Here is a 190121-nt window from a genome sequence, read left to right on the forward strand (position 1 = left end):
TCTGCTCAGCCGCGCCACCACCACCATCGTCAAGCAGGTCGATGCGATGAAGCGCATGGTCGACGACTTCCGCGACTATGCGCGCACGCCGCCGGCCGTGCTCGTGCCCCTGCGCCTGAACGAGCTGATCGAAGAGATCCTGAACCTGTATCTGCGCGGCGACGATGGCGACATCATCCACCCGCTGCTGGCGCCGAATCTGCCGATGGTGATGGGCGATCCGACCCAGTTGCGCCAGGTGATCCATAACCTGCTGCAGAACGCGCAGGACGCCATGGCCGACCTGCCGCCGGATTCGCCGCATCCGCGGATTGACGTAAGGACGGAAGCAATTCATTATCGCAGTGCGGACGGCGGCGTGAATATCGCCGTGCGGCTGGCCATCACCGACAACGGTCCTGGTTTTGCGCCAAAAATCCTGGCGCGCGCCTTCGAGCCGTATGTGACCTCGAAGGCCCGCGGCACGGGATTGGGCCTGGCGATGGTCAAGAAAATTATCGATGAACACGGCGGACGCATCGATATCGAGAACCGGGTCGACGGCAATGGCGCTTCGGTGGTCATTTTGCTGTTAAAGTTAGCTCCCGACACTCCTGCCCAGGAATTCCTGGCGTGAGGGTCTGGTTTAGTATTTAAAACACTAATAAAATCATAGTTGTCCGCCGTGTACATCTTGTGCGCGACGGCCGGCGAAATGAGGAAGGCAAGACACGAATGGCAAACATACTCGTAGTGGATGATGAAATGGGTATCCGTGAGTTGCTCTCGGAAATTCTGGGCGACGAAGGACATGCTATCCAGCTGGCCGAAAATGCGCAGCAGGCGCGCGAAGCGCGTGCCGCCGGTGCGCCGGATCTGGTATTGCTGGATATCTGGATGCCCGACACCGATGGCGTCACCTTGCTCAAGGAGTGGCAGCGCGATGGCTTGCTGACCATGCCGGTGATCATGATGTCGGGCCACGCCACCATCGATACGGCGGTCGAGGCAACGCGCATCGGCGCCATGAATTTCCTGGAAAAACCGATTGCTTTGCAAAAACTGCTGAAAGCGGTCCAGCAAGGCTTGACGCGGGCACAGGAAACCGTGCGCGCGCCGAGCGTAGCGCCGCGTCCCGCGGCACCCGTGGTGACCGAGGAAAGCAGCCATCCCGTGCCCAGCTTTGGCGGCAGCGCGCCGCAACAGCTGATGGTGCGCCCAGGCATCGCCGTACCGGCGGTGGCCGAAGGCCATGGCTACAACCTGTCGTTTGACTTGCCGCTGCGCGAGGCGCGCGATGCGTTCGAGCGCATGTATTTCGAACACCACCTGGGCCGCGAAGGCGGCAGCATGACCCGCGTGGCGGAAAAAACGGGCCTCGAACGCACCCATTTGTACCGCAAGCTGAAACAGCTGGGCGTCGAACCGGGCAAGCTGGCCAAGAAAGGCCTGTGACGCCAGCCGTACGGCGTCCGACGCCGCTGACCCTGGTCAGCGGTGCTTGCGCGGCCGGGCGCGAGGCGGCCATCGCGCAAGCCTTGCAGCCTGGCCAGCCGGCCGCCGTGATCCTCGAGGGTCTCGCTGACGGCAACGCCATCCTGGCCGACCTGGCCGAACAAATTTCCCCTTCTCCATCGTTTCCACTGCAACTGTTGCGTATTGTGCCCGGCTGCCTGTGCTGCAGCGGCAATCTCGTATTGCGTGTAACATTAAATCGTCTGCTGCGCCATCCACCCGCGCGCCTGTTCATCAGCCTGGCCGACGCTTCGCATATCGAACAGCTGCGCACCTGGCTGACGGCCAGTCCCTACGATGTCCTGCTGGCGCTGGAACCGGACGTGCTTGTTTCCTGAACGCGGCTTTCTGACGGTATTACCGCAGTCGCAGTTTGCATCTCGTTACAACTCTGTAGCCCGCAGGGTGGCCCGGCCGCTTGAAATGGCGGCGTGGGGCCCCCACCTCTGTCCTGAAACCGCAAGAGTTTCTCTTGCTTGAGCGAAGGATGCAAAATGAACCTGATCTATAACAGCGAACAATACAGCGTCGTGGAATTCGGCGTCGATGGCGACCTGGAAGCCCTGCGCTTCGGCGGCTATGAAATCGTCGACAAGGGCGGCAAACGCGAGACTTTCATCGCGGGAGTCCTCGCGCAAAACTTCCGCCGCGACGTCACGGAATTGATCGCCAGCGAACCGAGCATGGAGGAGATCGATGAATTTTTGGGCAGCTATGATTCCCTCATGAGCCAGCCCGTCCTGTTGCACTGATTCTGGCTGTCTGATGGCCATCGCCACCATACCAATCCGCAAGGCGGCGTGGTATGGTGGGCATGTTATCCCGCTGCAAACAGACCATGTGCCAACTTCTCGGAATGAATTGCAATGTCCCCACGGACATTGTCTTTAGTTTTACCGGCTTCGCCATGCGCGGCGGCCATACCGATACCCACCATGACGGCTGGGGCATCGCCTTTTTCGAGGGCGCCGGCGTGCGCCATTTCGTCGACCACCAGGCGGCCATCGCCTCGCCCGTGGCCGAACTGATCAAGCGCTACCCCATCAAGTCGCGCAATGTCATCGCGCATATCCGCAAGGCCACGCAAGGCCAGGTGGCGCTGGAAAACTGCCACCCGTTCGTGCGCGAACTGTGGGGCCGCTACTGGGTCTTTGCCCACAATGGCGATTTGAAGGAGTTCAACCCCGTGCTGACGGGCAGTTACCGCCCCGTCGGCTGCACGGACAGCGAACTGGCTTTCTGCTACCTGCTGCAGGAATTGCACGCGCGCTTCGGCGACGCCCCGCCGGCCTTGCCGCAACTGCATGCCGCGCTGGCGGCACTGTTGCCCGGCATCGCGGCCCACGGCACGTTCAACATGATGCTGTCGAGCGGCGAGGCGCTGTTTGCCCATTGCTCGACCAGCTTGCACTATCTGGTGCGACAACATCCGTTTCCAACTGCTAAACTCTCCGATGAAGACCTGAGCGTGGACTTTTCCCAGGTGACGACGCCCCAGGACAGAGTGGCCGTGATCGTGACTCAGCCGCTGACGACGAATGAACAATGGACGGCGTTTGCGCCCGGCGAATTGAAATTATTTGTCGATGGGATGGTGCAAGACACGCCAGTGGCCTGATTTTTGACGACAATAGCCTTGATTACTGCCAAAATACCCACAGCGCGGGCGAAATTCAGCTAAAGTATTGTCAATAGTGAACCTTGATGCGGGCGCCGCGCGGCCGGTGTCACTCGACGTGATTGATGAAGAGTTAATGATCGATATTTCCAGCAACGACATCACCCCGAAACCCTTGCGCGTGCGCGAGTTCTATCTGGGTCGACAACCTATCCTCGACCGCAACCAGGCCCTGTTCGGCTATGAGTTGCTATTCCGCAACGCTCCGGTCGGCCCCGCCAACATTACCAGCGACCTGTCCGCCACGGCCTCCGTGATCGCCCACGCTTCCCAGCTGGGCATGGAAAAAGTCATCGGTGACGCGCTCGGTTTCGTCAACGTCGACGCCGACGTGATCATGAGCGACATCTTCGTTTTCCTGCCGCGCGAAAAAGTCGTGCTGGAAATCGTCGAATCGATGCCCGTCACACCGGAAGTGCGCGCGCGCATCAGCGAACTGGTGGGCCACGGCTTTACTTTCGCGCTGGAAAACGTCGTCTCCGATACGGCGCAAGTGCAGGAACTGTTGCCGTTGGTGCAATACGTCAAGATGGACATGAGCACGGTCGACCCGAAAGTGCTGGCAGCGCTGGCGCCCCGTTTCAAGCAGGAAAACAAGAAACTGGTGGCGGAGAAGGTCGAGACGCGCGAAGAATTCAAGTCGGGCCTGGACCTGGGCTTCGATTATTTCCAGGGTTATTACTTTGCCAAGCCCGCCATCATGACGGGCAAGAAGCTGTCGCCATCGCAACTGGCCGTCATGGAACTGATGACACTGGTGACCTCCGATGCCGACAACATGGACATCGAGCGCGCCATCAAGCGTGACGTGTCGCTGGCCCTGAACCTGTTGCGTTTGGTCAATACGCCGGCCGTGGGTGCGCGCCAGCGTATCGATTCGCTGAGCCAGGCCGTGACCGTGCTGGGCCGCCGCCAGCTGCAGCGCTGGCTGCAAATCATGCTGTACGCGGAGCCAAGCAAGCGTGGCCATAGTATGACGCCGCTGCTGATGCTGGCCACCACGCGCGGCCGTTTGCTCGAATTGCTCGCGCATAAACTGCGCCCGAACCATGCCCATTCGGCCGATATCGCCTTTACGGTCGGCATCATGTCGCTGATGGATACCCTGTTCGGCGTGCCGATGTCGGAAATCCTCAGCCAGATCGAAGTGATCGACGAAGTGGCCGAAGCGCTGCTGTCGCGCGAAGGCTTCTACGGCGACCTGCTGCGCCTGGCCGAATGCATCGAGCGCATCGAAGACATGGAAGGCGAGATCGTGCCGACCTTGCGCGACCTGGCCATGTCGCCGGACGATCTGGTGGAACTGGAAATGGCGGCCTACGAATGGAGCGATAACGTAGTCCGCTACGCTCTGTAGTTGGCACCTGACCAAACCTACTGCGCGTCGGCATAGGCGGCTTGCGATGCTCACCGTACTAAAGTACGGCTCCGCTTCTCGGCCACCTCTTCCTTCCGCTCGCTACGGTTTTGCCAGGCGCTGAGACGTCGCGTATCTGCGGTGCTGTTCGTATTTTAAAAAGCCCTGCACGGCTTAGCCGTGACAGGGCTTTTTTACGCCGCTACGCGGCGGCGCCGGGCCAGTGCTTGTGCAGCTCGGGGTCGGTACGCAGCTCCCACAGGGCCAGCACGGCGACGGCGATACCGACGATCAGCTCGTTCCACATGACGACGCGCTGATCGGCCAGCCGCAGCACCCACGGCGAGGCGGCGACCCAGACGCCCACCAGCAGGTTGACGACGACGGCCCAGAAATAGGTCTTGTACAGATCGAAGGCGGCCAGCACGGCGATGACCAGGCCCGAAACAAAAGCGTTGAGCATCTGCGGCGAGCCTTCGGGATAGGAAAAGGCCCAGGGCGAGACGAGCAGCCACAGGCCCAGCAACAGGATCACCTGATCCTGCCAGCGTTTCAGTTTGAAATTGGTTGCCATATATCCTCCTTGCCAGTTGGGGAACGGGCCGGAGCGGGCATGCAGCATGCCGACCGGCATACTGCGTTAGTGCGCTTCGGCGCGCGATAAGTTCCGCGCGCCTTGTGCTTATATTATGACAGATTGGGCGCCAGCCAGCGTTCCACGTCCTCGATATTGGCGTCACGGCGCTTGGCCATGTCTTCCACCTGATCCATGCCGATCTTGCCGACGACGAAGTATTTCGACTCCGGATGGGCGAAATAGAAGCCGGAGACGGCCGCGCCGGGGAACATGGCATACGATTCCGTCAGCTGCATGCCGATTTCCTCGGCCTGCATGACCTCGAACATTTCTTTTTTGACCGTGTGCTCGGGGCAGGCAGGGTAGCCGGGCGCCGGACGGATGCCCACGTATTTCTCGGCGATCATGTCGTCGTTGCCCAAGTGCTCGTCCGGCACGTAGCCCCACAAATCCTTGCGCACGCGTTCGTGCAGGTACTCGGCAAACGCTTCGGCCAGGCGGTCCGCCAGGGATTTGAGCATGATGGACGAGTAATCGTCGTGCGCATCCTCGAAGCGTTTTTCATACTTTTCGATGCCCAGGCCGGACGTGACGGCAAACATGCCGATGTAATCCTTCACGCCCGACGCCTTCGGCGCAATGAAGTCGGCCAGGCACTGGTTCGGACGCTGCACGCCGTCGACCACGGGTTTGACGCCTTGCTGGCGCATGCCGTAATACGTGAACGCCACCGTACTGCGCGTATCGTCGGCGTACACCTCGATATCGTCGTCATTGACGCTGTTCGCTGGCAGCAAGGACACGACGCCATTGGCCGTCAGCCAGCGTCCGTCGATGAGTTTTTTCAGCAAGGCCTGGCCTTCCGCGTACACCTTGGTGGCCGCGTCGCCCACCACTTCATCCGTCAAGATGGCGGGGAAGGGGCCGGCCAGGTCCCAGGTCTGGAAGAACGGGCCCCAGTCGATATAGTTGGCCAGGGTGGCCAGGTCGACATTTTTAAACACGCGGCGGCCGATGAACTTCGGCTTCACGGGCGTGCACGGGCCGTCGAACGGCACGACCATCTTGTTCGCGCGCGCCTGCGCCAGCGGCAGGATGGGCAGAGCCTTCTTGTTGGCGTGCTGCTCGCGGATACGCGCATAGTCGAGTTCGATGTCTTCCACGTACTTGTCGCGCTGTTCCGGCGTCAGCAGCGATTGCGCCACGGACACGGAACGCGAAGCGTCCGGCACGTAGATGACGGGGCCTTCGTAGTTGTGCGCGATTTTCACGGCCGTGTGGGCGCGGCTGGTGGTGGCGCCGCCGATCAGCAGGGGAATCTTGAGCATGCGGAAGTGTTCGTCGCGCTGCATTTCCTTGGCAACATACGCCATTTCTTCCAGCGACGGCGTGATCAGGCCCGACAGACCGATGATGTCGGCGTTTTCCACCTTGGCGCGGGCGAGGATTTCCGAGCACGGCACCATCACGCCCATGTTGACCACTTCGAAGTTATTGCATTGCAAGACTACCGTGACGATATTCTTGCCGATGTCATGCACGTCGCCTTTCACGGTCGCCATGATGATCTTGCCCTTCGGCTTGGCGACGATGCCCGTGCGCTGCTCTTCGAGCAGCTTTTCTTCCTCGATAAATGGAATCAGATGGGCCACGGCCTGCTTCATCACGCGCGCCGATTTCACCACTTGCGGCAGGAACATCTTACCTTGGCCAAACAGGTCGCCGACCACGTCCATGCCGGCCATCAGCGGCCCCTCGATCACGTGGATGGGGCGCCCGCCATTGTGCAGCAGTTCCTGGCGCGCTTCTTCCGTGTCTTCCACGATGAATTGCGTGATGCCGTGCACGAGCGCGTGCGACAGGCGTTCCTGTACTGTTCCCTCGCGCCAGGCCAGGGTTTGCGCTTCGGCCTTGCCGCCCGCCTTCAGGGTACCGGCAAATTCGATCATGCGCTCGGTCGAGTCTTCGCGGCGGTTCAGCACCACGTCTTCCACGCGCTCGCGCAATTCCGGGTCCAGGTTGTCGTACACGCCCACCATGCCGGCGTTGACGATGCCCATGGTCATGCCGGCCTTGATGGCGTGGTACAGGAAGACGGTATGGATGGCTTCGCGGGCGGGATCGTTGCCGCGGAAACTGAAGGACACGTTCGACACGCCGCCCGAGATCTTCGCGTACGGCAGGTTTTCCTTGATCCAGCGCGTGGCGTTGATGAAGTCGACGGCGTAGTTGTTGTGTTCTTCGATGCCGGTGGCGACGGCAAAGATGTTCGGGTCGAAAATGATGTCTTCCGGCGGGAAGTCCAGCGCATCGATCAATAAATGGTATGCGCGGGCGCAAATCTCGATCTTGCGCTCGAAGGTGTCGGCTTGCCCTTTTTCATCGAAGGCCATGACGATGACGGCGGCGCCGTAGCGGCGGCACAGTTTCGCCTGGCGCAGGAATTCCTCTTCGCCTTCCTTCATGGAAATCGAGTTGACGATGGCCTTGCCCTGCACGCATTTCAGGCCCGCTTCGATGACCGACCATTTCGACGAGTCGACCATGATGGGCACGCGCGAAATATCGGGTTCCGAGGCGATCAGGTTCAGGAAACGCGTCATGGCGGCCAGCGAATCGAGCATCGCCTCGTCCATATTGATGTCGATCACTTGCGCGCCGTTTTCCACTTGCTGGCGCGCCACGGACAAGGCTTCGTCGTATTGCTCGTTGAGAATCATGCGCGCGAACGCTTTCGAGCCCGTGACGTTGGTGCGCTCGCCCACGTTGACGAACAGCGATTCGTCATTGACGACGAACGGTTCCAGGCCCGCCAGGCGCAAGTCGTGCGACGGGGCCGGCACGATGCGCGGCGTGTTTTTCGACAGCAACTCGCCGATGGCGGCGATGTGCTCTGGCGTGGTGCCGCAGCAGCCGCCCGCCATGTTCAAAAAGCCCGCGTCGGCAAATTCGCGCAGCAGGGCGGATGTGTCGGCTGGCAACTCGTCGAAGCCCGTGTCGCTCATGGGATTGGGCAAGCCCGCGTTCGGGTAGATGCAAACAAAAGTGTCGGCGATCTTGGCCAGTTCTTCCGCGTACGGGCGCATCAGGGCGGCGCCCAGCGCGCAGTTCAGGCCGATGGTCAGCGGTTTCGCGTGGCGCACGGAATTCCAGAAGGCGGGCACGGTCTGGCCCGACAGGATGCGGCCCGAGGCGTCCGTGACGGTGCCGGAAATCATCAAGGGCAGGCGCACGACGGTCGGATTCTGTTCGTAGAACAGGTCGATGGCGAACAGGGCCGCCTTGCAGTTCAAGGTATCGAAGATGGTTTCCACCAGCAGCACGTCGGCGCCGCCCTCCACCAGGCCCTGCGTCTGCTGCAGGTAGGCGGCCACCAGCTGGTCGAAACTGACGTTGCGCGCGGCCGGGTCGTTGACGTCGGGCGAGATCGAGGCCGTCTTTGGCGTGGGTCCCAGGGCGCCCGCGACGAAGCGCGGCTTGTCCGGGGTGGAATACTTGTCGCAGGCGGCGCGTGCCAGCTTGGCCGCCTGGACGTTCATTTCATAGGCCAGGTGGGCCATGTGGTAATCGTCTTGCGCGATCGTCGTGGCGCCGAAGGTATTCGTTTCGATCAGGTCGGCGCCCGCCGCCAGGTAGCGCTCGTGGATTTCCTGGATGATGTGCGGCTGCGTCAGAGTCAGCAGCTCATTGTTGCCCTTGACGAACAGTTCGCGTGCGCCGCTGTCGGCCGGTGCGGCGAAATCGATGAAGCGGCCGGCGGGACCGCCACGGTACGCTTCTTCGTCGAGCTTGTACTGCTGGATGATCGTGCCCATGGCGCCGTCGAGGATCATGATCCGCTGCGCCAGGATGGCGCGCAAGGTGGCTTCGGTCGGGGACATGGCGGGGATCACGGTATCGTTCATTTCATGCTTTCAATAGGCAAACGGGCGGCGGCGCGGCGACAAGACAGTACGAGGCGGTTGCGGGCCAGCAGGATCAGCTGACGGAGTGTGCCCGCCGGGTAGGGCAGGCAGAAGGTGGCAATCGCCTGAATCACCGGGTCTAAAATTATACGGCATCAGGCTGCTTTGGTTTTAAGCAAAAGCGGCCGTTCGCCTCGCGGCAGGCTTGCTTGCAACAGATCGGCTTGCGCCGTGCCAGATTCTGAAATGACATTCCTGAAAATCTTACTCAAAATGTTAATTCTTCCGCCAAAATTGCCAGGAAGGCACGATGTCTAGGCTGTGGAAAAATTCCCACATTATTGGCACCATAGCAGCCTGTTTTTTATGAATTGTATGGCAATAGCTGCAAAGGAAAATAATTTCGATTCAAGGCCATGTAGGTGGGGGCGAATACTTCTTAAATAAATATTTCCAGACGAATACTTTATTATTATCAAAACCAATTGAATCAAAAGCATTAATAGTTGTCTTTGGGAATCGAATTAACCGATAATATGGGTTCTTCGAAATCACATTCTCACCAAAAGTCACCAATATGTCACATTTCTCTCGTGTCCTCCCCGGCATCGCGCTGCACCAACATGGTTGCCATCCATGAAAAACCATCTGCTTGTTGCATTGTTTCTTGTGCTGGGCCTGTCCGCTTGCGGCGGTGGCGGCGGTGGTGACACGGCGGTGGCGACCACGTCGGGCAATCCTGCCGTGGTTCCTGCCGTAACGGCCGTCTCGGCGGCGAATGTCGCCGTGGGCGGCAGGCTGGTGGTGACGGGCACGAATCTGAGCCGCGTGACGGCTTTCCAGGTAGGCGGCGTGAACGTTGCCGCCAGTACCAGCAGCGACACCAGCGTGACCCTGGCTATGCCGGGCACCCCTGTGACGGGCGCCTTGAGCCTCGTCAGCGCCAGCGGCACGGCGACCACCAGTTATAACGTCAATGTGTACTTGCCGCTGAGCGTGAGCAGCATCGCGCCGGCGACGGGCGGCGTCGGTTCCAGCGTGACGATCGCGGGCGGCGGCATGGGCGCCGTGACGGCGGTGCAGTTCGGCAGTGGCGCGGCGGCAACGCCGCAAAGCCAGACGGCCGGCAGCGTGACGGTAGTGGTGCCTGCGGGCGCAGCGACAGGCGCGCTGACGGTGCGCGGTCCGTACAACGATGTGATCAGCAGCGACACGTACACGGTCCTGGCGAGCGTGGCAGTGACGTCGATCACGTCGGCTGTCAACGGCGCGACCTTGTCGGTGACGCTGCAGGGCAGCAATCTCGACCAGGTCAGCTCGGCAACGGTGGGCAGTACGCCAGCCGTCATCGTCAGCGCCAGTAGCAGCCAGCTGCTGCTGTCTGCGCCAGCGTCGGCAACGGGCAACGTGATGCTGTCGGCCGCTTCGCGCATCGCCGTGAATGCGGGCACGGTGTCGGCCTTTACCTTGGGCAGCATTGATTTCGCGCAGGTACTGAACTTGAATTCCAGCGATGCAGCCTTGCGCCTGACGCGCGGCAAGCCGGCCGCCGTGCGCGTCTCCGTGCTGGCCACGCAAACAGGCCAGACCAGCCCGGCCGTGATCTTGAATGCGACGGCCGCCAATGGCGGCAACCTGGGCAGCATCACCATGAGCGGCCCATCGGTCTTGCCGACGGTGAAAAGCGATTACAGTTTCAACGGCAATTTCAGCGCCGTCCTGCCTGCTGGCTGGATCTTGCCCGGCGTGCGCGTGCGCGTGACGGCAGTGGGCAATGACGGCGTGCAAGTGAGCCAGGAAGCGGCGCCCGTGGTGGGCAGCGCAGCGAAAATTCACCTGGTGCTGGTACCGCTGAGCACCGATGATGGTGTGGCGCAATTGCCGGACGCCGAGGTGATCCGTGCTGCACTGACGCGCGTGTATCCGTATGCGGCGGAAAATATCAGCATCACCACGCGCGCGGCGCTGAGCATGCCTGGCAGCAGCACGGCCGACAGCTGGTGGAGCGATACTCTGGGCAAGCTGGAAAACCAGCGCGCGCTGGAAGACCGCGGCGCCTATTATTATGGTTTCGTGCCGAGAATGTCTTCCACGCGCACCGCCGGCCTGGCCTACATCAACCCGACGGGCAGCAGCAATGCCTTCACGGCGGCCATTGGCCTCGATGCCAGGTTCAACAGCATTGCCTCCGTCGATCCCTTTGGCAATAGCTGGCCTGAATGGCTGACCACGCTTGTGCATGAGCTGGGCCATAACCACTCGCTGCAGCACGTCGCCTGCGGCGGTCCAGCCAGTGCGGCCACCGACTACCCGTATCCGAATGGCGAACTGGGCCCGCAACCGCTGTACAACAGCGACTATGCGGGCAGCATTGGCCAGTTGAGCAAGGCCGTGTATGGCGCTACGCCGATGAAAGACGTGATGAGCTATTGCAGCGGTGCCTGGTTCTCCGACTACAGCTATGTGCGGGTACAGCAATTCCTGGAAAGGCGCAGCACGCAGGTGACGGGCAGCAATGTGCTGGCCGCCAGCATGTCCGTGGCCGAGAATGGCTATCTGACCATTTCCGGCCGCATCACGCCGGCCGGTGTGGGGCTGCGTCCCGCCGTTGCCTCGTCTGCGCGCATCGGCCCCGCTGCCGGCGGCAGCGGCCATGCATATACCCTGCGCGTGCTGACGGCGTCGGGACAGACTATCGACTTGCCTTTTGATGGCGTTTCCGTGGCTGATCATGGCGGCAACGCCATGAGCCATTTCCGCGTCAGCTTCGCCAACCCGGGCGACATCAGCGACGTGCAAGTGCTGCAAAATGGCAAGGCTTTAGCCAAGCTGGAGCGCTCTGCGCGCCGCAGCAGGGCCGCCGCCAACGATGCCACGTTCGATGCGACACAAAGCGGCGGCAAGCTGGCGCTGGTCTGGAATGCCGATGCGGAACCCTACGCCGCCGTGCTGCACGTGGCCGCCGATGGCCGCAAGACGGTGGTCGCCAGTGACTTGACGGGTGGCAAAGCCAGCGTCGACGTCAGCGCCTTGCCGGCCGGCGGCCGTTTCGAGGTCAGCCTGTCGTCGTCCGTGGGCGCACGCCTGATGAGGGTGCAGCGCCGCTAAGCCGGCGGGCTCGATGCAACGAGGGCTTGCCGCGGCAAGCCCTTTTTTGTGTGTGGAATATGCACAGATCCTGTACCTGGCGAGGGCTGCCGTTTTACCTCCCGTCTGCCTAGAATGGGACTTCATCCACTTGCGGAGCATCCCATGCCCATTCTAAACCTGCGTTTGTCCACCACGCCCGATGCGCGTCAGTCGGCCGCCATCGCCGCCACCTTGAGCGCCTTGACGGCGCAACTGCTGCACAAGGCGCCCGAACTGACGTCGGTGGCGATCAGCCATCTTGACGCGGCGCACTGGTTTGTCGGCGGGCCATCCCTGCAGGTGCAGGGCAAGGCCAGCTTTTTCCTCGATATCCTGATCAGCGATGAAACGAATACGGCGGCGGAAAAGGCCGCGTATATCGCCGCCGTGTTCGCCGCCATGCATGAGCATCTCGGCGCCTTGCATGACGTCAGCTACATCCACGTGCACGACGCGCGCCAGGCGGCCTGGGGCTACGGCGGCTTGACGCAGCAGTTCCGCGCCGTGCGCAAGGCGCTGCAGCCGGCCTGATCAATCCCAGCGGTGATTTTGATAGTGTTGCACGGCAAAATCGACGAAGACCCTGACCTTTGGCGACAGCTGGCGGCTGTGCGGATACAGCGCGTACAAGGTGCGTGGGCGCAAGGTGTAGCCGGGCAAGACTTCCACGAGCTGGCCGCTGCGCAGCGCGTCGCGCACGATGAAGTCGGCCGCGCCGGCAATGCCCATGCCGCCCACGGCAGCCTCGCGCAGGGCCACGCTGGTATTGGCTTGCAGGCTGCCGCGCACGGCTACCTTGTGCGCGGCCCCGCCCGCATCTGTGAACGACCACTCGGCCGGCTTCTCGCCGGAGCTGTACATCAGGCAATCGTGCTGTGCCAGGTCTTGCGGCGTGGCCGGATGGCCATGGCGGGCCAGGTAGGCCGGCGAGGCGACGGCCAAGGTGCGGCTGCTGCCCAGCTGGCGCGCCACCAGGGTGGAGTCGGGCAAGCCGCGCGCCAGGCGCAGCGCCACGTCGAAGCCATCGTCGATCAGGTCGACGATGCGGTCATTGCAGACGAGATCGATGTGGATGTGCGGGTAGTGGCGCGTAAAGTCGGGCAGCCAGGCGGCCAGTTCCAGGGTGCCGAAGGCCATCGGCGCATTGATGCGCAGGCTGCCGGACGGCTGTGCCTGGTGCATGGCGACGGCGCGGTCGGCCGCATCGAGGGCGTCGAGGATGTCGCGGCTGGCCAGATAGTATTCCTGGCCGGCGGCCGTCAGGGCGAAGCGGCGCGTGGTGCGGTTGAGCAATTGGGCGCCCAGCTGGCTTTCCAGCTGGCGGATCTGGCGCGACACGATGGAGTGGGAAATGCCGAGCGCGGCGCCGGCGGCCGTGAAACTGCCCAGTTCCACGACGCGGCGCAAGGCGCGCAGGGCGGTCAGCTGGTCCATGGGCGCTTGCCGCCGGTATCGATGGCTTAATTAAACAAAACGCTTGCCTTCGAGGGGGAATCCCTTGATGAACTCGGCTGCGGGCAAGCGCTTGCCGCCCGGTTTTTGCAGTTCCGTCAGGCGCAGCGAGCCATTGCCGCAGGCCACGACGATGCCGTGCTGGGCGTCGGCCGCCAGCACCTGGCCCGGCGCTTCCTTGCTGTCCGCGTCGAGTACCTCGGCGGCCCAGATCTTGATGGTGACGCCATCGACCTGGCCGCAGGCGCCGGGAAACGGATTGAAGGCGCGGATTTTCAGGCCCAGTTCCAGCGCCGGCAAGCTGAAATCGAGCGCCGCTTCTTCCTTGGCGATCTTTGCCGCATAGGTGACGCCCGCTTCCGGCTGCGGCACCGCTTCCAGCGGCTGCTGTTGCATCTTGCGCAGGGTCTCGACGATCATCTTGCCGCCCAGTTTGGCCAATTTGTCGTGCAGGGTGGCAGTGGAGTCGCCCGCCTCGATGGGCGTGCGCTCGATGGCCAGCATGGGGCCCGTATCGAGGCCTTCTTCCATCTGCATGATGGTGACGCCCGTTTCATCGTCGCCGGCCTCGATGGCGCGGTGGATCGGCGCGGCGCCGCGCCAGCGCGGCAGCAGGGAACCGTGGATATTGATGCAGGGTTTGATGTCGAGCGTGCTGCGCGGCAAGATCAAGCCGTAGGCCGCCACCACCATCACATCGTAATCGGTGGCCAGCAGGCGCTCGTGGGCCGCTTTTGCCTCGGCGGCGCGCTGCGGGTCCTTGCTGTCCATGCGCAAGGACAGCGGTTGCAGCACGTCGATGCCGTGCTGCTGCGCGTACTGCTTCACGGCCGAGGCGTGCAGCTGCATGCCGCGACCTGCGGGGCGGTCGGGCTGGGTCAGCACCAGCGGAATCTCGAATCCCGCTTCGTGCAAGTCTTTCAGGGCCGTGGCGGCAAATTCAGGCGTGCCTGCGAAGATCACTTTCATATGGTTCCTTGACGTGAGGTGCGCAGGCCCGGGCCGGAGGCGCCAGGCTGGCGTGGTGTTACGACTATTGTTGCTTAGTCTATCAGCAGCGGCTTAGAAACGACGGTTCTGTGCGCGCAGGCTCGCTTCGCGCTCGAGACCGCGGATTTCCTTGATCATCTTGGTCTTGATGCGGTTGCGCTTGAGCGGCGACAGGTATTCGACGAATACCTTGCCCAGCAAGTGATCCATCTCATGCTGGATGCAGACGGCCAGCAAGCCATCGGCTTCCAGCTCGTACTGCTTGCCGTGGCGGTCCAGGGCGCGCACCTTGATGCGGGCCGGACGCTCGACGCCGTCATACACGCCGGGCACGGACAGACAGCCTTCGTCGTAGACCTGCTTTTCTTCGCTGGCCCAGGTGATTTCCGGGTTGATGAATACTTGCAGCTGGTTTTTTTCTTCGGTGGTGTCGATCACCATCATCTGGATATGCTCGTCCACTTGCGACGCGGCCAGGCCGACGCCCGGGGCGTCGTACATGGTTTCGGCCATGTCGTCGATCAGGGTTTGCAGGCGTGCGTCAAATTCGGTGACGGGCTTGGCGATCGTGTGCAGGCGAGGATCGGGGTAACGCAGGATATTTAATATGGACATACGGATTCGACTGGTTAAGGTGGGCGCCGGTGCGCCGGATTATTCATGCCTGGGCCATGCGAACGATGGCAGGGCTATTTTATTTTTGAGTACGCTACGGTTGGGCGCGTGTGGCGCAACGGCGCGGCAGATGCGTTTGCCAGTGCGCTATTCGTTTGCTGCAAAGGGAAATTTTATCACAGACGCCCATGGCCCTGTGGACGGCGGGCCGTTTTGCGGCGTCATTGCACGCATCCTTGCGCGCGTCGGTATCGCGTGCGCGCCATGGCGCTAGCATGGGATGCCACAGTACATAACGAGGTTGTCATGCATGCACTTGCAACGATGGCGGACACGGCCACGGAACTGGCGGGCTGGCTGCGCCTCCAGCATCTGCCCGGTGTGGGGCCGGTGACGGCGCGCGCCTTGCTGGCCCGCTTCGGCTTGCCGCCGCAAATCTTTGCCACGCCGTTCGACATCCTGCGCGAGGTAGTGCCGGCCAGCGTGGCGCGCGCCATCGTGCAGCCGCCCAAGCCGGTGGCCAACAGCCAGCTGGCGCTGACCCTGCAATGGCTGCAGCGGCCCGGCAATACCGTGCTGACCCTGGCCGATGCCGCGTATCCGCCCCTGCTGCTGGAAATCGCCGATCCGCCGCTGTTGTTATATGTGCGGGGACGGGCGGAACTGCTGTCGCGTCCGGGCGTGGCCATCATCGGCAGCCGCAATGCCAGCGCGCAAGGCATGCAGAACGCGGCCGCCTTTGCGCAAGCGCTGAGCGCGGCAGGCTTGACCATCATTTCAGGGCTGGCGCTCGGTATCGACACGCACGCGCACGAGGGCGGCTTGCGCGGCGCGGGCGCCACCGTCGCCGTGATCGGCACGGGCGCCGATTTGGTGTATCCACGCCGCAACGTTGATCTGGCGCAAAGAATTGCCGAACAGGGCTGCATCGTCAGCGAGTACGCGCTAGGGCTGCCTGCCATGCCGGGGAATTTTCCGCGCCGCAACCGCCTGATCAGCGGCCTGGCGCGCGGCGTGCTGGTGATCGAGGCGGCGGCCCAGTCGGGTTCCCTGATCACGGCGCGCCTGGCGGGCGAGCAGGGGCGCGACGTGTATGCCTTGCCCGGCTCCATCCATGCGACTTTGGCCAAGGGTTGCCATGCACTCATCAAGCAGGGTGCCAAGCTGGTCGAATCGGCCGATGACGTGCTGCAAGAGCTGCAGTGGCTGGGCGGCGTCCCCGGAGTGCCGGCCGCGGTGGAGGACGAACCGCCGCTGCTGGCCGCGCTGGGCCACGATCCCCACGATGCCGATACCCTGGCCGCGCGCAGCGGCCTGGCCATGGGCGCGCTGATGGGGCAATTGCTGGCGCTGGAGCTGGCGGGCCGGGTCGAACGCTTGCCGGGAGGACTGTTTCAACGCTGCAAATGACAGCTTGTCACTTGTGTGGCGGCCTTGCCGCACGGGCGCGCTTTGTCTGCGCGCACCCTTGTGTCTTAGCGAGCTTAGCTGCTAGAGTAGAGCCATGTTCGATATCCTGGTGTACCTCTACGAGACTTACTATCGCCCCGATGCCTGCCCCGAGCCGGCAGTCCTGGCGCGCAAACTGTCGGCCGTCGGTTTCGACGACGTGGAGATTTCCGAAGCGCTCGTGTGGCTGACGGACTTGAACGCCATGGCCGGCGCCGAACAAACCCTGACGGCCAGTTCCACGGGCACGCGCTTCTATGTGCAGCAGGAAAGCGACGTGCTGGGCACGGCCGCCATCGGCTTCATCCAGTTCCTGGAAAGTGCCAAGGTGCTCTCGCCGCTGCAGCGCGAAATCGTCATCGAACGGGCGCTGGCGCTCGACGAGGCGCCCGTGTCGCTGGGCAAGCTGAAAGTCATCGTGCTGATGCTGTTGTGGAGCCAGGGCAAGGAGCCGGACGCCTTGATGTTCGACGACTTGTTTGTCGACGACGAAGATCTCCCGCCGCGCCTGCTGCACTAGTAGATAAACGCCCCTGGCCGCACCTGGCGCCGCTGCCGCGCCATCTCCCTTACTATATGCTGCGGCACCGCGCACGCCGGCCCATTGTGTTTGCGCCTGCGCATTCTTGCTTGCAGATAACTTGCCGAATTCTTCAATAGGCGCTTATCATTGGCCGCTTGACAAGACCACAAGTCACAAGGCCTTGCGCAGACAAAAGCGTCGGCGCCTGGCAATGCACTGTATGATGCGCATGCTGAAACTATCCTAGAGCATTTTTCGAGACCAAAAAATATGACAAAAACCCTCATCATCGCCGAGAAGCCTTCTGTCGCGAACGATATCGCGAAGACGCTTGGCGGCTTCACCAAGCACGATGAGTACTTTGAATCGGATGAATACGTCCTGTCGTCGGCGGTCGGCCACTTGCTGGAGATCGCCGTACCGGAAGAATTCGACGTGAAGCGCGGCAAATGGAGTTTCGCGCACTTGCCGATGATTCCACCGTATTTCGCGCTCAATCCCATCCCGAAGACGGAAGCGCGCCTCAAAGTATTAAACAAGCTGATCAAACGTAAAGACGTTTCCACCCTCATCAACGCATGCGATGCGGGGCGCGAAGGCGAGCTGATTTTCCGCCTGATCGCGCAAAACGCCAAGGCCAAGCAACCGGTCAAGCGTCTGTGGCTGCAGTCGATGACGCCGGGCGCCATCCGCGACGGTTTTGCGCACCTGCGCAGCGACGAAGAAATGCTGCCGCTGGCCGACGCGGCCCGCTGCCGTTCGGAAGCCGATTGGTTGATCGGCATCAATGGCACGCGCGCCATGACGGCGTTTAATTCGAAAGAAGGCGGTTTTTACCTGACCACCGTGGGCCGCGTGCAGACGCCGACCCTGTCCATCGTCGTCGAACGCGAAGACAAAATCAAGAAATTCGTGCCGCGCGACTTCTGGGAAGTGCGCGCCGAATTCGTCTGCGCGGCCGGCATCTATGAAGGCCGCTGGCTCGACACGAAGTTCAAGAAGGACGAGAACGACCCCGAGAAGCGCGCAGAGCGCCTGTGGAGCAAGACGGCTGCCGACTCGATCGCCACCGCCTGCCGCGGCCGCCAAGGCATCGTCACGGAAGAATCGAAACCGACCACCTCGATGGCGCCGGGCCTGTTCGACCTGACCAGCCTGCAGCGCGAAGCGAACTCGCGTTTCGGTTTCTCCGCCAAGAATACGCTGGGCCTGGCACAGGCGCTGTATGAAAAGCACAAGGTCTTGACGTATCCGCGTACCGATTCGCGCCACCTGCCGGAAGACTACATGCCGACCGTGCTGCAGGCGCTGGAAACGGTCAAGGAAAACAGCAACTACCACCAGTTCGCCAAGCAGATCATCGACAAGGGCTGGGTCAAGCCGAACAAGCGCATCTTCGACAACACGAAGATCTCGGATCACTTCGCCATCATCCCGACGACGATCGCGCCAAAGAACTTGTCCGAGCCGGAACAGAAGCTGTACGACCTGGTCACGCGCCGCTTCATGGCCGTGTTCTTCCCGCCTGCGGAATTCCAAGTCACCACGCGCTATACGGAAGTGTCCGGCCATCAGTTCAAGACTGAAGGCAAGGTCATGACCAATCCGGGCTGGCTGGCCATCTACGGCAAGGAAGCGTCGACGGACGCCGACAAGGAAAGCAATGGCAACGGCAACCTGGTCCCCGTGGCCAAGGGCGAGAAAGTGCAGACGGAAAGCGTCAGCGCCAACGGCCTGGTGACGAAGCCGCCCGCGCGCTTCACGGAGGCGACCTTGCTGTCGGCCATGGAAGGCGCCGGCAAGCTGATCGACGACGACGAGCTGCGCGACGCGATGGCCGGCAAGGGCCTCGGCACGCCAGCGACGCGCGCGGCCACCATCGAGGGCTTGCTGACGGAACGCTATCTGATCCGCGAAGGCCGCGAACTGATTCCGACGGCCAAGGCGTCGCAGCTGATGACTTTGCTCAAAGGCCTGGGCGTCAACGAATTGACGGCACCGGAGCTGACGGGCGAGTGGGAATACAAGCTGTCGCAGATGGAAAAAGGCAAGATTTCGCGCGAAGAATTCATGCGCGAAATTGCGCAGATGACGCAAATCATCGTCAAGCGCGCCAAGGAATACGATAACGACACGATTCCCGGCGACTACGCGACCCTGGAAACGCCATGCCCGAATTGCGGCGGCGTGGTGAAGGAAAACTACCGTCGTTTCGCCTGCACCAAGTGCGAATTCTCGATGAGCAAGACGCCGGGTTCGCGCCAGTTTGAAATCGCCGAAGTGGAGCAATTGCTGAAGGACCGCACCATTGGCCCGCTGCAAGGCTTCCGCTCGAAGATGGGCCGTCCGTTCGCCGCCATCCTGCGCATCGTGCGCGATGAAGAGATCAAGAATTTCAAGCTGGAATTCGATTTCGGCCAGAACGACGAGAGCGAAGATGGCGAAGGCGTCGATTTCACGGGCCAGACGCCCGTGGGACCGTGCCCCAAGTGCAATGCCGGCGTGTACGAAATGGGCCTGGCCTACGTGTGCGAACACAGCGTAGCCAAGCCGAAGACGTGCGATTTCCGCAGCGGCCGCATCATCTTGCAGCAGGAAATCTTGCCGGAACAAATGGCAAAACTGCTCAACGATGGCAAGACGGACTTGCTGCCGGGCTTCGTATCGCAGCGCACGCGCCGTCCGTTCAAGGCTTTCCTCGTACGGGGCAAGGATGGCAAGGTGAGCTTCGAGTTTGAAGAGCGCAAGGCCAAGCCGGGTGCGAAGACAAAGGCTGCAGCTGCCGAGGTCGAAGGCGAAGAAGGCGCGGCGCCAGCGAAGAAAACGGCCGTCAAGAAAGCGGCAGCCGTCAAAAAGGCACCGGCCAAGAAGGCCACGGCCGTGAAAAAGCCGGCCGCCAAGAAGGCGCCGGCGAAGAAGGCGGCAACGGCCGAGTAATCGGACGCCAGCCAGACAAAAGCCAGGGATTTCCCTGGCTTTTTTTATGTCCCGAGGCTGGCTTAGTCCAGGTAGTCGGAGTACTCGCGCTGCGCGTAATTCTGCAAATTCGCCCACGGCTGCGCCTTGCTGACGGTCGGCTGCAGCTTGACGTCGACCCGGCGATAGAAGGTATTCGCGCGGTCGCCGCTTTCGATGATCAGGGGAATCTGTTTTTGCTCGTCCCACAGGATGCGCTGGAACACGCCATTCTTTTCCACTTCGCGCCAGCGCGCACCCGTCACGTTCGATGCCTGTTTCGACAGCGGCATGGCGGCCACCAGCTTCGGATCCAGCAGATAAAAACTGTTTTCCCAGGAGCCGTCGAAATTGACGTTTTCGTACTCGGCCTTGGGAATCGAGACGACGATCTTGTCGTGCGCATCGATGTATTCCACGCGCACGGTGTTCTTTTCCAGCATCACGTGGCGCGGGATCAGCACGGGATTGAAGTGCTTGTGTTCATGCTGCGTGGCTTTCAGTGCCACTTTGGTGTTTTCGCCATGCTTGTGGCCCGCATGCGCGTCCGTCGACGGCGCCAGCACGCGCTCGACCCACACGTGGCCGGGGCGGCGCAGCATCTTTTCTTCGTAGCGGCTTTCGCGCGTCACGCCTTCCGGCGTCAGGACGCGGCTGTAATAGGTGATGCCCAGGTCCAGGTCGGCAGGAGCAGCAGCGGTGGGGGCGGCTTGGGCGCTGGCGGCAAAGCCGGCGGCCAGGAGGACGGCGATCAGGGACGATTTCATGGTGTAGCCTTTACGTGCAGAGGGGCGGAGGGCCTACGCCATCCGCCCCGGTGGGGTTGCCGTGTTGATGTGGATCAGAAGCCGAAGGCCGCCTTCAGCAAGTCGAACACCTTGGTGTTGTCCAGGGTACCCTTGAAGGACTTGGCGCCGGCGCCTGTGGCCAGCAGCTTGACGTCGCCGCCGCCGTGGGTTTCGCTGGCCAGGCGCACGCCTGTTTCTTGCAGGTAATTGTCTTTCAGCGCCGTGGCGCTGTCGACGTTGCTGCGCAGGTCAGGGCGGTTCGGGCCATTGCCGAATACCAAAGTGGTGTAGGTGTTGCCATCGGCATCCTTGCTTGGCTGGTTATCCTTGTAGCCGCGGTTGATGTCGAGGATATTGTTGCCGCGCTTGCCGTAGCCGTTGAAGGCCAGGGTGTGGTCATGGTCGGCCGTGACGACGATCAGGGTATTGGCCAGGGTCGGATCGGTTTCCTTGATCTTGGCGATGGCCGCCTTGATGGCGTCGTCGAAGGCGATGGTGTCCGTCAGCGCGCGCTTGGCATTGATGCCGTGCAAGGCGTGGTCGATGCGGCCGCCTTCGACCATCAGGAAGTAGCCGTTCGTGTTTTTCGACAGCAAGTCGATGGCTTTGAGCGTCATTTCCGACAGGCTAGGCTGGGTCGCGCCTTCGCCCAGCGGCGGCGTGGCCGTGCGGTCCAGTTCATATTCGAGGTGGCTGCGGGTGCTGTACAGGCCGATGAATTTCTTGCCGCTCGGCGCTGCCGCCATTTCCGTCTTGTTGGCGGCCACGGTGTAGCCCTTGGCGGCAAATTCCGTCAGCAGGTTGCGGCCATCGGCGCGGCCATATTTGTTGCTGGCCGACCAAGGCGTGAAATGGTTGCGGCCGCCACCCATCAGCACGTCGACGCCGTCGCCCAGGGCTGCGTTGTAGCCGGCGCCGCCGGGTGTCGCTTGCGCGGCGATCGCGTATTGCGCATTGCGGTTGCAGATGTGCGAGAACGTCGTCGCCGGCGTGGCGTGCGTCAGTTCCGTGGTGGTGATGGCGCCCACGGCCTTGCCCTTGGCTTTCGCCAGTTCCAGGATGGTCGGCACGCTCTTGCCGCCGGCCGGGCAGTTGTCCACGCCCAGGTTGCCGTTGGCGTCGCGGCCGGGTTCTTTGGCGATCGTATCCTGCGCCATCGAGATGACTTCATTGTTCATCTTGACGCCGGTCATGTAGGCGGCCATCGATGGCGCGCTGTCCGTCGTTTGCGCATCGTTCGAGAACGTCTTGATGCGCGCCGTGCGTTCCAGCGTATCCATGGTCAGGCTGCCGTCTTCCTTGTACTGGTAGATGCGCGCGGCCGTCACGACGGACGGGCCCATGCCGTCGCCGAGGAAGAAGATGACGTTCTTCGCGTCGGCGGCGTAGGCGCTGGCGACGCTGGCGGCCACGAGCGTGGTCAGCAAGGAGAGTTTCAGGGCGGGTTTCAATGCGAGTTTCATGTGCTTGTCCAATTCTTGTCTCTTGGGGATTACAGACCGCCGGCGGTCTTGACCAGGCCGAATACTTTGGTGTTGTCGATGGTGCCCAGGAAGGTTTCCGAACCCTTGCCGATGGCGCCCAGGAAGACGTCGGTGCCGCCGTGGGTCTCATTGCCTGCCGTGGTGCGGATCACCGCTTCCTGGTGGTAGGTATTGGCGCTGGTGACGGTTTCATCGAGGCTGGCCATGGCGGCGCGGCTAGATTGCGTGCGGTTTTCGCCATTGCCGAAGCCGATGATCGAATACGGTGCGCCGTCCAGGTCTTTCTCGACCGCGCCGGTGACGTAGTTCTTCACCACGCCCAGCACGCCAGGGTTGCCGGCAGCCGTCTTGCCCGTGCGCTTGGCGTAGCCGTTCAGTACCAGGGTGTGGTCATGGTCGGCCGTGACGACGATCAGGGTATTGGCCAGGGTCGGATCGGTGAGCTTGGCTTTTTCGATGGCAGCCTTGATGGCGTTGTCGAACGCGACCGTGTCTTGCAGCGCTTTCTTGGCCGTCGTTTCGTGCAGCGCATGGTCGATGCGGCCGCCTTCGACCATCAGGAAGTAACCCTTCTTGTTCTTGGCCAGCACGTCCATGGCTTTGGTGGTCATTTCCGCCAGGCTCGGCTCCTTGGCCGCATCGCGGTCCAGGTCGTAGCTCATGTGGCTGGAAGTGAACACGCCGAACAAACGGTCCGTCTTGGCCGGATCGACGGCCTTGAAGTCGGTGGCGTTGTTGGCGACCGTGTAGCTCTTCGCTTTCAGTTCGGCCACCAGGTCGCGGTCGTCGGAACGCTTGCCGCCGCTCTTGAATGGCGTAAAGAATTGCGCGCCGCCACCGAGGACCACTTCCAGGCCGGTGGTGCCCAGGGCGCTGTTGTAGCCCGTGCCGCCCGGCACCAGGGCCGCGGCGATATCGTTTTCCAGGTCGCGGTGGCAGATGTGCGCGTAGGTCGCGGCCGGCGTGGCGTGCGTCACGCGCGCCGTGCTGACGACGCCGGCGGCAAAGCCCTTGGCCTTGGCCAGTTCCAGCAGGGTGGTGGCGGGCGTGCCGTTGCCGGTGCCGCATTTGTTGACCAGCTTGTTGCCGTTTGCATCCGTGCCTGGATCGATGGCGACCGTGTTGGCCGACATGGAAATGACTTCATTGTTCATCTTGACACCGGTCATGTAGGCGGCCATCGATGGCGCGCTGTCGGTCACTTGCGCGTCGTTCGAGAACGTCTTGACGAAGGCCGTTTCCGGCAGGGTGTCCATGGTCAGCGAACCGTCTTCGCCCACCGAATAGATGCGCGCGGCCGTCATGGTGGTCAGGCCCATGCCATCGCCGAGGAAGAAAATGACGTTTTTCGGCGGCGCTTCAGCCACTACCTCTTCTTTTTTTGCATCGCTGCCGCAGGCGGCCAGCATCAGGGTGATGGCGACGCTGCAGCCAGCGACGGAAATTTTTCTGCGTGTCATGTGGTTCATCCGGCTAGGTTTGAAAGAGCTAGCAAGATAACAATTCAATGTGACACCCTCATGACGCTGTGACACATTCGACACGCCGATGCGCATCCGCCTGGCGTGTTGTTTTAGCGCACGTCCTCGGTGGAAAAGTACACCGTGCCGCACAAGCGGGCCGTTTTTCCCAGCTGCGCGCGCAAGGCCGTTTGCAAGCTGGCGGCCGGAGTTTCCTGCACGCCCCGCTTGGCCGCCACGATGTCGCCATGCGGCGCCTGCGCAGGACTGGTCCAGGCGACGATATGTTCGAAATCGGGGCGGCTGTCGATGCGCTTGACGAGGAAGCGCTGCGTGCCGTCACCCACCTGCAGGTAGCGCGCGCGGGCGTGCGCGGCGGGTGCCGGCGACAGCTGGCGCATCAGCAGGACGCGCTCGACGATGATGGCGGCAGCGCCGTAACCAGGTTCGGCTTTTCCAGCCTTCTCGAAGTGTCCGCGCACCACCGTCGCGCGGAACTGGCGCAGCGGCAGCGGTGCGGCGGGCAGCAAGCGCGCCAGCTCGAAATGTTCCGGTTCGAGGGTCCACAGCGCCGTATGGCCATCGAGCTGCTGGCGCAGCCGCGCATCGAGGGCGGGGTCGGCCAGCCGCACTTGCAGCACCACCTGGTAATCGTGCGGCGCATGGAACATCGGCAGGTGCGAGGCATACAGCCCTTGCTTGCCGCCAAACAGTACCATGCCGTGCAGGCCCCAGGTCAGGGGCGCGGCGTGGGCGAGGCTGGAAACGAGCAGGAGGATGAAAAGGAAAAGTGGACGCAGCATGGATGGACTCGGTAATGGGGGATGCCAGGATATTAGAGGCGGGATCATGGACAGTACAGCAACCATTTTTCACCTTTCGTGTCCCATTTGGAAACTATCATGAACATGAGCCTTGCCGACCTGCGCGTGTTTTGCAGCGCCGCGCGCCAGCCGACCCTGGGAGAGGCGGCGCTGGAATTGCACCTGACGCCATCGGCCGTGTCGAAAGCCTTGCGCCGCCTGGAGGGGGGTATGGGCGCGCCCCTGTTTGACCGGAGCGGCAAGCAATTGCTGCTCAACGACAGCGGCCGTTTGCTGCTCGAGCGTGCGCGCACCTTGCTGGCGCTGGCCGAACAGGCGCGCCTGGACGTGATGGGCGAGCGGGGCGCCGTCGATGGCCGCGTCGCCGGCCCGGCCCTGCTGCTGTGGCGCCATGCGGCAGCGCTGGCCTCGGCGCTGGACGCCTATCCGCACGCCAGCCTGCGCCTGCTGCCCGTTTTCGAGGATGCGGCGCTGGCGGCCCTGGCGCGGGGCGATTGCCATGCGGCACTGGTGACGCAGGACGCCATCGCCCAGCGCGGCGCCGACTGGCCTGCCACGTGGCAATGCACGGCGCTGGGCAGCATGCGCATGCTGCTGGCGGCCGGGCGCTCGCACCTGCTGGCGCACGGCGTGCCGGCAGCGTCCGCATCCGTGGCATGCGCGATGGATGACGTCTTGCCGCATACGTTTGCCAGTCCCACGCATTCGCTGCTGTGCGGCGAGGAGCGGGGCCGCCATGCCGATGGCTGGCGTGGCGCCAACGCACGTACCATCCGCTACTGGAGCGACGATGTGCAGCTGCTGCTGGGCTATGTGCAGTCCGGCCGGGCGCTGGCCTACCTGCCTGACTTCGCCGTGCGCGCACACGATTTGCTGCAGGTCGAGCTGGCTGGCAGCGTCGATTGCAGCGAACACATCCTGTTCGTGTGGGATGGCGCGCTGGCGGGGCAATGGCTGCACGCGGTGGCCGAGAAATTGTCGATTGCATCGGGGATTAAATCGAAATGAGCAACAAACTATTGCGTTTTAACGGGTTTTTCTACCGAATCAAGCAACGTAAGATGCCGTCATCCCAATCATTTTGTGAAGGCAGATCATGTTCTCCAAATCCATCCGCAGCGTTCTTGTTTCCACCCTGTTTGCCGCCGGCGCCGCTTCTGCCGCCGCCAGCGCTCCCTTGAGCCTGGAAGTATTCAACCCGGGCGAAGCGGCGATTTTCCCCGTCGCTTCCGTGCTGGTGGCGGGCAAGCATGACGCCGTGCTGATCGATGCGCAGTTTTCGCGCGCCGAAGCGCAAAAGCTGGTGGAAAAGATCCGCGCCAGCGGCAAGAAACTGACGACTGTGTACATTAGCCACAGCGACCCCGATTTTTACTTTGGCCTCGACGTGATCAAGGCGGCTTTCCCGCAGGCAAAGATCGTCGCCACGCCGGAAACCGTCGCGGAAATCCGCCGCAAGGCTGACGCCAAGGTCGCCTACTGGGGCCCGATTTTGAAGGACAATGCGCCGCACGGCATCGTCATTCCCGAAGCATTGAAAGGCAAGCGCATCAGCCTGGAAGGCCAGTCGCTGGACATCGCCGGCCCGACGCCAGCGCGCACCTATGTGTGGATTCCATCGATCAAGGCCGTCGTCGGCGGCGTCGTGCTGTTTGGCAACTTGCACGTGTGGACGGCCGATACGCAAAGCCTGCAATCGCGCCAGGACTGGCTCAAGACCCTCGACGGCATCGCGGCGCTGAAACCCGTTACCGTCGTGCCTGGCCACTTCAAGGTCGGTTCGCCCCTGACGCCCGACAGCATCGGCTTTACGCGCGACTACCTGGTGACGTTTGAAGCGGAAACGGCCAAGGCCGCCAACTCGGCCGCCCTGATCGCCGCCATGAAACAGCACTACCCGCAACTCGGCCTCGATGGTGCTTTAGAAACGAGCGCCAAGGTGGCAAAGGGTGAAATGAAATGGTAAGCGGCAACGCCGGCATGCCCACATTGCACTACATTTTCGACCCCCTGTGCGGCTGGTGCTACGGCGCGGCGCCGCTGGTCGAGGCGGCGCGCGCCGTGCCCGGCCTGACGGTGGCGTTCCACGGCGGCGGCATGATGACGGGCAGTAATCGCCGCCAGATCACGCCCGCCTGGCGCGGCTATGTGCTGCCGCATGACCGGCGCATCGAGCAAATGTCGGGCCAGCCCTTCGGCGACGCCTATATCAACGGCTTGCTGAACGACACGACGGCCATGATGGATTCCGAGCCGCCGATCACGGCCATCCTGGCGGCTGAATCGCTGGCCGGCAAGGGCCTGGACATGCTGCAGCGCGTGCAGCGCGCCCATTACGTGGACGGCTTGCGCATCGCCGACGTGCCCGTGCTGGCGGCGCTGGCGCAAGAGCTGGGCATGGATGGGACGGCATTCCAGGCCGCGTATGCACGGCAGGCGGGCGCCGCCACGCAACAGCACATCGACGCCAGCCGCGCCTTGCTGGCGCAGGTGGGCGGACAGGGCTTTCCCACGTTCGTGCTCGACGATGGCAGCGGCAAGCTGTCCGTGATCGATATCGGCGGCTTCCTGGGCCAGCCGGCGAAGTTGCAGGCGGAACTGGGCGGCGTGTGCGATGCTCACGGCTGTGCATTGTAAATAGCTATCAGTTCGATAAAATCAATTACCTTTTCCTTTGTTGTTGACCTCGTTACACTAGGTTTCATCAGTCAACAACGAAGGAAAAGCAGTCATGAGCCAACAGCCGCCATTCAGTACCGCCTCGGGCATCCCCGTCGCCGACAACCAGAACTCCATCAGCGCCGGCCCCCGTGGCCCCCTGCTGCTGCAAGACTTTCACCTGATCGAAAAACTCCAGCATTTCAACCGCGAGCGCATTCCCGAGCGCGTCGTGCACGCCAAAGGCTCGGGCGCCTACGGCACCTTTACCGTCACGCACGACATCTCGCGCTATACCAAGGCCAGGCTGTTCAGTGAAGTGGGCAAGCAGACGGCCACCTTCGCCCGTTTCTCTACCGTGGGCGGCGAACGCGGCAGTGCGGATACGGAACGCGACCCGCGTGGCTTCGCCGTGCGTTTCTATACGGAAGAGGGCAACTGGGACCTGGTCGGCAACAACACGCCGATGTTCTTCATCAAGGACCCGATCAAGTTCCCCGATTTCGTCCACACGCAAAAGCGCGATCCGCAAAGCAACCTGAAATCGGCCGAGATGATGTTCGACTTCTGGAGCCATGCGCCGGAAAGCCTGCACCAGGTCACCATGCTGTTCTCGGACCGCGGCACGCCGGACGGCTACCGCCACATGGATGGCTTCGGCAGCCACACGTATAGCCTGATCAATGCGGACGGCCAGCGCGTGTACGTGAAATGGCATTTCAAGACGCGCCAGGGCATCAAGAATTTGCCTGCGGCGGAAGCGGGCCGCCTGGCCGGTGCCGACCCGGACTACGCCCAGCGCGACCTGTTCGGCGCCATCGCGCGCGGCGATTTCCCCCAGTGGGAAGTCAAGCTGCAGGTGGCGACGCAGGAGCAGCTCGATGCATGGGAGCAGCGTACGGGCTGGAATCCGTTCGACCTGACGAAGGTGTGGCCGCACGCGGACTTTCCGCTGTTGCCCGTCGGTATTTTCGAGCTGAACCGCAACCCGGACAATTACCACGCGGAAGTCGAGCAAGCCGCCTTTTCGCCGGCCAACGCCGTGCCCGGCATGGGGTACTCGCCGGACAAGATGCTGCAAGGCCGCTTGTTCGCTTACCACGACGCCCAGCTGTACCGCGTCGGCACGAACCACCAGCATTTGCCCGTGAATGCGGCGCGCTGCCCCTTCCATAACCAGCAGCGCGACGGCGGCATGGCGATCCACAATGGCAGTTCTGCGCAGAATTACGCGAACGTGGCGGCGGCGGGCACGCAGCCGCAAGGGCTGGGCCATGGCGAGGGGGCGCTGGCGCTGGCTGGCGGCGCGGCCCGCTACGATGGGCGCGGCGTGGAAGATGATTACACGCAGGCCGGCAATCTGTTCCGCTTGATGTCGGCCCAGGCCAGGCAAAACCTGTTCGACAACCTGGCCGGCCCCCTGAGTCAGGTGCGGCCGGAAACCTTGCAGCGTCAGCTCGCTCACTTCGACCAGGCCGACCCAGCCTACGGCGCCGGCGTGCGGGCCGCCTTGCAGGCACGCGGCGTGGCACTGTAATTGTGTGTGGCAGGCGGAATAAGCTGGTTCCGCCTGTTTGATGCAGCACAAATGAGAGCTTATTAGAGCTTGATGCCAAATATTGCCGTATGGACATATTTGCCTTCCATGCGTAGACTTGTCGGTCTGATGATCGCGCCGCCTTCCTGGCGGCGTCCTGACTAGAAAGTCTTGCAATATGAATATGGCGAAGCTGTGCGTGCATGGGGATGACCCCACGCTCAAATCCATCCTCGAAGTCTTGCCTACCGATCCGGAGCGGCAATGGCGCAAGGGCGAGGCGAAGGGCGCGAATCGCGTGCATCTCGATTCCGGCTTCGATGTGCTGATCGCACAAGCGCCCAAATCGCAAGTGTTGCCCTCGCGCATACGCAGCTACTTGGCCGAATGCCGTTCGCGCGGCGTGACGTTCACCATGCCGCGCATCGTGGCCGAGCTGCAACTGGAGCTGAATGGCGACGACACGGTCGATGCGCCGCTCGACTTGAGCCTGGCCGACATGCAGCACCTGACGGAAATGGGCATCAGCCTGAGCCTGGTGACGCGCTGCGCCGCAGCCTGATTCCCGTGTGACACGAAAAAAAATGGCCGCCCATCATTGAAACGGGCGGCCATTTTTCGTCATGGTTCGTCGAGCTCGACGGTGACCATATTGTCATCGGGCTTGCGGTCGATCAGCTTGTTGTCAGGATCGATGCCCGCCTTGCCGGGGCGGCTGCCGACGATGACGGTGTAGCTCGCTTCGCGGGCCGTCATGCGCAGCCGTTCGCGCAGCAGCGGATGGCCATTCGCGTCGTCGACGCCGATCTCGATCCAGTCATGCAGCGGTGCGTCGTGTTCCTCGCCCTGTTCGCCGGCCGTCAATTTGCTTGCCTGCACCTTGATGGTGACGGCGTATTTGCCATCGCTGCGTTTCTTGGCCGTGGCCGACAGGGCGCGGTTGTCGAACAGCACGATTTTCTCGAACAGGTCGTCGATCAGGTAAGCCTGCTCGGGCGGCGTGACCTGGCGCAAGCCCTGGACCAGCGCCGTCACGCTCGCATACGGCGGGCCTTTCTGGCCGTAGGTCTTGAGCAGCTCGCGCAGCACGCCGTTGACCTTGTCCTCGCCGATGATGTCCTGCAGCAAGTACATGGCCAGGCTGCCCTTGTGATAGTGGATGTAGGCCTGGTTTTCATTCTCGGCCAGCGGCAATTCCTTCTTGCGTTCCTCGCTGCGCCCCATCAGATATTGATTCAGGTCATAGCGCAGGAAACGGCGCATCTTGGCCGGTCCCACGGTCTTCTTCATCACCATCAGGGCCGAATATTCGGCCAGGGTTTCGCTGAGCACGGTGGCGCCCCGCGTATTGCCGCCCACCAACTGATGCGCCCACCACTGGTGCGCCACTTCATGCGCCGTGATGTAGAACGGATAGTCGATATCCTTCGGGTTCTTGTCGTCCACCTTGGCGATAAAACCCAGGCCTTCCGAGTACGGTATCGTGTTCGGGAACGATTGCGCAAACGTGGCGTAGCGGGGGAATTCGACGATGCGCAGGATCTTGTGCTGGTAGGGGCCGAAGTTCTTCGTGTAGTACTCGAGCGCTTCCTTGCTGCCGCGCACGAAACGCTCGAGGTTGTATTCATGGCCAGGATGGAAATACACGTCGATGGCCACGTCTTGCCAGCGCTCGTGCTTGACGGCGTAGCGGGCCGACTGGAACGCATAGAAATTCAGGATCGGCTGGTCCATCGTGTAATGGAAGTAATGGCGGCCCTTGGCGATCCAGTCGTTGTCCAGCATGCCCGGCGCGATGGCCGTCTGGCCGTCGACGGTGCTGACGGTGGCGTCAAAGTTGATGCGGTCGGCGTCGTTGCTGACGTAATTGTCGGCCAATCCCTTCGCATCGTCGCGCGGCAAGGCCCGTTCGCGCGCGGGCAAGCCGTGTTTCTTGCGGTCGCGCGGGTCCGTCAATTCCAGCTGCGGCTGGTAACCGATGTGCGGCAGCACGGCATTCGTGAAGAAAGTGCCGTTGGCCACCACGGGCGTGTCCTGGCCCAGGCCGAAGATGCCGCGCGGCGCGTAGCGGATGTCGAAATCGAGGCCCAGGGTGGCGCCCGGCGCCAGCGGCGCGGCCAGGCGGTAGCTGTAAAAGCCCAGCTTGCCGTCATCGAGGCCGGGATGCACGCGCGTATCGAAACGCAGGCGCATGGTGGCGGTCGGGTCTTGCTGCACAAAAATGTGGCTGATCGGCAGGCTGGTCTTGTTTTGCAGCAGATAGCGGCCCGTGACGGCCAGGGTGCGCTGCGCCGGGTAGATGGCCACGTCGAGTTTCACGTCGGTGATTCTCGGCTGCGGCGTGGCGGCAAACTTGCGGTACTGGCGCTCGATGCTGGCGCGGTCCGCATCGCGGGAAAATTCGGACTGGTAATCGTTGGCCAGGTGGAAAACGTAAAACAGCACGCCGCCGGCGCCGACGAAGATCAGGGCGCCGCCGGCAAAGCTGGCCAGCACGCCATGCGTGAGGCCGTGGCGCGCCAGGCGCAGGCGGATGCGCCAGCTGTCCTGCGCGCCGCGGGGCCAGAACAGCAGCGACAGCACCGTCAGCATGACGGCCGCGCCGCTCCAGTACAGCAAGTACCAGCGCTCGCGCAACACAAAGTGGCCGGCGCCGTTCATGGCCGAATACACGACCTCCGGCGTGCTGCCGTACAGCAGCAGCGGGTCGCCCAGGCCCAGCGAGGAAAAGCTGATGCTGGCGATGTGGTACAGAATCATGGCGAAATACGCCAGGTATTTCTGATTGATCAGCACCTGCACGAAGATGGCCAGCACGGCGACCAGCGCATAGTAGGGCAGGTGCGACAGGAACAGCGATTCCACGTACAGGCCGGGGTCGAGGCGGTAATAGCCCTTGAAGACCTGAATCGACATGCCGCACAGCATAATGACCAGGCTCAGCAAGGCTTGCAGGCCGACCAGCGCACACAGTTTCGACAGCAGGGGCAGCCAGTTCGGCACGGGCAGGGCGTCGAGCATCAGATGCGTGCCCGCTTCCCGTTCGCGCCACACCAGCTCGCCCGCGTAGAAGGTGGTAATGATCAGCATGAACAGGGCGAACGAGGCGCTGACCATGTCCAGCACCTTTTCCGTCACGGGATAGGTATTCGTGCCGTAGATGGAGCCCATGTCCAGCGCGCCCGCATACATGGTCAGCACGCCGGCCAGCACGATGACGACGAAATAGATGTTCTTGATGGTTTCGCGCAGGTTCAGCCAGCTCATCTTGACGAGCAGGACGGCCAGGTTGCGTTGCGCGAAGTCCGGTGTTTCCTGCGTGGACAGCGAAGCGTTCGACAGGCGCTGCGGCGCCTCGCCCTCGCTGCGGCGCCGGGTGGCGCCCGCGTCCGTCGTCGCGTGGAACTGGAAGCGCCAGTAGCCAAGCAGCAAGGCCACCAGGGCGAAGCCGGACCAGATGGCGCGGTTCAGCAGGTACACGCCCTCCAGGGTCACCAGGCGCGTGTTGCGTTCCGCGTTCGGCCAGTATTCCGTCAGGCGTATCAGCGCCGTGGTGCCGAAAGGATCGATCAGGGCGGCCAGGGTCTTGTAGTCGAGGTCGCGCGCCAGCGACGGCGCCACCAGGTAGCCGATCAGCATGACCACCGAGCTGATATACACGGGCAGCATGCGCCGCGTCAGGGCGGCGATGACGAAGAAGATGGCGCCGAAGATGAACAGGTTGGGCAGCAGCGTAAAGACGTAGGGCATCAGATAGGCCAGCGCCCGCTGCGGCCCCAGCCGTTCGGGATCGATGCCGGGCAGCCAGGCGCCCAGCCAGGCGCCGATCACGATGCTGGAAAACACCACGGCCAGCACCAGGTAGGCGCCGAGGAAGCGGCCGAAGACGTACTGGTATTTTTTGATCGGCGCGCTGAAAAAGAAATGCTGCATGCCGTATTCGAAATCCTGCTGCACCGAGCGGCCCATCATGGCGGCCACGACCACGGCGCCGAAGCAGCCCAGCACGCTGCACGTGAACGCCAGCGAACGGGGGGCGTTGATCAGGAACTTGCCGCCGAAACTGATGCTCGCTTCCTTGAAGACGCCGCCTGCGGCCGCCATCCACAGCATGGCCAGCGCCAGGAACATGGCGAAATACACCCAGGTCGACAGCAGCTTGAGCCGCTGTCGTGCTTCAAAGCGGGCGATGGCAAACATGGCCGCCCCCTCAGTCGCATTGCGGGGCGACGCGGTGGCGCCCGGCAATGGTGGCGAAATACAGGTCTTCCAGGTCGCCGATGGCTTCCTCGAAGCCGTCGCCCGGGTCGTCGTCGCTGTAGACGTGGATCAGGGTGCGGCCCGACAGCAAGCGCGTGGAAATGACGGCGTGGCGCTGCTGGAAGCTGGCCAGTTCTTTCTTTTCGACGAAGCGCGCCCAGATCTTGCAGCTGACTTCGTCGATCAGTTCCTGGGTCTTGCCGCACAGCAGCAAATGCCCCTTGTTGATGATGGCCATGTTGGCGCACAGGTCGGCCACGTCGGACACGATATGCGTCGACAGGATCACCGTCTTGTCTTCGCCGATGTCGGACAGCAGATTGTGGAAGCGGACTCGCTCCTGCGGGTCGAGGCCGGCCGTCGGCTCGTCGACGATGATCAGTTTCGGGTCGCCCAGCAGGGCTTGCGCGATGCCGAAGCGCTGGCGCATGCCGCCGGAAAAGCCGCCCAGGCGCTGGTGGCGCACGTCGAACAGATTGGTTTGCTGCAATAGCCCATCGACGACTTCGCGCCGGCGCGCCCGCTGCGACAAGCCTTTTAACATGGCGAAGTGGTCGAGCAGCTCGTAGGCCGTCACTTTCGGGTACAGGCCGAAGTCTTGCGGCAGGTAGCCCAGCATGCGACGGATCTCGTCCTTGTCGTCGAGTACGTCGTAGTCGCCGAAGAAGATGGAGCCGGAATCGCATTCCTGCAAGGTGGCCAGGGTGCGCATCAGGGTCGACTTGCCGGCGCCATTCGGGCCCAGCAAGCCAAACATCCCGGGCGGTATCGTCAGCGAAACGTTGTCCAGCGCCACCACGCCATTCGCGTAGGTCTTCGACAATTTGCGGATCTGCAATTCCATACAACTCCTAACTCATGCGTTGCTGCCCGATGCGACAGGGCTACTCTATGCTGGCATTGTATTGAATTTAGGACGCACTGGGCAGTTGCATGCGATACACGGCATTTTCGCGTGCCCAGAGTGCAGTTGGCGAGGGCGGATGGCGGGCCGGTCCTGGTCTTGTCGGCCGCGCCACGAGAGTGTCAGTTACGGAATAAAACCGATTCCCGGTTAAACCACCAGCGGCACAGCATCAGCAGCGCGCCGGCGATCACCGTCGTCGAGGCCAGGATCACGCCGAACATGCGGTAATCCATGGTGCCTTTCACCAGTTCCTTCATGGCCAGCGACACGTTCGTCAGCGGCACCATGGCCCACATCCAGTTCAGCTCGACGCCGGGCAGCATGGCCGTCACCGTGGGCAGGATGACAAACAGCATCAGCGGCGTGATCATGCCGGCCGCCTCCTTGTAGCTCTTCGCGTAGATCGAGATCGACAGCAGCAGCGAGGCGAAGATGGCGGCCGTCGGCACCAGCATCAGGGTCACCATGGCCAGGTCGGGCAAGCCGATGCTGTGCACGAGGATGGCCATGTGGCCTTCCAGCGAGCTGCCGAAGATGGCCAGCAGGACGCCCATGCTGCCCACCATCAGCACGGCGGAGGTCATGCCCACCGTAAACAGCACGAGGAACTTGGCCAGCACGATGGCGCTGCGCGGCACGGGCGCCAGCAGCAGGGTTTCCAGCGTGCCCCGTTCCTTTTCGCCGGCGCCCAGGTCGATGGCCGGATACATGGCTGCCGTCAGGCACACCATCAGCAGCAGATACGGCACCATGCCGCCGATGATGGCGCCCATCTGTTCGCGCTCGTTGGCCGTCGATTGCTTGTCGAGCACGATGGGATTGAGCGCATAGGCCAGCTGGGCAGGGCTCAGGTTCAGGGCGGACAAGGCCCCTTCGCGCAGGCTGGCGTTGTAGGCGTCGACGATTTCGCGCACGCGCTGGTGCGTCACGTCCACCGAGCTGGCGCTGTTGTAGTGCAGGGTCACCTTGGCTTGCGCCTGCTGCTTCAGTGATTGTTCAAAATGCGGCGGGATGACGACGGCAAACTTGATGGTGTCGTCGCCGATGGCGCGGCGGATGTCCGCCTCGCTGGCCAGCGGCACTTCGCGCAGGTTGTGCTGCTGCGCAAAACGCGCGCTCAGGCCCGGCGAATGGTCCTTGCCGAACAGCGCGTAGCGCAGTTCCGCCGTTTTCGCGTTCTTGAACATATTGCTGGAAACATAAGCGAAGCCGCCAAAGATCAGCGGCATGGCAAAGATGGGGATAAGGATGGTGAAAATCAGCGTCTTGCGGTCGCGCGTGAGTTCCAGCAACTCTTTCAGATAAATGGTCCACATGGCTCAGGCTCCCTGGTTGATGACGCTGACAAAGGCGTCGTACAGATCGGTACTGCCGCCCAGGTGGCGCAGTTCGTCGACCGTGCCATGGAAGGCGGTGGTGCCGCGGTTGATGATGCAGACGCGGTCGCACAGCTTTTCCACCTCGTGCAGGTGGTGCGTGGAAAAGATCAGCGGCACGCGCAGCGCCTTGTAGCTGGCGATGAAGTCGAGCAGGATCTTGGCCGACATCACGTCCAGGCCCGTGGTCGGCTCGTCGAGGATGACCACTTGCGGCTCGTGCACGACGGTACGGGCGATCGCGCACTTCTGTTTCATGCCCGTCGACAACTGATCTGCCCGCTTGCCGCCGTATTCTTCCATCTGCAGCAAGGAAAACAGTTCGTCGCAGCGGCGTTTCAGCTTGTCGGCCGGCATACCATGCAGGCGGCCAAAGTATTCCACGTTCTCGCGCGCCGTCAGCCGGCCGTACAAGCCCGTCGAGCCGGACAAAAAACCGATGCTCTGGCGCGCCACCAGCGGCTGGCGCAGCACGTCGACGCCATTGACGAGGGCGCTGCCCGCGTCCGCCTGCAAGGCCGTCGACAGCAGGCGCAGGGTGGTCGTCTTGCCGGCGCCATTCGGACCCAGCAAGCCCAGCACTTCGCCGGGGGCGCAGCTGAAACTGACGTCGCGCACGGCGTGGAACCAGCCCTCATGTTCGCGCGGATCGCTCACGTGCACGCCCTTGCCCTTGTGGGGCGGCATGCGGAAACGTTTTGCCAGGTGCTTGACCTCTATCATGTGTTTCATCCATTCAACGGTGAACAACGAGAGTAGCATGCAAAAAATGTAACTTGCAAGGTGGAAATATCGTTTGGTCTATTGAAAAAAACAGCATCTTCATGCAAGCTGGCCCGGTGGCGCCGGCGGACGGCGCGGGAGAGCGTAATGCAAACGATCGATCAGGCGATGCAGGACAAGGTATTGGCCGTGGCGCGCGCCGGCATGACCAGTGCCGAAGCCATCGGTTTCTTCCGCGTCAGCCTGGGACTGTACTACCTGGCCGGACTGATGACGGAGCAAACCCTCGATTTCAAGCAGATCGACGCGAAGTACAACCGTTTTATTTACCACTCGCTAGGCGGCGGGCACAGCATCGCCAGCGTGCTGCAATTCATGAGCGGCGAGAAAGTCTTGCGCGTGCTGCAATCGGAGCGTTTTCGCGCCGCGTTTGCTCAGCATTGCCCGGACATTCCCGTCGACAGTATTTCTTTCCTGGTTTCACTGAACCTGGGCGTGGCGAAAAGCCTGTCCGGGCTCGATGCCGTCGGCCCCGTGGTGGACTGGATCGAGCAGGAAAAAGCGCGCACAGGTCAATAAAGCCCCGTTCGGCCCGCGCGCGGCGTGGGGACGGCTGGCCCTGATCGTCCTATAATTCATGTTTTCCCTTACATGAATAGCTCACGATGACCGCGAACCGCCATTTTGACCCCCTGGATCGTTTGATTGTTGGCGCCGACAAGGCCTTGCGCGTCATCGCGGGCGTGGCCTCGGCCTCGCGCCCCACGCCGGCCGCACATGCGCCCGATGCGGAGCTGAGCCCGGCCGAGCAGCGCCACAGCGCCGGCTTGATGCGCGTCAACCATGTGGGCGAAGTGTGCGCGCAAGCCTTGTACAACTCGCAGGCGCGCTATGCGCACAGCCCGGCCATCCGCGCCCAGTTCGACGAGGCGGGACGCGAAGAGGAAGACCACCTGGCCTGGACGGCGCAGCGCCTGACGGAGCTGGGCTCGCGTCTGAGCCTGCTCAATCCCCTGTGGTATGCGGGTTCGTTTGCGCTGGGCACCATCGCCGCGCGCATGGGCGACGGCCGCAGCCTGGGTTTTGTGGTGGAAACGGAACGCCAGGTGGAAGCGCACCTGGCCAGCCACCTGCAGGAATTGCCGCCGCAGGACGCCAAGTCGCGCGCCATCGTCAAGCAGATGGCCATCGACGAGGTGGAACACGGCGCCGCCGCCCAGCGACTGGGCGCCATCGACACGCCAGCGCCCGTGAAGGCGTTGATGGGGTTGATGGGCAAAGTGATGACAAAAACCGCGTATTACATCTGATATTTCTGTGTAGGTCGGCTTAGCGCGCAGCGCGTAAGCCGACAACATTGTTGGCGCCGTTGGTGTCGTCGGATTACGCGCTCACGCGCTAATCCGACCTACTCCTCGATGATTTCGAAGGAATGCGTGATCTCCGCGGTTTTCGCCAGCATGATGGACGCCGAGCAATATTTGTCATGCGACAATGAAACGGCCCGTTCCACGGCCGTCGGTTTCAGGGCCTTGCCCCGCACGGTGAAGTGGAAGTGGATCTTGGTAAAGACTTTCGGATCGGTGTCGGCGCGCTCGGCCTTCAGGGTCACTTCGCAGCCACTGACGGCTTCGCGGCCCCGTTTCAGGATCAGCACCACGTCATAGGCGGTGCAGCCGCCCGTGCCCAGCAAGACCATTTCCATGGGGCGCGGCGCCAGGTTGTGGCCGCCGCCATCGGGCGCGCCATCCATGGTCACCAGGTGGCCGGAACCGGTTTCTGCCCGAAAACTCATGCCCGACGGGCCATTCCAGCTGACTTTGCATTCCATCGTACTCTCCGAAAATTGTAAGCGTTTTGTATTGTAATAGAGGAATGCCCATCCATGTGCCGGCCGCCAGCCCGCAGCCGGTCTGCATCGTGGCTTGACGCGGCAGGGCAAAGCCGCTTATACTTGTCGGCTTTCCGTTCGCTCAGGAAAAGTAAATAAGGCAGAGTCCGCACAGCAACATCGGCGGAACCACCATTTGAGCGTGTAATCTATTAGGAAGTCAACATGAAAACATTTTCCGCTAAAGGACATGAAGTCCAGCGCGATTGGTTCGTGGTTGACGCGACGGACAAAGTCCTCGGACGTGTTGCCAGCGAAGTGGCACTCCGACTGCGCGGCAAACACAAACCAGAATTTACTCCTCACGTCGATACCGGCGACTTTATCGTCGTCATCAACGCAGGCAAACTGCGTGTGACCGGTACCAAAGCTACTGAGAAAATTTACTACCGTCACTCTGGCTATCCAGGCGGCATCTACGAAACCAACTTCCAGAAAATGCAACAGCGTTTTCCAGGTCGCGCGCTTGAGAAAGCGGTCAAGGGCATGCTGCCTAAAGGCCCACTCGGCTACGCAATGATCAAGAAGCTGAAAGTGTACGCGGAAGGTTCCCATCCGCACGCTGCTCAGCAACCTAAAGCACTTGTTCTCTAAGGAACTGACATGATCGGTAATTACAATTATGGAACCGGCCGTCGCAAAAGTGCAGTGGCTCGGGTTTTTATCAAAGTTGGCACAGGCTTGATCGTTGTTAACGGCAAACCAGCAAACGAATACTTTTCGCGCGAAACGGGTCTGATGGTCATCCGTCAACCTCTGGAACTGACCGGCAATGTCGAGCGTTTCGACATCAAAGTCAACGTCCATGGCGGCGGTGAGTCGGGCCAGGCTGGTGCAGTTCGTCACGGCATCACCCGCGCTCTGATCGACTACGATGCAGCGTTGAAACCGGAACTGGCTAAAGCCGGCTTCGTGACCCGCGATGCACGTGAAGTCGAGCGTAAAAAAGTTGGTCTGCGCAAAGCACGTCGCGCAAAGCAATTCTCGAAGCGTTAATTTCTACGCTACAGCACCTTGCGGGGTGCTGGTCGAAAAGCCGCTGGACTTCGGTCCCGCGGCTTTTTTGCATTTCAGCGTGACTCTGCGTTGCGCTGTAAAATACGCGGAAAACCCGCAGGGAGAGCGTTTCCCTTCATCTTTATGCAATCTATACACAAGGAAAGAACATGATCAAAGTTGGCATCGTCGGCGGCACTGGATACACGGGCGTGGAGTTGCTGCGCTTGCTCGCTACCCATCCAGATGTCGAATTGACGGCGATTACCTCGCGCAAGGAAGATGGCTTGCCCGTTGCCGACATGTATCCTTCCCTGCGTGGCCACGTCAAGCTGGCGTTTTCCTCGCCGGACAAGGCGAACCTGGAACAGTGCGACGTGGTCTTCTTCGCGACCCCGCATGGTGTTGCGATGGCGCAAGCGCCAGCCCTGCTGGCCGCCGGCGTGAAAGTCATCGACCTGGCCGCTGACTTCCGCCTGAAAGACCAGGCCAAGTTCGAGCAGTGGTACAAGATTCCCCACACGGCCCCTGAACTGATAGCCGAGGCCGTGTATGGCTTGCCGGAACTGAACCGCGAAGACATCAAGCAGGCAAAGCTGATCGCCAACCCCGGTTGCTACCCGACCACCATGCAGCTGGGCTTTTACCCGCTGCTCAAGGCGGGCCTCGTCAATGCGGGCGGCTTGATCGCCGACTGCAAGTCGGGCGTGTCCGGCGCCGGCCGCAAGGCGGAAATCGGCATCCTGTTCTCGGAAAGCAGCGACAGCTTCAAGGCCTATGGCGTGGCCGGCCACCGCCACCTGCCGGAAACGACGGCGCAGCTGCAGCGTTTCACGGATGAGAAAGTGGCGCTGACCTTCACGCCGCACCTGGTGCCGATGATCCGCGGCATGCATTCGACCCTGTACGCGCAGCTGAACAAGGATGTCAGCAATGAAGAATTGCAAGCCTTGTTCGAAACGCAATACAAGGACGAGCCTTTCGTCGACGTGATGCCATTCGGCTCGCACCCGGAAACCCGTTCCACGCGCGGCTCGAACATGCTGCGCCTGGCCTTGCACCGTCCCGAGGGCGGCAATACCGTCATCGTGCTGGTGGTGCAGGATAACCTGGTCAAGGGCGCTTCTGGCCAGGCCGTGCAGTGCATGAACTTGATGTTTGGCTTGAAAGAAACGGCCGGTTTGCAGCATATCGCCTTGCTGCCGTAAAAATAGGCAGCAGTGCTTGCGCGGGTCCGGCGCCTTTTTGCCGGACCTGTGCTAAATTGGACTGCCACGTATACCGACAGGATGACGTTCATGTTCGAGCGCAACGCGAAAAACCCCATCGACACCCTGATTGGCGCTTCCACGCGGATCGAGGGCGACTTGCTGTTTTGCGGCGGCTTGCGCATCGATGGCCATGTGCGCGGCAATGTCACGGGCGAGGCGGGCGAGTCCACGCACATAGTGCTGGGCGAGGCAGGGCGCATCGATGGCGAGGTGCGCTGCTCGAGCCTGGTTGTCAGTGGCGAGATCAATGGCCCTGTGTATGTGTCCGAAATGCTTGAAATCCAGCCAAAAGCCCGCATTGTAGGAGAGGTCTATTACAAGGTGCTGGAAATGCACAGCGGCGCATTGGTGCAGGGCAAGCTCAGCCGCCACGACAGCGCCGACCCCGTGCTGCACCTGGCCGTATCGGAAATGTGAGCAGGAACAACACCGGCTAGCCGCCTCTGCGGCCGCCGCAGCGCGAGTTGTGCCAACAGTCTATAATGAGGCTATGTTTTCTGAGGAGTCTGAAATGAATGCAGTCGCTGAAATGCAAGATGTGATCCCTTCGCCTATCATCTTTACCGATAGCGCCGCCGAAAAAGTCGCGCAGCTGATCGAGGAAGAAGGCAATCCCGACCTGAAATTGCGCGTCTTCGTGCAGGGCGGCGGCTGTTCCGGCTTCCAGTACGGTTTCACCTTCGACGAAATCGTCAACGAAGATGACACCACCATGGTCAAGAACGGCGTTCAGCTGTTGATCGACTCCATGAGCTACCAGTACCTGGTCGGCGCGGAAATCGACTACAAGGATGACCTGGAAGGCGCGCAGTTCGTGATTAAAAACCCGACCGCGACGTCGACCTGCGGTTGCGGTTCGTCATTCTCGGTATAAGCAAGCACACCTGAGAAAACGTCCATGGCGGCGTTGCATTGCCTCGCCGTACTATTCGTACTGTCTTTGGCAATGCGCCTTGCCCTGAACGTTTTTTAGGCGCGCCGGTTTACAGGCGCAATATAAAAATAGCGGATCATCGATCCGCTATTTGTGTTTCTGCGTCCGCTTAGCGCGGATAGAGCGCGCCCAGCACCCGCAAGCCCTGAGCACCCGTCACGGCCGGCAAATTGCCCGGCTTGCGCTGTGTAAAGCGCCAGGCCAGCCAGGCAAACGCCAGTGCCTCGACCTGGCTTGGCGCCACCCCCAGCGCTTCCGTCGACTCCACCGCCATGCCCGGCAATTCCCGGGCCAGCGCCGCCATCAGGCTGGCATTCTGCGCGCCGCCGCCGCACACATACGCGGTTTCCGCGTGCGCTCCGTCGCGCGCGATGGCCTGCGCCAGGCTGACGGCCGTCAGCTGCGTCAAGGTCGCCTGCACGTCGGCGGCTTGGGCGCCACGGTGATTCGCCAGCTTGCCTTGCAGCCAGTCGGCGTGGAACAGGTCGCGGCCCGTGCTTTTCGGCGCCGGCAAGTCAAAATAGGGATCGTCGAGCAAATCCGCCAGCAGGGCGGGGATGACTTGGCCAGTGGCGGCCCAGGCGCCGTTGGCGTCGTAGGGCTGGCCCAGATGCCGCAAGGCCCAGCCATCCATCAGCGCATTGCCGGGCCCCGTGTCGTAGCCCGTTACCGCGCCGTCCGCGTGCAGCACGCTGATATTGCTGATGCCGCCGATATTGGCCAGCACGCGCGTGTGGCCGGGCAAGTTGAAAATGGCCTGGTGAAAAGCGGGCACCAGCGGCGCGCCCTGGCCGCCGGCCGCCACGTCGCGGCTGCGCAAGTCGGCGATGACGTCGATGCCCGTCAGTTCCGCCAGCAGGGCCGGGTTGTTCAACTGGCGCGTAAAGCCCAGCTCGGGGCGGTGGCGGATGGTCTGGCCATGCGCGCCGATGGCGGCGATGGCGTCCGCACCGATGCCCGCCTCGCTCAACAGCAGGGCGACGCAGTCGGCGTAATGGCGCACGAGCTGATTGGCTGCCAGTGCTTCGCGTTCGATTTCATTCTGGCCGGCACTTTGCAAGGCCATCAGGTCGGCGCGCAGGGTGGCCGGAAAGGCAATGTAGGCGTCGCCCAGGCTGCGCGTGCCGCCATCGTCGGAAAAGTCGACCAGCGCGCCATCGACGCCATCGAGGCTGGTGCCAGACATCAAACCGATATACAGCATGGGGGTTGTCCTTGAATGCATAAGTGATGGGGTGCATTGTGCCGCATTTGTGCCGTGCGCACGCGGGAAAAAACAAAGGCACCGGCCATCTGCATGGGCGGTGCCTTTATATGTTGCCCGAAGGCAGTGTTGCAATGTCGTTTAACGCGACGCCAGTGCCGTGTCGTTCGGACGCAGCAGGGTGAAGCGGTGCATCATGTCGGCGGAGACCATGCGGAAACGGCTCAGCTCGGCAGCCGTCAATGGCGCTTGGGCTTGTACGTTCAGCTTGCTTGGATCTTGTGCCACGCCGCCGACGCGGAATTCATAGTGCAAATGGGCGCCCGTGGACCAGCCGGTGGTGCCCACGTAGCCGATCACATCGCCCTGGCTGACTTTTTGACCTTTTTTCAGGCCCGAAGCGAAGCGGCTCATGTGGGCGTAGGCGGTGCTATAGTTGGCCCAATGTTTCAGAACAACAACATTACCGTAGCCGTTCTGGCTGCCGACGGAATCGACCACGCCGTCGCCCGAAGCGCGGATAGGCGTGCCCGTTGCTGCGGCGAAATCGATGCCCTTGTGTGCTTTCCAGTTGCCGGAAATCGGGTGCACGCGCATGGAGAAGCCGGACGAGATGCGGGAGAATTCGAGGGGGGATTTCAGGAAGGCTTTTTTGAGGGACTTGCCGTCGAAACTGTAGTAACCGCCGCCTTGCTTGCTGGCTGGGTCTTCAAACCAAACGGACTGGTAAGTCGTGCCGCGGTTGGTGAATTCACCGGCCAGGATGCGGCCCGCTCGGACAAATTCGCCATCTTGCCAGAACGTTTCGTAGACCACATTAAACGAGTCGCCGCGTTTCAGGTCGGAACGGAAGTCGATATTGGTCGAGAACATTTCCACGATTTGTGCGGAAATCGAGTCTGGCAGGCGGGTGCCGTCCAGGCTGGAGTCGGTGGCGGCAAACAGGGTGGAAGTAATCTTGCGCGCGTGCATTTCAACGCGGCGTTCCAGCTGAGCTGCCACTTCCGTGGCCACGAACTTGTCGCCCTTGCGGGTGATCAGGATGTTCTTGACCGATTTGTCGGTGCCGTCGACGAGGGTGGCGCGCATCCAGTTGAGGTCGCCGTTTTCGGTCGTTTGCGCTTGCACGCGCTTGCCCGATTTCAGCAACATCACGCCGCGCGCGATCTTGTCGGTTTTGATGAAATTGGCCGCCGCCGGATCATCCACGCCGAGACGGGTCAGCAGGGTGGCGAGGGTATCGCCAGCGCGGACTTTTTCTTCGTGGGTGAAATTCTGGTCTACCTGTTCCATCGCGGAAATTTGCGAGGCGAGATCAGGCATTTCCAGGTTCTGGGCGATGGACGTGACCGGCAAGTCGGATGCGTCGGGCGCCATGGGCGACACAGCGACCGCGCCGAAGGCGGCCACGGCGAGCAGCACCGCGGATGCGCCAATAATGCGCGCCTTGCGTGTCGTCGTCAGCTGTGTGTACAAGCGTGAGCCTGTGATTTTATGTATAGGGTTCATGCAATCAGTTAAAATTTGCCCTTGAACGATTCGTGAACTAGTGCTCTTTGTTATTGTTATTTTGGTTCGTTTTCATACGGCAAGATTGATGGGATCGAGCATTATAGCAAACTCCGCAAACCTACCACCATTTTGAGATTTATAGTCAAATTTTATGGAAATCAACACCACCGCATCGCCTACAAAGGCTAACGCCGCTCAGACCGCGCTTCCACTGTCGGACAGAGTACAAGAAGCCCTCGCGATTACCAAGCGTGGCGTCGACGAACTCTTGATCGAAAGCGAATTTGCGCAAAAATTAGCGCGCTCCGAGAAAACCGGTGTTCCACTGCGCATCAAACTGGGCCTGGACCCGACCGCACCCGACTTGCATCTGGGCCACACTGTCGTGCTGAACAAGATGCGCCAGCTGCAAAACCTCGGCCATCAAGTCATTTTCCTCATCGGCGATTTTACTTCCATGATCGGCGACCCTTCGGGCCGCAACGTCACGCGCCCGCCGCTGACCAAGGAACAGATCGAGATTAACGCGATGACGTATTTCGCGCAAGCATCTTTAGTGTTGGATGCCAGCAAGACGGAAATCCGCTATAACTCCGAGTGGTGCGATCCGCTGGGCGCGCGCGGCATCATCCAGCTCGCTTCCCACTACACGGTGGCGCGCATGATCGAGCGCGACGACTTCACCAAGCGCTTCCAGGGCGGCATTCCGATTTCCGTGCATGAATTCCTGTACCCGCTGATGCAAGGCTACGACTCGGTGGCCCTGAAATCGGACCTGGAACTGGGCGGCACGGACCAGAAGTTCAACCTGCTGGTGGGCCGCGAACTGCAAAAGCAGTACGGACAGGAGCAGCAGTGTATTTTGACCATGCCGCTGCTGGAAGGTTTGGATGGCGTGGAAAAAATGTCCAAGTCGAAGAATAACTACATCGGCATCACGGAACCGGGCAACACCATGTTCGCCAAGCTGATGAGTATTTCCGACGTCATGATGTGGCGCTACTACGAGCTGCTGTCGTGGCGCTCGATCGCCGAACTGGCCCAGCTGAAGCGCGAAGTCGAGGAAGGGCGCAATCCGCGCGACGCCAAGGTTGCGCTGGCGCAAGAAATCGTCGCCCGTTTCCACTCGCAGCAGGCGGCCGAAGATGCGCTGGCCGACTTCGTCAACCGCTCGAAGGGCGGCATTCCTGACGATATCCCGGCAGTAACCCTGGCCGGCGCCCCGCTGGGCATCCCGCAATTGCTGAAACAGGCGGGCCTGTGCCCGTCGACATCGGAAGCCATGCGCAAGATCGACCAGGGCGGTGTGCGTATCGACGGCACCGTCATCAGCGACAAGGGCCTGCAAGTGGCGGCCGGCGAATTCGTGTTGCAAGTTGGCAAGCGCAGTTTCGCGCGCGTCACCTTGACGGCATGATCGCGCTGCTGCAGAGAGTCACGCAGGCGAAAGTCGACGTCGGCGGCGCCACCGTCGGCGCCATCGACGCCGGCCTGATGGTGCTCGTGTGCGCGGAGCGGGGCGATACGGAGAAGGAAGCGGACGCCCTGCTGACCAAACTGCTCGGCTATCGCGTGTTTGCCGACGAAGCGGGCAAGATGAACCGCAGCGTGACGGACGTGGCCGGCGGCTTGCTGCTGGTACCGCAGTTCACCCTGGCGGCCGATACCAAGTCCGGCACGCGCCCGTCGTTTACGCCGGCGGCCGCGCCGCAGGATGGCTTGCGCCTGTTCACGCATTTCGTGGACCAGGCGCGCGGCCGCCATGCGACCGTGCAAACGGGGCAGTTCGGCGCCGACATGCAGGTGTCGCTCACCAATGACGGCCCCGTCACGTTCTGGCTACAAGTAAACGCAAAGCAATAACTAAAAAATATAAAGAGGAGCAAGCGATGAAATTGTGGAGCGAGACGTTTCGTGATGGCGGCCTGATGCCGGCCGACTATGCCTTTGCCGAGATCGATCCGGCCAGCCGCGTGCGCCTCGCCGGCAACCGCAATCCCCATCTGGCCTGGGACGAGGTGCCCAACGGCACCGAGTCGCTGGCCCTGTTCTGCATCGATTCCGATGCGCCGCAAGACGCCCGCCTGGCCAACCGCGACGACCAGTCCCTGCCGCTGACGGCGCTGCGCGGCGACTTTTATCACTGGAGTTTGCTCGACTTGCCGCCCGCCATGCGTTCTATTGCCGCCGGCGAATTTTCCAGCGGCATCACGCCGCGCGGCAAGGCTGCAGGTACTGGACTGCGCCAGGGCATCAACGACTACACGGGCTGGTTTGCCGGCGATGCCGCCATGGCCGGCGATTATTATGGCTATGATGGCCCGTGCCCGCCGTGGAATGACGAGCGCATCCACCACTATATTTTCCGCCTGTATGCGCTCGACGTGCCGCGCCTGGAGCTGCTCGAGCGTTTTACGGGGCAGCAAGCCCATGCCGCTCTCTATGGCCACATCCTCGACGAAGCCCAGCTCGTCGTCGCCTACTCGCTCAATCCCGAGTTGGCACTTACCCTGAAGAAATAACGCATGAGCACCACGATTTTACTGATACGCCATGGCGAGACGGCCTGGAATGCGGGCCGCCGCCTGCAGGGCCATATCGACATCGCCCTCAACGAGGCGGGCCTGGCGCAAGCGGCCGCGCTGGGGCAGGCGCTGGCGGACGAGCCGCTGGCCGCCATCATCGCCAGCGATCTGCAGCGCGCGCAGCAGACGGCGCAAGCCGTTGCTCAATTGAAATATTTGCCCGTGCAGACGGATCCCTTGCTGCGCGAGCGCTGCTATGGCGCCTTCGAAGGCTTGCTGTATGCGGACATCGCCGCGCGCTATCCGCACGAGTATGCGCAATGGCAATCGCGCCAGATCGACGCCGTGATGCCATCGGGCGAGCGCGACGCGGAGAGCTTCCGCCAGTTTTACGCACGCGCGAATGGCGCCATCGCCCGCTGGGCCGAACGCTATGACGGCCAGACGATCGCCATCGTGGCGCACGGCGGCGTGCTCGAGTGCGCTTACCGCGAGGCGGTCGGCATGACGCTCGACAGTCCGCGCGACTTCCAGGTCAAAAATGCCAGTGTCAACCGCTTCTCGTATGCGGACGGCAAGCTGCATTTGGTGCACTGGGGAAATGTCGAGCACCTGAGCGCGCCCGCGATGGACGAGCTGGGGTAAGAGTGCCCTAAGCGGCGCCATCCTCACTCTGACGCACTGATCCAAAAAAATAGTGCTTATTAAATAGGCAGGGAATCGGTTAAAATAGCAGGTTCCTCCGTCCATTCCAGGTTCTTCAGTGCAAATCGGCCCTCACATTCTGCGCAACAATGTTTTCGTCGCTCCCATGGCGGGCGTGACGGATCGGCCTTTCCGCCAGTTGTGCAAGCAACTGGGTGCCGGCTACGCCGTGTCGGAGATGGCGGCGTCGAATCCGCGCCTGTGGGCAACGGAAAAAAGCGCGCGCCGCACGGATCACGACGGCGAAATGGAGCCGAAAGCCGTGCAGATCGCCGGCGCCGATCCGCAAGATCTGGCCGACTGCGCCAGGTTCAACGTGGACCGGGGTGCGCAGATCATCGACATCAACATGGGCTGCCCCGTCAAAAAGGTGTGCAACAGCTGGTGCGGTTCGGCCCTGCTGCAAAACGAAAGCCTGGTCGAAAAGATTTTGCACGCCGTCGTCAACGCCGTCGACGTGCCCGTCACCCTGAAATTTCGCACGGGCTGGAACCGTTCCAACAAGAATGCTCTCACCATCGCCCGCATCGCCGAGCAAGCGGGCATCCAGATGCTGACCCTGCACGGCCGCACGCGCGCCGATGGCTACAAGGGCGATGCCGAATATGAAACGATTGCTGCCGTGAAAGCATCGGTGGGCATTCCCGTGGTGGCCAACGGCGACATTACCACTCCGGAAAAGGCCCGTTTTGTGCTCGATCAAACGGGCGCCGATGCCGTCATGATCGGCCGCGCGGCGCAGGGCCGGCCGTGGATTTGCCGCGAGATCGACCATTTCCTGCGCACCGGCACCTTGTTGCCGGCGCCGTACGTGGATGAAGTGCGTACCCTGATGGATGAGCATTTGCGCGCCCATTATGCGTTTTATGGCGAATTTCTCGGCGTGCGGACGGCGCGCAAGCACATCGGCTGGTACGTCAAGGATCTGGAAGGCGGCGAAGCGTTCCGCCAGGAAATGAACTTGCTGGAGTCGACGGATGCGCAGTTGCTGGCTGTCGATCAATTTTTTGAGTCGCAATGGAAATTTGGCGAACGGTTACAATACCGCCTCGCCGAATCCAGTGAAAGTGGGCTGATCGATGTGATCAAACCTGCGGCCACGGCAGCATGAGCAGATAGCAAGGCAGTTGCATAAGTTGGTAGCAATAGCGATAAGTACGAGTGATAAGAAGTACCAGGGCGAACGCCTATACAGAGCGTCATGCAATATTAATTACAACACCGAGGCAGGAGGGCAGCACGCGGACCGCATGAGCGGCGCGGCGCCGGATGGCCAGGTGTTCAGCCGGTTGAAGCATAAAAATGAGCAAAGAAAGCATTCAGGAAGTCGTACAGAAAAGTCTAGAAGATTACTTCAATGACCTGGGCGAACAGCAAGCATCGAATATCTACGACATGGTCGTGCTGACCGTGGAAAAGCCCATCCTGGAAGTCGTGATGACACGCGCCGATGGCAACCAGTCGCACGCCGCGCAGATGCTGGGCATCAACCGCAATACCCTGCGCAAGAAATTGCAGGAGCACGGTTTGCTGTAATGCCGGCATGCAAGTGACGCCAAGATTTGAATCCGCCGCAGCGGGCCCGGCCTGATAGCTGACTGCTGCGCCATTCGCCAAGAACACTTAACCACCTAGCCACAGCCATGATCAAACAAGCTCTCCTCTCCGTTTCCGACAAGACCGGCGTTCTCGACTTCGCCCGTGCCCTGTCCGCCCTCGGCGTCAACCTCCTGTCCACCGGCGGCACCGCCAAATTGCTGGCAGACAACGGTGTTCCTGTCACGGAAGTTGCCGATTACACGGGTTTCCCGGAGATGCTCGATGGTCGTGTGAAGACCCTGCACCCGAAAGTGCACGGCGGTATCCTGGCGCGCCGCGATTTCCCTGAGCACATGTCGAAACTGGTCGAGCACGACATGCCGACCATCGACATGGTGGTGGTCAACCTGTACCCGTTCCAGGGCACGGTCGCCAAGGCCGATTGCACGCTGGAAGACGCGATCGAAAACATCGATATCGGCGGCCCGACCATGCTGCGTTCGGCGGCCAAGAACCACAAGGATGTGGTCGTCATCTGCGACCCGACCGACTACGACGCGGTGCTGGCGGAAATGCGCTCGGCCGACGGCCAAGCCGGCGACGTCAGCTATGACACCAAATTCATGCTGGCGAAAAAAGTCTTTGCGCACACGGCGCAATACGACGGCGCCATCACCAACTACCTGACCAGCCTGGGCCCGACGAAGGTGCACGCCGAGCGCGGCGCCTATCCGCAAATCCTGAACGTTGCCTTTGAAAAAGTGCAAGACATGCGCTACGGCGAGAACCCGCACCAGAGCGCCGCCTTCTACCGCGACCTCGTCGCCACCGATGGCGCGCTGGCCAACTACCGCCAGTTGCAAGGCAAGGAATTGTCGTACAACAACATCGCCGATGCCGATGCGGCCTGGGAATGCGTGAAGAGCATGGGCGGCTTCGAGCAAAGCGCCGCCTGCGTCATCGTCAAGCATGCGAACCCGTGCGGCGTGGCCCTGGGCAAGAACGCAGCGGAAGCGTACGCGCACGCCCTGCAGACGGACCCGACCTCCGCATTCGGCGGCATCATCGCGTTTAATACCGAACTGGACGGCGCCACCGCCGGCGAAATCGCCAAGCTGTTCGTGGAAGTGCTGATCGCTCCATCGTTCTCCGCCGAAGCGAAACAGATTCTGTCGAGCAAGCAAAACGTGCGCATGCTGGAAATCCCGCTGGGCAGCGGCGTGCACGCCATGGACTTCAAGCGCGTCGGTGGCGGCTTGCTGGTGCAATCGCCGGACGCGAAAAACGTCGGCATCGGCGACTTGCGCGTGGTGAGCAAGCTGCAGCCGACGCCGCAGCAACTGGCCGACCTGATGTTCGCCTGGAAAGTGGCGAAATTCGTCAAGTCGAACGCCATCGTTTTCTGCGGCAATAACATGACCCTGGGCGTGGGCGCAGGCCAGATGAGCCGTATCGACTCGGCCCGCATCGCTTCCATCAAGGCGCAAAACGCGGGCTTGTCGCTGACCGGTTCCGTGGTGGCGTCGGACGCCTTCTTCCCGTTCCGCGATGGCCTCGACGTTGTCGTCGACGCAGGCGCGACCTGCGTGATCCACCCGGGCGGCTCCATGCGCGACCAGGAAGTGATCGATGCGGCGGACGAGCGCGGCGTCGTGATGCTCTATACGGGAACGCGTCACTTCCGTCATTGATAGTGAAGAGAGTAGGTCGGATTAGCGGGGCCGAAGGCCGCGCGTAATCCGACAAGCGCAGTTGGCGACGCATGTCGGATTACGCGTACCGCTAATCCGACCTACAACTCTCGATAAGGTACTCAGCGGCAGGCACCGGTTATTCACCGGTGCCTGCCGTATTCATTATAGAATCTGGCGATGATTATTCTTGGCATCGATCCTGGCCTGCGCACGACCGGCTTTGGGGTCATTGAAAAACACGGCAACAAGCTGCGCTATATCGCGTCGGGCACCGTCAAGACGGGTTCCGAAGGGGAATTGCCGCCGCGCCTGAAGGTCATCCTGCGGGGCGTGAGCGAAATCGTCGGCACCTACCAGCCCGATTGCGCGGCCATCGAAAAAGTGTTTGTCAACGTCAACCCCCAATCGACTTTGCTGCTGGGCCAGGCACGGGGCGCGGCCATTTGTGCGCTGGTCCATGCCGACCTGTCGGTGGCCGAATACACGGCCCTGCAAGTGAAACAGGCCGTCACGGGCCACGGCAAGGCGGCCAAGGAGCAGGTGCAGGAGATGGTGTCCCGGCTGTTGTCCTTGCCTGGCTTGCCCGGCACGGATGCGGCCGATGCGCTGGGCGTGGCCATTTGCCATGCCAACAGCATCGATGCGCTGGCCATGATCGGCGCGCTGGCGCCCCAGCTGCAGGGCTTGCGCATGAAGCGCGGCCGTTTAGTAGGTTAACTGCGGCATGGCCCTCATAATTAATAAAAACTACGATACACAACATTAGGAACACGCGATGATAGGCCGTCTCTCCGGTATTTTGCTTGAAAAAAATCCGCCACAATTGCTGGTCGATTGCCAGGGCGTCGGCTATGAAGTCGACGTGCCGATGAGCACGTTTTACAACTTGCCCCACGTGGGCGAAAAAGTCGTGCTGTTTACGCACCAGGCCATCCGCGAAGATGCGCACCTGCTGTTTGGCTTCGGCAATGCGGCCGAGCGGGCCGTGTTCCGCCAGTTGATCAAGATCACGGGCGTGGGCGCGCGCATGGCGCTGTCCATCCTGTCCGGCATGACGATCGCCGACCTGGCGCAGGCGATCACCCTGCAGGATTCCGGCCGCCTCGTGAAAGTGCCTGGCATCGGCAAGAAGACGGCCGAACGGCTGCTGCTGGAATTGAAGGGCAAGATCGGTGCGGATCTCGGTCCGCTGGGTGCGCACGCGGCGCCCGATGCCCAATCGGACATCTTGAACGCGCTGGTCGCGCTCGGCTATTCCGACAAGGAAGCGCTGGCCGCCGTGAAAAACGTGCCGGCTGGCAGCGGCGTGTCGGACGGCATCAAACTGGCGCTGAAAGCGCTGTCGAAAGGCTGATAACGCATGAGCATCCAGACCGACAGCTTCACGGAACAGCGCATCATCGACGCGGCGCCCATCTCGCACAACGAAGAGGCGATTGAACGGGCCTTGCGCCCGAAGCAGCTCGACGAGTACGTGGGACAGGAAAAGATCCGCGATCAGCTGGAAATCTTCATCACGGCCGCGCGCCAGCGCAAGGAAGCGCTCGATCATACCTTGCTGTTCGGCCCGCCGGGCCTGGGCAAGACGACCCTGGCGCACATCATCGCGCGCGAAATGGGCGTCAATTTGCGCCAGACCTCCGGCCCCGTGCTCGAGCGCCCGGGCGACCTGGCGGCGATCCTGACGAACCTGGAAGCGAACGACGTCCTGTTCATCGATGAAATCCACCGCCTGTCGCCCGTCGTGGAAGAGATTTTATATCCGGCGCTTGAGGATTATCAAATCGATATCATGATCGGCGAAGGCCCGGCCGCCCGTTCCGTCAAGCTCGATCTGCAACCGTTTACATTAGTCGGCGCCACCACGCGCGCCGGCATGCTGACCAATCCGCTGCGCGACCGCTTCGGCATCGTGGCGCGCCTCGAGTTCTACAACACGGGCGAATTGACGAAGATCGTCACGCGCAGCGCCGCCTTGCTGAAAGCCCCGATCGACCCGGAAGGCGCGCATGAGATTGCCCAGCGCGCCCGTGGCACGCCCCGCATCGCCAACCGCCTGCTGCGCCGCGTGCGCGATTTCGCCGAAGTCAAAAGCAATGGTGACATCACCAAGGTGGTGGCCGACCGAGCGCTGGCCATGCTCGACGTCGATTCCGCCGGTTTCGACGTGATGGACCGTAAATTGCTCGAAGCCGTGCTGTTCAAGTTCGGCGGCGGCCCCGTCGGCATCGGCAATCTGGCCGCCGCCATCGGCGAAGCGGCCGATACCATCGAAGACGTGCTGGAACCGTACCTGATACAGCAAGGTTTCCTGCAGCGCACGCCCCGTGGCCGGGTCGCCACGCCGGCCGCCTACCTGCACTTCGGCGTCAGCGCGCCGCGCATGGGCCCGGGCGGCGAAGCGTGGGAACTGTGATGGCGGAAGCTGGTGAGCAAGCGAGCGTGGGCATGCAGATCTGGATCGACGCCGATGCCTGTCCCGTGGTCATCAAGGAAATTTTGTACAGAGTCGCCGACCGCCTGGAGTTGCCGCTCACCCTGGTGGCCAACCAGGGCTTGCGCGTGCCGCCCTCGCGTTTCATCCGCACCGTGCAAGTGCCGTCCGGCGCCGACGTGGCCGACCAGGAAATCGTGCGGCTGCTCAATCCCGGCGACCTCGTCATCACGGGCGACATCCCGCTGGCGGCCGACGTGCTGGCCAAGGGCGGTTTCGCGCTGAACCCGCGCGGCGAGTTTTATACGAAAGATAATATCGCCCAGCAACTGACGATGCGCGCCTTCATGGAGGAATTGCGCAGCGGCGGCGTCGACACGGGCGGCCCGGCCGCCTTCAGCCAGTCTGACCGGCAACAGTTTGCCAACAGCCTGGATCGGCATCTGAGCAAGCATCACCGCAAGCCGGCAGCGCCGCAGATGTAAAAAAACCGGCTTGCGCCGGTTTTTTTGTGCGCGTCAAACTTAACGCATGACTTTGCGCGTGCCCACGACTTCCACCGTCACGCGGCGGTTCTTGGCGCGGCCGGCGGCACTCGTGTTGTCGGCCACGGGCTGGGTTTCTCCCTTGCCTTCCGTGTAGACGCGGCTCGTCTCGACACCCTGCGCCACCAGATAAGCCTTGACGGCTTCGGCGCGGCGCAAGGAGAGCTTCTGGTTGTAGGCATCCGGACCGACGGCATCCGTATGGCCGACTGTGACGATGACTTCCAGGTCCATGCCCGTCAGTTGACCGAGCAGCTGGTCCAGTGCCGCCTTGCCTTGCGGCTTGAGCGTCGATTGATCGAAATCAAACAGCGCTTCGGAAGCAAACGACACTTTTTCCGACACGGGGGCTGGCGCCGGCTTGGCCTCGATCACCGGTGCCGGCATGGCGACGACGGGGGCGACTTCGGGCGCCGGCTGGTAGGCGGGCGTGGCGCTGGCCGGACGGCCCAGTTTATACACGAGGCTGACGGAATACAGGTCCGCATCGCCGCGGTTGCCGACGGCGTCGTTCAGGCGATAACGCTCGACTTCGCCACGCAGGGCCAGCGCTTCGCTGAACTTGTATTCGAGGCCCAGGCCCAGCTTGGCGTTGAGCTTGCGTTCGCTGGCATGCGTGTTCGTCGAGCCCAGCAGGCGGTTGCCGCTGAATTCCGTGTTCGTCTTGGTGTAATGCATGCCGACACGGCCCAGCAGGGACAGGCGCTGCGACAGCGGCAGCTGGCCCAGCAAGTCCAGGTTCACGCCGCGAAAGCCCGCTTGCCCGTTCAGCACGCCGTTGCCGCTGGTGGTCGACTTGAAATCGAACTTGCCCAGGTCAAAGTAACCGGCTTCGACGGCGACATACTGGTTCAGTTGGCGGCCGACAAACAGTTTATAGCCGGTGTCGCGCTGGTCCTTGCTGAAACCGGTGACGGTTTCGCCGTTGGCGGCCAGGCTGGCGCGCAGGCGCGGCTCGTCGATGGTGGCGCGCGACTGGCCCACGCCTGCGCCGATGTACCAGGCGCTGTTGGCCCAGTCCGGGTTGATGAAGGTATTGTCCTGCGCCTGCGCCGATTGGGCCGCCAGCAAGGCGCCGGCCATTACGCTCAGGGCGCCCAGTGTGTGTGCGATAGTCATGGTCATGTCCCGATTATTTGGTGATCTGATTGTTGCGCAGGGTAACGGCGGCAGCCGTCAGCACGCGGCCATTGAGCAAGGTTGCGTTGTCGCCCACCGTGATGGCGGCCGACTGGCCCAGGATATTGCCCTTGAAGACGCTGTTGGCGGCCAGGGTGGTGGGGCCGACGGGCAGCCAGCTGACGTTGTCGGCCGTGGCGCCATTGTTCAGGGCAACCACCGAGTTGACGGTCGAGTTCAGGGTCAGCGCCGTGCGGAAGATGTACACGCCGGGACCGTTCAGGGTCAGGGTGCCCGTGATGCTGATGGCGCCCGCATAGCAATACACGCCGGGACCGAAGGTTTGGCCGCCGAGGTCGATGCCGCCGGCAAAGCTGACGTCGCACGTGCGGCTGTTGCCATCCGTGATCGCCGCTTGCAAATCCGTCATGGCGCCGGCCAGGATGGCGCCCGACTTGTAGTTGGTAAAGCCAGCCGCCTGGGTCGGATCGACCGTTTGCGATGGTGAGCCGACGTCGCCCGTGATCAGCGTGGTGCCGCCCGAATTGTTCGTGATCGAGGTGCCTGCCAGCACGCCGAACGGTGCCGCGCGGCCCAGGAAGATCGGATTCAGGACGGGCGGGATGGCGACAGCGGTGACGGTCAGCAGCGCGCTGCCCGACTGGCCGCCGGCCGTGGCGGTGATGCTGCTGGTGCCGGTGGCAACACCGGTGGCGATGCCCGTGTTCAGTACCGTGGCATTGGCAACGGTGCCCGAGGTCCAGGCGGCGCTGTTGGTGACAATGGCGTTCGAGCTGTCGGAATAAGTGGCGGTGGCAATGAATTGCTGCGTGGCGCCCACAGCGATGCTGGCGGTGGCCGGCGTGACGGCGATGCTGACGATGCTGGCGGAAGGCACGGTGATGGTGGTGCTGGCCGTCTTGCCGTTGAAGCTGGCGTTCATGACGCTGGTGCCAAAGGCAACGCCGGTGACGAGGCCGCCGCTGGCGACGGTGGCGAAAGCGGGCGTGACGGCAAGGAAGCTGCTGCTGGCCGTGACGTCAGCCGTGCTGTTGTCCGAGTAGGTGGCAATGACGGCCAGCTGGCGCGTCGCGGCGACGGGCACGATGGGGCTTTGCGGCGTGACGGCGATAGTCAGCAAGGTCGCTGGCGTGACGGTCAACTGGGCCGTTGCGCTCTTGCCGCCAAACGCGGCGCTGATGCTGCTGTTGCCGGCAGCGATGCCGGTGCTCAAGCCTGTGGCGGCATTGACTGTCGCGCTGGCCGGTGTGGCCGACGCCCAGGCCGCCTTGGCGCTGACGTCTTGCGACGAGCCGTCGCTATACGTGGCGATGGCCGTGAATTGCTGGCCCGCACCGATGGTGACCGTGGCCGTGGCTGGTGTGACGGCCAGGCTGGACAAGGTGGCGCCCGGCAAGCCGAGGATGGGATCGCGTCCCTGGTCGCCGCCGCCGCAACCGGCAAGGGCGGCCATGGCCAGCAAACCTGCCGAGACGAGCAGCGGGTTCAGATATCGCTTGAAGAGATTCATATAGTTCCTTTGTGCATGGCAATCATTGCCGGGCATCCGCGGATGAGGTCATCCGGCAGAGCCATGCCGCCTTTCGCTACGGGCGATGGCGTCACAGGCATGCACTATTTCATTTAGGAAACTTCAAGTATGTTCGGTGGCGCGCATAGGCTGCTGGCGCTTGCAGATATGTTCAAAAGGGAATGATTCGGCCTGGAAAACAACAGGTTTGTCGGGCGCGTGACGTAAAAAAGCCGGCGCATGGCCGGCTTCGGTCGGGCAGGGCGTGCGCCGTTTATTCTTCGCGCACCCAGGTCTGCGAGCGGCCAAACATCGGCACGCCGACATAGCCGCGCACTTGCAGCTTGGTGCCGCCTTCAATCAGCTCGGCCTTGCTCTTGTAGACCTTGCCGGTGGCCGGGTCCGTGATTTCGCCGCCCGTCCATTCCTTGCCGTCATATTTCAGGCCGGACAGGATCACCAGGCCGATGATGGGCTGGTCCTTGTTGGCGCCCGTGCACTTGTCGCACTTGGGATTTTGCTCTTCATTCGGGCCACGGAACAGCTTTTCGATCTTGCCTTGCAAGACGCCGTTGTTTTCCGTGATGACAACGAGGGATTTCGGCTTGCCGCTGGCGTCGTCGATGGTTTTCCACGTGCCGACGGGGGTGTAGTTGCCGTCGCGCGCGGCGGCGCTGCCGGCGATGGCCAGGGCGGCCATCATGATGCTTGCTGTGACGCTTGCTTTGAAATTTTTATGCATTGCTAGTCTCCAATGGTTTTTTTGATCGGGTCACGAACAGTGTATATACCAAGGCAAGACCAGCCATCCTGCGCGGCGTCACGGATGACGCCGCGCAATCCTTCCAAACTTGCCTTATGCGCTGGCTAGTTTAGCAAACTGTTCGCGCAGTTTTTCAATTGTCGCCGAAAAACTGAGCAAACGCTCGTTTTCTTGCGCAACGATGGCGGCAGGGGCGCGCGCGACGAAACTTTCATTGCCCAACTTGCTGTTGACCTTGGCAATTTCCGCTTCGATGCGGGCGATTTCCTTGCCCAGGCGCTCGCGTTCGGCGGCCACGTCGATTTCCACTTTCAGCATCAGCTTGGTGGTGCCGACGATGGCGACGGCCGCAGGCGAGTCCGGCAACGCATCGACGATCTGCACGTCGGCCAGCTTGCCCAGCGATTGGATGTACGGTGCGTACGACGCCAGCGCTTCTTTCTCGCTGGCATTGCCCGCTTCGACGATCAGCGGCACGCGCACGGATGGCGAGATCTGCATTTCGCCGCGCAGGTTGCGCGTCGCGTCCGTCAAGGCTTTCAGCTGCTGCATCCACGCTTCGGCCGACTCGTCGATCTTGTCGGTGTTGGCGATCGGATACGGCTGCATCATGATCGACACGCCCTTGGGCTCGCCTTCTGGCTTCGGCAGCTTGCCGGCCAATGGCGCAACGCTCTGCCACAGCGCTTCCGTGACGAAGGGGATGATCGGATGAGCCAGGCGCAGCACCACTTCCAGCACGCGCAGCAGGGTATGGCGGGTGGCGCGCTGCTGGCCTTCCGTGCCTTGCTGTACTTGCACCTTGGCTACTTCCAGGTACCAGTCGCAATACTCGTCCCACACGAATTTGTAGATCGATGCGGCGATATTGTCGAAACGGAAGTCTTCAAAGCCCTTGGCCACGTCCAGTTCCGCTTTTTGCAGCAGCGAGATGATCCACTTGTCCGCTTGCGACAGGTCGGCGTCGTTCGGCGTGCAATCCTTGCCTTCCGTGTTCATCATGACGAAACGCGTGGCGTTCCACATCTTGTTGCAGAAGTTGCGGTAGCCTTCGCAGCGGCCCAGGTCGAAATTGATGTTGCGGCCCAGCGACGCGTAGCTGGCCATGGTGAAGCGCACGGCGTCCGTGCCGTAGGCCGAAATGCCTTCCGGGAATTCCTTGCGCGTCGCCTTGGTGATCTTTTCCGCGTCGCGCGGGTTCATCAGGCCCGTGGTGCGCTTGACGATCAAGCCTTCCAGGTCGATGCCGTCGATCAGGTCGATCGGGTCCAGCGTGTTGCCCTTCGACTTGGACATCTTCTGCCCCGTCGAATCGCGCACCAGGCCGTGCACGTAGACGGTTTCAAACGGTACCTTGCCCGTGAAGTGCGCCGTCATCATGACCATGCGCGCGACCCAGAAGAAGATGATGTCGAAACCTGTGACCAGCACGGACGACGGCAGGAAGGCCTTCATGTCCGGCGTTTCTTCAGGCCAACCCATCGTCGAGAACGGCACCAAGGCCGACGAGAACCACGTGTCGAGCACGTCGTCGTCGCGTTTCAAGGGACCCGTGCTGCCGGCGGCCTGCGCCTTGGCGATGGCTTCCGCTTCTGTCTTGGCAACGAAGATATTGCCCTTGTCGTCGTACCAGGCCGGAATTTGATGGCCCCACCACAGCTGGCGCGAGATGCACCAATCCTGGATGTTGTTGAGCCACTGGTTGTAGGTGGTGCTCCAGTTTTCCGGCACGAACTTGATTTCGCCATTGGCGACCTTGTCCAGCGCCGTCTCGGCGATCGACTTGCCTGGGAAGAAGGTGCCTTCCGGCGCCGGTTTGCTCATGGCGACGAACCACTGGTCCGTCAGCATCGGCTCGATGACGACGCCCGTGCGGTCGCCGCGCGGTACCATCAGCTTGTGCGGCTTGACCTGTTCCAGCAAGCCTTGCGCGTCGAGGTCGGCGACGATCTGCTTGCGCGCGGCGAAACGGTCCATGCCGCGATACGCTTCCGGCGCGTCGTCGGTGATCTTCGCGTCCAGGGTCAGGATGACGATCTGCGCCAGTTTGTGGCGCTGGCCGACGGCGTAATCGTTCATGTCGTGCGCGGGGGTGATCTTCACGCAGCCGGTGCCGAATTCCTTGTCGACGTATTCGTCGGCAATGATGGGGATTTCGCGGTTCGTCAGCGGCAGTTTGAGCATCTTGCCCACCAGCGCCGTGTAGCGCTCGTCCGTCGGATCGACGGCCACGGCCACGTCGCCCAGCATGGTTTCAGGACGCGTGGTGGCCACCGTCAGGAAACCGCTGCCGTCGGCCAGCGGGTATTTGATGTACCACATGGAACCGTCTTCTTCTTCCGACACCACTTCCAGGTCGGACACGGCCGTGCCCAGCACGGGGTCCCAGTTGACGAGGCGCTTGCCGCGGTAGATCAGGCCTTGCTCGAACAGGCGCACGAAGACGTCGGTGACGACTTTCGAGCGCGGCTCATCCATCGTGAAGTATTCGCGCTGCCAGTCGGCCGAGGCGCCCAGGCGGCGCATCTGCCCGGTGATGATGGAACCCGATTTTTCTTTCCATTCCCACACTTTTTCCACGAATTTCTCGCGGCCCAGGTCATGGCGCGAAATCTTTTGCGCGTCCAGCTGGCGTTGCACGACGATTTGCGTGGCAATGCCCGCGTGGTCGGTGCCGGGAATCCAGGCCGTGTTGTGGCCCAGCATGCGGTGGTAGCGGGTCAGGCCATCCATGATGGTCTGGTTGAACGCATGGCCCATGTGCAGGGTGCCGGTGACGTTCGGCGGCGGCAACTGGATGCTGAAGGAAGGTTTTCCGGCATCGAGGGTGGCGGTAAAGTAACCGCGCTGTTCCCACTCGGTGCGCCAGAATTGTTCAATGTCGGCGGGCTCGAAAGACTTGGCTAATTCCATGATTTGGCGTGTGATTGGCAAAAGGAACCATTATAGATGACGCGGCAACGCCTGCAGCCTGGCAAGCGGCATTTTTCAGTGTTTTGGCGGCCTGGCGGGCCGCGAACTAACAACAGAGGGCGCAATAAAACGGGGGCGACAGGGGCGCCGATGCTATAATGCCGGCCTCGGCGCCTCCTGCCCCATCCTTGCGGACGGCGCCAGCAGACGCGGTTGTATAACGTTTCATATCCAGCACTCGTCCGCGTCTCCCGGCCAGCGCATCTGCGATGCCAGCCACCTTCAGCGCGTCCCCTTCGGGCCGGGCGCCTGAGCCACGCGCACCGCCAGCGGTGCACCATTCACGGCGGAATCAAAGCGGCACGTCATTGCACGCCGCTGCCGCCACAGCTTAGCCAGGATCTGTTGTCCGGCGCGTCGTCTTTTGATACGGCACACCCCGCTTGGCGCCTTGGCGCCTTGCCGCCTGTGGCCTTGCCGTGGCCGCCGCTTTCCTGGTGTCGCTTTTACAAGGAAATCATCATGAAAAAAATCGCCATCGTTGCCGGCCTTGCCACCACCTTGGGCGCCTTGCCTGCCGCCTACGCCCAGTCGTCCGTCGATCCGTCTTCCGTCACCATGTATGGGCTGATGGACGCGGGCCTGGTACAGGAAGGCGGCATCAGCAAGCTCACCAGTGGCATATCGGCCGGCTCGCGCCTGGGCCTGCGCGGCACGGAGTCGCTGGGCAATGGCTGGCAAGCCGTGTTCACCCTGGAAGCGGGCGTGCAGGGCGACACGGGCCGCTCGGACCAGGCGGGGCAATTGTTCGGCCGCCAGGCGTTTGTCGGCCTCAACAGCCCGCTGGGCATGCTGACCGTGGGCCGCCAGTACAACCTGCAAAGCCAGGCCTTGACCGACGTGGCCGACCCGTTCGAAGGCGGCTATGCCGGCGCGGCGACCAACCTGGCCGGCTATTCGGCCACGCGCATCGACAATACCGTGCGCTACACCTCGCCGGAATGGCGCGGTGTGACGGGTACCGTCATGTATGGCGCCGGCGAACACACGGGTGTGGCGGCGGACCAGCGCTCGCTGGGCCTGGCCCTGGGCTATGTCAACGGTCCGTTGACCTTGCGCCTGGCGCGCCAGAGCCGTGCCGGCGAGCCGGGCAAGGCCGATGCGAACAACACGATTCTGGCCGGTAACTACAACTTCGGCGTGGCCACGGCGTTTGCCGGCTATGGCCGCAACACGGGCGACGGCAGCAGCATGTTCTTCGCGGAAAACCCATACGGCGCGGCGCAGGCGCCGGCCCAGTCGAGCGACAGCCGCGACACCATCGTCGGCGTCTCCGTGCCGCTGGGTGCGACGACCTTGCTGGCCTCGTATGTGCGCAAGGATGACCGCGATAGCGCCAACCGCGATGCGCAGCAGCTGGCCATCGGCGCCACGTACGCCTTGTCCAAGCGCAGCAAGGTGTATCTTGCCTATGCGCACATTCGCAACCGCAACGGCGCCGCCTACATGGTGGGCAACGCCACGGAAGTGGGCACGGGCAACCGCGCGTTCAACATCGGCTTGCGCCACGCGTTTTAACGGATGGTCAACCCATCGCCAGGGCAGGCAACATGCTGCCTTGGCGTAATAATTCTTCAAAGGCGGGCGCGGTCAGGGGGCGGCTGAACAGATAGCCCTGCATCTGGTCGCAGCCATGCTGGCGCAGGAAGGCCAGCTGCTGGTCCGTTTCCACGCCTTCGGCGATCACTTTCAGGCGCAGACTGTGCGCCAGTGAAATAATGGCGCGCACGATGGCCGCATCGTCGTCGCTGTGCGTGATGTCGCTGACGAAGGTTTTGTCGATCTTTAATACATCGATGGGGAAGTGGCGCAGGTAGGCCAGGCTGGAATAGCCGGTGCCGAAGTCGTCGATGGACAGTTGCACGCCCAACGCCTTCAGGTTGGCCATGATGGCGGTGGCTTGCTCCACGTTATGCATGACCATGCTTTCCGTTAATTCCAGTTCCAGATGGGCGGCGTCGAGACCTGTCTCGGCCAGCGCCTGCGCCACAGCGTGCAGCAGATTCCGTTGCTTGAATTGTCGTGCCGACAGGTTCACGGCCAGGCGCAGCGGGCCATGGCCTGCCAGCTGCCAGGCGCGTGTCTGGGCGCACGCCGTGCGCAGGACCCAGTCACCGATGGGCGTGATCAAGCCCATTTCCTCGGCCAGGCCGATGAAGCTGGCAGGTGGAATACGCCCCAGTTGCGGATGTTGCCAGCGCAGCAGCGCTTCCATGCCCACCACCGCGCCGCTGGCCAGATCCAGCTGGGGCTGGTATTCGAGGTGAAACTGCCCGCGTTCCAGGGCGTGGCGTAATTCGCTCTCCAGTCCCAGTTGCTCCAGGGTGCCTGCATTCATGCCCGAGGCATAGAATTGCCAGTGGCCCCGTCCCTGTTCCTTGGCGCGATACATGGCGATATCGGCGTGCTTGATCAAGGTGTCGGCATTCTGGCCATCGTCGGGATACACGGCCACGCCCATGCAGCAGCTGAGAAAAAATTCATATTCGCCCAGTTGCAGCGGCTGCGCCACGGCGTCCTGGATGCGCTGCAGGATGGCGGCGCCCGGTTCGCCATTGCCATGCTGTGGCAACAGCAGCACGAATTCGTCGCCGCCCAGGCGTGCCACCGTATCGACTTCGCGCGTGGCGTCGCGCAGGCGTTCGGCCACGTTTTTCAGCACCAGGTCGCCCGCATCGTGGCCCAGGGTATCGTTGACGAATTTAAAGCGGTCGAGATCGATGAACACCACCCACAGGGGCAGGCCGCTGCGCCGCGTCACGGCCATCGCCTGTTCCAGCCGTTCGCGCAGCAGGGCGCGGTTGGCCAGCCCCGTGAGGATATCGTGCCGGGCCTGGAATTCCAGTTCCTGCTCGAAGCGCATGACGGTGCTGATGTCATATTGCGCCACGACAAAGTGACTGACGGGACCATCGCCATCGTCGCGCACGGGCGCGACGAACAGCTCGCTCCAATAGGTGCTGCCGTCCTTGCGGAAATTGCGCACGATGGCCTTGCCTTCGCGCTGTTCGCGCAGTGCGGCCGTAATTTCATGCATGTCTTGCCGCCCCTGCTCCGGGCCCTGCAAGTCTTCCAGGCGCTGGCCGATGACTTCGTCGGACGCATAGCCGGTGATGCGCTCGAAGGCGGGATTGACGTATTCGATCACGTAGCCGGGCGCGTCGGCACTGCACAGGATGATGGCATTGGCCGACACTTCGATGATGCGTTCGCGCAAGCGTAGCGACTTTTCATTGCGCATGCGCGCGGCGATATCCTCGGACAGGCGCAAATTGGCAAACTGCAGGGCCGCCGTGCGTTCGCCCGTGATGCGGGCAATCACGGAATTGCGCGACACCAGCTGGTACACATAGGCCGTGGCCAGCAGGCTCGACAGCAGTCCGCCCAGCAGCACATACAGGGAGCCGCGATGGTTTGCATCGAGCGTCATGCCGTTGGCCGGCAGCATGGCGGCGCGCAGCGTGTGGCCGCTGGCGTGGTACTGCAGCAGCAGCCTGGTGCTTTCCGACTCGATCTGGCGTGCCGAGGCGTAGCACAGGGCCGTCAGGCACAGCCCGACCGTCAGGGTGATCAGGGCCGAGGTGGAGACGGAAATGGAGATACGTTTGAAGAATGATTGCATGATGGCGTCCGGTAGCAGCGCCGGCGCCGATCCATGATCCGGCAGCCTTGGCAGTGACTGACTGTAGGGCGGCAAGCGCCGCGGAGTCCGTTCGCTGGCGAACGGACAAGCATGCCTGCAAGAAATATAGTCGGGTCATTGTGCAGGCGCTGTGTTACGCTGCTGCATATGGCGCCCCTCGTTCGGACGTCTTTCACTTCTCTCCCTAGCTGACGACTGGAAACCAGGAAAACTGCCCATGTCGAGTCCGCATGCCCAGCTGCACAACCCGAATCAAAACCATTTGCTCGCCGCTATGCTTGACGCCGATTTCGCGCGCCTGGCTCCCCATCTGGAGCAAGTCTCCATGCTGCTGGGCGATGTGATCTACGACTCGGGCGACAAGCTGCAGTATGTGTACTTCCCCACCACGGCCATCGTTTCCATCCATTACCTGCTGGAAAACGGCGGCTCGTCCGAGATCGCCGGCGTCGGCAACGAGGGCATCGTGGGCGTGTCGCTGTTCATGGGCGGCAACTCGACACCGAGCCGCGCCGTCGTGCAGACGGGCGGCGTCGGCTACCGGCTCAAGGCTCACCTGCTGATGGAAGAGTTCGACCGCGCCGGCCCCGTCATGCGCTTGCTGCTGCGTTACACGCAAGCGCTGATCACGCAAATGTCGCAAACGGCCGTGTGCAACCGCCACCATACGGTGGAGCAGCAGCTGTGCCGCTGGCTGCTGCTGACCATGGACCGCCTGCCGAACCGCGAGCTGACCATGACGCAGGAACTGATCGCCAACATGCTGGGCGTGCGCCGCGAAGGCGTGACGGAAGCGGCGGGGCGCCTGCAAGCGCGCGGCCTCATCAGCTACCGGCGCGGCCATATCACGGTGCAGGACCGCGCCGGCCTCGAAGGCCAGGTGTGCGAATGCTATGGCGTCGTGAAGAAGGAATTCACGCGCCTGTTGTCGGACGTGCGCCAGCGCCAGACGCACTGAACCCTTACTGAATATCGCACCTTTCCTTATCCCGTCGTCACAGCCCAGGCTACCACATGCAATCTGTCGAAAAAATCCCCACCGGCGTCGCTTCGCGCTGGCCCATGGCATTGGCGTTTTCGTTCAGCGCCATCGCCCTGCTGGCCGTCGGTCTGCTGGCCTGGCGCGCACCGTTCGAGACGGCCTGCGTCATCGACGCACTGGTCTTCCTGCTGCTGATGCTGCTCGTGGCGCTGTACCGGCGCACGGTGTCGGCCAGCCTGCCGCGCCAGCTGCTCAAGGCGGGCGCCTTGCAGGATGCAATTTTCAACAGCGCCAACTTCTCGTGCATCGCCACCGATGCGCAGGGCGTGATCCAGATCTTTAACGTGGGCGCCGAACGCATGCTCGGCTATGCAGCCAGCGACGTGGTCGACAAGCTGACGCCGGCCGGTATTTCCGACGCGCAAGAAATCGTCACCCGCGCGGCCGCCCTCAGCGCCGAGCTCGACACGCCCATCACGCCGGGCGTGGAAGCGCTCGTGTTCAAGGCCACGCGCGGCATCGAAGACATCTATGAGCTGACCTACATCCGCAAGGACGGCAGCCGTTTCCCCGCCATCGTCTCCGTGACGGCCTTGCGCGATGCGCAGAGCAAGGTCATCGGTTATCTGCTGATCGGCACCGACAACACGGTGCGCAAGCAGGTCGAGGCGGAACAGGCCCTGCTGGATCAGCGCCTGCGCGAACAGCAGGCGTATACGCGCTCGCTGGTCGAGACCAATAATGCCGAGCTGAAGAAGGCGCGTCTGGTGGCGGAAAAGGCCAACCGCGCCAAATCCGAATTCCTGTCGAGCATGAGCCATGAATTGCGCACGCCCCTGAATGCCGTGCTGGGTTTCGCCCAGCTGATGGCGTCCGACGTGCCGCCGCCGAGCCCGCCGCAGCAGCGCTCGATCGAGCAGATTCTCAAGGGTGGCTGGTACCTGTTGCGTTTGATTAATGAAATTCTCGACCTGGCCATGATCGAATCGGGCAAGGTCACCCTGTCGCAGGAAGCGATGTCGCTGCTCGACGTGCTGCAGGATTGCCAGGCCATGATCGCGCCGCAGGCGGAAAAGCGCGGCATCCGCATGCATTTCCCCCGCTGCGGCAAGGCCTTTTATGTGCATGCGGACCGCACGCGCGTGAAACAGGTGATGATCAACCTGCTGTCGAACGCGATCAAGTACAACCAGGGCGGCGGCGCCGTCACCGTCGAATGCAGCCGGCATGGCGAGCGCGTGCGCGTGAGTGTGCGCGACAGCGGCGCCGGCCTCGACGCGGCCCAGGTGGCGCAGCTGTTCCAGCCCTTCAATCGCCTGGGACAGGAAAACAGCACGGAAGAGGGCACGGGCATCGGCCTCGTTGTCACCAAGCAACTGGTCGAATTGATGGGCGGCACTATCGGCGTCGACAGCGCCGTCGGCGTGGGCACCACGTTCTGGTTCGAGCTGGCCGCCAGCAGCGCGCCGGAACTGGTGCTGGGCGACGGCGATGCGCTGCCGCAGGTGCAGGAACCGCAGGAAAGCCAGCGCACCTTGCTGTACGTGGAAGACAATCCCGCCAACCTGGCGCTGGTGGAGCAATTGATCGCCCGCCGCAGCGACTTGAAACTGCTGACGGCCATCGATGCGCATCTGGGCATCGACCTGGCGCGCACCTATCAGCCGGACGTGATCTTGATGGATATCAACCTGCCCGGCATCAGCGGCTACGGCGCGCTGCACATCCTGCATGATGATCCCCTCACCAGCCACATTCCCGTCATGGCCCTGTCGGCCAACGCCGTGCCGCGCGACATCGAAAAAGGCTTGCAAGCGGGCTTCTTCCGCTATCTGACCAAGCCGATCAAGGTGGTCGAATTCATGGACGCGCTCGACGTGGCCCTGCACCATGCAGCCGCGCACGGCCTGGCCGACGACACTCACGCAATACGCTAAATTCAGCAATCAATTTTAGGAATACCGCCATGCTTCAAGCCACCGAGATCCTGAACGCCAGCATCCTCATCGTCGATGACCAGGAGGCGAACGTCATGCTGCTGGAACAGGTGCTGCGCAATGCCGGCTACACGCGCATCACGTCCACCATGGACCCGCAAGCCGTGCGCGCGCTGCATCAGCAGCACCGCTACGACCTGATCCTGCTCGACTTGCAGATGCCGGAAATGGATGGCTTCGAAGTCATGGAAGGCTTGCGCGACCTCGAAGCGGGCAGCTACCTGCCCGTGCTGGTGATCACGGCCCAGCCCGGCCACAAGCTGCGCGCCCTGCAGGCGGGCGCCAAGGATTTCGTCAGCAAGCCCTTCGACCTGGTGGAAGTCAAGACGCGCATCCACAACATGCTGGAAGTGCGCTTGCTGTACCAGAAGCTGGCGGAATACAACAAGTCGCTGGAACAGATGGTGGAAGACCGCACGGCGGAGTTGCGCGAAAGCGAAGCGCGCTTCCAGCGCTTCACGGAACTGTCGTCCGACTGGTACTGGGAACAGGATGCACAGGGAAATTTGACGCGCTTTTCCGGCCCCGTGGCTGAAATGCTGGGCATCGGCAGCGAGGAAGAGCCGCAGCGCTGGAACGCCGCCGAGCGCTCCTTGCTCGACGCCAAGATCGCCGCGCGCGAACCGTTTCTCGACTTCATCTACAGCCGCGCCAACCTCGACGGCAGCACGCAGTACCTGCAGGTCAGCGGCGAACCGATGTTCGACAATGGCAGCCGCTTCATCGGCTACCGCGGCATCGGCCTCGATGTCACGGAGCGCTTGCGGGGAGCGTGATTTATACTTGGCGTTATTGATATTGACCAGGAAAAATCATGACTGACAAATCTCCCTCCTACTGGTTTCCCGCCAAGACCTATGGCTGGGGATGGGGCTTGCCCATCACCTGGCAGGGCTGGCTGGTGTTCCTGGCCGCGCTGGCGCTGTTCGCCTGCGGCGCCTTCCTGTTCCCGCCGCAAACCATGCTCGTCGGCTACATCGTGTATGAAGCGGCCATCGTTGCCGTGCTCATTTTCATCTGCCAGCTGAAGGGCGAACCGACCGCCTGGCGCTGGGGCAAGAAGAAATAAGCGCGATGGCGTCTGCTGCATTGCAGCAGATGCGCAAAGACGACACCGGCAAGAAATCATCTGGCCACGCGGCGTGAACCGCGTATAATTGGCTCGCTGCCGCAAGGCGGCAAACGCTAGGGGTCCTGCCTTTCGCTGTGGAAACACGGTGCAAGCGCGGGTGAGAAATACCCTCCGAACCTGATCTGGATAATGCCAGCGAAGGGAAGCTTTAGGATGAACGCACCCCGCCTTTCCGCGTGCGTAATTCCGAACCTCCTTAGCTGGCTCCAGGCTTAAAAATAGTCTAGCCAAGGAGCCAAAATGAACGCCAACCCGAAATTCCTCTCCGCCACCGCCACGGTCGACGAAGCTGCCATCGCGCCGCTGCCCAATTCGCGCAAGATCTACGTCGAAGGCAGCCGCCCCGACATCCGCGTACCCATGCGCGAGATCAGCCAGTCCGACACGGAAGCGTCGTTCGGCGGCGAAAAGAATCCGCCGATTTACGTCTACGACACGTCCGGCCCCTACACGGACCCGGACGTGCAGATCGACATCCGCTCGGGCCTCGATACGCCTCGCCTGCCGTGGATCATGGAGCGGGCCGATACGGAAGAATTGCCCGGCCCCACCTCCGACTATGGCATCGCCCGCCTGGCGGACCCGAAGCTGGCCGAGCTGCGTTTCAATCTGCACCGCAAGCCGCGCCGCGCCATTGCCGGCAAGAACGTGACGCAAATGCATTACGCGCGCCAGGGCATCATCACGCCGGAAATGGAATTCGTCGCCATCCGCGAAAACATGCGCCGCCAGGAGTATTTGCGCGAACTGAAAGCTTCCGGCCCCATGGGCGAACGCCTGGCCGACCTGATGGGCCGCCAGCACCCGGGCCAGTCCTTCGGCGCCAGCATTCCGGCCGAAATCACGCCGGAATTCGTGCGCGAGGAAATCGCCCGCGGTCGCGCCATCATCCCCGCTAACATCAACCACCCGGAAGTCGAACCGATGATCATCGGCCGCAATTTCCTCGTGAAAATCAACGCGAATATCGGCAACTCGGCCGTCACCTCGTCGATCGGCGAGGAAGTGGAAAAGATGACCTGGGCCATCCGCTGGGGCGGCGATAACGTGATGGACTTGTCCACTGGCAAACATATTCATGAAACGCGCGAATGGATCGTGCGCAACAGCCCCGTGCCGATCGGCACCGTGCCCATTTACCAGGCGCTGGAAAAGGTCAACGGCAAGGCCGAAGATCTGACGTGGGAAATCTTCCGCGACACCCTTGTCGAACAGGCCGAGCAGGGCGTCGATTACTTCACCATCCACGCGGGCGTGCTGCTGCGCTACGTGCCGATGACGGCCAAGCGCCTGACGGGCATCGTCTCGCGCGGCGGCTCCATCATGGCCAAATGGTGTTTGGCTCACCATCAGGAATCGTTCCTGTACACGCATTTCGAAGAGATTTGCGAAATCATGAAGGCCTACGACGTGTCGTTCTCGCTGGGCGACGGCTTGCGCCCCGGCTCCATCTACGACGCCAACGACGAGGCGCAGCTGGGCGAATTGAAGACCCTGGGAGAGCTGACGCAGGTTGCCTGGAAACACGATGTGCAGGTGATGATCGAGGGCCCGGGCCACGTACCCATGCAACTCATTAAAGAAAACATGGACTTGCAGCTGGAGCAGTGCGGCGAAGCGCCGTTCTACACGCTGGGACCATTGACGACCGACATCGCGCCCGGCTACGACCACATCACTTCGGGCATCGGCGCGGCCATGATAGGCTGGTACGGCACGGCCATGCTGTGCTACGTGACGCCGAAGGAACACCTGGGCTTGCCGAACAAGGCCGACGTCAAGGACGGCATCATCACCTACAAGATCGCGGCGCATGCGGCCGACCTGGCGAAAGGCCACCCGGGCGCGCAGATCCGCGACAACGCGCTGTCGAAAGCCCGCTTCGAATTCCGCTGGGACGACCAGTTCAACATCGGCCTGGACCCGGACAAGGCGCGCGAATTTCACGATGAAACCTTGCCCAAGGATTCGGCCAAGGTGGCGCATTTCTGCTCCATGTGCGGCCCCCACTTCTGCTCGATGAAGATCACGCAGGAAGTGCGCGAATACGCGGCCGGCATGGGCATCGCGGAAGACAAGGCGCTCCAGCAGGGCATGGAAATCAAGGCCATCGAGTTCATCAAGAACGGCGCCGAGCTGTACCGCAAGGTCTGAAGGAGAGCGTGATGCCTGCATTGATATCCATCACGCTCAACGGCGCACCGCACCAGGTGCCGCCGGGGCAAACCCTGGACCAATTGATCGCCGCCCTGTCGCTGGAAAACCAGGCCCTGGCGCTGGCCGTCAACCGCAGCGTCGTGCCGCGCAAGGCGTGGCCGGGACAGGTCTTGCAGGTGCAAGACCAGGTTGAAATAGTCCGCGCCATCGGCGGCGGCTGAGTTGAGAATAGACAAGGAAAAGCACATGAATACCGCAACACATGACGACCTGCTGACCATCGCAGGCAAGCAATATCAATCGCGCTTGCTGGTGGGCAGCGGCAAGTACAAGGATTTGCCGCAGACGCGCGAAGCGACGGACGCTGCCGAGGCGCAGATCATCACGGTGGCGATCCGCAGGGTCAACATTGGCCAGGACCCGAACGCGCCCAGCCTGCTGGACTTCGTGCCGCCCGACCAGTACACGATACTGCCGAACACGGCCGGCTGCTACAACGCGAAAGACGCCGTCTACACCCTGCAGCTGGCGCGTGAACTGCTGGGCGGGCGCAACCTGGTGAAGCTGGAAGTGCTGGGCGATGAAAAGACCCTGTTCCCGCACATGCCGGAAACGTTGATTGCGGCCGAAGCGCTGGTCAAGGATGGTTTCGACGTGATGGTCTACTGCAGCGACGACCCCATCCAGGCGAAGATTCTGGAAGAGATCGGCTGCGTGGCCGTCATGCCGCTGGCGTCCCTGATCGGCTCGGGCATGGGCATCCTGAATCCGTGGAACTTGTCCTTGATCATCGACCAGGCGAAAGTCCCCGTGCTCGTCGATGCGGGCGTGGGCACGGCGTCGGATGCGGCCATCGCCATGGAACTGGGCTGCGATGGCGTGCTGATGAACACGGCCATTGCCGGCGCGCGCGACCCCGTGCGCATGGCGCGTGCCATGAAGCTGGCCGTGCGGGCCGGGCGCGAAGCGTTTCTGGCGGGACGCATGCCGCGCAAATTTGCCGCTTCCCCATCGTCGCCGATGGCGGGCCGCCTGGCGTGATGGTGCCAACGTTGCCGACGGTGCTGGTGTTTGCCGGCGCCGACCCGTCGGGCGGCGCCGGCATCGCCGCCGATATTGTCGCGATTGCGGCGCAGGGCGCGCATGCCTTGCCCGTGATCACGGCGCTGACGGTGCAGGACAATGACCGCGTGTTTGCTGTCGAGCCGGTGGCGCCGGAGCTGCTGCGCCGGCAGGCGCTGGCGCTGATCGACAAGATCGCCATCGATGCCGTGAAGATCGGCATTCCCGGCAGCGCCGCGAATGCGGCCGTCATCGCGCAGCTGATCGCGCAATTGCGCCAAAGCCGGCCGGACTTGCCCGTGGTGCTCGATCCCGTGCTGGCCAGCGGCCATGGCGACGTGCTCAGCCGGGATGATGCCGTGCTGGCGCTGGCGCCCTTGCTGCCGGTGACTACCGTGATCGTACCGAACGGGCCCGAAGCGCTGGCTCTCGGTGGCGAAGCAGCGTTGCGCGCGCAAGGCTGTGGCCACGTGCTGGTGACGGGCGGCCATGGCGAGGGCGAGACGATCATCAACCGCTGGTTTGACGCCGCTGGCGGGGAGCGCGAATGGCGCTGGCCGCGCCTGCCCGGAGAATTTCACGGCAGCGGCTGCACCCTGGCCTCGGCCATCGCGGCGCGCCTTGCACTGGGACAGGCATTGCCTGAAGCGCTTGATCTGGCGCAAAGCTATTGCCATGCGGCCCTGACCGGCGCGTATGCGATTGCGCCAGGTCAGCTTATGCCGCAACGATTCATTCAATAAGGAAACATCATGCGTGGACTGTATCTGGTTACCCCGAATTGGGACGACACCGACCGCCTGCTCGACATCACGGAACAGGCCTTGCACGGCGGCGTGGCCCTGCTGCAATACCGCCACAAGAGCGCCGAGGCGCAGCAGCGGCGCGAGCAGGCGGGCGCCTTGCTGGCCCTGGCCCGCAAGTATGGCGTGCCCTTCATCATCAATGACTTTATCGAGCTGTGCGAAGAACTCGACGCCGATGGCGTGCACGTGGGCGGCCTGGACGCGTCCGTGGCGCAGGTGCGCGCGCGCCTGGGCAAGGACAAGATCGTCGGCGCTTCCTGCTATGGCGACATGGCCCTGGCCAGGACGGCCGAGGCCGGCGGCGCCAGCTATGTGGCCTTCGGCGGCTTTTATCCTTCGCTGGTGAAAAAGTATCCGGTGACCACGCCCCTGGACATCGTGCTGCAGGCGAAACGCGAGATCGCCTTGCCCTGCGTGGTGATCGGCGGCATGACGCCGGAGAACGCGGCGCCGCTGGTGGCGCGCGGCGCCGACATGGTGGCGGCCATCAGCAGCGTCTTTAATAATGCATACGAGGCGGACGATGTGAATATTGCGGTGCAGCAATTCAATCAATTATTCGCGGCATGAGCATGGACATACGGGGCTGATTTGGGGCAATAATCGGCATATAATAAGAACATCATTCATTACCGAGGTTCCCCACCCATGAGTCAGCCAGCCGCCGCGAAACGCCTTATCCTGATCGTTGACGATGACCAGCTCCTGTTGGAATTCCTCGGCGAAGTCCTGCGCCATGCCGGCTACGAGACGGCCCTGGCCCATTCGGCCGAAGTGGCGCTGCAGCTGATCGCTCAGCGCGAGCCGGACCTGGCTTTGCTCGACATCCACATGCCGGGCATGTCCGGCCTGGAACTGGCCAAGCGTCTGCATGGCGAGACGGGCGTGCCGTTCATGTTCCTGTCCGGCAGCGGTGACAGCGAATCGGGCAAGCAGGCGGCTGCCTACGGCGCCGTCGGCTACGTGGTGAAACCCGTCGATGAAGGCCGCTTGATGCCCGCGTTCGAAGCGGGCCTGGCCCGTGCCGACGAGATCCGCCAGCTGCGGCGTACCGAGCTGAACCTGAACGCGGCCCTGGCCGCCGGACGCGAAACGAGTTTGGCCGTTGGATTGCTGATGGGCAAGTTCCAGACGGACCGCAACACGGCGTTCGAAGTGCTGCGCGACCATGCCCGTTCCAGCCGCCGCAAGATCAATGAAATCGCCAGCCAGCTGTTGCTGGCCGAGGAAACCCTGAACGGCCTGCACGGCGCCTTCCTCAACCGGGCCAAGAAGAACGTCTGAGAAAATCTACTGCGCGGTGCGATTTGCGGCCGGCGATGCTCACTGTGCATGCGCACAGCTGCGCTTCTCGGCCACAACTCACATCCGCTCGCTACGATTTTGTCAGACGTCGTGGCGTTCCGAACGGGCGTGCACTCGTCATCGGCGAATTGTCTTGCTATCATGGTTAATGCTGGCGCGCTGTAGCGCACCTTAAAATTTTGACAGGACACACATGAAAACCAAAGCAGCGATTGCCTGGAAGGCGGGCGCCCCGCTGACCATCGAAGAAGTCGACCTGGCCGGCCCGCGCGAGGGCGAAGTACTGGTCGAGATCAAGGCCACGGGCATTTGCCACACCGATTACTACACCCTGTCGGGCGCCGATCCCGAAGGCATCTTCCCGTCCATCCTGGGCCATGAAGGCGCCGGCATCGTCGTCGACGTGGGCCCGGGCGTGAAAAGCCTGAAGAAGGATGACCACGTCATCCCGCTGTACACGCCGGAATGCCGCCAGTGCAAATTCTGCCTGTCGCAAAAGACCAACCTGTGCCAGTCGATCCGCTCGACCCAGGGCCGCGGCCTGATGCCGGACGCCACCTCGCGCTTTTCCATCGACGGCAAGCCCATCTTCCACTACATGGGCACCTCCACCTTCTCGAACTACATCGTCGTGCCGGAAATCGCGCTCGCAAAAATCCGCGAAGACGCACCGTTCGACAAGGTCTGCTACATCGGCTGCGGCGTCACCACCGGCGTGGGCGCCGTGCTGTTTACGGCCAAGGTCGAGGCGGGAGCCAACGTGGTCGTGTTCGGCCTGGGCGGCATCGGCCTGAACGTGATCCAGGCGGCCAAGATGGTCGGCGCCGATAAAATCATCGGCGTGGACATCAACCCGGCGCGCCAGGCCATCGCGCGCAAGTTCGGCATGACGCATTTCGTCAACGCCAACGAAGTGGAAAACGTCGTCGACACCATCGTGCAGTTGACGGACGGCGGAGCCGACTACAGTTTTGAATGCATCGGCAACACCACCACCATGCGCCAGTCGCTCGAGTGCTGCCACAAGGGCTGGGGCCAGTCCATCATCATCGGCGTGGCGGCGGCCGGACAGGAAATTTCCACGCGTCCATTCCAGCTGGTGACGGGGCGCGTGTGGAAAGGTTCCGCCTTCGGCGGCGCGCGCGGCCGCACGGACGTGCCGAAGATCGTCGACTGGTACATGGAAGGCAAGCTCAATATCGACGACTTGATCACGCACCGTCTGAAGCTCGATGATATCAATCAAGGTTTCGACCTGATGAAAAGCGGCGAATCGATCCGCTCCGTCGTGCTGTATTAATTGAAATACGCCGTACCACGGCGTTTTTGCGGAGGCTGCGGCCTCCGTTTTTTTTGCCCGCGTGCCATCCATCGTCCGTGTCTGCCATCCAGGCAGGTCTTTTTGCAGCCTGTCGCACCGCGCTGGAGCCGTGCGCCATCCATCGCTACAGTCAATGCTCCACTAATTTTGCGACGAGGCAGCCATGTCCACTTCCCACCGTTTGATCCTCAGCCTGGCCGGTATCCTGCTTGGCGGCAGCGCGCTGGCCGTGCAGCCGCCGCAGCCGCCCGCGCCGCCGGCCGCACCGGCCGCACCGGCCGCGCCGAGCAAGCAGATCAATATTTCCATGGGCAGCGGCGATGGCTATGCGCTCGTCGACAGCAGCGAGGATAGCGTGACCATGGCCGGCACCGATGTCGACGGCCAGCAGATCAAGCAGCTGCAGCGTTCGCTCAAGGGACAGTTCCTGTGGTTCCGCGACCAGGGCAAGGGCTATGTGACGCAGGATGCCGCGCTGCTGGCCCGCGTGCGCGACGCCTGGAAACCGTCGCAAGATCTGGGCTTTCAGATGAGCGGCCTGGGCAAGCAGATGAGCGAACACGGCAAGGCGATGGGCGAACTGGGCAGCAAGATGGGCGCCCATGGCGCGGCGCAGGCGAACGTCGGCGCGCGCGATGTGGCGCAACTGCAGGCGCTGGGCCGCCAGCAGCAGGAACTGGGCCGCAAGATGGGCGAGGCGGCACGCCGCCAGGCGCATGCCACCACGGAGACGGCGCGCCGCGCGGCCGGACGCGAGGTGGAACGCCTGCAGCAGCAGATGGAAGATGCGCAGGACGCCATGGAAGAGGTCAACGACCGCATTGCCGCCGCGCAAGAACGCGAGGCGGACAAGGTGGATGCGCTGTCGCGCCAGATGGATCAGCGCGGCAAGCCGATGGAAACCCTGGGCAAGCAGATGGAAGCGCTGGGACGCCAGCAGGAAAAAGCCACCAAGGCAGCCGACAAGGCCACGCGCCAGGTGATTGCCCAGGCGCTCAGCGAAGGCAAGGCCAAGCCGGTGCGCTAGACTTGGTTCCAGCTGGCGGCTACGGCCCGGTATTGCGCCGGCAGCTGCGCCCTGGCCTCGTCTTCGCTCGCATACACCTCATCCTGCAGCGTTTCCCAGCGAGCGTCGCAGCTGAAACGGTAGACGCGCGCCTCGCCCGCATACTGGCACACGGCCAGGCCGTGGATGGCGACGGGGGCGGTGCCGTCTTCACTGGCGACGTGGCCGAAGGGCTGGTCGGACCAGGCCCAGGTCAGTACGCGGGCGCCGTCGAGGTGGGTGGGTGGTGTCATGGGGATACAGGCCATTGTGTCGGGATGCCGATTGTAGCGCGCGTGGGTAAAATGGCGCGACCGCTGGACAAATGCACAGTATTTTTAGCCATGCCGGTATAATCACGGGATGCAAAATCTTCTTCACAACCTCAATCCCGAACAATTGGCTGCCGTCACCCTGCCGGCCCAGCATGCGCTGATCCTGGCCGGCGCCGGTTCGGGCAAGACCCGCGTGCTGACCACCCGCATTGCGTGGCTGATCCAGACCCAGCAGGTATCGCCGCCCGGCATCCTGGCCGTGACCTTTACGAATAAAGCCGCCAAGGAAATGCTCACGCGCCTGTCGGCCATGCTGCCGATCAACACGCGCGGCATGTGGATCGGTACCTTCCACGGCCTGTGCAACCGCTTGCTGCGCACGCATTACCGCGACGCGGCCTTGCCGCAGACGTTCCAGATCCTCGATTCGCAGGATCAGCTATCCGTGATCAAGCGCTTGTTGAAGGCGAACAACATTGATGATGAGAAATTCCCGCCGAAGACGGTGATGTATTTCATCAACAACGCCAAGGACCAGGGCTTGCGCGCCACGGACGTGGAAGCGTATGACGCGCATGAGCGCAAGATGGTCGAGCTTTACCAGTTGTACGACGACCAATGCCAGCGCGAAGGCGTCGTCGATTTTGCGGAACTGTTGCTGCGCACGTATGAATTGCTTAGCCGCAATCAACCGTTGCGCGAGCATTACCAGGCGCGCTTCCGCCACATCCTCGTCGACGAGTTCCAGGATACGAACAACCTGCAATACAACTGGTTGAAATTGCTGGCCGGCCACGGCAGCCGCGATGGCGGCGCCCTGTTTGCCGTCGGCGACGATGACCAGAGCATCTATGCCTTCCGTGGCGCCAACGTGGGCAACATGAGCGCCTTCGAGCATGAGTTCCAGGTCAAGAACTTGATCAAGCTGGAGCAGAACTACCGCTCGCACGGCCACATCCTCGACAGTGCCAACGTGTTGATCGCGAACAATAGCAAGCGCCTGGGCAAGAATTTGCGCACGGACGCGGGCCATGGCGAGCAGGTGCGCGTGTATGAAGCCAGTTCCGACTTGCAGGAAGCGCAGTGGATCATCGAAGAAGCGAAAAGCCTGATCGCCGATGGCGCCTCGCGCAGCGAAATCGCCATTCTGTACCGCTCGAACGCGCAGTCGCGCGTGATCGAACATGCGCTGTTCTCGGCCGCGATTCCGTACCACGTGTATGGCGGCCAGCGCTACTTCCAGCGCGCCGAGGTCAAGCACGCAATTGCCTATTTGCAGTTGATGGACAATCCGCACAATGACTCCGCTTTCTTGCGCGTGGTCAATTTCCCCACGCGCGGCATCGGCATGCGTTCGATCGAGCAATTGCAGGCCGCGTCGGAACAGTACGGCATTTCGCTGTACGCATCCGTGCCGTATGTGGCGGGCAAGGCGGGCAGCGTGCTGGCCGGTTTCGTGAAACTGATCGAAGGCGTGCGCTTCGAAACGCAGCAATTATCTCTGCCGGAAATGGTCAGAGTCGTGCTGGAAGCGAGTACCTTGCTCCAGCATTATCAGAATGAAAAGGAAGGCGCCGACCGCATCGAGAATCTGGAGCAGATGGTCAGCGCGGCCAGCCAATTCATTTCCGAGGAAGGTTTTGGACAGGGCGCACCGGCTCACCTGGGGCCTGCCGCCCAGGCGCAGTCGGGCGCACCCGTCGCCAACCAGGACGGCATCGAAATTTTAGATGCCGACGCGCCGCTGCCGGCCGTGATGTCGCCGCTCTCCGCCTTCCTCTCGCACGCGTCGCTGGAAGCGGGCGACAACCAGGCGCAGGCGGGCCAGGATGCGCTGCAGATGATGACGGTACATTCGGCCAAAGGCCTGGAATTCGACAATGTGTTCATTACGGGCCTGGAAGAGGGCCTGTTCCCGCACGAAAGCAGTTCGAAGGAAGACAACGGCGTGGAAGAGGAACGCCGGCTGATGTACGTGGCCATCACGCGCGCGCGCAAGCGGCTCTACATGAGCTTCTCGCAGACGCGCATGTTGCACGGCCAGACGCGCTACAACATGAAGTCGCGCTTCTTCGACGAGTTGCCGGAAGAGTCCTTGAAATGGCTGTCGCCGAAGGTGCAGGCGAACTGGTTCGGCAACCGCAAGTCAGCCTGGGACGAGGCGCCCAAGGTGGCCAGCCTCGGTTCGGACAATGCGATTGCACAAAAGATCGCGCAAAAAGCCACGGGCGGCGGCTGGCGCATCGGCGAATCGGTGGCGCACGCCAAGTTCGGTGAAGGCGTGATCGTCAATATCGAAGGCGGCGGCGGCAATGCGCGCGCGCAGATCAACTTCGGACAGCACGGCATGAAGGTGCTGGACCTGGGGATCGCCAAGCTGGAACGTCTGGGACGGTGATGTGGTACGCGGGATGGCTGACGATGGCGTCGGATTACGCCTTCGGCTAATCCGACCTACGCCAGGAACGCTGATCTGGTCTGGCGCGTAGGTCGGATTAGCGCAGCGTCATCCGACATCATTGTTGGCGTTGCAAGGCATTCGATATATAAAAAAGGGGCAGCCTGCGCAGGCTGCCCCTTTTTACATCTGGCCGGTGATCACTCTCCGGTCTTGTCCAGCGACACCGTCTTGCTCTCATCGACGGGCAGGCCGAAGATTTGCCGGTAGGCGGCGTAGAACGAGCAATGCATGATGATGGTGAGTATCATCGACAGGGGCATCATCAGCTGCATCATCAGCGGCGTGCGGCCAAAGATGACGGCCAGTAACTGGCTGGTGACGACGCTGATGGCGAACCAGGTGGCGGCGAAGACGATGAAGGCCGACAGCGAACGCCAGACGGCGAAAAAGCTGAAGAACAGCGCCTTGCCCAGGCCGGTTTGGCGCCAGTAGATCAGCGGCGCGGCAAAGCAGAAGGCCATGGCGGCCGGCACGTACAGCACGATGGCCAGCAGGATGCCCAGACCCAGGCGCGAGTCGGGGATGGCGGCGCGTGCCGCTTCTTCCGTCAGTTGCCCCGTGACCAGTTTCCACAGCAAGCCGTCGTCCACCAGGGTCGAGGCGCCGATGGCAACGATGGCCATCAGGATGTACAGCACGCCCAGGCCGAACAGGGAAGGAAACGCGGGTTTGCGGAAGCCCGAAATCAAGAGGCTGGGCAGGACGCGCTTGCCCTGGTCGATATTCAGGCAACCTTGCACGAAGGCCACGGAAAACACGGGCACCAGGATGACGGGCAGCAATTGGCCGAGCACGGGCACGATGCTGACGGCCAGCATGCAGAACATATAGCCGAGAAACAGCATCGACATGCCGCCAGGTTGCTTGCGAAACAGGGCGAATCCCTGTTTCACCCATTGCCAACCTGTACTTGCAGGTAATTTTTCCATGTTTAAAACAGTTCCGGAGCAGGTGTGGCGATACGTTCGCGCAGAATGCGTTCGAAATGCGTGGGATCGTGCGGTGTCAGCATTTCCGCTTCGCGCGGCTGGTAATAATCGTACAGGCGCGACAGCCAGAAACGCAGCGCGGCGGCGCGCAGCATCGGTTGCCATGCCGTTTGTTCTTCGTGCGTAAACGGGCGCACGGCCTGGTAGGCGTCGAGCAGGGCGCGCACTCGCACCTTGTCGAGCACGCCCGTGGCCAGGTCCACGCACCAGTCGTTGACGGTGACGGCCACGTCGAACAGCCAGGTGTCGCAGCCGGCAAAGTAAAAGTCGAAAAAGCCCGTCAGGCGCTCGCCGTCAAACATGACGTTGTTGCGGAACAAGTCGGCATGCACGGGACCGCGCGGGATGGCTTTATACGTATCGCAGGCGGCAAAGGCGTCCTGGAAGTGGATTTCCGCGCGCAGCAGGTGCGCCCTGGCATCGTCGAGATGGTGCAAGACCAGCGGCGTGGTGGCGTTCCACCAGTCCAGGCCCCGCAAATTCGGCTGCTGCAGGGGGAAGTCCTGCGCCGCCAGGTGCATCTTCGCCAGCATGGCGCCCACGGCCGCGCAATGCACGGCTTGCGGCGCCATCTGCGAGCTGCCGTCGAGTTTGCTGACGATGGCGGCCGGCTTGCCTTGCAGGGCCGTCACCAGTTCGCCGTCCACATTGGCGATCGGTGCGGGCACCAGCACGCCCCGGTCCGCCAAATGGCGCATCAGTTGCAGATAGAACGGCAATTGCGCGAAGCTGAGGTTTTCAAAGATCGTCAGCACAAACTCGCCGCGCTCCGTGCTCAGGAAGAAATTGCTGTTTTCGATGCCGGAGGCGATGCCCTTGAGCGCCAGAGGTTTGCCGAGTGGAAACTGCGTGATCCACTGGCCGATATCGTCCAGGTGTAGCGCGGTAAAAACTGCCATGGGAAAGAGAGGAATGGTCTAAAAGGTCAAAAAAAGCCGGCTGCCCCCGCGCATGGCCGGGGCAGGGCAGAAGAGAGTGGCTGCTTACTTCGCTGGTGCGGGCGGTGCTGGCGCGTCCGCTGCCTCTTCGTCGCGTTGTTTCTGTTTCTTCTTGCCCAGATCAAATTCCAGTACTTTCCATTGCGGGCCGCGCAGGGCGCCGCTGTGGGCCTGGTCGCCGCCGGCGGCCGGCTTCATGTAATAGGTGCTGCCGCCGCTGGTGACTTTCACTTCGCTGGTGACGCCCGCTTCGCGTTTTTCGGTAATCTGCTGCTTGGCGGCGGCCGGCGCCACGGTGATGGGCGCTTCGCCCATTTCCTCGATACGTTCCAGTTGTGGCGGCGCGTCGCTCGGTTTGGTTGGCGTCTGGGCGCTGGCAATGGCTGAACATGCCAGCAGGGGCAGGGCGAGGAATGTCCAGAGTGTCGATGTACGCATCATGATGGGTTCGCTTCCATGTGTGGGACTGCAGCGCGTGCAGTGGTGTAATGCCGTCAATTTATCTATAAGGCATTGTAACAAACTGGTAGGCAATGCTGCTTAATACGGCTGATTAAATGCGCGGAAATGGCTGGCAGCGGCCGCCGGCGTGCCCTTTTTTGCTCACCAGGGTGGCAAAAACACTGGGAGCGGCGCACGTTGCGGCCGGTGGCGCGGCCCTAAACTCTGCGATAATTGTGCGATATTCCACCCGCCCGCCGCTGTTTCTTCCCGGCTGGCGCGGCTCACCTTATTTTATTGGCATTATGCAAAACACCCTGCTGTTAGTCGACGGTTCCAGTTACCTTTATCGCGCCTTCCATGCGCTGCCCGACCTGCGCAGCCCGGACGGTTACCCCACGGGCGCCATGCATGGCATGGTCAACATGCTGCGCCGCCTGCGCGCCGATTACCCGGCCGCCTACATCGCCTGCGTGTTCGACGCCAAAGGTAAAACTTTCCGCGATGATATGTATCCCGAATACAAGGCCACGCGCGCCTCGATGCCGGACGACCTGCGGCTGCAGATCGAACCGATCCACGAAGCCGTGCGCGCCATGGGCTGGCCGATTCTGATGGTCGACGGCGTCGAAGCGGATGACGTGATCGGGACGTTGGCCGTGCAGGCGGCCGCCGCCGGCATGAACGTGGTGGTGTCCACGGGCGACAAGGACCTGGCGCAGCTGGTCAACAGCCAGGTGATGCTGATCAATACCATGAGCAATGAAAAGCTCGACGAAGCGGCCGTGCTGGCCAAGTTCGGCGTGCCGCCCAACCGCATCATCGATTATCTGTCGCTGATCGGCGATACGGTCGACAACGTGCCGGGCGTGTCGAAATGCGGCCCGAAAACGGCCGTCAAGTGGCTGACCTTGTACGACAGCCTGGAAGGCGTGATGGAAAACGCGGCCAAGGTGGGCGGCGCCGTGGGTGAAAACCTGCGCACGGCCCTGCCATGGCTGCCGCAGGCGCGCGCCTTGATCACCGTCAAGACCGATTGTGATTTGTCCGGCCACATGACGACGATCGCCGATTCGCTGGTGGCGAAACATGAAGACAAGGAAGCGCTGCTGGCCTTCTTCAACCGCTACGGCTTCAAGGCCCTGCTGCGCGAACTGGGCGCGGCGCCGCCGCCGATGTCGCCCGTCGGAGCGCCGCCTGCCGTCGGAGCGCCGCCTGCCGCCGGCGTTTCCGTCGTCAACACGACGGGCGACATGTTCGCCGATGCCGCGCCAGCGGTGGTAGCCGAGTATGAAACCGTGCTGACGGATGCCCAGCTCGACAAATGGATCGCGCTGATCGATGCGGCTGCCCTGACGGCCGTGGACACGGAAACCACCTCGCTGGAACCGATGACGGCGCAAATGGTCGGCATTTCCCTCTCCGTGGCCGAGCACGCCGCCTGTTACATCCCGCTGGCCCACGACTACGCGGGCGCGCCGGAGCAGTTGACGCGCGACCACGTGCTGGCGAAATTGCGCCCGTGGCTCGAAGATGAAACCAAGCCCAAGCTGGGGCAGAACCTGAAGTATGACAGCCACATCTTCGCCAACCATGGCGTGACGTTGCGCGGCATCGCCCACGACACCTTGCTCGAATCGTATGTATTCGAGTCGCACAAGAAGCACGACATGGACAGCCTGGCCCTGCGCCACCTGAACTACACGACCATCCCGTTCGAGGACGTGTGCGGCAAGGGCGCCAAGCAGATCACGTTCAATCAAGTCGAGGTGGAGCAGGCGGCCAAGTATGCGGCCGAGGATGCCGACGTCACCTTGCGCCTGCACAATGCTATGTGGGGCAACGTGGCGAACGATGAAAAGCTGACCTTCATCTATGAAAAGATCGAGATGCCGACGGCCGTGGTCTTGCAAAAGATCGAGCGCAACGGCGTGCTGATCGACGACGAATTGCTCAACATCCAGTCGGCCGAGCTGGCCGTAAAGATCCTCGAGCTGGAAAAGAAGGCGTATGAACTGGCCGAGCAGCCGTTCAATCTGGGGTCGCCCAAGCAGATCGGCGAAATCTTCTTCGAGAAATTGAAGCTGCCGGTGGTCAAGAAGACCCCGACGGGCGCGCCGTCGACGGATGAAGAAGTCTTGCAAAAGCTGGCCGAGGATTATCCGCTGCCGAAAGTGCTGCTCGAATACCGCGGCATGGCCAAGCTGAAGTCGACCTACACGGACAAATTGCCGAAGATGATCAACGTTACGACGGGCAGGGTGCATACGAACTATGCGCAAGCCGTGGCTGTGACGGGGCGGCTGGCGTCGAACGACCCGAACCTGCAGAATATTCCCATCCGCAGTGCGGAAGGCCGCCGCATCCGCGAAGCGTTCATCGCGCCGCCGGGCAGCCACATCGTGTCGGCCGACTATTCGCAGATCGAATTGCGCATCATGGCGCACATTTCGGGCGATGAAGCGATGCTGCGTGCGTTTGCCGACGGCATCGACATTCACCGTGCCACGGCCGCTGAAATCTTCGGCGTGCCGGCCGCGGAAGTGCAGAGCGAACAGCGCCGCTACGCCAAAGTGATCAACTTCGGTTTGATCTACGGCATGAGCGCATTCGGCCTGGCCGGTAACTTGGGCGTGGACCGCACGGCGGCGCAAAGCTATATCGACCGTTACTTTGCCCGTTTTTCCGGCGTGAAACAGTATATGGAAGACACGCGCCAGCAAGCCAAGGCGCGCGGCTACGTGGAAACCGTGTTCGGTCGCCGTTTGTGGTTGCCGGAAATTAATTCGCCGAACGGCCCGCGCCGCCAGGGCGCGGAACGGGCCGCGATCAACGCGCCGATGCAGGGCACGGCCGCCGACCTGATCAAGCTGGCCATGATCGCCGTGCAAGGCTGGCTGGAAACGGACGGCTTGCAAACGAAGATGATCATGCAGGTGCACGATGAACTGGTGCTGGAAGTGCCGGACGCGGAACTGGAACTGGTCAAGCGCAAGCTGCCGGAACTGATGGCCGGCGTGGCCGCGCTGAAAGTGCCGCTGACGGCCGAGGTAGGCGTAGGCAGGAACTGGGACGAAGCGCATTGATGCTGCGTCGGCTTACGCGGGGCATGCCCCGCTAAGCCGACCTACATGTTTAATTCAGCAATGACCGTAGGCTGAACACATGTTTACTTGAGCAATGACCGTAGGTCGGCTTAGCGCAGCGTAAGCCGACATTGTTTGTCAACACACCTTTCAGGAGTAACGCATGAGCGACATGATCACCGATTGTGAAAGTTTGCTGGGCCAGAGCAGCGTGTCCGGGCCGGATGGCCGGCGCGGTTTCCTGAAGGTGGCGCTGGGCGCGGGCTTTGCCGTGGCCGTGCGGCCCGTGGCGGCGCAAAACGTCATCAAGACGGATTCCGCCGGACTCGTCACGGGCACCATGTCGGTGATGGTCGATGGCCAGGCCGTGCCCGTGTATGCGGCCCAGCCGGAAGGCAAGACGGGTTTGCCCGTGGTATTGGTTATTTCGGAAATCTTTGGCGTGCATGAACATATCGCCGACATGGCGCGCCGCTTCGCCAAGCAGGGTTACCTGGCGCTGGCGCCCGACCTGTTCGTGCGCCAGGGCGATCCCACCAAGGTGTCCAGCATCCCGGAATTGATGAAAGGCATCATCGCCAAGACGCCGGATGCGCAAGTGATGGCGGACCTCGATGCGGTTGTTGCGTGGGCGAAACAGAATGGCGGCGACACGAGCCGCCTGGGCATCACGGGCTTTTGCTGGGGCGGCCGCATCACGTGGCTGTACGCGGCGCACAATCCGGCCGTCAAGGCGGGCGTGGCCTGGTATGGCCGCCTCGTGGGCGAAGCGACTCCCTTGCAGCCGAGCAACCCCATCGACATCGCCGCCACCTTGAAAGTGCCCGTGCTGGGCTTGTATGGCGGCAAGGATACGGGCATCACGCAGGAATCGATCGCCAAGATGAAGGAGGCGCTGGCCAAGGGCGGCAACCAGTCGGAATTCGTCGTGTATCCCGATGCGGGCCACGCCTTCAATGCCGATTACCGCCCCAGCTATGTGGCGGCCGATGCGAAAGACGGCTATGCGCGCTGCCTGGCCTGGTTCAAAAAGCATGGCGTTGCCTGAGGTTGCAAGCTGAACGGCGCTAAAAGTGCCTGATTGCCACATTTTTTTCCAGAAGTTGCCGCGAAAGGCGCACCGGGCTGTAAAATGCCCGGTTCGCGTCAATGCAGTACAATTGCATCTTCACTGCGCCACGCTGCCGCCAAGCGCGCACAAGATTGAATAATAAGCAACATTATACAGATCAAGCCAGACGCCAGCATTGCGGGCGCCCGTAGGCCGGCGCCATTTTGAGGTAAGAAAATCATCGATCCCGTCCTTATATCCATTTTGCTCGCCACCACGATCGCGGGCGTCTTCAGCATTACTGCGGCGGCGATCTTTTCGTTTGCATTCCTGTCCAAAGTGGTCGAGCGCATGGTCAGCTTGTCCGTCGGCATCATGCTGTCGACGTCCTTGCTGCATGCCTTGCCCGAAGCGTTCGAATCGCAGGCGGACCCGCGCAGCCTGTTCGCCACCTTGCTGGCCGGTTTGCTGGCCTTTTTCATGCTGGAAAAATTCGCCATCCTGCGCCATTCGCACCACCACGAAGGCGACGGCCACCACCATGCGCACGGCCACGACAAGCACGAGGCGGGCAAGGCCGGCTGGATGATCCTGGTCGGCGACGGCATGCACAACTTTACGGACGGCATCCTGATCGCGGCCGCCTTCCTGGCCGACCCGAAGCTGGGCCTGGTGACGGGCCTGGCCATCATCGCGCATGAAATCCCGCAGGAAATCGGCGATTTTATTGTGCTGCTCAACGCCGGTTTCTCGCGTTTGCGCGCCTACATCTTCAATCTGCTGTGCAGTCTGATGGCGGTGGCGGGCGGCCTGCTCGGCTATTTCACCCTGGACCGCGCCAGCAACCTGATCCCGTACGTGCTCGTGTTCGCCTCGTCCGGCTTCATCTATATCGCCCTGTCCGACCTGATGCCGCAGATGCAGCGCCGCGCCACCTTGCGCGAAACGATCCCGCAAGTGCTGCTGATCGCGCTGGGCGTATGTATCGTGCTGTTTCTGACGCATAAGCGCCACGGCGGTTGATGCCGGGCACTGCCGGCGCAGTACCACTTATGCTATATTGCCTTTCTGACTAACTTGCACAGAAAGGAGGAAAATATAATGGAAGAAAACTTGTTGCTCGCCTTGTGGCGCGCACGCTCTTTAAGCGCATTTGCCAGCTCTTGCCCACGTTCTATCGCGCTGCGATAACCTGGCCAGAGCAAAGTTACCCTCCTCTACGAGTCCTTTCCTGGTACTCCGTTGTCGTTAGCGCTCCTGTTAACGCGGATGCTTGCATCCCGAACAAAGACAAGAGCCATGACTACCCTGATTTCTACCCAAGCTTTACAACTGGATACCCACGACGGTTTCCTCTTCAACGAACTCGCCTTTACCTTGCGCCAAGGCGACCGCATCGGCCTGATCGGCCACAATGGCTGCGGCAAATCCACCTTGCTGGGCTTGCTCAGCGGCACGCGGGAAGCCACTGCCGGCACCATCCACTATGCCCGTGCCTGCCGCCTGCAGCACGTGGAGCAGCATTTGCCGGCCGAACTTGCCAGCCTGAGCCTGTACGACGCCTTGCTGGCACCCGTGCTGGAGCAGCCCGAGCTGCATTGGCGTGTCGACAGCCTGCTGGCCGAGTTAGGCTTCGAGCACGAGACGGCGCAAGTGCCCGTGCATTCCCTGTCCGGCGGCCAGCACACGCGGCTGCTGCTGGGACGCGCCCTGCTGCAGGAGCCGAACGTGCTGCTGCTGGACGAGCCGAGCAATCATCTGGACTTGCCGTCGCTGCTGTGGCTGGAGCAATTCCTGCTGCGCTGGCGCGGCGCCTTCATCCTCGTCTCGCACGACCAGCGCCTGCTCGACAACGTGGCCACGCGCAGCTGGATCTTGCGCGATAGCCGCCTGTACGACTTCGACTTGCCGTGCGGTCCCGCGCTGGCGGCCCTGGCCGAAGCCGATGTGGCCGCTGCCGCCAGGCATGCGGCCGAACAGAAGGAAATCGACCGCCTGGCCGTCAGCAGCACCCGCCTGGCGCTGTGGGGCAAGATCTACGATAACGTCGGGATGGCGCGCAAGGCCAAAAGCATGCAGCGGCGCATCGACAAGCTGCAGGACGAGCAATCGTTCGTCAGCGATGGCGCACCGTGGCGTTTGAGCCTGCGCGGCAAGGCGCTGGCGGCCGACCAGCTGCTGGCGCTCGACGGGCTGGACGTGCGCGCCGTGCCCGCTTCCCCGCTGCTGTTCCAGGCCGGCCAGCTATGGCTGAAACCGGGCGACCGGGTCGCCTTGCTGGGCGCCAACGGCAGCGGCAAGTCGTCCTTGCTGCGCCTGTGCTGGCAAGCGATCCAGGCGCAGGAGGAGCGCAGCGACTTGCGCTACCACAAGGCGGCCAACATCGGCTATTACGACCAGTCGCTCAGGCAACTGGCCGATACGGCCGATTTGTCCGACGCGCTGTACCCGTTTGCCGTGCAAAACGAAGCTGCGCGCAGCCAGGTGGCGCGCAAGCAGGCCTTGATTGCGGCCGGTTTCCCGTATGCGCGCCATGGCCAGACGGTGGCGACCCTGAGCGGCGGCGAGCGGGCGCGGCTGCTGTTCCTGGGGCTGTCGCTGGCCAGCTATCATTTATTGTTGCTCGATGAACCCAGCAACCACCTGGACATGCAGGGCAAGGCGGAACTGGGGCAAGCCTTGCGCGGCTTTGCAGGCGGCTGTCTGCTGGTGTCGCACGACCGCGACCTGATCGAGACGGCATGCAACCGTTTTTGGGTGGTGGCCGATGGCCGGCTGGAAGAGTGGCCGGATGCGGCCAGCGCGTATGCACGCCTGAGTGCCGAGGATGGACAGGCGCCGTTGCCGGTGGCGCGCGTGGAAAGCGCACCGCTTGTGCCAGGGCAAACTGATGTGGATCAACAGCTGGAACGCTTGTGCGAACTGGAACAATTGCTGGCCGAGGATCTGGCTCGCAAGCCGCGCCACCAGAAACCGGCCAGCCAGCAGGCGTGGCAGGTGGAACTGGCGCAGTTGAATCAATCGCTGGGGATAACGTCATAGTTATCCACTGGATATGAAAAAGCGGACCGAGGTCCGCTTTTTTTTAGTTGCCCGTTGCTACCGGCCGCGCCGGATCGGCGCACCATTCGCTCCACGAGCCCGGATACAGGGCCGCGCCAGGTAAACCGGCCACTTCCAGGGCCAGCAGGTTGTGGCACGCCGTCACGCCGGAGCCGCATTGCAGGATAGTAGATTCAGCCGTGCTGATTAGGCTCGCGAATTCCTGCTCCAGTTCTTTAGCGGATTTGAAGCGGCCGTCTGCCTGCAGGTTATCCTTGAAGAAACGGCTTTTCGCGCCCGGGATATGGCCGCCCACGGGGTCGATGGTTTCGTTTTCGCCGCGGTAGCGGTCCGGGGCGCGCGCGTCGATGACGGTCAAGGCCTGGGTTTCCAGGTTGGCAACGACGTCCTGCACGCTGACCGTGCGCGTCAGGCTGGCTTTTTCCGTGAGATCACCAACAGGGCGCGGTGCCACGGGCGTGACCAGGGGCAAGCCTTGCGCCTGCCAGGCGGCCAGGCCGCCGTCGAGCACGGCCACGGCAGGATGGCCGACCCAGCGCAGCAGCCACCACAAACGGGCGGCGAACATGCCGCCCTGGCCATCGTACGCCACCACTTGCGTGTCGTCATTGATACCCCAGCCGCGCAGGGTGGCCAGCAGGGCGTTGCGGTCGGGCAAGGGATGCCGGCCCGTAAATTGGGGGCCACGGGCCGTCTTGGGGCCGGACAGGGCCGTGTCGATGTCGGCGAATTGCGCGTTCTGGATATGCCCGGCGGCAAACGCGTCGCTGCCCGCCGTGGGGTTGAGCAAGTCGTGGCGGCAATCGAGGATGACCCAGTCGCTGTCATTCACATGGCTGGCCAGTTCGCTGGCCTGTAACAAGGTGGTGTACATCAGGAACGCTCCTTTACACTTCGCTGGCGATGGGATCCGTGCGCGCAATGGCCGCGCCACGGGCCGTGTTGCGGGTATTGTAATAGGTTGCCGCAATGCCCGAGGCGAGGATGATGGCGATGCCCGTCCAGCCGTGCCAGTCGAACAGGTCGCCAAAGATCACCACGCCCCAGAAGCTGGAAAAGACGATGCCTGTGTATTGCAAATTGGCAACCACGAGGGTCTTGCCCAAGCGATAGGAGCGCGTCATGGCCATCTGCGCCATGGTGGCGCACAGGCCGATGGCGGCCAGCAAGCCGATGCCGTAGGCGCTCGTGTGCATGTGCCAGACGACGGGGCCACCGCCGGCGCTGGCCACGTGGCCGATCACGCCGGCCAGGAAATTGACGACCGAGAAATAAAACACGACCCGGTATTCGGGTTCGCCCAGCAAGCCCAGTTTGCGCACTTGCAAGTAGGCGAGGGCCGACAGCATGCCGGAAATCAAGGCCGTGATGGCGCCGCCCAGCTGATCCGTCTCGAACACGGGTTGCAGCAGCAGGGTCACGCCGACAAAGCTCATGGCAATGGCCGCCACCAGCGGCCACTCGACCTGTTGCATGCCTTTCCACCAGCCGCCGGCGAGTAAAATCACGGCGATCCAGATGGGCGCCATGTAATTGAGGGTCATGGCCGTGGCCAGCGGCAGGATGGCGATGGCATAAAACCACAGCCACAGGGCGATCACGCCCACCACGCCGCGCCACAGATGCTGGCCCGGCATCGTGGTTTTAAAACTGCCGCCCTGGTACAGAATCGTGCAGCTCATGACGAGCATGCCGATGATGCCGCGGTACATGACGATTTCGGACGTCGAATACAGATCCGACGCCAGTTTCACGCACACGCCCATGATGGCGAACATAAAGCTGGCAAACAGCATCCAAAGTGACTGCATGAGTAATCCTGACGATGAAAATGAAAAAGGCCGCGCAATGCGGCCCCTTGAGGAAATTACAGTTCGATATTGCTGCGGTACCACTCGTGGAAGTGCTGCATGCCGTCTTCCATGGGCGATTGGTAAGGGCCCACTTCGTTCACGCCGCGCTGCATCAGGACCTTGCGGCCCGCATCCATGCGCTGGGCGATTTCATCGTCCTCGACACAGGTTTCCATGTAGGCAGCCCGTTCCGCTTCGACGAAGTCGCGCTCGAACAGCACGATTTCTTCCGGGTAATAGAACTCTACCACGTTGCGCGTTTTTTGCGGGCCGTCGGGCCACAGGGTCGAGACGACCAGCACGTGCGGATACCATTCGACCATGATGTTCGGATACAGGGTCAGCCAGATGGCGCCATACGGCGGCGCTTCGCCGCCGCGGAATTGCAGCACCTGCTCCTGCCACTTCTTGTAGGCGGGCGAACCGGCCTGCTGCAGGCCGCGGTGCACGCCCACCGTCTGCACGCTGTAGTCCTTGCCGAATTCCCAGCGCAGGTCGTCGCAGCTGACGAAGCTGCCCAGGCCCGGATGGAACGGTTCCACGTGATAATCCTCGAGGTAGACTTCGATGAAAGTCTTCCAGTTGTAATCGCACTCGTGGATTTCCACGTGGTCGAACATATAGCCGGAAAAATCGAGGTCTTTCGAGACGGACAAATCTTTCAATTTTTCCATCACGTTGTAGCCATTTTGCTCGAACAGCAAGCCATTCCAGCTTTGCAGCGGCGTTTTCGACAGGTTCAGGCACGGCGTCTCGGGGAAATGCGGCGCGCCGATCAATTCACCCTTGAGGTCGTAGGTCCAGCGGTGCAGCGGGCAGACGATATGGTTCGCGTTGCCGCGGCCATTGAACATCAGCGCCTGCCGGTGGCGGCACACGTTGGACAGCACTTCGATGCCATTGGCGTTGCGCACGAGCATGCGCCCTTCGTTCTCAGACGCCAGGGTCGCAAAATCGCCGGTTTCCGGCACCATCAGCGCGTGCCCGACATAGCGCGGGCCGGCTTGGAACAATTGCTGCATTTCACGCTGCAACAGCGTTTCGTCAAAATAGACGTGGACCGGAAGTTGCGCGTTTGAACGCGCCAGCTTGGCGTGAGTAGCCAGATCGGACATCCCAACCCCCCATAAATGTACAACGGTCAGCAGTGCCCCAGGCCATTCCCTGGGCAACCGCTACAGAGAGAAAGAATCCGCAAAGACCTGAATTCAAATTTGTTGAAACGGTATTTCGGACAGAACCGGCGATTATAGCGCGTATCGGCCTCGGCATTATCAAACCCGCCCGGTAAATAAGCTTTTAATGAGAAACATTGTCATTTGGCGTGCAATTTCCGGTAGCAAGGGGCGATTCGGCTAAAATCCACTGACAAGCTGGCAACGCTATTGACTTTGAGCGCGCCGATTGCGCTTAAGTTTTCACTTAATAGTGTGGTTTGTTCTAAAATAACGCTTCTATGCTGGCCGGGAGTCCCCGGCGTCTCCCTACAAGCCCCTCGTGCCACGAAGAGATCTGAGTCTATGTCGAAGAAATTAACTGCCGCTGCCGCAGCGCCGGCCTCGTTTGAAGAGGCGATGGCGGAACTGGCGCAGCTGGTAACGCAAATGGAAGCGGGCCAGTTGCCGCTGGAAGCATCGGTCGCGGCGTACCAGCGCGGCTCGGAACTGGTCAAGTATTGCGCTACCCAGCTCGACAGTGTCGAAGCGCAGGTGAAAGTACTGGAAGGCGACATGTTGAAACCGTTCGTGGATGCCGGCGAGGCCGCCCAATGATGGCAAATGTGCAACAAGACGGCGTGACCTTCGGCGACTGGATGCAAGCGACCCAGTCCGGTGTGGAAGGCCGGCTCGACCAATTCCTGCCGGCGGCGGACGTCGTGCCGCACAAGCTGCACGCTGCCATGCGCTATGCGCTGCTGGGCGGCGGCAAGCGCGTGCGCCCGCTGCTGGTGATGGCGGCCGGCGAACTGTTTGATGCGGATCAAGACACGCTCGCGCGCGCAGCTTGCGCGCTGGAAATGATTCACGTGTATTCGCTCGTGCATGACGACATGCCGTGCATGGATGACGATGCCTTGCGCCGTGGCAAGCCCACCGTGCACATCGCCTATGATGAAGCGACGGCCCTGCTGGTCGGCGACGCGCTGCAATCGCAGGCGTTCATGCTGCTGGCCGACGGCGCGGCGATTCCTCCCGCGCGGCAAATGGTGATGATCCGGCTGCTGGCGCACGCTTCCGGTTCCGCAGGCATGTGCGGCGGCCAGGCGATCGACCTCGACAGCGTCGGCCTGGCCTTGACCTTGCCGCAGCTGGAACAGATGCATCAACTGAAAACGGGCGCCTTGCTGCGCGCAGCCGTGATCCTCGGCGCGCTGGCGGGCAAGGATTTGACGGCGGACGAGATGACGGCGTTGAACGCGTATGCGCGCGCCGTCGGGCTGGCGTTCCAGGTGGTCGACGACGTGCTCGACGCGACGGCCGATTCGGCCACCTTGGGCAAGACGGCGGGCAAGGATGCTGCCGCCAACAAGCCTACCTACGTATCGATACTGGGGCTGGAACCATCGAGAGCCCTGGCAGAACAATTGCGGTGCGACGCCCATGCGGCGCTGGCGCCATTCGGGGACAAGGCACGCCGTTTGCGCGAGCTGGCGGACCTGGTCGTGCAGCGGAAGGCATAAATGAAACTGTTAGAAACCATCAATGAACCAGCGCAAGTGCGCAAGCTGGCCCGCTCGCAACTGGTGCCGCTGGCGCAGGAATTGCGCAGCTTCCTGCTCGATTCCGTTTCCAAGACGGGCGGCCACCTGTCGTCCAACCTGGGCACGGTCGAGCTGACCGTCGCGCTGCATTACGTGTTCAACACGCCGCACGACCGCATCGTCTGGGACGTGGGCCACCAGACCTATTCGCACAAGATTTTGACGGGCCGCCGCGAGCGCATGCATACCTTGCGCCAGAAGGACGGCATTTCCGGCTTCCCGAAACGCGACGAGAGCGAATACGACACGTTTGGCACGGCGCACTCGTCGACGTCGATCTCGGCCGCGCTGGGCATGGCACAGGCCGCCAAGATCAAGGGCGACCCGCTGCACGCGATCGCCGTGATCGGCGACGGCTCGATGACGGCCGGCATGGCGTTCGAGGCGATGAACAATGCGGGCGTGCAGGAAGACGTCAATCTGCTGGTGATTTTGAACGACAACGACATGTCGATCTCGCCGCCCGTGGGCGCGCTGAACCGCCACCTGGCGCGCCTGATGTCGGGCCAGTTCTATGCGGCGGCGAAAAATGTCGGCAAATCCGTCTTGCCCGGCCCCGTGCTGGAATTGGCGAAGCGCTTCGAAGAGCACGCCAAGGGCATGGTCGTGCCTGCCACCATGTTCGAGGAATTCGGTTTTAACTATATCGGCCCCATCGACGGCCACGACCTCGATTCGCTGATCCCGACCTTGCAAAACATCAAGCAATTGAAGGGTCCGCAATTCCTGCACGTGGTGACCAAGAAGGGGCAGGGCTACAAGCTGGCCGAGGCGGAACCGATCCTGTACCACGGCACGCCGAAGTTCAATCCCTTGGAAGGCATCAAGCCGGCCACGGCGCCGGGCAAGATGACGTACACGGAAGTGTTCGGCAACTGGCTGTGCGACATGGCGGCGCACGACAAGCGCTTGGTGGGCATCACGCCAGCCATGCGCGAAGGCTCGGGCATGGTCAAGTTCGAACAGCAATTCCCGAACCGCTATTTCGACGTCGGTATCGCGGAGCAGCACTCCGTGACGTTTGGCGCGGGCCTGGCCTGCGAAGGCTTGAAACCCGTCGTGGCCATTTACTCGACCTTTTTGCAGCGCGCCTACGACCAGCTGATCCACGACGTGGCCCTGCAAAACCTGGACGTGACGTTCGCGCTGGACCGCGCCGGCCTGGTGGGCGCCGACGGCGCCACGCACGCGGGCAATTACGACATGGCGTTCCTGCGCTGCATCCCGAACATGGTCGTCATGGCTGCATCCGATGAAAACGAATGCCGCCAGATGCTGACGACGGGTTACCACTATCCGGGCCCGGCCGCCATCCGCTATCCGCGCGGCGCCGGTGCCGGCGTGGCCATCGTGCCGGAACTGACCAGCATCGAGATCGGCAAGGGCGAGATCAAGCGTCACGGCAAGCGCATCGCCATCCTGGCCTTCGGTTCGATGGTGGCGCCGAGCGTGGCGGCCGGTGACAAGCTCGACGCGACGGTGGCCAACATGCGCTTCGTCAAGCCGCTCGACGTGGCACTGGTGAAGCAGCTTGCTGCCGAGCATGATTATCTGGTGACTGTGGAAGAGGGCTGCATCATGGGCGGCGCCGGTTCGGCCGTGGCCGAAGCGCTGGCGGCCGAGGGCATCGTCAAGCCGATTTTGATGCTGGGCTTGCCCGACACCTTCATCGACCATGGCGACCCCGTGCAACTGCTGAAAAGCGTGGGCCTGGACGCTGCCGGCATCGCCGCGTCGATCGAGCAGCGTTTTGGCGGCTCCCAGCCGCGCCTGGCTGTCGTCAGCTAAGTTGGCTTGCAGACTGAAAAGCGGCACTGCGGTGCCGCTTTTTTTGCGCCTGCGGGGTTTTTACGCTGCACTGCAACATTTTTCGTGCGGGAATGCTACGATGACGCTTTGATACCCCTTTCAAAGCCGATCTTGCATTTCAGGAAACTCCACCGCCGTTCCCGCATGCTGGCAAGCCGCTGGCTGACGGGCATGCACGCCTACACCGACAAGCTGGCGCAGCGCCGTCCCCTGTGGATGGTCAGCCTGGCCATCGACGAAACGAACCTGTCCGAAGGCTTGCGGGCCGCTTGCGCTTCCAGCGCCATGCTGCTCTTGGGCTTGCTGTTCGACCACCCTGATTTTTCCTGGGCCGCCATCGGCGCCTTCTGGACCTGCCTGGCCGATGCGGCCGGCACGCGGCGCATGCGTTTCGTCTCGATGGTGGGTTTCGGCCTGCTGTCGACCATGGCCGGCGGCCTGACGGCGCTGGCGGCCGGCCATGGCGTGGCGACGGCGGCCATCGCCGTGCTGCTGTTTTCCTGGGCCGGCGCGCTGGCGCGCATCTGGGGCGCGGCCACGGCGCAGGTGGCCATCCTGGCGGCCACGGCCTGCGTGGTGATGGTCACGCATCCATTGCAATCGATGACGCAGACGGCGCCTTTCCTGGGGCTGTACATGTTCGGCTGCCTGTTCGCCACCGTGCTCAGTTTTACGGTGTGGCGCATCCACCCGTTCGGCCCGAGCAGGCGCGCCATCCGCGCCGCGTATTCGCGCCTGGCCGGCATCGCGCGCGACAATGCGCGCTTCTTGGAACAGGGCCCCGCATTGCCGGACGCCGCCGCGCATGGCGCCAGCTACCGTTCGCAGGCGCGCGCCGCGCTGGAAGCGGCGCGCGTGGCGCTGGCCGCCGTGCCGCCCGCGCGCGCGGGCCGCAGCGCCCTGTACGACAATCTGCTGCTGGCGCTCAGCGACGCCGAGCGCGTCTTCGCCTATCTTATCGCCGTCACGCATACGTGCGAGCGCGAGCAGCACCGGCTGCGCCAGGACCCGCGCGCGCGGCGCAGCCTGGAAGTGATGGCCGTGCTGCTGCGCCGCCTCGGGCAAGCCGTGCAGCGCCAGCCGGAAACGCCGCCCCTGGAATTGCAGCGCCGCCTGGCGGGTTGCGGGCGGCGCCTGGAAGCGGCGCTGGGTGCCTTGCTGCCCTTGCGCCTGAATGTCGACTTCATGGAACTGGGCTTGCCGCGCGCGACGCAGCTGCCGTGGCGCGAGGCGGCCTTCCTGGCGCTGGGGCAGGCGTGGCAAACGGCGAAAGTCAACGCCACGCCGCAGTCGCTGAGCTGGCGCCACGCGGCGCGCGTGTCGCTGGCGACGACGGCCGGCTTCCTGCTGGTCGAGGCGCTGCATATTCCGTTCGGCTACTGGGCCACCATGGCCACTTTATTGATATTACAGCCGTCCGTGGCCACCACCTGGCCGCGCGGCATCGAGCGCGTGGCGGGCAGCGTGCTGGGCGCCGTGCTGGCCGTGCTGATCGGCCTCGTCATCTACACGCCGCTGGGCATCTCGCTGGTGGTGTTTCCCCTGATCGTCGCCACCATGGCCTTGCGCCGTGTCAGCTACAGCCTGCACGTGCTGTTCATGACGCCCGCCTTCGTGCTGGTGGCCGACTATGCGGCGCCGGCCAGCGAGATGGTGTATGCGATGAGCCGCCTGGGCAACAACGTGCTCGGCTGCGTGCTGGCCCTGCTGGCCACGTTCTTCCTGTGGCCGGACCGCGAGGCGGACGACCTGGACCAGCGCCTGGCGAAAGCCGTGTCGGCCAACCTGAAATACCTGCTGGCCGTGCTGGCGGCCGGTGGCAAATGGGATAGCGCCATCGCGCGCCTGCGCCGCGAGGCGGGGTTGGCCAGCAATAACGCGGAACAAGTCTTGCAGCGCTTGCGCATCGAGCGCCGCCTCGACCGCAGCAGCGGCGTGGGCCTGGCGGCGCTGCGCACCTTGCCGCTGCTGCGCCGCGTGGCGGGCAGCACGGCGCGCATCAGTCTGAGCCCGCAGGCCGAGCCGGCGCCGCCCGAATTGCAATGCTGGATCGCCGAGGTCAGCGGGGAAATCGATGCGCTGCTGCGCGGTGACGCCGATGCCGGCGCGCCTGGCCCCTGCGTTGCCGAGGACTTGACGGCCCTGCAAGCCGACGCGGTGGCCCAGGTGCAGCTGCTGCGGGGATTATTGCGCGAACATGTGCATGCGCAGCCCGTGAGCCTGCCTGTGCCGGCCTGAATATAGCCGCCGGCCGGCTGCGCCCGCAACCGGCCTCTCCTGCTTACGGCGCCGATATTGTATAGACGTTTGACGCCTCCCAATCTCTCCAAATTCCACATTCCATGCGCTTTGCCGGTATATTTTCCAAACTGGAAATTTATCGAAATGAAACGTTGACTCTAAAATAAGTGCGGTCTATATTCGTTTTCGTAGCAAGCAAAGATGACATTTCTTACGACTGGTCTGCCGCGATTGCCTGAGGCAATCGCTCACATGGAGAGTAGTAAATGAAAAAGATTGCAGCATTTATTTTCACCCTGGGATTGAGCGCTTCCTATGCCATGGCTTCCGATATCGGCTGCTCTACCTGCGAGGAAGAGCTGCGGGAATGCACGATGCAAAATGGCGACAGATCCCCATTTTGCATCGGCAGTTACAAAGCCTGCCTGAGGGTCTGCGACATCGCTTCCTGATCTCCGTGCATTGCCAGGCGGCGGGCAAGCGCATGCTGCGCCGGCCGCCCTCGATCATCTACGTCTCCGATACCTATGATGCAGAAAAAAATGAAAACCATCGCCATGTATGGCCTGATCCTCGCTGCCGGCCTGGGCAGCGGTTATGGCCTGTCCTTGTTGCCGGGCTTGTTCAAGTCGAATTACACCGAGGGCAATTACGCGGCGTATTTCCCTAACGCCCAGGCGAAAGTGGTCTTGTACGGTACGGACTGGTGCGGCTACTGCGCCAAGACGCGCGCGTACTTCAAGGAAAACAAGATCGAATTCGTCGATCTCGATATCGAGAAATCACCGGAAGCGAAAAAAGCCCATGCGGAACTTGGCGGCGGCGGCGTGCCTGTTGTGCTGATCGGCAACCGCAAGATCCAGGGTTTTAATGCGGGCGCGCTGGAAGCGGCGCTGAAGAAAATCTGACGTTCCCACTTGTTAACTTGAAAGGCTGACCATGTTCAAAAAGATTGCCGCTTTCCTGTTTGCCGCCGGCGCCGCCCTGTCTTTCAGTGTCCAGGCTGGCGGCCCTGACTGCACCTTTGTCTGCGAGCGCAACTTGCTCGATTGCGTGGAATTCGGCCAGCCGGCCTGCATGGAAAATTATCAGGCTTGCCAGAAGGAATGCCTGCGCCCGCCGCATAACTGACGCGCGGAAGCACTTATGGATGACGCGTAAGGGACGGCGCGCCATGGATGTTGCTCATCGTCTGACAATTCAACAGGAGTGCTTATGTTCAAAAAACTGGGTTTCTTTTTGTTTGCCATGGGCGTCAGCGCCTCGTATGCGATGGCCAGCAGTACCGCCGACATATCGGAATGCCAATCCGAGTGCTATATGGCGCTCGACGCCTGTGTCATGGAGTTCAATGTCCCCGGATGCGTCCGTATCAGTAAAGAGTGTCTGCAGCGCTGCGGCTAGCAGCCTGATAACGCGCGGCGATGCTGTTTGACCGGCATCGCCGTTTTCATTTTATCCCCGCGTGCGGTCATGCCGCCACAGCACGTCGCTGCCGCCGGCAAAGCGGTTGAGCACGCGCGACAGCACGAACAGCAGGTCCGACAATCGGTTCACGTACTGGCGCGGATGTTCGTGCAGGGCTTCCGCATTGGCCAGGGCGACGATGCTGCGCTCGGCGCGGCGGCAGACGGTGCGGCACACATGCGCGAGCGAGGCGGCGCGCGAGCCGGCCGGCAGGATGAATTCGGAGAGGGCCGGCAAGTCCGCATTGTATTTCGCCAGCAGGTCGTCGAGGCGCAGCACGTGCTCTTCCTTGATCAGCTGGTAGCCGGGGATGCAGATTTCTCCGCCCAGGTCGAACAGGTCGTGCTGGATGGCCACCAGCTCCTCGCGCAAGGCGTCGGGCATGGCTTCGCACAGCAGCAAGCCGATGTTGGAATTGAGTTCGTCCACGTCGCCCATGGCGTGGATGCGGGCGCTGTCCTTGCTGGTGCGGCTGCCGTCGCCCAGGCCGGTGCTGCCATTGTCGCCCGTGCGCGTGGCGATTTTCGAAAGTCGGTTGCCCATGATGCTGATCCTGTAAAGAAGAATGGGGGCAGCATACGACACTGTGCGCCGCCCGGCGCCGGATTTGCAGGCAAATCGGACAAAAAATGCGGTGCGCGCCACTTTTGTGCTTACAATCGTTGCACGCCCATGCCTCTTGCCATCCATCTTATGCTCAATGCCGCCCCTGAATCCGGATTGACCGCCGCGCGCCAGCAAACCGTCGTCGCGGCCCTGCTGGCCGTGCTGCCGGCCCGCTGCGTGCTGTCCGACGCTGAAGACACGCGCCCGTACGAATGCGACGGCCTGGCCGCCTACCGCCAGCTGCCGATGGTGGTCACCTTGCCCGACACGGAAGAGCAGGTCATCGCCATCCTCGGCGTCTGCCGCGAACTTGGCGTGCCGATTGTGCCGCGCGGCGCCGGCACGGGATTGTCGGGCGGCGCCTTGCCCATCGCCGACGGCGTGGTGCTGTCGACGGCGCGCCTGAACCGCATCGTGCGCCTCGACGCTTATGCGCGTACGGCCGTGGTGCAGCCGGGCGTGCGCAACCTGGCCATTTCCGAAGCGGCGGCTCCCCACGCGCTGTATTACGCGCCCGACCCGTCCTCGCAGATCGCCTGCAGCATCGGCGGCAACGTGGCGGAAAACTCGGGCGGCGTGCATTGCCTCAAATATGGTTTGACCGTGCACAATGTGCTGCGCGTGCGCGTTGTTACCATTGACGGTGACGTGCTGGAACTGGGCGGCGAATGCCTCGACTCTCCGGGCCTCGACCTGCTGGCCATTTTAATCGGCTCCGAAGGCATGCTGGGCATCGTCACGGAAGTGACCGTGAAACTGATACCGAAACCGGCCACGGCGCGCGTCATCATGGCGTCCTTTGACGACGTCGTCACGGGCGGCAACGCCGTGGCCAACGTGATTGCCGCCGGCATCATCCCGGCGGGCCTGGAAATGATGGACCAGACTTCGTCGCGCATGGTCGAACCGTTCGTCAAGGCCGGCTACGACATCGATGCAGCCGCCATTCTGCTGTGCGAAGCGGACGGCACGCACGAGGAAGTGGAAGAGGAAATCGCCCGCATGACGGCCGTGCTGGAAGGGGCGGGCGCCAGCGCCATTGCCGTCTCGCAGTCGGAAGCGGAGCGCATGAAGTTCTGGTCCGGCCGCAAGAACGCGTTTCCCGCCGCGGGGCGCATCTCGCCCGACTACTACTGCATGGACGGCACCATCCCGCGCAAGCGCCTGGCGGAAGTGCTGACGGGCATCGCCGCCATGGAAACGACGCATGGCTTGCGCTGCGCCAACGTGTTCCACGCGGGCGACGGCAATCTGCACCCGCTGATCCTGTTCGACGCCAACCAGCCCGGCGAATTCGAGCGCGCCGAGGCGTTTGGCGCGGACATCCTGGCCCTGTGCGTGGCCGTGGGCGGCACCATCACGGGCGAACATGGCGTGGGCATGGAAAAGATCAATTCCATGTGCGTGCAATTTACGCGCGCCGAACTCGATGCCTTCTTTGCCGTCAAGCGCGCCTTCGACCCCCACACCTTGCTGAACCCGGACAAGGCGATTCCCACCTTGAACCGCTGCGCCGAATTCGGCAAGATGCATGTGACGGCGGGACGCCTGCCGTTCGCCAACCTGCCCCGTTTTTAATTTTCCGGAGACCCCATTGCAAGCGATAGCGGAACAATTCAGGCAGCAGATTCTGGCGTCCAGCGCGGCGGGCAAGCCCTTGCGCCTGCGCGGCGGCGGCACGAAAGACTGGTATGGCCAGCAACTCGACGGCGAGGTGCTTGACACGCGCGCGTATGCCGGCATCATCGATTATGAACCGACGGAACTGGTGATCACGGCCCGCTGCGGCACGCCGCTGGCCGAGATCGAGGCGGCGCTGGCAGCGCGCAACCAGATACTGGCTTTCGAGCCGCCCCATTTCGGCGCTGGCGCCACGCTGGGCGGCGTCGTCGCCAGCGCCTTGTCCGGGCCGCGCCGGGCCAGCGCGGGCGCCTTGCGTGACTTCGTGCTGGGCGCCGTGCTGATGGATGGCCATGGCGAACGCCTGGCCTTTGGCGGGCAGGTGATGAAAAACGTGGCCGGCTACGATGTCTCGCGCCTGCTGGCGGGGTCCATGGGCACGCTGGGCCTGATCCTGGAAGTGTCGCTGAAGGTGCTGCCCCTGCCGCTGCGCGAAGCGACCTTGCGCGTGGCGTGCGCGGAAATCGCCGCCTTGCGCATGCTCAATGAATGGGCCGGTCAACCGCTGCCGATATCGGCCAGCTGCTGGCATGATGGCGTCTTGAGCGTACGTCTGTCCGGCGCCGAGGCGGCCGTCTCGGCGGCGTTGCACGCGCTGGGCGGCGAGGTGCTGGCGCCCGATGACGCGGCCGCCTTCTGGATGTCCGTGCGCGAGCAGACGCACGCCTTCTTTGCGGGCGCGGGCAGCTTGTGGCGGCTGTCGCTGCCGCCGCACGCCAGCGCCGTGATCGTCAAGGGGCGCCAGTTGATCGAGTGGGGCGGGGCGCAGCGCTGGCTCAAGCTCGACGCCGACGCCGATGCGGCCGGGGCGCTAGACATCCGCCGGGCAGTGGCCGCGCTTGGCGGCCACGCCACCCTGTTCCGCGGCGGCGACAAGGCCGTGGGCGTGTTCCATCCGCTGGCGCCGGCCGTTGAAAAAATCCACCAGCGTCTGCGGCAGGCTTTCGATCCGGCCGGCATCTTCAACCCGCACAGAATGTATTGAGCGCGCATGCAAACCAATCTCGCCGATTTCATCAAGAACACGCCGGCAGGCGACGAAGCCGAAGCCATCCTGCGCGCCTGCGTGCATTGCGGCTTTTGCACAGCCACCTGTCCCACCTACCAGCTGCTGGGCGACGAACTCGATGGCCCGCGCGGGCGCATCTACCTGATCAAGCAGGTCTTGGAAGGCGCGCCCGTCACGGCCAAGACGCAGACGCACCTGGACCGCTGCCTGACCTGCCGCAACTGCGAGTCGACCTGTCCTTCGGGCGTGCAGTACGGGCGCCTGGTCGACATCGGCCGCAACGTCGTCGAGCAGCGCGTACAGCGCCCCTTGCGCGAACGCGCGCTGCGCTTCGCCCTGAAGGAAGCCTTGCCGCGCCGCTGGCTGTTTACGCCCGTGTACAAGGCGGGTCAGGCGCTGCGCCCGCTGCTCTCGAAAAGCTTGCAGGACAAATTGCGCCCGGGCGCCGCAGCCGGTGCATGGCCGGTGCGCCGGCACGCGCGCACCATGTTGCTGCTCGACGGCTGCGTGCAGCCGGCCATGTCGCCGAACATCAATGCGGCCACGGCGCGCGTGCTCGATGCGCTCGGGGTGCAGCTGATCGTTGCGCCGAAGGCGGGCTGCTGCGGCGCGCTGCGCCATCACCTGAACGACCAGGACGCGGCGCTGGACGACATGCGCCGCAATATCGACGCCTGGTGGCCCTATGTCAACGGCATGGACAGCGCCGAAGCCATCGTCATGACGGCGTCCGGCTGCGGCGCCACGGTGAAGGAATACGGCCATCTGCTGGCGCACGATGCGCAGTATGCGCAGAAGGCGCGGCGCATCGCTGAACTGACGCGCGATCTGTCCGAGATCATGCCGGCCTTTGAAAACGAACTGGCGGCGCTGCTCAAGGGGCGCATAGTGAAAAAGGTGGCGTACCACCCGCCGTGTACCCTGCAGCACGGCCAGCAGATCCGCGGCAAGGTGGAGCAGGTGCTGCGCGCCGTCGGCGTCGACGTGCACCTGTGCGCGGACAGCCATTTGTGCTGCGGTTCGGCCGGCACGTATTCGATCCTGCAGCCGGAACTGTCGCAGCAGCTGCGCGACAACAAGGTGGCGAACCTGGAAGCGTGCGAGCCGGAGATGATCGTGTCGGCGAATATCGGCTGCCTGAGCCATTTGCAGTCCGGCACGCAGACGCCCGTGCGGCACTGGATCGAGCTGATTGATTCGGCCTTGACGCCTAAATAGGTATTTCGCTGTACTGCGCGATGCGCCATTGCGGGGCGGGGATGAACGTGTTCGCCCACTCCAGCACGGCGTCGGCCGGCATGGGACGGGCGATGCCGTAGCCTTGCGCCAGGTCGCAGCCGAGCTGGATCAGGCGCGCGCCATGCTCGACGCTTTCCACGCCTTCGGCGATCACCGTCAAGCTGAAGGAACGGGCCAGGCCGATGACGGCGCGCACCAGGTGCAGGTCGTCGCGGTCGTTGAGCATATTGCGCACGAAGCTCTGGTCGATCTTGACGATGTTGGCCGGCAGGCGTTTCAGGTAGGACATCGACGAATAGCCGGTGCCGAAATCGTCGAGCGCGAACGTGATGCCCAGCGCCTGGCAGGCGCGGATGATGCGGCGCACGTCCTCGATGTCGTGCAGGGCCGACGATTCGAGGATTTCCAGTTCCAGCATGCTGGCGCGCACGCCGGGAAATTCGCCGAGGATGGTTTCCAGGCGCGAGACGAAGTCCGGTTGCTGAAAGTGGCGCGCCGCGATGTTCACGCTGACCACCCAGTGCTTGCCGGTCGCGCTCCAGCGCTGCATCTGCCACAGGGCCTGGCGCAGCACCCATTCGCCGATATCGATGATCAAATCCGTCTGTTCCACCAGTGGCAGGAATTGTGCTGGCGCCAGCACGCCGCGGCGTGGATGCTGCCAGCGCAGCAGCGCTTCCATGCCCACCACCGTGCCGGCGCGCATATTCACCTTGGGCTGGTAGTACAGCCGCAGTTCGCCGTTGATCAGGGCGTGGCGCACTTCCGTGCGCTGGTTGTGGTGGGTGCGTACTTCCTCGTCGAGGTTGGTGTCGAAGAAGTGGTACTGGTTGCGCCCCGTCAATTTCGCCTGGTAGACGGCGTGGTCGGCGTGGCGCAGCAGGCTTTCCGTATTCAGGTCCTTGCCCGCGTAGACGGCGATGCCGGCGCTGGCCGTCATGTGCAGCGCCTGCTGGTCGCACTGGTAGGGACGGCTCAGCTCAGTCATCAGTTGCGTGACGTTCTGTTCGATGCTGGCGATGCTGGCCTGGCCGCACAGCAGCATGACGAATTCATCGCCGCCCAGGCGCGCCGCGTAGTGGACCTGGCCCGTAAAGCCGTGCAGGCGGCCCGCTACCTGCTTGAGGATTTCATCGCCCGCCTCGGCGCCGTAGCGGTCGTTGATGGCCTGAAAGTGATCGAGGTCGAACAGGCAGACGGCCAGCAGGCGCTGGCGTTCACGCGCCAGGAACAGTTCCTGTTCGAAGCGGGCGGCCAGCGCGGCACGGTTGGGCAGGCCCGTCAGCACATCATTGTAGTTTTGCCAGGACAGCTTTTGCAGCGCCTGTTGCACGTGCACGGTTTCATTCAGCTGTTCGCCCAGCTGGCGCTGGCTGGTCTTGAGTGAGGTCAACAGTTCTTCGATATCGCCGGCCATGCCGTTGAACGACTGCGACACGGCTTGCGCCTCGGGCGTGGCGCCGGCCGCCAGGCGCACGGCGAAGTTGCCTTCGCGGAAGCGATCGGTCGCTTGCACGAAGCGCGCCAGCAGCTTGCGGTGCGTGGCCAGGATCAAGCCCAGCAGCAGGAAGACGAGCACGATATTGATACTGCTGAGGACGGCTTGATCGCGTACCCGCTGCCACACTTGCGCCAGGGGCAGGCCGGGCGTGTAGTGCAGGTTCAGGGTGCCGTCGCCGCCGTCCGGCAGCGCCACCGTCAGGCGGCTGCGGATGGCATTGATGCCCGCCAGGCGCGCGAACCACGCCGGCACCGTGGCCAGCGTGTCGCCAAGCTTGCTATCGGCCAGCACCTCGACATGCCCGCCAGCCGTGTCCCAGCGGGCGGAAACGAGGTTGCGGTTCAGCGGCAGGGCGCTGCGCAGTACCTGGCGCACGTTGTCGTGCATCGCGTGACTGTCCGCGTGCACGGCCAGCGGCAGCACGCTATTGGCGAGGAACAGGTCGAGTTGCCGCGCATCGCTCTGGTAGCGCGCATTGGCCAGCGCCGTTTCCGTGCCGAGCAGGGCGTGATAGCGAACGGCGGAAACGGCGAGTATCAGGAAGAAAATAGGAATGAAGAAGCGGGAATAAATGCCCATCCGCATCCATGAAGATAATATTTTCCCAAAGACTGGCATCGTTTTTTGATCGATATCTGCGAATAATTATGCAAACATTATCACTGAAATTTGCTATTGGAAACACAATATTGATATCAAGCATGAAATAAACACGGATTTATTGATTTGAGCAATTATTGTTTTTAATTAAACCGTCGAATGGCTATTCCTGTAGCAATTGCCGAATGTCGTCCGCCAGGCTGGCTGGTTTGCTGGCCGTCGCGTAGCGGCGAAATACGCTGCCATCCTTGCGCACCAAAAACTTGGTGAAATTCCATTTGATCGACTGCGTGCCCAATATGCCGGGTGCCGCCTGTTTTAATTGCGCAAATACAGGGTGCGTATGCGGGCCATTCACATCGATCTTGGCAAACAGGGGAAAGGTGACGCCGAAGTTCTTTTCGCAAAAGGCGCCGATTTCCGCATTCGAGCCCGGTTCCTGCTGGCGGAATTGATTGCAGGGAAAGCCCAGCACGACCAGGCCCTGCTCGTGGAATTCGCGGTACAGCGCTTCGAGCCCCTGGTATTGCGGCGTGAAGCCGCAGGCGCTGGCAGTGTTGACGATCAGCAGTACCTTGCCCTTGTAGCGGGCCAGGTCGATCGGCGTGCCGTCCAGCGCCTCGGCCTGGAAATCGTGGATGCTGGTCATGTCAGAGAAGTCCCAGTTTGGTGGCGCCCGTTTGCGGGGCGGGTTCGGGCGCCGTTGCGCCCTTGAGTTTGATCGCCAGGCGCAGGTCGTTGACGGAGTCCGCATTGCGCAGCGCGTCTTCATGGCTGATGGCGCCCGCCTCGTGCAGGTCGAACAGGGCCTGGTCGAAGGTCTGCATGCCATGCTCGCGCGATTTTTTCATCAATTCCTTGATCTCGTGCACCTGACCCTTGAAGATCAGGTCGCTCATCAGCGGCGAGTTGAGCAGGATTTCCAGCGCCGCCTTGCGCCCGCCGCCTTCCTTGTTGGGGATCAAACGCTGCGAAATCATGCCTTTCAAATTCAGCGACAGATCCATCAGCAATTGCAGGCGACGCTCTTCCGGGAAGAAATTGATGATGCGGTCCAGCGCCTGGTTGGCGTTGTTCGCGTGCAGGGTGGCCAGGCACAGGTGGCCCGTCTCGGCAAATGCGATGGCGTGGTCCATCGTGTCGCGGTCGCGTATTTCGCCGATCTGGATCACGTCGGGCGCCTGGCGCAAGGTATTTTTCAGGGCCGTGGCCCAGTCGTCCGTATCGACGCCCACCTCGCGCTGGGTGACGATGCAGTTGCCGTGCGGATGGATGAATTCCACGGGGTCTTCGATGGTGATGATGTGGCCATGGCTGTGCGCGTTGCGGTGGCCCACCATGGCGGCCAGGGTGGTCGACTTGCCGCAGCCCGTGGCGCCCACCATGATGACGAGGCCCCGCTTGCTCATCACGATGTCTTGCAGGATGGCGGGTAAACCGAGCCCATCGAGCGTGGGGATGGCGGTATTGATCAGTCGCAAAACCATGCCTGCCTGGCCCATTTGCACGAAGGCGGACACGCGGAAACGCCCCAGGCCGTCCGGGCTGATGGCGAAATTGGCTTCGCGGCTCGATTCGAACTCGGCCGCCTGGCGTTCGTTCATGACGGCGCGCACGTAACCGGCAGCCTGCTGCGCGGCCAGCGCGGCGCCCGCCAGCGGCGTCAGCTTGCCGTCGAGCTTGATGGCGGGCGGAAAGCCGGCCGTGATGAACAGGTCGGAGCCGCCCCGTGCGCGCATCTGCGCCAGCAGCGCGTGCATGGCGCCATAGTGTTCGTGCGTCGTCTGCATGGCTTATCCGGGGAAGTTTTCGGGCGACTTGGCGGCCGAGCGGGCCGTTTCCGCCGAGATCGTGCCGCGCCGCACGAGGTCGGACAGGCACTGGTCCAGCGTCTGCATGCCCACGTTGCTGCCCGTCTGGATGGCCGAATACATTTGCGCCACTTTCGCTTCGCGGATCAGGTTGCGCACGGCCGGCGTGGCCAGCATGATTTCATGCGCGGCCACGCGCCCAGCGCCGTCCTTGGTTTTGAGCAAGTTCTGCGAAATGACGGCTTGCAAGGACTCGGACAGCATGGCGCGCACCATTTCCTTTTCCTCGGCGGGGAAGACGTCGATGATGCGGTCGATCGATTTCGCCGCCGACGAGGTATGCAGGGTGCCGAACACCAGATGGCCCGTTTCGGCCGCCGTCAGCGCCAGGCGGATGGTTTCCAGATCGCGCAATTCGCCCACCAGAATGACGTCCGGGTCTTCGCGCAGGGCCGAGCGCAGCGCATTGCTGAACGAATGCGTGTGCGAGCCCACCTCGCGCTGGTTGATCAGGCATTTTTTCGGCTCATGCACGAATTCGATCGGGTCTTCGATGGTCAGAATATGGTGATTCAGCCGTTCGTTGACGTGGTTCACCATGGCCGCCAGGGTGGTCGACTTGCCCGAACCCGTCGGGCCCGTCACCAGCACGAGGCCCCGCGGGCGCATGGCCAGTTCGCCGAAGATGCGCGGCGCGTTCAGGTCTTCCAGGGTCAGCACTTTCGACGGAATCGTGCGCAGCACGGCCGAGGCGCCGCGTTCCTGGTTGTAGGCGTTGACGCGGAAGCGGGCCAGGCCGGGAATCTCGAACGAGAAATCGCACTCGAGCGCCTCTTCATACGCCTTGCGCTGGCTGTCGTTCATGATGTCGTAGATCATGCTGTGCACTTCCTTGTGCTCGAGCGGCGCCACGTTCAGGCGGCGCACGTCGCCATTGACCCGTATCATCGGCGGCAGGCCGGAAGACAGGTGCAGGTCGGAAGCCTTGTTGCTGACGGAGAAAGCGAGAAGTTCGGAGATGTCCATTTATAATCCCTGTGCCTGCATTGATGGGCTGGCGCACTGTGCCGCCGCCCCTATACACTAGAAAATGATTATGTCCACAATCGAACAGAACTTGCAAGCCGTGCGCGACAGTATTGCGCAGGCGGCCGTGGAGGCGCAGCGCGCGCCTGCCGACGTGACCCTGCTGGCCGTGTCAAAAACCTTCGGCGCGGACGCCGTGCTGGCGGCCATGCGCGCGGGCCAGGCGGCGTTTGGCGAAAACTATCTGCAGGAAGCGCTCGACAAGATCGCCTTTGTGAAGGAGGCCGCGCCGCAGCACGTCCCGGCATGGCATTTCATCGGCCCCATCCAGAGCAACAAGACGCGCCCCATCGCCGAGCACTTCGACTGGGTGCATACGGTGGAACGGGAAAAGATCGCCGCGCGCCTGTCCGAGCAACGGCCGGCCGGCTTGCCTGCCCTGAATATCTGTTTGCAAGTCAATATCAGCGGCGAAGCGAGCAAGAGCGGCGTGACGCCGGCTGACTTGCCGGCGCTGGCGCGCGCCGTGGCGCAATTGCCCCGCCTGCGCTTGCGCGGCCTGATGGCGATTCCCGAGCCGGAAACAGATGTCACGCTTCAGCGCTTTGCGTTTGCGCAATTGCGTACGCTGTACGAACAATTGAAGGCGGACGGGCTGGCGCTCGACACCTTGTCGATGGGTATGTCGGCCGACTTGCGCGCCGCCGTGCTCGAGGGCGCCACCATCGTGCGCGTGGGTAGCGCCATCTTCGGTTCCCGTAACTATTCCTGATGAAGAGAGAACAAGCATGACGACAGAATTGAATATCGCATTTGTGGGCGGCGGCAACATGGCCGCGGCCCTGATCGCCGGCCTGGCGGGCAAGCTGACCCTGGGCGGCAACATCCACGTGATCGACCCGCACGCGCCCGCGCTGGAAAAACTGCAGGCGCAATTCGGCGTCACGACGGCGACGTCCGCCAGTGAGGCGTTGCGCGGCGTGGACGTGATCGTGCTGGCCGTCAAGCCGCAAAGCATGCGCGAAGTGGCGGCGCAGCTGCTGCCTTTCCTCGACGGGGAAAGCGCGCCATTGGTCCTGTCGATCGCGGCCGGCATCCGCGCCGCCGACCTGTCGCGCTGGCTCGGCGATTATTCCGCCATCGTGCGCTGCATGCCGAACACGCCGGCCCTGATCGGCATGGGCATCACGGGCATGGTGGCCAGCAGCGGCGTGAGCGACGAACAGAAAAAGACGGCCGACGCCATCCTGCGCGCCGTCGGCCAGACCGTCTGGCTCGACGATGAAGCGAAGATCGACCCCGTCACGGCAGTCTCCGGCAGCGGTCCCGCCTATGTGTTTTACTTTATCGAAGCGATGCAGCAGGCGGCCGCCGAGCTGGGCTTGACCCCGGAGCAGGGCACGCAGCTGGCCATTGCCACGTTTACGGGCGCGGCGCAGCTGGCGGCGAATTCCAGGGAGCCCGTGTCGCTGTTGCGCGAGCGCGTCACGTCGAAGGGCGGCACGACCTACGCGGCCTTGACCAGCATGGAAGAGAGCGGCGTGAAGGCGGCCATCGTCAAGGGCATCAAGGCGGCCGCGCAGCGCGGGCGCGAGATGGGTGACGAGCTGGGCAAATAATCCGCTCTACATCACTTTCACGGCGCGGCCGATGTAGAGCACCGGCCCCGTCGGTCGGCCCGTGGGCGAGCCCGTCGCCGGCTCCAAGGTGATTTCAAACAATTGCTCGGGCTGCAGCGGCGGCAGCTTATCCAGGGTCAACTTGACGCTTTGCCCCGGCTTGACCAGGCCCAGCGAGACGGGCGCGCCCCAGTCCTTGCCCTTGGTCCAGAATTGCAGGGCTTTCTGCTGCGGCACGCTAGTCGGCCCCAGCGGGATCAGGCTCAGGTCGCGGTTCTTGCCGCCGCGTCCGCCCGTCTGCACGATCCAGCCCGGCGATTTATCCTGCGGCGCCACCAGCACCACCAGGTAGCCGGGTCCGGCTGGCGCCTGCAGCTGCACGGTCACCAGCACGGCCAGCACGGCCGTGGCCAGCAAGCCGCCGCCGGCCAGCACTCTCCAGAAGGCCAGGCTGTTCCACCACGCTTGCCAGCCGCCCGCCTGTTGCACGGTTTTCGGCGTGAACAGGCTGGCGCTGATGCGCGGCCACAGTTGCGCCGAGGGCGTTTCGGGCGGCGCCAAAGTCGTCAAGGGCAGCAGACGCCGTTCCCAGGCCGCCACGGCGTCGCGCAAGGCGGCGTCAAGCGGCAAACGCTGTTCCACCTCGACGCGTTCGGCCAGGTCCAAAGTACCCAGCACGTATTCGCCGGCCAGCCTTTGCCATTCCTCGTCGCTGTTCATCATCCCATGCACTCCCGCAAGGCGGCCAGGCCCCGCTTGAGCCAGGCCTTGACGGTGCCCAGCGGCGCTTGCAGGCGCTGCGCGATTTCGCCATGGGAACAGCCATCGACGTAGGCGTACAGGATGCTGTTGCGCTTGGGTTCGTCCAGGTGGCCCAGGCAGTCGTGCAGCCTGCCCATGTTCGCCTGCAGGGCGTAGGCGTCCGAGGTGGCGTCGGCATCGTTGCCTTCGCGTTCATGCAGCAGGGTTTCCACGGTATCCTCGTCGGCCGATACTTCATGGGCGCGGGCGCGCGCCACGTTCAGCGCCTGGTGCCGCACCACCACATAGATCCAGCCCTTGCCGCTGCCGCGCGTGGCGTCGAAGCTGCCGGCGCGGCGCCAGATGTTCAGGAAGGCGTCGTGCAGCACGTCTTCGGCCAGCGCCCGCTGGCGCACGATGCGCAGTGCCACGCCCAGCAGATAGCGGCTTTCCTGCTGGTACAGGCCGTGCAATGCCTGCTGCTCGCCCCTGGCGCAGGCGCGCAGGGCGGCATCGTAATCGTAAGGGGCGGCGTGGGCTGGCAACGTCGGCGCAATCGTTGAGTGAACGGTTAGCAAGTTTTCAAGGCCGAGTATAGGTCAGAAACCCGCTTGCCAACCGTCGCTTGAAAGGATTTATGCCGATTTCCAGAAGATGTAGTCGGCCTGGTAGGGCACCCATTGTTTGGCTCCGACGGACTCCATGCCGCAGGGGCTGCTTGGCGCCACGCCGCCGCGGGTGGCCACGCGCTGGATGTAGCTGACGCCCTGCATGGCGCCGCTGCCCGTGGCCGGATTGGCTTTCACCAGCTGATACGGGATATTGCCCGCGCCGGCCGGAGCCACGGCCACTTGCGTCGCCGTCACTTTCGAGCCGTCCAGGTTGGCCCAGGTGGCGGGTGGTCCCACATACGTGCCCACTTGCATGCCGCTGCGGTCGTTCAGGGCCGCGTCCGGTCCCACGAAGACCCATTCATGCCCCGTCATGTCTTTCTTCGCCTTGCATTCGTAGGCGATCTTGCCCACGCCCACCGTCTGCATGGCGACCTGGTGGCCATCGGGCACCTTGACGGCGTTCGGCAATTGTTCCTGCGAGTAGCGTGCGCTCATCGGTGCGCAGGCAGCCACGAGCAGGGCGGCGCACAGGACGGTGAGCGAAGGGGCGGTATGGCGTGGTGCGGTGGTGGCATGCATGGCAAGCTCCTGGTAGTTGGCTCAACCGGCTGGTTGATACCATTACTACGCAGAGGCCGGCCATTTGGATGCAGCCAGGCAAAAATATTTTAGTTCGGCGTGTCTTTCTTGCTGAAACGCTGCGCCAGCGCCAGCACGACAGGCATGGCGGTGGTGGCGTGCTTGAGCAGTGCGCCGCTGGCCCGCAGCAGCGGCAGGAAGCGGCGCGGGCGCACCAGCAGCAAACCCAGCACGGCGCCGCCCACCATCAGGGGAATTTTAAAACGCGTGGTCAGGGTGTGGCGCAGATTGCCGCCCGTTAAAGGTTCCAGCAATTGGCGCGTCTGCACGCCCAGGGCCAGGCGCTGTAGCGCGCATTCGGCCAGCAGCGCGTCGCGCCGCTGCGCCAGGCTGGCGGCCGTGTGGACATGCGACAGTTTGGTGGGATGCGTGGTCATGGCCGCTCCGATCCCCGGCGGGCCAGCAGTTGCAGCTCGTCCAGGTCTTTGTTCAGTTCGGAAAGTGTGAAGGACAGCAGTTTCGGCTTGCTGCGGAAACTGGCGCGCACGCCCAGCAGGGTGGCGACGGCGGCGACGATGAAGACGGCGGCCGTGATGGCGATGGCGGCGATGCGGTGCGTATCCCAGAACAGCACGATGACGAGGAATACGATCAAGACCAGGCCGACGAACAGGCACAGCAGCGCCAGCATGGCCAGCGCCAGATAGGACAGAAAGCGCAGCGACTCTTCTTCCATTTCCACGGCCGCCAGGGCCAGACGGGTCTGGACGATGGCGGCGAGGGTCGCTGCGACTTGGGCGACATGGTGCATGATAGCCATATGCTGCCTTTCGCGTCAGGGGAGGCGGCCTGCGCCGCCGGTACTACTAGCGGCGTGACGAGGAGAGCAGCAGGCCGAACAGCACGCCCACGACGGCGCCCGCACCGACGGCTTTCCATGGATTGTCCTGCACGTATTCGTCGGTGGCCTTGGCCGCCTTCTTGGTGCGTTCGAGCAAGTCTTCTTCCAGCTTGATCAAGTCTTTCTTGGCCGTTTCCAGGGTGGCGATGAACTTGTCCTTGACGGCTTTGACATTCTCGCCCGTCTGATCCTTGGCGCCATCGAGCCAGCCTTCCGCTTCATTGATGACGTTTTTCAGGTCGCCGACCAGTTTGTCGCGGGCCTTGTCGGCGTCGGCGAGGATGCTGTCGCTGCTGGATTTTCCGGTATGTATCGAGCTCATGTATTACCTCATGGAAGTGAAACTGCACAGTGAAATACCAGTGTAGGCAGCTGCGGCCAGGCTTGTGTTGCGCCGCCTCAAGGGCTGCCGCGGCGCAAGGATCATTGATTAACGGAAAGCAAAGTCCAGTACCACGCCCGCAAACACCGCTGCTCCTAGCCAGTTATTATGCCGGAATGCCGCAAAACACGGCATACGCTCGCGTGCGCGGATCAGGGTGTAGTGATAAACGGCGCAGCCGGCCGCCACCAGCAAGCCGGCGACGAACCAGTAACGCAAGCCCAGGTACCAGCCGCATGCCAGCCACAGCAGCAGGAAGACGGCATAGCACAGCATGACGATGGCCACGTCGTAGCGGCCGAAGGTGATGGCCGAGGTCTTGATGCCGATTTTCAAGTCGTCGTCGCGGTCGACCATCGCATATTCCGTATCGTAGGCCACGGCCCAGAAGACATTCCCCAGCAGCAGCAGCCAGGCGACAACGGGCACGGAATCCGTGATGGCGGCAAAGCCCATGGGAATGCCGAAGCCGAAGGCGATGCCCAGATAGGCTTGCGGAATCGCAAAGAAGCGCTTGAAGTAGGGATAGGTGCCGGCGATGATGACGGCCGCCACCGACAGTTGCTTGGTCAGCGCATTCAGGGGCAGGATCAGGCAAAAGGCCAGCACGGTCAGTACGCCGGCCACGGCCAGCGCTTCCTTGCCGCTGATGCGTCCGCTGGTGATGGGACGGTCCGCCGTGCGCTTGACGAATTTGTCGATATCCTGGTCGGCGTAGTCGTTGATGGCGCAGCCTGCCGAGCGCATCAGGAAAGTGCCGAGAGTGAAGATGAGCAGCAGCCGCCAGTCCGGCACGCCTTGCTGCGCCAGCCACAGCGCGCACAGGGTAGGCCACAGCAGCAATACGGTACCGATAGGCTTGTCCAGCCGTATCAGGCGGAAATACAGCGCCAGCTTGTTCATGGAAGACTCGATCTTGTTGAAGAGAAAGGTCGATTATCGCAAATAGTATGCAAATGTACTATTCGTCGTCTTCGCACAAGGGGGTGATGCCAGGCAAGTTGCAGCCGGCGATGGCCGCGCACAGGGCGTCGATGGCCGCCTTGCGCGTAAAACTCTTGCGCCACAGCATCACTACCCGGCGCGATGGCACGGGGGTGGCGAAGGGCCGGTATTCGAGCATGCCGTCGGTGGCGTGCATATTGGCGACCGAGGCGCGCGGCAAGACCGTCAGGCCGATACCGCTGGCCACCATGTGGCGGATGGTTTCCAGAGAGGAACCTTCGAACGTGCGCTGCATGCCGTTGCCGGGCGAGGAAAAGCGCGCCATTTCGGGGCACACTTCCAGCACCTGGTCGCGGAAGCAGTGGCCATTGCCCAGCAACAGCATGGTTTCCGATTTCAGGTCCTGTGCGGCGATTTTTTCACGCGCCGTCCACGGATGCTGGCGCGGCATGGCCACGACGAACGGTTCGTCATACAGTGCCTGGATGGCCATGCCGTGATCGGGCAGGGGCAGTGCCATGATGGCCACGTCCAGTTCGCCTTGGCGCAGCAATTCGAGCAGGCGAACCGTGAAGTTTTCCTGCAAAATCAAAGGCATCTGCGGCACCTGGTCTATCATGGCCTTGACCAGCGGCGGCAGCAGGTAGGGGCCGATCGTATAGATCACGCCCAGGCGCAGGGGGCCGGCCAGCGGATCCTTGTTCTGCTTGGCGAGTTCCTTGATGGCGGCCGTCTGTTCCAGCACGCGCTCGGCTTGCGCGATGATCTGCGCGCCCAGGGGCGTGACGGAGATTTCCGCGCCGCCCCGTTCGAACAGGACCACGCCCAATTCGTCTTCGAGTTTCTTGATGGCCACTGACAGGGTGGGCTGGGCAACGAAACAGGCTTCGGCGGCGTGGCCGAAGTGCTTCGCTCGCGCGACTGCAACGATATATTTCAGTTCAGTCAGTGTCATAGGTTGATTGAAACACAGGAAGTACTTACTTGCAATGAATGAAAGGTGGCGCAAACGTGAAACTGTGGCGCCGATGGCGTATTGTAGCGGATCGCCCCCTATAATGCGGGAGCGGGCGGCGGAAGGAGAGGGCGATGGAACTGCGGATGCAGGCGCTGGAAGCGGCGATCAATTACTGGCGTGCCCGGCAACCGGCGCGCGGCAATGAATATGCGCTGTCGCCACCCGTCAGCCGCCTGGCCGGCGTGTATGCGCTGATGATTTATTACCGGCAAGATCGCATCGCCGAAGAGGGCCTGGATCCTGCCATTCTGGCCTTGATCGATGCCTGGCGCCGCGATGCCGCTGGCATCCAAGGCGATAGCCACGCCTGAGTGTGACCGTATTTAACCCAACAAGAGATATCCATGCCTGATTTTGAAAACAAACTGTGCGGCCGTGACGAATTGCGCGCCCGCGCCGCGGCCCTGCCGAAACCGGTGGTAGTGACGAACGGCGTGTTCGACATTTTGCACCGCGGCCACGTGACGTATTTGGCGCAGGCGCGCGCGCTGGGCGCCTCGCTGATCGTTGCCGTGAATACTGATGCTTCGGTGAAACGCCTGGGCAAGGGCGACGATCGTCCCCTGAACAGCTGTGAAGACCGCATGGCCGTGCTGGCCGCGCTGGAAGCGGTGAGCCTGGTCGTGCCGTTCTCGGAAGACAGCGCCCTGGAAGTGGTGCAGGAGATCGAACCGGAAATCTATGCCAAGGGCGGCGACTACGACATGGCGGCCATCCCCGAAGGACGCGCCGTGCTGGCGTATGGCGGCCAGGCCGTGGCCATCGATTTCGCGCACGACCGCTCGACCACCAAGCTGTTGACGAAAGTGCGGACGCAGCAGGGCTGAGGACCGTCGTCAATGTTTCCATACAGATAAAAAGACGTTACTATGAGAACTGCCAGGGCTGCGACTTCGTTTCGACAGCCCCAGCACGTTACACCGTCTGATATGCATTGCTTGTCATAGAAAATACATGGATCATAAAACTTCTGGGGATTGGCCACTGCCCTCCGGCGCCTGGTACGTCGATGACGCGGGCGCATGGAGCATGCAGCGCAGCGCGGACGGCCAGAACGTCTCGCCTTTGGTGAGCCATGCCGATATCGGCAAGCTGATGCTGGCGCGGCGCCTGCCCGCGGCGGCCGGCGCGCCCGTGCGGCAGTTTCCGCCCGAATTTGCGTTCGACCCCGCCTCGGGCGCGGCCTTGCAAGTGCCGCCCGAGGCGGCCGCCACGCCGTCCGGGGTGGCGCCTTGGGTTCCTCCTTTCGGCGCGCATCCTGTCAGCGATGTGCCGCCGGCCGGTCCGGCCGGCTTGCGCCAGGCCAGCGTACCGCTGAAGCTGGCCGACCAGCGTGCGCGCGAAGAGCATGCGCAAGCCGATGCCTCGCTGCCCATGCCGCCGCCCGGCGAATACGAATTCTTTTCCGCCCGGTTCGGCACCAGCGCGCCCGCGCTGCTGGCGCTCGACCCGCGCAAGGCCGTCCTGCACGCCTGGCTGCCCGCTTCGAAACGCTGGCTGGCGCTGGACCCCGACTATGGCAGCTTGCTGGCCGAATCGGACCTGGCCCACGGCGCCTGGCGCGCCGAGCTGGTGCCGGAATTCAATAGCGTGCTGGTCTTGCCGACCAGCCATGGCCTGGCCTGCATCCGTCCCGACGTGCCTTCGCTGACCTACGAGGTCGAGCACGTGGGCGGCGCGCCGTGCGTGGCCGCGCCCGTTTGGTTCCAGAGCCGCCTGTGGGCACCGCTGCGCGACGACGATGGCCGCATCCGCTTCGTCAACCTTGATGCGCAACAAAAGCCGGGCAGCGATGTGCTGCTCGACGGCGTGGTCGACCTGGGCACCGTCAGCGCCCCCGTGGCCTACAACCGCATGGCCGTGTGGCCTTGCGCCAACGGCCAGCTCCGGCTGCAGCTGCAGCCGGACGGCAACGTGGCCGCTTCGTTTACGCCCTGGCCCGAAGGGCTGGTGCCGCATTTCGAATTCGGCAGCCCGTACGTGTCGCGCGATGGCGGCCTGTGGCAGCTGTGCTTCGAGCGCAGCCGCGGCACCTATGTCTACGTGAAACTGGGCGCGCAGTCCGAGCGGGCCGACGCGCTGGCGCCGCGCCTGTGTTCGGGCAGCTTCAATTACCGCTTCGCCGCCAAGCTGAAAACGGCGCCGTGGGAAGAACCGGAACACGGCGACGATGGCGGCAAGAACCAGGCCGTCATGCCCTTGCTGGAATCGGGCGGGGGCAGCAGCGTCTTCGGCGTCAAGTTCGCCACCAGCGCCGGCCTGTCGAGCGTGCTGCGCTCGAGCGAGCGCCTGGCGGCCCAGCTGGTGCAGGACGACGAATTGCGCGAGACCGTGTTCCACACGTTCGCCGTCAGCGAGCCGTGGCGCGTGCGCCTGTTTGTGCATGAAGGCATGCTGTGGGCCTACCACCCGCTGCTGTCGCGCATCGATGGCTGGGCCTTGCAGGCATGAAGGCGCGCTTACTGACCGTGGCCAGTGCCGCGTTTTTCAGCGCCGCCGCCGCGCATGCGGCCGGCATCCAGCAAGCGTTTCTGGTGCAAAACTCGGGCTGGATGGAGCCGTTCTACACGGATGAGCATTCGCAGCTGAAAGCCCTGGTGGGCGCCGTGGCGCAGGCTGCGACGAGTCCGTCCGACAAGGTCTACACCCTGGCCTTCAGCCAGAGCAGCGGCAGCAATGTGTCGCCAGCGCTGATCGGGCAAGGGCAGGGCGGCGCCGGCGTGGCCGGCCAGCTGGCGAACTTGGGTCTGGCGCGCAAGAGCGCCGGCGGCGCGCTGGCCGACACGGATTTCCAGGAAGCCGTGACCAAGACCATCACGGGCCCGTTCCAGTCCGCGTCCGGCATCGTGTGGATTTTTACGAATAACAAGAACAGCCCGAACAACGACAGCCAGACGGCCGAGCGCAACCGCGATTTTTACCGCTTGCTGCACCTGGAACCGTCGATCACCAAGACGGTGGTGTTTCCGCTGCGCATGCCCGTGCAGGGCAAGCTGTACAGCGCCAAGGGCTTGATGGTGTATGCGCTCGCGTATGGCCAGCCCGCGTCCGAGGCGTTGACCCGCATCCTGGCCGAGGGGCGGCTGTCGCAAGTGCTGACGCGTCCGCCCGCGCGGCTGAAACCGGTGGACCAGGATGCCGTGCGCATCGTGCCCCAGTCCGTCAAGAACAGCGCCAATGTGCACGCCAGCCTGGGCCGCGACGGGCGCACCATCGTGCTCGACGTCGATGCGGCGAACCTGGTGCCGCAAGTGGTGCTGCAGGCGTCGCTGCAAAACATGTTTTTCCCGTACGTGATCGACAGCGCCAGGGTGCACGCCAGCCTGGCGGGCCAGAACGCGCCGCTGCACGTTGCGCCAGATCAAATCCGCCAATTGCAGCCGGGTGCCAGCCAGTCCGTGCAGGTGCAGTTTGCGTTGCCGATGGCGCAGATTCCGTCGCCGTGGTCAGCGCAGGCGATGGCCGCCATGGGCAAGCAGGTGCTGCTGCCCATGCAGGCGCAGGTGGGCCTGTCGGAACAGCGGCTGGCGCTGGCGTCCAGCTTCGGCAAGGATTTGCAGGAACTGTTCCCCGGCGATCCGATCTCCGGCATGTTCACGCCGCCCGACAGCGTGCGCGCGTCGCAGGCGACGATCCCGCTGCTGGTGCGCATCCAGTATCCGCTCTTGCCCGTGCTGGTGATACTCGGCGGCGTGCTGGCGCTCGTGCTGGGTTTGCTGGCGCTGGGTTTGCTTGGCACGCGCGCCACGCGCTACAAGGTGATGGCCGACGGCGTGCAGCGGCAAGTGCTGCTCAAACCATTCAAAAGCGTGCAGATCCGCGACGATGACGGCCGCGACATTGGCGAACTCAAGCGTGGCCTGGGCAAGCCGGCCGTCGTGCGCGTGGCCGAAGGCCATACCCTGAGCCTGGCCTGATAACGATTTCCTTTTAAACTATTCAAATCCACCAGAGGCATACCATGGCGCAAGAGACTCCAAAAGACAACGCAGGCTTTACCTTGCCGGCCCCGGCATCCGCGCCGCCGGCCGCCGATGCGCCGGGCGCACCAGCATCCACCACGGCCACTACCGAAGCTGCACCCGCGCTCGATCCTGCCAGCACGACCGACACCTCGTCGCGCGACACCCTGGTCGGCGGCGTCGTGCTGTTGCTGCTGTTCATCGCCTTTTTCTTTGCCAAGAATGCCTATGCAAATGGCCTGGTGGCCAAGCGCGTGCCGCCGAACAAGGCCAATGCCTCGGGCTGGTGGCTGTTCATCTTCCTGGCCAGCCTGGCGACGGGTGTCGTGCTGGCGGCCGTGAATGCGCATAAATTCCTCGCGCCGCTGTTCATGGGACCGCTGGTACTGGTGGGCCTGGTCGCGTTACTGTTGACCTTTACTTCCAGCCGCCGCTAAGAATACGCCGTTGCACGCATCATCGAAGGAATCACCATGGCAGAGAACCTGAACCAAACCATCCCCGGCGGCGCCAACGAGCGCAAGCAGGACAAGATCATCGAACTGCGCCCGACCCTGTTCATCGGCATCGGCGGCACGGGCATGCAGGTGCTGATGCGCGTGCGCCGGCGCATCCTCAACACCCTGTGGGGCGGCGCGGGCAACCGCACGCGCATCGAGGGCTTGGCCGACTTTCCCATCGCGCAATTCATCCATTTCGACCTCGACAATGGCGCCGTGATCGAAAGCGGCGAGTCGCAGGCGAAGGACTTGCAGTTCGACCAGGTGAAGTTCACGGACGACGACAAGGTGGTCGAATCGTTCGACATGGACAAGTACAGCCGTGATGAAGATTCCTTGGAGAAATATCCGCACATCAAGGAATGGTTGCCGCTGACGCCGCAGCGCATCCGCGAGCTGCGTTTCGACATGAGCAGCGGCGCCGGGCAGATCCGCGCCGTGTCGCGCCTGTATTTCTTCGACAAATACGCGAAGATCCGCGACAAGATCCGTTTGAAGCTGAAAGCGCTGAAGGCGGGCCTGTCGCACGAGCGCCAGCTGGCCGAACTGGGTTTGCGCATGGAAACGAACCGTTTCCGCATCGTCATCGTCGGTTCCGTGGCGGGCGGCACGGGGTCCGGTTCCTTCCTCGACATGGGCTTGCTGGCGCGCTGGCTGGCGCGCAGCGAAGTGGGCGCGGCCGACGTGGAGCTGATGCTGTTCTTGCCGACCGGCTACACCAAGGCCAACAAGGACCGGGTCGAGGCCAACGGCTATGCGGCGCTGATGGAGCTGGAATCGGCCATGATGGGCAACAAGGGCTATGTGGGCCGCTGGGATGCGTACGACCGTCCGGAGCTGACGCGCGAGCCGTACAGCGAGGTGTACCTGATCGATTCGGGCAATCTTGCCCAGCAGCACACCAAGGATGTCAGCGACGTTTACCACATGGTGGCCGACTCGCTGTTCGAGGATTTCGCCTCGGCCGACTTCGCCCGCGCCAAGCGCTCGATCGCCGTCAACCAGGCGCAGCACAAGAACTCGCTGTACAACGCGCCCGTGCCGCAAGACCGCTTCGGCGACATGCGCCTGTATTTCTCGAAGCGCTTTTCCTCGTTCGGCATGGCCGTGCTCGATACGCGCCAGGAAGCGGCGCGCGACGAGCGTGCCCACCGCTGGGCCGGCGCCATGCTGCAAGCGTTCTTTGGCGTGGGCGGCACGGATGCGGGCGCCAACCGCGCCACGGATACGCAGCGCGATAATTTCCTCGCCGCAAATATGTTCCTGAAGGGCACGCCGTTCAGCGATTTCCCCGAATTTTCGGACAAGAGCATCGAACTGAAGCGCTCCAGCGGCGACTTCATCGATTTTCGCGTCGTCGACGAATTGCTGGAAGACCGCCACGGCCACTTGCTGGCCGGCGTGGAAAACCGCGTCAATACGCGCATCAACGATATCCGCACGGGTTTCGACCGCGGCGAATGGCCGGCGCAGGTGCGCGACGCCATGAAACACCTGGAACGCGATGCCGTGCGCGACCAGGATTCCACGGCCGATACGACGGAAGACCGCATCAGCAAGCGCCGCCGCGAAGTGCTCGACGACGTCAAGAAAGTCGTGCGCGACCAGTTGTATGGCTATCTTGACAATAAAGAATTCGGCGGCCTGGAATACGTGTTGTCGCTGGTGGAACAGATCAAGGACCGCATCGAGGCGCCGGGCAGCGGCTTGACGGCGCAGATCGGCGCGAATGCCGAGCGCTACCGCGAAATCAAGGAAGCCGTGCGCTCGCGCGAATACGAGCGGCTGTTGAACAACCTGGAGCAGACGCGCAGCACCTTCGGCTTCCTCAGCAATGGCGAAAAGCAGGCGGGCGTGGTGATGGACCATCTGCGCACGGAAATGGCGAATGCGCTGAAATTCCATTTGCGGGCCAAGGCGGCGGACGAGTCCGTCATCCTGCTGGGCGAGCTGTCGCGCTGGCTGGGCAACCGGGTCGGCGTCGATGCGCAGGGCCGCGCGCAGTGGAATGGCCTGGTGGGCGAACTGCAAACGGGCCGCGAAGGCGTGCTGGCCATGCTGGCGGAACTCAAAACGGCCAATACCATCCTGCAAAAGGACCTGGACAAGGAACACGCGACCCTGATCGTCATTCCCGTCACGGAAAAAGACATTGCGCTGCCGTCGGCGGCCACCTTGCGCCAGTGGGCCGATGAAGCGTTCAAGGACATGGGCGGCTCGAAAGCGCTGTTCCCCATGCTGGGCGAACCGGCGCAACGGGGCTTGATCCTGGCCAAGGTGACGCGCATGGCCGAGAACATGATCGCCACGGCGGGCCTGGCCGAAGGGGCGACGAGCACGCCCGACCCCCTGTTCGAGGCGCTGGAACAGATGGACGTATCCGAACGCCTGGACCGCTTCCGCAAGCTGCTGGCCTGCTCCATGCCCTGGATCGACGCCAACATGGCGGGCGACTTCACGGTCGTGTCGGACCAGTTCAAGTGCGTGATCGGCGTGGCCAACGCGGCCGCCTTCAAGGCGAAGTTCGGCGCCGAGCTCGAATCGTGCGTGCCGACCCAGGTGGGCATCACGGTGAGCCAGCTGGAAATCGTCGAGACGGGCATCCGCGGGCGCGCCGTCTGCTATTGCGAGCTGGCCGGCGTGCCGATGACGGTGCTGCGCGGCCTGGAAGGCTGGCGCACCAGCTACCGCAAGGAAGGCGACAACGACAAGGCGCCGACCCACACGCATATCGATCCGACGCAATTCACGCACCCGATCGCGCCCAATACCGATGAAATGAAGCGCCTGGCCGAGGATTTCGGCGAGTTCCTGCAAGCGATCATGCTGGGCGTGCTGACGCGCCACACGGGCAGAGTCGTGCCGCCAGGCCAGTACCAGTTTGCCGTCGAACCGGGCGACCTGCGCCGCATCGGCAACGAACGGGCCATCCGCCAGAACGGCATGCCTGCCTCGTACGAGAAAAATATCGCCCTGCGCATCGAGGAAAAATTGACGGCGCTTGACGCCGTGCAGACGGCGGCCATGGCGGCGCTGGCAAAATACTATGAACGCACCGTGTATGCGCCCAAGCTGGTGGCGCAGGCCGATGGCTCGCAGCTGCCGTACGTCGGCTTTGGCAGCGCCATTTCCGCCGAGCTGGGCGCGCGCCTGCGCGAATCGGCGCGCCGCAAGGGCATGGCCAGCGATGAGCTCGACCGCACGGTGCAAGCCTTGCTGGGGCGCCTGAAGGAATGGGCGAACGTGATCGGCGACTCCGACGGCGACGCTTACGACTGGGAAGTGCGCGAGCCGGAAGCGGACGGCCAGCCCCGGTTGAAATATGCGATCAAGGGAGAAATGCTGGAAGCGGGACGCCTGGAGCAATTGCTGCGCCCGGCCAGCGCGCCGGCCGCTGGCGTGGCGCCGGCCTTCGGCATGGTGCCGCCACCGCTGGGCGGCATGCCGCCGCCGCTGGTGGAATACCAGTATTTCCTGGGCATAAACGGCCAGCAGCAGGGACCGTTCACGGCCCAGCAGATCGTGCAGTACGTGCAGGGGGGGCAGGTCGTGCCAGCCACCACCAAGGTGTGGCGCGCCGGTTTGCCAGCCTGGGCCGAGCTGGCCCAGTTCCCCGAGCTGGCGCCCTTGTTCCTCAGCGCGCCGCCACCGTTGATGCCGCCGCCTCTGTGAACGCTGGAATGACGTTGGAATGAAGGATTAGTTTTGGATATCTGCAACAAATGCAAGACGGGCCTGTGGACCGTTGTCAGCCATTGCCCCTACTGCGGGCAGGCGCAGGCTGGCGTAGTCCAGCCAGCCGCGGCCATGCCGCCGCCGCTGCCTGTGCCGGTGGCGGCGCCGGCGCCGGCGCCAGTATCGCCGCCAGTGGCGCCGAAGCCGCCGCCCCAGCCGGTGGTGCCCGCGTCTGCGCCGAAAGCGCCGCCCAAGCCGGCTCCGGCTCCGGCGCCGGTGCCGCCGCAGGCCGCGCCAAAGCCCGTGCCGCCACCGGCGCCTGCACCAGCAACACCACCGCCGCCGCGCAAGTGGCTGCGCTGGCTGGGCGGCGCCGTCGTGCTGGCGGCCGTCATCGTCTACATGAATGGCAAGCCGGGCGGCAAGAGTGAATCGGCCTGCAATGACGCCATCGACAGTGGCTTGAAACTGGTGGCGAATGGCAGCCTGGACGGCGCCCGCCAGAAGTTGGCGACGGCGAAAAATGTGTGTACGGGCAAGTCCAGCGCCAAGGCCGACGATCTGCAGGCGGCGATCGGCAAGGCCGGTGCCGCATCGGGCAGTTGCCAGCGCGGCGTGCGCGCCATCGAGCGCAATATTGACGGCCATCAATTGCAAAGCGCCGCCAGGGGCATTGCCGGGCTCGACATCGATTGCGCGGGCGCTGCCAGCGTGGATTCCTTGCGCAAGCAGCTGGCGCGCCAGCAGGCGGCAGCCGCGTCCGTGCTGGTCGGCGTGCGCCAGGCGCTCGATGGCAAGGATGCGACGGCGGCCCGTAATGGCATCGCCAGGCTGGAAGCGATCGACCGCGAAGCGGTGGAATTGCCGCAGCTGAAGGCCGACGTGCAGGCGCTGTCGATGGCGGCGCCCGTTTCTGCCCCGTCACCGGCGCCGGCAGCAATGCCGGCACAGCAGGAACCGGCGCCCGCGCGCGCGGTCGAACGTCCAGTGGTGACCGAACGCCGTCCGCTGGAAACGTCGCCCGTCGATAGCGGCGCGGCCATGCGTAACGAGATGGCGCAATCGTTCCTGCGCGATGCCGAGCGTTCATTGTTGGAAGGTAAGTTCGATGCGGCCAAGACGTATCTGGAAAGCGCGCGCCGCGTCGATCCGGGCAATGCGCGCATCGACAATCTGTCGCGCCGCATCCGCGAGCGCGAACGGCAAGTGCTGCAGACGGAAACAACGATCAATTAGTCATCCGGGAGTCACCATGCTGAATCACACCACCTTGCGCGCCGTCGCTGCGCTGACCATCGCGGCCATGCTGACCGGCTGCGCCACGGCGACTATGAGCCCGAACGGCGTGCGCCAGGACAGTTCCTATCCGCAAGGCGGCGCCCAGGCGGCCACGGATGAGGATCCGTGCAGCGTGGGCACGTCGGCGGCGGCCGGTGCGGCCGTGGGCGCGCTGCTGGGGGCGCTGGCGGGCGGCAAGAATGGCGCGCTGAAGGGCGCGGCCATCGGCGGTGGCCTGGCGGCGGCCGGTTGCCTGGCCATCAATGTCAATTCGCGCCAGACCAAGACGGCGGCGCAGGCGGACCGCGACTACATCCGTACGCGCGGCGCCTTGCCGCGCGAGCCGCAAGTGGTGTCGTACACGCCGCAGCTGAGCGCGTCGACCGTCAAGCGCGGCCAGCCGTTCAAGGTCAACTCCGTGGTGGAGCTGGTCAACGGCAGCGCGCAAAGCGTCAACGACGTGCGCGAAGAACTGGTGGTGCTCGACCCGCAAGGCCAGCCATTCAAGTCCGGCTCGAAAGCCCTGGCCAGCAACAACAAATCGGGCGGTCGCTTTGAAAACTCGTTCGAGCTGACCTTGCCGGCCGGCGTGTCGCAAGGCGTGTACGGCGTCAAGACGAATCTGTACGTGAATGGCAAGCTGGCCGCCACGCGCGATTTGCGCACGCAGCTGGTGATGCTGGACGACAATAGCGGCGCGGCGCGGCTGGCGCTGCGCTGATCGCCGTATGCAAATGCGTAGGTCGGATTAGCGGGGTAAAGCCCCGCGTAATCCGACAACACCACTAACGCCAACAATGTTGTCGGATTACGGCCCCTTGGGCCTAATCCGACCTACGCGCCGCCGGCGTATCCATGCTGGCGCCAGGCCTCGTAGACAACGACGGCCACCGTATTCGATAAATTCAAACTGCGGTTGTCGGGGCGCATGGGCAGGCGGATGCGTTGCTCTGCCGGGAAACCGTCGCGCAGGGCTGGATCGAGGCCTTTCGTTTCCGAGCCGAACACGAACACGTCGCCCGGCAGGAAGGCCACGTCGCCGAACGGGCGCGAGCCGCGCGTCGTCATGGCGAACATGCGGGCGGGGTCGGGCTGGGTATCGGCCAGGAAGGCTGCCCAATTCTTGTGCACCTTCATCTTCGCGTAATCGTGGTAATCGAGGCCGGCGCGCTTCATCTTGGCATCGTCGAGGGGAAAGCCCAGCGGTTCGACCAGATGCAGCTGCGCGCCCGTGTTCGCGCACAGGCGGATGACGTTGCCCGTATTGGGCGGGATTTCAGGTTCTACCAAAACAACGTGAAACAAAATGCTCTCCTTGGTCTATCTCTCATATATACAGCGAATTTAATGCGGCGGCGTGCGCGCCACCACCAATATGCTGACCCTGGCCGCCCCCGCGCGCTTGCAGGCGGCCGCCAGGGCGTTGACGGTATGGCCGCTGCTCATCACGTCGTCGACGATGCCGACATGGCATCCTGGCAATAACGCCGCATGGTCCGGCGCGATGGCGAACGCGTGCGCCAGGTTGGCTTGCCGTTCCTGCGGCGCCACGCCGCTTTGCGCCCGCGTTTCGCGCACCCGCAGCGCCAGCCGGGGCTGTAAAGGTATATCCAGCAGGCGCGCCAGCGGGCGGGCAATTTCCAGCGCTTGGTTAAAACCCCGCTCGGCCAGCCGTGCCGGGCCCAAGGGCACCGGGCACAGCAATTGTGGCGCTTGCCACTCCTGCTGTTGCTGAATGGCAACATGCAGCAGTTCTGCGAACAGGGGCGCCAACGCCAGGCGCGCGCCGAATTTCAGCTGCAGCAGCAACTGGTCGACGGGCGCCGCATAGTCAAACGCCGTGACGGTGGCGTCATATGCGGGCTGCTGGCGCAAACAGCGCCCGCAGAGTTGAGCCACCTCAATGTCAGCGAGCGGATTGGCGCACTGGCGGCAGCGGTGGCGCAGTTGCCCGCGTCCTTGCCCCAGGTACTGCGCGCGGCAAGGCGGGCACAGCACTTGCGGGCAACCCATGCCGCACAGCGCGCACTGGGCCGGCAGCACGGTGGCGCCTAGCCACAGTCGCAACGCCCGCCAGGCGGCATCAAATTGTTGCCGGGTAGCGGTCCGCATCGCGATGGCGTCGTTCCATGTACACTGCCGACATTATCTCACCTCACCCGATTCAACATGCCAGTTCCCACCAGTCCGCCCAAAATGAGTGCGCCCATCGATGCGGTGCAAGTACGCGATTTCTTTTCCCGTCCGGCGCGCGTCGCGCCGTCGGACTTCCTGCGCCGCGAAGTGTCGGCACGCATGCACGAGCGCCTGGAGCTGGTGAAAATCACGCCGCATCGCGTGCTTGACGCCGGTTGCGGCCCCGGCGCGGACCTGGCGCAATTGCACAAGGATTATCCCGCTGCGCAGATTATCGGTCTCGATGCAGCGCAAGCGATGATGCAGGCGGCGCGCGCGCCCGCGTCGAAACTGGCCAGCCTGAACCAGTTCCTTAGCAAGTTGCTGCCGGCCAAGACAGGCGTGGATTTGTTGTGCGGCGACCTGGGCGACCTGCCGCTGGCGCAGGGCAGCATCGACCTCGTGTGGTCGAATCTGGCGCTGCACTGGCATGCCCAGCCCGACCGCGTGTTTGCCGAATGGCGGCGCGCGCTGCGCCTCGATGGCTTGCTGATGTTTTCCTGCTTCGGCCCCGACACCTTCCGCGAAGTGCGCGACGCGTTTGCCGAGGCCGATTTATATCCGCACGCCTTGCCCTTTGTCGATATGCACGACTTTGGCGACATGCTGGTCGAGACGGGCTTTTCCACGCCCGTGCTGGACATGGAGATCATCACCGTCACCTACGACACGGCAGAAAAACTGCTGGCCGACGTGCGCGCCTTTGGCGGCAACCCGCTCACCACGCGCCGGCGCGGCCTGATGGGCAAGGCGGCCTGGCAGCGCATGCTGGCCGCGCTGGAAAAGACGCGTCGTCCCGACGGCAAGCTGGGTCTGAGTTTCGAAGTGATCTATGGCCATGCCTTCCGTCCCGCGCCGCGCGTGACGCGCAATGGCGAAGCGATCATCCGCTTCGATCTGCCGCGCAAGCCTAAATAAAATGGCAAAGAAACCGATACTTGGTCGCATTCGCGCGCGATGTGGCAACTTGGCGTTGCAAAGCGCGCGGCGGCCGGGAGAAGGGCGCGCACAAAGCCGATTATTGCTTGATGGATTCAAGTTTACTTGATTATAATCATTGATTGTTTGTCAGCTTGCTAATTGAAAAAAACAAGGGCTGCATACAAAATAAAAAAAACAAAGCGAGACTTATTCGAAGTTACTGCATTAGTATAGTAACCATCTTCCACACGAGGCCATTTCGATGTGGGGAAGAAAAACAGGGTTCCAGCATGGTTGCGCGCCGCCGTTTTTTGCTGCGGCAGCCAGCATGGAATTCGCTGGTGCTTGACGCACATGGCCGCATTCCGGCCGTGTTGCTTTCATGGAGGAGCGGCAGCGGTCCAGTACGGAGAAATCCGCAGCCGTTTAAAATATCATTATTTTTGGGTGGTTGGGGAAAACATGACACATGCAAAGCGACTTCAATCGTTGCTGCTCGGGCTGTCTTTGACAGCGTTTGGCATCGGGCGATGGGCCACGGCGGCACCGGCTGCCAGCACCTATCCCGGCACCGGCGGTCCCGTGCCGTTCGAAATGAATCTGCAACCGCCGGCGACACAGATCGCCCATGAAATCTACGATTTGCACACCCTGATGATGATCATCTGCCTGGTGATCTTCGTGGCGGTGTTCGGCGTCATGTTCTATTCCATCTTCAAGCACCGCAAGTCCCTGGGCCACAAGCCGGCCACTTTCCACGAAAGCACCACCGTCGAGATCGCCTGGACCGTCGTGCCTTTCCTGATCGTCATCGGCATGGCCCTGCCTGCCACGCGCACCGTGGTCGGCATGAAGGACACCTCGAACGCCGACATCACCATCAAGGCCACCGGCATGCAGTGGAAATGGGGCTATGACTACCTGAAAGGCGAGGGCGAAGGCATTTCCTTCCTCTCCAACCTGGCCACGCCGCGCTCGCAAGTGGGTGCGCCAGGCGCGCCGCCGACGGAAAAACGGGGCGAAAATTACCTGATCGAAGTCGATAACGAAGTCGTCGTGCCGGTCAACAAGAAGATCCGCGTGGTACTGACGGCCAACGACGTCATCCACGCCTGGTCCGTGCCCGCCTTCGGCGTCAAGCAGGATGCGATTCCCGGCTTCGTGCGCGACACCTGGTTCAAGGCCGACCATATCGGCACCTTCCGCGGCAATTGCGCCGAGCTGTGCGGCAAGGAACACGCGTTCATGCCCATCGTCGTCAAGGTCGTGTCAGCCGACGACTACAAGGCTTGGGTTGATGTAAAACAAAAGGAAATGGCCGCATTGGCTGATGATCCAAGCAAGGTGTGGACCATCGACGAATTGAAGGTCAAGGGCGAGAAAGTGTATACGGCCAACTGCGTGGTCTGCCACCAGGCGACCGGCAAGGGCGTACCGGGGGCATTTGCGCCGCTGGACGGCTCGGCCGTGGTGAACGGCCCGAAAGCCGATCAGATCCACGTCTTGCTGAACGGGCAAAAGAGCGGCAAGTATCCCGCGGAAATGCCAGCATGGAAACAGCTGTCCGACACGGAAATTGCCGCAGTGATCACTTACACGCGCAATTCCTGGTCGAACAAGGCCGCAGAGAACATCGTTCAACCAGCCGAAGTCGTGGCTGCACGCAAGTAATTAGGAGCCGCATATGAGTACTAGCACGAGCACCTTGGACCACGCCGGTCACGACCATGCCCACGACCACCCGACCGGCTACCGCCGCTGGCTGTTTGCCACCAACCACAAGGATATCGGCACCTTGTACCTGTGGTTCTCGTTCATCATGCTGCTGTCGGGCGGCGTGCTGGCCCTGATGATCCGTACGGAACTGTTTCATCCGGGCTTGCAATTCTTTCACCCGGAATTTTTTAATCAACTGACCACCATGCACGGCCTGGTGATGGTGTTTGGCGCCATCATGCCGGCCTTCGTCGGCTACGCCAACTGGATGATCCCGCTGCAAGTGGGCGCTTCCGACATGGCGTTTGCCCGCATGAACAACTTCTCGTTCTGGCTGCTGCCGCCGGCCGCGCTGCTGCTGGCCACGTCCTTCCTCGTACCGGGTGGCGCCACGGCTGCCGGCTGGACCCTGTATGCACCGCTGTCGACGCAGATGGGCCCCGGCATGGACATGGCGATTTTTGCAATGCATCTGATGGGCGCCTCGTCCATCATGGGTTCGATCAACATCATCGTCACCATCCTGAACATGCGCGCCCCCGGCATGACCCTGATGAAAATGCCGATGTTCTGCTGGACCTGGCTCATTACCGCGTATCTGTTGATCGCCGTCATGCCCGTGCTGGCCGGCGCCATCACCATGACCCTGACGGACCGCCATTTCGGCACCTCGTTCTTTAATGCGGCAGGCGGCGGCGACCCCGTCATGTACCAGCACATCTTCTGGTTCTTCGGCCATCCCGAGGTCTACATCATGATTCTGCCGGCTTTCGGCATCGTCTCGCAGATTCTGCCCGCGTTTGCCCGCAAGCCATTGTTCGGCTATGCCTCGATGGTCTACGCCACGGCGTCGATCGCGATTCTGTCCTTCATCGTCTGGGCGCACCACATGTTTACCACCGGCATGCCGGTGACGAGCCAGCTGTTCTTCATGTACGCGACCATGCTGATCGCCGTGCCGACGGGCGTGAAAGTGTTCAACTGGATCGCCACGATGTGGAAGGGCTCGATGACGTTCGAAACGCCGATGCTGTTCTCGGTCGGCTTCATCTTCGTGTTTACCATGGGCGGCTTCACGGGCCTGATCCTGGCCGTCACGCCGATCGACATCCAGCTGCAGGATACCTATTATGTGGTGGCGCACTTCCACTACGTGCTGGTGGCCGGTTCGCTGTTCGCCCTGTTCGCCGGTTTCTACTACTGGTCGCCGAAATGGACGGGCCATATGTACAACGAGACGCGCGGCAAGATCCACTTCTGGCTGTCGCTGATCACGTTCAACGTGACCTTCTTCCCGATGCACTTCCTGGGCCTGGCCGGCATGCCGCGCCGCTACGCCGATTATCCGGCGCAGTTCACGGACTTTAATATGATCGCCTCGATCGGCGGCTTCGGTTTCGGCCTGATGCAGGTGTACTTCCTGTTCTTCGTCGTCTTGCCGACCATCCGCGGCGGCAAGGCTGCGCCAGCGAAACCATGGGAAGGCGCGGAAGGCCTGGAATGGACCGTGCCGAGCCCGGCGCCGTTCCACACGTTTGAAACGCCGCCGACAGTGAAATGAGGTATCCCGGGCCGGCGTGTTGCGCGGCCCGTCTTGAATAAAGTGCCTGTCATGACCGAACGTAAAAAACCGAACAACCTGCGTACCGGGCTGATACTGGGGGCCCTGGCGGCCTTCTTCTTCCTGTCCGTGTTCGTCAAGCGCATGTGGCTCTGACGTGACGACGCCCCACCAACAGGAAACACGCGGCCTGAACCGCAAGATGCTGGGCAAGCTGCTCGTCATTGCCGTGCTGATGTTCGGTTTTGGCTATGCCCTGATTCCCGTCTACAAGCAGATTTGCGAAGTGATGGGCATCAACGTGCTGACGCAAAAAGATGGCACGGTGGCTTACGACAACAATACGCAGGTTGATACGACGCGCAGCATCACCGTCGAGTTCGACGGCAATGCGCAAGGGCCTTGGCGTTTCCGCCCGACCGTCTCGAGCATGCAGGTGCATCCGGGCGAACTGGTGACCGTCATGTATGAAGTGGTCAATACACAAAACCGCGTCGTCAACGCGCAAGCCATCCCCAGCTACGCGCCGCAGAGCGCCACGCCGCATTTCAAGAAGGTCGAGTGCTTCTGCTTCAAGCAGCAGACCTTGAAACCGAAGGAAGCGCGGCAGATGCCGGTGGTGTTCTTCCTCGATCCGGCCCTGCCGAAAGAGGTGAAGACCATCACCCTGTCGTACACGTTTTTCGAGATTGCCGGTCTGAGCCAGGCTCAAACGCCGGCCGTCCAATAGGAGAGTGTCATGGACGAATCCAAGCAGTCTGAAAAAGCGTCGTTCCTGTATTCGCTGCGGGCCGTCGTCTGGTCGTTCACGGGACTGCGCCGCAAGAGCGATTTCGACACGGACTCGGCCAAGCTCAATCCCGTGCACATCGTCATCGCCGGTTTCCTGGTGGTGGCTTGCCTGATCGGCATCCTGATTTCAATTGTTAAATTCGTCGTTTTATAAATTATAAAAAACCACCCTATAAGTTTTTGAGGAGATGATGATGAGTTCCAACCACGCCGCCGTACCTTATTATTTCGTGCCCGGCCCGTCGCGCTGGCCCATGCTGGGCGGCGCCAGCCTGCTGCTGACCATGATCGGTGCCTCGGCCTGGGTCAACGACGTCTCCTGGGGACCATACGTGAATTACTTGGGCATCGCGGGCATCCTGCTGGTGCTGTATTTCTGGTTCGGCGACGCCATCAGCGAATCGGAGCAGGGCCTGTACAGCGAGCGCATCGACCACTCCTTCCGCTGGAGCATGAGCTGGTTCATCTTTTCGGAAGTCATGTTCTTCGCCGCCTTCTTCGGCGCCCTGTTCTACGCGCGTAGCATCTCGATGCCGTGGCTGGCCGACCTCGACCACAAGGTGATCTGGCCCGATTTCGCCGCCCACTGGGGCAATACGGGCCCGGCCGGCACGGTGCAGGAATTTACCACCATGACGCCGTTCTGGATTCCGACCATCAATACGGCCCTGCTGCTGACGTCGGGCGTCACCTTGACGATTTCCCACCACGCGCTGCGCGCCGGCCACCGCGCCATGACGGCCCTGTTCCTGTTCGCCACCATCGTGCTGGGCGCCATCTTCATGGGCTTCCAGGTCTACGAATACATGCACGCCTACAGCGAACTGAACTTGAAATTGACGTCCGGCATCTACGGCGCCACCTTCTTCATGCTGACGGGCTTCCACGGCTTCCACGTGACCCTGGGCGCCATCATGCTGTCCGTCATCCTGTACCGCGTGCTGAAAGGCCACTTCACGCCCGAGCACCACTTCGGCTTCGAAGGCGCCGCCTGGTACTGGCACTTTGTCGACGTCGTCTGGCTGGGCCTGTACGTGGTCGTGTATTGGTTATAATGGCGGGGCAGGGCGCGCGCCGTTGACGCCTGCGCCTGCACCATAAAAAAAAGCCGTACCGGGACATCCTGGGTACGGCTTTTTTCTTAGTGTGAAGAATTTGCCAATCAGGCAATGCCGGGCCTTAATGAATTCCCGTCGGCTGGATGTAACCCAGATGGTGTGCCAGCAGGATCAGCAAAAACAGGGTGATCGACAAGCCCACGCGCAGGGCCAGCGCCTGCACGGTGCGGTTGCTCTTGCCCTTGTCGCGCATGAGGAAGAACAGGGCCGAGCCCAGGCTGCCCAGGATCAGGATGAAGGCGATGGCAACGAGGATTTTCATGGATGGTAGCGCCAAGCTTGAGGAGGTTTCATTGTAATGCGTATCCGCTTCCATTTTAGATGGATTCCATTTGTTGTAATGCTGCTACTGGTGGCGTTGGGCGTGTCGCTGGCGCAATGGCAGCAGCGCCGCGGCGATGAAAAACTCGCCCGCGCCGCCCGGCTCGAGGCCGGCAACCAAGCCGCGCCGCTGGCCTTGACGGCCGTACCGCTGCTGCCGGACGATGCGCAAGCGATCGAGTACCGCCGCGTCACCGTCACGGGCCGTTTCGTGCCCGCCTGGACGGTCTACCTGGACAACCGCCCCTACAAGGGCCAGGCCGGCTTCCACGTGCTCACACCATTCCAGATTGACGGTTCCGCCATGCACGTGCTGGTGGCGCAGGGCTGGTTGCCGCGCAACAATGCCGAGCGCACGCGCATTCCCGATTACGCCACGCCGGCCGGTACCGTCACCATTACGGGCATCGCGCGCCTGAACGCGGGCCATGTGATGGAACTGGGCACGGCGACGGCCCTGGCGCCGTACGCCATCGTGCAAAATGCCGATATCGGCCAGCTGGCCCGGGCCAGCGGCCTGGCCCTGCAGCCATTTATCCTCGAACAAACAGTCGACCCAGCAGCGGCGCCAGCGGCCAGCCAGCTTCCCGTGCGCGACTGGCCGGCGCCCGACCTGGGCGCCGACAAGCACCGCGGCTATGCATTCCAGTGGTATGCACTGGCACTGATGGCTTTTTTATTTTTTGTCTTTACAGGATTTCGACGTGCAAACAAACAGCCCTGAAGCAACGCAAGACAACGGCAACAAGCAGCTGCAAAACACGGGACGGTGGAAACTATTGGCCGTGGTGGCCGTGTGCGCCTTTCCCATCATCGCCTCGTATTTCACGTATTACATCATCAAGCCCACGGGCCGCAACAACTACGGCGCCCTGATCGACCCGCGCCTGTATCCGATTCCGGAAGCCCAGCTGCAGGTGACGGAACTGGACGGCAAGCCCGCGCCGCTGGCCCAGTTCAAAGGCAAGTGGGTGCTGCTGCAGACGGGGCCGTCCGATTGCCAGGAAGCGTGCAAGAAGCAATTGTTTGACATGCAACAACTGCGTTTGATGCAGGGCAAGGAACGTGAACGCCTCGAGCGGGTCTGGCTGGTGACGGACGCTCAGCCGCTCGACACGCTCGTGATGCGGGAATTCGACGGCACCAGCATGCTGCGCGTGAATAATGACGCCTTAAAGGCCTGGCTGCCCGTGGAGCCGGGCGGCAAGACCAGCGACCACTTATATTTGATCGATCCGCTGGGCAACCTGATGATGCGCTTCCCGAAAGACGCAGACCCGAACAAGATCAAGAAAGACATCGCCAAGCTGCTTAAAGCTTCGGCGATCGGTTAAGGGGAACGCATGCCGACGATGCATCTTTCCGCGCTGGCCCAGCTGGGCTTGACGGGTCTGCTGGTGGCGCTGCTGCCTTTGAGCATGGTGTGGGTGTCTGCGGACGCCAATAAATACCGCAAGCTCGTGTGGATCGCCGTCTTCCTGACGGTCGACCTGATCATGTTCGGCGGTTTTACGCGGCTGTCCGATTCCGGCCTGGGCTGTCCCGATTGGCCAGGCTGTTATGGTTCTGCCAATCCTTTCCTCGCGCACGAACACATCGTCGCGGCGGAAACCCTGATGCCGACCGGTCCCGTCACGGTGGTGAAAGCGTGGATCGAAATGACGCACCGTTACCTGGCCATGGCCATCGGCGTGCTGATCGTGGCGATGATGGTGCAGGCGTGGCGCCAGTGGAGAAAGAGCAAGCGCGAGGAATTCGCCCCCGCGCTGCCGACGGCGCTGTTCCTGTTCGTCTGCCTGCAAGGCGCGTTCGGCGCCTGGACCGTCACCTTGAAGCTGCAACCGGTGATCGTCACCATCCACTTGCTGCTGGGCATGGGCTTGCTGGCCATGCTGACGTGGCTAGGCGGGCGCCAGGATCATGCCGTCAAACCCCTGCTGCGCGCCGATGCGGACGCTGCCGTGCTGCGCCCCGTGCGCGCGCTGGCTGTCATGTCGCTCGTGCTCTTGACGGTGCAGATCGCGCTCGGTGGCTGGGTGAGCACCAACTACGCCACGCTGGCCTGCACGGATTTCCCCCTGTGCGGCGGCAAGGTCATTCCGGAGATGGATTTCGAGCATGGTTTCCACCTGTGGCGCGAACTGGGCAAGACGGCCGCCGGCCACTATTTGCCGTTTTCCGCGCTGACGGCCATCCACTGGGTGCACCGCAACTTCGCCTTCATCGTGCTGGCCGGCATCGGCTATACCGTGTGGCGGGCGTGGAAATTGCCATCCTTGCGCGGCACGGCCCGCTGGGTGGCGCTGGTGCTGGCCCTGCAGGCGGCCACGGGCCTGGCGACGATTTACCTGAGCTGGCCATTGTCGATTGCCGTCCTGCATAACGGCGGGGCGGCGCTGCTCGTGTTGTTGCTGACCATGTTAAACTACAGGGCTAAATTCCAACTCGATGTAGCGCGCAATGTTCAGCGCGCTTGCGCCGCCGCGCCAGTGCCCTCGGCACCAGCCAGTTCTTCCCGTACCGCATAAATGACTACTCAGACCATCAGCCGTAAACCATCTCCCCGCATCGCCCAGTACTGGGCGCTGACCAAGCCCCGCGTGACGCAGCTGGCCGTATTTTGCGCCGTCATCGGCATGTTCCTGGCCAGCGAGGAGTTGCCTGACTGGCACGCGGTGGTGTTCGGCACCATCGGCATCTGGCTGCTGGCCGGCGCCGCGTTTGCCGTCAATTGCCTGGCCGAGCGCGAGATCGATGCGCGCATGGCCCGCACGGCGCGCCGCCCGATGGCCATGGGCGACATCACGGTGAAACAGACGGTGGTGTTCGCGCTCGTGATCGGCGGCCTGGGCATGGCGATCCTGTATCACCTCGTCAATCCGCTGACCATGTGGCTGACCTTTGTCACGTTTGTCGGCTATGCGCTGATCTACACCATGGTGCTCAAACCCGCCACGCCGCAAAATATCGTCATCGGCGGCCTGTCAGGCGCCATGCCGCCCGCGCTGGGCTGGGCGGCCGTCGCCAATGACGTGCCGATGCAGGCGTGGCTGCTGGTCCTGATCATTTTCGTCTGGACGCCGCCGCACTTCTGGGCGCTGGCCATGTACCGGCGCGACGATTACGCGCGCTCGGGCCTGCCCATGCTGCCCGTCACGCACGGCATGCAATTCACGCAATTCCACGTGTGGCTGTACTCGATCGCGCTGGCCGCCACCACCTTGCTGCCGTACGCCGTGCGCATGAGCGGTCTGATCTACCTGGCTTCGGCCGTGATGCTCAATGCCGGCTTCCTGTATTACGCCTGGAAGATGTACCGCCACTACACGGACTTGATCGCGCGCAAAGCTTTTACGTATTCCATCGTCTACCTGGCATTGCTGTTCGCGGCCTTGCTGGTCGATCACTACATTCCCCTCGGCACATGAAAAAAACCCTGACTCTGTTGTTGGCGGCCGCCCTGGCCGTCGTCCTCGCCGGCTGCGGCAAGCCTGCCGCACCGAAGCTGGCATTCAAGAACACGGACGTGACGGGCCTGGGCTACGCGCGCGAATTCGCGCTGACGGACCACACGGGCCAGCCGCGCACCCTGGCTGACTACAAGGGCAAGCTGGTGCTGATGTTCTTCGGCTACACGCAATGCCCGGACGTGTGCCCCACGACCATGGCCGACATGGCGCAGGTGATGCGGGAAATGGGGCCGCAGGCGGACCAGGTGCAGGTGCTGTTCGTCACCGTCGACCCCGAGCGTGACACGCAGCAATTGCTGGCCCAGTATGTGCCCGCCTTCGACAAGCGCTTCGTGGGCCTGTATGGCGATGCGGCCGCGACGGCCAAGGTGGCCAAGGAATTCAAGGTGTATTACGCCAAGGTCGAAGGCGAAACGGACAGCAGCTACACGGTCGACCATACGGCCGGCACCTATGTGTTCGACCGCGAAGGCAAGATCCGCCTGTTCGTGCGACATGGCGAAAAGCCTGCCGCCATCGCGCACGATCTTAAACTTCTGCTATCCTGATCCGGTCGCGCCCCCGGGCGCCATCTTCAGGATTTGCAGTACATGGACAAACGTTTCGAGCCCCACGCCCGCCTGGCAGCCATCATCTTCTTGTTGATCGGCTGCTTTTTCGTCTTGCGGCCCTTCCTGGCCGCCATGCTGTTTGCCGCCTGCGTGGGCATTTCCAGCTGGCCCTTGTATCTCCTCCTGCTCGACCGCCTGAAAGGCCGACGCAACTGGGCGGCCGCCATCATGACCCTGTCATTGCTCCTGGTCATCGTGCTGCCGCTAGCCCTCGTCACCTACAACCTGGCCGATAACGTCTCGCGCATCTATGAACAGTTGCGTACGGCGCTGGAAACGGGTGGCCTGCATCCGCCCGCCTGGCTGGCCAGCATTCCCGTGGTGGGCGAAACCATCGCCGGCTACGTAGAGCGCCTGCTCGCCGACCGCGAGGAATTACTGAATCTGGGCAAGACGATGCTGGAGCCGGCGCGCCACTTCCTCGCTTCCGGCGGCATCCTGCTGGGCACGGGTCTGGCGCAGACCAGCCTGGCCGTGTTCGTCAGCTTTTTCCTCTACCGCGACGGCCAGCAGCTGAGCCGCGCCTTGATGACGGGCGCCGGCCGCATCATCGGCGACAGCGCACCCGGCGTGGGCCTGACCATCAGCCGCACCGTGCGCGGCGTCATGTACGGCTTGCTGGGCACGGCGCTGGCGCAGGCGCTGGTGGCTGTGGTGGGTTTCCTGATCGCCGGCGTGCCGGCCGTCGCGCTGCTGGGCGTTGCCACCTTCATTTTTTCGCTGATCCCCGTCGGCCCACCGCTGATCTGGGGCGGTGCCGCCATCTGGCTGTTTTCAGACGGCCAGACGGGCTGGGGCATTTTCATGCTGGTGTGGGGCGCGCTGCTGATCAGCGGCGTGGATAACGTGGTCAAACCCATGCTGATCAGCCGCGGCAGCAGCCTGCCGTTCTTGCTGGTGCTGCTGGGTGTGCTGGGCGGCGTGCTGGCCTTCGGCTTCGTCGGCATCTTTATCGGCCCGACCCTGCTGGCGGTGCTGTACAGCCTGCTGCAAACGTGGACGGTGGGCGAGACCACCGTGCCGCAGGGCAAAGATACGATTACGTTGAAGAAGTAATCAGTCGCGCAAGTCCGCATCGAGATCGCGTTCCTGCTTCGGAATCACCTTGATCAGCACGATGCGGGGCCCGTTCATCTTCTTGACGACGATGTCGAAGTCGACGAAGGTGATGCGCTGGCCCTGCTTTGGAATGTCACCGAGCTTGACCATGATCAAGCCGCCCACCGATTCCACGTCGTCCAGCCCCAGTTCCTCGTTTTCGATATCGATGCCGAGGATGCGTTCGAGCGAGAAGATGGGCAGGCTGGCCTTGCCGATCAGGGTGCCGTCGCTTTGCTTGAGCCAGTCGTTTTCATTGCGACGGAATTCGTCGCGGATTTCGCCGACCATGGCGCCGAGCAAGTTGTCGAGGGTGATGAAGCCCAGCGGGCGCTTGCCCTTTTCGCCGATCAGGGCGAAGTGGGGCGCGCCGTCGCGAAAGCGCCGGAACAGTTCCAGGGCCGGCGTGCGCGCGGAAATGATGTCCACGGGACGCAGGAACGGCGTGAGCGAGGTGATCGGTTTGCCTGCCTGCTGGGCAAAGAACAGGTCTTTCAGGTGCACCACGCCCAGCACGTCGTCTTCATTCGTGTCGAAATACGGGTAGCGGCTGAAGCGGTTGCGCAGCACCGTGTCGAGGTTTTCTTCCAGCGTGCTCGACGCGTGCAGGGCGATCACTTCATTGATCGGGCGCATCAGGTCCGATACCGTCATTTGTTCGAAATCAAGCGACTGGGCCAGGATGTTACGCTCATCGCGCGTAAACTTTTCGCCGGGCTGGCTGGTGCGCAGGATCAGTTTCAATTCTTCGGACGAGTAATGGGCATCGTGGCCGCCCTTGCCGGACAGGCCCGCCAGGCGCAGCACCCAGTTGGCGCTGGCGTTGAGCAGGTAGATGGCCGGGTACATGGTCCAGTAAAAGCCGTACAGGGGAATCGCGCTCCACAGGCCGACGGCTTCCGGGTTGCGGATGGCCATCGATTTGGGCGCCAGTTCGCCCACGACGATATGCAGGAAGGAAATCACGCTGAAGGCGAGGACGAAGGAGATGCCGTGGATCAGCTCTTGCGAGGTGACGCCGATGGCGCCGAACAGCGGCTCGAGCAAGCCGGCAAACGCCGGTTCGCCGACCCAGCCCAGGCCCAGCGACGCCAGCGTGATGCCGAGCTGGCAGGCGGACAGATAGGCGTCCAGCTGGCCATGCACCTTGGCCAGGATGCGGCCCCGTAGTCCTTGTGTCTTGGCGATGGCGCGGATGCGCGTGCGGCGCAAGGTGACGATGCCAAACTCGGCGGCAACAAAAAAACCGTTCAGCGCGACCAGGAAGAGGGCGAGCAGGACTAGCAAGACATTGTGCATGGGGGCGCAAAAGATGGGCTGTTAAAACGTCATCTTAAACGACGAAGGCCGCCATAGCCTAATTTAGCCGCGCGCCCCGCCCGTGCAGGCGGGCGCGCGCGGCGGGTTTTTCGCGCTTTTCAGCCTTTGGCCGCTGTTTGCGGCCCGCCGCGCATGGCGAAGACCATGACGGCCGAGACGATGGCGGGGATGGCGACGACGAGGAAAATCGTGCTGTTGGGCCAGTTCAGACGGATCAGCTCGCCGCCGAGCACGGGACCGATGATGGAACCGATGCGCCCGATGCCCAGGCTCCAGCCGATGCCCGTCGAGCGCAGGGTGGTCGGGTAGTAGCTGGCCGCCAGGGCGTTGACGGCCGGCTGGCCGCCCACCACGCAGAAACCGGCGATGAAGATCGTGATGAACAGGAAGGCCAGCGACACGTCGGGACGGCCGATCAGGGCAATGGCGACTGCAGCGACCAAAAAGCACGGCAGCAGGATGCGGCGGAAGCTGGAGCGGTCGATCAGCTGGCCCATGACGAGGGTGCCGATGGTGCCACCCACTTGCAGGGCCGTGCCCGCCAGCACGGCGTTGGCCGTCGACAGGCCCGCTTCCTTGGCGATCGTCGGCAGCCAGTTGGACAGGAAATACAAGTTGAGCAAGTTCATGAAGTTGATGACCCACAACAAAATCGTCATCTTCGCGCGGCCGCCCGTAAACAATTGCAGCACGGGCGCGCCCTTGTGTTCCTTTTCATGCACGACGTATTGCGTGTCGGCCGTGATGGTGACGGTGGGGTCGATGCGCTTGAGCCACTTGGCGACTTTATCCAGCTTGCGTTTCTTGAGCACCAGGAATTGCATCGATTCCGGCAGCAGGAAGAACATCAGCACGCCGATCACCAGCGGCACCACGCCGCCCACGTAAAACACGGATTGCCAGCCGAAGGCGGGAATCAGCGCGGCGGACAATAATCCGCCCAGCACGGCGCCCAGGGTAAAGCCGCACGAGACCAGCATCATCAAGGTGACTTTCTTGCGCAGGGGGCTGTATTCGCCGGCCAGCGCCATGGCGTTCGGCATCACGGCGCCCAGGCCCAGTCCCGTGATAAAACGGATCAGCTGCAATTGCTCGATGTTTGTTGCCAGCGGCGTGACCAGCATGCACAGCGAAAAGAAGATGGTCGAGCCGATCAGCACGGGGCGGCGGCCGAACTTGTCGGCCGTGATGCTGAAGACGAGCGAGCCGACCAGCATGCCCAGCAAGCCCGCGCCAAACACGGGGCCCAGGTTGGCCTTGCTGACATGCCAGTCGGCAATGATGGCGGGCGCCACATAGCCCATCGCCTGTACGTCGAAGCCATCCATGATGACGCACAGCCCGCACAGGATCAGCATGCCGATCTGGAAGGAGCCGATCCTGTTGTTATTGATGAGATCGGGAATATCGATCGTCTTGCCTGCCGTGGACATGGTGATGCTCCTGTTTTTTTATGGTGATCGCACCCTGTCGGCGAGGGACGGGCGCGTGTTTGTCTCAGGCTTTATTACAATCGCTTTTGATTGATTATTCAAACGTTATTTTCGAATGGATTTATCAGCTTTCCTTGTGAATCTTTGGCTGGCCCTGGATGGCGGCCAGGATGACGTCGAGCGCCGGGTGCATGATCTTGCGTTCGTTTGAAATGACATAAAACTGTTCGCGCAGGGATGAGGCGTCGCCGACCAGCACGGCGCCGAATTGCTCCTCGATATCGGCCGCCAGGCTGGCCGGGGCGAAGAACAGGCCCAGGCCCTTGCGGCCGAAGGCGTTGAGCATGGCGTTGTCCTCGAATTCGCCCACCACGTCGGGCCGCACGCCTTGCTGCACCATCCATTCATCGATGCGCCCGCGCAAGGCGTTATTGCGCGCCGGCAGCAGAAACGGCGCGCCGTGCAGGCTGTGCGGGAAATTGTCGCGGTATTGTGCGGCCAGCGCGGGGATGCCGAACAGTTTCATGGCGCTTTCGCCCCACAGGTGGCTGGACACGCGCAGGCTGGCGCCGGCGGGCACGGCGCGGTCCGTCAACACCAGGTCCAGCTTGTGCAGGGCCAGGTCGGCCAGCAAGGATTCGAATTCGTCTTCCAGGCACACGAGCTTGACGGGCTGGTCCAGGCTGCGCGTGGCGTCGAGCATGCGGTAGGCCATCAGTTTCGGCAGGGAATCGGAAATGCCCACCGTCAAGCGCATCTTTTCCGCATCCGCATCGGCCAGCGCATCCTGCATCTGCTCGCCCAGCAAAAAAATCTGGTCCGCGTAGCCGAGCGCCAGCCGGCCCGCTTCCGTCGGCACCAGGCGGCGTCCCTGCGGCTGCAGCAAGGAGCGGCCCAGTTCCTTTTCCAGCAGGGCCAGCTGGGTGCTGATGGTTTGCACGGCCAATCCCAGCCGTTCGGCCGCGCGCGTCACGCCGCCTTCCTTGGCGACCACCCAAAAGAAGTACAAATGGCGGTAATTGAAGCCCGTGGTTTTCATCGCGATATCCTATCTTCTGTTTTTACGAAGTAATACTTCCATTATCTTCTATTTTTAAATGTGTGACATGTCCCTATACTATGTTTCATTAAATCTAGATAACGGGGAACTATCGATGAAGCATTTCAGAGTGTCATTTCTAGTGACATTTATCTGCCTGGGCATTTCCGCCTGGTGGGGTTATACGCACGGTGGCGTGCAGACGATGCTGGCGGCGCTCGGTATCGCGGTGATCCTGGGCGTGATGGAAGTCTCGCTGTCGTTCGACAACGCCGTGGTCAACGCCTCGGTGCTGAAGAACTGGGACAAGTTCTGGCAAAACCTGTTCCTGGGCGTGGGCATCATCATCGCCGTGTTCGGCATGCGTCTGCTGTTTCCGCTGGTCATCGTGGCGCAAGCGGCGGACCTGGGCTTGATGGAAGTATGGAATCTGGCACTGAGCAATCCGGAACAGTATTCGATGCACCTGACGAATCACCACGCGGAAGTGGCGGCATTCGGCGGCATTTTCCTGCTGCTGGTCTTCCTGAACTTCCTGCTGGACTCGGAAAAAGAAACGCACTGGCTGGGCCGTATTGAAGAAAAATTGGGTGCGCTGGGCAAGATCTCGTCGATTTCCGTGATGATCGCGCTCGGTACCCTGATGGCCAGCCTATCGATGATCGAAGAAGGCCAGAAGCTGGTGGTTCTGACGGCAGGCCTGTGGGGTATTTTGACCTACGTGGGCGTCGATGTGATCAGCGGTTTGCTGGAAGGCGATAACGGCGACGGCAACATGGGCGACATCATCAAGCGCGGCGGTATTGGCGGCTTCCTGTACCTGGAAGTGCTCGACGCCTCGTTCAGCTTTGACGGCGTGATCGGCGCGTTCGCCATCACCAAGGATGTCGTGATCATCATGCTGGGCCTGGCAATCGGCGCGATGTTCGTGCGTTCGATGACGGTGTTCCTGGTGCGCAAGGGCACGCTCGACGAGTTCGTTTATCTGGAGCACGGCGCGCACTATGCGATCGGTATCCTGGCCGTGATCATGTTGGTCAGCATGAAGTTCCACATTCCCGAGATTTTCACGGGTCTGATTGGGGTGGCCTTCATTCTCGCCTCGCTGTGGTCGTCGATCCGCTACAAGCGCAGGATGGCCCTCGAAGAAGGCCGGACGGAAGCGCTGGAAGCGGTCAAGGCAGTGTAAAGAATGCGCGGCAAACGACTACACCCGTTTGTCGGCAAGTTGCAGCAAGCGTCGCCGCCGGCCTGGGGAGTCAGGCCGGTGGAGGACGCCAGGTGTTTGATCATATACAACCCACATAGGAGAAATACATCATGGCAATCAGTCTGCAAAAAGGCGGCAACGTCAACCTGAGCAAGGAAGCCCCCGGCATTTCGAAGATGATCATCGGCCTGGGCTGGGATGCCCGCGCCACCGACGGCGCCGCGTTCGACATCGACGGTTCCGTATTCCTGTTGAAGGCCGACGGCAAGGTTCGCGCCGACGTCGACATGATTTTCTACAACAACCTGAAATCGAGCGACGGTTCCGTCACCCACTCGGGCGACAACACCACGGGCGCCGGCGATGGCGACGATGAAACCGTCGTCGTCGACCTGGCCACGGTGCCAGCCGAGATCGACAAGATCGCCGTCTGCGTGACGATTCACGATGCCGAAGCGCGCAAGCAAAACTTTGGTATGGTATCGAAAGCGTACGTGCGTTGCGTCAACGCCAACGGCAACACGGAAATCGCCCGCTTCGACCTGTCGGAAGACGGTTCGGCGGAAACGGCCATGGTCTTCGGCGAAATCTACCGCAATGGCGGCGATTGGAAATTCAAGGCCATCGGCCAGGGATATAAAGGCGGTCTGGGTCCACTCGCAGCATCGTTCGGCGTCGGCGTATAAGTCGTCAATAACAAGGGCGGTCCGCAGTACGGACCGCCGCCATCACCATCATCGTTGAGGAAGGAACAGTCAGATGCCAGTTTTTACTATTACCGGGGACGTCGACCCGTTCCTGCATGTATCGCTTGCCAAGGGCGAGAAGATTTATTGCGAATCCGATGCGATGGTGATGATGGAAACCAATCTTGAGCTGAAAGGCAAGATGACGGGCGGCATCGGTGCTGCGCTGATGCGCACCTTTGCCAACGGCGAATCATTCTTTCAGCAGCATATCGAGGCCATGCGGGGCGACGGCGACTGTCTGCTGTCGCCCACTTTGCCCGGCGCGATGCGGGTGCTGGAGGTTGGCGCCCAGCAATACATGATCAGCGACGGCGCTTTCGTGGCGGCCACGTCTGGCGTGGAATTGAAGGTGCGCACGCAAAGCCTTGGCAATGCGCTGTTTGCCCAGAGCGGTGGGTTTTTCATCACCGAGACGGCAGGCAGCGGCCAGTTGGCGGTGTCCGGTTTTGGCGCGATGTCGGAACTGGAAGTGACGCCTGGCAAGGACGTGGTGATCGATAACTCGCACGTCGTATGCTGGGACAACCGCCTGCAGTACGAAATTTCCATCACGACCGGCAGCAGCGGCGGCTTTCTGGGTAATTTGATCAATAGCCAGACCAGCGGCGAGGGCATGGTGCTGAAGTTTTCAGGCACGGGCAAAATCCTCGTGTGCTCGCGCAACCGCGCGGCCTTCCTCGCCTGGACGCAAAGCAAGCCGGCGTAACTAATATTTGATGTAACTAAGCAAACAGGAGCTATGCGTATGTCTGTCAATTTGAGCAAGGGCCAGAAGATTTCTCTGGACAAAGAAGCTGGTACCACCCTGACCCGTATCACCATGGGCCTGGGCTGGGATGCGGCCAAGACCAAGGGTTTCCTCGGTTTCGGTTCGAAGACGGAAGCCGTCGACCTGGACGCGTCGTGCATCATGTTCGACGAGAACAAGGGCACGTCCGACATCGTCTGGTTCCGCCAGCTGAAAAGCAAGGACGGCAGCATTGTCCACACGGGCGACAACCGCACGGGCGCGGGCGATGGCGACGACGAACAGATCAATGTCGATCTGTCGAAGGTGCCGGCGCACGTGAAAAGCCTGGTCTTCACCGTCAACAGCTTTACTGGCCAGAACTTCTCGCAGGTGGAAAACGCCTATTGCCGCATCTTGAATGCGAGCAATAACCAGGAAGTCGCGCGTTTCAACCTGTCTGTGCAAGGTTCCCACACGGCACAGATCATGGCCAAGCTGTACCGCCATAACGGCGAATGGAAGATGCACGCCATCGGAGAAAACGGCAACGGTCGGACGTTTGACGACCTGATGCCTCAAATCTCAGTGCATCTATAAGGAGCAGTACGCAGCGGGCGGGGGACGGACCGGATACCGGCCCTTGTCCGCTGCTCTATTTTGAAGGAGAGTATGTCGTGATGCGATTGCTGATAGCCTTGCTACTTCCGTGTCTCACGTTTTTCATGCTGGGGCGCCCGCTGGCCGGTGCCGCCGCCTTGATCTTGCAGTGCACTGTGATCGGCTGGGCGCCGGCGGCCCTGTGGGCCCTGTACACGGTGAACCAGCATAAAACGGAGCAGGAACTGGAAGGTGCGTTAAGCCGCAGCTACATGCGCAGGCGTAGTCGCTTGATTTAAGGTCGATTGATCTAAATCAACCGGGCGCCAGGAATCCTTGCGCTAATGACACTCACGAGTAATCGTGCGTGTCATTTTTTTTGGCTGGACAGATATTTACGCTTGGGGAAAGTTTCCATCAGTTAATTTTGCTTGATATACTCGCTATTTTATTTCCCATAATCGAGTAATTTATGTTGTTATCTAAAGTAATTTCTTGCGTGATGGCTGGCGCGCTGCTGTTGGCCAGTAATTTATCGCAAGCCCAGGAAAACTTTCTTAAAGAAACGCACGAGCGGCAGTTGAAACTGGCGCAGATTTTGGGAAAAAAGGAGCTTAGTGATAAAAGCAAGGCGGACATGCTGATAATGCAAGCAGCCGCGCTGGACTCCCTGGACCGTTCGCAAGAAGCTTTGCCTTTGGTCGAGCAAGCGTTGCGGATTGCCACGCCGGAACAGCAAGCGTCTTTCACTGTTACCAAAGCAACGATTTTTTTTACCCAAGGACGTGCAGCCGATGCATTAGCCCTGCTGGCGCCGCTACTTGACAGTGAACGCCAGGCGGCGGCTGCCGCCAAACCGGATGAGCGGGCCGGCAGGTTGGCATTGCATCAATCCGGCTTCATACTTGCCGCTTTTTCCAGCGTTGAATTGGGTGACTGGAAAAACGCATTGGCCTATCTGGCGGATACGGAATATACATCCGATGAACCTGAATTCGCGGAATATCGGGCAGTGGTCTATCGCTATATCATGGCGCGTGCAAACGATGCTTCGCTTGCCAATGTGAATCTTGAAAAGCAGGCTGTCTATATTGAAAAGAATAGCAAGTCGCATTATGGCGCGCTGTTAAGAATGTGGCAGGGCGCGGATAATCTGACCGAGTTATCCCGTTTAATTGCGCGCAAGGACGCTGAAGAACAGCAGGATGCCTTTGCCGAAAGCTTGTTTTATATCGGCGCCTATACAAAATATGTCAAACGCGATCCTGCCTTGGCACTCAATTCCTTGCAGCAACTGAACCGGATATCGCCTTATGGCAGCTTGGAATGGGTGCACGGCAAGCGCGTGCTGGCGTTGTAGCCGCCTTGCCAACTGCTGGGCAGGCCGTGACAGGCAGCTCACTTCTTGCAGCGTATCGGCACGTTCACGGAATTGCCATCCGAACTCAGGTTGCGGTACTGCAAATCTTCGCTCTCGATGGCAAAGCGGGGCACGGCGTGCACGTAGCGCTGCTTGCAGACCGTGTCGTCATTGATCAGCTTGCCCGTCAGCATGTAGTCGCACAGGGCGAAGCGCGATTCCTCGTCGTCGAGGATCAGCACGCGCGCGGCGCTGTACAGGGCCGATTGCAGGACGTCCGGGCTGCAATTTTCCGGCCCCGTCAGTTTCAGATGGGTTTTCGTCTGCGTGGCCAGGCGTTGCAGCTTGACGAGGGCTGCGCGCTCTTCCTTGCGGGCACTGTCGACTTGGGCGTCGCCGCTGGACAGGCGCAGCGCCAGCGAGGCGATCTGGTCGATGGAAATATGCCAGGCAAAGCCTTCGAGCCGCGTGCGGATCTGGCCCGGCAGGGGATCGGCCGCATCGACTTCGCAGCGGTACTGGCCCAGGTGGGGACGGCACAGCACGGGAATGGCAAAGGCCGAGGTGCGCTTGCTCTTGACGAATTTCTGGCTCAGGTCGCCAAAGTTTTCATGCGTGATGGTATCGAAGCGGGCTTGCCCAAAGCCCATCTTGACGAGATTTTCCTTGCGCTGGCGCGAAAACAGGGCGTCGACGGCGTCGTAGATATTCTTGTTGAAGATGCGGTCCAGCGGCTGGCGCTCGTCCGACATCTTTTCGAAGACGGCGCTGGAATTGGGCGCGTTGGCGTCGATGGAAATGAGGATGAAGGGCTTGCTGTTCAGGCGCGGCGGCACGACGGCCATGTCGTTGCCGTACAGCTGCGTCAGGGCCACGTCCCACAGGGTTTCCACGCCCAGGTTGTCGGCCGCGCCGCCATCGAACAGGTGGACATAGGACGGCGATTCGCGTGACTCGGAACCGAGCTCCGGCACGAACGTATTTTTCGGACGGAAACGCTCGAAGGTGACGGAATCGAACACGCCGGGAAAAGCGGCCGAGGTGGCCACGGCCGTGGCCAGGCGGATATCCTGGATCGGCGAATGCAGGGTGCCGTAAAAATACTCATAAGAAAACACCACGCGCTTGCCGCCATCGGTGGCGTCCGTCGCGTTGGCCAGGAAGATGGGGCCGTCGTGCGGCAAGTCCTCGTAGGTTTTCTTGTCGTACAGCACATCGTCGAATACGTCGGACAGGAAGGACGTGCGCGTCTTGTTCGTCAACAACATCGTCGTCAGGTTGGCGGGCTTCAAAATGGTCTGGCCGAAGAAATCCGTCTTCAGTTTGCTGCGCAGCAAAGGCCAATCCGTCTGCCTGCCATGCAGTGCATAGTAGCCGCCCGCGATGGCGCCGCCCGAGACGCCGGAGATGGCCGAGGCGCCGCTGACGAGACCGAACTGCTCCAGCTGCTCCAGCGAGGCGGCCGAGAAATTGGCTGCGCGGCTGCCTCCGCCGGACAGGGCGATGCCGATGAAGTGGTCGTTGGGCATCGGGTTCTGGATACGCGCCTTGGGCGCGTCGATGCGCAGGCGCGGGGCTTCCTGCACGGTGAACGTGCGGTTTTCCACGCCGCTGTTGGGGCGCAGGGCGAGTACCGTGCAGCCGCTCAGCAGCGCAACGAGAATAAATGGTGCGAACAAGCGTGGCTTCATGCGTGATCTGTGCGTAGTCATTGGTTGGGATACGGACGGAAACGTGTGCGATTCTAGCAAACTTGCTGGTGATTAAGCATGCAGCTGATACGCGAGGAGGGCGGCGTTGTAGCCCGCGTGTACCAGCATGGGCGCCAGCAGCGCGCCGCTGCGCTCGTACGCAATGCCCGCGCACAGGCCCAGCACGAAGGCAGGCAGCATGGCGGAGGGCGGATGCATCATGGCAAACAGCGCGGCGCCGGTGCCGATCGCCTGCCAGGCCGGCAGCGCGCGGCGCAAGCCGCCCTGGATCAGGCCGCGGAAAATGAATTCCTCGCACAGGGGGGCGGCCAGCACGCCCAGGGCCAGCAGCCACAGGCTGTCCCACGAATTGCCGCCCGCTGCCGCCGCCGCAGGTGCTTGCAGCACGAGCGTGCAGGCGATGCCGCAGAGAGCGGATACGGCCGCGCCTGCCGTACCCCAGCGCCAGGGGTGCCTGCCTCGTGTCATGCGCGGCACGCCGGCCGTCTTGCTGCGCCAGTAGACCAGGCGCAGCAGCACATACGTGAGCACGCCAGCCACCTTGTCCTTGAGCAGGATCAACAGCAGGATTTGCAGAATAAAAAACAGCATGGCGGCGATCAGGCCGTCGGCCGCCGTGACCCTGGCCGGCGGCGAGGCGGACGGGTCGAGCAGGTAGGGTATTTCATCGCGTGCTTTTTGCCACAGGGCCAGGGCCAGCGCCGCCGTCAGCACGACAAACACCAGCTGCTGCGCCAGGCTGCCGGCCGCCAGCGCGGCGATGTACAGGCCGGTCAGCAGCAGGTATAGATACGTGTAGGCCGGCCGTATCTTTACCGCCGCCTCGGTGGCCAGCGGATCGCTGGCAAACACGCCCAGCGCCACGGCGATCGCCGAGTACAGGGGGATGCCGGCCAGGGCCAGCAGCATCAAACCCGCCATGTCCCACCGCCAGGCGTCTTGCCAGGCCAGCGCTGCGCTGAACAGGATCAAGGGGTAGAGCAGGGCCAGCGCGGCCCACAGCTGGGCTTTTTGCCGCAGCGCCTGGTCGACGGCGACGGGAAACGTGTACAGCAGCCACAGCGCGCCGCCTTCCTTGTTGAGGGTCTGGAAGGCCGACATCATCAGCACATAAGTGCCGAGGAAAAAGCCGGTAGAGGCCAGCAAGGCGGGGCTGGACAGCAGCTCGTGCAGGTCGCGCGCCTGGCCCGAGAACAGGGCCTGGCCACCGAGGATCAGCAAGGGCATCAGCAGGGTTTGCACGAGAAAATTGCGGTCGCGCAGCAGCAAGGTCAGCTCGCGGCGCTGGATCACCGTGCCGGGGCGGGCGCGCCACTTGCCAGCGGACTGGCTCGCAGGGGAGCGCTTGCGGCCGGCCTCGCGCTGGCCCGCGCCCACCACGCCGTGGCGCAGCTGGCGGCGCAGCAGGGCCATGCCCAGCAGCATCAAGCACAGGCATTGCGTCAGCAGCAGGACGGCCGGCAAGGCTGCTGCTGCACCTCGGGCATTGAGCAAACTCACCAGCAGGCCCGGCGGCGTCCAGCCGGTCCAGGCCGGCATGGCCGCCGCCCACGCGTGGGCAAAGCCGCCCGTGCCCATGCCGAACGACATGCCCATATACATGGGAAACAGGCCGGCCACCGACAGCAGGGCCTGCAAGTTGCCCAGCTGCGCAGGACTGAGCGCCAGGCGCAAGCCCGTGTCGATCAGGGTACGCAACATGGCCGCCAGGGCCAGCAGGAGCAGGCAGGCAAACAGCCCCGACAGCGGCGAAAACCAGCCCTGGCCCGAATACCAGGCGATCATGGTGGTGCCGGGCCACAGCACCAGCAGGCCGAGCGGGTTGAGCAGCGTGCGTTCGAGCACGCGCGCCCACAGCAGGTTGCCCTTGTCGACGGGCAGGGTGACCAGCCATTCCAGGTCCCAGTCCGGCTTCGACAGTTCTCCCATGCCCAGCGGCAACAGCAGGCTCACCAGCCACAGCAGCGCCAATTGCAGGGTCAGTGCGCCCGCCAGCGCCGCACTGAACGGTTGCTCGATCAAGTGGGCGATGACGGGCGCCATCACGCGCTCGCCCGCCTGCAGGCTGCCCTTGGCCTGGCAAACGGTCACCTGGTCGAGCAGGCAATGCATGTTCAGCAGGTTGTGGCGGGCGATATTGCCGGAGGCAAATAGCATGGGCAAGACCAGCAGCGCACCCAGCAGCCAGCGTCCTCGTTTCTTTCCTGGCGTGGCGGGCCGGCTCTTGCCTCCCCGATGGAACGCCAAGCCCTTGCCGCTGACGTTGAGCAGGCGCTGCAGGCGCAAGCGGGTCAGCAGCCAGACGGCGCGCCAGGCGGTGGGCGGCGCCGGTGTCATGCAGTTTCGTCGGTGAGTTGCAAAAAGAGGTCTTCCAGGCTGCCGTCGCTGGACAGTTGCTGGCGGATCTCGTCCAGGCTGCCCGTGGCGACCAGGGCGCCACGGTGGATGATGGCAACCCGGCTGCACAGTTTTTGCGCCATGTCGAGCAAATGCGTGGACACAAAGATGGTGGTGCCGGCCGCGGCGATGCGCAGCAAGCGTTCCTGCACGTCGCGCGACGCGCGCGGGTCGAGGCCGTTGATCGGTTCATCGAGGATCAGCACGGCGGGATCGTGGATCAGCGCGCACGCGAGGCCCAGCTTTTTCTTCATGCCCAGCGAATAATTGACGGCGAAATCCTCGCTGGCCTCGTCCAGGCCGAATTCCGTCAGCAGACGCGCCGTGCGCGTGGCCGCCTCGGCGCGTGGATAGCCATGCATTTCGGCTACGAATTGCAGGATTTCACGTCCCCGTAAATAATCGTAGAAGATGGGATTGTCGGGCAGATAGCCCACCTTGCGCTTGACGGCGGCGCCATCGCGATGGCAATCGAGGCCATCGATCAGCACGCGCCCGCTGCTGGGCACGAGGATGCCCATCAGCATGCGGATGGTGGTGGTTTTGCCCGCCCCATTCGGGCCCAGGAAGCCGAACACCTCTCCTTTGCCCACTTGTAAGGTCAGCGGCTTGACGGCCTCGAACGTGCCGTATTGTTTGGACAAACCTTCGAAGGCGATCATGGCGCACCCAGGGCGGCCAGCAGGCGCCGCTCGCCATCGGGCGTGAGGCGCAGGGCGCGGCTGTCGAGCTCGCGCTCGGCCCAGCGCCGGCGCAGGGCCAGCTGCAGCAGGGCCGCCCCCAGCGCGCCGCCCAGGTGGGCGCGCCGTTCGCTCCAGTCCAGGCAGGCACAGGCAAAGCGGCGGCGCTGACGCTGCAATTGCGGCACGTCGATGCCCAGCGCCGTCATGCCGGCCGCGCCCGCTTCCGACAGGCAATATTCGCCTTCGCCATCATCGTCGAGCAGCCAGCCTTGCGCGTGCAACTGGTCGTGCATGGCGACGGCGACCGTGCCGGCCATGTGGTCGTAGCAGGTGCGCGCATGGCGCAAGCGGTCCGGCGTGGAGGGTGTAAACGGCGTTGCGGGCACGCCGGCCACCACCAGCAGCGCCTCCAGCGCCCGCGCCACCTCCGTACTGGCCAGACGGTAGTAGCGGTGCTTGCCCTGCGCCAGCATCGACAGCAAACCGTCATCGCGCAAGCGCGCCAGATGGGCGCTGGCCGTCGAGGCGCCTACCTCGGCCAAGGTGGACAATTCCGTGGCCGTGCGCGCATGGCCATCGAGCAGGCTGCACAGCATGCGCGCGCGGGCCGGTTCGGCGATGGCGCCGGCCAGTTGCGCCAGGCCCATGTCGGCCGAGGGAAGTTTGTCATCCATGATTCGTCCGTGGGCGAAGTGTTGTGGTGGAAGGACCAGCATACTCGTGTCCCCACATCACTGCAATGGAATGCGCATGCCGCTCGCCGACGTTGTTATCGCCCCCACCGACCCTTTTTCCGCCGTCACCCACGCGGCGCCGTATGGCTACTATCGCCGCCTGGCGGACGGCCCGCCGCTGCGTTTCGAGGCGTCGCTCGATTGCTGGCTGGCGACGGGCGCGGCCGGCGTGCGGGCCGTGCTCGAGCATCCCGCCTGCCGCGTGCGCCCGGCAGGCCAGCCGGTACCGGATACGCTGGCAGGCACGCCGTGCGGCGCCATCTTTGCCGAACTGGTGCGCATGAACGAGGGCGAGCGGCATGCCGTACCGAAACAGCTGCTGGCGCGCGCGCTGGGCCAGGTGGACCTGGCGCGCCTGCACGGACGGGTGATGCAGATTGCCGGCGACCGCGTTCCCGGCAGCGCTGCGCAGCTGAACGAGGCGATTGTTGAGCTGCCCCTGTTCGCCATGGCGGACTTGCTGGGCTTTGCGCCAGCGCAATGGCCGGCGCTGGCCGCCTGGACGCGCGATTTCGTCGCCTGTTTGTCGCCGCTCAGCAATGGAGAACAACTGGCCGGTGCGCAGCAAGCGGCCGACGCCTTGCTGCAAGGTTTTACCGCCTTGCTGCGCGAGGCGGATGCCTTGCCCGGCAGCTTGCTGCACGACATCGTGAGCGGGGCGGATGCCGTCGGCTGGCAGGCGTCTGGCGGCGTGCTGGCCAACCTCGTGGGCTTGCTGTCGCAGACGTGCGACGCCACGGCAGGTCTGCTGGGCAATGCCACGGTCGCTTTGTGCACGCAGCCGCAGTTGTTCGCGCAACTGCGCGCCGCGCCCCAGCGATGGCCGGCTCTGCTGCGCGAAGTCAGCCAGCATGATCCCGCCATCCACAACACGCGCCGCTACACGGCCGATGCCGTGGAACTGCCCGGCGTGCGCATACCGGCCGGACAGACGATCATCGTCGTGCTGGCCAGCGCCGGCCAGGCGGAGTCGGGTTTTGGCCATGGCCGCCACGCCTGTCCGGGCCAGTCCATCGCGCAGACGATTGCCACGGCATGCCTGCAGGCATGGGCCGACGGGCTGGAAGACATGCCGCTGGCCTGGTCGTACCGGTCTTCGCTGAATGCCCGCATCCCCGTTTTCAACACTGGAGAAAGAGCATGATTGCCGTGATTTTCGAAGTCTGGCCCAGCGCCGAAGGACGCCAGCAGTATCTGGACCTGGCGGCCGCGCTGCGTCCCTTGCTCGCTGAAGTCGATGGTTTCATGTCCATCGAGCGCTTCAGCAGCCTGAGCGAGCCAGGCAAACTGCTGTCGCTGTCTTTCTTTCGCGACGAAGCGGCACTGGCGCAGTGGCGCCAGCTGGAAGCGCACCGGGCGGCCCAGTCGGCGGGCCGGCATGGCGTGTTCGACGATTACCGGCTGCGCATCGCCGGCGTGGTGCGCGATTACGGCATGCTGGAGCGGGAACAGGCGCCGACCGGCAGCCGCCAGCGCCACGATGTCTGACGCTTAGCGGGGCAGGGCGCCCTGCGTGATTTTTACCTTGACCCGGTAGGTGGGCGCGGCCGCGTCCAGGGCGGGCGGCGTGGCCGGATCGACGTCGAGCAGGGTGAACGTCAGGTGGTTGACGGTCACGGAGCTGGCGGCGCCGGGCATGGACTCGGACAAGACGATGTCGGTGGCGCCCGCGCTGTTGAGCAAACTGAAACTGTAGCTGACGTAGCCTTTCCATACGCACACGGCGCCCTTGCGGCAGCGGCTGTCGTTGACACGCTCGAGTTTCAGGGTATCGGTGGCCGTGATGGCGACTTGTTCGCCCGGCGAGAGCACATGGGTGACGCTGCGCGGCGTGTTTTCCGCGTCGCCGGCGCTGCCGGCCGCGCCGCAGCCCGCCAGCACGGCCAGGCAGGCGATGAACAGGGGTAACAACCACGTTCGGTACGATTGATGTAGATAGTGCATGTTTTTCCTTTCAGGTGGAGCGTCCCGGCGTGGCGTCCACGCGTGGGATGAAAATGATAATAACAAAATGATATTTTTCCGGCGCACTATTGGCGCGCTGCCGATGAATTGACGCGCCGGCCACGCGGCGCGCCGATTACTGCGTAGAATGGCTGTTTTGAAAATCAGGAAACAACCATGAAAAAAACCGACCTGGCCAAAAGCGATGCCAAGAAACTGATGGGAAAGATGAATGTTCCCGGCGCCGGTGCATTCGGTAAGGAAGCAGTGGTCGTCGACCGCCGCGAGCAACGCAAGCGCGATCAGGCCCTGGGCCTGGTACCGTTCGCCGTCAAGCTGAACAGCGATCTGGTCTTGCAATTGCAGACCCTGGCCAAGGAAGGCGGCGCGGATCTGAATGAATTGGTCGCCGAGCTGATCACCAAGGGCTTGGCAGCAGCATAAGGGCTGACAATGTTTATCTGTTGATAAACATCAAACTGTAAAATCAAAAGGCGCCTTGCGGCGCCTTTTGCGTTGCGGCATTGCTTGCGATTACACGTAGGCCGCCAGCGCGCCCTTCATTTTCTTCAGCGCCGCCACTTCGATCTGGCGGATGCGCTCGGCCGATACGCCGAACTCTTCTGCCAGCGCGTGCAGCGTGGCGCCGGAGCCGTCGTCGTTGGCCAGCCAGCGCGCTTCGATGATGCGGCGCGAACGGGCGTCCAGCTTCGACAAGGCCGTTTCCAGGCCTTCCGATTGCAGGCGCGTCACTTGTTCCGCTTCCAGCACCTTGGTCGGCTCGCTTTGCTCCGACGACAGGTAGGCGATCGGCGAAAACTTGTCGTCTTCATCGTCGGTCGGCGATTCCAGCGCGATGTCGCGGCCGCTCAAGCGCGTTTCCATTTCGATCACTTCTTCGCGCTTCACGTCGAGCAGCTTGGCCAGCGCATCGATCTGTTTCGGCGTCATCGCATCGAGGCCCGTCTTGTGGCTGCGCAGGTTGAAGAACAGCTTGCGCTGCGCCTTCGTCGTCGCGACCTTGACCAGGCGCCAGTTTTTCAGGATGTACTCATGCATCTCGGCTTTCACCCAGTGCATGGCGTACGACACCAGGCGCACGCCCTGGTCCGGATCGAAACGTTTCACGGCTTTCATCAAGCCGATATTGCCTTCCTGAATCAGGTCGGCATGCGGCAAGCCATAGCCCAGATAGCCGCGGGCAATCGAGACCACCAGGCGCAGGTGCGACAGCACCAGTTCTTGCGCGGCGGCCAGGTCATTTTTTTCGCGCAGGCGTTTCGCCAGCGAAATTTCTTCGTCGTGGGTCAACATGGGCAGACGGTTCACGGCCGAAATATAGGCGTCGATATTGCCCAGATTGCCAGTGAACCCGAGGCCCAGCGCATTACTTTTGGTCGGAACCAATGCGGATGTTGCGGACATCATAGTCATGTTTTCTCCCTCGTAGTCTTGCTGTGTTCCAGTTGGCCACATCACACGATGTGGCCCGATTGTCTGTTCTGTTTTGCGTATTCGGTCTTGCACTTTGCAGATCGCGGCACCATCTTCATCTGGCGTCCATGGCGGTTCTGCTGTTGGTATGTCCCTATATTAGCACTCTCTGCCTGAGAGTGCCAATCAGCACATTTAATCGTTCTGATAGCCTAAATGCTATGGTGATTTGATGCTTGATATATATCTCTGAACAGCGCGAGATAGCGCTTTACGACAACATGGCTAGTCTACGGCCTCTGGCTGAAGCGAGCCTTAAGAATACTTGCTAAATATCAAGATAACAGCAGATGGGGATGGCGAGGCGCATGGCGGCGCCAGGAGCGCCGCCATGGAAAGGAAGGTCAGTTCAGGCGCGCCAGGTGGCGCTGCACGCAGAGGAAGGCGCCGATCAGGCCGAGGCCGGCGCTGACGGCCAGCAAGCCGGCCATCGGCAGCGGCGCCAGCGGCACCAGCTGGAATTCGGACGCATACAGGCGTGCAAACTCGGCAATCGTGGTATTGAGCGGCTGCAAGGCCAGCGCCACGGCGCCCAGCGCCAGCGCACCGGCGCACAGGCCCAGCAGGGCGCCCGTGTAATAGAAGGGGCGGTGGATGAAAGTGTCGGTGGCGCCGATCAGTTTCGAGATGCTGATTTCATCGCGCTGCTGCATCACCTGCAGGCGGATGGTATTGAACACCACGGCGATGACGGCCACGCCCAGGGTGATTGCCAGCAGCAGCAGCACCAGGCGCAGCACGCCCAGCAGGGCCGCCAGACGCTTGACCCAGGCCGAATCGACTTGCGCCGATTCCACGCCCGGCAGGTGGCGCAACTGTTCCGCCACGGCATCGACGTCCTGCGCTTCGCTGGCGCTGCTGAAGGCGTCGAGTTTCAGCACATAGCTGTCGGGCAGGGGATTGTCGCCCAGGGTGCTGAGCACGTCGGCCAGGCCGCTCTTGTTTTTCAGGGTATCGAGCGCCTGTTCGCGCGGGATGAAGATGATCTTCGCCTTTTGCTCGCCGACGATCTTGCGCATGGCGCTGGCCAGGGCCACGGCTTGCTCGCGCGGCGTGTCGATCTTCAGGAAGACGCTGATTTCCGGGTCGACGGACATTTGCTCCGACATCGGGCGCACATTGTCGAGCATGGTCAAGCCGGCGAACGGCAGCGACAGGGCGATGGCGACGACGAGCACGTTCAAGAGAAAGCCGCCCGGCGACTTGCGCAAGTGAATTAGCGCCGAACCGAGCGCGAAGCGGTGTTGACGGAACCAGCCTCTCATGCCTGTTCTCCCTGCGCGTCGTCCTGGTCGGGGGCGGGCGCAAAGTCGGGATCGGGCGGGGCGAAGACGGGCGCTTGCGTGGCCTTGTCGATGGCGACCAGCTGGCCGTTCTTCAGGTGGATCACGCGGGCGGCGGCGTCGAGCATCTGTTCGTCATGGCTGGAAATGAGGCAGGTCACGCCCACCGAGTGGAATGCTTTGAGGGCGTCGAGCACCTTGTTGGCGCTGGCGCGGTCCAAGTTGGCTGTCGGTTCGTCGGCCAGGATGATCTGCGGCCGGTTGACGATGGCGCGCGCGATCGAGACGCGCTGCTGCTCGCCGCCCGACAGCGACAAAGGGCGCGCCATGGCGCGGTCCAGCAGTCCCACCTTGTCGAGCGCGGCGCGGGCGCGCTGCTCGGCGGCAACTTTATGCGCGCCGACGACGAGCAGCGGCAGCATGACGTTGGCCAGGATGGAGCGGTCGCTCAGCAGTTTTTGCTGCTGGAAGATCAGGCCCATGTTACGGCGCAAAAACGGCACGCCGGCCGGCTTGATCTTCGCCATGTCCTGGCCATTGACGATCAGCTTGCCCGACGTGGGGCGTTCCATGGCGGCGATCATCTTCAGCAAGGTGGACTTGCCGGCGCCGGACGGGCCGGCCAGGAAGACCAGCTCGCCCTTGGCAATACTGAGCGAAATGTCGCTGAGCGCCACGGCGTCGGGGGAGTATTGCTTGGAGACGTGCTGAAATTCAATCATGTATAGGCTTATCCGAGCAGCGCTTCGACAAATTCGGCAGCCACGAAAGGCTGCAAGTCTTCAATTTTCTCACCGATGCCGATGAAATACACGGGCACGGGGCGCACGCGGGCAATCGCCGCCAGCACGCCGCCCTTGGCGGTACCGTCCAGCTTGGTGATCACCAGGCCGCTCAACTGCAGGGCATCGTCGAAGGCCTTCACTTGCGTGAGGGCGTTCTGGCCCGTGTTGCCGTCGATGACGAGCAGGGTTTCATGCGGTGCGCCCTCCATGCCCTTGCCGATCACGCGCTTGATTTTCTTCAATTCTTCCATCAAGTGCAACTGCGTCGGCAGGCGGCCGGCCGTGTCGACCATGACCACGTCGATGCCGCGCGCCTTCGCCGATTGCACGGAGTCGTAGGCCACGGCGGCCGGGTCGCCCGATTCCTGCGAAATCACGGTAACGTTGTTGCGCTCGCCCCAGACCATCAGCTGCTCGCGCGCGGCGGCGCGGAAGGTGTCGCCCGCGGCCAGCAGCACGGACTGGTTGTTCGACTGCATGTGCTTGGCCAGCTTGCCGATGGTAGTGGTCTTGCCCGCGCCATTGACACCGGAAATCATCATCACCAGCGGCTTGTGGCGGCCCAGCTCGAAGCGCTTTTCTAGCGGCGAGAGCAGCTCGATCAGCAGCACTTTCAGCGCGGCCTTGACGGCGGCTGCGTCGAGCAGCTTGTCTTCCTTGACCTTTTTCTTCAATTCCGTCAGCAGGAATTCGGTGGCGTCGATGCCGGCGTCGGACATCAGCAGCGCCGCTTCCAGCTCTTCGTACAGGGCGTCGTCGATCTTCGCGCCGACGAACAGCACGGACAAGGTGTTCGAGGTTTTCGACAGGCCCGCCTTCAGGCGCGTCATCCACGATTTTTTCTCGGGTTCGGCGGCCACGATCACGGGCACGAGCTCGGCCGGCGCGCCGCTCAGGGGCGTAGCGGCTGGCTGCGGTGCGGGCGGCGTGGCGGGAAGGACGAGGGGCTCGGCTGGTGCGGCCTCGGGAGCGATGGGTTTTTTCTTGAAGAAACTAAACATGGATGTGTGGTGGCGGGTGCTGACCTAAGGCCCGGCGGCGCCGGACACTGTGTTACGGGCTATTCTACCAGAGCGCGCCCGGCCCTTCATGCTTTACTGTTCGATTGGCAACATTGCGTGCCTATCCACGGAGATCGCCGCAGTTGCCGCGCTTTTCAAAGGGTTCAATGCGTTTGCAGGGCCAGCGCCTGGTGGCGGCGGCGCCAGTCGGCGATGCTTTCGTCGACTTGCCGCAAGTCCAGCACATGCAGGAATGAGGGGGGCTGCTTGTACAGCACGGGACTGCGTCCCCCGGCCCACAATTCCATCCCTGGTGGCAAGTTCGCATGCAGTTGCTGCAGGCTGTCGCGCGTCTGCCGCTGCTTGCTGGCGCTGGAAAACGACAGCGCCACGATATCGGCCCGCTGCGCGCAGGCGGCCGCGACGATGTCCGTCAGCGGCGTTTCCACCCCCAGCGACATGCAATGGGCGCCAGCCGCCGCGCACAGCGCCTCGGCCATCAGCAGCCCCAGGCCATGACGCTCCTGCGGCAAGGTGCTGAGCACGATGCGTGGCGTGCGCGTCGATGGGCTGCTTGCCTGCGGCAGGGAAAAGATGGCGTGGCGCATCACCGTTTGCAAGGTTTCGCTATACAAATGCTCTTCATACACGGCCAGGTCGCCGCAAGCCCACGCCTCGCCCACCATGCCGGTGAGGGGGGCGATAACGTCGATGGTGAACGCTTTCAAGCCCAGCACGGCCAGCGCCTGGCGCAGGGCTTCACCCAGTTCCGCCATCTGGTGGCCGCGGCACAGCGACAGGTAGTGTTCGAGCTGCGGGGGCGGCGTCGACGGCGCCGCACTGCCGGCGCTGGCCAGCTGCTGCAGTTGCACGGTGCTGTGCTGCATGATTTTACCCGGACGAAATCCGAGGTCCAGCAGGCGCTTGACCATGCGCAATTTTTGCACTTGCTCGGCTGGATAGCTGCGTTCGCCGAAGGCGTCGCGCTGGGGCTGGGGAAAAGCGTAGCGGCGTTCCCAGACACGCAAGGTTTCCTTGGCCAGCCCCGTATCGCGCTCGACGTCGCTGATGCTGAAGACGGAAGGAGGGTGCAGCGGTTGCAGGTCAGTATCCATACAGGGGCTTGCTCGCATGCCAAAAGAACGTGGGTGCATTCTACGCCTTCCGCTGCCCCAGACCAAATAGCTGAATCCGATTGAAAATTGCCTGCGTATAAGGTTGTGAGCGGTTCACGCTCTCATTGACATAGATCAATATTTAATTGATTATTTGTTTTGTCCTGGACAAACTTGATACGGATACAGTCATGAAAATTGCCGTCGTCGGAGCAGGAATTGCAGGTTTGTCGTGTGCCTATCGCCTGGCGCAGGCGGGCCAGGACGTGACCTTGTACGAGGCGGGCGACTATTTTGGCGGCCACAGCCATACGGTCGATGTCACGCTCGATGGCGTCACGCATGGCGTCGACACGGGTTTCCTCGTGTTTAACCACGCCACCTATCCGCACCTGGTGCAACTGTTTGACGAACTCGGTGTCGAGGCGGCCGACAGCGACATGTCGTTTTCCGTGAAGATGCCGCTGGACGCCTCGTCCGATGCCCGCGTGCTGGAATGGGCGGGCGCCAATTTCGATACCGTGTTCACGCAGCGCAGCAATCTGTTGCGCCCCGCCTTCCTGCGCATGCTGCGCGATATCGTGCGCTTCAACCGCCAGGCCAGCGCCCTGGCCACGGCCAGCGTGCCGGCGCCGGCCATGTCGCTCGGCGAGTTCCTTGATCTGCACAATTATGGCGACGAGTTCCGTCACTGGTATCTGTTGCCGATGGCCGCCTGCATCTGGTCGTGCCCGGCGCGCCAGATGCTGGCCTTTCCCTTGGCCACCTTCATCCGTTTCTGCCACAACCACGGCTTGCTGCAGGTGAGCAACCGGCCGCAATGGCGTACGGTGCGCGGCGGTGCGCGCGTGTACGTGGAAAAACTGCTGGCAGGCATTCCGCAGCAGCGCCTGGCGTGTCCCGTGCTGGCCGTGGGGCGCCAGGGACACAACGGCGCACGCATGGTCGAGCTGCATACGGCGGCCGGCGTCGAGCACGCCGATCATGTGGTGCTCGCTTGCCACAGCGACCAGTCGCTGGCCCTGCTGGCGGACATCCGCGACGACGAGCGCTCCGTGCTTGAAGCCGTGCGCTACCAGCCCAACCGGGCCGTGCTGCATACGGACTTTGCCTGCCTGCCGCAGCGCCGCCGCGCCTGGTCGGCCTGGAATTACCAGGGCCGGCCGGCCGCGCAGGAGGGCGAATCGCCGCAGGTATGCGTGCACTATTTGCTGAACCAGTTGCAGCCACTGCCGTTTACGACACCCGTCATCGTCTCGCTCAATCCGCTCGACGAGCCGGACCCGGCCAAGGTCATCGACGCGTTTTCGTATGCCCACCCCGTGTTCGATGGCGCGGCCATTGCGGCCCAGGCGCGCCTGGCCGGTTTCCAGGGCGCGCAGCACACGTGGTTCGCGGGCGCCTGGACGGGCTATGGTTTCCATGAAGACGGCTTGAAGTCGGGCCTGGCCGTGGCGCAAATACTCAATGGCATGGCGGCGGCGGAGCTCGGCCATGCCGCGTAATTCATCGCCGTCCGTGCCGCCGCAGCCCCAGCCCCAGCTGTGTCTGGGGCGGGTGCGGCATGCGCGGCTGCGTCCGCGCGCGCATGCTTTCAGTTACGGCATGTTTTATCTGCGCCTGCCCTTGCGCAGCCTGGGCGCGCACGATTTTCCTACCCGCTTGATCTCGCGCAACGGCGCCAATGTGCTGTCCTTCCGCGACGGCGACCATGGCGATGGCACGACGCCGCTGCTGGAGTGGATCGATGGCTTGCTGCGCCAGCAAGGCGTGCTCGACGCGGGCGGCGAAATCTGGCTGCAAACCATGCCGCGCATGTTCGGCTATGTTTTCAATCCCGTCAGCTTCTGGTTTTGCCACCGTCCGGACGGCGCGCTGCGGGCCGTGGTCTGCGACGTGCGCAATACCTTCGGCGAGCGCCACCTGTACCTGCTCGAGCAGGGCGGGCCCATCGCGTATGGCAGCGAGTTGCGCGCCAATAAGATTTTCCACGTGTCGCCGTTTTGCAAGGTGGAAGGGCATTACCGCTTCCGTTTCCTGCGCAACAGTGAAAAGGATGGCGAGCGCCACCTGGCCCGGGTCGATTACGACGACCTTGACGGTCCTGTTTTGCAGACGAGCTTGTCCGGTACGGCGCGGCCGCTGCGCGATGGCGCCATTGCCTGGGCTCTGCTGCGCTACCCGCTGATGACGTTCGGCGTGATGGCGCGCATCCATTGGCAAGCCTTGCGCCTGTGGCTGCGCCGCGTGCCGTTTTTCAGCAAACCCCACCCTCCACAAGAAAAGGTGTCCCGATGAGCTCCGACTCCCTGCCGACCGGCCTGCATGCGCGCAGCAGCGCGTGTCCCGCGCACTTGCCCGACCACACGCACCTGGATATGCCCGCTTCCGCGCACATGATCGTGCGCCTGCTGCAAAAATTACAATATGGCGCCCTGCGCCTGCGCACGCCGGATGGCAGTATCTTGCTGTACGGCGACGGCAGCCAGCCCGTCACCCTGGACTTGCACAACTGGCGCCTGTGTGCGGCCGTGTTGCGCTCGGGTGACATCGGCTTTGCGGAAACGTTTATCGCCGGCGACTGGCGCACGGACAATTTGCCGGGCTTGATCGAGCTGATGATACGCAACCGCGCACAGATCGAGTCCTTGATCTATGGCAACTGGTGGGGCAACCTGGTCTACAAGCTGCGGCATTTGCTCAACCGCAATTCGCGCGCCGGCAGCAAGAAGAATATCCACGCCCATTACGACATCGGCAACGCCTTTTATCAGTTGTGGCTGGATCCGTCGATGACGTATTCGAGTGCGCTGTTTGCCGAAGGCGCCAGCCTGGAGCAGGCGCAAGGGGCGAAATACCGGCGCATCGCCGATCAGCTGCAACTGCGGCCAGGCGCCAAGGTGCTGGAAATCGGCTGCGGCTGGGGCGGCTTTGCGGAAACGGCAGCGCGCGATTACGGCGCCCACGTGACGGGCCTGACCTTGTCGACCGAACAGCTGGCGTATGCGCGCCAGCGCCTGCAAGACGCGGGGCTGGCAGGGCAGGCCGACTTGCAGCTGTGCGATTACCGCGACAGCGCCGGCCAGTACGACGCCATCGCCTCGATCGAGATGTTCGAAGCCGTGGGGCAAAGCTACTGGCCAAGTTACTTTGCCTGCGTGGCGCGCAACCTGAAGCCGGGCGGCCGCGCCTGCATCCAGACCATCGTCATCGCCGACGACTTGTTCGAGCGCTACAGCAAGAGCACGGATTTCATTCAACAGTATATTTTTCCTGGCGGCATGCTGCCGTCGCCGGCCGAGTTCCGCCGCGCCGCCGAGGCGCAGGGCTTGCGCGTGGAAGACGCCTTCCGCTTTGGCCTCGATTACGCGCAAACCCTGCGCCAGTGGCGCGCCAGCTTCCTGGCCCAGCGCACGGCGCTGGAAAAGCAGGGTTTCGATGGCCGTTTCCTGCTGACCTGGGAGTTTTACCTCGCGTATTGCGAGGCCGCCTTCCAGGCGCACAACACGGATGTGATGCAATTTACCCTGGTGAAGGACTGACCATGCGCCGCTTGCTTGCCACTGTTGTGCTGTCATTGACCATGTTGGGTGCTGCGGCCGCGCCGCCTGCCTTTGTCGCTGCCGACGTGCCCGAGGCCCAGCTGGCGGGGGAGGGCGAATACACGTGGTTCGGCATGCGTATTTATCGGGCACAACTGTGGGTGGGACCGCAGGGCTACCAGGGCGCGGCGTCGGCAACGGCGCCGTTTGCGCTGGAATTGCGCTACGCACGTTCGCTCGATGGCAAGAAGATCGCCGAGGCCAGCTATGAACAGATGCAGAAAATCGGCGCCGGCACGCCGGAGCAGCGCCTGGCCTGGCTGTCCACCATGCAGCGCATCTTTCCTGACGTCAAGGCAGACCAGCGCATCGCGGGCGTCTATCGGGCCGGCATCGCGCCCGGCGTGCGCTTTTATCTCGATGGCAAGGTGCTGGCCGACGTGAGCGATGGCGATTTCGCGCGCGCGTTCTTTGCCATCTGGCTGTCGCCCGAATCGACGGCGCCCAAGCTGCGCGCGGCCTTGCTGCAGAATGCGGCGCCGCTGCCATGAACGCCGGGGCCAGCGCGTTGAGCTTGCCGGCCCTGTTCAGCTACGGCCTGTTCGGCTTGCCGCTGGCCATGCTGGCGCTGCCCATCTATATCTATGTGGCGCCGTTTTATGCGCAGCGCAGCAACCTTGACCTGGCGCAGATCGGCGCCGTGCTGCTGGCGGCGCGCATCGCCGCCGCCTTCATCGATCCGGCCCTGGGCGCCTGGATGGCGCGCGGCGGACGCAGTTATGCCATGCTTGTCGGCGCCGCGTTGCCCTTGCTGCTGCTGGGCTTTGGCGCCCTGTTCCATCCGCCGCCGATGCCGCAAGCGGCTACCCTGGCCTGGTTCCTGGCAGCCTTGCTGCTCGCCTACACGGCCTATGGCCTGGCCGGCATCGCGCACCAGAGCTGGGGCGCGGCGCTCACCCAGGCGCCCACGCAGCGGGCGCGGGTGGCGGCCGTGCGCGAAGGCTGCGGTTTGCTCGGCGTGATCCTGGCGGCCGGGCTGACTTCCGTGCTCGGTTATGACGGCTTGTCGCTGGCCTTTGCCTTCTGCCTGCTGGCGGCGGGTGCGCTGCTGCTGGCGCGCGCACCGCGTCCCGCCTTGCGCAGCGCCGGGGAAGCGGTTCCCGGCAATGGCTGGAAGCTGCCGTTTCGCCAGCGCGCGTTTCGCTGGCTGTTTGCCGTCCTGCTCGTCAATGGCGTGGCGGCCGCCATCCCCGCCACCCTGTTCCTGTTCTTTGCCGGAGACTACTTGCGCCTGGGCCATTACGCGGGACCGTTCCTGATCGTCTACTTTTGTGCGGCGGCCGCCTCGATGCCCGTGTGGGTGGGCCTGGCGCGCCGGTTTGGCGAAGCGCGCGCCTGGGGCGGCGCCATGCTGCTGGCCGCGACCGTGTTTGTCTGGGCATATGGCCTGGGCGCGGGCGCCGCCTGGGGCTTTGCCGCGATTTGCCTGCTGTCGGGCCTGGCGCTGGGCGCCGACCTGGCCTTGCCGCCGGCCCTGCTGGCAGGGCTGATCGGCGCGGCCGGCCATGCCGGGCGGCACGAAGCGGCATATTTCGGCTGGTGGAACTGGGGCGTGCAAATGAGTCTGGCGCTGGCGGCCGGCATCGCCCTGCCCCTGCTGGCCTGGCTCGGCTATGTGCCTGGCAACAGCAGCGGCGGTTTGCCGGCCCTGGCTGCCGCCTACGCCTTGCTGCCCTGCGCCTTGAAACTGCTGGCGGCGCTGCTGCTGTGGCGCGCGCCGCTACAACATATATATAGTGAACCCGGGGAGTATCGTCCATGTACCAGATGAAATGTTGCCGGCGCGGCATGACGGCCGCCGCCTTGCTGCTGGCGCTGGCCGCCTGTTCCACGCCGCCCACGCCCGCCACTTACGCGCAGGAAACACCCAAGCTGGACCTGCAACAGTACTTCAACGGCACGCTCGACGCCCACGGCATCTTCCAGGACCGCTCCGGCATGGTCGTGAAACGCTTCACCGTCGTGATGCGGGCCAGCTGGGCGGGCGAGACGGGTACCCTGGACGAGGATTTCACGTATTCGGACGGCAGCCGCCAACGGCGCGTATGGACCTTGCGCAAGACGGCGCCCGGGCGCTTCATCGGCACGGCGCCCGATGTGATCGGCGAGGCCGTCGGCGAAGTGGCCGGCAATGCGCTGCGCTGGCAATACGTGCTGGCGCTGCCCGTCGATGGCACGGTCTACCACGTCGACTTCGAGGACTGGATGTTCCTGATGGATGACAAGGTCATGCTGAACCGCGCCGCCATGAGCAAGTTCGGCTTCAGCCTGGGCGCCGTCACTTTATCATTCAGCAAGCGTCCGCAGGCGGCACCATGAATCGCAAGATCACCAGCTGGGCCGGCAAACGCGTGTGGATCATCGGCGCTTCCAGCGGCATCGGCGCCGCCTGCGCCGCCCTGCTGCTGGAGCAGGGCGCCAGCGTGGCCTTGTCGGCCCGTCACCGCGCCAGCCTCGAGCAGTTGTGCGAGGGGCAGCCGCTGGCGCAGGCATTGCCGCTCGATGTCACCCAGCACGCGCAGCTGCGGGCCGTCTGCGTAGAGTTGCAGCGGCAGTGGACGCATATCGACCTGATACTGGTGGTCGCTGGCGGTTATCAGGCCATGCGCGCCGATAGCTTCGACCTTGAGGCGGCCCAGGGCTTGCTGGCCCTGAATGTGGGCGGCGTCTTCAATTGCCTGGAACAGGCCCTGCCGTGGCTGTTGCGCCAGGGCAGCGGCGGCATCGGCATCGTCGCCTCGGTGGCCGGCTATGGCGGCTTGCCCAAGGCGCTCGCATATGGCGCCAGCAAGGCCGCGCTGATCAATCTGACGGAGTCGCTGTATCTGGACCTATATCCACGCGGGATTGATGTATATCAAATCAACCCCGGTTTTGTCGCCACGCCTTTGACGGCGGACAACGATTTCACCATGCCGGCCCTGATGACGGCGCAGGACGCGGCCGCCGCCATGCTCGACGGCATCGAGCGGGGGCAGTTTCACATCCACTTCCCCAAACGCTTTACCAATACCCTGCGCCTGGCGCGGCTGTTGCCGTACCGCGCCTATTTCTGGCTGATCCGCAAGGTGACGGGCGTATGAGCACAAGCATGCTGGACACGGAAGGCGTGGAACAGGCGCTGGCGCGTCTGGTGGCATTTTACGAGCACCTGAGCCTGGAAAGCCTGGCCCAGCTGGGCGGCGTGTACGCGCCAGACGCCCATTTCAAGGACCCGTTCAACGAGGTGAAGGGGCATGCCGCCATTCTGGCCATCTTCGAGCACATGTTCGTGCAGGTCGATGCGCCCCGGTTTGTCGTGCTGGAAAGCCTGGGGCAGGGGCAACAAGCCTTTCTGACCTGGGAGTTTCGTTTCCGCATGAAACGACTGGTATCTGGCGAACAATGCATACGCGGCGCGACACATGTGCGCTTCGATGCGCAGGGACGGGTGCTCGTGCACCGCGATTATTGGGATGCGGCGGAAGAGTTGTATGAAAAACTGCCGTTGCTGGGCTCTTTCATGCGCCTGCTCCGGCGCGCAAGCCAGCGTTAAAGCTTGTTTCTCTATGCTTTTAAGAAAAAAATGCAAAAAAGAAAAAGTAAAGATGTGAAATGGGGCCGCTGAAAACTTGATTTCGGTCAAAGTGTCGTTTTTTAGACACAAAAATATCAAAATATTGAGAAGGCAACATTGTAAGAAATTGTTTCAAGTGATGCGCAATTTGCAAGCAAGAGTCGTACTCATCCGTTCCAATCGGATGGTGGAGGCGTGGTCTGAAAAACATGGAAAACATTTCTATGTGAGCAATTTAAATTACCGGAAAGTCAGTAATTGTGTTGATACTCTGCCTATTTTTTTGACGCGTGCGCCGACGTCGAAAATAGCGCCTACGCCCCTGAATAATGCGGCAACGCACCAAAAATGGGCGCATGCATTCCCGTTTTTGGGCATTCGGCAGCAAACATTGCCGATGCCGTGTATGCTTCGTCCCGTTTATCCATTATCGCCTGACAAATTGTGCGCTTTGTCGCGTAAATCTTGGAGGGCAAATGAGGGGTAAAGCATGTTGACGTTTTAATCACTTGCCTGATACTGTTGCACTAATACAACGGGTGTGGACTAGGCATGCGCTATGATGGAATGGTCAATCAGGCCAATGCATTGGTTGGCAAGGGGCACTGGCTCTGTCGCGTAGTACGGTTGGCGATGGTCGGGATGCCTGAAAAAGCCCCCGGCCTGGTACCGGAAGTAACATGTTGGAACTTGATGGAATGTGAAACGGTCGTTATAGTGCCGCTTCCGGTGCCGTTTGAGCACCGAACCGGCGCACGAATAACGGTCGTTATGCAGCCTTCAAGCTTATCGGTGCAATAGCGTGCCGATACCGATATGAATGTTCCTCTGACCGGAACAGCAATGTGGCAGGTGGAGACCTTGCCCTCACTCATAAAAAGCGCTCTGCTAGAGCGCAGCTCGAGATGCATAGGCTGTATTACTTTTTGCTTCAAAAATTAAAGGAAATCGCAATGAAAAAAACTCTGATCACCCTGGCAGTTCTGGCAGCAGCCACTGGCGTAGCTCAAGCTCAATCGAGCGTTGTTATCTACGGTACCGTTGACGCTGGTTTCGTCAGCGAGCGCGGCGGTGTTAACGGCAACGTTAACAAACTGGACAGCGGCATTGCTTCGGCTTCCCGTATCGGCTTCAAAGGCACCGAAGATCTGGGCAGCGGCCTGTCGGCACTGTTCGTTCTGGAGTCGGGCTTCGGCGTAGACAACGGTACGCAAGACAAAGCTGGTTCGATCTTCAATCGTCAATCGTACATCGGCCTGAGCAGCAAAACGACCGGTACCCTGACCCTGGGTCGTCAATACACCCCTTGGTACAACACCCTGTCGAAAGTTGCTGATCCATTCGCAGTGGGCTACGCTGGTTCCGCTAAGAACCTGTTCCCATCGAAAGCACTGACCCGCACCAGCAACACCGTGCTGTACACCACGCCAAACTTCAACGGCTTTGACGCTGACGTGGCTTACACCTTCGGCGAAAAAGCTGAGTCGAACAAAATCGGTCGTCAAATCGGCGCGTCGGTTGGCTACTCGAACGGTCCTTTGAATGCACGTCTGGCTTACAACACCACCAGCAACGACACCGCAACGACCGAATCCGGTAGCGCACGTAACTGGTTGGCTGCAGCTAACTACGACTTCGCAGTTGCAAAAGCTTACATCGCATACGGTTCCAACAAAGGTAACAACAGCGCTGTAGCTAACAACGCCAAGGAAAACGCTGACGGCACGTTCTCGACCGTTAACTCGTTCAACTACAATACCGCTGCTTACAGCAACGACAGCAACAACATTCTGGTTGGCGCTACCGTACCTGTTGGCCCAGCTGGCACCGTAATGGCTTCGTTCATCCGCACGAACGACAAAGCTGGTACGAACGCTGACGCTGATCAATGGGCACTGGGCTACTCGTACGCTCTGTCGAAGCGCACCAGCACCTACGCTTCGTACGCTAAAATCAAGAACAAAAACAACGCTGGCTACACCGTTGGTAACAACAGCAATGTTGGTACGGGCGACAAAGCCTTCAACGTTGGCGTTCGTCACTCGTTCTAATATTCGCGCAAGCGAAGCTTAGTACCGCTGCAGCCATCCCTCCGGGGATGGCTGCCAGCAAAGAAACGCGTCTCCAGGCTAGTCCTGGCGGCGCGTTTTTGCATGTGCGGCGCCAGTTATAATGGCGCCGTTACCCAAGTAAAGGAATGCCATGTATTCATTCACCTCGCCGCGCCTGGCCGCCATGCTGGCCGCGCTGCTGCTCGCCGGCGCCACGGGCGCCGCTTTTGCCGCCGTCAAGGGCAAGAAGCCGGCCGGACTGGAGCGCTATGGCGTGGCCGTCTACTCCGACTTGTGCCTGCAAAAGGATAGCGGCGAAATCGGCGGCCAGCGCGTCACCCTGCACCGCTTTGCCGAGGCCGATTCCGTCATCTATGAATTCACGGCAGGCGCCCTGAGCTGGCCTATCGTGGCCAACGACGTCAACCTGGACGCCGCCACAGGCGCCTTCGACTTCACCATCGCCGGCGCCGACAGCGAAGAGCGCACCATCGTCGGCAAGTTTTCCAAAGACGGGCAGACCCTGACCCTGGAAGGTGATTATTGCGGCGGCAACGTGCGCATGCCGATGAAACTGAGTCGCGTGCGCGATTTCGGCCGTCCGCTGAAAAACTGCACGCCATGCCCGCCGGTGCCGGAAGCGCCGGCCGAGGCGGCGCCAGCCCAGGAAAGCGCGCCAGCGCCCGCCGCCTGAGCGATCGCCGCTGTCAGCAAGAAAAAGGCCCGGTATCGACCGGGCCTTTGTTATTTCTCGCCTTGCAAGAGGCTTATTTGGCCGCTTGCGCCTTTTCCGCATTCGCGCGGATGGTGGCCAGTGTCGCGTTTGGCGTGATCAGGTTGCCGTCGTAGCGCAGCTCGATCAGGGCCGGCAAGTTGTGCGCCCTGGCATGCGCCAGCGCCTGCTGCAGCGCAGGGGCAAACTCTTCCGTCGTATTCACCACTTCGCCATGCGCGCCGTATGCCTGCGCCAGCGCCGCAAAATCGGGGTTGTGCAGGGTCGTGCCCGACACGCGGCCCGGGTAATCGCGTTCCTGGTGCATGCGGATGGTGCCGAACATCTGGTTGTTGAAGACGATGATGACCACGCCCGCCTGGTATTGGACGGCCGTGGCCAGTTCCTGGCCATTCATCATGTATTCGCCATCGCCGGCAAAGGTAATCACGGTGCGTTCCGGATGCACGATCTTCGCCGCCACGCCGGACGGCACGCCGTAGCCCATGGCGCCGTTCGTCGGCGCCAGCTGGGTGCGCATGCCGCCGTAGCGATAAAAACGGTGCGCCCACGAGGCGTAGTTGCCGGCGCCGTTCGTCACGATGGTGTCGGCCGGCGCCTGCGCCATGATTTCCTGCGTCACTTGCCACAGGTCCAGCGGCGCCTGGCCATCGCGGAAGATGGGCGGCTGCTCCTGGTAGGCGGCCAGCTCGGCCTTCGCTTCCGCCGGCGTATGTTTCCACGCGGAAGCATCGACGGGGGCCATGGCGGCCAGCATGGCGCACACTTGCGGCATGCCGCTGTTGATCATCAGCTCGGCCTGGTAGACGCTGCCCAGCTCCTCGGCGTCCGTATGGATGTGCACCAGGCGCTGGCGCGGCACGGGCGAGTCGAACAGGGTGTAGCCGCCCGTCGTCATTTCGCCCAGGCGCGGGCCGATGGCGACGACCAGGTCGGCATTTTTCACGCGCGCGGCCAGTTTCGGGTTGATGCCGATGCCGACGTCGCCGATGTAGTTCGGGTGTGCATTGTCGAGCAAGTCCTGGAAGCGGAAGGCGCAGGCGACGGGCAGGTGGTTGCTTTCCGCGAACTGCTGCAGGTCGGCGCACGCTTGCGGCGTCCAGGTGGTGCCGCCGAGCAACACCAACGGCTGCTTCGCGGCCGCCAGCATGGCGCGCAGCTGCTGGAGCTGGGCGTCGGACGGCGCCGCCTGCACGCTCCGGTAGGCGCGCGTGTCGGCGACAGTCGCCATGGAGATTAGCATGTCTTCCGGCAGGGCCAGCACGACGGGGCCGGGACGCCCGCTGGTGGCGACCTGGAAGGCGCGCGCCAGGTATTCGGGGATGCGCTCGGCGCGGTCGATCTGCGCCACCCACTTGGCCATCTGGCCGTACATGCGGCGGTAGTCGATTTCCTGGAACGCTTCGCGGTCGACGAAATCGTTGCCCACCTGGCCGATGAACAGGATCATCGGGGTGGAGTCCTGGTAAGCCGTGTGCACGCCGATCGAGGCGTTGGTGGCGCCCGGACCGCGCGTGACGAAACAGATGCCCGGCTTGCCCGTCAGCTTGCCGTAGGCTTCGGCCATGAAGGCGGCGCCGCCTTCCTGGCGGTTGATGATGAAGCGGATGCCCGAGTCGTGCAGGGCGTCGAGCACATCCAGGTAGCTTTCGCCAGGCACGCCAAAAGCGGTGTCGACACCGTGGATCTGCAGGGCATCGACCAGGATCTGGCCGCCGGTACGGGGTTGTTGCGTCATGTTCGGCTCTTTATATTCTAGTTGGGTGGCAAAGAAATGGGGCAAGCGGTGTGCATGCGCCTGCATGCAGGCGGCTTGCCCCATTCATTCTATGTGAGCCGATTTGGCCCGGCTTTTGAAATGGCGACACCGAATTACACAATCCCCCGGGCCGGAGGCCGACGAGGGGCCCGGCGAACGGTGTCGTTCCCGCACAGGCCTTTTTGCAGAAACATGCTGCGGCGCGGTACAATGGCGGGTGAAGCAGGCCAGACAGTCGCTGGCCGGCGCAGCAATGCGCTGGCGGGAGGAAGGTCCGGACTCCATAGAGCGGGGTGACGGTTAACGGCCGTCCGTCGAAAGCCGCAAGGTATAAGGCGAGGAATAGGGCCACAGAGACGAGCGTATTAAGTTACGGTGAAACGCGGTAACCTCCACCTGGTGCAATTTCAAATAGGCACGCGATGATGCTGCTCGCGGAGCGTGCGGGTAGAAAGCTTGAGCGCCCGAGTAATCTGGCGCCTAGAGGAATGACTGTCATAGCGCCAACCTGCAAGGGAAGGCGCCGTAACAAAATCCGGCCTATCGGCCTGCTTCACTTGAATTCCTGCTCCCTGGCTTGCCGGGGAGTATCTTGGTCACAGCAGTTTGCATGCTGCGCACCAAGCAAAAGCCCCCGCAACGGGGCTTTTTTTGTTTCTAAAAATATAGCAACGAAGATAAAGTTGTATATACAACTAAAGATGAACAATTGGTTAAAGTTTCTTGGTTCTAATTAATTGCTGCAGTGCAAAAATAATTTTCCCGTGTCAGGCCAGGCCCGGAAAACAGGGCAGGTATGCGCCATGGGCGATTGTTTTTTGCTTTAAACCAAGTCTTTCTCTGCCGCTGCTGACCGTTGTGTCTGGATGACGAAAGTATTGTCATGTGTCAACTAACTGTAAAAAATTCAATTTTTTGATTTCGTTTTTTTCGATGTTTACGGTAGGAAAACACATGTGTGCAGATGAGGTAGCACATTCACTATCTTTCATAAGTATCTAATTTATCGATATATTTTTATTTGAGACTCCTTCAACGATCTGCGCTAAGTCCTTAATTTCATTAATAAAATTCCTGTTTTGCCAATCGGAAACCGCTTGACCACTATCTTTGCTTCCTCTAAAGTGGGCAACTGTGTGAAAAAGTGTGTTTTTGTGGGAAATTTTCCCTTTCCATCGCGATGCGCAAGCGTTGCAAGCCAAGCTCAAAAAAAGGTCTTCCGTGTTTCAAGGCGCGTCCGCAATCAATCTCGATGCCAAAGGCAGGATGTCTATCCCTGCCAAGCACCGTGACGCGCTGGCGATTCAATGCGAAGGCCGTTTGACGCTGACCAAACACCCCGATGGCTGCCTGCTGTTTTTCCCCCGTCCCGTGTGGGAAAGCCACCGCCAGCAAATCGCCGCCTGGCCCATGTCGGCGCGCGCCTGGCAGCGCATCTTCCTCGGCAACGCCGTCGACGTAGAGCTGGACTCGGCGGGCCGCGTGCTGATCTCGCCTGAATTGCGCAATGCCGTCGGGCTGGCGCGCGAAGTCATGATGATCGGCATGGGCAGTCACTTTGAAATATGGGATGCCGCCAAATTGGCCGACAAAGAACAGCAGGCGATCGATGCCGGCACCCCCGATGTACTTTCCAATTTTTCTTTCTAAGGCTCCGTAATGACACAACTCACGGTGCCGGAATTTCAGCATCGCACGGTGCTGCTCGATGAAGCGGTCGATGCGCTCGACCTGTCGGGCGACCGCGCGCACGGCATTTACGTCGATGGCACGTTTGGCCGCGGCGGCCATAGCCGCCTGATCCTGTCGCGCCTGGCCGATGACGCGCGCCTGATCGGCTTCGACAAGGATTTGCAAGCCATCGCCACGGCCGAACAGATTGCCGACCCCCGTTTTCAGATCGTCCATGACAGCTTTGCCACCATGACGGCCAGCCTGGCCGAACGCGGCGTGCAGCAGGTGGACGGCATTTTGCTCGACCTGGGCATCTCGTCGCCGCAGGTCGACGACGCGGCGCGCGGTTTCAGCTTCCGCAACGACGGACCGCTGGACATGCGCATGGATACCACGCGCGGCGTCTCCGCGGCCGAGTGGCTGGCGGTGGAAACCGAGCAGAATTTAGAGAAAGTGATACGCGATTATGGGGAAGAACGGTTTGCTTTTCAGATTGCAAAGGCGATTGTTGCTGGCCGGGCAGTCCAGCCAATTTCAAGCACACGACAGCTTGCCGGCATCGTGGCAGGCGCCGTCAAGACCCGCGAGAAGGGTAAGGACCCCGCTACCCGCACCTTTCAGGCAATCCGCATTTTCATTAACAAAGAGCTCGAGGATCTCGAGATCGGTCTGAACCAGGCGTATGCCTGCCTGGCGCCCGGCGCGCGCATGGCCGTGATCAGTTTTCATTCGCTCGAAGACCGCATGGTCAAGCGCTTCTTCGCCTCGAAGGCGAACGTGGAGCAGCCTGACCGCCGTCTGCCGATCCGCGCGGTCGACTTGCCGCAGCCGGAAATGAAGCTGATTTCGAAAATGAAGCCGTCCGACGCCGAGATCGAGGGCAATCCCCGTTCGCGTTCGGCCGTGATGCGCGTGGCGCAGCGTTTGCCCATTCCAGTTAGTGGCGGCGCCCGATGACTGGCAAGCTGTGTGTCGTGCTGTCGGCCCTGCTGGTGTGCTGCGGTCTGTCGCTGGTGAACGCGCAGTACCAGTCGCGCCACCTGCTGATCGACCTGGAACGCGCGCAAGCGCTGTCGCGCCAGCTCGACATCGACTGGGCGCAACTGCAGCTGGACCAGTCCACTTTGGGCAAGCATGAACGCATCGAATCGATCGCACGGCGCGACCTGAGCATGACGCCGCTGACGGCGGCGCGCACGCAATACCTGACGGAGGGCGAATAATGAAGTTGGGCGGTAATAGCAACGGCCGGGTGGCGGCATCGAAAGGCGTGCCATTCTCGAAGAACCCCGTACTGGCGGTGCGTCTGCCCGTCTGGCGTTCGCGCGTCGTGCTGTTCCTGCTGTTCTTCGCTTTCGCCGGCCTGGGCGCGCGCGCCCTGTGGCTGCAGGGCGTGTCGACGCAGTTCCTGCAAAAGCAGGGCAAGGCGCGCTATGAGCGCACGCTGGAACTGCCGGCCACGCGCGGCAAGATCACCGACCGCAACGGCCAGGTGCTCGCGTCGTCCGTCCCTGTGAAAGCCATCTGGGCCATTCCCGACGACGTGCTGCAGGCGTCGCCCGAAAAAATCAATGCGCTGGCCGGCCTGCTGGAAATGAACGTCAACGAATTGCGCAAGAAGCTCGATTCGGACCGCAGCTTCGTATACCTGAAACGCCAGGTCGAGATGGACGTGGCCGACAAGATTTCCAAGCTCGGCATCGACGGCATCGACGAGCGCAAGGAATACAAGCGCTTCTATCCACAGGGCGAAGTGATGACGCACGTGGTGGGCTTTACCAACGTGGAAGACGTGGGCCAGGAAAGCATGGAACTGGCGCAGCAGAAAACCCTCGTCGGCACCACCGGCAGCCGCCGCGTGATCAAGGACCGTCTGGGCCACATCGTCGAAGACATCGGCTTCATCCACGAACCGCATGACGGCAAGGACCTGACCCTGTCCGTCGACAGCAAGATCCAGTACATCGCCTTCACGCAGCTGAAGGAAGCGGTGGAGAAATTCAACGCCAAGGCCGGCGGCGCCGTGGTGCTCGACGTGCACACGGGCGAAGTGCTGGCCCTGGCCAATTACCCGAGCTACGACCCGAACGACCGCCGCAAGCTTACGGGCCAGCAGCTGCGCAACCGCGTCATGACCGATACCTTCGAACCCGGTTCGACCCTGAAACCGATCACGGTCTCGCTGGCGCTCGACACGGGCCGCGTCAAGCCGGGTACGCTGATCGACACGGGCCCGGGCCGCTACACGATCGCCGACCGCACGATCACCGACACCAAGCCGCACGGCGTGATCAATGTCTCCGAAATCATCGAGATGTCGTCGAACATCGGCACCTCGAAGATCGCGCTGGGCATGCCGTCGCAGGAAATGTGGGAAATGTTTACCAAGGTGGGCTTCGGCCAGCAGCCGAAATGGGGCTTCCCCGGCGCCGTGGCCGGCCGCGTGCGTCCGTATAAATCGTGGCGCCCGGTGGAGCAGGCGACCATGAGCTACGGTAACGGCATTTCCGTGTCGCTGATCCAGCTGGCGCGCTCTTATATGATGTTCGCGCGCGACGGCGACACGATTCCCCTGTCGTTCCAGAAGGTCAATGAACTGCCCGTGGGCCAGCAGGTGATCAAGCCGAAGACGGCCGCCGAAATGCGCGCCATGCTCGAACTGGTCGTCTCCGGCGCGCACGGCTCGGCCAAGCGCGCCCAGGTCGCCGGCTACCGCGTGGGCGGCAAGACGGGTACCGCCTATAAGGTGGAAAACGGCCGCTACGCGATGCCGCGCAAATACATCGGCTCTTTCGTGGGCATGGTGCCGATGTCGGCGCCGCGCTTCATCATTGCCGTGATGATCGACGAACCGACCGGCCCCGCTCACTATGGCGGCCAGGTCGCCGCTCCCGCTTTCGCGGCGATTGCGACCAACGCGCTGCGCGCGATGAACGTACCGCCCGATTCCTCCGTTACCGAAATCGTGGTCCCGGCCAATGCCGGCCCGGAGGCCATGTGAAGTCACTCATGACCATACAAGACATCAGTTTGTGGATCAAAACGGCTGCCCCGTCCGGGCAGCTGACGTCCGATTCGCGCCGCGTGCAGCGCGGCGACGTGTTTTTCGCCTATGCGGGCGCCACCGATTTCATCGCCGCCGCCATCGCGCAGGGCGCCGCCGCCATCGTGCATGACGCCGTGGAATGGAACGCCGCATGGAGCGTGCCGCACCTGCTGGTCAGCAACCTGAAACGCCTGGCCGGCCCCGTTGCGCATGCTTTTTACGACATGCCCGACAGCGCCATGTTCAGCGCCGGCGTGACGGGCACGAACGGCAAGACCTCGTGCGCCTTGTGGCTGGCGCAAGCCCTGGCGCGCCTGGGCGAAACATCGTCCGTCATCGGGACCTTGGGCGTAGGCCTGTGCAAGCCGCGCGGCGCCATCGAATTCGACGTCACCGGCTACACGACGCCGGACGCCGTGCTGCTGGCACGCAAGCTGGCCGCCATGCGCGATGCAGGCGCCAAGGCCGTCGCCATCGAAGTGTCGTCGATCGGCCTGGACCAGGATCGCGCGGCCGGCATGCATTTCGACGTCGCCATGTTTACCAATCTGACGCGCGACCACCTCGACTACCATGGCGACATGGCGGCCTACGAGGCGGCCAAGGTCAAGCTGTTCGACTGGCCCGGCCTGAAAACGGCCGTCATCAACCTGGACGACCCCATGGGTTTGCGCCTGGCGGCGCACGTGGATGGCAAGCTGGCCGGCGAATATCCCGTCATCGGTTATACCCTGCAGGATGCGGCCGCCTTGCCCGACCTGCCGGGCGTGCTGATGCTGCGCGCCAGCCAGTTTCGCAGCCGCAATGCCGGCACCGACTTCCACCTCGAATGCGCGCTGGGCGTGGCGCTGGTCAAGACGCAGCTGGTGGGCCACTTCAATATCAGCAACGCGCTGGCCGTGCTGGGCGCCTTGCTGGCGCACGGCACCGGCCTGCGCGCCGCCATCGACGGCATCGAATCCTTGCAGCCGGCCCCGGGCCGCATGCAGCAGGTGGGCGGTCAGGAAGCGCCGATGGTCGTCATCGATTACGCCCATACGCCGGACGCGCTGGAAAAAACCCTGGCCGCCCTGCGCCAGGTGGCGCAGGAGCGGGGCGGCCAGCTGTGGTGCGTGTTCGGCTGCGGCGGCGACCGCGATCCGGGCAAGCGTCCGCAGATGGGCGCCATCGCGCAGCTGGCCGATCACGTGCTCGTCACCAGCGACAATCCGCGCAGCGAAGACCCGCACGCCATCATCGCGCAGATCGTCGCCGGCATGCGCGCAGACCGCCCGCAGCCGCAGGCCATCGAAGACCGCGCCGCCGCCATCCTGTCGGCCATCAAGCACGCCGCCAAGCCGGACGTGATCCTGTTGGCGGGCAAGGGCCATGAACCGTATCAGGAAATCAAGGGCAAGAAACTGCCGTTCTCCGACGCCGACCATGCGCAGCTGGCCCTGTCCGCGCGCCTGACCATGATGAGGACGAACTGATGCGCGGCACTCTGACAGAACTGATGCCGTCGCTGGACGGCGCGCAGCGGGCGGGCGACGCCGTTTTTGACGGTGTCTCCACCGACAGCCGCAGCGCCCAGGCCGGGTCGCTGTTCGTCGCCCTGCGCGGAGAGAGTTTCGACGCCCACGACTTCCTCGAGCAGGTGGTCGCACGCGGCGTCGCAGCCGTGGTGGTCGAGCGCCTGCCCGCAGGCTGGGACAGCGGCAAGGTAGCGGCCATCGTGGTGCCCGATACCCTGGCCGCGCTGGGCCGCATCGCCAATTTCTGGCGCGGCCGTTTCAATGTGCCCGTCATCGGCGTCACCGGCAGCAATGGCAAGACCACCGTCAAGGAGATGATTGCATCCATCCTGGCGGCGGCCTTTGGCGAAGAAGCGCGCCTGGCCACGCGCGGCAACCTGAATAACGAGATCGGCGTGCCATTGACCCTGTTCCGCCTGAATGAAGAACACAAGGCGGCCGTCATCGAGATGGGCATGAACCATCCGGGAGAAATCGCGCGCCTGGCCGCGATTGCCGCGCCGACTCTGGCGATGGTCAACAATGCGCAGCGCGAGCACCAGGAATTCATGCATACGGTCGAAGCGGTAGCGCGCGAAAACGGCGCCGCGCTGGCGGCATTGGCCGACGACGGCGTGGCCGTCTTCCCGCATGGCGATGAATTCACGCCCCTGTGGCGCGAGCTGGCCGGCGCGCGCGCCGTCATCACCTTCGGCCTGTCGAAAGAGGCGGACGTGAGCTGCACGCACCGCGCGGCCGAGGATTTTGGCAGCGACCTGTTCGTCAGCGTGCGCGCGCAGGACGGCGCCTTGCGCCAGTTCTTCGTTGGCCTGCAGGCGGCGGGCGAACACAATGTGCGCAATGCGCTGGCCGCTGTGGCATGCGCCGTGGGCGCTGGCATCGCCATCGAACATATCAAGCAGGGCCTGGAGGCGTTCGCGCCCGTGAACGGCCGCCTGCAGAAAAAACGTGCCGCCAACGGCGCCACCATCATCGACGACACGTATAACGCCAATCCGGATTCGGCGCGCGCGGCCATCGATGTACTGGCGCAGGCCGCGGCACCACGCATCCTGGTGCTGGGCGAGATGGGCGAAGTCGGCACGCAGGGGCAGCAGTTCCACGAAGAGATCGGCGCCTACGCCGCCGCCAAAGGCATCGAACACGTGCTGGCGACGGGCGGCCTGGCGCGCCATCTGGTGAGTGCGGCGCAGGCAGCCGCCAGCCAGGAATCGGGCACGGTCGTGGAGTATTTCGAACAGTTCGACGGTTTGCTGGCGGCGCTCGATGCGCATTTGTCCGGCCGTTCGGATGCAACAGTATTAATCAAGGGCTCCCGCTTCATGAAGATGGAACGGGCCGTGCAGCATTTGATTGGTTCAAACAACAATAACAAGGAAGCTCACTAATCATGCTGCTCTGGCTCGCTCATTATTTCCAGGACGACATTGGCCCATTGCGGGTCTTTAACTTCATCACTTTCCGCGCCGTCTTCGCCACCTTGACGGCGATTTTGATCGGCCTGTGCGCCGGCCCCGCCGTGATCCGCATGCTCACGCGCATGAAGGTCGGCCAGGCCGTGCGTACGGACGGCCCGCAAACGCATCTGAAAAAACACGGCACGCCTACCATGGGCGGTGTGCTGATCCTCATCGCCATAGGCATTTCCACCTTGCTGTGGGCCGACCTGTCGAACCGCTTCATCTGGCCGGTCCTGATCGTCACCCTGGGCTTTGGCGCCGTCGGCTGGGCCGACGATTACCGCAAGGTGGTACACCAGGACCCGGAAGGCATGCGCTCGCGCGAAAAATACTTCTGGCAGTCGCTGATCGGCATCGTCGCCGCGTTTTACCTGGCGTTTTCCGTCTCCGTGTCGGAACCTGACGCGGGCCACGTGTGGAACCTGATCTACGCCTGGGTACAGTCGGGCTTCGCCATGGACCTGCCGCCGAAGGCCGATTTGATCGTCCCGTTCTTCAAGACCATCAGCTATCCGCTGGGCGTGTGGGGCTTCATCGCGCTGACCTATTGCGTCATCGTCGGCACCAGCAACGCCGTCAACTTCACGGACGGTCTCGATGGTCTGGCCATCATGCCGACCGTGATGGTGGGCACGGCCCTGGGCCTGTTCGCCTACCTGACGGGCAACGCCACGTATGCACGCTACCTGTTCATCCCGCACATTCCGGGCGCCGGCGAACTGGTGATCTTCTGCGGCGCGCTGGCTGGTTCCGGACTGGCCTTCCTCTGGTATAACACGCACCCCGCGAAAGTGTTCATGGGCGACGTTGGCGCGCTGGCACTGGGCGGCGCACTGGGCACCGTCGCCGTCATCGTGCGCCAGGAAATCGTCCTGTTCATCATGGGCGGCATCTTCGTCGTCGAAACGCTGTCCGTGATCATCCAGGTCGTCTGGTTCAAGTACACCAAGAAGCGCTTTGGCGCGGGCCGCCGCGTCTTCCTGATGGCGCCATTGCATCACCATTTTGAACAAAAAGGCTGGAAGGAGACGCAGGTTGTCGTGCGTTTCTGGATCATCACCATGATGCTGGTGCTGCTCGGCCTGACCACCTTGAAGCTGCGCTGATGATGTACGACGCTAAAACCGCACTGGTACTGGGCCTCGGCGAATCGGGGCTGGCGATGGCCCTGTGGCTGGCCCGCAGCGGTGCCTGCGTGCGCGTGGCCGATACGCGCGAGGCGCCAGAGCGCCTGGCCGCGTTGCAGGCTGCCGTGCCGCAGGCGCAGTTCATCGCCGGCGCCTTCACGGCCGCGCTGCTCGATGGCGTCGACTTCGTTGCCGTCAGCCCCGGCCTGGCGCCGGGCCGCGAACTGGCTGGAATCGCCCCGGCCGCGCAGGAAAAAAATATCCCCGTGTGGGGCGAGATCGAACTGTTCGCGCAGGCCCTGGCGGCGCTCAAGGCGGAGCGCGGCTATGCGCCGAAAGTCATCGCCATCACGGGCACGAATGGCAAGACGACGGTCACCAGTCTGGTAGGCCTGCTGTGCGAGCGCGCCGGATTGATCACGCGCGTGGCCGGCAATATCAGCCCCGCCGCGCTGGACGTGCTGCGCGAAGTGCTCGATGCCGAGCCTGCGCCGCAGCCGGTGGATGCGGACGCTGAAGCGGCGGAACCCGTCGCCGGCACCTTGCCGCAGGCGTGGATACTCGAGTTGTCCAGCTTCCAGCTGCACACCACGTTCAGCCTGCAGGCCGATGCGGCCACGGTCCTGAATCTGTCGCAGGATCACCTGGACTGGCATGGCGACATGGCCGCGTATGCCAAGGACAAGGCGCGCATCTTCGGCGAGCAGACCGTGCGCATCCTGAACCGCGACGATGCGGCCGTCATGCACATGGCCGATCCGCTGGCCGAGACGATCACCTTCGGCACGGGCGAGCCGGCGGAAGTGGACAGCTTTGGCCTGGTCAATGAACGCGGTATCTTCTGGCTGGCGCAAGCCGTGCCCAGCGAAGAAGTGATCGAGAAAAAACGCAGGAAGAACGATCCGGCGCCGGAACCGGTGCCGACGATGGCCAAGAAACTGATGCCGGCCGACGCGCTGAAAATCCGCGGCCAGCATAACGCCTCGAATGCGCTGGCGGCGCTGGCCCTGTGCCGCGCCATCGGCTTGCCGTTCGCGCCGCTGCTGCATGGCTTGCGCGAATACCAGGGCGAACCGCACCGCGTGGAGCTGATCACGGCCGTGGGCGAGGTCGAATACTACGACGACAGCAAGGGCACCAACGTGGGCGCGACAGTGGCCGCGTTGTCCGGCCTGGGCAAGGCGTTTGGCGGCGCGGAACAGCGCCTGGTGCTGATCGCCGGCGGCGACGGCAAGGGACAGGACTTCTCGCCGCTGGCCGAACCGGTCTCGCGCTATGTGCGCGCCGTGGTGCTGATCGGCCGCGATGCGCCAGCCTTGCGCGCGGCGCTCGAGCCGGCCGGCGTGGACATCATCGATTGCGCCACCTTGCCGGAAGCCGTCAAGCGCGCCAGCAGCCTGGCGCTGGCCGGCGACGCCGTGCTGCTGTCGCCCGCTTGCGCCAGCCTGGACATGTTCAAGAACTATGCGCACCGCGCGCAGGTGTTTGTCGACGCCGTGCGCGACATCGCCCTGGAAAACGGACAGGATATCTGATGGCCTTCCAACTGCCCTTCAGCTTTGGTTCCGGCTCGGCTGCCAAGCCGCTGGATAGCCGCGCGCGGCAGTCGAAGATGATGGACTATGACAAGCCGCTGGTATGGGTGGTCCTGCTGCTCATGTTGCTGGGCATGGTGATGGTGTATTCGGCGTCGATCTCGCTGTCGGACGCGCGCAAGTTCGCCGCCTACACGAACAATTATTTTGTCGTGCGCCAGGCGCTGTTCATCGGCGTGTCGGTGATCGCGGGCGCGCTGGTGTTCCGCATCCCCATCGCGACCTGGCAAAAAATCGCGCCGTGGCTGTTCATCGGCACCCTGGTGCTGCTGGTGATGGTCCTGATACCGGGCCTGGGCGTGTCGGTCAACGGCGGTCGCCGCTGGCTGAATCTTCCGGGTCTGCGGCCGCAGCCGTCCGAGCTGATGAAGGTGGTGATGGTGCTGTACGCGGCCGACTACACGGTGCGCAAGCAGGAATACATGCACAAGCTGACCAAGGGCTTCATGCCGATGGCGCTGGCCGTCAGCTTCGTCGGCTTGCTGCTGCTGATGGAGCCCGATCTGGGCGCCTTCGGCGTGATCGTCTGCATCGCCATGGGCATCCTGTTTTTGGGCGGCGTCAACGCCATCTGGTTCGGCGGCATCGGCGCCATGCTGACGGCGATCTTCGTCACCATCATCGCCCTGTCGAAATTCCGCCGCGAGCGGTTTTTCGCGTATCTCGATCCGTGGCAGGAAGACAATGCGCTGAACAAGGCGTATCAGCTGACGCACTCCTTGATCGCCTTCGGGCGCGGCGAACTGTTTGGCGTGGGCCTGGGCGGCAGCGTGGAAAAGCTGCACTACCTGCCCGAAGCGCATACGGACTTTTTGCTGGCCGTGATCGGCGAGGAACTGGGCCTGGTGGGCGTGCTGGTCGTGATCGGCATGTTCTACTGGATTATCAAGCGCGCCTTCGACATCGGCCGCCAGGCGATCGCCATCGACCAGACCTTTGCCGGCCTGACGGCGAAAGGTATCGCCATCTGGATCGGCGTGCAGACCTTCATCAACATGGGCGTGAACCTGGGTCTGCTGCCGACCAAGGGACTGACCTTGCCCTTGATGAGTTATGGCGGCACGGGCGTACTGATTAACTGTATCGGCCTGGCGATTTTGCTGCGCATCGATTACGAAAACCGGATCCTGATGCGCGGAGGCCGGCTATGAACAACGTGACGAATTTGAAAACGACGAAAAGACTGATGATCATGGCGGCCGGCACCGGCGGCCATATCTTCCCGGGCCTGGCGATTGCGCAGACGATGCGCGCGCGCGGCTGGGAAGTGAGCTGGCTGGGCACGACCCATGGCATGGAGCAGGAACTGGTGCCGAAAAGCGGCATTCCCATGGACGCCATCGAATTTTCCGGCATGCGCGGCAAGGGCCTGGCGCACACCATTCAGGGTGGCTTCAGGATGCTGGCGAGCTTCTTTGCCATCCGCCGTTTCATCGCCAGCCGCAAGCCGGACGTGGTGATGGGCATGGGCGGTTACGTCACCGTGCCGGGCGGCCTGATGGCGCGTCTGAAGGGGGTGCCGCTGGTGCTGGTCAATGCCGATGCGGCGCTGCTGCTGTCGAACAAGACCCTGGTGCCGCTGGCGCAGCAGGTGTGCTTCGGTTTTCCCGCCGATTTCGGCAGCGCCGCCGGCAAGGCCGTCGTCACGGGCAATCCCGTGCGCGCCGAGATCCTCGCCATGGCGCCGCCTGCCTCGCGTTTCGCGGGACGCAGCGGACCGCTGCGCATCCTGGTGGTGGGCGGCAGCCTGGGCGCGAAAGCGCTGAACGACAGCCTGCCTGCCGCGCTGGCGCTGATGCCGGAGGGCGAACGCCCGCTGGTGACGCACCAGTCGGGCAAGAAGAATATCGACGCCCTGCACGCTGCATATGCGCAGGCGGGCGTGCAAGCGAACGTGGTCGACTTCATCGACGACATGGCCAGGGCGTATACCGAGGCCGACCTGGTGATCTGCCGCGCGGGCGCGATCACTTTGTCGGAATTGACGGCGGCCGGCGTGGCCAGCGTGCTCGTGCCGCTGGTGGCGTCGACCACCAGCCACCAGCGCGACAACGCGCAATGGATGGCGAAGCAAGGCGCGGCGATTCATCTGCCGCAGACGGAAATGAGTGCAGTGTCGCTGAGCACTCTGCTGGCGTCCTTGACGCGCGAGACCTGCCAGCAGATGGCGCAGGCGGCACTGGCAGCAGGCAAGCGCGACGCCAATGAGGCGATCGCACACGTATTGGAAAAATTGGCATGAGGTTAGCTCTGTGAAGCATAAAGTAAACAATATCCACTTTGTCGGCATTGGCGGCAGCGGCATGAGCGGCATCGCCGAAGTGCTGGTCAACCTCGGCTACAAGGTGTCGGGCTCCGACCTGGGCAGCAATGCGGCGACGCAGCGCCTGGCGAGCCTGGGCGCGACCGTCATGCTCGGCCACGCGGCCGAGAACATCGGCGACGCCGATGCGGTAGTGACGTCGGGCGCCGTCCCGCAAGACAATCCGGAAGTGGCGGCCGCGCGCGCGCGCAAGATTCCGCTGGTGCCGCGCGCCGTGATGCTCGGTGAATTGATGCGCCTGAAACGCGGCATCGCCATCGCCGGCACGCACGGCAAAACCACCACCACCAGCCTGGTCGCTTCCGTGCTGGCGCAGGGCGGTCTCGACCCGACTTTCGTCATCGGCGGCCGTCTGACCAGCGCCGGCGCGAACGCCAAGCTGGGCTCGGGCGACTACCTGGTGGCCGAAGCCGATGAATCGGACGCCTCGTTCCTGAACCTGACGCCGATGATCGAAGTGATCACGAATATCGACGCTGATCACATGGACACCTACGAGCACGATTTCGAGAAGCTCAAGCAGGCCTTCGTGCAGTTCACGCACCGCTTGCCGTTCTATGGCCGCGCCATGCTGTGCATCGACGATCCGCACGTGCGCGCCATCATCCCGTCCGTCACCAAGCCCGTCACCACCTACGGTTTCGCGGAAGACGCGCAAGTGCGCGCCATCAACGCGCGCGCCGTGGGCCTGGAAATGCATTTCACCGTGCTGCAGGAAGGTTATCCGGACCTCGACGTGGTGCTGAACCAGCCCGGCATGCACAATGTGCAGAATGCCTGCTCGGCGATCGCCATCGCGCGCGAAATCGGCATCGCCGACAGCGCCACGCAGCAGGGCCTGGCCGAGTTTTCCGGCGTGGGCCGCCGTTTTACCCGCTATGGCGACGTGGCGCTGCCGAACGGCGGCACTTTCGCGCTGGTCGACGATTTCGGCCACCATCCGGTGGAAACGGAAGTGACCCTGGCCGCCGCGCGCGCCGCCTATCCTGGCCGCCGCCTGGTGCTGGCGTTCCAGCCGCACCGCTACAGCCGCACGCGCGACCTGTTCGAGGATTTCGTCAAGGTATTGGGTGCGCCCGACGTGCTGCTCTTGTCCGAAGTGTATGCGGCGGGCGAGGCGCCTATCGTCGCCGCCGACGGCCGCGCACTGGCGCATGCGCTGCGCGCGCGCGGCAAGATCGAGCCGATTTTCGTCGAGTCCATGACGGACATGGCCGACACCATCATGAGCGTGGCGCGCGACGGCGACGTCGTGCTGACCATGGGCGCCGGTTCCATCAGCGGCATCCCGAATCAACTGACAACGTATCAATCTCACACTGTAAAGGCCTGACGTGAACCAAGCTTCAGCTATCGACGTTAAACAATTGGGCAAGGTCGGCGTCCTGTTCGGCGGCCGCTCGGCCGAGCGCGAAGTGTCGCTGATGTCCGGCGCGGGCGTGCTGGCCGCTTTGAAAAGCCATGGCGTGGATGCGCATGGCTTCGACACGGGCGAACGCAGCCTGGCCGAACTGGCCGCTGAGAAGTTTGACCGCGTCTTCATCGCGCTGCACGGCCGCTTCGGCGAAGACGGCAGCCTGCAGGGCGCGCTGGAACAGCTGGGCATCCCGTACACGGGCAGCGGCGTGATGGCTTGCTCGGTGGGCATGGACAAGGTCTATACCAAGATGATCTGGCTGATGCACGAGCTGCCGACGCCGAAGTACGCGGTGCTGGACGACAGCTCCGACCTGGCCAAGGTCGCCGCGGAACTGGGCTTGCCGCTGATCGTCAAGCCGCCGCATGAAGGCTCGAGCATCGGCATCACGACGGTCAACGAGGCCTCGGCCTTCCAGGCGGCCTACGACATCGCCGCCGGCCTCGATGATTCGGTGCTGGCCGAGGAATTCATCAAGGGCCGCGAGTTCACCGTCGCGATCCTGGGCAAGGGCGCCGCGGCGCGCGCGCTGCCGCCGATCGAAATCGTCGCGCCGCAAGGCAATTACGATTACCAGAACAAGTACTTCACGGACGATACGCAGTATTTCTGCCCGCCGCAGCTGGACCCGGCGATCATCGCCGAGATGGAACGCATCGCCCTGGCGGCCTACCGCGCCCTCGGCTGCGAAGGCTGGGGACGGGTCGATGTGCTGATGCGCGCGGCCGACAGCAAGCTGTTTTTGCTGGAAGTGAATACGTCGCCAGGCATGACGGGCCACTCGCTCGTGCCGATGGCGGCGCGCGCGGAAGGCACCAGCTATGAAGACCTGTGCCTGGAAATCGTTTCCGGCGCAAGCCTGAAAATGCACAAGGGACAGCGCTGATATGTGGCATGACGCTAAAAGCCTCAATACGACTGCCAACGGCTTGCTGGCCGCGGTTCTGGTCGTGTGCGTGGCCGCCGGCGTCTGGTGGGTGTCGCAGCGTCCCATGTTCGACCTGCGCACGATCAAGGTGGAAAGCGCGGACGACAAGGGCCTGCGCCACGTGAATTACCTGACCCTGCGCAGCGGCACACTGGGCCGCATCAAGGGCAATTTTTTCACGACCAATCTGGAAAGCGTGCGCGGCGTGTTTGAATCGGTGCCCTGGGTGCGCCGCGCCAGCGTGCGGCGCGAGTGGCCGAACCAGTTGATCGTGGCGCTGGAAGAACACGAGGCGCTGGGCACTTGGGGCGAAGATGGACGCCTGCTGTCGGTCAAGGGCGATGTGTTTACAGCCAATGTGGCCGAAGCCGAAGACGACCATGAGTTGCCTGCGTTTGCCGGCCCCGATGGCAGCGAGAAGGAAGTGCTGGCCACCTACGTGCAGCTGGCAAAGTGGTTTGCGCCGTTGAAGATGGTGCCGGAAACCCTGTCGCTGTCGAGCCGCTATGCGTGGACGGTGAAACTGAATAACGGCATGAGCGTGGCGCTGGGGCGCGAGCAGAATCATACAACCCTGAAAGCGCGGGTCGACCGGCTGGTGGGTATCTACCCGCAGCTGGCAAGCCGGCTGGAAAATATCGACACGATCGATATGCGCTACCAGAATGGCCTGGCGCTCAGTTCAGCCGGCCTGGTGATACCGGCCGAAGGCAAGGATGGCAGGCCGGCGCCGGCGATCAAGAAGAAAAATGGCAGTCCGATTAAAAAACCGGCTTAACCGAATACTCAATTAATCAATTAATAGCCCAAAAAACTAGGCGAAAGAAATGACAAAAGACGCGAAAAACCTGATCGTCGGCCTCGACATCGGCACCTCGAAAGTGGTGGCGGTGGTAGCCGAAGTGATGTCCGATGGGCGCCACGAAGTGATCGGGCTGGGCCAGCACGAATCGAAGGGCCTGAAAAAAGGCGTAGTGGTCAATATCGAGGCCACGGTGGAGTCCATCCAGCGCGCGCTGGAAGAGGCCGAGCTGATGGCCGACTGCAAGATCCGCAATGTGTACGCGGGCATTGCGGGCAGCCATATCCGCAGCTTCAATTCCAGCGGCATGGTGGCCATCAAGGACAAGGAAGTGACGGCGACCGACGTGGCGCGCGTCATCGAGACGGCAAAAGCGGTTAACATTCCGACCGATCAGCAATTGCTGCACACGGTGCCGCAAGAGTTCATCGTCGACAGCCAGGAAGATGTGCGCGAGCCTATCGGCATGAGCGGCATCCGCCTGGAGGTGAAGGTGCATATCGTCACCGGCGCCGTGTCGGCGGTGCAGAACATCGTCAAGTGCGTGCGCCGCTGCGGGCTGGAAGTGTCGGACCTGATCCTGCAGCCGATGGCGTCCGCCGATGCGGTGCTCACGCCCGACGAGAAGGAACTGGGCGTGGTGCTGATCGACATCGGCGGCGGCACGACCGATGTGGCGGTATTTTCCGATGGCGCGATCCGCCATACGGCAGTCATTCCCATCGCCGGCGACCAGATCACCAACGACATCGCCATGGCCTTGCGTACCCCGACCGCGGAAGCGGAAGAAATCAAGATCCGCTATGGCGTGGCCAAGCAGGTCCTGGCCGACCCCGGCGAATCGCTGGAAGTGCCGGGCCTGGGCGACCGCGGCCCGCGCAACCTGTCGCGCCAGGCGCTGGCGGCAGTGATCGAGCCGAGGGTCGAGGAGCTGTTCGCGATGGTGCACCAGGTGGTGCGCGAATCCGGCTACGAAGGCGTGCTGTCGTCGGGCATCGTGCTCACGGGCGGCACGTCCATCATGCCCGGCATGGTGGAAATGGCCGAAGATATTTTCCTGAAACCGGCGCGCCTGGGCACGCCCGAGTATCGGGGCCAGCTGGCCGACGTGGTGCGCAGTCCGCGCTATGCCACGGTATTGGGCCTGCTGCTGGAAGCGAAGAAGCAATACCTGCGCGGCCACATCGTGACGCGTCAGGACGGCTCGGTGAAGGCAGTCTGGCAGCGCATGAAGGAATGGTTTTTAGGGAATTTTTAAGGGCATGATTTACGCCCGGCAGTACAGGTTTTTTGGCAGCATCGCAGGTACACACACATAACTTTATTTTATATTTAACCGCAGTTTTCAATCTCCAGTTCTCCTACCAATATGAGGCCTGGCGCTTGGAAACCGCATCTGATAGGAGCACATCATGGAGTTCGATATGGTCGATAACACAGCTTTAGGTACCGTCATCAAGGTCGTCGGCGTCGGCGGTGCGGGTGGCAATGCAGTCCAACACATGATCAACAAAGGCATGTCGGGCGTGGAGTTCATTGCCGCCAACACCGACGCACAGGCCCTGTCGACATCGAAGGCCCACAACATCATCCAGATCGGCGATACCGGTCTGGGCGCCGGCATGAAGCCTGCCGTCGGCCGCCAGCTGGCCGAAGAATCGCGCGCGCGCATCGCCGATTCGCTGCGCGGCGCGCACATGGTCTTCATCGCCGCCGGCATGGGCGGCGGCACGGGCACGGGCGCCGCTCCTATCGTGGCCGAAGTGGCCAAGGAACTGGGCGCGCTGACGGTGGCCGTGGTCTCCAAGCCATTCTCGTACGAAGGCCAGAAGTGCATGGACATCGCCGACGAAGGCCTGGAGCAACTGTCCCTGCACGTCGATTCGCTGATCATCATCCTCAATGAAAAACTGGAAGAGATCTACGAAGACGAAAGCATGCTGGAATGGATGCAGCACGCCGATGATGTGCTTAACAACGCGGTGGCCGGCATCGCCGAAATCATCAACGTGCCTGGCCATATCAACGTCGACTTCAACGACGTGAAAACCATCATGGGCGAGCAGGGCAAGGCCATGATGGGCACGGCGACGGCGTCCGGCGTCGACCGCGCGCGCATCGCCGCCGAACAGGCTGTCGCTTCGCCGCTGCTGGACGGCATTGATCTCTCTGGCGCGCGCGGCGTGCTGGTCAACGTCACGGCCAGCCGTGGCTTGAAAGGCAAGGAGATCAAGGAAGTCATGGCCGCCGTGCGCGCGTTTGCCGCGCCGGACGCGTCGATAGCGCAAGGTATCGCCTACGACGACGCCATGGGCGACGATATCCGGGTTACCGTGGTGGCCACGGGCCTGGGCCGCGCGAAGAAAAACATCCAGCTGGTACCGCAGCAAGTGCTGCGCACCGGCACCCACAACAGCCCGCTGACCCCGTCGGCTGCCATGGGTAGCGCGCAAGCGGCGACGACGACGGTTGGCGTGGCCACGCCGGCAGCCGGTTTCGACGGCATGAAGGCGCCGGCAGTATGGCGCCGCGAGTCGGCTTCCGAGCAGGTGCGCGCGATGGAAAAGAATGGCATGGAAACCTACGACATCCCCGCCTTCCTGCGTAAGCAAGCAGATTAAGGTGATCTGATGTCAGTAACGATGACGGCGGCCTGAGGGCCGCCGTTTTTTTTGCCGTTTTTTGATTTTTGGCTTTGCCTTTCCGGCCGCTTTCTGCACAAATACGGCAAGTCAGGCATACTATCGCGCAGTGCCGGCATCATGCCGGCAGAACCAGATCACGGGCGCCGTCCGCTCCATGGAGCGGGCGGCGTCCTTAACCGACAGTACACAAGGAGTCAACATGACCATCAAGATCGGCGACACCCTGCCAGAAGGCACCCTGGCCGAATTCATCGAAAGCGAAACCGAAGGTTGCGCACTGGGCCCGAACACGTTCAACGTGCAAGACCTGGTCAAGGGCAAGAAGATCGCCATCTTCGGCCTGCCAGGCGCCTACACCCCGACTTGCTCCGCACAGCACGTGCCAGGTTACGTCAAGCACGCCGCCGACCTGAAAGCCAAGGGCGTCGATGAAATCTGGTGCATCTCCGTCAACGACGCGTTCGTGATGGGCGCCTGGGGCCGCGACCAGAAAGCCACCGGCGTCGTACGCATGATGGCTGACGGCAACGCCGCCTACAGCAAGGCCCTGGGCTTGGACGCCGATTTTTCCAAGCACGGCATGGGCACGCGCTCGCAGCGCTACTCGATGCTGGTCGACAATGGCGTCGTGACGCAATTGAACGTCGAGCAGGGCGGCAAGTTTGAAGTGTCGAATGCCGAGACCTTGCTGAGCCAGCTGGCCTAAGCAGATCGCAGGTTGGCGTAGGCCAGACGTAGGTCGGCGTAGGTCGGCTTAGCGCAGCGTAAGCCGACGAGCGGAATTGGCATCACGTTTGCTCTGGCATTGTTGGATTACGCGCTGCGCGCTAATCCAACCTACGCAATAAAAAACGGCGCCATCGGCGCCGTTTTTACGTTTACTGTACCGATGGCTTGGTCGCTTCGAACATGGCTGCATCGATGCTGAACGAATAGTCGTCCTGCAGCTGAGCCAGCTGGCCTAAGCAGATCGCAGGTTGACGTAGGCCAAGCGTAGGCCAGACGCAGGTCGGCGTAGGTCGGCTTAGCGCAGCGTAAGCCGACGAGCGGAATTGGCATCACGTTTGCTCTGGCATTGTTGGATTACGCGCTGCGCGCTAATCCAACCTACGCAATAAAAAACGGCGCCATCGGCGCCGTTTTTACGTTTACTGTACCGATGGCTTGGTCGC

At 62.6% G+C, this 190121-nt stretch carries 180 protein-coding genes, 1 other RNA gene and 1 riboswitch (1 of these 182 cut by a window edge); of the genes, 122 read left to right on the plus strand and 59 right to left on the minus strand.

Features of this window, described 5'->3' with window-relative positions:
• The 6 genes from CSQ95_RS12500 to CSQ95_RS12525 all read left to right on the plus strand — a co-directional run.
• A protein-coding gene (locus tag CSQ95_RS12500) for a PAS domain-containing sensor histidine kinase (protein WP_070222758.1) crosses the window boundary here: on the plus strand, positions 1–616 show its 3' portion. Its footprint begins 1682 nt before the window's first position; 616 of the gene's 2298 nt are visible here — the last part of the coding sequence; its start codon lies beyond the left edge, outside the window; the stop codon is at positions 614–616.
• 98 nt (positions 617–714) lie between these two features.
• Positions 715–1434 carry a response regulator gene (locus CSQ95_RS12505; protein ID WP_070222756.1) on the plus strand — a complete coding sequence of 240 codons (720 nt, stop codon included), beginning with the start codon at positions 715–717 and terminating at the stop codon, positions 1432–1434.
• Positions 1431–1832: a GTPase gene (locus CSQ95_RS12510; RefSeq protein WP_099409757.1), complete on the plus strand. Its 402-nt coding sequence runs from the start codon at positions 1431–1433 to the stop codon at positions 1830–1832. Before CSQ95_RS12505 ends, CSQ95_RS12510 begins: the two co-directional genes overlap by 4 nt.
• 156 nt (positions 1833–1988) lie before the next feature.
• A complete protein-coding gene (locus CSQ95_RS12515) occupies positions 1989–2246 on the plus strand; it encodes a DUF3567 domain-containing protein (protein ID WP_070222752.1) in 258 nt (85 codons plus the stop codon).
• Between the two features lie 86 nt (positions 2247–2332).
• Entirely contained in the window at positions 2333–3112 is a 780-nt protein-coding gene (locus tag CSQ95_RS12520; RefSeq protein ID WP_099409854.1) for a class II glutamine amidotransferase, read from the plus strand.
• Positions 3113–3248: 136 nt separating this feature from the next.
• Complete coding sequence (locus CSQ95_RS12525) at positions 3249–4529, plus strand: EAL and HDOD domain-containing protein (RefSeq protein WP_035824533.1); 1281 nt, start codon at positions 3249–3251, stop codon at positions 4527–4529.
• A gap of 202 nt (positions 4530–4731) precedes the next feature.
• Here the strand turns inward: CSQ95_RS12525 and CSQ95_RS12530 are convergent, their stop codons facing one another.
• Both CSQ95_RS12530 and metH read right to left on the minus strand, forming a co-directional pair.
• Positions 4732–5103: an SPW repeat protein gene (locus CSQ95_RS12530; RefSeq protein WP_099409758.1), complete on the minus strand. Its 372-nt coding sequence runs from the start codon at positions 5101–5103 to the stop codon at positions 4732–4734.
• A gap of 113 nt (positions 5104–5216) precedes the next feature.
• A complete protein-coding gene (gene metH / locus CSQ95_RS12535) occupies positions 5217–9011 on the minus strand; it encodes a methionine synthase (RefSeq protein ID WP_180279047.1) in 3795 nt (1264 codons plus the stop codon).
• Positions 9012–9647: 636 nt separating this feature from the next.
• Here metH and CSQ95_RS12540 point away from each other — a divergent pair.
• Complete coding sequence (locus CSQ95_RS12540; protein ID WP_143449963.1) at positions 9648–12119, plus strand: IPT/TIG domain-containing protein; 2472 nt, start codon at positions 9648–9650, stop codon at positions 12117–12119.
• A 144-nt stretch (positions 12120–12263) separates the two neighbouring features.
• Positions 12264–12671: a 4-oxalocrotonate tautomerase family protein gene (locus tag CSQ95_RS12545; protein ID WP_099409760.1), complete on the plus strand. Its 408-nt coding sequence runs from the start codon at positions 12264–12266 to the stop codon at positions 12669–12671.
• Here the strand turns inward: CSQ95_RS12545 and CSQ95_RS12550 are convergent, their stop codons facing one another.
• The 3 genes from CSQ95_RS12550 to def all read right to left on the minus strand — a co-directional run bounded on the left by CSQ95_RS12550 (position 12672) and on the right by def (position 15197).
• The gene (locus CSQ95_RS12550; RefSeq protein ID WP_099409761.1) at positions 12672–13574 is read right to left on the minus strand and encodes a LysR family transcriptional regulator; all 903 of its coding nucleotides are present in this window, start codon (positions 13572–13574) and stop codon (positions 12672–12674) included.
• A 30-nt stretch (positions 13575–13604) separates the two neighbouring features.
• Positions 13605–14561 (minus strand): methionyl-tRNA formyltransferase, encoded by a 957-nt coding sequence (gene fmt / locus CSQ95_RS12555; RefSeq protein WP_099409762.1) that lies wholly within the window; start codon positions 14559–14561, stop codon positions 13605–13607.
• 93 nt (positions 14562–14654) lie between these two features.
• The gene (gene def, locus CSQ95_RS12560) at positions 14655–15197 is read right to left on the minus strand and encodes a peptide deformylase (RefSeq protein ID WP_034749294.1); all 543 of its coding nucleotides are present in this window, start codon (positions 15195–15197) and stop codon (positions 14655–14657) included.
• Between the two features lie 306 nt (positions 15198–15503).
• Between def and dprA the strand changes: the two genes are divergently transcribed.
• The 3 genes from dprA to CSQ95_RS12575 all read left to right on the plus strand — a co-directional run bounded on the left by dprA (position 15504) and on the right by CSQ95_RS12575 (position 20106).
• On the plus strand, positions 15504–16607 hold the full coding sequence (dprA, locus tag CSQ95_RS12565; RefSeq protein WP_099409763.1) for a DNA-processing protein DprA: 1104 nt from the start codon (positions 15504–15506) through the stop codon (positions 16605–16607).
• Positions 16608–16701: 94 nt separating this feature from the next.
• Positions 16702–17166, plus strand: a complete 465-nt coding sequence (locus CSQ95_RS12570; RefSeq protein WP_070222738.1) for a DUF494 family protein — start codon at positions 16702–16704, stop codon at positions 17164–17166.
• A 273-nt stretch (positions 17167–17439) separates the two neighbouring features.
• A complete protein-coding gene (locus CSQ95_RS12575) occupies positions 17440–20106 on the plus strand; it encodes a DNA topoisomerase III (RefSeq protein WP_070311033.1) in 2667 nt (888 codons plus the stop codon).
• 62 nt (positions 20107–20168) lie between these two features.
• On the opposite strand, the gene CSQ95_RS12580 is transcribed toward CSQ95_RS12575, so the two are convergent.
• The 4 genes from CSQ95_RS12580 to CSQ95_RS12595 all read right to left on the minus strand — a co-directional run bounded on the left by CSQ95_RS12580 (position 20169) and on the right by CSQ95_RS12595 (position 24659).
• Positions 20169–20891, minus strand: a complete 723-nt coding sequence (locus tag CSQ95_RS12580; RefSeq protein WP_099409764.1) for a hypothetical protein — start codon at positions 20889–20891, stop codon at positions 20169–20171.
• 74 nt (positions 20892–20965) lie between these two features.
• Complete coding sequence (locus CSQ95_RS12585) at positions 20966–22375, minus strand: alkaline phosphatase (protein WP_099409765.1); 1410 nt, start codon at positions 22373–22375, stop codon at positions 20966–20968.
• A 29-nt stretch (positions 22376–22404) separates the two neighbouring features.
• Positions 22405–23856, minus strand: a complete 1452-nt coding sequence (locus tag CSQ95_RS12590) for an alkaline phosphatase (protein ID WP_099409856.1) — start codon at positions 23854–23856, stop codon at positions 22405–22407.
• Between the two features lie 113 nt (positions 23857–23969).
• A complete protein-coding gene (locus tag CSQ95_RS12595) occupies positions 23970–24659 on the minus strand; it encodes a hypothetical protein (protein ID WP_257218040.1) in 690 nt (229 codons plus the stop codon).
• A gap of 99 nt (positions 24660–24758) precedes the next feature.
• On the opposite strand from CSQ95_RS12595, the gene CSQ95_RS12600 reads away from it, so the two are divergent.
• From CSQ95_RS12600 to CSQ95_RS12620, 5 genes are all read left to right on the plus strand, one after another.
• Positions 24759–25688 (plus strand): LysR family transcriptional regulator, encoded by a 930-nt coding sequence (locus tag CSQ95_RS12600; RefSeq protein ID WP_099409766.1) that lies wholly within the window; start codon positions 24759–24761, stop codon positions 25686–25688.
• 88 nt (positions 25689–25776) lie between these two features.
• A complete protein-coding gene (locus CSQ95_RS12605) occupies positions 25777–26646 on the plus strand; it encodes an MBL fold metallo-hydrolase (protein WP_099409767.1) in 870 nt (289 codons plus the stop codon).
• 14 nt (positions 26647–26660) lie between these two features.
• Positions 26661–27317: a DsbA family protein gene (locus CSQ95_RS12610; RefSeq protein WP_099409858.1), complete on the plus strand. Its 657-nt coding sequence runs from the start codon at positions 26661–26663 to the stop codon at positions 27315–27317.
• 94 nt (positions 27318–27411) lie between these two features.
• On the plus strand, positions 27412–28875 hold the full coding sequence (locus CSQ95_RS12615) for a catalase (RefSeq protein WP_099409768.1): 1464 nt from the start codon (positions 27412–27414) through the stop codon (positions 28873–28875).
• A gap of 178 nt (positions 28876–29053) precedes the next feature.
• Positions 29054–29437, plus strand: coding sequence for a hypothetical protein (locus CSQ95_RS12620; protein ID WP_070222728.1), 384 nt, complete (start codon positions 29054–29056; stop codon positions 29435–29437).
• Positions 29438–29496: 59 nt separating this feature from the next.
• On the opposite strand, the gene CSQ95_RS12625 is transcribed toward CSQ95_RS12620, so the two are convergent.
• The 4 genes from CSQ95_RS12625 to CSQ95_RS12640 all read right to left on the minus strand — a co-directional run bounded on the left by CSQ95_RS12625 (position 29497) and on the right by CSQ95_RS12640 (position 36141).
• On the minus strand, positions 29497–33075 hold the full coding sequence (locus CSQ95_RS12625; RefSeq protein WP_099409859.1) for a M1 family aminopeptidase: 3579 nt from the start codon (positions 33073–33075) through the stop codon (positions 29497–29499).
• Positions 33076–33085: 10 nt separating this feature from the next.
• Positions 33086–33979, minus strand: coding sequence for an ABC transporter ATP-binding protein (locus tag CSQ95_RS12630; RefSeq protein WP_070222726.1), 894 nt, complete (start codon positions 33977–33979; stop codon positions 33086–33088).
• Positions 33980–34161: 182 nt separating this feature from the next.
• Positions 34162–35358, minus strand: a complete 1197-nt coding sequence (locus CSQ95_RS12635) for an ABC transporter permease (protein ID WP_099409769.1) — start codon at positions 35356–35358, stop codon at positions 34162–34164.
• Between the two features lie 3 nt (positions 35359–35361).
• Positions 35362–36141, minus strand: coding sequence for an ATP-binding cassette domain-containing protein (locus CSQ95_RS12640; RefSeq protein ID WP_099409770.1), 780 nt, complete (start codon positions 36139–36141; stop codon positions 35362–35364).
• Positions 36142–36288: 147 nt separating this feature from the next.
• Between CSQ95_RS12640 and CSQ95_RS12645 the strand changes: the two genes are divergently transcribed.
• Together CSQ95_RS12645 and coq7 are read left to right on the plus strand one after the other, a co-directional pair.
• Positions 36289–36720: a hypothetical protein gene (locus tag CSQ95_RS12645; RefSeq protein WP_070289994.1), complete on the plus strand. Its 432-nt coding sequence runs from the start codon at positions 36289–36291 to the stop codon at positions 36718–36720.
• Between the two features lie 86 nt (positions 36721–36806).
• Positions 36807–37451, plus strand: coding sequence for a 2-polyprenyl-3-methyl-6-methoxy-1,4-benzoquinone monooxygenase (gene coq7 / locus CSQ95_RS12650; RefSeq protein ID WP_099409771.1), 645 nt, complete (start codon positions 36807–36809; stop codon positions 37449–37451).
• Between the two features lie 98 nt (positions 37452–37549).
• On the opposite strand, the gene CSQ95_RS12655 is transcribed toward coq7, so the two are convergent.
• Positions 37550–37972, minus strand: a complete 423-nt coding sequence (locus CSQ95_RS12655; RefSeq protein ID WP_070222716.1) for an OsmC family protein — start codon at positions 37970–37972, stop codon at positions 37550–37552.
• A gap of 225 nt (positions 37973–38197) precedes the next feature.
• On the opposite strand from CSQ95_RS12655, the gene rplM reads away from it, so the two are divergent.
• From rplM to erpA, 5 genes are all read left to right on the plus strand, one after another.
• The gene (gene rplM / locus CSQ95_RS12660) at positions 38198–38626 is read left to right on the plus strand and encodes a 50S ribosomal protein L13 (protein ID WP_010393282.1); all 429 of its coding nucleotides are present in this window, start codon (positions 38198–38200) and stop codon (positions 38624–38626) included.
• 9 nt (positions 38627–38635) lie between these two features.
• A complete protein-coding gene (rpsI, locus tag CSQ95_RS12665) occupies positions 38636–39028 on the plus strand; it encodes a 30S ribosomal protein S9 (protein WP_010393285.1) in 393 nt (130 codons plus the stop codon).
• A gap of 170 nt (positions 39029–39198) precedes the next feature.
• A complete protein-coding gene (gene argC / locus CSQ95_RS12670; RefSeq protein ID WP_070312424.1) occupies positions 39199–40236 on the plus strand; it encodes an N-acetyl-gamma-glutamyl-phosphate reductase in 1038 nt (345 codons plus the stop codon).
• A 90-nt stretch (positions 40237–40326) separates the two neighbouring features.
• On the plus strand, positions 40327–40716 hold the full coding sequence (locus CSQ95_RS12675) for a polymer-forming cytoskeletal protein (protein ID WP_070222864.1): 390 nt from the start codon (positions 40327–40329) through the stop codon (positions 40714–40716).
• A gap of 94 nt (positions 40717–40810) precedes the next feature.
• Positions 40811–41173, plus strand: coding sequence for an iron-sulfur cluster insertion protein ErpA (gene erpA / locus CSQ95_RS12680; protein WP_029496047.1), 363 nt, complete (start codon positions 40811–40813; stop codon positions 41171–41173).
• 169 nt (positions 41174–41342) lie between these two features.
• Here the strand turns inward: erpA and CSQ95_RS12685 are convergent, their stop codons facing one another.
• Positions 41343–42437, minus strand: coding sequence for an anhydro-N-acetylmuramic acid kinase (locus tag CSQ95_RS12685; RefSeq protein WP_099409772.1), 1095 nt, complete (start codon positions 42435–42437; stop codon positions 41343–41345).
• Positions 42438–42578: 141 nt separating this feature from the next.
• On the minus strand, positions 42579–43946 hold the full coding sequence (locus CSQ95_RS12690) for a M23 family metallopeptidase (RefSeq protein WP_070289999.1): 1368 nt from the start codon (positions 43944–43946) through the stop codon (positions 42579–42581).
• Between the two features lie 154 nt (positions 43947–44100).
• Between CSQ95_RS12690 and tyrS the strand changes: the two genes are divergently transcribed.
• From tyrS to CSQ95_RS12745, 11 genes are all read left to right on the plus strand, one after another.
• Entirely contained in the window at positions 44101–45366 is a 1266-nt protein-coding gene (gene tyrS, locus CSQ95_RS12695) for a tyrosine--tRNA ligase (RefSeq protein ID WP_070290002.1), read from the plus strand.
• Entirely contained in the window at positions 45363–45812 is a 450-nt protein-coding gene (gene dtd, locus CSQ95_RS12700; protein WP_099409773.1) for a D-aminoacyl-tRNA deacylase, read from the plus strand. The genes tyrS and dtd overlap by 4 nt, the downstream gene beginning before the upstream one ends.
• A gap of 26 nt (positions 45813–45838) precedes the next feature.
• Entirely contained in the window at positions 45839–46471 is a 633-nt protein-coding gene (locus tag CSQ95_RS12705; RefSeq protein WP_099409774.1) for a YbhB/YbcL family Raf kinase inhibitor-like protein, read from the plus strand.
• Between the two features lie 3 nt (positions 46472–46474).
• On the plus strand, positions 46475–47119 hold the full coding sequence (locus CSQ95_RS12710) for a histidine phosphatase family protein (protein ID WP_099409775.1): 645 nt from the start codon (positions 46475–46477) through the stop codon (positions 47117–47119).
• A gap of 118 nt (positions 47120–47237) precedes the next feature.
• Positions 47238–48290, plus strand: coding sequence for a tRNA dihydrouridine synthase DusB (gene dusB, locus CSQ95_RS12715; RefSeq protein WP_099409776.1), 1053 nt, complete (start codon positions 47238–47240; stop codon positions 48288–48290).
• 191 nt (positions 48291–48481) lie between these two features.
• A complete protein-coding gene (locus CSQ95_RS12720; RefSeq protein WP_008445162.1) occupies positions 48482–48715 on the plus strand; it encodes a helix-turn-helix domain-containing protein in 234 nt (77 codons plus the stop codon).
• Positions 48716–48822: 107 nt separating this feature from the next.
• The gene (gene purH, locus CSQ95_RS12725) at positions 48823–50409 is read left to right on the plus strand and encodes a bifunctional phosphoribosylaminoimidazolecarboxamide formyltransferase/IMP cyclohydrolase (protein ID WP_099409777.1); all 1587 of its coding nucleotides are present in this window, start codon (positions 48823–48825) and stop codon (positions 50407–50409) included.
• A gap of 180 nt (positions 50410–50589) precedes the next feature.
• Entirely contained in the window at positions 50590–51129 is a 540-nt protein-coding gene (gene ruvC / locus CSQ95_RS12730) for a crossover junction endodeoxyribonuclease RuvC (RefSeq protein WP_034749205.1), read from the plus strand.
• Positions 51130–51187: 58 nt separating this feature from the next.
• Complete coding sequence (ruvA, locus tag CSQ95_RS12735; protein ID WP_034784779.1) at positions 51188–51766, plus strand: Holliday junction branch migration protein RuvA; 579 nt, start codon at positions 51188–51190, stop codon at positions 51764–51766.
• A gap of 6 nt (positions 51767–51772) precedes the next feature.
• Entirely contained in the window at positions 51773–52828 is a 1056-nt protein-coding gene (gene ruvB / locus CSQ95_RS12740; protein ID WP_070312419.1) for a Holliday junction branch migration DNA helicase RuvB, read from the plus strand.
• Between the two features lie 32 nt (positions 52829–52860).
• Complete coding sequence (locus tag CSQ95_RS12745) at positions 52861–53331, plus strand: YaiI/YqxD family protein (RefSeq protein WP_099409778.1); 471 nt, start codon at positions 52861–52863, stop codon at positions 53329–53331.
• A 39-nt stretch (positions 53332–53370) separates the two neighbouring features.
• Here CSQ95_RS12745 and CSQ95_RS12750 read toward each other — a convergent pair whose 3' ends face one another.
• From CSQ95_RS12750 to CSQ95_RS12765, 4 genes are all read right to left on the minus strand, one after another.
• Entirely contained in the window at positions 53371–54510 is a 1140-nt protein-coding gene (locus tag CSQ95_RS12750; RefSeq protein WP_099409860.1) for an OmpA family protein, read from the minus strand.
• Between the two features lie 13 nt (positions 54511–54523).
• A complete protein-coding gene (locus CSQ95_RS12755) occupies positions 54524–56041 on the minus strand; it encodes an ice-binding family protein (protein WP_099409779.1) in 1518 nt (505 codons plus the stop codon).
• Between the two features lie 274 nt (positions 56042–56315).
• Positions 56316–56783: a DUF2147 domain-containing protein gene (locus CSQ95_RS12760; RefSeq protein WP_077399566.1), complete on the minus strand. Its 468-nt coding sequence runs from the start codon at positions 56781–56783 to the stop codon at positions 56316–56318.
• A 114-nt stretch (positions 56784–56897) separates the two neighbouring features.
• Positions 56898–59717, minus strand: a complete 2820-nt coding sequence (locus tag CSQ95_RS12765; protein WP_099409780.1) for a valine--tRNA ligase — start codon at positions 59715–59717, stop codon at positions 56898–56900.
• 522 nt (positions 59718–60239) lie between these two features.
• Between CSQ95_RS12765 and CSQ95_RS12770 the strand changes: the two genes are divergently transcribed.
• A complete protein-coding gene (locus CSQ95_RS12770; RefSeq protein WP_099409781.1) occupies positions 60240–61295 on the plus strand; it encodes a porin in 1056 nt (351 codons plus the stop codon).
• Between the two features lie 7 nt (positions 61296–61302).
• Here CSQ95_RS12770 and CSQ95_RS12775 read toward each other — a convergent pair whose 3' ends face one another.
• Positions 61303–63399 (minus strand): bifunctional diguanylate cyclase/phosphodiesterase, encoded by a 2097-nt coding sequence (locus tag CSQ95_RS12775; RefSeq protein ID WP_099409782.1) that lies wholly within the window; start codon positions 63397–63399, stop codon positions 61303–61305.
• Positions 63400–63637: 238 nt separating this feature from the next.
• On the opposite strand from CSQ95_RS12775, the gene CSQ95_RS12780 reads away from it, so the two are divergent.
• The 12 genes from CSQ95_RS12780 (at position 63638) to CSQ95_RS12835 (ending at position 75209) form a co-directional block, all read left to right on the plus strand.
• Entirely contained in the window at positions 63638–64378 is a 741-nt protein-coding gene (locus tag CSQ95_RS12780; protein WP_099409783.1) for a Crp/Fnr family transcriptional regulator, read from the plus strand.
• 56 nt (positions 64379–64434) lie between these two features.
• Positions 64435–66339, plus strand: a complete 1905-nt coding sequence (locus CSQ95_RS12785; RefSeq protein ID WP_257218041.1) for an ATP-binding protein — start codon at positions 64435–64437, stop codon at positions 66337–66339.
• A 29-nt stretch (positions 66340–66368) separates the two neighbouring features.
• Complete coding sequence (locus CSQ95_RS12790) at positions 66369–67175, plus strand: response regulator (RefSeq protein ID WP_099409784.1); 807 nt, start codon at positions 66369–66371, stop codon at positions 67173–67175.
• A gap of 38 nt (positions 67176–67213) precedes the next feature.
• Positions 67214–67468 carry a hypothetical protein gene (locus tag CSQ95_RS12795; protein ID WP_099409785.1) on the plus strand — a complete coding sequence of 85 codons (255 nt, stop codon included), beginning with the start codon at positions 67214–67216 and terminating at the stop codon, positions 67466–67468.
• Positions 67469–67576: 108 nt separating this feature from the next.
• Positions 67577–67692: riboswitch (TPP riboswitch) on the plus strand.
• Between the two features lie 79 nt (positions 67693–67771).
• A complete protein-coding gene (gene thiC, locus CSQ95_RS12800; RefSeq protein WP_099409786.1) occupies positions 67772–69685 on the plus strand; it encodes a phosphomethylpyrimidine synthase ThiC in 1914 nt (637 codons plus the stop codon).
• Between the two features lie 20 nt (positions 69686–69705).
• A complete protein-coding gene (gene thiS, locus CSQ95_RS12805; RefSeq protein WP_099409862.1) occupies positions 69706–69909 on the plus strand; it encodes a sulfur carrier protein ThiS in 204 nt (67 codons plus the stop codon).
• A gap of 25 nt (positions 69910–69934) precedes the next feature.
• A complete protein-coding gene (locus CSQ95_RS12810) occupies positions 69935–70729 on the plus strand; it encodes a thiazole synthase (RefSeq protein WP_070290029.1) in 795 nt (264 codons plus the stop codon).
• Positions 70729–71493, plus strand: a complete 765-nt coding sequence (locus tag CSQ95_RS12815) for a hydroxymethylpyrimidine/phosphomethylpyrimidine kinase (protein WP_070290031.1) — start codon at positions 70729–70731, stop codon at positions 71491–71493. Before CSQ95_RS12810 ends, CSQ95_RS12815 begins: the two co-directional genes overlap by 1 nt.
• 9 nt (positions 71494–71502) lie before the next feature.
• Positions 71503–72126 carry a thiamine phosphate synthase gene (gene thiE, locus CSQ95_RS12820; RefSeq protein ID WP_070290033.1) on the plus strand — a complete coding sequence of 208 codons (624 nt, stop codon included), beginning with the start codon at positions 71503–71505 and terminating at the stop codon, positions 72124–72126.
• A gap of 78 nt (positions 72127–72204) precedes the next feature.
• Complete coding sequence (locus CSQ95_RS12825; RefSeq protein WP_070290035.1) at positions 72205–72840, plus strand: ANTAR domain-containing response regulator; 636 nt, start codon at positions 72205–72207, stop codon at positions 72838–72840.
• A gap of 214 nt (positions 72841–73054) precedes the next feature.
• Positions 73055–74161: an S-(hydroxymethyl)glutathione dehydrogenase/class III alcohol dehydrogenase gene (locus CSQ95_RS12830; RefSeq protein WP_034749160.1), complete on the plus strand. Its 1107-nt coding sequence runs from the start codon at positions 73055–73057 to the stop codon at positions 74159–74161.
• Positions 74162–74345: 184 nt separating this feature from the next.
• A complete protein-coding gene (locus CSQ95_RS12835; RefSeq protein ID WP_143449964.1) occupies positions 74346–75209 on the plus strand; it encodes a hypothetical protein in 864 nt (287 codons plus the stop codon).
• On the opposite strand, the gene CSQ95_RS12840 is transcribed toward CSQ95_RS12835, so the two are convergent.
• Positions 75206–75481 carry a hypothetical protein gene (locus CSQ95_RS12840; RefSeq protein WP_099409788.1) on the minus strand — a complete coding sequence of 92 codons (276 nt, stop codon included), beginning with the start codon at positions 75479–75481 and terminating at the stop codon, positions 75206–75208. The genes CSQ95_RS12835 and CSQ95_RS12840 overlap by 4 nt on opposite strands.
• A 109-nt stretch (positions 75482–75590) precedes the next feature.
• On the opposite strand from CSQ95_RS12840, the gene CSQ95_RS12845 reads away from it, so the two are divergent.
• The gene (locus CSQ95_RS12845; protein ID WP_070222661.1) at positions 75591–77900 is read left to right on the plus strand and encodes a UvrD-helicase domain-containing protein; all 2310 of its coding nucleotides are present in this window, start codon (positions 75591–75593) and stop codon (positions 77898–77900) included.
• 200 nt (positions 77901–78100) lie between these two features.
• On the opposite strand, the gene CSQ95_RS12850 is transcribed toward CSQ95_RS12845, so the two are convergent.
• The 3 genes from CSQ95_RS12850 to CSQ95_RS12860 all read right to left on the minus strand — a co-directional run bounded on the left by CSQ95_RS12850 (position 78101) and on the right by CSQ95_RS12860 (position 80331).
• The gene (locus CSQ95_RS12850; protein ID WP_070290041.1) at positions 78101–78892 is read right to left on the minus strand and encodes a BPSS1780 family membrane protein; all 792 of its coding nucleotides are present in this window, start codon (positions 78890–78892) and stop codon (positions 78101–78103) included.
• Positions 78893–78894: 2 nt separating this feature from the next.
• Positions 78895–79851, minus strand: coding sequence for a homoserine kinase (locus CSQ95_RS12855; RefSeq protein WP_070290042.1), 957 nt, complete (start codon positions 79849–79851; stop codon positions 78895–78897).
• Between the two features lie 84 nt (positions 79852–79935).
• A complete protein-coding gene (locus tag CSQ95_RS12860) occupies positions 79936–80331 on the minus strand; it encodes a hypothetical protein (protein WP_070290043.1) in 396 nt (131 codons plus the stop codon).
• Positions 80332–80636: 305 nt separating this feature from the next.
• On the opposite strand from CSQ95_RS12860, the gene polA reads away from it, so the two are divergent.
• Positions 80637–83417, plus strand: coding sequence for a DNA polymerase I (gene polA, locus CSQ95_RS12865; protein WP_099409789.1), 2781 nt, complete (start codon positions 80637–80639; stop codon positions 83415–83417).
• Between the two features lie 163 nt (positions 83418–83580).
• Positions 83581–84465: a dienelactone hydrolase family protein gene (locus tag CSQ95_RS12870; protein ID WP_099409790.1), complete on the plus strand. Its 885-nt coding sequence runs from the start codon at positions 83581–83583 to the stop codon at positions 84463–84465.
• A gap of 98 nt (positions 84466–84563) precedes the next feature.
• On the opposite strand, the gene CSQ95_RS29680 is transcribed toward CSQ95_RS12870, so the two are convergent.
• Complete coding sequence (locus CSQ95_RS29680; RefSeq protein ID WP_180279045.1) at positions 84564–84845, minus strand: hypothetical protein; 282 nt, start codon at positions 84843–84845, stop codon at positions 84564–84566.
• On the opposite strand from CSQ95_RS29680, the gene CSQ95_RS12875 reads away from it, so the two are divergent.
• Complete coding sequence (locus tag CSQ95_RS12875) at positions 84733–85491, plus strand: ZIP family metal transporter (protein ID WP_052140365.1); 759 nt, start codon at positions 84733–84735, stop codon at positions 85489–85491. The genes CSQ95_RS29680 and CSQ95_RS12875 overlap by 113 nt on opposite strands.
• 276 nt (positions 85492–85767) lie before the next feature.
• The gene (locus CSQ95_RS12880) at positions 85768–87510 is read left to right on the plus strand and encodes an ABC-F family ATP-binding cassette domain-containing protein (RefSeq protein ID WP_099409791.1); all 1743 of its coding nucleotides are present in this window, start codon (positions 85768–85770) and stop codon (positions 87508–87510) included.
• 43 nt (positions 87511–87553) lie between these two features.
• Here CSQ95_RS12880 and CSQ95_RS12885 read toward each other — a convergent pair whose 3' ends face one another.
• From CSQ95_RS12885 to CSQ95_RS12895, 3 genes are read right to left on the minus strand one after another with little or no spacing between them, the layout of a single operon-like run.
• Complete coding sequence (locus CSQ95_RS12885; RefSeq protein ID WP_099409792.1) at positions 87554–88405, minus strand: sulfurtransferase; 852 nt, start codon at positions 88403–88405, stop codon at positions 87554–87556.
• A 13-nt stretch (positions 88406–88418) separates the two neighbouring features.
• A complete protein-coding gene (locus tag CSQ95_RS12890; protein WP_099409793.1) occupies positions 88419–89342 on the minus strand; it encodes a DMT family transporter in 924 nt (307 codons plus the stop codon).
• A 56-nt stretch (positions 89343–89398) separates the two neighbouring features.
• Positions 89399–90499, minus strand: coding sequence for an aromatic ring-hydroxylating dioxygenase subunit alpha (locus tag CSQ95_RS12895; protein ID WP_099409794.1), 1101 nt, complete (start codon positions 90497–90499; stop codon positions 89399–89401).
• Between the two features lie 405 nt (positions 90500–90904).
• Between CSQ95_RS12895 and CSQ95_RS12900 the strand changes: the two genes are divergently transcribed.
• The 8 genes from CSQ95_RS12900 (at position 90905) to CSQ95_RS12935 (ending at position 97599) form a co-directional block, all read left to right on the plus strand.
• The gene (locus CSQ95_RS12900) at positions 90905–91156 is read left to right on the plus strand and encodes an exodeoxyribonuclease VII small subunit (protein ID WP_046683420.1); all 252 of its coding nucleotides are present in this window, start codon (positions 90905–90907) and stop codon (positions 91154–91156) included.
• Complete coding sequence (locus CSQ95_RS12905; RefSeq protein ID WP_257218042.1) at positions 91153–92064, plus strand: polyprenyl synthetase family protein; 912 nt, start codon at positions 91153–91155, stop codon at positions 92062–92064. The genes CSQ95_RS12900 and CSQ95_RS12905 overlap by 4 nt, the downstream gene beginning before the upstream one ends.
• Entirely contained in the window at positions 92065–93933 is a 1869-nt protein-coding gene (dxs, locus tag CSQ95_RS12910; protein ID WP_099409795.1) for a 1-deoxy-D-xylulose-5-phosphate synthase, read from the plus strand. It abuts the gene before it with no gap.
• A 165-nt stretch (positions 93934–94098) separates the two neighbouring features.
• Positions 94099–96192: an FUSC family protein gene (locus tag CSQ95_RS12915; protein WP_099409796.1), complete on the plus strand. Its 2094-nt coding sequence runs from the start codon at positions 94099–94101 to the stop codon at positions 96190–96192.
• A gap of 269 nt (positions 96193–96461) precedes the next feature.
• On the plus strand, positions 96462–96647 hold the full coding sequence (locus CSQ95_RS12920) for a hypothetical protein (RefSeq protein ID WP_070290059.1): 186 nt from the start codon (positions 96462–96464) through the stop codon (positions 96645–96647).
• A 90-nt stretch (positions 96648–96737) separates the two neighbouring features.
• Entirely contained in the window at positions 96738–97103 is a 366-nt protein-coding gene (locus tag CSQ95_RS12925; protein ID WP_230506351.1) for a glutaredoxin family protein, read from the plus strand.
• Between the two features lie 31 nt (positions 97104–97134).
• Positions 97135–97326, plus strand: coding sequence for a hypothetical protein (locus CSQ95_RS12930; protein WP_070290063.1), 192 nt, complete (start codon positions 97135–97137; stop codon positions 97324–97326).
• An 84-nt stretch (positions 97327–97410) separates the two neighbouring features.
• On the plus strand, positions 97411–97599 hold the full coding sequence (locus CSQ95_RS12935; RefSeq protein WP_099409797.1) for a hypothetical protein: 189 nt from the start codon (positions 97411–97413) through the stop codon (positions 97597–97599).
• Positions 97600–97650: 51 nt separating this feature from the next.
• Here the strand turns inward: CSQ95_RS12935 and CSQ95_RS12940 are convergent, their stop codons facing one another.
• Positions 97651–98205, minus strand: a complete 555-nt coding sequence (locus CSQ95_RS12940; protein WP_099409798.1) for a cob(I)yrinic acid a,c-diamide adenosyltransferase — start codon at positions 98203–98205, stop codon at positions 97651–97653.
• Between the two features lie 150 nt (positions 98206–98355).
• Between CSQ95_RS12940 and CSQ95_RS12945 the strand changes: the two genes are divergently transcribed.
• From CSQ95_RS12945 to glcF, 3 genes are read left to right on the plus strand one after another with little or no spacing between them, the layout of a single operon-like run.
• Positions 98356–99846 carry an FAD-linked oxidase C-terminal domain-containing protein gene (locus CSQ95_RS12945; protein WP_099409799.1) on the plus strand — a complete coding sequence of 497 codons (1491 nt, stop codon included), beginning with the start codon at positions 98356–98358 and terminating at the stop codon, positions 99844–99846.
• 16 nt (positions 99847–99862) lie between these two features.
• Positions 99863–100933, plus strand: coding sequence for a glycolate oxidase subunit GlcE (gene glcE, locus CSQ95_RS12950; protein WP_099409800.1), 1071 nt, complete (start codon positions 99863–99865; stop codon positions 100931–100933).
• Between the two features lie 6 nt (positions 100934–100939).
• Positions 100940–102175: a glycolate oxidase subunit GlcF gene (gene glcF / locus CSQ95_RS12955; RefSeq protein WP_099409801.1), complete on the plus strand. Its 1236-nt coding sequence runs from the start codon at positions 100940–100942 to the stop codon at positions 102173–102175.
• Here glcF and CSQ95_RS12960 read toward each other — a convergent pair.
• The 4 genes from CSQ95_RS12960 to CSQ95_RS12975 all read right to left on the minus strand — a co-directional run bounded on the left by CSQ95_RS12960 (position 102168) and on the right by CSQ95_RS12975 (position 107134).
• Positions 102168–104276, minus strand: coding sequence for a bifunctional diguanylate cyclase/phosphodiesterase (locus CSQ95_RS12960; protein ID WP_099409802.1), 2109 nt, complete (start codon positions 104274–104276; stop codon positions 102168–102170). The two genes, glcF and CSQ95_RS12960, sit on opposite strands and share 8 nt — an antisense overlap.
• Positions 104277–104460: 184 nt before the next feature.
• Complete coding sequence (locus tag CSQ95_RS12965; protein WP_099409803.1) at positions 104461–104946, minus strand: glutathione peroxidase; 486 nt, start codon at positions 104944–104946, stop codon at positions 104461–104463.
• Position 104947: 1 nt separating this feature from the next.
• Complete coding sequence (locus CSQ95_RS12970; RefSeq protein WP_180279049.1) at positions 104948–106087, minus strand: PilT/PilU family type 4a pilus ATPase; 1140 nt, start codon at positions 106085–106087, stop codon at positions 104948–104950.
• 3 nt (positions 106088–106090) lie between these two features.
• Complete coding sequence (locus CSQ95_RS12975; RefSeq protein WP_070312390.1) at positions 106091–107134, minus strand: type IV pilus twitching motility protein PilT; 1044 nt, start codon at positions 107132–107134, stop codon at positions 106091–106093.
• Positions 107135–107204: 70 nt separating this feature from the next.
• Between CSQ95_RS12975 and CSQ95_RS12980 the strand changes: the two genes are divergently transcribed.
• Both CSQ95_RS12980 and proC read left to right on the plus strand, forming a co-directional pair.
• Positions 107205–107906 (plus strand): YggS family pyridoxal phosphate-dependent enzyme, encoded by a 702-nt coding sequence (locus CSQ95_RS12980; RefSeq protein ID WP_099409865.1) that lies wholly within the window; start codon positions 107205–107207, stop codon positions 107904–107906.
• A gap of 16 nt (positions 107907–107922) precedes the next feature.
• The gene (gene proC / locus CSQ95_RS12985; protein ID WP_099409804.1) at positions 107923–108753 is read left to right on the plus strand and encodes a pyrroline-5-carboxylate reductase; all 831 of its coding nucleotides are present in this window, start codon (positions 107923–107925) and stop codon (positions 108751–108753) included.
• A 6-nt stretch (positions 108754–108759) separates the two neighbouring features.
• Here the strand turns inward: proC and CSQ95_RS12990 are convergent, their stop codons facing one another.
• The 8 genes from CSQ95_RS12990 to CSQ95_RS13025 all read right to left on the minus strand — a co-directional run bounded on the left by CSQ95_RS12990 (position 108760) and on the right by CSQ95_RS13025 (position 113870).
• Positions 108760–109476: an anti-sigma factor domain-containing protein gene (locus tag CSQ95_RS12990; protein WP_218963611.1), complete on the minus strand. Its 717-nt coding sequence runs from the start codon at positions 109474–109476 to the stop codon at positions 108760–108762.
• Positions 109473–110039, minus strand: a complete 567-nt coding sequence (locus CSQ95_RS12995; RefSeq protein WP_099409805.1) for a sigma-70 family RNA polymerase sigma factor — start codon at positions 110037–110039, stop codon at positions 109473–109475. Before CSQ95_RS12995 ends, CSQ95_RS12990 begins: the two co-directional genes overlap by 4 nt.
• Positions 110040–110129: 90 nt before the next feature.
• Positions 110130–110687 carry a DUF3455 domain-containing protein gene (locus CSQ95_RS13000; protein ID WP_070290079.1) on the minus strand — a complete coding sequence of 186 codons (558 nt, stop codon included), beginning with the start codon at positions 110685–110687 and terminating at the stop codon, positions 110130–110132.
• Between the two features lie 89 nt (positions 110688–110776).
• On the minus strand, positions 110777–111124 hold the full coding sequence (locus CSQ95_RS13005; RefSeq protein ID WP_099409806.1) for a hypothetical protein: 348 nt from the start codon (positions 111122–111124) through the stop codon (positions 110777–110779).
• Positions 111121–111498 (minus strand): phage holin family protein, encoded by a 378-nt coding sequence (locus CSQ95_RS13010; RefSeq protein WP_083287244.1) that lies wholly within the window; start codon positions 111496–111498, stop codon positions 111121–111123. The genes CSQ95_RS13005 and CSQ95_RS13010 overlap by 4 nt, the downstream gene beginning before the upstream one ends.
• Positions 111499–111553: 55 nt before the next feature.
• Positions 111554–111910 (minus strand): DUF883 family protein, encoded by a 357-nt coding sequence (locus tag CSQ95_RS13015; RefSeq protein ID WP_099409807.1) that lies wholly within the window; start codon positions 111908–111910, stop codon positions 111554–111556.
• Between the two features lie 108 nt (positions 111911–112018).
• Positions 112019–112873, minus strand: a complete 855-nt coding sequence (gene ubiA, locus CSQ95_RS13020; protein WP_099409808.1) for a 4-hydroxybenzoate octaprenyltransferase — start codon at positions 112871–112873, stop codon at positions 112019–112021.
• Between the two features lie 58 nt (positions 112874–112931).
• Positions 112932–113870: a hydrogen peroxide-inducible genes activator gene (locus CSQ95_RS13025; RefSeq protein ID WP_099409809.1), complete on the minus strand. Its 939-nt coding sequence runs from the start codon at positions 113868–113870 to the stop codon at positions 112932–112934.
• A 134-nt stretch (positions 113871–114004) separates the two neighbouring features.
• On the opposite strand from CSQ95_RS13025, the gene CSQ95_RS13030 reads away from it, so the two are divergent.
• The 8 genes from CSQ95_RS13030 (at position 114005) to CSQ95_RS13065 (ending at position 124069) form a co-directional block, all read left to right on the plus strand.
• Positions 114005–114244 carry a DUF3717 domain-containing protein gene (locus tag CSQ95_RS13030; protein ID WP_099409810.1) on the plus strand — a complete coding sequence of 80 codons (240 nt, stop codon included), beginning with the start codon at positions 114005–114007 and terminating at the stop codon, positions 114242–114244.
• A gap of 33 nt (positions 114245–114277) precedes the next feature.
• Positions 114278–114760, plus strand: a complete 483-nt coding sequence (gene rfaE2, locus CSQ95_RS13035; RefSeq protein WP_070290092.1) for a D-glycero-beta-D-manno-heptose 1-phosphate adenylyltransferase — start codon at positions 114278–114280, stop codon at positions 114758–114760.
• 127 nt (positions 114761–114887) lie between these two features.
• Positions 114888–116384, plus strand: a complete 1497-nt coding sequence (locus tag CSQ95_RS13040; protein ID WP_143449965.1) for a hypothetical protein — start codon at positions 114888–114890, stop codon at positions 116382–116384.
• Positions 116381–117850 (plus strand): hypothetical protein, encoded by a 1470-nt coding sequence (locus CSQ95_RS13045; protein ID WP_099409812.1) that lies wholly within the window; start codon positions 116381–116383, stop codon positions 117848–117850. Before CSQ95_RS13040 ends, CSQ95_RS13045 begins: the two co-directional genes overlap by 4 nt.
• A 44-nt stretch (positions 117851–117894) precedes the next feature.
• Positions 117895–118332 (plus strand): hypothetical protein, encoded by a 438-nt coding sequence (locus tag CSQ95_RS13050; protein WP_099409813.1) that lies wholly within the window; start codon positions 117895–117897, stop codon positions 118330–118332.
• Positions 118333–118368: 36 nt separating this feature from the next.
• Positions 118369–122067 carry a tubulin-like doman-containing protein gene (locus CSQ95_RS13055; RefSeq protein WP_099409814.1) on the plus strand — a complete coding sequence of 1233 codons (3699 nt, stop codon included), beginning with the start codon at positions 118369–118371 and terminating at the stop codon, positions 122065–122067.
• A gap of 33 nt (positions 122068–122100) precedes the next feature.
• The gene (locus CSQ95_RS13060; RefSeq protein WP_099409815.1) at positions 122101–123306 is read left to right on the plus strand and encodes a hypothetical protein; all 1206 of its coding nucleotides are present in this window, start codon (positions 122101–122103) and stop codon (positions 123304–123306) included.
• A 16-nt stretch (positions 123307–123322) separates the two neighbouring features.
• Positions 123323–124069, plus strand: coding sequence for a hypothetical protein (locus tag CSQ95_RS13065; protein ID WP_070312379.1), 747 nt, complete (start codon positions 123323–123325; stop codon positions 124067–124069).
• A gap of 113 nt (positions 124070–124182) precedes the next feature.
• Here CSQ95_RS13065 and trmL read toward each other — a convergent pair whose 3' ends face one another.
• Together trmL and CSQ95_RS13075 are read right to left on the minus strand one after the other, a co-directional pair.
• Positions 124183–124653, minus strand: a complete 471-nt coding sequence (trmL, locus tag CSQ95_RS13070) for a tRNA (uridine(34)/cytosine(34)/5-carboxymethylaminomethyluridine(34)-2'-O)-methyltransferase TrmL (protein WP_070222564.1) — start codon at positions 124651–124653, stop codon at positions 124183–124185.
• Between the two features lie 39 nt (positions 124654–124692).
• A complete protein-coding gene (locus CSQ95_RS13075; RefSeq protein ID WP_099409816.1) occupies positions 124693–125460 on the minus strand; it encodes a ComF family protein in 768 nt (255 codons plus the stop codon).
• Positions 125461–125517: 57 nt separating this feature from the next.
• On the opposite strand from CSQ95_RS13075, the gene CSQ95_RS13080 reads away from it, so the two are divergent.
• The 7 genes from CSQ95_RS13080 (at position 125518) to CSQ95_RS13105 (ending at position 131568) form a co-directional block, all read left to right on the plus strand.
• Positions 125518–126441 (plus strand): methyltransferase domain-containing protein, encoded by a 924-nt coding sequence (locus CSQ95_RS13080; protein ID WP_227742101.1) that lies wholly within the window; start codon positions 125518–125520, stop codon positions 126439–126441.
• Positions 126442–126906: 465 nt separating this feature from the next.
• Entirely contained in the window at positions 126907–128115 is a 1209-nt protein-coding gene (coxB, locus tag CSQ95_RS13085; RefSeq protein WP_070222560.1) for a cytochrome c oxidase subunit II, read from the plus strand.
• Positions 128116–128128: 13 nt separating this feature from the next.
• Positions 128129–129721: a cytochrome c oxidase subunit I gene (gene ctaD, locus CSQ95_RS13090; protein WP_071079424.1), complete on the plus strand. Its 1593-nt coding sequence runs from the start codon at positions 128129–128131 to the stop codon at positions 129719–129721.
• A gap of 51 nt (positions 129722–129772) precedes the next feature.
• Positions 129773–129877 carry a cytochrome oxidase small assembly protein gene (locus CSQ95_RS29840; protein ID WP_211551746.1) on the plus strand — a complete coding sequence of 35 codons (105 nt, stop codon included), beginning with the start codon at positions 129773–129775 and terminating at the stop codon, positions 129875–129877.
• A gap of 1 nt (position 129878) precedes the next feature.
• Positions 129879–130451, plus strand: coding sequence for a cytochrome c oxidase assembly protein (locus tag CSQ95_RS13095; RefSeq protein WP_099409817.1), 573 nt, complete (start codon positions 129879–129881; stop codon positions 130449–130451).
• Between the two features lie 9 nt (positions 130452–130460).
• The gene (locus CSQ95_RS13100; protein WP_099409818.1) at positions 130461–130667 is read left to right on the plus strand and encodes a DUF2970 domain-containing protein; all 207 of its coding nucleotides are present in this window, start codon (positions 130461–130463) and stop codon (positions 130665–130667) included.
• A gap of 40 nt (positions 130668–130707) precedes the next feature.
• Entirely contained in the window at positions 130708–131568 is an 861-nt protein-coding gene (locus CSQ95_RS13105) for a cytochrome c oxidase subunit 3 (RefSeq protein WP_070222559.1), read from the plus strand.
• A 124-nt stretch (positions 131569–131692) separates the two neighbouring features.
• Here the strand turns inward: CSQ95_RS13105 and CSQ95_RS13110 are convergent, their stop codons facing one another.
• Positions 131693–131893: a twin transmembrane helix small protein gene (locus CSQ95_RS13110; RefSeq protein ID WP_046683386.1), complete on the minus strand. Its 201-nt coding sequence runs from the start codon at positions 131891–131893 to the stop codon at positions 131693–131695.
• Positions 131894–131929: 36 nt separating this feature from the next.
• Between CSQ95_RS13110 and CSQ95_RS13115 the strand changes: the two genes are divergently transcribed.
• From CSQ95_RS13115 to CSQ95_RS13140, 6 genes are read left to right on the plus strand one after another with little or no spacing between them, the layout of a single operon-like run.
• The gene (locus tag CSQ95_RS13115) at positions 131930–132676 is read left to right on the plus strand and encodes an SURF1 family protein (protein WP_099409819.1); all 747 of its coding nucleotides are present in this window, start codon (positions 131930–131932) and stop codon (positions 132674–132676) included.
• Positions 132657–133286, plus strand: a complete 630-nt coding sequence (locus tag CSQ95_RS13120) for a cytochrome C oxidase subunit I (protein ID WP_099409820.1) — start codon at positions 132657–132659, stop codon at positions 133284–133286. The genes CSQ95_RS13115 and CSQ95_RS13120 overlap by 20 nt, the downstream gene beginning before the upstream one ends.
• An 18-nt stretch (positions 133287–133304) precedes the next feature.
• Positions 133305–134480 carry a heme A synthase gene (locus CSQ95_RS13125; protein WP_099409867.1) on the plus strand — a complete coding sequence of 392 codons (1176 nt, stop codon included), beginning with the start codon at positions 133305–133307 and terminating at the stop codon, positions 134478–134480.
• A complete protein-coding gene (cyoE, locus tag CSQ95_RS13130) occupies positions 134481–135380 on the plus strand; it encodes a heme o synthase (protein ID WP_099409821.1) in 900 nt (299 codons plus the stop codon).
• On the plus strand, positions 135377–135970 hold the full coding sequence (locus tag CSQ95_RS13135) for an SCO family protein (protein WP_099409822.1): 594 nt from the start codon (positions 135377–135379) through the stop codon (positions 135968–135970). The genes cyoE and CSQ95_RS13135 overlap by 4 nt, the downstream gene beginning before the upstream one ends.
• Positions 135971–136012: 42 nt before the next feature.
• Positions 136013–137089, plus strand: coding sequence for an AI-2E family transporter (locus tag CSQ95_RS13140; protein ID WP_070222553.1), 1077 nt, complete (start codon positions 136013–136015; stop codon positions 137087–137089).
• Here the strand turns inward: CSQ95_RS13140 and CSQ95_RS13145 are convergent, their stop codons facing one another.
• The 3 genes from CSQ95_RS13145 to nhaR all read right to left on the minus strand — a co-directional run bounded on the left by CSQ95_RS13145 (position 137090) and on the right by nhaR (position 140923).
• The gene (locus CSQ95_RS13145; protein WP_070222551.1) at positions 137090–138430 is read right to left on the minus strand and encodes a hemolysin family protein; all 1341 of its coding nucleotides are present in this window, start codon (positions 138428–138430) and stop codon (positions 137090–137092) included. It abuts the gene before it with no gap.
• 119 nt (positions 138431–138549) lie between these two features.
• Complete coding sequence (locus CSQ95_RS13150) at positions 138550–139884, minus strand: MFS transporter (RefSeq protein ID WP_099409823.1); 1335 nt, start codon at positions 139882–139884, stop codon at positions 138550–138552.
• Positions 139885–140008: 124 nt separating this feature from the next.
• Positions 140009–140923 (minus strand): transcriptional activator NhaR, encoded by a 915-nt coding sequence (gene nhaR / locus CSQ95_RS13155; protein ID WP_099409824.1) that lies wholly within the window; start codon positions 140921–140923, stop codon positions 140009–140011.
• Between the two features lie 115 nt (positions 140924–141038).
• On the opposite strand from nhaR, the gene CSQ95_RS13160 reads away from it, so the two are divergent.
• From CSQ95_RS13160 to CSQ95_RS13185, 6 genes are all read left to right on the plus strand, one after another.
• Positions 141039–142112 (plus strand): DUF475 domain-containing protein, encoded by a 1074-nt coding sequence (locus CSQ95_RS13160; protein ID WP_099409825.1) that lies wholly within the window; start codon positions 141039–141041, stop codon positions 142110–142112.
• Between the two features lie 131 nt (positions 142113–142243).
• On the plus strand, positions 142244–142819 hold the full coding sequence (locus CSQ95_RS13165) for a TerD family protein (RefSeq protein ID WP_070222543.1): 576 nt from the start codon (positions 142244–142246) through the stop codon (positions 142817–142819).
• Between the two features lie 73 nt (positions 142820–142892).
• Positions 142893–143588, plus strand: a complete 696-nt coding sequence (locus CSQ95_RS13170) for a TIGR00266 family protein (RefSeq protein WP_099409826.1) — start codon at positions 142893–142895, stop codon at positions 143586–143588.
• Positions 143589–143627: 39 nt separating this feature from the next.
• Positions 143628–144209 carry a TerD family protein gene (locus CSQ95_RS13175; RefSeq protein WP_070222539.1) on the plus strand — a complete coding sequence of 194 codons (582 nt, stop codon included), beginning with the start codon at positions 143628–143630 and terminating at the stop codon, positions 144207–144209.
• An 80-nt stretch (positions 144210–144289) separates the two neighbouring features.
• The gene (locus CSQ95_RS13180) at positions 144290–144508 is read left to right on the plus strand and encodes a hypothetical protein (protein ID WP_034784905.1); all 219 of its coding nucleotides are present in this window, start codon (positions 144290–144292) and stop codon (positions 144506–144508) included.
• 173 nt (positions 144509–144681) lie between these two features.
• On the plus strand, positions 144682–145569 hold the full coding sequence (locus tag CSQ95_RS13185) for a hypothetical protein (protein ID WP_143449966.1): 888 nt from the start codon (positions 144682–144684) through the stop codon (positions 145567–145569).
• A 38-nt stretch (positions 145570–145607) separates the two neighbouring features.
• Here the strand turns inward: CSQ95_RS13185 and CSQ95_RS13190 are convergent, their stop codons facing one another.
• The 4 genes from CSQ95_RS13190 to CSQ95_RS13205 all read right to left on the minus strand — a co-directional run bounded on the left by CSQ95_RS13190 (position 145608) and on the right by CSQ95_RS13205 (position 151035).
• On the minus strand, positions 145608–147260 hold the full coding sequence (locus CSQ95_RS13190) for a patatin-like phospholipase family protein (RefSeq protein ID WP_180279050.1): 1653 nt from the start codon (positions 147258–147260) through the stop codon (positions 145608–145610).
• 72 nt (positions 147261–147332) lie between these two features.
• Positions 147333–149618 (minus strand): CPBP family intramembrane glutamic endopeptidase, encoded by a 2286-nt coding sequence (locus CSQ95_RS13195; protein WP_099409829.1) that lies wholly within the window; start codon positions 149616–149618, stop codon positions 147333–147335.
• Positions 149615–150340, minus strand: coding sequence for an ABC transporter ATP-binding protein (locus CSQ95_RS13200; RefSeq protein ID WP_099409830.1), 726 nt, complete (start codon positions 150338–150340; stop codon positions 149615–149617). Before CSQ95_RS13200 ends, CSQ95_RS13195 begins: the two co-directional genes overlap by 4 nt.
• Positions 150337–151035: a helix-turn-helix transcriptional regulator gene (locus tag CSQ95_RS13205; protein ID WP_099409831.1), complete on the minus strand. Its 699-nt coding sequence runs from the start codon at positions 151033–151035 to the stop codon at positions 150337–150339. The genes CSQ95_RS13200 and CSQ95_RS13205 overlap by 4 nt, the downstream gene beginning before the upstream one ends.
• Before the next feature lie 76 nt (positions 151036–151111).
• On the opposite strand from CSQ95_RS13205, the gene CSQ95_RS13210 reads away from it, so the two are divergent.
• Positions 151112–152239, plus strand: coding sequence for a cytochrome P450 (locus CSQ95_RS13210; protein ID WP_099409832.1), 1128 nt, complete (start codon positions 151112–151114; stop codon positions 152237–152239).
• Entirely contained in the window at positions 152236–152583 is a 348-nt protein-coding gene (locus tag CSQ95_RS13215; protein WP_099409833.1) for an antibiotic biosynthesis monooxygenase, read from the plus strand. The genes CSQ95_RS13210 and CSQ95_RS13215 overlap by 4 nt, the downstream gene beginning before the upstream one ends.
• A gap of 3 nt (positions 152584–152586) precedes the next feature.
• Here CSQ95_RS13215 and CSQ95_RS13220 read toward each other — a convergent pair whose 3' ends face one another.
• A complete protein-coding gene (locus CSQ95_RS13220) occupies positions 152587–153039 on the minus strand; it encodes a hypothetical protein (RefSeq protein WP_070222524.1) in 453 nt (150 codons plus the stop codon).
• Between the two features lie 177 nt (positions 153040–153216).
• Here CSQ95_RS13220 and CSQ95_RS13225 point away from each other — a divergent pair, with 177 nt between their 5' ends.
• Complete coding sequence (locus CSQ95_RS13225; RefSeq protein ID WP_099409834.1) at positions 153217–153483, plus strand: hypothetical protein; 267 nt, start codon at positions 153217–153219, stop codon at positions 153481–153483.
• 90 nt (positions 153484–153573) lie between these two features.
• On the opposite strand, the gene rpoH is transcribed toward CSQ95_RS13225, so the two are convergent.
• The 5 genes from rpoH to CSQ95_RS13250 form a co-directional block, all read right to left on the minus strand.
• Positions 153574–154467: an RNA polymerase sigma factor RpoH gene (gene rpoH, locus CSQ95_RS13230; RefSeq protein WP_070222520.1), complete on the minus strand. Its 894-nt coding sequence runs from the start codon at positions 154465–154467 to the stop codon at positions 153574–153576.
• Between the two features lie 410 nt (positions 154468–154877).
• Positions 154878–155798: a permease-like cell division protein FtsX gene (gene ftsX, locus CSQ95_RS13235; protein WP_099409835.1), complete on the minus strand. Its 921-nt coding sequence runs from the start codon at positions 155796–155798 to the stop codon at positions 154878–154880.
• Complete coding sequence (locus CSQ95_RS13240) at positions 155795–156538, minus strand: cell division ATP-binding protein FtsE (protein ID WP_099409836.1); 744 nt, start codon at positions 156536–156538, stop codon at positions 155795–155797. The genes ftsX and CSQ95_RS13240 overlap by 4 nt, the downstream gene beginning before the upstream one ends.
• An 8-nt stretch (positions 156539–156546) precedes the next feature.
• A complete protein-coding gene (gene ftsY / locus CSQ95_RS13245; protein ID WP_099409837.1) occupies positions 156547–157602 on the minus strand; it encodes a signal recognition particle-docking protein FtsY in 1056 nt (351 codons plus the stop codon).
• A gap of 164 nt (positions 157603–157766) precedes the next feature.
• Positions 157767–158717 (minus strand): MerR family transcriptional regulator, encoded by a 951-nt coding sequence (locus CSQ95_RS13250; RefSeq protein ID WP_099409838.1) that lies wholly within the window; start codon positions 158715–158717, stop codon positions 157767–157769.
• 191 nt (positions 158718–158908) lie between these two features.
• Here CSQ95_RS13250 and CSQ95_RS13255 point away from each other — a divergent pair, with 191 nt between their 5' ends.
• The 10 genes from CSQ95_RS13255 to CSQ95_RS13300 all read left to right on the plus strand — a co-directional run bounded on the left by CSQ95_RS13255 (position 158909) and on the right by CSQ95_RS13300 (position 168620).
• The gene (locus CSQ95_RS13255; protein ID WP_099409839.1) at positions 158909–160222 is read left to right on the plus strand and encodes an NAD(P)/FAD-dependent oxidoreductase; all 1314 of its coding nucleotides are present in this window, start codon (positions 158909–158911) and stop codon (positions 160220–160222) included.
• On the plus strand, positions 160212–161015 hold the full coding sequence (locus CSQ95_RS13260; protein WP_099409840.1) for a DUF1365 domain-containing protein: 804 nt from the start codon (positions 160212–160214) through the stop codon (positions 161013–161015). Before CSQ95_RS13255 ends, CSQ95_RS13260 begins: the two co-directional genes overlap by 11 nt.
• Before the next feature lie 80 nt (positions 161016–161095).
• Positions 161096–162259 (plus strand): cyclopropane-fatty-acyl-phospholipid synthase family protein, encoded by a 1164-nt coding sequence (locus tag CSQ95_RS13265; protein WP_099409868.1) that lies wholly within the window; start codon positions 161096–161098, stop codon positions 162257–162259.
• A gap of 2 nt (positions 162260–162261) precedes the next feature.
• A complete protein-coding gene (locus CSQ95_RS13270; RefSeq protein WP_099409841.1) occupies positions 162262–162810 on the plus strand; it encodes a chalcone isomerase family protein in 549 nt (182 codons plus the stop codon).
• Positions 162807–164090 (plus strand): MFS transporter, encoded by a 1284-nt coding sequence (locus CSQ95_RS13275; RefSeq protein WP_099409842.1) that lies wholly within the window; start codon positions 162807–162809, stop codon positions 164088–164090. Before CSQ95_RS13270 ends, CSQ95_RS13275 begins: the two co-directional genes overlap by 4 nt.
• Complete coding sequence (locus tag CSQ95_RS13280) at positions 164078–164638, plus strand: DUF3833 domain-containing protein (protein ID WP_257218043.1); 561 nt, start codon at positions 164078–164080, stop codon at positions 164636–164638. Before CSQ95_RS13275 ends, CSQ95_RS13280 begins: the two co-directional genes overlap by 13 nt.
• Positions 164635–165402: an SDR family oxidoreductase gene (locus CSQ95_RS13285; protein ID WP_099409843.1), complete on the plus strand. Its 768-nt coding sequence runs from the start codon at positions 164635–164637 to the stop codon at positions 165400–165402. Before CSQ95_RS13280 ends, CSQ95_RS13285 begins: the two co-directional genes overlap by 4 nt.
• On the plus strand, positions 165399–165854 hold the full coding sequence (locus CSQ95_RS13290; RefSeq protein WP_099409844.1) for a nuclear transport factor 2 family protein: 456 nt from the start codon (positions 165399–165401) through the stop codon (positions 165852–165854). Before CSQ95_RS13285 ends, CSQ95_RS13290 begins: the two co-directional genes overlap by 4 nt.
• Positions 165855–166828: 974 nt before the next feature.
• Positions 166829–167926 (plus strand): porin, encoded by a 1098-nt coding sequence (locus CSQ95_RS13295; protein WP_099409845.1) that lies wholly within the window; start codon positions 166829–166831, stop codon positions 167924–167926.
• 151 nt (positions 167927–168077) lie between these two features.
• A complete protein-coding gene (locus tag CSQ95_RS13300) occupies positions 168078–168620 on the plus strand; it encodes a hypothetical protein (RefSeq protein ID WP_099409846.1) in 543 nt (180 codons plus the stop codon).
• Positions 168621–168693: 73 nt separating this feature from the next.
• On the opposite strand, the gene CSQ95_RS13305 is transcribed toward CSQ95_RS13300, so the two are convergent.
• Entirely contained in the window at positions 168694–170397 is a 1704-nt protein-coding gene (locus CSQ95_RS13305) for a thiamine pyrophosphate-binding protein (protein ID WP_099409870.1), read from the minus strand.
• Positions 170398–170637: 240 nt separating this feature from the next.
• Here CSQ95_RS13305 and rnpB point away from each other — a divergent pair.
• From rnpB to CSQ95_RS13390, 17 genes are all read left to right on the plus strand, one after another.
• Positions 170638–170977, plus strand: an RNA gene (rnpB, locus tag CSQ95_RS13310) — RNase P RNA component class A.
• A gap of 662 nt (positions 170978–171639) precedes the next feature.
• Positions 171640–172068 (plus strand): division/cell wall cluster transcriptional repressor MraZ, encoded by a 429-nt coding sequence (gene mraZ / locus CSQ95_RS13315; RefSeq protein ID WP_034748899.1) that lies wholly within the window; start codon positions 171640–171642, stop codon positions 172066–172068.
• A gap of 9 nt (positions 172069–172077) precedes the next feature.
• Positions 172078–173049: a 16S rRNA (cytosine(1402)-N(4))-methyltransferase RsmH gene (gene rsmH, locus CSQ95_RS13320; RefSeq protein WP_070222499.1), complete on the plus strand. Its 972-nt coding sequence runs from the start codon at positions 172078–172080 to the stop codon at positions 173047–173049.
• Positions 173046–173315, plus strand: coding sequence for a cell division protein FtsL (gene ftsL, locus CSQ95_RS13325; protein ID WP_034748894.1), 270 nt, complete (start codon positions 173046–173048; stop codon positions 173313–173315). Before rsmH ends, ftsL begins: the two co-directional genes overlap by 4 nt.
• Positions 173315–175093, plus strand: a complete 1779-nt coding sequence (locus tag CSQ95_RS13330; RefSeq protein ID WP_034748891.1) for a penicillin-binding protein 2 — start codon at positions 173315–173317, stop codon at positions 175091–175093. The genes ftsL and CSQ95_RS13330 overlap by 1 nt, the downstream gene beginning before the upstream one ends.
• A gap of 8 nt (positions 175094–175101) precedes the next feature.
• Positions 175102–176610, plus strand: a complete 1509-nt coding sequence (locus CSQ95_RS13335) for a UDP-N-acetylmuramoyl-L-alanyl-D-glutamate--2,6-diaminopimelate ligase (protein WP_099409847.1) — start codon at positions 175102–175104, stop codon at positions 176608–176610.
• Positions 176610–178040 (plus strand): UDP-N-acetylmuramoyl-tripeptide--D-alanyl-D-alanine ligase, encoded by a 1431-nt coding sequence (gene murF / locus CSQ95_RS13340; protein ID WP_099409848.1) that lies wholly within the window; start codon positions 176610–176612, stop codon positions 178038–178040. Before CSQ95_RS13335 ends, murF begins: the two co-directional genes overlap by 1 nt.
• 2 nt (positions 178041–178042) lie before the next feature.
• Positions 178043–179218, plus strand: coding sequence for a phospho-N-acetylmuramoyl-pentapeptide-transferase (mraY, locus tag CSQ95_RS13345; RefSeq protein WP_070222491.1), 1176 nt, complete (start codon positions 178043–178045; stop codon positions 179216–179218).
• Complete coding sequence (gene murD / locus CSQ95_RS13350) at positions 179218–180774, plus strand: UDP-N-acetylmuramoyl-L-alanine--D-glutamate ligase (RefSeq protein WP_099409849.1); 1557 nt, start codon at positions 179218–179220, stop codon at positions 180772–180774. Before mraY ends, murD begins: the two co-directional genes overlap by 1 nt.
• Positions 180774–181985 carry a putative lipid II flippase FtsW gene (gene ftsW, locus CSQ95_RS13355; RefSeq protein WP_070290157.1) on the plus strand — a complete coding sequence of 404 codons (1212 nt, stop codon included), beginning with the start codon at positions 180774–180776 and terminating at the stop codon, positions 181983–181985. Before murD ends, ftsW begins: the two co-directional genes overlap by 1 nt.
• Complete coding sequence (gene murG / locus CSQ95_RS13360) at positions 181982–183076, plus strand: undecaprenyldiphospho-muramoylpentapeptide beta-N-acetylglucosaminyltransferase (RefSeq protein ID WP_099409850.1); 1095 nt, start codon at positions 181982–181984, stop codon at positions 183074–183076. The genes ftsW and murG overlap by 4 nt, the downstream gene beginning before the upstream one ends.
• 10 nt (positions 183077–183086) lie before the next feature.
• On the plus strand, positions 183087–184490 hold the full coding sequence (gene murC, locus CSQ95_RS13365; protein ID WP_070222485.1) for a UDP-N-acetylmuramate--L-alanine ligase: 1404 nt from the start codon (positions 183087–183089) through the stop codon (positions 184488–184490).
• A 1-nt stretch (position 184491) separates the two neighbouring features.
• Positions 184492–185460, plus strand: coding sequence for a D-alanine--D-alanine ligase (locus CSQ95_RS13370; RefSeq protein ID WP_070222483.1), 969 nt, complete (start codon positions 184492–184494; stop codon positions 185458–185460).
• 1 nt (position 185461) lies between these two features.
• Positions 185462–186280 carry a cell division protein FtsQ/DivIB gene (locus CSQ95_RS13375; RefSeq protein ID WP_070312913.1) on the plus strand — a complete coding sequence of 273 codons (819 nt, stop codon included), beginning with the start codon at positions 185462–185464 and terminating at the stop codon, positions 186278–186280.
• A 49-nt stretch (positions 186281–186329) separates the two neighbouring features.
• The gene (gene ftsA, locus CSQ95_RS13380) at positions 186330–187562 is read left to right on the plus strand and encodes a cell division protein FtsA (RefSeq protein WP_010394955.1); all 1233 of its coding nucleotides are present in this window, start codon (positions 186330–186332) and stop codon (positions 187560–187562) included.
• 154 nt (positions 187563–187716) lie between these two features.
• Positions 187717–188925 (plus strand): cell division protein FtsZ, encoded by a 1209-nt coding sequence (gene ftsZ, locus CSQ95_RS13385; protein WP_034784974.1) that lies wholly within the window; start codon positions 187717–187719, stop codon positions 188923–188925.
• A 223-nt stretch (positions 188926–189148) separates the two neighbouring features.
• On the plus strand, positions 189149–189655 hold the full coding sequence (locus CSQ95_RS13390; protein ID WP_070222479.1) for a peroxiredoxin: 507 nt from the start codon (positions 189149–189151) through the stop codon (positions 189653–189655).
• The last annotated feature ends 466 nt before the right edge of the window (positions 189656–190121 follow it).

Origin of the sequence: Janthinobacterium sp. BJB304 (assembly GCF_002735765.1) — a bacterium.
Classification (GTDB): Bacteria; Pseudomonadota; Gammaproteobacteria; order Burkholderiales; family Burkholderiaceae_D; genus Janthinobacterium.

Excerpts from the sequence above, each read along its gene's own strand:
- rpoH (WP_070222520.1), bottom strand. The coding sequence starts at position 154,467 with ATGATGTCCGCAACATCCGCATTGGTTCCGACCAAAAGTAATGCGCTG.
- ftsZ (WP_034784974.1), top strand. The coding sequence starts at position 187,717 with ATGGAGTTCGATATGGTCGATAACACAGCTTTAGGTACCGTCATCAAG.
- CSQ95_RS12815 (WP_070290031.1), top strand. The coding sequence starts at position 70,729 with ATGGTGCCAACGTTGCCGACGGTGCTGGTGTTTGCCGGCGCCGACCCG.
- CSQ95_RS12520 (WP_099409854.1), top strand. The coding sequence starts at position 2,333 with ATGTGCCAACTTCTCGGAATGAATTGCAATGTCCCCACGGACATTGTC.
- CSQ95_RS12825 (WP_070290035.1), top strand. The coding sequence starts at position 72,205 with ATGAGTCAGCCAGCCGCCGCGAAACGCCTTATCCTGATCGTTGACGAT.
- CSQ95_RS13165 (WP_070222543.1), top strand. The coding sequence starts at position 142,244 with ATGGCAATCAGTCTGCAAAAAGGCGGCAACGTCAACCTGAGCAAGGAA.
- CSQ95_RS13375 (WP_070312913.1), top strand. The coding sequence starts at position 185,462 with ATGTGGCATGACGCTAAAAGCCTCAATACGACTGCCAACGGCTTGCTG.
- argC (WP_070312424.1), top strand. The coding sequence starts at position 39,199 with ATGATCAAAGTTGGCATCGTCGGCGGCACTGGATACACGGGCGTGGAG.
- dprA (WP_099409763.1), top strand. The coding sequence starts at position 15,504 with ATGCATGCACTTGCAACGATGGCGGACACGGCCACGGAACTGGCGGGC.
- CSQ95_RS12785 (WP_257218041.1), top strand. The coding sequence starts at position 64,435 with ATGCAATCTGTCGAAAAAATCCCCACCGGCGTCGCTTCGCGCTGGCCC.
- coq7 (WP_099409771.1), top strand. The coding sequence starts at position 36,807 with ATGACCGCGAACCGCCATTTTGACCCCCTGGATCGTTTGATTGTTGGC.
- CSQ95_RS13330 (WP_034748891.1), top strand. The coding sequence starts at position 173,315 with ATGAAGTTGGGCGGTAATAGCAACGGCCGGGTGGCGGCATCGAAAGGC.
- CSQ95_RS13215 (WP_099409833.1), top strand. The coding sequence starts at position 152,236 with ATGATTGCCGTGATTTTCGAAGTCTGGCCCAGCGCCGAAGGACGCCAG.
- CSQ95_RS13300 (WP_099409846.1), top strand. The coding sequence starts at position 168,078 with ATGTATTCATTCACCTCGCCGCGCCTGGCCGCCATGCTGGCCGCGCTG.
- CSQ95_RS12885 (WP_099409792.1), bottom strand. The coding sequence starts at position 88,405 with ATGTACACCACCTTGTTACAGGCCAGCGAACTGGCCAGCCATGTGAAT.
- CSQ95_RS13125 (WP_099409867.1), top strand. The coding sequence starts at position 133,305 with ATGCATCTTTCCGCGCTGGCCCAGCTGGGCTTGACGGGTCTGCTGGTG.
- ftsX (WP_099409835.1), bottom strand. The coding sequence starts at position 155,798 with ATGAGAGGCTGGTTCCGTCAACACCGCTTCGCGCTCGGTTCGGCGCTA.
- CSQ95_RS13175 (WP_070222539.1), top strand. The coding sequence starts at position 143,628 with ATGTCTGTCAATTTGAGCAAGGGCCAGAAGATTTCTCTGGACAAAGAA.
- CSQ95_RS12935 (WP_099409797.1), top strand. The coding sequence starts at position 97,411 with ATGTTCAAAAAACTGGGTTTCTTTTTGTTTGCCATGGGCGTCAGCGCC.
- CSQ95_RS13225 (WP_099409834.1), top strand. The coding sequence starts at position 153,217 with ATGAAAAAAACCGACCTGGCCAAAAGCGATGCCAAGAAACTGATGGGA.
- CSQ95_RS12590 (WP_099409856.1), bottom strand. The coding sequence starts at position 23,856 with ATGACACGCAGAAAAATTTCCGTCGCTGGCTGCAGCGTCGCCATCACC.
- CSQ95_RS12630 (WP_070222726.1), bottom strand. The coding sequence starts at position 33,979 with ATGGAATTGCAGATCCGCAAATTGTCGAAGACCTACGCGAATGGCGTG.
- CSQ95_RS13080 (WP_227742101.1), top strand. The coding sequence starts at position 125,518 with ATGCCAGTTCCCACCAGTCCGCCCAAAATGAGTGCGCCCATCGATGCG.
- CSQ95_RS12880 (WP_099409791.1), top strand. The coding sequence starts at position 85,768 with ATGACTACCCTGATTTCTACCCAAGCTTTACAACTGGATACCCACGAC.
- glcF (WP_099409801.1), top strand. The coding sequence starts at position 100,940 with ATGCAAACCAATCTCGCCGATTTCATCAAGAACACGCCGGCAGGCGAC.
- CSQ95_RS12580 (WP_099409764.1), bottom strand. The coding sequence starts at position 20,891 with ATGAAATCGTCCCTGATCGCCGTCCTCCTGGCCGCCGGCTTTGCCGCC.
- erpA (WP_029496047.1), top strand. The coding sequence starts at position 40,811 with ATGAATGCAGTCGCTGAAATGCAAGATGTGATCCCTTCGCCTATCATC.
- CSQ95_RS12905 (WP_257218042.1), top strand. The coding sequence starts at position 91,153 with ATGATGGCAAATGTGCAACAAGACGGCGTGACCTTCGGCGACTGGATG.
- CSQ95_RS12915 (WP_099409796.1), top strand. The coding sequence starts at position 94,099 with ATGCTGGCAAGCCGCTGGCTGACGGGCATGCACGCCTACACCGACAAG.
- CSQ95_RS12620 (WP_070222728.1), top strand. The coding sequence starts at position 29,054 with ATGAATATGGCGAAGCTGTGCGTGCATGGGGATGACCCCACGCTCAAA.
- CSQ95_RS12900 (WP_046683420.1), top strand. The coding sequence starts at position 90,905 with ATGTCGAAGAAATTAACTGCCGCTGCCGCAGCGCCGGCCTCGTTTGAA.
- CSQ95_RS13050 (WP_099409813.1), top strand. The coding sequence starts at position 117,895 with ATGGCGCAAGAGACTCCAAAAGACAACGCAGGCTTTACCTTGCCGGCC.
- cyoE (WP_099409821.1), top strand. The coding sequence starts at position 134,481 with ATGACTACTCAGACCATCAGCCGTAAACCATCTCCCCGCATCGCCCAG.
- CSQ95_RS13185 (WP_143449966.1), top strand. The coding sequence starts at position 144,682 with ATGTTGTTATCTAAAGTAATTTCTTGCGTGATGGCTGGCGCGCTGCTG.
- proC (WP_099409804.1), top strand. The coding sequence starts at position 107,923 with ATGACGACAGAATTGAATATCGCATTTGTGGGCGGCGGCAACATGGCC.
- CSQ95_RS12625 (WP_099409859.1), bottom strand. The coding sequence starts at position 33,075 with ATGTTTGCCATCGCCCGCTTTGAAGCACGACAGCGGCTCAAGCTGCTG.
- CSQ95_RS12945 (WP_099409799.1), top strand. The coding sequence starts at position 98,356 with ATGCTCAATGCCGCCCCTGAATCCGGATTGACCGCCGCGCGCCAGCAA.
- CSQ95_RS13305 (WP_099409870.1), bottom strand. The coding sequence starts at position 170,397 with ATGACGCAACAACCCCGTACCGGCGGCCAGATCCTGGTCGATGCCCTG.
- CSQ95_RS13335 (WP_099409847.1), top strand. The coding sequence starts at position 175,102 with ATGACCATACAAGACATCAGTTTGTGGATCAAAACGGCTGCCCCGTCC.
- CSQ95_RS12765 (WP_099409780.1), bottom strand. The coding sequence starts at position 59,717 with ATGGAATTAGCCAAGTCTTTCGAGCCCGCCGACATTGAACAATTCTGG.
- metH (WP_180279047.1), bottom strand. The coding sequence starts at position 9,011 with ATGAACGATACCGTGATCCCCGCCATGTCCCCGACCGAAGCCACCTTG.
- CSQ95_RS13135 (WP_099409822.1), top strand. The coding sequence starts at position 135,377 with ATGAAAAAAACCCTGACTCTGTTGTTGGCGGCCGCCCTGGCCGTCGTC.
- mraY (WP_070222491.1), top strand. The coding sequence starts at position 178,043 with ATGCTGCTCTGGCTCGCTCATTATTTCCAGGACGACATTGGCCCATTG.
- CSQ95_RS12860 (WP_070290043.1), bottom strand. The coding sequence starts at position 80,331 with ATGATGCGTACATCGACACTCTGGACATTCCTCGCCCTGCCCCTGCTG.
- ubiA (WP_099409808.1), bottom strand. The coding sequence starts at position 112,873 with ATGAACAAGCTGGCGCTGTATTTCCGCCTGATACGGCTGGACAAGCCT.
- tyrS (WP_070290002.1), top strand. The coding sequence starts at position 44,101 with ATGGAAATCAACACCACCGCATCGCCTACAAAGGCTAACGCCGCTCAG.
- CSQ95_RS12770 (WP_099409781.1), top strand. The coding sequence starts at position 60,240 with ATGAAAAAAATCGCCATCGTTGCCGGCCTTGCCACCACCTTGGGCGCC.
- ruvA (WP_034784779.1), top strand. The coding sequence starts at position 51,188 with ATGATAGGCCGTCTCTCCGGTATTTTGCTTGAAAAAAATCCGCCACAA.
- coxB (WP_070222560.1), top strand. The coding sequence starts at position 126,907 with ATGACACATGCAAAGCGACTTCAATCGTTGCTGCTCGGGCTGTCTTTG.
- CSQ95_RS13065 (WP_070312379.1), top strand. The coding sequence starts at position 123,323 with ATGCTGAATCACACCACCTTGCGCGCCGTCGCTGCGCTGACCATCGCG.
- murD (WP_099409849.1), top strand. The coding sequence starts at position 179,218 with ATGATGTACGACGCTAAAACCGCACTGGTACTGGGCCTCGGCGAATCG.
- CSQ95_RS13210 (WP_099409832.1), top strand. The coding sequence starts at position 151,112 with ATGCCGCTCGCCGACGTTGTTATCGCCCCCACCGACCCTTTTTCCGCC.
- CSQ95_RS12540 (WP_143449963.1), top strand. The coding sequence starts at position 9,648 with ATGAAAAACCATCTGCTTGTTGCATTGTTTCTTGTGCTGGGCCTGTCC.
- CSQ95_RS12600 (WP_099409766.1), top strand. The coding sequence starts at position 24,759 with ATGAACATGAGCCTTGCCGACCTGCGCGTGTTTTGCAGCGCCGCGCGC.
- CSQ95_RS13000 (WP_070290079.1), bottom strand. The coding sequence starts at position 110,687 with ATGCATGCCACCACCGCACCACGCCATACCGCCCCTTCGCTCACCGTC.
- thiC (WP_099409786.1), top strand. The coding sequence starts at position 67,772 with ATGAACGCCAACCCGAAATTCCTCTCCGCCACCGCCACGGTCGACGAA.
- CSQ95_RS13110 (WP_046683386.1), bottom strand. The coding sequence starts at position 131,893 with ATGAAAATCCTCGTTGCCATCGCCTTCATCCTGATCCTGGGCAGCCTG.
- CSQ95_RS13290 (WP_099409844.1), top strand. The coding sequence starts at position 165,399 with ATGAGCACAAGCATGCTGGACACGGAAGGCGTGGAACAGGCGCTGGCG.
- CSQ95_RS13150 (WP_099409823.1), bottom strand. The coding sequence starts at position 139,884 with ATGTCCACGGCAGGCAAGACGATCGATATTCCCGATCTCATCAATAAC.
- murF (WP_099409848.1), top strand. The coding sequence starts at position 176,610 with ATGCGCGGCACTCTGACAGAACTGATGCCGTCGCTGGACGGCGCGCAG.
- CSQ95_RS13285 (WP_099409843.1), top strand. The coding sequence starts at position 164,635 with ATGAATCGCAAGATCACCAGCTGGGCCGGCAAACGCGTGTGGATCATC.
- ftsW (WP_070290157.1), top strand. The coding sequence starts at position 180,774 with ATGGCCTTCCAACTGCCCTTCAGCTTTGGTTCCGGCTCGGCTGCCAAG.
- CSQ95_RS13200 (WP_099409830.1), bottom strand. The coding sequence starts at position 150,340 with ATGATCGCCTTCGAAGGTTTGTCCAAACAATACGGCACGTTCGAGGCC.
- CSQ95_RS12720 (WP_008445162.1), top strand. The coding sequence starts at position 48,482 with ATGAGCAAAGAAAGCATTCAGGAAGTCGTACAGAAAAGTCTAGAAGAT.
- CSQ95_RS12960 (WP_099409802.1), bottom strand. The coding sequence starts at position 104,276 with ATGGGCATTTATTCCCGCTTCTTCATTCCTATTTTCTTCCTGATACTC.
- CSQ95_RS13045 (WP_099409812.1), top strand. The coding sequence starts at position 116,381 with ATGAAGGCGCGCTTACTGACCGTGGCCAGTGCCGCGTTTTTCAGCGCC.
- CSQ95_RS13280 (WP_257218043.1), top strand. The coding sequence starts at position 164,078 with ATGTACCAGATGAAATGTTGCCGGCGCGGCATGACGGCCGCCGCCTTG.
- CSQ95_RS13275 (WP_099409842.1), top strand. The coding sequence starts at position 162,807 with ATGAACGCCGGGGCCAGCGCGTTGAGCTTGCCGGCCCTGTTCAGCTAC.
- CSQ95_RS12795 (WP_099409785.1), top strand. The coding sequence starts at position 67,214 with ATGACTGACAAATCTCCCTCCTACTGGTTTCCCGCCAAGACCTATGGC.
- CSQ95_RS12940 (WP_099409798.1), bottom strand. The coding sequence starts at position 98,205 with ATGGGCAACCGACTTTCGAAAATCGCCACGCGCACGGGCGACAATGGC.
- CSQ95_RS12635 (WP_099409769.1), bottom strand. The coding sequence starts at position 35,358 with ATGTGGACCATTTATCTGAAAGAGTTGCTGGAACTCACGCGCGACCGC.
- CSQ95_RS12615 (WP_099409768.1), top strand. The coding sequence starts at position 27,412 with ATGAGCCAACAGCCGCCATTCAGTACCGCCTCGGGCATCCCCGTCGCC.
- ftsA (WP_010394955.1), top strand. The coding sequence starts at position 186,330 with ATGACAAAAGACGCGAAAAACCTGATCGTCGGCCTCGACATCGGCACC.
- nhaR (WP_099409824.1), bottom strand. The coding sequence starts at position 140,923 with ATGAAAACCACGGGCTTCAATTACCGCCATTTGTACTTCTTTTGGGTG.
- CSQ95_RS13010 (WP_083287244.1), bottom strand. The coding sequence starts at position 111,498 with ATGCACCATGTCGCCCAAGTCGCAGCGACCCTCGCCGCCATCGTCCAG.
- CSQ95_RS13180 (WP_034784905.1), top strand. The coding sequence starts at position 144,290 with ATGCGATTGCTGATAGCCTTGCTACTTCCGTGTCTCACGTTTTTCATG.
- CSQ95_RS12790 (WP_099409784.1), top strand. The coding sequence starts at position 66,369 with ATGCTTCAAGCCACCGAGATCCTGAACGCCAGCATCCTCATCGTCGAT.
- CSQ95_RS13015 (WP_099409807.1), bottom strand. The coding sequence starts at position 111,910 with ATGAGCTCGATACATACCGGAAAATCCAGCAGCGACAGCATCCTCGCC.
- CSQ95_RS12925 (WP_230506351.1), top strand. The coding sequence starts at position 96,738 with ATGAAAACCATCGCCATGTATGGCCTGATCCTCGCTGCCGGCCTGGGC.
- CSQ95_RS12830 (WP_034749160.1), top strand. The coding sequence starts at position 73,055 with ATGAAAACCAAAGCAGCGATTGCCTGGAAGGCGGGCGCCCCGCTGACC.
- CSQ95_RS12585 (WP_099409765.1), bottom strand. The coding sequence starts at position 22,375 with ATGAAACTCGCATTGAAACCCGCCCTGAAACTCTCCTTGCTGACCACG.
- dtd (WP_099409773.1), top strand. The coding sequence starts at position 45,363 with ATGATCGCGCTGCTGCAGAGAGTCACGCAGGCGAAAGTCGACGTCGGC.
- CSQ95_RS12515 (WP_070222752.1), top strand. The coding sequence starts at position 1,989 with ATGAACCTGATCTATAACAGCGAACAATACAGCGTCGTGGAATTCGGC.
- rpsI (WP_010393285.1), top strand. The coding sequence starts at position 38,636 with ATGATCGGTAATTACAATTATGGAACCGGCCGTCGCAAAAGTGCAGTG.
- CSQ95_RS13145 (WP_070222551.1), bottom strand. The coding sequence starts at position 138,430 with ATGCACAATGTCTTGCTAGTCCTGCTCGCCCTCTTCCTGGTCGCGCTG.
- ftsL (WP_034748894.1), top strand. The coding sequence starts at position 173,046 with ATGACTGGCAAGCTGTGTGTCGTGCTGTCGGCCCTGCTGGTGTGCTGC.
- CSQ95_RS13100 (WP_099409818.1), top strand. The coding sequence starts at position 130,461 with ATGGACGAATCCAAGCAGTCTGAAAAAGCGTCGTTCCTGTATTCGCTG.
- CSQ95_RS13195 (WP_099409829.1), bottom strand. The coding sequence starts at position 149,618 with ATGACACCGGCGCCGCCCACCGCCTGGCGCGCCGTCTGGCTGCTGACC.
- rsmH (WP_070222499.1), top strand. The coding sequence starts at position 172,078 with ATGACACAACTCACGGTGCCGGAATTTCAGCATCGCACGGTGCTGCTC.
- CSQ95_RS12705 (WP_099409774.1), top strand. The coding sequence starts at position 45,839 with ATGAAATTGTGGAGCGAGACGTTTCGTGATGGCGGCCTGATGCCGGCC.
- CSQ95_RS12920 (WP_070290059.1), top strand. The coding sequence starts at position 96,462 with ATGAAAAAGATTGCAGCATTTATTTTCACCCTGGGATTGAGCGCTTCC.
- purH (WP_099409777.1), top strand. The coding sequence starts at position 48,823 with ATGATCAAACAAGCTCTCCTCTCCGTTTCCGACAAGACCGGCGTTCTC.
- CSQ95_RS12595 (WP_257218040.1), bottom strand. The coding sequence starts at position 24,659 with ATGCTGCGTCCACTTTTCCTTTTCATCCTCCTGCTCGTTTCCAGCCTC.
- CSQ95_RS13140 (WP_070222553.1), top strand. The coding sequence starts at position 136,013 with ATGGACAAACGTTTCGAGCCCCACGCCCGCCTGGCAGCCATCATCTTC.
- CSQ95_RS12530 (WP_099409758.1), bottom strand. The coding sequence starts at position 5,103 with ATGGCAACCAATTTCAAACTGAAACGCTGGCAGGATCAGGTGATCCTG.
- CSQ95_RS12780 (WP_099409783.1), top strand. The coding sequence starts at position 63,638 with ATGTCGAGTCCGCATGCCCAGCTGCACAACCCGAATCAAAACCATTTG.
- CSQ95_RS13005 (WP_099409806.1), bottom strand. The coding sequence starts at position 111,124 with ATGACCACGCATCCCACCAAACTGTCGCATGTCCACACGGCCGCCAGC.
- CSQ95_RS13250 (WP_099409838.1), bottom strand. The coding sequence starts at position 158,717 with ATGGATACTGACCTGCAACCGCTGCACCCTCCTTCCGTCTTCAGCATC.
- CSQ95_RS13030 (WP_099409810.1), top strand. The coding sequence starts at position 114,005 with ATGGAACTGCGGATGCAGGCGCTGGAAGCGGCGATCAATTACTGGCGT.
- CSQ95_RS12640 (WP_099409770.1), bottom strand. The coding sequence starts at position 36,141 with ATGATAGAGGTCAAGCACCTGGCAAAACGTTTCCGCATGCCGCCCCAC.
- CSQ95_RS12675 (WP_070222864.1), top strand. The coding sequence starts at position 40,327 with ATGTTCGAGCGCAACGCGAAAAACCCCATCGACACCCTGATTGGCGCT.
- CSQ95_RS12840 (WP_099409788.1), bottom strand. The coding sequence starts at position 75,481 with ATGACACCACCCACCCACCTCGACGGCGCCCGCGTACTGACCTGGGCC.
- CSQ95_RS13105 (WP_070222559.1), top strand. The coding sequence starts at position 130,708 with ATGAGTTCCAACCACGCCGCCGTACCTTATTATTTCGTGCCCGGCCCG.
- CSQ95_RS12850 (WP_070290041.1), bottom strand. The coding sequence starts at position 78,892 with ATGGAAAAATTACCTGCAAGTACAGGTTGGCAATGGGTGAAACAGGGA.
- CSQ95_RS12610 (WP_099409858.1), top strand. The coding sequence starts at position 26,661 with ATGCCCACATTGCACTACATTTTCGACCCCCTGTGCGGCTGGTGCTAC.
- rfaE2 (WP_070290092.1), top strand. The coding sequence starts at position 114,278 with ATGCCTGATTTTGAAAACAAACTGTGCGGCCGTGACGAATTGCGCGCC.
- CSQ95_RS12810 (WP_070290029.1), top strand. The coding sequence starts at position 69,935 with ATGAATACCGCAACACATGACGACCTGCTGACCATCGCAGGCAAGCAA.
- rplM (WP_010393282.1), top strand. The coding sequence starts at position 38,198 with ATGAAAACATTTTCCGCTAAAGGACATGAAGTCCAGCGCGATTGGTTC.
- CSQ95_RS12855 (WP_070290042.1), bottom strand. The coding sequence starts at position 79,851 with ATGGCAGTTTTTACCGCGCTACACCTGGACGATATCGGCCAGTGGATC.
- CSQ95_RS13115 (WP_099409819.1), top strand. The coding sequence starts at position 131,930 with ATGCGTATCCGCTTCCATTTTAGATGGATTCCATTTGTTGTAATGCTG.
- CSQ95_RS12970 (WP_180279049.1), bottom strand. The coding sequence starts at position 106,087 with ATGCAGACGACGCACGAACACTATGGCGCCATGCACGCGCTGCTGGCG.
- murG (WP_099409850.1), top strand. The coding sequence starts at position 181,982 with ATGAACAACGTGACGAATTTGAAAACGACGAAAAGACTGATGATCATG.
- CSQ95_RS12505 (WP_070222756.1), top strand. The coding sequence starts at position 715 with ATGGCAAACATACTCGTAGTGGATGATGAAATGGGTATCCGTGAGTTG.
- CSQ95_RS12845 (WP_070222661.1), top strand. The coding sequence starts at position 75,591 with ATGCAAAATCTTCTTCACAACCTCAATCCCGAACAATTGGCTGCCGTC.
- CSQ95_RS13055 (WP_099409814.1), top strand. The coding sequence starts at position 118,369 with ATGGCAGAGAACCTGAACCAAACCATCCCCGGCGGCGCCAACGAGCGC.
- ruvC (WP_034749205.1), top strand. The coding sequence starts at position 50,590 with ATGATTATTCTTGGCATCGATCCTGGCCTGCGCACGACCGGCTTTGGG.
- CSQ95_RS13170 (WP_099409826.1), top strand. The coding sequence starts at position 142,893 with ATGCCAGTTTTTACTATTACCGGGGACGTCGACCCGTTCCTGCATGTA.
- CSQ95_RS13265 (WP_099409868.1), top strand. The coding sequence starts at position 161,096 with ATGCCCGCTTCCGCGCACATGATCGTGCGCCTGCTGCAAAAATTACAA.
- CSQ95_RS12645 (WP_070289994.1), top strand. The coding sequence starts at position 36,289 with ATGCAAACGATCGATCAGGCGATGCAGGACAAGGTATTGGCCGTGGCG.
- CSQ95_RS12990 (WP_218963611.1), bottom strand. The coding sequence starts at position 109,476 with ATGATGAACAGCGACGAGGAATGGCAAAGGCTGGCCGGCGAATACGTG.
- fmt (WP_099409762.1), bottom strand. The coding sequence starts at position 14,561 with ATGAAAGTGATCTTCGCAGGCACGCCTGAATTTGCCGCCACGGCCCTG.
- CSQ95_RS12775 (WP_099409782.1), bottom strand. The coding sequence starts at position 63,399 with ATGCAATCATTCTTCAAACGTATCTCCATTTCCGTCTCCACCTCGGCC.
- CSQ95_RS12570 (WP_070222738.1), top strand. The coding sequence starts at position 16,702 with ATGTTCGATATCCTGGTGTACCTCTACGAGACTTACTATCGCCCCGAT.
- CSQ95_RS29680 (WP_180279045.1), bottom strand. The coding sequence starts at position 84,845 with ATGATGCCGACGGACAAGCTGACCATGCGCTCGACCACTTTGGACAGG.
- CSQ95_RS12655 (WP_070222716.1), bottom strand. The coding sequence starts at position 37,972 with ATGGAATGCAAAGTCAGCTGGAATGGCCCGTCGGGCATGAGTTTTCGG.
- polA (WP_099409789.1), top strand. The coding sequence starts at position 80,637 with ATGCAAAACACCCTGCTGTTAGTCGACGGTTCCAGTTACCTTTATCGC.
- CSQ95_RS12755 (WP_099409779.1), bottom strand. The coding sequence starts at position 56,041 with ATGAATCTCTTCAAGCGATATCTGAACCCGCTGCTCGTCTCGGCAGGT.
- CSQ95_RS13220 (WP_070222524.1), bottom strand. The coding sequence starts at position 153,039 with ATGCACTATCTACATCAATCGTACCGAACGTGGTTGTTACCCCTGTTC.
- ftsY (WP_099409837.1), bottom strand. The coding sequence starts at position 157,602 with ATGTTTAGTTTCTTCAAGAAAAAACCCATCGCTCCCGAGGCCGCACCA.
- CSQ95_RS13260 (WP_099409840.1), top strand. The coding sequence starts at position 160,212 with ATGCCGCGTAATTCATCGCCGTCCGTGCCGCCGCAGCCCCAGCCCCAG.
- CSQ95_RS12545 (WP_099409760.1), top strand. The coding sequence starts at position 12,264 with ATGCCCATTCTAAACCTGCGTTTGTCCACCACGCCCGATGCGCGTCAG.
- CSQ95_RS12760 (WP_077399566.1), bottom strand. The coding sequence starts at position 56,783 with ATGCATAAAAATTTCAAAGCAAGCGTCACAGCAAGCATCATGATGGCC.
- CSQ95_RS12835 (WP_143449964.1), top strand. The coding sequence starts at position 74,346 with ATGTCCACTTCCCACCGTTTGATCCTCAGCCTGGCCGGTATCCTGCTT.
- CSQ95_RS13270 (WP_099409841.1), top strand. The coding sequence starts at position 162,262 with ATGCGCCGCTTGCTTGCCACTGTTGTGCTGTCATTGACCATGTTGGGT.
- CSQ95_RS12930 (WP_070290063.1), top strand. The coding sequence starts at position 97,135 with ATGTTCAAAAAGATTGCCGCTTTCCTGTTTGCCGCCGGCGCCGCCCTG.
- ruvB (WP_070312419.1), top strand. The coding sequence starts at position 51,773 with ATGAGCATCCAGACCGACAGCTTCACGGAACAGCGCATCATCGACGCG.
- CSQ95_RS13075 (WP_099409816.1), bottom strand. The coding sequence starts at position 125,460 with ATGCGGACCGCTACCCGGCAACAATTTGATGCCGCCTGGCGGGCGTTG.
- CSQ95_RS12870 (WP_099409790.1), top strand. The coding sequence starts at position 83,581 with ATGAGCGACATGATCACCGATTGTGAAAGTTTGCTGGGCCAGAGCAGC.
- CSQ95_RS13025 (WP_099409809.1), bottom strand. The coding sequence starts at position 113,870 with ATGACACTGACTGAACTGAAATATATCGTTGCAGTCGCGCGAGCGAAG.
- ctaD (WP_071079424.1), top strand. The coding sequence starts at position 128,129 with ATGAGTACTAGCACGAGCACCTTGGACCACGCCGGTCACGACCATGCC.
- CSQ95_RS12965 (WP_099409803.1), bottom strand. The coding sequence starts at position 104,946 with ATGACCAGCATCCACGATTTCCAGGCCGAGGCGCTGGACGGCACGCCG.
- CSQ95_RS12750 (WP_099409860.1), bottom strand. The coding sequence starts at position 54,510 with ATGACTATCGCACACACACTGGGCGCCCTGAGCGTAATGGCCGGCGCC.
- CSQ95_RS12575 (WP_070311033.1), top strand. The coding sequence starts at position 17,440 with ATGACAAAAACCCTCATCATCGCCGAGAAGCCTTCTGTCGCGAACGAT.
- CSQ95_RS29840 (WP_211551746.1), top strand. The coding sequence starts at position 129,773 with ATGACCGAACGTAAAAAACCGAACAACCTGCGTACCGGGCTGATACTG.
- CSQ95_RS13205 (WP_099409831.1), bottom strand. The coding sequence starts at position 151,035 with ATGGATGACAAACTTCCCTCGGCCGACATGGGCCTGGCGCAACTGGCC.
- CSQ95_RS12745 (WP_099409778.1), top strand. The coding sequence starts at position 52,861 with ATGCAGATCTGGATCGACGCCGATGCCTGTCCCGTGGTCATCAAGGAA.
- CSQ95_RS12975 (WP_070312390.1), bottom strand. The coding sequence starts at position 107,134 with ATGGACATCTCCGAACTTCTCGCTTTCTCCGTCAGCAACAAGGCTTCC.
- CSQ95_RS12710 (WP_099409775.1), top strand. The coding sequence starts at position 46,475 with ATGAGCACCACGATTTTACTGATACGCCATGGCGAGACGGCCTGGAAT.
- CSQ95_RS13240 (WP_099409836.1), bottom strand. The coding sequence starts at position 156,538 with ATGATTGAATTTCAGCACGTCTCCAAGCAATACTCCCCCGACGCCGTG.
- CSQ95_RS12690 (WP_070289999.1), bottom strand. The coding sequence starts at position 43,946 with ATGAACCCTATACATAAAATCACAGGCTCACGCTTGTACACACAGCTG.
- CSQ95_RS13190 (WP_180279050.1), bottom strand. The coding sequence starts at position 147,260 with ATGAAGCCACGCTTGTTCGCACCATTTATTCTCGTTGCGCTGCTGAGC.
- CSQ95_RS12890 (WP_099409793.1), bottom strand. The coding sequence starts at position 89,342 with ATGCAGTCACTTTGGATGCTGTTTGCCAGCTTTATGTTCGCCATCATG.
- CSQ95_RS12895 (WP_099409794.1), bottom strand. The coding sequence starts at position 90,499 with ATGTCCGATCTGGCTACTCACGCCAAGCTGGCGCGTTCAAACGCGCAA.
- CSQ95_RS13295 (WP_099409845.1), top strand. The coding sequence starts at position 166,829 with ATGAAAAAAACTCTGATCACCCTGGCAGTTCTGGCAGCAGCCACTGGC.
- CSQ95_RS12525 (WP_035824533.1), top strand. The coding sequence starts at position 3,249 with ATGATCGATATTTCCAGCAACGACATCACCCCGAAACCCTTGCGCGTG.
- CSQ95_RS13160 (WP_099409825.1), top strand. The coding sequence starts at position 141,039 with ATGAAGCATTTCAGAGTGTCATTTCTAGTGACATTTATCTGCCTGGGC.
- CSQ95_RS12685 (WP_099409772.1), bottom strand. The coding sequence starts at position 42,437 with ATGCTGTATATCGGTTTGATGTCTGGCACCAGCCTCGATGGCGTCGAT.
- dxs (WP_099409795.1), top strand. The coding sequence starts at position 92,065 with ATGAAACTGTTAGAAACCATCAATGAACCAGCGCAAGTGCGCAAGCTG.
- CSQ95_RS13255 (WP_099409839.1), top strand. The coding sequence starts at position 158,909 with ATGAAAATTGCCGTCGTCGGAGCAGGAATTGCAGGTTTGTCGTGTGCC.
- CSQ95_RS12980 (WP_099409865.1), top strand. The coding sequence starts at position 107,205 with ATGTCCACAATCGAACAGAACTTGCAAGCCGTGCGCGACAGTATTGCG.
- CSQ95_RS13390 (WP_070222479.1), top strand. The coding sequence starts at position 189,149 with ATGACCATCAAGATCGGCGACACCCTGCCAGAAGGCACCCTGGCCGAA.
- thiE (WP_070290033.1), top strand. The coding sequence starts at position 71,503 with ATGCGTGGACTGTATCTGGTTACCCCGAATTGGGACGACACCGACCGC.
- def (WP_034749294.1), bottom strand. The coding sequence starts at position 15,197 with ATGTCCATATTAAATATCCTGCGTTACCCCGATCCTCGCCTGCACACG.
- CSQ95_RS12605 (WP_099409767.1), top strand. The coding sequence starts at position 25,777 with ATGTTCTCCAAATCCATCCGCAGCGTTCTTGTTTCCACCCTGTTTGCC.
- CSQ95_RS13040 (WP_143449965.1), top strand. The coding sequence starts at position 114,888 with ATGGATCATAAAACTTCTGGGGATTGGCCACTGCCCTCCGGCGCCTGG.
- CSQ95_RS12550 (WP_099409761.1), bottom strand. The coding sequence starts at position 13,574 with ATGGACCAGCTGACCGCCCTGCGCGCCTTGCGCCGCGTCGTGGAACTG.